Genomic DNA, 191,360 nt, shown 5'->3' with positions numbered 1-191,360 from the left:
CGGCTGGCGTTAATATCGCGTGGAAAAGTAAAATACCGACGCTGATGTCTTCGATCGAAACTTCCAAACATGTCTTTGTTGAAAGCAATAAAGTTGTATGGGAAGAAAACGGCATCGAACATACTACACCGTTTGCAAACAGCAACGTAGTTCAGTTGAAAGACCAAACGCTTGTCTCAAAGAACAAAGCCGTCGCAATGGTTTCTTGGGATCTGTAAACACTTCTAGATATTGAGATAAGAAGTCATTTTTGATGGCTTCTTTTAGTCTCGAGTTACATCCCTTTAAACAGCTCATCTCTGTGATAAGCCAGATAAGGTTTATGCTCTCGCATAACGTGGAACGACATATCCTCTCTCAAGCCAATCACCTCTGGCGCTTCAAGGTAATCCGAAATAAGCACTTGGCCATCGTCCTTAAACGAGATAAAGCCGAGGTCAAAAGCCTTATCAAGATTAGCCAAAAGCAATATTCCATTAAACTTATCTAAACGTTCTTGATTGTTAGAATCACGCCAAGGCTTAATGTGAGAGGCGAGCAACATCGACGTGTTTCGATAGCCCGTAACAGCGCAACCACCCCACATTTGGACCAATTGAGATCGAAAATGTCCCTGCCCCATTCGAGTCTTAACCATGATCGCTTTTTCTGTATCCGTTAACTTTCTGTCCGACATAACTTGCCGAATGTCTGCATTTACATCTATCTGCGCTAAATCTGCTAAAAACTTACGATAATGGGACAATGCGGCACTATACATACCCTTACCTTTCTCATCCCTGCGTTTGAAAATATCGAGCTGCTTCGCCTTTTGCTCACATCCAATGAATTCGCTAAAGGACTTAACCTCGGTAAGCGGTTCACGAATTTCACCCGACTCAATCAACCAATTGGAGATAGAACCTCGAACAGCCCCAAGATAATTTCTCGCCGTTTTCTCTGTTTTACCGATGTCCATTAGCCAATGCTGGTAACGTGAAGCTAAATCAGACAAATTACAAACCAAGGCTTCTTTGAGTTCATTGGTAACAATAAAACTCTTCATGTACTCAAAAAGCTCATCATCGAGATAAGCGAAAGCAACTGCTTTAGCGGAATAACGACTGGTATTCGATTGATCGAACCCATCGTGGTAACAAAGGTGCCAAAATCCTTCACTCCTCAAGTGGAAGAATGGATTCTCCGGCGTATTTTTATCATTACCTTGAGCAAAGTTGTCAAAGTATCGGGTAAAGGCGTCCTTTAGAGCCTGATTAAACTCAATGTTGTTAGAGACGATATTGCCCGCTTGAATTAAATCCATAACGGCCAGCAACATGCAGACTTTGTGAGGACTTTTCTTACCACCAGAGCTATTCATGTTCAGCTGTCGAAACTTGTCTAAATAATACTCATGCGACATAGCTTACCTCCCCCAAACCAACACTAGCATCAAGCACACTTGATCCAGAAGCTCGCTAATAGACACACAAAGGTTGATGGACTGACTCAAATTCGAGTAAGTCATATTGGTCATCAAGCTGCTTGGAAATTAGTTTGTAAAAATAAGTACTTGCAGACATAGCTAAGCCATTTATTAGTATGTCTAGATGATATACGCCCCGATGTTAGAACGCGATAAAGTATTAGAAATGAATGACTTATTGTGACGACAATCAAATCGGAATCTATGGATAACCTAAGTAGTCGATTTTTTGGATAACAGATACGAAAAAAGGCCTGATAAATCAGACCTTTTAGAATGTGGCGGTGAGTGAGACAGCAGACTTTAACTACTAAGCTAATGATATTTAATAGTTAAAACAAAAATAAAACTTAAAAGTATTACTATAGGTATTACTTAAAACTATCGCTTAGTTCATCCGGCTATTGGTATTAATAACTAGTGCAGATCTAATCTTGCTCGACCATTGTTTTGATATTATCCAACCAGTTTACTCCACCAATTAATCTCTCAACAGGAGATACAGGAACAACGTGAACCTTATTTCGGTTAACTGCACTAATTCTCAATTTCTGAACCAATATTCGCTTCTGTTCTTCTGCCGTGCCATCAGTATCTAAACAAACCCAATGTAGTGACTTACCGTTATCTTCTATAAGTTGACGGAACAACCCGTTGATATGACTATCATCAATATTGAAACCATACCCAATCACAACTATGGCGTCACACTCGGAGTAACTATCAAACAAGCTAACATAACGTCTTGACATATCGACAGATGTTAAGGGCTTTAGCCCGCTTTGAGTCAGTATAAACGGTACATGGATTTGATCTTGTGGAACATCATTATCATCTTGGCAAAATACAACCGAGTTTTTATATGGATTGTAGTAATCACAGACACCACCATTTAACTGGTGAACACTTGGTATTTGATAATCAAGTTGCCCGGCAATTGTCTCAATGAGGTTATTATAGTTAGCTGTTCCTATCGCGGAAATTTCGATACCAAGAGCTTCACAACGTTGAAGATCATGATAGTAACCGCTGTTGGGCAGACTGCCAATGTTCTCTAACTGCTCTTTAATGTACTTCCTTGTAGCCCACAAAAAAATAACCATTTTTGAGAACTTAGCCCATTCTGTTTTTGGGGAGTATAAATAGCGAAAGTGGCTATCAATGAGTGACTGATAGTCTAATACAGTGGTAAATATATTTTCTAAAGGTTGTTGCGCCAAAGCAGAGAGCAAGTCTGATATAGATCCATTCTCTAAATCGTATTCTCGCTTCGATTCCATTAATAGTTCCAAAGCACTTAGCCCCGCTTGATTGAACTCAACTTTGAACATTCCGGAAACATCATCAAATATAGGGATATCGTCAGGAGCGGCTTCAAATAGTTCTTGATTAAGTCTCTGAACCAGCTCTTGCCCATGGGCCCCAACCAAAAGTTGTAAAAAGGCCCCTGCATACCTCTGTAGATCAGCAGTGTTTTCTTTAACACGTAGTACACTCAACATTGCTGAGTACATTTCGCTGCCAAACAATCTCACTTCATCAGAAAGTAAACTATTCATCTGAACAGCAGTTGAAAACAGCTGATCACCGAACGCATGCTCCATTTCAGTATTAAATTTATCAACAACAACTTTCTTATCTATTCCAAGATCTATCAGTGCCTTGTCTGCTTCCACATCAAAATCATTGAGCCTACGAACAATTTCTGACTTCCTGTACTCAATTGACGACTCAATTAAACTAGTAAACTCATTTTTTCCAAAGGCATGAATCCTCTGTGTAGCGTATTTTTCCGGTAGCCAGCTTGTAACGTACGTATCGTATTGGTTGAGGCTTCTTAATTGATCACGCAACGCCTGTTTATGCTCACTCACATCTTGGCGAAACAAATCAATCGCAAATTTCCCACCAATAGGGAGTCCATAACCTACTTCAGCACCAGCCCCAAAAAAAAGCCTAATTTCATACGTTGACCACCATACATTTAAATGAGCATACAGTGTCATAAAACTACTTTCAGGACAGCGTTTCCCTTCACATTTTTGGTATAGCTAGACGGGATATTATTTTTTATCAGATATTTACCTTTACCGGATACCCAAGGGCTCTAAGAGCCTTGTTAGTACGGCCATTTCTTGGAGGCGTGTCTTCAGGCCTAGCCCAGCCTACAACTTCAGCAATAGAACTGATACCATAATGTGCGAATCGATAGTCTTCATGCTTACTTGCCTGATAAATACGCTCCCACATATTCTCTGGTTTACCTCCGTAAAGGACGAACTCTAATAACTCAATCACTGTTTGCCCTTTGCCATTTCGTTGGCTAAACAACCAATCGGTAAACAGTGGAAGCCTCTCTTCTCTCGTCAATGACTTCTGATTAGGCCTTCCCAAAGACTCTGTGCTCATTTTAATTAAGTGGTCCATCGTCGCATGAGTTGCCCTCAAAATACCTTGAAGATCATCTCTTGTAACTGAACCTATTTGGCTCCTAGACAAATTATTGCGAATCAGTGGCGCATTGACTTCGATGTTGTAGTCTTCATCTGATGGAGGTTCAGGTAAATCCTGCCACCACTGGAGCATAGTCATTAAAGTTGCTTGTGGGTTCTTACAATGCTGTTGATAGTCGTCTTCGTATGGATATGTATTGTTATCACGTCGAACTTTGTTGTAGTAATAGGCATGTAAAAATTGGTCAACTTGCCAATATACTGGAGTCTCAGCCGCTATCCACTTAGGTCTAAAATCATTGATCTGAGAAGCTATGTTCTTGATTGTCGAAAGAGTACTCTCCCACTCTTTCCTAAAGTTGTCCTTTCTCTTGTCCTTCGCTTTACGATCATCAATGAAGCTAACACCACCCCATACGGGGATTTTACGCTTATTCGCTCTTTCTCTATCTTCCTTCACTCTTTGCTTGTTTAGCTCGAGAAGCGCTTTTTGCTCTTTTATGATGGCCTCGTTCAAATCAAAACAAACGTCTAAAGATTCCAAACTTTCGAAAAACTCTGATAACTGCTCAGCCATTCCTGAATCAACAAGATCACTTTCGCTAAAGAAAACTCCGGCTTCTATATTTGAATTCCACGCTCGATCGGTCAGGTTTGCCGAACCAACATATGCACCATAACCCTTCCACCAAATCACTTTACTGTGGAGAGAATCTGGTACCAACTTACAGAAGATATTGTTTTTTGTGTTGGCTAAAAGTTTAGATAAAAAAGCTGGCGATACGGGAACCGTATGATCATACCTCATCCAAATATCAAGCCTATAACGGTTATCAATACAGTGCTGAAGTAGCTCTGTTCTATCATCACCATAAGCGATTGCAGCAACCACACCATCAACCTCCGTTCCTGCAGGAGGCAGCATTGTTCTAAAAAAATTCTTGTTTAAGCCATTCGCAATTAACTTCATAATTCCCAACCAAATATATAAAACACAAAAAAAGGGGCCTAGACCCCTTTGTATTTAATCTTCGTCTTCTTCTACAAGCGCTTCTTCTACGCTTTTGAACTCTTCTAGTGCTGCGGTAAGCAGCTCAACAATCTCACTTGCGATGACTGCTGGTGGCTGAAGGTTTTCCGTATCTTCCAGTGACTCGTCTTTCAACCACTTGATATCGAGGTTCGTCTTATCTCTAGCGATGATCTCATCATAGCTGTATTCACGCCAACGACCATCTGGACCTGGACCACCATCTGCTTCTTGCACTTCTGCCCAAGTAGCAACTCGTGCTTTTTGGTCATCAGCTTTATAGAGTTCAATAAACTCTTTGAAATCACTCCAAGCTAGCTTATTAGTTTTCAACGTCTTATGAACATTAGTTCGGTAGTCATAAACCCATACGCTTTTCGTCCACGCTTCTTTTGAAGCTGGCTTAGCATCGAAGAACAGTACGTTTGCTTTCACACCTTGAGCGTAAAAGATACCAGTTGGTAGACGTAAGATAGTGTGCAGGTTAAAACGTGTAAGCAGCTCTTTACGGATGGTTTCACCAGCACCGCCTTCAAACAAAACGTTGTCAGGTAGTACCACAGCGGCTTTGCCAGAGTCTTTTCCGTCAACTCTTAACATATTGCCGATGTGTTGGACGAAGTTAAGTTGTTTGTTCGAGGTTTCTGCCCAAAAATCTTCACGAGTATAAGTCAGCTTTTCTTTCTCTAACTTACCAGTCGAGTCATTGATAATAGTTACTGAGCTCTTTTTCCCAAAAGGAGGGTTAGCTAGAACCATATCAACTTTGTTAGATCCAACCTCTTTCGCCAATGCATCTGATGTAGAGATCGGGCACTCTTCAGCTCCAATACCATGGAGATACAGGTTCATGGCACATAAACGAGCCACCGAATCTGAAATGTCGTTACCACTTATCGCTTCATTTTTTAAGAAACGGTTCTCTTTTTTAGTCAGTGCTTTTGGTGTTCTTTCACCTGTTGCTCTATCAATATCAAAAGCAACATAGTCATGCGCGACTGTTAAAAATCCACCGGTACCACAGGCAGGATCGGCGATCTTCTGCATTGGCTTCGGTTGCATTACATCGACGATTGCTTCAATGATTGGGCGCGGAGTAAAGTATTGACCTGCACCTTTCTTCTCGCTTTCAGCACCTTTTTGTAACAAGCCTTCATAAATTTCGCCTTTGACATCAATACTCAACGATGACCATGACTCTTTGTTAATCATGGATATCAGACGTTCGAGTTTTGACGGATCCTGAATTTTGTTCTGTGCTTTGCGGAAAATCATGCCAAGTGTGCCTTTTTGGCTTCCTAGGCTTTCCAATGTATGGCGATATTCCATCTCTAGGTCTGAGCCGTCTAGCTCAATAAGTTTGGCCCAGCGCTCAGCAGCTAAGCTTTCCCCCTCTTTACCGCCTTCTGCTCGCTCAGAAGACATTTTTAAGAAGATCAGGTAAGTTAACTGTTCTACGTAATCACCATACCCTACGCCTTCGTCACGCAATACATGGGCATAGTTCCACACTCGATTTACGATATCACCAGTTGTTAAATTATTCATGTTAATCTCGGTCTAATATTTCTTTAACCCACGCGTTATCTTCAAACTCTCTTAAATATAGTTTTGCCGCAGTGTTAAATTTAGTTGTCGTACAAGAAGGCCTAATCATTTTTATAAGTTCCTTTTTATTCGACTTGATTTGAATCGATTTCATATCCACGCCATCTTCTAATAGCTTATTTGTGTTGGCGATAATTTGCTTAATTCTCTGCCTAATTGCTTTACGGGCTTTTTTCGTAGGCTCATGATTCAAGTGATATTTATCTATCGATTCTTTTGCTTTCTGGTAATCTTCCGAATCTTCATCGCTACAGTTAGGACAAGCTTCACCGTTTTTATTAAAAGTTAAGAGCTTGTAGTCATCTTCATCAGACGGGTCTAACAGCTTGGGCTTTTCAGCATTATTATCATCCTTAGATCTATTCCAATCTGGAGGAGTAAAAACTGGAAAATGGTCTTGCTTACCTCCGGCAGTTTCCACTTCAACTCGCCTAGAATTACAGTAAGTACAAGCATATCGATAATTTGACCATTCGAACGCAAGCCACCAGTAACCCGGATGATCAGGACATTCAGCAACCTTTCCTTTTGGCCTAAAATGATCAATAGGGTTGTCAGACCGCAACTCGTTACTTTCGCAGTACCAACACTTTCCATAAGAACGCTTTGCCAAAATATCACTTAGCAGTGACCACACGTTACTTTTTGCTGAGATGGCTTTTTTACGAGCTTTTACCTTTTCAATCGCTATTTGCTCAGCTCTTTTTTGTGCATCCCAGCCTTTTTCGTCAGCCTTAGCGTTAGTAGCAATTTCTGCAGCATCAATTTTACCGTTAACGTATTCCCAAGCACCTTCGACGACTTCATCCCAATCATCGGGAAGATCTAGGTCTACCTCATCTATATCGATATAGCGCATTACTCACCAGCCTCTTCTGCATCAAGCTCAGCAAGAATGTCATCGGTCATATCTGCCAGTTGCTGTCTATCTCTGTCTGACAAAAAGGTCTGCGTGAATAGCTTATCACCATGCTTTCTGCCCCATGCTTTAACAAAAGCAGAAAAATATGGGTCTGAGTAAGCGTCAATAAAACCCGATTTATCTAACTGCTCTTGCAGTTCCTTATAGCGGACTTCTTCTTCCTCTGTGCGTTCTTCATTTGCCAGCAGAATTGCATGTTCATCTAGCTTTTCTAATGTTTTCGGGTCCAAATCAGAACGCAGGCCAAACATGTCACTCATAAGGATGCCTGAGAATCCCATACCTTTAGGCTCATAGAGTGGTGACGCAGCAAAAACTTGCAAGCTATCTTCGTCACGCTTCATGATTTTGATTTGTTCTTGCTTCAGAGTGGAAATGACAATTGGGTCATGCGTCGCCAGTACAATATGGCTGTTATCCACAGCACCAGAGTCAGCCTTCTCTTTGTTTGCATCCAAGTTGAAGCCAGCAACTTCTTTTAAGAAATTAATGTACTCCATACTCCACGCAGGGTTTAAATGCGTGTCTGGTTCATCTAGCAAAAATAGGGATTCATCATCACGGGTAAAACGCAACAAGCCTAGTACGGTAATCAGCTGTTGTTCACCTTCACTTAATTCTCTGAAGGTCAAAGACTCATCGCTACCATTCTTGTTCTTCACTTTTACTCGAATACGTACTTCGTGAATCAGGTTGGAAAAATAGATACTTTCTAATAATTTAAAGAAATCTTTATCCGAAGTTTTGTCACCCACCTGCTTCAGAGCTTCCAAATCCTTTAAGTACAAAAAAAGAGCTTCAACATTATCGGCATTCTTCTTCATCGGATGAGGAACTTTCATCGTTCTACGCATTGGAGCTAAAGATGCAAAGAACAACCGATCTAAAAATGGCCTAACAACACCTGTCGCATTCCAAAACCTTGAATCGCCCTGCTTACTAGTCCAATCCGGCTTGTTAAGCACAAATAGCACCGATTCAATGCCCTCTATAAAAAGCTTCTCTTTTAAAAACTTTTTAACTTTTTCATCTGCACCTAGAAAAAACGAAAGTAGGACAAAGTTACTATGTACTTTTTGAGCATAAAACAACGGTCTTAACGGAAGCGTTGTCTCATTCAAACCATGCTTTTCAGGGTAGAGAAGTTGGTCTCTAAACTTACGCTGGTGGTCATAAAAATGCGTGGCTAATCGGTCACTAGGTCCCGAGTAATAGCCAAAAACGTTCGATGGTAAAAACTGACGAGTTTCATCTTTAAAGAAATCAGTATGTTTATCGGTTATAACCGTCTCAGGGCTGCCTTCAACATGCACTAGAATCTTATACTGGTCCTTCTTCACCGCGGTTTCCTTTGCTTCGACAATTACGCGGTTGCCACGACACAGATACTCTAGCTTGTAAGAAAACGAAGGTGCTTTGTGTAAATCAAGGTCACGAAAAATTATTACCAATGCTTCAATAACATTCGATTTACCCGCGCCATTCCAACCAATGACGACAGTCACGAGTTCATTTTGGTCAAAGTCAATCTCAATATCTTTAAGATTCTTAAACTCACCGATCCAGAGTTTATCAAGCTTCATTTGGCTTTATTTCCTTGTATTCAAACAGATCGCCTTGCTTAATATTCCCCACTTTAACTGGAGTAACATTGACTCCTTTCGTCGCGGTAACATCCTTGAGCTCTTGGTAAAACTCTTCGACCACCTCTGGTGTAACCTCACCTTGAAATCCAGATAGTTCAAACAGCTCATCAACGTTCAACGCTTTCTTCGATTCCATAAGCACATCAAGGATCGGACGTCTTTTCATTTTTTTTGCTCTCGCTGTAGGTTTCTTTTTTGCAAGCTTGGCTTTTTGCTCCACTTGGTCTTTTTCCAAACGGATCTTTTCTAACAGTTGCTCAGCAGTTTCTTCCGTAGCATGATTTTCAACTAGTTGGCCAGAAAATGCCTTTGATAAGATAGATGACTTTAGCTGTTCACTATGTTTAATTTTCTTCGTTAACTCATCTTCAGTTCGTTGCGCGGCCTCAAGCTTATCCGTGACAAGCTTGGATATTTCTATAGCCTCATTGATAGAAGGCAACGGAACTGGTAAACCCGATATTTTCGATATGCTAAGTGTATATAGACCTGAAGTAGAGCTCGCTACAGATTTAATTTGTTCTCGACCTGGTAAAGACATCAACCAATAAACGACAAAGTCACAAAGCGCTTTATCGATTAACCGAACTTTAATTAGATGGTTTTGATGTACACATGGACAGATCGAATCATCCCATACAGCTAATCGACCTATTTGATCAGGGCTACCGTTACCCTCTACGATGAGTAGATCTTTATCTTCTAGCAAGACTCGATCTAATTCTGTATCAGTAACCCCAATTTCTTGTATATCATCTAGTCGCAGTTCATTGGCATATACGTTTGCTACACGCAAATACGGGAGCTTCTTATCAAAGCTATTCCTTTTACTGTTCTTTGTTAACCCTCCGCTAACTACACCTAATGAATCGAAATAACACCATTCCCAAGCACTTGGAACAACAAGAGGTTGCTCTTTCTGATTGAATGACTTCGGAGCTTTATACTTATCCTTCCAATTATCATTCTTAGGTGTCTTACCCTTCTCTTCGAAGGCTTTAAGCTGTTCTGCTTCCCAGTTCGCTCGGCGCTCATCGAGAATACGTTCTAGCAAGTGATCCGCAGGCTCTAACTTATCTGCGTTTTGCGCACGCCATTGCTCTGTTAGTTTTCCTGTAACTGCATCCTTAAGAACCGACTGGCGGTATTGTTGTAGCTTAGCTTTTGCTTGCTTTAGCCCTTCAACACCTGCGTCAATGTGAGAGAAAAGCTCTTCGATTTTCTCGACAATCAATTTTTGAACCACTAAAGGTGGGAGCGGTAAAGGAATTTCTCCAATAGTTTTTGACGATAAATGTTTAACAGTCACCGACGATGTTTCAGCATGTATGGCATTTAAATATGGTTGAATAACATAGCTCAAAAACTTATGGTCATAGTGCTTTGAAAAAATTGATATTTTACAAACACGTTGATTTAGAAGTGCGTTCTCACCTTGCCAAACGGCGGCATTAAAGTCACCATCCATTCCTATAAGCAAGTCACCTTTCCTTACAACATATGTCTCATCATACTCACCTGAGTAGTAGGTATTCGTTTGATGCTTCACCACATCTCTAATCCGGATTAAAGGCATACCTTTTTGAGGATCGTTGGAAAACATCGAAGATTTAAATGCGAATCCATTTAGCAATGCTGCAACATCGATTAAATTTACTCTTTCCCAAGTAGCATGCTTACTTAAAACATCACTCTTTGACTCCTGCACAATTTCCGCAGGACTTTTTGCTAATGCCATTGGTTATACCTATGCTATTAAATAGCCATTTAATTCATTTACTACATTATCTAGTTTGTCACCAAATAACTGTTTCGCTTTGAACACGCCACCTTGTTGATTAAACGGGGCGTAATCAAAGTCTTCGATCATCATCTCTGCGTTTTGGGCAATCTGCTGCTTAATCATTTCCAACCATTCGAGCTGGCTTTCATCAAACTCAACACCAGCTTGCTGTTGCTGGCTTAACCACGCGTTAAAACGCCGTTCGACCACCTCAGGAAATGGTTCAAGTACATCTTTTAAGCCTGTTGCATAACTAACTAGGCTTACGATATTAGTTAGCAAGGTCGCAGGTGGAACACCCTTTACTTTTGCAGCTTCGAGCTGCTCATACGCCTTCCACACTTCAATAGGGGCGAGATTATAAGGCGGCGCTTGGATGTTTTCAGCAAGTTCTTCAATCTGATCGTAACTCAAGTGTCGTTGTTGGTACGGTTTGCTGTAAATTAGCTCAATTGCGGTGAGCTCATTTTTGTTGTCATCCATAAACTGCTTAAAGTTCTTGATAATGTGCTCGGCTTTTTCAGCATCAAAGCCTGCATCGATCAGTTCATCAGCACTCTCATCAATGATTTGGTTCGTATTGCGCCTAACCTTCTCAACCAGCTCTCTCACATCAGGGTTGTGAAACGGTTTAACGGCAGCATCGGCTAAAGGTTTATAGACTTGATCTCGTTGTTCAACCGTCGGTGCGTCGGTACCAAACTTTTCTATCGCTTGTTGCTCAAGGTAGTCTTCATTAGTTGTGTGTATCAGCTCCCCCGCCACAAGCGCGAGTGGTTTGCCCATAAACTTAGTCAGTTCTGCACGTTGCTTGTCGTCTAATTTTAGATCTAAGCGGATTAAGCGGTTACCCAAACTTCGCAGTGTATCGGCATCACGGTCACCTCTAGCAATTTGCTCCATTAGTTTTTCAGTAGACACTGATGGTTTCTTCTCCATCGCTTGGCTTTCCGTTTTGTCTGACTCTGTCACTCCGACTGCATCAACTAAGACAAATTTGGTTTTTGCTTTTGCATCAGGCGTAACTAGGTGTAGAGAACTGGTATCAATCACTCGAGTACCACGCCCTTTCATCTGCTCATAGTAGGCTTGGCTGCGAACATCACGCATGAAGATAACGCACTCAAGAGGCTTAATATCCGTACCTGTCGCAATCATATCGACAGTAACTGCAATACGCAGTCTTGGGCTTGTACGAAATTCTGCGATGGTGTCTTCGGCTTTCTTTTTACCTACCCGATAGGTCACCTTTTTACAAAAATGATTATCTTCATCAAATACTTCTCGGACTTTATCCACGATACGGTCTGCGTGATCATCGTCTTTAGCAAAGATCAGGGTTTTAGGGACCCAAGAACGTTCACTAAAGCAATCAGGTAAGCATCTATCCTTAAAAGCGGTTATAACGGTTGTTATCTGGTTAGGCGCAATAACGCTTCGATCTAGCTGAGTTTTGTTATAACTCTCGTCTTTATCTAAAACTTCTTGACGCTTTTTCTTAGTCAATCTGTCACGGATCTGTACAGCGGTCCCCGCTTCTATTAAGTCCCCTTCCTCTGACTTTTTGGTTTTGATTCGGTAGATGTCATAACCAACGTTAACTTTATCTATGACTGCATCTTCATGAGTGTATTCTGAGACCAAGTTTTGATTGAAGAAACCGATGGTTTTCTTAGTTGGTGTCGCCGTTAGCCCTATCAAAAATGCATCGAAATACTCGATCACTTGCCGCCATAGGTTATATATTGAGCGATGACATTCATCGATGATGATCAAATCAAAGGTTTCAATCGGTATTGCAGGGTTATAGTTTACAGTTCGAGGTTGTTTAGCGTCGCTATCTGCTTCTACTTCATATCCAGAACACTCATCCGCGTCATCATCGAGTTCTGAGCCAGAAAGCTGTGAGTAAAGCCGTTGGATTGTCGAGATAGTCACTTTCGTTGTATCCGCGACGCCTGTGGTACCCAAAATATTTACATTGTAGTGAGACGTAAATTTTCGACCATCAAGAGGAGTATTGTACTGCTCAAATTCTTTCTTGGCTTGGCGACCCAGGTTGCCCCTATCGACCAAAAACAAAACACACTTAGCCTTGGCGTATTTTGCTAAACGAAATATTTGTGTAACGGCAGTAAATGTTTTCCCCGAACCAGTAGCCATTTGCAACAGAGCCCGAGGTTTGTTCTTTTTCAGTGAGTCTTCTATCCCATTGATAGCATCGATTTGGCAATCACGAAGACCTTGCGTGTCGAGTTCAGGTAAATCTAGCATACGCGCACGAAGTGTTTTCTCTTCCTCTAGCCACTTTTTCAATGTCTCTGGCTTATGAAAATGGAAGACATTTCGGCTACGAGCTTTAGGATCTCGATAGTCACAAAAGCGAATTTCTTCACTGGTTGCTTCGTAAGTAAACGGTAACTCATCCATCCAACGCTGTGTGAATGCTGATTTCGATAAACTATAACGCTCGCTTTGCCCTGCGACTCCGCCTAGAGAGACTCCGTCTTTCTTAGCCTCAATAACGCCGCATGCTTTGCCATCAATGAAAAGCATGTAATCCACTGGACCTGTGGACGTATCCATCTCTCTAATGGCGATTCCGTGGATGCCTTGCTGGCCTTCGTAAAGATTGAGGCGTTTCTTATCCTGGATAGTCCAACCTGCGTCCACCAGCTTTTGATCTATGATTAATCGCGCCTGCTCTTCTGGCGTTAACTCTTTATCCATCGTGGGCTACCCTTCAAAAAACTCTTCATCGATACGCTTGATATACAACACCTGCTCATCTCGGCTACCAATGTTGTAACGCAGCATGAGTTTTGCCAACTCTTTACCATTGATAAGTACGATGCGCATGCCTAGGCCTTTCGCTGTCTGAGTTGCTGATGAGGTAAAATCAGATGTAGTGATATAAATGCCTTTCTGTGCTTTCTTCAGATTAAGCGCACCATAGAAGTCCCTGATTTCACCTGCACCAACATTGTTGCCATCAGCATAACGCTTGGCCTGGATGTAAACCTGATCAACACCCAGAGGGTCTTGATTAATCACTCCATCCACACCGTTATCACCACTCTTTCCTAGCGTATGGGCCATACCCTCATAGCTTCCGCCATAACCCATTGCTAGTAGTAGGTCGATCAGCAGTTGTTCAAAGAAGGCTGGAGACACTTTACGTGTTCGAGACAAGATGTCTGAGGCTAACGCGTCGTTAATCTGTTTGTAAGCAGCTCTTAGTACTTCATCTGGCGTCGCATCATTATCAGACACAGTTGTCTTTTCACCTTGGTCTGAATCACCGTTCTTCTGCTTAGTGAACGCATTGAAGTCATCAAAACGTTTAAGGTATTGGTTATTGATCTCTTCGCCACTGTTTAGAGCTTCTTTCCCCAAGTCTGTTATAACGAAATGACCACGCCTTGTTGAGTCCAAAAGCCCTGCTTTCGCTAGATAGGTTTTAGCCCACCCAACTCGGTTCGTGAATGCCGCTTGTCGGCCACTAGGAAGCAGCTCAGTTCTCTCGTCTTCTGACAGATTAAATTGCTCCGCTAGCAAATCTACAACGTTGCTAAGCTTAACTTCTTCATTCTTCGCAGCCTCTAACACTGGCTTCATTAAATCTTGATAACTTGGGAGCACTATAGACCCTAACCATTTTGACTTTTAACTTCGGCAATATACCAAGATATACAATCAGTTACATTGATATCCGTTACGTTTATTTGGACTTACCAGCCAATCCAACTATTAATGCTCCCAAGGCCGCTCCCGCTATGAAAGTACCTACATTGCTCCCCCCTTCAGACTTAGCTTTTGTTGCGTTACCTCTGAGTTGGGCTTGAACAGACACTTGTTCACTTTCCTTGAGATTATTAACTGTATTCACAACCGAATTAAAAAGTTCATCTGGAGCAATACCAAGAGCTTTAGCACATTCAAACATCTGATCAACAGAGAACGTTGACTTTCCTGATTCCAAACGACTATAGCTAGCTTGTGAGAGCCCCATTTTTTCAGCTAATACGCTCTGCTCTATGCCTAGTTCTTTGCGTTTATTCGCGACGACCACACCCAGAATCGATGAGTAAGAAACCATTTTGTCTTGCATTTTTACCACCAATAACTAAATAACACTTGATCAATTAAGTGCATAGGTATAAGTTAAATGCATCAATATACGTTTTACGCATTTTAATGCAAATTGAGAATACACATACTTTAAATCAGTAAGGAAAATTTATGAAGAATAATCTTAGTATTGGTGATCTACTTTATCGTTCAAAGCTGCTGGTAGAGCATGCCGGAATCTACCTGGGTAAGGGACGAGTACTCCACAACTCTCCAGATGGCAATGTAGAAATTTGTGCCTTAGAAGATTACGCAAATGGCAAAACAGTAAAAGTCGTTTTAAGTCATTTAAATGAAGACAAGAAAAACGAACTGTTTAGCCAAGCAGAACAATTGATCAAGAAAGCTAGAAAATATGGGGTGTTAGCCAATAACTGTGAGCATTTAGCCTCAACAGTGCTACACGGCAAGCCATCCAGTGAGCAGTTACAAGGGGCGGGCCTGGGTGCTGTTGCAGGTCTACTTTTGGCTCACTGTTACCAATCGAAGAACTCTTTGCTGTACATATTAGCTGGTGGCCTTATAGGGTGTATGACTGTCAATGCAGCTCGTAAATACGATTGTGTGGTATAAAAAGAAAGGGGTGGGACGCATAGAATAGAGCCCCATTCCTTTCCTAACCATTTAACAGCGCCCATCTATATAAGTGGGAGTTCAGGCCAATAGACCTGATTGAATCCGCCTTACTAATCAATCCAATGAAGCACCAGAAAGCTCTACATACTCATGTACCCCTTCAGGCAGTTTCTCGGTACTAAATAAGGCCAGTCGTTGCCCGGCTCGAGTCATTGATACATAAAGTTTTCTAAGGGATTCTTTTTGAGCAAGCTCTCTTTCAGCATCATCTAAATCAATATTTTTGGCTTGATTCATTAGCTCACCAGCCCCAAGAACGAATGTCACTCCTGATTCCATTCCTGTACAACTGTTGATACTCATAAGACGAATTTTCCCACCAATATTATCTTTAATGTCTTTCCAGTCATTGCAGTTAACCACAGTTCCTTTACCTAGAGTGTTCTCAATATCACGTTTAAGGCTCCAAGGACTATAGCTACCACTGCAAAGCACCATGACTTGCTGAAGAGGTATATCGTCGGTTCTACAACATTCACTTAACTCATTTAAAAAACGTATCTTTTCATCTTGAAGAGTATGACTATAGATTATCTGCGGTTTTACCCCTCTCTCCATTCTTTCTAAATCAGGTTTTACGAAATCATCAGCGTCATCTTCAATACCTTCGATCAATGCATTCGCAGCAACCATAATTTCATAAGTGGTACGATATGAATAATTGAGCCGTTTTGTTCGCCCTCGAACATTGAAACCAACACTTTTCCAGCTCAATCGGCTCTTTAGAAAGCCTTGGTTAGGATCTGCACACAGAAATATTGCACCGTTTGAAATTAACGACATCTTAACTAGCTGGAGCCAAGAAGGCGCAAAGAACTGAGCCTCATCGACCAAAATATGATCAAACTTTTCCAACCCATTGGAATCTTCGCGTAAAGCTAAGTCCTTAACATAAAGACTTGGTAGATATCCTTTAGGACTAGACATTGTCTGAACTACCATCTCGTAGAGTTTCCAAATATGCAAACGCTGCGACTTCTGAAGAGCAAAGCCCCGACCTTGACGTTCATACTCTAAATAATCATCTTCATCTTTTATTAGATATTCATTGATGTACTCTAATTCAGACCAGATCTGCCCATCAGTTAACTTCAACTGAGTGTAGCTCTCATTGGTATCACAAAAGATTTGGGCACGAAGGGGCTCTACAGCTTTGTCGCCAAATAATGGGGTGAGCCTCCAATTCTTAGAAACTTTCTTCTGTTGATTGAGGGCAAATTGATGAAATGTCTCGATCTTCAGGTTCGAAGGAGCTCCACCTAACCACTCTTCAAATCTATGCTTTATATCTGAAGTGACCGGTTTGTTATGAATAACAAGTAGTGCTTTTTTATCGGGGTGCTTTTTACAAAATGCTATAGCACGATTTATCAAGATAAGTGTTTTCCCACTACCAGCAACCCCATTAATGAGCCTTACAGAGAAATCATCTTGACTGTCTTCGCTTACATCAGCTTGTTCAAGCATGTCAAAACGAGTTGCCAATTCTTGATCATAATCTAAGAAAAACTGTTGCAGACTAGCTGTATTATCTACTCTTGAAACGCTCCTCCTGGTCGTACATTGAGAATGGATTGCTGACTCAGGAAAAAGTGTCTTTTTTACCCAGTAGTACTGTTCAAGCGGAGACTCTGTCAAAAGGTCAACAATATTCTTCTCACCGTCTATGTAAAAGCCCTTTTGGTCGAGGATATGAATGAATCTATCAGCCTGCTCTTCGCTTGTTGCTTTGTGCCCCAAGTCCTCTTCAACTACAGCAAGATACTTGATTGGTTGATATCCCTTAGAAAGTAAATCTGAATTGAAGCACCTCCATTTAGCAAGCTCAGTTTCATTTGGCTGCTTTTCGTGCCAACCAATCATCAACCAACTTTTACAAGGCCCTTCCAATACGATTGGGGCTATTTTTGATTCATCCAGTAATGGTTCTCGGACAATGAATTCGTCTGACAATCTACTGAGAACTTTTTTAAAATGCCTTCTAACTTTACGATCTAAGCCCGTAATTGATTCCATCTGTGCCATATCATTTCCTATTTATTATATTTATACCCCGAGTTAATCAAAGAACGATATTCCTCAACTCTTTTGAGTAAGCTCTCGTCATTTGACTCTTGGAGAAAAGAATTGGAGATCTCAGGACCAACTAATATCAGTTTTGTTTGCGGACGGGTGATCGCTACATTTAAACGTTCAGCTTGGAAAAAGAACTCAGCGATAGCACTTATATACTGAGGATCTGTAGAACAAAGAGAAATAATGATCATTTCTCTTTCTTGTCCCTGCATTCTTTCAACTGTATCAGTAACAATAGTCTCCGAAGAAAAAATACCTTTCCTATCTGCTAGACGAGATTTCAAAGCTTTAGCGTGGCTCCTAAAAGGGGTTACTACACCTATCTCACCAGCACTCAACCCTGATTCAATTGCAGTTTCAATAAGATCAACTACAAGTTCAGCTTCAAGCCTATTAACATTTCGTGCATTTGTTGCAGGAGACTTAATAAACACAAAGGGGGATTCAGTAGATAAGACTTCGGCATACTTGTGAGGCTGGTTAGGCAGGTTGAAAGTGCGTGTAGCATTGGGACCGGCTGAGACTAAACGACCAGAATAATAAATTTGACTAGGCCAGTTAGATAGAGCGTGACACATACGGTATGTTTGGCTGAGCATCACTGAAACATCAGGGTTACCAGATATCATCCGAGAAAAGATGGAGCAGTCATCAAGAACAGATGCCGAAAGTACTACTGGAGGTAATTGCTTGTGGTCACCAACAAATATAAATCGTTTCGCCTTTCTCATTGCCATAATTGCTAATGGAAGAGTGATTTGACTTGCTTCATCGAAAATGACTGTATCGAAGTCATATTGCTCTAACCTTGCACTACACGTTGCAAAAGGAGTGGCTCCAATTACGTACCCAGAATCCGGTTTGTTCTCCCAATCATCGCCATATTCAAAGTGCTTAACACTTTTATCAAGGCCCTTAGTACAACCTCTTGCTCCAACTTTGATCACTGGAACGTTTTCACCAGCGATCTTATTAAGCGCATTGTTTATTGCCATGTGAGTATGTGACGTCATAAATACTCGTTGACCTTGCTCTACCAATAACTTTGCAATCAGACTGATTACTTTCGTTTTTCCGGTTCCGGGAGGTCCTTGTATACAAGCTAGGTACTTAGCGGAAACAGCTTTACCTACAGCATCCGCTTGGTGCTCATTTAAACCATACTCTTCGGCAAAGTCCGCGGCTTCATCGTAATCATCTTCAAAAATAAAACCTGTATCCAACTTATCTGCCAGCAACGGTAGTACTATTTCTCTACCTTGCTTAGACTCGGCTATTTCATCCAATGCTTTATCATAAAATGGTTTTAGATCCATTGTGTCTGGATCAGCATAACAACCAGAAATAATCTCCTGAAGCTTCTCATCATCTATTTGATGAACTCGAACCAACCACTCATCTTCATTTTCTGCTTCGATAGTACCTTGCTGTACATGCCTCTTTTTGCTTGGCTCGCCCAAATGAAGACATATCATGTCCCCTTCACGAAATCTCGACTCGTTTTGGCCCAAAGTAACAAGCAGGTGATTCTGACCTTCTTTTCGGACATAACGAATTTGTTGAGACTCACCTTTTGTAAGTTTTTGGGTGAGCGGTTTCTCCCAGACCTCATACAGCTTTTCATAGTTTGCTCTATGTTCATCTTCAACGAACTTTCTCAAATCAGTTAGAACACTTCGTAATTCCATTTGTTTAACTCAAAAGTGATTTAAACCAAACCTTTCATCCGAAAGGCAAAATAAAATCAATAGCAACAACAGGTTAAGAACAACATTACATACGGAGCTTTTATAACGTCAAACAGAGTAGTACGAAAGTGTTATGTGAAACAGGTTTAAACAAGTCATCGAAGGTCTAACCTGATTTTAGAAATATACCTAAGGCAGCTACTATCTAACTCTAAGGACCTACCGTTCAACTTGACAGCGCCATAAGCATTGATCCTCCTGCATTTACTCCCACTCCTTAACTTGTTTGTAAGCCTAAACGAACACCCAAACAACGCGCGATAAAAATCACATAACTTGCATACCACATTGTTTCAAGTATTCGAACGTTTCTTGGTCATCACACTTTACGACCAAACCACTACGCCCACGACTGAGCAATACTCTATAACTACCCTCTGTGTAATGTTCGTACTGGCGCCGGTCTTCAACCACCAGCTTTCCGTTGCGATAGACCATATCCTGCCCCCAGTTAAACAGAGCAAGTGATAGTTCTAAACCTTGACAACTAAACTCAGTACAAGCCGCTTCAAATTGACAACATGAATTTTCAGAACTTGGTGGCTCAACGTACCAAGGGCCAATATGTTTACCTGGTTTGTATTTGTCTTTCTGGACTTCCTCAATAAACTTGCCACCTTGGCTGGACATCAACCAGCCTGTTCTAAAGGCGTCTTGAAGCTTGTTTCCTTCGTGCATAGTTTGTTGTACACCCAGAGCATAAGTTTCAGCAGTTTGCTGGTTTTGAGTCAGTCGCAATGGGTAGTAAGCCTGAATATCCAAAGCGACTTTTTGAGCTTGGTCAGAATTGTTAGATAGAACCGCTTCAATCCACTTGTCTAAACTCTCTGTATAGGCCTGCCTAATGGGCGTTTTAAGGTTATACACGTCTTTCTTAATTGGCGTAACGAGTTGCATTTTACCGGCGTGCAGCGATGGCATAATAGGGATGACTTTGCCGTTTTGCGCTCTTATTGCTGCATCTAGGTCTACTAGCATCTGATCTAACTGCATCTCATTGCGATGGATCGCTTGACCATCTCCCACCAAAAGCACCAACACTCCAAACGGTTGACAAGCAAGCCAGTTACAAAACAACATTAACTCAGACGGTGATTGTGATTCTCTAGGGCTTGCTTTGTCCCACGCTCGCTGTGCTTCATCAAATACGACAAAAGTCTCTCTGCGTGATTTTAGTGAGCGCTTCAGATCCTTCTTGAACGGGAGCAGATCTTGGATCATCACTCGACCATCAATGACCTTATCTCCTGTCCGGCCAACTGACTGCTTACCACTATAATCTAACGTATGTTGTAGCACCTGAACGAGAGGTCCATTGCCAGAAAGAAAAATAGGTTCGCTCTGCTTTGCGCTCTCACTACGTGCAATTTCAGCAACAGAACTAATGCCCAGTAGAGTCTTTCCTGCACCAGGGCGCCCATGAACGACAACAACATATCTTTGTTGCTTATCCCTAGCATGCTGATAAAGCTTTAACAGTGCCGTACGTGCCTGGTCAATATTTTCACCGGCCGAGGTTTTTAGCGTAGGTATTTTAGCGTCGAAAAAGACCTGAGCAGTGCCATGCAATATGCTTGGCTGGCGATAAAACTCCCCTTTTGCCCATTGGAGTACATCATAGTAACCAGGTTTACTTAATGACGTTATAAGCTGTGACGCTAACTGGGGAACCAGACCTTCGTCTGCGATGTCACACACAACGTTTGGGTGTTGGAACGGCTTAGCACCAGGTTTGGTGAGAACAACAAAGCCATGACCGACTAGGTCGATAGACTCACTGTGATAGCGTCGCATTGTTTGCAAATCAGAGTTTGCTCGAAGAATTTCGTATTCAGAGGCTTCTTGCTTATGTTTGAACTCGACTACAAACAATTCGCCAGCTGGAGTAACTAGGTTAACATCCGCCGCTCGTTTTCCGCCTTCACCAATCAATTCTTGTTCAAAGGCTATCCAGCACTTCTCTGGTTCCACCTTCGCGTCATTGACGACGTGATGAAGGGTAGCCGTCATTACATCGTATTCAGTTTCCCAAGCGTAGCGTTGCGCAGGATCGAGATCTTGCGTCCAACTCAAACTACGATGGAAAGATACTAACGACTCTAGAAAACTAGCTTTGTCTGTAGAAAGAAAGTCTTGCCAAGTCCCATCCCAGCCTGCTTTTAGGTCCATTTTCGTTATCCTTTAGAACGTAGACTGGAGCTTTTCAACGGCCGGTATATCAGCCGCAGCCCAATCAACATCCCAAAGTTGGTCTTTGGATAACCAACGAGAGTCAATATGCTCTGTAAGCTCAAGTTCGCGCGTTGGTACCTCAATAACAAAACAATGCATGGTGATATCAAAATCAGGGTAGCTATGCTCAACCATCAACAAAAACTTTGGTTCAGTAACGGCAATTCTTAACTCTTCATCTAGCTCCCTGGTAATAGCTGCAACAAGCGTTTCGCCTGCTTCTACTTTACCTCCTGGGAACTCCCATTTCTCGCTAACATAATCTAGCTTTGATGGCGCTCTCTGTACGGCTAGGAATTCGCCTTCATTTTTCAGTACAGCCGCAACGACTTCAATGCGTTTCTTACTCATTGATTTAGCTCTTCTAACAATTTATTGCTACGAGATTTTAAAACCTCAACATCCTTTGCGTCATCTACGATATGCATTTTCTTGTGGCAATTGGGGCATAATGCGACTGTATTTTCAGCCGTATCGTCTCCACCTTTGGCGAGCCAAACAATATGGTGAGTCTCGAGATATGGCTCGCCTTTCGCATTTTTAAATGGCGCCGGTTGTAGACAAAGTTGGCACTGACCTTTAGCAAGGCGTTTAGCCAGTTCTGCTACCCAAATATTTCGCTCATAGCTGGTGGATTGTTGTTGGTACCGTGTAGCGGTTTTTCCACCTTTAGCGGCTAAAGACTGAAGCTCTTCAAGAGTCAATTTTTTAGCCTTACGAACTCGGACGCTCTCTACGTTCTCACGATCTTCTTTTCTAACCTGGCGCTCACCCGTTACAAGCTTTAGAGGGAAGATATATGCCTTTCTTGGATTACCTTGTTCATCATCTTGCGTTTCCGAGTACGGTTCACCGTCGAGAGCGACTTCGCCAATATAGGTGTATTCTTGGTCCGTAAACACCTCAAATAAATGTACAGCGACGCCATTGGTTCTCGATTCAGCTAGCGTTTTATTCTGCTGAAACGTTAGGCTTTGATCGCCTTTAGAGCCCATGCCTGTATAGTGGAGAACGTCATCAACCCACCGATCATCATAAATAGACTTGATGTGGTTCGATACAATGATCAATGTATTGGTTTTATGTGAGCGGCGCATCCCACCTTGTGGACTGCAACCGAAGACTTCACATAACTCTGTGTTGTTTAATTTGGCGCCCGATGTAAGAAGCGATATTTTGGACATCATATACTGACTCTCTTTTGTCCGTAATTTATTCTCAATTGCGTAGAATTAATCCTGTTGACTGCTATATCTAAAACTTGTAGCACTAATATTATAAATACACGGTTAATTCAATCGTTCGTAATCGTCCAATTCTTCTTTGGCATTTCTTGGTAGCAAGAGAACATTTTTACTAACTCTCTTAACCAAAACATCTGGCAGCATCTCCATAAGCTCTTTTCTCTTTAGCAAATCAAAACTACTCTTAAAGGCTTGCGCAAAATCATTTGAAAGTTTGACCATAATATCCAACTGCTCAGATTTTTTTTCATATTCCGTTCTGAGCGACTGGCATTGGTCTTTAATAGACTTAAGGTCTTGCATTCGTTGATTAAGTGTTTCTCTATAATCAGAACGGGCGAGGCAGAACTCCTTAACTTCAGCAATGTTTCCTGCGTACGTATCAACAAGATCTAACTCAACAAGCTTTTCTTTAACGATAGAGGTCAATTGATCTACTTCTTTGTATAAAGTGTCTCTTTGTTCAGCTAAAGGCTTAAGTTCCTCTTCTATTTGCTTAGCTTGCTGATCTTGGAGCTGTTGCTTACGAGCTAATAAAGATTCTATTTCATCATTCAAGAAGTCTTTATCATGCTCGAAAACCTTTAACTCATCACAGAGTTTTTGATGTTCTACTTGCCTGCGATTCATTACATCTAATTGTTCCTGAAATCTTCGTTGAAATTCATCAGCTAAAGTATGCTCTAGTTTATCTCGCCTATTGACTAACTCACGCTGCCAGTCTGATTCCAACTCCCTCTGGAGATCTCTTAACTTGATTGTGTTTTGTTCATCCAACTGGACTAGCTTATTTTGAATGAGTTCATTGATCTCATTTTCCAGATTCAATTTTCTAGCTTCAATAGCTCCCACCGCTTGTTCTAATTCGGCTAATATTTCATCTTGAGCACTTTCTCGTACTCTCATCTTCTCTAATCGTTCTTCATACTTTTGCTGTTGAGCCTTAACACGTTCTTCTAATGCTTTTTCGTCTTTTTTCTGCTCGTCAGATTCCTTCTCTAGCTGTTTTTGAGAACGCATCAATGCTTCAAATTGTCTTCTCACCGTTTCATGCTTACTAGCTGTTCTGCTCGCAATCTCATCAAGATAATCATTACAAATGTTTATCGATTGAAACTTAATCACGCAGTTATCTAACGAATTGAACTGATCTAAATGACCACAATCTGAAACATCAATTTCAATTACATTTTTGTTGTTAGCTCGGCATTCCCAAATCTTGTCTCCGCCACATCTATGTTTGTTAGCTATTTCAATCCAATATTGTTCACTTCCAACTTCAACAACTAAGTCTGGTCGACGACCATCCATATAGACTTCGACTTGCACACCGGAAATTTTCAGCTCGGAGCAGCTGTCAGGCGTTACCCAACCGGCATCCATAGGAACCGGTATTACCCCTACTCTAGTAAAATACTCTTTTGCTGTAAGATGTAATTGAGTCTCATATGCCAGTGCGCAGGATTCATCAACATAGTGAGAGAAATGCCAAGCCTTCTTCTTTCCTTTATTCGCAATAAGCTTAGCTCCACAGCATGCACACACAACATTATCTTGAAGCCCACTTTCAACAACATCTATAGATACCAGTTCATTTGTATCTTTATACACTGCACGCGTGATATGAATTTCACTCATAGACATCTCCGGGATGATCCTTGACCTAAAACCGACCCTAAAATAATATGACGCTAATAACGACAGGTAAATACTGATTACATACACACGTCGCATAAATAGACAGGAGTTAGATGATGAGCAAATGGCCAATACGTTGGGATCTACTGTTCCGCTACAGAATGATAGAAGTCATCGCACTGTGGGAAGGACGGTTAACAACCAATCATCTGATTAAGAGCTTTGGTATTGGCAGACAGCAAGCATCGAAAGACATCAACACCTATCTAGCCGATATCGCTCCAGGAAACCTTGTTTATGATAAACAACTGAAAGGCTACAAGCCTAGTGTTAGCTTTATCCCACAAGTAACAAAAGGTCATGCTGATGAATATTTGCACATTCTTTCAAGAAGTGAAGATATGACTATCACATTTAAAGAACTCGATATGGGGTTTGAGAATGTTTCAATGATCCGCCCTGTGACTCGCAATATATCACCACAAGTCTTGCGTCCTTTAGTTCAAGCTATTAGAGAGAAAAAACGTGTCGACATAAGCTACACATCCCTCAAAGACGGTATTGAAGTTGAACGGATTATCTCTCCACATACTCTCGTTTGCACACCTCTACGCTGGCATGTTCGGGCTTATTGTGAACATTCAAAAGGATATCGAGATTTTGTGCTTAGTCGAATACGCGGTATTCCAATGCTTGAGGCCAAAAGAGTAAAAGGAAGAGAGCATGACGTGTTGTGGAATACTCCCCTAACAGTTGATTTAATGCCTGACCCACGACTTACGGAAGCTCAAGCCAATGTCTTAGCCCATGATTACGGTATGGAAGAAGGCTCCCTAACAATACCAACCAATGCTGCGTTGGTTCGCTATGTTCTCGATGCCTATAATATCGATATTAATGTATTAGATTCGAATCCTAAAGGTCAGCAGATTATCGTGGGGAACTTTGAGGAACTGAAGCAGTATTTGGTTTTCTGAAGGTTTTTTACTTTAGGCTTCAATCAACTGAAGTGTTGACTACAAAAAGCATACAGTGCTGCCGCAATGGCAGCACTGTGTCAAATAATCGCATATCTTGCATTAGTTCTAGAAAACATTTGGTACCCGAACTCAATAGCATTTTTCTGATCCGTATAATAGTCATCTCGAATCCATCGAACCTTTAGACCCAAGTAATATGCCCAAGCAACCACTTTGTTAAATTCTCTCCGTTTACCGTTTTTTGCACAACTCTCAATATATTGATTTACCAACGCATAATGAGACTGACCCACTGAATATCTCGCTCTTTCATAAGCAGATTTGTAGTATGGATAAGCTAAATCGTCTTGTTCGAGTCTGTAATGCCACGTTGCATAACACCAATCAACAAGCCAATCCAAGTAAGGGGCTAAACCCATATCACTTATCTTAGTCGCGTAAACGGCTATGTTTTTTTTCGAATTAATTCGCTTTTTAAGCTTGAACCCTGCTTCCATCATTTCAAAAAAACTATTCGGAGGTACATTTTTGTTTGTCTCTTTTGTAGCCTGTATTTCCGAGAAAGTTACAAAAGTAGTTATTTTATTGCATGATGCCCTTATCCATTCAGTCGTATTAAATTGTTGACCATATCGTCGATGCATTGACTTAAGTTCGGCAATACCACTCTCAACCCATGAAGCTCGACAACGCCAAAAAGAGTCCGTCTCAATTTTCCACACCCAGTCTTTACTATCTGGTTCAATGATATTTTCATCAATGATCTGCTTTTGCACGTTCTTGACGAAATAACTTAGCTCTTCTCTAAGGCGACGGTCTTGCCCATAAAAGTGTTTTGATAGAGTTTTTGAAAATTCGATACCGTACGCGTCATTAATCCGCCCGAAAGCCGCTGTTGATAACCGTGCGATCATCAAGACCAACAGATATGACTCTCGTTCCACCTTCGAAACATGTATACCAGACACTAATCTGTGCATCTCTATAGATTGCTCTAGGTTTGTGATCAGACTTGATAAACTGGGTAACGCTTTACTAGACGTCCAGCGTTGTACGTTTTCTAAATTTTGCTTCCGTCTATGTGAGTGAAGCTTGGGAGGTAACTTTGCCTCCTCAGCAAAAGATAAGCTAGGATCATGAAATTTCGTTTGAGAGCAGTCAAATCTACGATAAATCCAATTCCATGCTTTAGTGAGGGGGCTCTCATTTGAACTTGGTAACCACCATGCCCCACTTGGCAAGTTCAAACTTAAAGAAGATACGTTATAAAAATGACTATTTCGATGGAATGAATATACAAAAATATCTATAAATCTGGCTTTAATAAGCCATCTAATCGTGTCCTTTTTACTTAGATACGTTCCCTCTGTTGCTTGAACTCGCCGATACTCTCCAACCAGTTCCTCAAAACAGAGCATTATGGTATCGATGACTTTGGGCTCAGTAAGATATAGCTTTAAATACTCTCGCACTAACTCAAAAATAGCGTTGAGATTACCATTTAGATCACCTTCTTCTCTAGCCAACCTGGATAACATTTTCTGCTGGCTTTTCCTGTTACCACCGCTCTCATCCTCTAGGCCACCAACAATTATCCCGGAACAGTCAAGTATAGCTTTCACTACCTCACCTATAGAGGGGAAGCTTGGTTTCATTATTCATTCCTCATTCGTAAAGGGCCATGTTACTGACCCATAGAGCATTACTTTTTGCTTGGTGCAACACCGCGATTACCACCAGATTTATTTCCAGTTGTCGAAGGCCAATTCCCTCCCGGGCCAGGATGACTCGATGGAGCGCGACTACCTTTGCTTTTTGTCATAATGTATCTCCTTTGATTAGAACTGCACAATTGCAGTACATCTCAAAGACTATCCTCTAGGACATAATTCAAATACCTGCTTTTTAGCGACGTGTTCTTCAAGTAACAATATTATCTGGCGGTAAGTAGCCAATTAACGCCCCATCAAGCACTCCTCCATCCACTCATCTACCTCACCTTCCACCCAGGCCACGGCCCTATCACCTAAACTGATGGATTTTGGAAACTCACCATCATTCATTTTTCGGTAAATCGCTGAACGGCTTAATGCTGTTTTTTCCATTACTTCTTTTAGTTTTAGAAATCTCATGGGACGTCCTCCTATGGCTGTGGTCCTCATGGGATAAGCAGGTTCGGTAAAAAAAAATGGCATCGGCGTAGAGTACGTCTAATCAAAAATTCTTCAGGTATATGTCATCTCTGTGAATCCATTCCATGACTGATACAGGAAACCTGAATATGTCCCATTTTCCCCGTTACGGTAGTTTGTTACCTCAAAAAGAATATGAACACCGAGTGCTCGAAGAAGCCGCTGAAATACTCAAAGATCGTTATGTTCGTGGTGATGCGTTTTCAAGTCCCGCGGCAACCTCAGATTACTTACGCTTTAAATTGGCAGGGTATGAACATGAAGTTTTCGCGGTCATGTTCTTAGATAATCAGCACGGCTTGATTGAGTTTAAAGAGCTGTTTCGTGGCACGGTTGATTCCGCAAGCGTTTATCCTCGCGAAGTAGTAAAAGAAGCGCTGCACGTTAACGCCGCTGCGGTGATCTTCGCCCATAACCATCCTTCCGGCGATCCTGAACCATCACAATCGGACAAACGGATCACTGGACGTTTAAAAGAAGCGCTCTCGTTGGTGGACATTCGAGTGCTTGACCATTTCGTTGTGGGAGACAGTTGCGTCTCATTTGCTGAGAGGGGGTTGCTATGATAATTGATGATTACAGAGGTATCCGGCTGCCAATCAGTTTTTGTGAAACGATGGATAACCTTTTGACGCGTTTCAAGGTTCCTGATGATGCAAGGCGCCTAGTATTCAACTTTAGAGATCCGACATACTATCAATCTAGAGTGGGACTACATCCTGTCGAAATACAATTAAGCAGAGACAAAGATCGAGCACCTTGGTCCTTGGCGTTTATCGCCAGTTTTTCTTATCAAAGCGATAATGCCCAATCCCTTGATGTCGAGCTGTACTTTCACTTACGTAACCATTGGTGCTATCAGCCCGATGCTGGCACTGTTGATCTCTCACAGCCTGCTGTTTTAGATCTTTTCAACACCTGGTGCACAGCACTAGAGCGACACATAAATCGCCGAGCATTCAGCGATATCCAGTTAAGCCAAATCAGTTAAACCCTTTTCTGTTCACTTTAATCTTACCTTTGTAGGAGGCATCACCATGTCTGATATTTTGTTTAATGCTTCAAGCTTGCCTGTTTCAAAATCACTCCATTCCCTTCTGAGTAAAAGTCTTATCGAGAAGCTCGCTGAAGAGGAGCATATTGCCACCAGCACTTATCTTTTATTTAACCTTCGTGATAGTTCATACAGCGCTGAAGCGGGAGGTTTTCATCCTGTTGAAATTGCTATTGCTCAATCAAGTGATGGTCGATGGAATATTGAGTACACTACAGATTCTGCCAAGAATGTGAATTGCTTGTACGCACACAGAAGTAGAGATTGCCGCCATCAGATAAGCGATAGAGCTTATCTTTGGGCTTTGCCGTTTGGACTTGCCTTGCCGTTAACTTATTCGCCATTTTGATCCCTCAAGTAATACCTGCTCTGAGTATAAACACTGAAAGATTCAGGTATTAATTATGACTTATAACTCGCTAACTTTCATTAAGTTACAGGCTAAGCTGGTGGAGATTATGACAACAAAGTAATACCTGAATAAGTGTTCAAAAGTAATACTAGCATCAGATATAGAGACTGGGTATTACTTTAGGTATTACGAAAAACAAAGGCTTTTACGGAACATTATGGAACGCTACGGAATCATAACTTATTGATTTTAAGAAACTTCAAATAAGAAAAAAGACGTCCTGAGACGTCTTTAAACTTGAATGTGGCGGTGAGTGAGAGATTCGAACTCTCGATACGTTGCCGTATACACACTTTCCAGGCGTGCTCCTTCAGCCACTCGGACAACTCACCGAATCAGATTGTGGTTGGTATGTTTAACCAACGAGGCGCTAATTTAATGATTCTGCTGGGTTAGGTCAAGCCTAAATCCTTAAAAAAACGGCGAGTTAATTTCGTTTGGTTACTATCTAGCTAATTCGATCGTGTTTCGAGCGTATTAGATTTGGTGGTAGTAGCCCGGTACGCGAAACAGCTTGCGGCAAAGATCAAGAAAGTAACCGTAGAGAACCCCCATCCCACAAGAGATCACGGCATTGGTTGCAACAGCAGTGACGATTTGATCGGTTGATGCACCAACGGTAAACAAAATGGCCGCGTATACCGGTGATTGAAACAGCACGTAGGCAACCAAATCGGAGAAGTTTTTCATCACGCCACTCGGCGAGAGTTTTGCGCCTTGACGGAGCATGAAATCTCTAAACACGCCGTAAGGCCAAGCTATCGCTATGTTCACCGGAATAGATAGCGTTCGCGAAGCAAGTGATTGCTCAAACGTCATCCCAGAGACAAAGATTTCAATGATCATACCGGATACAAAGCAAAAGATTACCATTGCAAATGTATCGGCTGCGGCGTTGCGAATGCAAAATGGACCACGAGATTTCATTAACTCACCTAACAAAATACTACAAAAAAAAACACAACCAAAACAATACACCAAACAAAGAACCACATAGCAGTTCATATCGCTATTAGAGCATTAGTCTTGTAGTTTTTGATCTCGTATTTTTAATGAGTTATTGAATAAAAAACCAACGAAAAATACAAACTTAGTTGGATTCACTACCCAGACGGAATTAAAACAATAAGATAACAACTTTATCCAAAATTAATTACAGAATTCAGTAGCTTGCACTGCTAGTAAGTCCATGTCTTGAGACGTTGGAAGTTGATTTGAGCTCAAACTAATTGCAATTCTTCCTAAACAGCCATCCAACGTCAGATTGGCACTATTGCCGATGGAATTAGACAACTGCTCAAAAGTGACTTTGGCTTTGTCCAAGTCACTATCCTCGACAGCCATAAAAAAGTTCAATAGCTGTTGCTCAACATCCTTTTCTGTCTTGGGCGGCTTTTTGCGTAAGTTAGGTTTGTATTGGTAGAGTTTATCGGCGAACGCAAAGAGTGCGTCGTCGAGTTCGGTCTCATCGATCGGTTTTGGGATGATAAAGTCAACGCCGGCGCTCTTCATGTGGGCGCGGGTTTCTTTGAACACGTCCGCGGTGCAGCCAACAATCAGCACTCTCGATTTACTGCTGTCCAACTTGCGAATCGCGGTTGTGGCTTCTATGCCGTCCATCACTGGCATATGGTTGTCCATCAATACCAAGTCATAAACGTCATTAGAAATCGCTTCTATGGCTTGTTCACCGTTCTCAACGCAATCACACTCAAAACCTTTATTTGACATAAATGTGCTGATGATGATCGAGTTGGTTCGGTTATCTTCAACGACTAAAGCTTTTAAACCTTCATATCTCAGCTTTCTATCCACTTTGATATCAGATTTTATCGGTTCACACATATCCAGTTGGAGCAGAGCTTCAAAGGACGAACCAACTCCTATTTCGCTGGTCACCCGAATCGAACCGTCCATCTTTTCGCACAACTGCTTTGCAATCGCTAAGCCTAACCCCGTCCCACCAAATCGTCTTGTGGTGGTGGACTCCGCTTGCTCAAACGGCTTAAAGATCTTTTCTTGCGATTCGTTTGCAATCCCGATCCCGGTGTCTCGTACTTTAATTTGTAGGTGGTTTTTGCCTTCAATCATCTTTTCATTGAAATGCAATTCGACATAACCCTGCACGGTAAACTTAACCGCATTACTGAGCAGGTTGAACAGGATCTGGCGCAATCTCGCTTTATCGGCCAAGTACCAACGGTCACTTGGTACTTGAGAAACCACTTTGAACTTCAGCCCTTTCTCGGCGCAGAGCGAAAAGTAGATGCTGTTGACGCTCCCGATAATCGAATCCAGTGGGAACGGATAGAGGTCAAGTTCGATATGGCCCTGTTCGATTTTCGAGAAGTCCAAGATCTCGTTGAGCAAGGTCATCATGTGGTCACCAGACTCATACAGAGTACGTAGGTGCCTGCGTTGTTCGTCATAGAGGGGAGATTTCAAAAGGATTTGCGCCGTACCGAGCACACCATTCATTGGAGTTCGGATCTCGTGGGATAACGTCGCTAAGAAAGCACTCTTTGCCTTGGTAGACGCTTGCGCTTTAACTTTTTCCGCTTCGAGGAAAACGGTTTTCTGATTAAAGCTATTGATGAGGTGTTTGATCTCATCATTGCTGTTGTAGTTGATATCAATGATGCCGCCTTCTTTCGAGTCATCGACCTTTTGTGCGATCAACACGATTGGATCAATAAGAAAGCGACTGATAAGGAAATAGCCAAGCATCACGCAAAGCAACATGATCGGTACAATACCCGCTTCAACTTTCGAGACCACGTCATAAACTTGTTCGTCTACAATGCGTTTGGCGTTGACAACATCCACCTGCCATTGGAAATCACCAAAGGTCTTTTTACCAATATAACTGTGCTCTGCTCGCCTGAAGTTGTGCTCGAGAATAACGTCTCCGTAACCGTCAGTCAGGACGACACCAAGGTTGTACTCTTCTGCGTGACGTCTGACAAAACTCACAAGTCCTTCAAGAGAAATGTCCACCGTCGCGACTCCGGCAAATTCACCTTCGACGTAGTATGGGGACGACGCAGTAATCATCTGTACATGCGTAAAAGGGTCGATATACACACCAGACCAAGATACGGTTCCAGACGGGGCATCGGCGACGGAGAGATACCAGTCAGCAGTATCGTATCCTCCAGATTCAGGGTTATCCCAAGAGTAAATACGGTCGATTAGACCATCAGGAGCGCGGTTAAAAAACAGACTCGAATAGGCGATATCCGGCTCAACTGAGTGCGGCGTGGGCCAAAGCCCGCCGCTGACAGCGATGCCATCGGTAAGAGAAAACAAGCTGTATAGCAATTGGGCTTGATTCTGTTGTGGACTGGGATGGCTTCCGAGGCTAACGATGCTTTGCAGCACACTTAATGAGTTATTGACTGGGGCGAGTATCTGGGCAGAAATCAGTTCGGTACGTAAGTCGAGGTTCTTCTCTAATTGATCGCGCGTTGGCGGCTCAACCACAAAGTAGCTCACCGTCCCTATCAGCGCCACGGAGGCGGCAAGGTAAAACGCAAGCGCAAACATACTTTTCTGTTTTAGCGAAGATCGAATATCCATAACCGATTGAATTTTTATCGTTTACCAAAAATTATAGTGAATATTTAAACCCTTCAACCTTTTTATCATTTACGTCGCCTGTTACCATTACGCCATCACAACTCTCCAATATTTATGGTTATCACTTTGACGCTACAAGAACTTCTCGCTCAAACTGAGCTACAAGATAAGCTCATCAATGAAGCTAAAACTCGCGGTTTCGTGACTGCTATGGCCGCAGCACCAAACTTGTTACCTCCTCAAGAATGGTTACCGTTCTTATGGGGTGGCGAAGAAGTCGCACCGTTTACTGACGGTGAGCAACTGGAAACCTACATTGAGCATATCATCGCGATGTGGAATGAGTACCGCCCAGCCCTACTGGAAAACCGTTGGCAATGGCCAGAGGCGTGTCAATTGGATGAAGAAGAGATCGTCAACGAAGCAGCGCGTGATTTCTGTGAAGGATTACTGCAAGGTTGGCAACTAGCACGCGACGATTGGGAAACCATTATGCCGCAAGACAGTGAAGATAGCGCATTACTCGGCGGCGTATTACTGTCTGTAAGCATGTTGTACGATCCAGAAACATCGATTGCAACCCTTGCTGAACAAGGCATCGAAGGCTTAGACCAATTTGCAGAGATCTTTAACTCAATCCCAATGATGCTGTGTGGCTTAACCATGCGTGGCGTGACACTCGCTCAAGCTGAGTAATTCAATCTGCCGCTGCGTGTTCAGCGGCATTTCTTAACTAATCCCACACCTTTTCGTCAAACAGCCCCCAACTGGTTCACACTTATATCACCTACCGATAAAAACAGAGTTACATCTTTTTATCAGCCCTGTTAATATTCGCCTCCACTATCCCACTCATTCAAACCTGCGATGCGAATTATTCGAAATAATACGAGTATGCAAAAGGTTCTGGCGCTTTACGTCATTGCCACTCTTTTGTTTCAGCTGTATTTGCTCGCCACCATGGCGCTCAATCCTTCGCAAGTTCATAGCAAAAACTGGCTATCGAACGCTCAGGGAGAGAAAGTTCTGCTCTGTACCGCAGAAGGTTTTAAATGGGTAGACATCAGTGAGCTAATCGCTGCCAATGACGGCGGTGATGCCAGTCAACATAACTATCACGATCCACTTAAGTTCAGTTGTCCCCTATTAGATGTGTGCCAGCTTGCGCTGTTGATCTTCGCAGTAATTGCGAGTGTCATTGCACAATGGCTAGCTCGTATCCAACCACTATTCCTCGCTTATCGTTATCTCAGAGCGACACAGCGGATTTATTTGTCTCTCGCGCCCAAACAGTCGCCACCTAACTTTATCTACGCGTAACAACCCAAACTACAAATTAAGTAAGCCCGTTTTCTTGGCTAAGTCGCTGCGTGTCTTGCCATACTTTGAAACTCTGCGGGTTTTGCTTCACTAATTCGCCAGCCTTATTCCAATACCCTTGCTGGCAACACATAAAGTTAGGATTCAAAATGAACAAATATCTTCAAACACTTTTACTAAGCGCATTTACATTATTCAGTGCTCAAACTTTGGCTCACGAGTACAACGCAGGTGATATTGAGATTGACCATCCGTGGAGTCGTGAAGCGCCGCCAACCGCAACAGTAATTGCCGGATTTTTCCAACTGAAGAACAACGCTCAACAAGACGATTACTTGATCAACGCCTCAACGCCTGTCGCAAAAAGGGTTGAGATCCATACCCATGAAATGTCAGACGGCATGATGCATATGAAGCAAATAGACCGCGTTAAAATCGCAGCGCAAGAGACTGTGATGTTCAAACCGGGCGGCTACCACCTAATGATTTTCAACCCTGAAAAAGCTTATAAACAAGGGGAACGCTTCCCGATGACATTGACCTTCCAAAATGCGGGGGAAGTTCAAGTCGAGTTAGCGGTCGAGAAAAATGGCCATGTTCACGCTCACTAAGCAATAAAAAATGCCCCACTCAACAAAGTGGGGCATTGGGCTCTTGCACAAAGAGATTGATGACTTAACTAGATTTCAAACCTGTCGCGGCTAGCCAATCAAATGAGGTTACGCGCTCATCTGCGATGTAGAACAACTTACTGCCCGCTGGAATTTCCCGATCAAGGTCTGGGTTGAGTTCAATCCCCTGCCCGACATCAATCGCAATCAAGGTCGCGTGATAAGCTCGCTTGATATACGTAAAAATGGCTTCGACATCTGTCGCTGGAGCATCTTCCGGATAAAAGGTTGAATACTGTGTCATACCACGAGTCGACGCGAGTAGCTCTTGATGAAGCGCGCTAGAGCCAGGGTCAACCGCTGCTTTAGCCAGCATCTCCGCGCCAACAGCAGGAATGCACTCGGCTTTCGGACAATGTTGACTCAACAAATTACCTAACGCTTCATCTTTAAAATACGCCAGTAAGTGCGCATCAGGGTTAATGTTGGCGCAGTATAACGATGCCGACAATGTAATATCATCTTCGAGGTTATCGACCACAATACAACTAGCGCTAGGCACATTCGCTAGCTTCATTTGCTCGCTATCGGTATAGCTGGTCACTTTGACGAACTGAATTTCACCCGGAAGCGGGTTTTCGATGTCTGAGCGGCTACACAACACAATCGGTCTTTTACCCTCTTCTTCGTGTTGCAGCATTCGAATTAAATGAACGGTGCGCTGCCCATTCCAACCCAGCAATAGAATATGATTTTCCACGTTCACTCTCCGTTTTCCTAGTACACCCGCTCGCCAATAATCAATTGCACCGCTTGCCACACGACCTAGTATCGCCGCAAACAAACTCAATCCACCCGGAATAACAAACAAGATGACGATCCATTTACCCAAATCCGTGGTAGGTGAATAATCGCCGTAGCCCACTGTTGACGCGGTGACCATCAAGTAATAGACAAATGTTGAAAAGTCGTTGGTCAGATCGCTCTCGCCTGCGGCGTACAATAATACCCAAGCAATTAAGATGTATAACACGCTGAGAACCAGCAAATTGCGGTTACTCAGATTAAACACATTCGACTTGAACCATCTTTTAAAAACGAACCAAACGGCCATAGATACACCAGAGTTTTTGTTTAAGTCATTGAATATTGATTATATACATAAGCGACAATTGGTTACTTAGCAACGGCAATAAAAAAACCAGCTAAATAGCTGGTTTTTGATACATGTCTTGTAACGGAAAAACTTACGCGTTGCCTTTCACTTGCATGTTGAGCTGCTCTGCGAAATCAAGCATGCGATTAAGCGGGATCAGAGACTTCACTCGTAATGCTTCATCAACGAAGATCTCGTGGTCCTTTCCACCATCACGCAGCGCAGTTTCGATTGCTTTAAGACCGTTCATCGCCATCCAAGGACAGTGAGCACAGCTTCGGCACGTTGCGCCTGCACCTGCGGTCGGCGCTTCAATCAGCTCTTTCTCAGGTACAAGTTGCTGCATCTTGAAGAAGATACCTTTGTCGGTTGCAACAATCATCTGCTTATGTGGTAGCTCTTTTGCCGCTTTGATTAGCTGACTGGTTGAGCCCACAGCGTCTGCCAGTTCAACAACGCTTGCCGGTGACTCTGGGTGAACCAAGATTGCCGCGTCTGGGTAGACCGATTTCATCTTACGTAGCGCGTCTGCCGAGAATTCGTCGTGTACGACACACTCACCTTGCCAAAGCAACATATCAGCGCCTGTTTGGTTGGCGATGTATGAACCTAGGTGACGGTCAGGGCCCCAGATGATCGGTTTATCTTCCGCGTCTAGGTGCTCGACGATTTCAAGGGCAATACTCGATGTAACGACCCAATCTGCGCGCGCTTTTACCGCCGCAGAAGTGTTGGCGTACACAACAACCGTATAGTCTGGGTGTGCGTCACAGAACTCACTGAATTTGTCTGCGGGGCAGCCTAAGTCTAGTGAACACTCTGCTTCAAGGGTTGGCATCAAGATGCGTTTTTCTGGGGTTAGAATCTTCGCTGACTCACCCATAAAACGAACACCAGCGATGATTAGCGTACTTGCTGGGTGACGGTTACCAAACTTCGCCATCTCTAACGAATCGCCAACAAAGCCGCCTGTTTCTTCAGCCAGAGCTTGGATTTCAGGGTCGGTGTAATAGTGTGCGATCAGCACCGCGTCTTTTTCTTTCAGCAGCTTTTTAATATTCGCAATATGCGTTTGCTTTTCGCTGTCTGTAAGCGGTGTTGGTTTTGGAGGAAAAGGGTAAACAGTTTCGATTTTATCTAAAATGTGGCTCATTGCTCTTGCTCTACGCAACTTCCAGTAATCCGAGTATTGTAACCCTAACCCGATTCAAGATGCCAGTTTATCGCCCAATAAGTTGGTTGTTATTGTGCTACTAAAAGGAATAAGCCGAGATCAAAAAAGAGCGCCGAAGCACTCTTTTCTGTTAGTTGAGGCGCTCGTTTGCAAGCTTCGCCGATGCGCTGTTTGGATACTCATCCAAAACCTGCTGGTAGTATTTCTTCGCTTGAGTCGCGTTGTTGTTGCGAGTCGCGATGTCACCTAGTTTCACTAGAGCATCAGCACGCTTGTTTGAATCTTTGTAAGAGACAACAGCGGCAAAACTCTTCACCGCGTCTTTATCCTGCTTCTTAGCAAAATAAAGCTGGCCTAGCCAGTAATGCGAGTTTGCTGAAAACGTGGAATCAGGGTAGTCACTCTGAAACTTTTGGAACGCTGCAATAGCGCCAGTGTAATCACGTTTTTTAAGAATAAGGTCGACTGCGTTTTGGTATGCAGTTTGTTCGTCCGCGTTGGTAGTGTACTTTCCGGCAGCGGCACCTTTATCTTGCTTTGGTGCTGGCGTTTCGACTGCAGGCGCGGCGGCTTTTTGGCTGCGTAGTTTGTCTAGTTCAATAAACAACTCACGCTGACGCTGCAACATTTGTTGCATTTCATAGTTGTTTTGTTCCAGTTGACCACGCAAATCACTGATTTCCAGAGCCATGTTGTCGACTTGCTGTTGCAGTTGCAACTGGACGCGATTGCGGTTTTGTAGCAGACGTTCAAGACGCTGAACTTCGGATTCGTTTGTACGGGCAGAGGCAACATTACTACCGCTTAGATCAGATACTGGAGCTGGTGCAGCGAGAACAGTACTCGCTGCACTTGCCAGTAACGTAAGCGTAATGACGCGCTTTAGGTTACTGAACATAAGGATTATCCTTGATTAGTATACTAGAACAGCACGACGGTTCTTAGCGTACACATCATTAGATTGACCTAGAAGAAGAGGCTTCTCTTCGCCGTAGCTAACGATTGAGATTTGGTCCGCTTGAACACCTAGTGCTTGTAGGTATTTAGCAACTGCAGTAGCACGACGCTCGCCTAGTGCGATGTTGTACTCTGGAGTACCACGCTCGTCCGCGTGACCTTCAACAGTTACGTTAAGTGCTGGGTTTTTGCTTAGGTAAGCCGCGTGAGCTGCTAGCATTTCTTCGTAATCTGCAGCGATAGTTGAGTTATCGAATGCAAAGTAGATTGTTGAAGATTCACGTAGAGCTTGCTCTTTAAGTTCTTGCTCAGAAAGCTGGCCGTCTTGGTCCATTGGAGAAACAACCGTTGTATCAACGCTACCTGCTTCACCAGCAGTAGTTTGGTTAGTTTCAGAGCCAGTTGCGTTAGCTGCGTCGTCACTTGAACTACACGCGGTAACTGCTAGTACTGGTAGCGCAATTAGTAGCCCTTTAAGAACTTTGTTTAGTTGCATTTTTATTTTTCCTTAGTTGTTGATACTTACTTGCTACAAAAACGGTGACCATGCAGGAGCACGAACTCGTCCGTTTGTTGCTGGTAATCGAGCCTTAAAGCGTCCATCTATCGACACCATCGAAAGAACGTTAGTTTTCTGATAAACAGAGCTGTATATAACCATGCCGCCATTCGGAGCGATGCTTGGAGATTCATCCAACAGTGTCTTGGTCAACACTTGAACCGAACCTGTTTCCAAATCCTGTTTCGCAAGATTAAATCCAGAGTTGCTGCGGTTTACCATAATTAGGAACCGACCATCTGGTGTAATCTGACCACCTAGGTTCTGACTTCCTTGCCAGGTCAAACGCTTCGGAGAGCCGCCTGCCAAATCTACTTGATAAATCTGCGGTTTTCCACCTCTATCCGAAGTGAAGATCAAGGTTTTGCCATCTGGATGCCAGAAAGGTTCGGTATTGTTTGATCGACCCGTGGTAATTTGTGTCAGTTTACGCGTAGTCAAATCCATGGTGTAAACATGAAGACTACCTGATTTAGACAGTACTAGCGCTAACTGCTTGCCATCAGGGGAAAATCTTGGCGCACCATTGTGACGAGGGTATGACGTTACTTTCTCACGTTCACCGGTATAGATGTTCATGATGAAGATTTCAGCCTGACCATTTTGGAAGCTTACGTACGCAAGCTTTTTACCGTCTGGTGACCATGCTGGTGACATTAGTGGCTGCTTTGAACGCAAAACCATACGCTCGTTGTATCCGTCATAATCGGAGACACGAAGTTGGTAAGGGTATTTTTGGTCTTTGTCGTTCACAACAACATACGCGATACGAGTTAAAAACGCGCCGCGCTCACCCGTCAATTCTTGGTAAATCAGATCAGAGATACGGTGTGCGTATTCACGCATGCGTTTACCCGGGACCGTCGCACGCTTGTTGAAGAGTACGTGGTCTTGTGAAAGTACCAATTGACCGTCAGCGCTTAGTGCTTTGCTCTGACCTTGCGTTAATTGACCACGAACCACGTCAACCAGCTGGTAGTTGATCAGGTAGCTGCCATCTGGGTTTTGCGAGATGCTACCAGTCAGCAGTGCATCCACCCCCATGCCCGTCCAAGCGTCAAAATTGACTTCAGACGCGTTGTAAGGGGTTTGTGGCATTTTGCTGGTCGGAACCGGACTGAATTTACCACTGCGCTGCAAATCTGATGCGATAACCGCAGACATATCATGTGGCAATTTAGTCGCGCCCTCCCATTTGAATGGGACGATCGCAATCGGACGAGCCGAATCAATACCATCGGTAATGACCAGTTCCAATGCCGCATTTGCGACATTCGTTATACTGCTCAACAGTACAAACATTCCTAGTAAAAGGCGTTTAGTCACGTCTTATTCCTTTTAGTCCAATGCAACAGTTAAGTTGATATCTTTAAGTTTTTCGTTAACAGAAGCTTCCGCCGATTTCGGGAAAGAGCCTACCTGAGCAATCGCACTCTTGGCAGCGGCACATACTCGCGAATCTCCACCCAACACGGTGACGCCAGAAACCAGCATGTCTGAACCTGTAGGGATCAGTTTGATGTTAACCCTACACTCCTTTCCCAACAGGTAATCGTCCTTAATCAGCCTTTGCTGGATATTTTGAGTATAGATGGACGACATGCGTGCCAACTCATCGTTAATGAACTGATTACGTGCAGCGCTGTTTTGATCCGCTTCGGTTTCCAATCCCGCAAAGATATCGTTAAGCGCCGCTTCCTGCTCTTTACGCTCACGTTCTAAGCGTTGTAGACGCTCTTTCTCTTTCCGTGCTTTTTCTGCGGCTTCCTTAGCGGCTTTCTCTTTAGCAATGCGATCTTTTTCGGCCTTCTCGGCTGCTTCACGCTCACGACGTGCTTTTTCTTCGGCTTCTTTTGCCGCTTTTTCACGTGCGATACGTTCTTGCTCGGCTTTCGCGATCGCGGCTTCTTTGGCTAAACGTTCTTGTTCCGCTTTTTTAACCGCTTCTTCTTTCGCTTTGCGCTCTGCTTCTGCCTTCGCTGCTCGCTCTTTTTCTTTGCGAGCCCGGGCTTCTTCCGCTTGGCGTTCTTTTTCTTTTTGAACGCGCTGCTTTTCCGCTTCTCGCGCGGCTTTCGCTTCTTTCGCTTGCTGTTCTTTCAGTTTACGAATGCGCTCTTCTTCCGCTTTACGGTTTTTCTCTAGCTGCTCACTTTCGCGGCGCAACTTATCTAAACGGTCCTGCTCTTTCTTCGCTGCGGCTTCACGCTGGCTACGAATTTGCTGAGCCTGTTGCTTGACCACAGCAGGATCAATCACCACCGCTTGAACCATCTGACCTGTCTGTTCTGGTTTAGACATGGTGAAATCCGCCCCCCAGATCAGAGCAACGATCAACAGCGCATGTAGCGAAGTCGATATTGCTATCGACTTGCCGTAATCACTCTTTTTCTTTGGCTTATTGTCTTTCATAAACTAAGCGCGCTTATTCCTTAATGTCCGTCAGCAGACCTACTTTAGGGATACCTGCTTGGCTTAATTCATCCAACACTAATACCACATCCGCGTACGGTGTCGCCGCATCGCCCCCCACTGCAACCGGTGAGTTTGGTTTCAGAGAAAGCTCGGCTTTGACGCGAACAATAATGTCTTGAAGCGATAAACCACGTTTCACTTCTTCGTCGTTGACACTTAGGCCTAAGTTACCGTCACGGTCGATCTCGACAATGATAAAGCTTGCATCACTGTCTCCTGCCAAATCAGATGCAGGTTTCGCCGTTGCGGTTTTCGGTAGCTCGACATCCACACCTTGGGTGACAAAAGGTGAAGTCACCATAAAGATGATCAACAGTACCAACATGACGTCGATATAAGGTACGACGTTGATCTCTGCCGTCATCTTTCGCTTTTTACGTTGATACCCCGCCATTGCGCTTATTCCTTATGCGCGCTGTCACGGCCAGACATCGCCTGACGGTGAAGAATGCTGTGGAATTCTTCAGAAAACGTGGCGTAGTTGTGCTCTAGTTTGCCAACTTTATTGCTTAGACGGTTGTAAGCCATTACTGCTGGAATCGCAGCAAATAGACCCATCGCCGTTGCAACAAGTGCTTCCGCGATACCCGGAGCAACCATCGCAAGCGTCGCTTGTTTCACTTCGCCTAGAGCGATAAACGCGTGCATGATACCCCACACAGTACCAAACAAGCCGATGTAAGGACTGATAGAACCCACAGTGGCAAGGAAAGGTAGATTGGTTTCCAATTCGTCGACTTCACGAGCAACAGCTACGCGCATTGAACGGCCGGTGCCTTCCATAATGAAATCAGGTGAATCTGCGTTTGATTTACGCAAACGGGCGAATTCTGTAAAGCCTGAGTAGAAAATCTCTTCTGTACCAGACAGTTCATCTTTACGCTTTTTGGCATTTTGATACAGAATCGATAGATCGGTACCTGACCAGAATTTATCTTCGAATGTTTCGGTATCTTTAAACGCTTGAGAGAGTACTTTGCTGCGTTTGATGATCATTGCCCAAGAAGCAATTGACATACCCAGCAAGGTTAACATCACCATTTTTACAAGCAGACTGGCTTGTAAAAAGAGGTCAAGCATTGAAATATCAGCGGTCACTGTGCGTAAACTCCATAACTATTGATTGAGGAATCGCGATTGGCCTCATTTTCTCATTGTCGATACATGCTACCTTAACCATTGACTTACACAATGATTTGCCCGCAGGATTTACGATCTCCTGACAGAAGGTAAGCGATGCCTTTTTTATTTCTGCGATTGAGCTTTTCACTACCAAGTGGTCGTCTAAACGCGCACCCTGCAAGAAATCGATGTCCATGTGTCGGACTACAAAACCAATGTTTTGTTCCAATAGTGTTTGCTGCGAAACGCCAACACTGCGAAGTAGCTCGGTTCTTGCTCGTTCGAAAAACTTTAGATAGTTAGAATGGTACACAACACCACCGGCATCGGTATCTTCGTAATACACGGTGATTGGCCACTCGAAAATAGCTTGGGTTGATTGCACTACTGAACCCTTTTAACTCGTTGAAGAGCCTTACTATAACGCATCCCATGACCGTATGTGCAAGGGATAACAACGGATTTCCATAAATTGGACAAAAAAATAGCGCCAACTAACAATGTTGGCGCTATTTCAATGAACTATTGGATAAATATCTGTTAGCTCGCTTATACCAGTCGTACCAATGTCAGATAAATCAGGATCGATAACGAAAAGTATGGGCTGAAGAAAACTTGCCAGTACCAGTTACGAGGTTTGAAGCTCAAACCAAAAATCATGCTTGAACAAATTGCCCAAATCATTAGCGGTGAGATAACATCGTTAAAGCCACCAATGGAAGCTGAATACGCTTCTGGATCCCACATCACCATCGCAACGTGATAAAAACCCAGCAATAGTGATAAGACCCTAAACAGGGTCTTATCTAATGGTGCATGTAGCTTGGCTACCTGCGCAGCGAGGTTACTCACTGTCTTTATCCATCATTTCAGAGTGCTCTAACCAAAGAGCGTTGATTATACCGAATGCACAAGCAAGTAGTACACCTAGAATCCATGCGAAATACCACATAGTAAATGCTCCTTAGTAAAGTGAGTTTTTGTTGTCTTCGATGTATTTGTTATCCAAACGACCAAACATCTTGTAGTAAGTCCAAGAGGTGTAGCCAAGGATAACCGGAACCATAACCGCAGCAACCGCTGTCATTAGGTTCAGAGTCAGCTCAGACGACGTAGAATCCCACATTGTTAGACTATGGCTTGGCATTAGGTCTGACGGCATGATGAATGGGAACATCGCGAAACCAGCCGTTAGGATCACACCTGCGTTACCAAGGCTTGAAGCTAGGAACGCGATACCACCTTTTTCAAGACGAGATGCCAACACAGCGAGTAGCGGCATTACCACACCAAGAATTGGCGCAGTCCACAATAGTGGGTAGGTTTCGAAGTTGTTCATCCAAGCACCCACTTCACGAATCACTTCTTTGTTGAGTGGATTCGACGCTGCGTTAGTATCGATCACGCTAGTAATCACGTAGCCTTCGATGCTTTGTACCCAGAAACCAGCCGCAACAAACGCAGCGACAGTCAGTAGACCCATGATTTGAGCGACGTTGCGTGCACGCACGTGTACTTGGTCGGTTGTCTTCATCTGTAGCCAAGTTGAACCTTGCATCAGAATCATGAACAAGCTAACCAAACCACAAAGTAGCGCGAACGGGTTTAGCAGACCAAAGAACGAACCGTGGTACGTTGGCATCATGAAATCACTCAGTTGGAAAGGTACACCTTGTAGCAGGTTACCAAACGCCACACCAAAGATGATTGGTGGAACAAAACCACTGATAGAAATACAGATATCCCAAGTGTTACGCCATTTTGGTTCTTCGATCTTAGAACGGTAATCCAAACCTAGTGGACGTAGCCAAAGCGCGGCCAGCGTTACGATCATCGCAAGGTAGAAACCTGAGAACGATGTTGCGTAAACCAAAGGCCATGCAGCAAACAGAGCACCACCAGCGGTGATAAGCCATACTTGGTTACCATCCCAGTGCGGTGCGATGGTGTTGATCATCACACGACGCTCGTTGTCATTTTTGCCGATAACAGGTACAAGCGCGCCCACACCCATATCGAAACCGTCAGTAATTGCGAAACCTACCAGTAGAACACCGATCAGTACCCACCAGATAAGTCGCAAGATTTCGTAATCAAACATTTCGTCTCTCCTTGCCTTACGCTTCTACTTGGCGGCTAACTTTGTCTTCTACAGAGTCAGCGTTTTGCTCAAAGTGGTAGCGACCAGTTTTCAGGCTGCTTGGACCTTTACGAGCAAATTTCACCATTAGGTATACTTCGGCAATCAAGAACACTGTGTACAGTGCGATGATTGCGAATAGCGATGTCCAGATCTCAGCTGCTGTCAGCGCAGACGCTGCGACGTGTACCGGAAGGATTTCACCTACCGCCCAAGGCTGACGACCAAACTCAGCAACAAACCAACCGGCTTCGATCGCAATCCAAGGCAGTGGAATACTGACTAGTGCCGCTTTCAGAATCCAAGTTTTTTGCTCGATCTTCTGACGACAAGTTTGAATGAACGCCGCACCGAATACGAATAGCATAATGAAGCCACACGCAACCATGATACGGAACGACCAGAATAGCGGCCATACCGTTGGGATAGAATCATCCGCAGCAGCTTGGATTTGCTCTTCTGTCGCGTCAACAACGTTGTCGGTGTAACGCTTAAGTAGAAGGCCATAACCTAGGTCGCCTTTCACTTCATCAAACGCCGTCATGTTCGCTTCTGATTTATCACCAGCGCGAAGTTTTTCTAGCAACTCGTATGCGTACATACCCGTGCGGATACGCTCAACGTGCTCGTCACGTAGGTCACGAAGACCAGTTACTTGCTCGTCAAAAGAACGCGTTGCAATGATACCCATTACGTAAGGGATCTTGATTGCGTAGTCGGTGTGCATGGTCTCTTGGTTTGGGATACCAAACAGAGTAAAAGCTGCTGGTGCAGGCTCTGTGTGCCACTCTGCTTCTACCGCTGCAAGTTTCACTTTTTGCACTTCACCTAGCTCGTAACCTGATTCGTCACCCAGTACGATTACCGACAGGATAGCGGCCATACCAAACGACGCTGCGATAGCGAATGAACGACGTGCGAATGCGATGTCACGACCTTTAAGTAGGTAGTAAGAGCTGATGCCAAGAATAAACATTGCGCCAGTCGTGTAACCTGAAGCCACGGTGTGTACGAACTTAACCTGAGCAACTGGGTTTAGAACCACTTCCGCGAAGCTCACCATTTCCATACGCATGGTTTCAAAGTTGAACTCAGCACCAACTGGGTTTTGCATCCAACCGTTTGCCACTAGGATCCAAAGAGCAGAGAAGTTAGAACCAAGCGCTACCAACCAAGTCACAACAAGGTGCTGACGTTTAGTCAGGCGATCCCAGCCAAAGAAGAATAGACCAACAAACGTCGATTCTAAGAAGAAGGCTACAAGGGCTTCGATCGCAAGAGGAGCACCGAAAATATCACCTACATAATGCGAATAGTACGACCAGTTAGTACCGAACTGGAATTCCATGGTTAAGCCAGTCGCTACACCAAGCGCAAAGTTAATACCAAAAAGCTTACCCCAGAACTTTGTCATGTCCTTGTAGATTTGCTTATCCGTCATTACGTACAGAGATTCCATGATGGCTAGTAAGAACGCCATACCTAGAGTCAATGGTACGAAGAGGAAGTGATACATCGCTGTCAGTGCAAATTGCAACCGCGATAGATCAACTACGTCAATCATGTTTTCTCCTATGTGTCGGCTGAAGACACTATCTACATTTTACTTGCATAAGTAAGCGTTTCACACACTTTATCTTTGTTGCAAAGAAGCAACACCTTGTTGCAAAAATGTACCGTAACGGTTAGTTAATTGTTAAGCATCAGCTAATATAGCTGGAGCTAATATTACTTGTAAAAACAGATTGTTTCAAAAGGTTTATGGGAGAGATTCGCTTTGATTTGCGTCAATCTTTAGACGCTGTTTTTGATTAAAAATTCAACACTTTGATCTATATCAATTGATTACAGGCGAAAATGTTAAGCAACGGTGATTCGCAGACGAGATTAGGTATTTATGCACTACAAGCGCGCAACATCTAATACCAATTCATTACTTCTTTAGGGGTAGGAGAGATTTTAAAAATGTGACATTGATCATGTAGAACAAAATAGCCAGTCATGAAGACTGGCTATGAAAACTTATTTTTCAATTCCGAAATGAAGATACGCTCGATCAGTGGCAATTCGACCTCGTGGAGTACGTTGCAAGTAGCCTTGTTGAATAAGATACGGCTCTAGCACATCTTCGATGGTGTCTTTCTCTTCACCGATCGCCGCCGCCATGTTGTCTAGCCCAACTGGCCCACCAGAGAACTTCTCCATGATCGCCAGTAAAAGCTTTCTGTCCATGTAGTCAAAGCCTTGAGCATCAACATCCAACATGTTTAGCGCTTTATCGGCAATATCCACGCAGATATGACCATTGCCCTTCACTTCTGCGTAGTCTCGCACGCGGCGCAATAAGCGGTTGGCGATACGCGGTGTTCCTCGTGCACGTCTAGCCACTTCCAGCGCGCCATCGGCGTCCATTGATAAGCCAAGGCAATCTGCGCTGCGCTGCACGATGTTTTGCAAGTCAGCAATTTTGTAGTACTCAAGACGTTGAGTAATACCGAAACGGTCACGTAGCGGCGAAGTCAACGAGCCCGCGCGGGTGGTCGCACCGATCAAGGTAAACGGAGGAAGGTCAATCTTGATTGAGCGAGCCGCTGGCCCTTCACCAATCATGATGTCTAACTGGTAATCTTCCATCGCAGGGTACAGCACCTCTTCCACCATTGGGCTTAAGCGGTGTATCTCATCGATGAAGAGCACGTCGTTTTCTTCTAAGTTGGTCAACAGCGCGGCAAGGTCCCCGGCTTTTTCCAACACAGGTCCTGATGTGGTACGAATGTTTACGCCCATTTCATTGGCAACGATGTTCGCCAGTGTGGTTTTACCCAAACCTGGAGGGCCAAAGATCAATAGATGGTCGAGCGCTTCTTCACGAAGCTGCGCCGCTTTAATAAAGATCTCCATCTGGTTACGAACGTGGTCTTGCCCTTTGTAGTCTTCAAGCTTCTTAGGGCGAATAGCACGGTCGATGACGTCTTCATCACGGTAGGTTGGATTCTCTGGTGCGATTAAGCGATCCGCTTCAATCATAGTCGGTAACCTTGTGTTTAAACCATCGATTTAAGAGCTTCGCGGATCAGGTCTTCGCTGCTCATATCCGCAGTCATTACTTGAGAAACCACTTTCGACGCTTGTGTTGGTTTGTACCCCAACGCCAACAGTGCACTGATCGCTTCTTCTTCCGCGCTGTTTGTCGCAGGCGTGTTATCAACAGGTGCAGCGTCAGTGTACGGCGTAAACAGGTCGCCTGCTCCCCACCCTTTCAGGCGGTCTTTCATTTCAACAACCAAACGCTCGGCAGTTTTCTTACCTACACCCGGTAGTTTCACCAACGTCGATACGTCTTCTCGCTCTACGCAAGAAACAAATTGGCTGGCTGTCATACCCGACAGAATACCCAGACCGAGTTTCGGACCAACACCGTTCGCTTTGATCACTTCGCGGAAAAGCGCACGCTCTTTTACTGTATTGAAACCGTAAAGCAGTTGGGCATCTTCTCGAACAACAAAGTGAGTATAAATGATCGCTTCTTCACCGATGTTTGGCAGTTCGTAGAAGCAGCTCATTGGCATTTGCACTTCATAACCGATGCCATTCACTTCGATGAGCAATTCAGGGGGTTGTTTTTCAATTAGAATGCCGCGTAGACGTCCAATCACAGTAAATTCTCTTTAGAAATGGATTTGCGACAGGATAATAAAGAACTGGATAGACATCCAGTTCTTTATCGATTGTGTTGTCATTTTTGAGTAAACCGTCCCGCAGACTCAAGTGCGGTTTAGCGGTAACGGCCTCGGCGTGCGCTGGTCGCTTTGCCAGCCATCGCAACAAGCGTTTTGTTGGTGTTGGCGTGACAGATCGCCACCCCGAGAGCATCGGCTGCATCGGCCTGAGGTTTGGAAGGCAATTTCAGCATATGTTGCACCATATGCTGTACTTGCGCCTTGTCAGCTGCGCCCGTACCAACAACCGCTTGTTTAATCAAACGCGCCGCGTATTCATAGACCGGCAGTTCGTTATTTACCGCGGCAACGATCGCACTCCCACGCGCTTGACCTAGCTTCAATGCAGAATCCGCGTTGCGCGCCATAAACACTTGCTCAATAGCAAATACATCCGGCTGGAACTGGGTGATGATTTCAGACACACCTGCGTAGATCTGTCTTAATCTACCCGGGAGTTCTTTTTCTGAAGTGCGGATACAGCCACTGCCAAGGTATTGCAAGTGGCGACCGGTTTGGCGGATGACCCCGTAGCCCGTAATTCGCGAGCCTGGATCGATACCTAATATTACTGACATTGAAACCTAATCGTCATTATTTCTTCTAACGGTATGGTAAATCAGACAGCAGACTATATCGAGGTAATTATCGCGCGGCTCGACAAACCTGGCTCTAATGGGACTTCAATCACTTGCGTTGGCTCATTCATCAAGCGCTCGCCTGTCCAGTAATCGTACCAATAGACAGGATGGTCTGAGGTTAACGTCACTTCACGCCCCGGTTGTTGGTAGTTAAACAAACAATGCAACTCGTTGTGTTCCGTGACTGGTAAGAAAGCATGATGCAAGTTAAGCGCCGTAAATCGCGCTGCCTGTTGGGTATGCTTATGACGAAGAATCAACTTAGACAAACTTTGCTTAGCAAAAGGCGTTAAGTCTGGAAGTGGGTCACCAGATAACAACAAGCCACCACACGCCAGCAGCGCGTCGCGATGGAACTCGTAATTTTGCCGGTCGGTCGCTTGATTGGACAACGAGACAAACGTCGCGCAGTCGGGATCAATTTGCCATAACTTACGATGCTGCCAACTTCGATAAAAGGTTTCCTTGGCGATCTGCTCAAAACGGCTAGCGCTGCGCTCAACGTCATCCGATACTCGCATCGCATCGACCATACCTAATGACGGCCACATGGGTGCGTTGCAGCCGAGAATCATCGCATCTCCTGCCCCTTCGGCTATTGCTTCCATCCCCATCCGGTAAGCTTCGACGCCGGTGACCCCGCTTTGATAACGAGCTCCTTTGAGCGTCCCCCAGTAATTTGCATCAAGTTTGAACATCTCAACGCCCCACTCCTCACGCATGGTTTTAACCACCAGCGTTAAGTGTTCCTGCACCACAGGGTTGGAGGTATCGAGAATATACCAAGGCGTGCAACGCCAGCCAGCATAAGTAATATCTTCCGCTTTAAGTGGCTGCCCATTTTCATGGGTCACAAACCAATCAGGGTGGTGTTGGAAAAGTTGCGACTCTGGCTGCGCAATAAATGGCGCTAACCAAATCGCCGGCTTTTTACCTTTCGATTTGATGGCCTGAATCACCGAATGGATGCCAGAGGGAAACTTATCAGACGGCGTTAACCAATCGCCCATGAACGCTTGATAACCATCATCAATCAACACATATTCCAGAGCCATCAAATCTGAATGCATTGCTTCTAGATTATCAACGATGTCTTGTTGTTTAACGTCAGCGTAATAAGCGTACCAAGAGCACCAGCCGATCGGCGCATTCGCGGTGACACCGTCGCGTTTCGGATGATGCGTTTCTATCAAGCGACTGAACTCGGTATAAAGCTCGCTGAGCGATTCCCCCTGCAAAAACACCATCGATTCCAGTTGATTGCTTGACCAGTCCTGTGGATGAGAATTTTCGCCGTCCAAATAGGCGTTAACTAAAGTGTGGTTGTCACGGTGTTCAAACTCAAAGTAACCGGCAAAGCGGTGACAAGAAGTAAAACCAAACAGTGCATAACCGGATGAACTTTCGATCACCATGTAGTTGTAGTAGCGCTGAGGGTCGCGAGGCGGATAAATCCGGTAGGTAGAGCTGTTATCTGGGCAACGACCGACTGGTGTAGGAGTAAACGCCGTACCTGTCGTCTGGCACAACATCTGGAAACCGTCGCCTAACACGACTGCGCTGCGCTCATAATCGAATACCGTTTGGCACAGGAGGAAACGCTCACTTAAGCCATCGTTATTAATGCCTTGATAGGAAAAATTCAGCTCGTTTTGGGTCTGCTCTATGCGTACGTCAAAGTTAGGAACATTAACGATACGCCCATTTGATAGTTCTATTTTTTGAGCCATACCAAGATCCCAGTTACCGCTAGATAATTTAATTAGAGCATTGGATACGGCTACTGTCTATTTCATCAACAGCGCATTTCATTGCCTGTCTCACGGTTTTGACAAATCAACAAAATGCTTATCAAATGCGTTGATTGTGCCTTAACCAATCAGCTTAAAAATGCAGCAACACGAATAAGGTTACTTACGCAGAGACAAAAAAATACCAGCCTTATAAGACTGGTATTTTTGCTTGGAATGTTGCAATTACGCGACTTCGATTGGACCACCAAATGAAGTCACTGGTGGAACCTTACCTTTGAATTTCTCGAACTGAACGATACAAGTGTTTGCAGAGGTTGCCTGAGCAAGTTCTGAAGAACCGATATCCATCGTTAGCGTATTCGGGTCACCGTAAGTACAGATCGCACCTTCTTTCTCGTTTAGCGGACCGTACCACGCACCTTCTTCGATACGGATAACGCCACGTGGGTAGCTGTCAGTCAGTACAGCACCAGCCAGAAGCTGACCACGGTCGTTGAATACGCGTACCAAATCGCCATCTTTGATGCCTTTTTCTTTTGCATCTAGCGGGTTGATGTAAACCGGCTCACGGCCTTGTACCGCGTATGTCGCGCGGAACTCTTCAGATTCACACATTTGTGAGTGCAGACGTTTGTCTGGGTGACAAGACTGCAGCCAGAATGGGTATTTATCTGAACCCGGACCACCGTGAGAACGTTCTGTCTTTTCAAACCACATTGGGTGTTCTTGACAGTGTTCGTAGCCGTAACGACCAATCTTACGTGAAGTGATCTCGATAAAGCCTGATGGCGTACCTAGCGCGTTGATCTCTGGGTCTTTACGGAAGTCCGCGTGACGAACCCAAGGTTGGCCTTCACCAAAGTCGAGTACGCTCTTCTCCCAGAACTCATCAAATTCTGGCATATCGAACTTGTCTTTGTTCGCCGCACGACAATCATCGTACAGAGAACGAACCCATTGCATTTCGTCCATACCACGAGTGTACTCGTTGTGACGACCAAAACGACGAGTCAGCTCAGTGAAGATCTCGAAGTCCGTCTTAGACTGGAACAATGGATCCACTAAACGGTGCATCGCGATCAAACCTTTACCTGAGTATGAACCGTATACGTCGATGTCGTTACGTTCCCATTGTGTACACGCTGGTAGAACGATATCAGAGAAACGACAAGTCGCTGTCCACGCGAACTCGATAGTTACAACAGTTTGCAGCTTCTTGAACGCTTTCTTCATGCGGTTGCGGTCTTGGTGGTGGTGCCACGGGTTGTTACCCGAAATAACCATCATCTTGTAACCCGGCAACTTCACTTTCGAGCCGTTGTAACGGATCTCTTTACCTGGTTCTAGCAGGCAGTCGATCCAACGGGCAACAGGGATTGTTTTGCTGTAACCGTTAAAGTCGTCGTTGTCCCATTTCGGTTTCATACCTTGGTCAAGGTTACGTGGGAAACCGCCTGGCGCCGCAAAACCTGTTGAAGGAACACCGATACCTGAGTAGTGGTGGCCGTAAGAGATACCACCGCCAGGTAGACCTATTTGACCAACCATTGCTGCGACAACGGCTGCTGCCCAGTATGGTTGCTCACCGTGTTCCTGACGTTGAATACACCAGCCCATCAGAATCTGAGTACGACCGTTGACTAACATACGAGCGAATTCGCGGATTTTGTCTGCGCTCACGCCACAGATTTCAGCAGCCCACTCTGGTGTTTTCTCGATTTTGTCTTTCGATTCACCTTGAACGTACTTGATGAAGTCTTCAAAGCCCAGACAGTAAGTCTCGATGAACTTCTTGTCGTATAGGTCTTCGTTGTACAGCACGTGAGCGATCGCTAGCATAAATGCCACGTCTGTCATCGGGTTGATGTACAGGTGGTCATTTTGCAGGAAGCGCTGCGTCTTGTTCTTCACTGGGTCAACTGAGATCACGTTGATCTCACCTTTAGCCACTTTCTCTTTAAGTTGCTCTAGGTATGGGAAAGACTGGTGAGTTTCACAGTTCCAACCTACCTGTAGGTTTTTCACTGGGTCATTCGCCCAAAGGATGATGTTGTCAGAGTTCTTCAAAATCTCAGACCACGACGTACCTTGCGCGTACACTTCAGTCGAACCTAGTACGTAAGGCAGGATGGTTTGACCCGCCCCCGTTGAGTAGTCACCGACTTTCGTGATGAAGTTGCCATGCATACCCACTGCACGTTGCATGTGGCTGGTACAGCTGTGGAACTGACCCGTTTGACGCCAACCTGTTTGACCTGCGTGCAACGCCCAAGGACCGTAGTCTTTCTGGATGCGCTCAAGCTCGCGGTAGAATAGATCTAGCGCTTCATCCCAAGTCACACGGATAAAGCGGTTGTCACCACGTGTTTCTGCGCTGTATTTGTGCTTTTTCAGCCAATCTAGGCGAACCATTGGGTAACGCACACGTGATGGACTGTAAATAATGCCTTTAATACCGTTCAACATTTCTGTTGGGTTAGAGTCAGATTCCAGCGGTTTGATCTCTTGAACTTTACCCGCGTAGACGTGGGCGCGGAATGCGCCCCAGTGTGAACCTGACACTTTCCAAGTTCCGGTTGTTTCTGCTGCACTCGCAGACGCTGAAGCCAATAAGCTTGGACCAATGACCGATGCCGCGCTGGTAGTCGCAACACCTTTCAAAAAACTTCTTCGTGTAATAGCCATTTCAATTACTCCGTATGACGCTTATTAGTGGTGACCTTCAGCAAAATCTGAAGAGTGCTTCTGTAGATACTTCAATACTAACGCTTCGCTGTCAGTGTCGAAGTTAACGAATGCAAGCATACCGTTGAACATGCCTGGCCATGTGTTCGCATCGAAGTGCGCTTCATCAGGCTGCGTGTGACATACAGAACAGTTGGTTTTGTACGCTTCGCTCGCTTTCTCCCAGATAGGCGTTACGTCGTTAAGCATCGCTTCTTTCTTCATCCACACTTTCGCCGCCACTTTTTCCCATGGCAGACCTGTTAGCTCATCGATTTTTTGCTCGCCAGCCGTCACGATCTCATCGCTTTGCGCCGCTTCTTTAAGTAGAGAGCCCACCGCGATGTTCATACCGAAGTCTTCTTGGATTACGCGACCAAAACCTTTCGCTTTACGCCAGCCGTCGATCTCAACGTGAATCATCTCACCGTGTTGTTCAAGAACAGTCACAGTAGACGCTGGGTTAAGTAGACCAGCTTCTTGGCTTGCTTGTGCGTCGAAGTAAACTGGTAGGTGACGAACACTTACCAATGCTTGACCAACTGAGTAATCAGTATTTGATGTCAATTGCTCTAGCTCGCCGACGATACCACCGATGCTATCCATACCTGCTGGAAGTTGGTGCGCGATACCTTTGTGACAATCAACACAGCTTTGATCTTTCTCTGCCGCTTGCTTCATCTGAATGCGAGCAGTCGGAGACATTTGCTCGAAGTCCATCGATTCATAGTTGTGACAGTTTTTGCACTCAAGGGATTTGTTTGCCGAGAAGCGGTCCCACTCGTGTTTGGCGAGTTCGATACGGCGCTCTTCAAATACGCCTGGTTCATCGTAGTTACCAAATACTTGAGCAAAAACTTCTTTTGATGCCTGCATCTTACGTGCAATTTTGTCTGTCCAGTTATGAGGAACGTGACAGTCTGGGCAAGTCGCGCGTACGCCTGAGTGGTTTTTCCAGTGCACCGTTTCTTGAAGTTCTACGTATACGTTGTCACGCATGGTATGACAGCTGATACAGAATTTTTCAGTGTTAGTTGCTTCTAAAGCTGTGTTAAAGCCACCCCAGAAGATAACACCTGCAATAAAGCCGCCCATAGTCAGCACGCCAAGGCTGATATGAACTGCAGGGCGCGTCATAGTACGCCACAGTTTGATAATTAATGATTTCATGGTTTGCTCTCTTAAAATCTTTCAAAAATGCGGAAATAAGCTCGTTGGCTTACATGCCATGTGCACCTGGAGGCCCAAAGAAGAATACTTGCAGCATCCAAACAATGAACCCGTAGCCTCCAACGAAAGCCACACTCAGAATTGGAAAGAGAACAACTGCAATGAAGAGGAACGACTTCCACTCCAGAGAGCGTTTTTCACCACTCTCAATTTTATTAACATCACTCATACATTTGCCTATCTTGTATTTAGTGTTTTGGGATAGCTTCAGTGATCAAGCTAAAGTTTTTTTACAATTTCTAGTTCAAAATGTTAGACCATACTATTAGTAAGGTTCAACGAATTCCGCCCCTTCAAACCTTGTTATTCCACACTTTTTTGAGCTTAACCAGAGATGTGTTTGAATAAGAAATCATGTATAGATTTGCATAGAAATATGAAGAATTGTGAACAGTTAAAATTACGTTAAATCAATAACATTAATGAAACAAGCGCTGTTAAAAAAGGAAAACATCGCCCTCAAAATCGCTGAAAAATTTACCGCTCAGACACCAAAATGTGAACATTATGTATGCGACTTTGTAGCGATTTATGTCGCTAGATAACACGATACACTTGGCAAAAAGCTCACCGCTTTGACCTACTAAGTGGCTGGAATATCGGTTCCTCGTTACAATGGAAAGGCGTCAAATGGAGTGATTAGATGAATAGCGTTGTTGATATTTCTTGGCCGTTACTTGGGTTGTTCTTTTGTACTTTGGCGATCCCGTTATTTATCAGTCGCTACTACCAGCTAGGCATCAGCAAAGATGTGTTGGTCAGCGTAGGTCGAATGACCGTGCAGTTGATCTTTATCGGCCTGTATTTGGAGTACTTATTTGCGCTAAATAATGTCTGGGTAAACTTAGCTTGGTTATTGGTAATGACAGTGATTGGCACCAGCTCGATCATCGATAAAGCCAAACTGCCTAAAAGGCCTCTATTTGTTCCTGTGATCACGGGGTTATTGATTGGTCTTTCACCCATGTTGGCGGTGATTTGTGTATTGGTGGTCAAGCCCGATCCATTCTACAGCGCCCAGTATATGATCCCACTTGCGGGCATGTTGCTTGGTAACTCACTCGGCGGCAACATCGTCACATTGCAGAACTTCTTTACCGCCTTATCACAGCGCAAAGACGAGTATGAAGCGGCAATTTCCTTAGGCGCCTCCGTCCAGTTTGCGACGCTCCCCTTTTTGCGTGAAGCGATTCAAAAGTCGCTCGCGCCTACCCTCGCTTCAATGGCGACGACAGGGTTGGTAACCTTACCGGGAATGATGACAGGTCAAATACTCGGTGGTGCAAATCCGGTCATCGCAATCAAATATCAGCTAATGATCATGATCGCGATCTTCGTCATGATGTCGGTTTCAACCTGTATTTGCTTGAATTTGACGATCCGTAGTGCGATTCACCCCCATGGCCGAGTACTGATCAAACGCTTAGATAATCAATAGATCTGCTGCGAAACGTGCCAATAAGATCTTATCCACAGAATCTGTGGATAACAGTGGTGATACATATTTAGTGGATCTTCTGCAGTGCAGAAATACTCTGGCATTGGCGTATTTTACAGTTCTCTGACATAGCGAAAAGCGTACGTAAGACGTAATAAATGCGTCATTTGGCTCGGCTACAGTGGAAGAACACACACTCACAAGGATAGCGTTATGTGTCTACAGCACGGTATTGAACAAGTTTTGTACAAAGCAGCAGAAGAGGATGAATTGCGTGACTGGTTGGTTGATGAACCACAAGGGTTAGTTGTAGCAGAAGAGTTGTACAGACTAGAAAGATGAAATTAGCAAAGGGAGTAGATGTAGCACCTACTCCCTTTAGATCAGTTAGTCGCGGAGGTAGATTAGCCAGTACCATATGCCGACAAATACACCACCGCCGATAATGTTACCCAACGTCACTGGAAGTAGATTATTCAGCAAGAAATCGACCATGTTGAGGTCGGCGTAGTCGGCAATGTTAGCGCCAGTCATCTGCCAAAACTCTGCGGGCGCCAAATTCTTGATACCAATCGCCATCGGCACTTGGAACATGTTTGCAATGCAGTGTTCAAAACCAGCTGAAACGAACATCGCCACTGGCAAGATCATCACCGCGATTTTATCTGTTAGTGTGCGACCGCTGAATGTCATCCATACTGCGACACACACCAAGACATTACACATTACGCCTAAGGCAACGGCTGATAAGAATGTATGGTGCATCTTGTGCTGAGAAATCGCCATCGCATTGAGGCCAACTTGGCCATGGTCAAACATATACTGCTTGGTCATCAACATACAGAACACTAACAACAGCGCCCCGATCAAGTTTCCGCTGTATACCACTAGCCAGTTTTTGAACAGCATTTTCCACGTGATCTTGCCGCTTGCTCGCGCCACCAGCGTCAGTACCGAACTGGTGAACAGTTCACCACCAGTCACCACTACAAGGATTAGACCGAGACTAAACGCTAAGCCACCGATCAAGCGTGTAATCCCCCAAGGTAAATCAGCCGCTCCAGTAGTCACTATGGTATAAAAAACAAAGGCAATGCCTATGTGTAGACCAGCAGAAATCGCCAGTAGAAAGGATTTAATAGGGTCTTTGGTCGCTTTACCAACCCCTACTTCTGCGGCGCGCTCAGCCATTTGCGGCGGAAGCAAAGAATCAAATTGGTTAAGGTTAATCATCGAGGAAACATTTTGAAACAAATGGACGTTGGGCGCGGATAATTACTCGAAAAGTGATCAATTTCAAGCACTAAATATGAGTTTGCACTCAATTGATTATCTTTTTAATTAACCCTAGTGCATTCGATAAAACTATCAGTATAAAAACAGATAAATAAAGCTCAACACATCAAATTAAAGCCATGAAAATCAATCAATTAATAAAACCACCTACTGAAAACTTACTTCTGAGACACTCTTAGTCCTAATATTCATAATAATTGAATTTTTTATTATTTTTCTCTATTAAGTTGGCGCGACTCTGAGGGAACCGTTATTTGGGCATAAATATCCAGTAAGGTGTTATTGACTCAGATCAGGTGTGATTTTAATTGTGTTTTATTTAACGCAAATACATGCCTCAGATAACATTTCTTTGTAAATGCAATTGCCGTGCTTCAGCGCTGGAACTATGGTGAGTGTATTGGTTTTATTAAGGATTTAACTATGAAGTACACTCCAGACCACATTGCAGAACTCAACTTACTTCTTCAATTCGATCTCAGTAGTGCGGCAACCGGAATCAAAGTTCACCAAGACGCTTCAGAAGATATGCAAGCTGCAGTAAAAAGACTGTATGACAAAAGCTTGTGCACACTGCCAGACGGTGGCTACCTAACCGATGAAGGCATTGAGGTAGCAGAGCACGCTGACAAGATATTACGTGTTTTAAGCAGCTAATTACGCTCAATATTCAGCGACAACGCCAGCCATTACAAACGGCTGGCGTTTTTCGTTTTCATTTCCTTCCTCAGCGCGAATTTTTCTCGACCAACTGACTCACTCGCGGGGCAATCTTTGATATGCTGAATGCAAGCCATGCGTTTCTCAGTCAGCGCCATACATAGACTCACACGTTTAATAAGGGATAGCCGTGAAAACAATCACTATTGTTGGTGGAGGATGGTTAGGTAGACCTCTCGCCCATTATCTAGAATCTATTGGTCACCACGTTTTTGTCAGTAAAACCACATCCGAAGGTGTCGAACAACTCAAACAAGAGCACCTAAACGCATTTCAGCTCGATCTCAGTACAGGGGTTAGCCAAGTCACACAACAGATATCTACAACTCAAGCCGACATAGTCATTGGCTGCTTTCCACCGGGATTTCGTAAAGGCAACGGCGAAGAGTATGCCGACTATTGGAAAACACTGGCCGACGCCTGTGTCAACGCCAATGTTGGCCGAGTTGTCATGGTCAGCTCGACGACCGTCTACCCAAATATCGCCGAGGATATGGTCGAAGAGAAAGCCTCACTGGCGTTGGCTCAGATCCATGAAGACTTCTCGGACAATGCGAAAATAATGCTCAAAGCCGAGCAGCACCTAATGGATTCAGGTCTGAAGTTTGCAATTGTTCGTTGCAGCGGACTGGTTGGCCCACACCGTCACCCTGCCCGCTTTGCACCGAGGCTAAAACAAGTGAGCGACCTTGCTCCCGCCAACATGTTACATCTGACCGATGCGATTGGCGCCGTCAGTTTCGTTGCGTTGCATGATAAAAACGTGGTGGTCAATGCGACGACACCGAACACAGTCAGCAAAGCCGAGTTTTATCAAGCAGCACTGACCAACTCAGGTTCCAGTGAAGTGCTCCCTCCAGTCGTTCACATTGCAGATAAACGCATCGTCGCCGATGCCCTGCTCGACCTCGGTTACAAGTTCCATCATCAACATACGCTCGAGCTGACAGAAGGAACGTTGGAATGAAGCTATACCAGCACATAGACAACCTTTGGGCTTACATGCAGCTCGACCATCAGCTTGAAAAATCGGATTGTATCTTTGTTCTGGGCAGCAACGATGTCAGAGTCGCCGAGCACGCAGCCAATCTGTACTTACAAGGATTCGCGGATAAAGTGATATTCTCTGGCGGTTTCGGACGCTTAACAGAAGGCGTGTTTGAGAAAAGTGAAGCCGAGACGTTTGCCAACATCGCCAAAGACATGGGCGTAGCCAGCGACGATATTATTCTCGAAGATCAAGCGACCAACAGCGGTGAAAACGTTCTTTTAACTGCAGAACTCGTCCAACATCAAGGGCTGGACTTTCGCTCCTTTATCTTGGTGCAAAAACCATACATGGAAAGGCGCAGCTACGCGACGTTCGTCAAACAGTGGCCGCATCCGTACCAGCGCGTCGCCGTCACCTCGACCAAAGCCGAGTTCAGTCACTACTTTAACGACGATATCGACATCGATATGGTCGTCAGAGCCATGCTGGGCGATTTTGAACGCATCAAATCCTACCCTGCACTTGGCTTCCAAATTGAGCAAGATGTCCCAGCGAATGTGGAAGCGTCTTATCAAGCGATAAAAGCCGTCTTTGATTAAGGCATGTTGACCTAGTGATGTAGACAATGGATACAAAAAAGCCAGAGCATATGCCCTGGCTTTTGTTTATCTGATCAGATTAGTGGATCGCGGCTTCTTTTTCGCTTAGGTATTTAAACTCAAGCTCGTCGCCTTTCAGCTCAACTTTCACCGTGCCACCATCAACTAACGAACCAAACAACAGTTCGTTTGCCAGCGGTTTTTTCAGTTGATCCTGAATCACACGGCTCATCGGACGCGCACCCATCGCTTTGTCGTAGCCTTTTAGTGCTAACCAATGACGAGCATCGTCAGACACTTCCAGAGATACGCCACGAGCGTCAAGTTGCGCTTGAAGCTCAACGATGAACTTATCGACCACTTGATGGATGACGTGCTCATCTAGGCTGTTGAACCAAATGATGTTGTCGAGACGGTTGCGGAATTCAGGCGTGAATACCTTCTTGATTTCCGCCATTGCATCATGACTGTGATCTTGTTGGATCAGGCCGATCGACTTCTTAACCGTTTCCTGAACACCAGCGTTGGTGGTCATCACTAGGATCACGTTTCTGAAGTCCGCTTTACGACCGTTGTTATCCGTAAGCGTACCGTTATCCATCACCTGTAGTAGCAGATTAAAGATATCTGGGTGCGCTTTTTCGATCTCATCTAACAGTACAACTGCGTGCGGATTTTTAATTACCGCATCGGTTAGTAGGCCACCTTGGTCATAGCCAACGTAACCCGGAGGCGCACCAATTAAGCGGCTTACCGAATGACGCTCACCGTACTCAGACATATCAAAACGCAGAAGCTCGATGCCGAGCAGTTTTGACAGCTGAACCGTGACTTCCGTTTTACCTACCCCAGTTGGGCCAGCAAACAGGAATGAACCAACAGGTTTATTGTCCGCACCAAGACCAGCACGAGACAGCTTGATGGTTTCGCTCAATACGTCTATCGCATCGTCCTGACCAAACACCAGCATCTTCATCTTCTGATCCAGTTTCTGCAGGATCTCTTTATCTGAAGACGAGACTGATTTCTCAGGAATACGCGCCATTTTCGCTACCATCGCCTCGATGTCAGCGACACCCACCGTCTTCTTGCGTCGGCTAGCTGGCGCTAATCGGCTACGCGCCCCTGCTTCGTCAATCACATCGATTGCTTTGTCCGGCAAGTGACGTTCATTAATGTACTTGGCAGACAGCTCAACCGCGGCACGCAACGCTTTGTTGGTGTAACGCACTTGGTGGTGAGCTTCGTATTTTGGTTTAAGCCCCATCAGAATCTTAGTGGTGTCGTCCACTGAAGGTTCAACAACGTCGATTTTCTGGAAGCGGCGTGATAAGGCTCGTTCTTTCTCGAAAATGTTGCTGTATTCCTGATAGGTGGTTGAACCGATACAACGCAGCTTACCACTGCTAAGCAATGGCTTAATCAAGTTTGCCGCATCCACCTGTCCACCAGACGCTGCACCCGCACCAATGATGGTGTGGATTTCGTCGATAAACAGAATCGCATCGTCTTCTTTTTCAAGCTGCTTCAAGATCGCTTTGAAACGTTTCTCGAAATCACCACGGTATTTCGTACCCGCAAGTAGTGAACCGATATCAAGTGAGTAGATCACGCTATTTTCAATGATTTCAGGCACTTGACCTTCAACGATTCTCCAAGCCAAACCTTCAGCAATGGCGGTTTTACCTACGCCCGCTTCACCGACAAGTAACGGGTTGTTCTTACGACGACGGCAAAGCACTTGAATAGTACGTTCTAGCTCTTTTTCACGACCGATAAGCGGGTCAATATGACCTTTTTTTGCTAGTTGGTTTAAGTTAGTCGCGAAACTTTCTAGACGCTCATCAGAATTGGACTCTTCAACCGTATCGCCACCGAAAGAGTCTGATGAACCCGGCTCGTCACCTTGGCTAGACGCCTTAGTGATGCCGTGTGAAATAAAGTTAACGATATCAAGACGACTGATGTCGTTCTTTTTCAGCAAGTACGCTGCGTGCGACTCCTGCTCACTGAAAATCGCAACCAGTACGTTGGCGCCAGTAACTTCACTTCTGCCAGACGACTGTACGTGGAAAACCGCACGTTGTAGGACACGCTGGAAGCTTAGCGTTGGCTGAGTTTCACGTGTCTCATCGTTCTCTGGGATAAGAGGTGTTGTTTGGTCGATAAAAATATCAAGCTCGCTGCGCAGTGCATCGATATCAGCCTGACATGCTTGTAATGCCTCTCTCGCTGCATCATTTTCCAACAATGCTAGCAGGAGGTGCTCGACGGTCATAAATTCATGTCGTTTATCACGAGCGCGAGAAAATGCGCTGTTCAAACTCGACTCTAATTCTTTGTTCAGCATAGGGACCTCCTCAACAACAACTCAAGTTGTACCGACAGATATTAAGCTTGCTCCATCGTACAAAGCAAAGGATGCTCATTCTCCCTGGAATACATAGTGACCTGAGCCACTTTGGTTTCCGCAACCTCCGCAGTAAACGTGCCACAGATTGCCTTACCTTCATAATGCACTTTAAGCATCACTTGCGCTGCTTTGTCTGCATCCATCGAGAAAAAACGTTCCAAGATTTCTATTACAAAGTCCATCGGGGTGTAGTCATCGTTGTTCAAGACAACGTTATACATAGATGGTGGTTTTACTTTTGTTTTCTCTAACTCCAGCAGATCTGAATCTGGAGTGACCCATTCAAAATGCTTGCTCATGATCTAATAGTGTTGGTTTATGACTAGTTTTAATTTTACCACTTCAACGAGCAGAAGTTTTGAATTTAGCTCTGACATTAAGGGCAAATCGATAAGAAATTTTCTTTCCCCTTCATTAGAGACTAATCCAGCAATTGGAACGCTGCAAATAAAACATTCGTTCATCCGACTTATTAGGTATCTGATTGATTAAAAAGAAACCGAAAACATCAGGCAACGACTGGAGTGGCGAATAAAAACACACACTTATAGTTAGAAAAATGTAAATCTCAAAAGTGATTTGTTTGCAAATATGTCGGGTCTTATACGTTTTTACTATTGACTGTGCTCAATCATTGGCTAAATTGGTCAAATAGTGACTGAAAATTTGGCAGCGGCTGAATGGAAATTCACTTTTTGTTTACAAGGCACATAGTAAACGTTCAACAACATCAGTAACAAAATGCATGAGGGATGTATAGCATGGCTACAGGTACAGTAAAATGGTTTAACAATGCCAAAGGATTTGGTTTTATCTGTCCGGAAGGTGAAGATGGTGATGTGTTTGCTCACTATTCAACAATACAGATGGACGGCTATCGTACTCTGAAAGCAGGCCAACAAGTCAACTTTGAGGTGGAAGAAGGTCCAAAAGGTTATCACGCGAGTGTCGTGACTCCTGTGGAAGCTCAACCAGCTAAATGAACCGCTGCCAATTAATCAAGTAGAATGAGAATGTAAAAAAACCCGCCTTTCGGCGGGTTTCTTTTTTATCCGAGATTATCGGTTGATAATCGCGTTCAATGTCGCGCTTGGACGCATTAGGTTTGATGCTTTCTCTGCATCTGGTGCGTAATAACCACCTAGGTCACCCGCAACGCCTTGTGCGCCATTCAGCTCAGCAAGAATCTTCTCTTCGTTTGCCGCTAGTTGCTCAGCAATTGAAGCGAACTCTTCTGCCAACGCTTTGTCTTCAGTTTGAGAAGCAAGTGCCTGTGCCCAATAAGTCGCCAAGTAGTAGTGTGAGCCACGGTTATCCAGCTCACCCACTTTACGTGAAGGCGACTTGTTGTTGTCTAGGAACTCACCTGTCGCTTTGTCTAACGCATCAGCCAGAATCTTCGCTCTCGCGTTGCCAGTAACTGTGCTTAGGTGCTCAAGAGACGCTGCCAATGCTAGGAACTCACCTAGAGAATCCCAACGTAGGTGGTTTTCTTTCTCAACTTGTTGAACGTGCTTAGGAGCAGAACCACCTGCGCCAGTTTCAAACAGACCACCGCCGTTCATTAGCGGAACGATTGATAGCATTTTCGCTGATGTGCCTAGTTCAAGGATTGGGAACAAGTCAGTTAGGTAGTCACGAAGAACGTTACCCGTTACTGAGATGGTATCCAGACCTTCTTTGATGCGCTCAAGAGAGAACTTACAAGCTTCAAGTGGAGCAAGGATCTTAATGTCCAGACCTGATGTATCGTGATCCGGTAGGTAAGCCTTCACCTTCTTGATTAGCTCTGCATCGTGTGCACGGTTTTCATCTAGCCAGAATACTGCTGGTACGCCAGTTGCGCGTGCACGTGTTACCGCCAGTTTCACCCAGTCTTGGATTGGCGCGTCTTTCACCTGACACATACGGAAGATGTCACCAGCTTCCACTGCTTGCTCAAGTAGCACCTCACCTGAAGAGTCAACAACACGTACTGTACCTGCTGCATCTAGAATGAATGTCTTGTCGTGTGAACCGTACTCTTCTGCTTTCTGAGCCATTAGACCCACGTTTGGTACGCTACCCATAGTCGTTGGGTCAAATGCACCGTGTTCTTTACAGAAGTCGATGACCGCTTGGTAGATACCCGCGTAACAACGATCTGGGATCATCGCTTTCGTATCTTTCTGCTTACCGTCTGGACCCCACATTTGACCAGAAGAACGCAGCATTGCTGGCATAGATGCGTCAACGATGATGTCACTAGGTACGTGCAGGTTGGTGATGCCACGGTCAGAATCAACCATTGCGAGTGGTGGCTGAGTTTCGTAAACCGCTTGAAGTGCCGCTTCGATTTCTGCTTTTTGAGCTTCTGGTAGCGCTTCAATCTTGCTGTAAACATCGCCGATACCGTTGTTTACGTCAACGCCTAGCTTATCGAATAGCTCGCCGTATTTCGCAAACACGTCTTTGTAGTAAACCTTAACCGCGTGACCAAAGATCACTGGGTCAGACACTTTCATCATTGTCGCTTTCATGTGCAGTGATAGCAGAACATCTTGTTCTTTCGCAGCCGCGATTTCTTTCTCGAAGAATTCAACCAGTGCTTTTTTGTTCATCACTGACGAATCAATGATTTCTTTGTCTTGGATTGCGAATGGTGCTTTTAGCTCTTTCACGCTACCGTCTTGACCAACGAACTCGATTTTAACCGTTGTTGCGCCATCAACGGTGTGCGATTTTTCGCTACCGAAGAAGTCGTTGTTCGACATGCTTGAAACGTGAGACTTCGAGTCTTTTGACCACGCACCCATTGAGTGTGGGTTTTTCTTCGCGTAGTTCTTGACTGAAAGCGGTGCACGACGGTCTGAGTTACCTTCACGTAGTACTGGGTTTACGGCACTACCTTTGATCTTGTCGTAAGTCGCTTTGATCGCTTCTTCTTCGTACGTGCTTGGCTCTTCAGGGTAGTTTGGTAGGTTGAAGCCTTTCGCTTGCAGCTCTTTGATTGCTGCTTTTAGCTGAGGAATAGAAGCCGAGATGTTTGGCAGTTTGATGATGTTTGCTTCAGGAGTTTTTGCTAAATCGCCTAGCTCAGCTAGTGCGTCACCCATGCGTTGCTCTTCTGTTAGATGCTCTGGGAAGTTAGCAAGAATACGTCCAGCAAGAGAGATATCACGCGTATCAACGTCAATACCTGATGAAGCAGTGAAAGACTGAATGATTGGAAGCAGCGAGTATGTCGCTAGTGCAGGAGCTTCATCAGTAATGGTGTAAATGATTGTAGGTTTTTCTGTAGGCATGAAATTTCCCTATTGTTCTGACAAGGCCAGTCGGATGAACGGCTTTGTTATAGTGTGTCCGCCAACAAGTTGATAATACCTCCACCGCCTATGACGCGTTCGTCACTGCTGTATGTGGTATGTGCCATCCCCTCACTTGTTTGCGATTGTTGTCTCTTCTGTTTTTTTACTTACCTTCTATCGAAAGTAAGATCCATGAGAACTAGTCTTTATAGTTAAACAAAATCGGCAGAATAGTCTATTATCTTGTTCACCAATCCTGTTTTTGGGCGCGCACATAATAGCCTAAATTCGGACAAACCGAAACTTTCAAACACACTTCGTTTACATTTTTGCAAGGTAGTTAACATGTCGCCAAGCTCACGCCGTGAGTCTCCAAAGTCTTCGCCGCATAAAGGGAAAAAGGGTTTTAAACGCCCCTCCTCGGCACAAAATGACAAGAAATACACGTCCAGAAATCGTAAGAAGACGCCGTCAAACAAACCGAAAATCTCACCTGAACAACGTAAAGTGATCGCGTTTAACAAACCATACGATACGTTGAGCCAGTTTACCGATGGTGACGGACGAAAAACACTGGCCGACTTTATTCCCGTCAAAGATGTGTACGCCGCTGGGCGCTTGGACCGCGACAGCGAAGGTCTGATGATTCTAACCAACGACGGTATTTTGCAGGCCAAACTGACTCAACCGAGTTCCAAATCACCCAAAACGTACTGGGTGCAGGTAGACGGTGCCCCGAGCGAAGCGGATTTAGACAAGCTACGCAAAGGGGTTGAGTTAAAAGATGGTATGACGCTACCTGCGCAAGTTGAAGTTATCCAACAACCGCAAGTGTGGGAGCGAACGCCTCCGGTTCGTTTTCGCGCCAATATCCCGACCACTTGGCTAGCCATTACCATTATCGAAGGTCGCAACCGCCAAGTGCGCCGCATGACGGCAAACATCGGTTTCCCTACCCTACGTTTGATTCGCTACTCAATGGGAGACGTCACCTTAAGCAATTTACAACCCGGTGAATGGCAAGAGATCGAGTTAAACCGTTAACAGCTACCGTTTAAGTGCGATAAAAAACGCCACTTCGATTGAAGTGGCGTTTTAGTATAGATTAGCAAGAGATGCGCTGATTACTCTGCGTCTTTCTCTTTCGCTGCAGTCACTGCGATCGCTAGTTCTTCAAGCGCTGCTGGGTTTGCAAGGCTTGGTGCGTCTGTCAGTAGACAAGAAGCCGCCGTTGTTTTCGGGAACGCGATAACGTCACGGATGTTTTCTGTGCCACATAGCAGCATAACCAGACGGTCTAGACCGAATGCAAGACCTGCGTGCGGTGGCGTACCAAACTTCAGTGCGTCCAGTAGGAAGCCAAACTTCAGTTGTTGCTCTGCTGCATCGATACCTAGGATATCGAATACTGCCGCTTGCATTTCTGCGTTGTGAATACGTACAGAACCGCCGCCCACTTCGTAGCCGTTAAGAACCATATCGTAAGCATTTGAGTTTGCTGCCGCTGGGTTCGCTTTTAGCTCTTCCGCGGTCACACCTAGAGGTGATGTGAATGGGTGGTGCATTGCGTGTAGGTTGCCTTCGTCATCTTCTTCGAACATTGGGAAGTCAACAACCCATAGTGGTGCCCATGCAGACTCGTCGGTCAACTCTAGGTCTTTACCTAATTTCAGGCGTAGCGCACCCATTGCTTCTGCAACGATGCCCGCTTTATCAGCGCCAAATAGGATGATGTCACCAGATTCCGCTTGAGTACGGTCTAGGATACCGTTGATCACGTCTTCGTTTAGGAACTTAGCAACTGGAGATTGGATACCTTCCATACCCGCAGCACGGTCGTTAACCTTCATCCACGCTAGACCTTTCGCGCCGTAGATGCCAACAAACTCACCGTAGCCGTCGATTTGCTTACGAGTCAAAGAAGCGCCACCAGGAACGCGGATAACCGCAACACGACCTTTCTCGTCGTTCGCTGGGCCAGAGAATACTTTGAACTCAACGTCTTTCACTAGGTCAGCAACATCGACTAGTTCTAGTGGGTTACGTAGGTCTGGTTTGTCAGAGCCGAAACGACGAATTGCTTCGCTAAATGGCATCACTGGGAACTGACCTAGGTCTACGTTCAGTAGCTCTTGCCACATTTCGCGAACCATTTTTTCCGTCACCTCACGCACTTGCTCAGCAGACATGAATGACGTTTCGATATCGATCTGAGTGAATTCTGGTTGACGGTCAGCACGCAAGTCTTCATCACGGAAACACTTAACGATTTGGTAGTAACGGTCAAAACCAGACATCATTAGCAGCTGTTTGAATAGCTGTGGAGACTGAGGAAGCGCGTAGAAGCTACCTTTGTGAACACGACTTGGTACTAGGTAGTCACGAGCACCTTCTGGCGTCGCTTTGGTTAGTACCGGCGTTTCGATGTCTAGGAAGCCGTTGTCATCTAGGAAACGACGTACAAAGCTTGACGCTTTAGCACGTAGCTTGATGCGGTCGCTCATTTCTGGGCGACGCAGGTCTAGGTAACGGTACTTCAGACGCTGCTCTTCAGAGTTCTTTTGGTTGAAGTCTAGTGGCAGAACGTCAGAGCGGTTGATAATTTCAAGACCTTTCGCAAGGATCTCGACTTCACCTGTTGCCATGTCTTTGTTTGCTTGGCTTTCAGGACGAACGCGCACTTCACCCGTTAGTTTGATACAGAATTCATTACGAAGTGTGTTAGCCACTTCATACGCATCCGCCATATCTGGATCTACAACTACCTGAACGATGCCTTCACGATCTCGCATATCGATAAAAATAAGACCGCCTAAATCACGGCGACGGTTAACCCAGCCGCAAAGTTCTACAGTTTGTCCTGCAAGGGACTTGTTCAGGTGACCACAGTAATGGGTACGCATAATGAAATTCCCAATCTCTATAAATTTGTTGATTACTATCTATCAATGATAACTTCACAGATAGAGCAAAGTTCCATTTATACGCTGAAAGTACTTTTAGATCGACTATTCAACGTACAATTAATTGCGATTTATCTTCTATTGATGCTTTTTACACCAACAAAGGCGTAAAACTGCATCAATATTAAAAAATTGGCGCTGATTATAGCCCCATAAAGGGTGATTCGGCAAAACTCTCATACAAGAATATAAATAGAAGGTTATGGACGGTTTACCCTTACGACTTGGCCTGACCATGTGGTCGCATAACAACTGGCAACAGAGCTTTTACGGCAGTGGAACCAAACCTGCGGAAAGGCTAGAAAAGTACGCACAGGTGTTTCATACCGTAGAAGGCAACACCACCTTCTACGCGACGCCAAGCATAACCACCGTTCAGAACTGGAAATCAGCGACGAATGATGATTTTCGCTTCACGTTTAAACTACCCAAAGCCATCACCCACCAGCAGATGCTCAAAGGTAGCCAAGCGCAGTTGAAAGAGTTTATGCAGGTAATGGCGCCGCTGCATGACCGCATTGGGCAATGGACCATTCAGTTGCCAGCCGCTTTTGGCCCCGAGCACCTTGACGCGCTCAAACAGTTTTGTGCTCTTTTCCCACCAAGCTTTCCAATTGGCGTAGAGGTTCGTCATCCGGCGTTCTTTGCGAAAGGCGACGCGGAACGAGCGCTCAATCAATGGTTAATGGAGCGTGGTTACGATCGAATCATTATGGATAGTCGCCCAGTCTTTGCCGCAAAACCCGACAACGAAGCGATCATCGACGCACAGATGAAAAAGCCCAAAGTTCCTGTTCATGCGATTGCGACCGCCTCTCACCCGATGATTCGTTTTATTGGTCACCCCCTCGAGCAGCAAAACTACGACTTTTTCACCCCGTGGCTAAGTAAGTTGCCACAGTGGATAGCCGAAGGTAAGCAACCGTACGTAATGATTCATACCGCCGACAATATTGTCGCCCCAGAGCTGGCTGCGAATCTGTACAAAATGCTACAAAAAAGCGTGGCGTTACCCGATTTGGCGCCATTCCCTGCCAACGATGGCAACTCCCAGTTACAGATGTTCTGAGGCAATCTAAAGCAATACATGACAGAGGCGCGAATTTCTCATAAAATACGCGCCTTTTTAAAGCCTGCCGAGCGCAGTTGCCCTTTGGTATGAGAACGAGTTATGAACCCTAAAAGCAATCCAGACACCATTTTTTCGGCGCCAATCGATAAAATTGGCGACTTCACGTTTGATGAGCGTGTCGCGGAAGTGTTTCCGGACATGATTCAACGCTCAGTACCGGGCTACAGCAACATTATCTCTGCAATTGGCATGCTGGCAGAACGCTTTGTAAAGCCTCACAGCAATGTGTATGACTTGGGCTGTTCACTTGGGGCAGCGACACTTTCTATGCGTCGTCATATTCAGCAAGAAGGCTGCAAAATTATCGCGGTAGATAACTCATCGGCGATGGTCGAGCGCTGCAAGCTTCACGTGAACGCATATCGCAGCGACACACCGGTAGAAGTTGTTGAAGCAGACATCCGCAATATCGAGATCGAAAACGCATCCGTTGTGGTACTTAACTTCACGTTGCAGTTCTTATCTCCTGAAGACCGTTACAGCTTGCTGGAAAAAATCTACGCAGGCTTACGTCCGGGCGGCATTTTGATTCTGTCTGAGAAGTACGTGTTTGAAGATCCCGTTTCAAACGAACTGCTGATTGATCTGCACCACGACTTTAAACGTGCAAATGGCTACAGCGAGTTAGAGATCAGCCAAAAGCGCAGTGCTATTGAAAACGTAATGCGCCCAAACTCAAAGAGAGAGCACAAAGAACGTTTCGCTAAAATTGGCTTTAGCAGCTTCGACGTTTGGTTCCAGTGCTTTAACTTTGGCTCAATGTTTGCGATTAAGTAATCGCGCAAACCACTAATTTAAGCGGTGATTGCTCGCTCCCTAGAAGCACTGACCGTCGACGATTTTTCTAGGGAATACAACCATAGGCACCAGGTTCGGATTTCATGTTTAATTTCGCTAACTTTTACCAACTGATCGCTCAAGATACACGTCTACAACCGTGGCTCAATACCCTGCCTCAGCAATTGACTGACTGGCAAAATGCCGAGCACGGTGATTTTGGCCGTTGGTTAAAAGCGCTAAACAAAATCCCAGAGGGTCAACCTGACCACGTCGATATCACTGAGTCGGTGACGGTTTCAAACCAAGATCCAATGCCAACTGGCGAGTTGAAAAAGCTTGAAAGCCTACTGCGCACTTTCCATCCTTGGCGCAAAGGTCCATATAACGTTCACGGTATCCATATCGATACCGAATGGCGCAGTGACTGGAAATGGGACCGCGTGTTACCACACATTTCTCCGCTCAAGAACCGCAGCGTTCTCGATGTAGGTTGCGGTAACGGCTACCACATGTGGCGTATGCTGGGTGCTGGCGCGCGTTTGTGTGTCGGTATCGACCCTTCACACCTATTCTTAATCCAGTTTGAAGCGATCCGTAAGTTGATGGGCGGCGACCAACGCGCGCATCTTCTTCCACTGGGAATCGAGCAACTGCCTAAACTAGAAGCGTTTGATACCGTATTCAGCATGGGCGTGCTGTATCACCGTCGTTCACCACTCGACCATCTGATCCAGTTAAAAGACCAGCTTGTTTCTGGTGGCGAGCTAGTGCTTGAGACTCTTGTCATTGAGGGCGATGAAACGTCGGTGCTTGTCCCTGTTGACCGCTACGCGCAAATGCGCAACGTTTACTTCTTCCCTTCAGCAAAAGCACTTAAGGTTTGGCTGGAGCAAGTTGGCTTTATTGACGTGCGTATCGTTGATGAGAATGTGACCTCAACAGATGAACAGCGTACCACCAACTGGATGACACACAACTCATTGCCTGACTACTTAGATCCAAACGATCCGAGTAAAACCGTTGAAGGCCACCCAGCCCCACGCCGCGCGGTGTTGGTGGCAACTAAGCCATAGACAAATTCTCACTTCTACTTGACGAATTGACAGGGCGTTAACTCATAACGATTTGTTTACGTTTAATCTCGTAGCACATGCTTTGCTCAACAAATGAGGGTACAATATAACCCTCATTTTATTGTGTATTATCTACAATCCTCACTATTTGAGACCTTCGCACTCTTTGGAAGTTGTGAGTGATTACCTATATACGCTAAACTCCTTATTTATAACAACTTAAACATTCTTAGGTTTATCAATGCTGACCAGATTGACTCCAATAGTTGCCTTAGCAGTTCTGTCCGGCTGCTCTTTGACCAAAGGCGAGCAGTATCATAATGAAACACTCGCATCTATTCAGGCTTCTGAAACGAACGTATCGACTAAGCTTGAAAACTTGTCGCTTCAGCTTAGTAACCAAACGGACTACATCGAGTCACTAGAAAAGAAAATCGGGGTTCTGGACAGAGAGATGATTCGTCTTAAGAAAGACGTTGTCGCAGAAGTTCGCAAAAAAAACGCACCAGTTGTTATCCCTGCTCCAACTCCAGAGCCACCGACGCCGACCCACAACATTGTTCTTGGCGAAGTCGAAAAAGTGACCATTGATACCATTAAACAAGCTTTTGATGCACGCGTAGATACGGGCGCAGCGACGTCGTCTCTCAATGCTATCGACATCGAAGAGTTTGAACGCAACGGTAACAACTGGGTGAGATTCCACTTGTCTGACGGAGACACGCCACCAACAGAAGACAACTGGATTGAAGCGCCGGTGATACGTTACGTAAAAATCCGCCAGTCGACCAACGAAGACGTAGAACGCAGAGCAGTTGTCGAGCTTTGGGTTGAGCTAGGTAAGATCCACGAGAAAGCGCAATTTACATTAGCGGACCGTTCTCAAATGAGCCACCCAGTACTGCTAGGCCGTGAGTTTATCCGAGACATCGCAGTGGTTGATGTAAGCAAGAAGTACATTCAAACACCACCGTCAAAAAGCAAAAAATAAAAGCCAGTAAGGTAAAATAATGACGTCTAAAGTTCCTTTTTATATTTCAGTTGTGCTGCTTATTCTCGCGGGTATCGCGCTGAGTCTATTCCGCCACCAAAGCTATGGTGTGCCTTGGACTCCGGGCGAAACTCGTCAGGTATGGGACATCGAAGCTCGCATCGAATTTAACGCGCAGGGCACGCCAGTTAAAGCGTCGCTTGCTGCACCACACACACAAAACGGTTTTACCTTAGTTGGCGAGTCATCATCGTCTCCTGGCTACGGAGTTTCTTACGTCAACACTGAATCGGGTCGCCGTGCAGAGTGGTCCATTCGTCATGCTCTTGGCGCACAAACCATCTACTACAAGGCGCAATTCCTTGTCGACCCTCAGGCCAAAGTGGAAGCCATTCCACCAAGCGGCGATATCGTCAAACCAACCTTTGATGGTCCAACTGAAGCGGCCGTTGCTGCACTGATCGCGGTTGCCAACCAACGCTCAGCAGATGACGTTACTTTTGCTCGCGAACTGGTTAAAGCCATCAACGACAACGAAAGCCAAAACGCATCCCTTATCCTCAATAACATGAGTAAGGTCGAGGCGATCGACAAGCTGCTCGCTTACGCTCAAGTTCCGGGTAAAATCGTCGGTGTGATTGAATTGGAAGATGGCCGTCGTCGTCAAACAATTCAACACATGAACCAAGTTTGGAACGGCAGCAAATGGGTACTGTTTAACCCAGAAAGCGCACAGCAAGTTATCGCTGAAAACATCCTAGTTTGGGATGAGTCAAACATTTCACTGCTTGACCTGATGGGCGGTCAAAACAGCCAAGTGCACTTCTCAATGATCGCGTTAGAGGTCACGCCTCAACAAGCGACCGATGACAAAGTGGAAGCTGATGGCCTGATTAACTTTTCTATTCACAGCTTACCTCTTGAAGAGCAAGCGATGTTTAAGACCATCATGCTGATCCCAATCGGTGCGCTGATTGTGGTATTCCTACGCGTAATCATTGGTCTTAAAACGTCGGGCACGTTCATGCCTGTACTTATCGCGGTGGCGTTTGTTCAGACGCAACTCGTCACTGGTATCGTCGGCTTCTTACTGATAGTCGGTACTGGCTTGGTGATTCGAAGTTACTTATCGCGGCTAAACCTACTGCTCGTAGCGCGGATTTCGGCGGTAATCATCACGGTTATTATGATCATCTCGGTGTTTACTGTTGTCGCATTCAAGATCGGCCTGACTGAAGGTCTGTCGATTACTTTCTTCCCGATGATCATCCTGTCATGGACAATCGAACGTATGTCGATTCTATGGGAAGAAGAAGGCGCGAAGGAAGTGGTTCTACAAGGTGGCGGTTCACTTTTAACCGCGGTACTGGTTTATCTTGCAATGACTAACCCATACATTCAGCACCTGACGTTTAACTTCATTGGCCTACAACTGATTGTATTGGCAGGCATTCTGCTACTAGGTACTTACACAGGTTACCGTTTGACCGAGCTACGTCGCTTCAAACCACTAGCGGAGGACTAAACGATGCTATCACGTTTAACTTCGCGCTTTACGACTCCGGGAAAACTTCGCCATAAAGGGATCATGGGGATGAACCAACGTAACCACAGTTACATTGGTCGCTACAATGATCGCTCGAAGTACCCGTTGGTGGACGATAAGCTTAAAACCAAGATCATCGCAGAAGCAGCAGGCGCAACCGTGCCAAAGCTTATTGGCGTGATCCGTAACCAAGCCGACGTGCGCTCTATTCACGATATCGTCAAAGACTGGCCAGGGTTTGTTATCAAACCTGCGCAAGGCAGTGGCGGTAAAGGCATTCTGGTCATTACTTCACATAAAGATGGCGTGTATACCAAACCATCAGGCGCAACGATTGGCAAAGAAGACGTCGAGCGTCACATCAGTAACGCGCTAGCAGGCTTGTTTTCGCTTGGCGGCAAGAATGACGTTGCGGTCGTTGAGAACCTAATTAAGTTTGACGACTGTTTCGAAGGCTTCAGTTACGAAGGTGTGCCTGATGTGCGTATTATCGTCTTCAAAGGCTACCCGGTAATGGCGATGATGCGTTGCTCAACAGCCGCGTCTGACGGTAAAGCGAACCTGCACCAAGGCGCGGTTGGCGTTGGACTCGATATTGCAACGGGTAAAGCGATTCGCGCGGTACAGTTTGACCAACCGATCACCCATCATCCAGACACAGGCAAAGACCTAGCAACGTTGCAAGTTCCACATTGGGAGCGTTTGTTGGTGCTTGCGTCTAGCGCATGGGAAATGACTGGCCTTGGTTACATGGGCACAGACATGGTATTGGATAAAGAAGAAGGTCCAATGGTACTTGAGCTTAACGCTCGCCCAGGACTGGCTATTCAAATCGCCAATGGTGCGGGTCTGCTACCAAGACTCCAGCACATTGAAACGCTTGGTATGCCTGCCAATTATCCGACGCCAGAGCAACGTGTGGCCTACTCTGCTAAGCAGTTTGGCGCAAAAGCCTTGTTCTAAGGTTCTGACTGACGATAAAGCCCCGCTTGCCTAAGCGGGGCTTTTTTATACCTAATACAACCTGCTCATAGCACAGATACAAAAAAGCCCAGCGTCGAGCTGGGCTTTACGTATTAGCGTAATGTTAGAGCTCTTCAACCAACTCTTGGATCTCGCTCTTCGGCTTGTCTGGTTGACCAAAGCCACGCAGACCCACAACGTGTACGTGTTCGTGGTCTTTAAACACTTTACGTACCAGTTTATAGGTGGTGCCTTTCTCAGGACTGATGTTTTCTGGTGCCGCGATGAGCAATTGCATATCCAAACGGTCACACAGCTCAAACAGTGTCGAGATCGATTTCGCATCCAGACGCGCTGCCTCATCAAGGAACAACAGACGGCAAGGGACAATATCTTTACTGCGCAGACGTCGAGACTCTTCTTCCCAGCTCTGCACTACCATCAATAGGATTGACTGACCCGTACCGATCGCCTCACCCGTTGACAGCGCACCAGATTCCGCTTGCAACCAACCATCCGAACCACGGTTTACTTCAACGCTCAGCTCTAGGTAGTTACGGTAATCCAGCAGTTCCTCACCCAATACCTGTGGAGAACGTTGTCCCATATCGATATGTGGGTTCACACGTTGGAACAGTTTTGCCATCGCTTCAGAGAAGGTGTAGCGCGAGGTTTCAAACAGGTCTTTATGCTGCTCTTGCTGCGACGCCAGACCGTTGAGCAAAATCTCGTGGCTTTCACGGATCTTGACGTTCAGACGCACGCCTTTTACCTGACCAAAGGAAATGTTAGACAGACCTTGGTTAAGCATACGAATGCGGTTTTGTTCTCGCTGGATGGTCTTCTGAATGATACTCGCAACCGACTCTGAACTGATCGCCAAGCGATTTTCACGCTGGGTCAATTCTTCGGTCAGACGTGCAAGTTCCACTTCCATCTCTTCAATCGCTTCAACCGGATCATCGGTGCGGATGATGTCTTGGCGAATGCGCTCACGCAGATGCTGGTATACCGCAATGTAGAACAAGACTTTACGTTCTGGACGTGCATTGTCTTCAGACAAACGCAGCGCATCACGCAGGTCTTCGTTGTCGGCAACCGCAAGGCGCAGCGCACCCAATGATTTATCCGACATCGAACGCAGCTCATCCGCTGACATGTACGCCAGTTCACGTTTGTGCAAACGACGTTCTACGTCATTTTCACGTGCCAAACGCAGTACTGAGCACCAACCCGCTTTGGCTGCGACAACGAAAGTACGCAGCTCAGTGTACTCTTTCTGCACTTTCTTCAGGCGTTTCGCCAGACCTTTCATCTCAAGTTCTGTCGAAGTGATGGTACGCTCGTACTCACTCTTACGGCTACGCGAGCTGTGTAAACGCTCTTGCAGTTCGTCACGGCGACGCATCGCTCGTTCTTCTGCGCCTTCGTCAGCGTTAACACCAAACTCTTGCAGCTCTTGTTTGAACTCTTGAACCGTCTCTAGCTTCGCTTGGTGCGAACTCTTCAGGGATGCCAATACTTGGTTGTATTGGTTCATCTGACCTTGAGATTGCTTGAGTTCTTCACGCGTACGAGTACGGGCTTGCTCGGCTTGAACCAGTTTCGCTTTAAGCTGCTCGCTCAGTTCACTGCTTTGGTTTAGCAGATCAACCGAATCTGAGTACGCGAAGTAATGACGGCGTTCAACCAGATCCGACAAGGCGAAGATCTGTTTCTTCAACACTTGTAGTTGCTGGTCAGCCGCTTGGTATTCCGCTTCCAGTGCATCAAACTGCTCTGGATCCGCTTCTAACGCTGAAGCGATTTTCTCCAGTTCAAGCAACGCCTTACCGTGGTTGTTAAGGAATGCTTTCGCTTCTGAAAGCTGCGCGATCTTCTCTTCAAGCTCGTCAAAACGGCCTTGCAGAGTATCGTCTTCAACCAACGCTATATGCGGCGCTAATTTATCTAGTGACGCGAGCGCTTGCTTACTGGTTTGCAATTGTGAACGTTGTTGCTGCTCTTTCGCATCAAGATCCGCCAGCAAACGCGCAACTTGGTTACGTTTTTCGCGTAAGCCCATCAACGCCCGTTCTGGATCAGATTCAAACGCGACCTGAATGTGGTTAGCAACAAAGTTGTTGAATGCTTGGTACAAACGCTGCTGCTTTTGTGAGTCAAAGGCCGCTTTAGCGTGCTTCTCAACCACTTCATCGCGCTCGGCACGCAGCAATTCTAAACGCTGTTCACGCGCCGCGCGGCCAAACAATGGAATTTCAGGCAAACGTGAGTAGCGCATCTGGCGGTCGTTCATGCGAACACAAACCGCGCCTTCCAGCTCTTCGGCATCAAACGAGCTATCGTCGAATGCGTCAACGTCGCCTTCAATGATATAGAGGTCTTCTGGGCAATCGTCGAGTTCAACCAACTTCTCTTCGATACCCGACAGATCAGACACGACAATCGCGTGGCGAGCCGGACCATACATCGCACTGAAGTACGGTGCATCGTCAATCGTAATATCGTCGTAGATCTCAGACAGCAGGACACCACCAAGCGTATCAGCCAGACCTTTTAAACGAGGATCGTTAGAGCCGCCCGGAGAGGCTAAGCGCTCGATTTCGCTGTCCAGCTGCGCTCGGCGCTCAGCCAATTTGTCTTTCGCTAGAGATTGTTGCTTCTCTTGCTCAAGCACCACTTGCATGTGGCTCATTACCGATTGGCTATCTTCTAGTTCGGCACCACTTTGCTCACGCAGTTTTTCTAACGCGTCATGCGCAGCAATCCAAGTCGGCGCAATCGCTTCTTGCTTGCGGATTTCGGCACTGGCGTCTTGCTCGATACGGCGCTGCTCGCTACGCTGTTCACGCAGTTCTTCTTGCGCCATTTCTAGCGATTCAATTTGCATCGCATGGCGTTCACGCTCTTGCTCAAACGCTATTTCATCCGTCAGCTCAACGTTATGCTGTTTACGGTAGCTTTCTACTAACTCGCGCGCCTGACGCTGCTGATTCAAACTGCGCTCTAAATCACGATGCTGAGCACGCCATTGCTGCTCATTCTGTGTGGTATGTTTTGCGTCACGCGCTTGTTGCAACGCTTCTTTCGCCACGCTTGCCGCTTGGTTGCGTTCAACCTGTCCTTTGATGCTTTGGACAAGTTTCAGCGCGGTATCAAACTGCTGCGCTGCTGCTGACGACATATCCAGTTTGTGCTTCACCGACAGCAAGGTGTTAGTGCTTTCGGTTTCTTTATGCTTAAGCTCTGACACTAACGCTTGCGCGGTTTCTTCAGTCAGGCTTTCGTCTTCAAGCAGCTGTTTTGCTTTCTCTAACGCTTGCACGGCTTGCTGATATTGCAGCGCACGAGTTTGCTGCACGTCCAGCGCTTGTTGGTAGTCGGCCAACTGAGTCTTTAAGCTATCTACTTCTTCTTCAGAAATGGTCGCCTGTTCTTCAGCCATCAGAACGCGCTCTTGCGCCTCTTCAACCACCATCATTTGTTCTTCAAGACGTTCGCTCAGCTCTTCAAGATCTTCTTCGTAGCGAGCGATCTTCTCTTGCTGACGCAAAGCGTTTTGCACCAGTTGTAAATGGTCTGAAGCGGCTTGATAGTCTTGCTCGAGAGCAGACTCAGAGTCCACCAGCAGTTCAAGTTCTTCTTGTACGCGGTTCAGCAGGTTGTTTTGTTCAACCAATGTCTCACGTGAACTGAACAACTCTGAACGCAAAGCCAATGTTTGTTCTAGCTTATTACGACGATCATTTGCATGGCGCATATAGTCTGCTGCCACATAGTTGGTCGATTCGGTGATCAGGTGCTTGAACAGGTCGCGGTCAGCCTGAGTGGTTTTGATCGCTTCCAGCGTCATGCGGTTTTCACGCAGCGCCGATTCCATATCTTGGAACGCTTTCTTAACGCCGCCGTTTTGTGGCAACAGGTAATCGCGCAGTGAGCGCGTGATCGCACTAGAAATACCACCGTAAAGCGACGCTTCAATCAGACGGTAGAACTTCGAGCGGTCGCTAGAGTTACGCAGTTTCTTAGGCACAACGCCAAACTCAAACATTTGTGCGTGGTAGTCTACGATCGAAGAGAAAGCTTTGAACTGCACACCTTCGTATTGCGAGATTGCGTCTTTCACTTCGTTGATTTGACGCACGCGAGCCTGAGTGGCAGAAACGCTTTCGATCAATATATCCGTTGGTTTGACGTGACTAGGCAGACCTTGGATCACAAACGGTTTGATATCAACTTTCTTATCGCGGCCCGCGACTTGCTGCAGCTTCACCGCAAACAGTAGACGCTGGTTACGAGAGTTCACCACATCCAGCGCAGCGTAACACGCGCCTGGTTGCAACTTACCGTACAGGCCTTTATCACGAGACGATTGGCTGCTACCCGCTTCAGTGGTGTTACGGAAGTGCAGTAGCGTTTGGTCTGGAATCAACGCGGTAATGAAAGCCGCCATTGTGGTCGACTTGCCCGCGCCGTTACCGCCAGAAAGAGTTGTAACTAAACCATCAATATCAAAGGTACGAGCAAAGAAGCCGTTCCAGTTCACCATGGTCAGCGATTGATATTTACCACGTTCAATCATACTTCACCTTCTTCAAATGTTTCTTCTTGCTCGTTGTCGTCGCTTGCCTCTTCTTCAGTAAGCAAGCTGCCTTGGCTTGGCTCTTTGGTATGAACTACCGCTTCACCGTCGCGGATCAGACGTAGCTGCGCTTCGCGCATATCATCGCCCATACGTACAACCGCACCGAAGCGGAACACCGATTCGCTGATGCTGAATTTTCCGGTTTCACCGATATTGATGATCATACCCAGACGACGAAGGCGACGTAATGAAGTGCGTACCTTTTCAAACAACTTTTCTTTGTCTAAGTCAGAGCCATTCGCACGGTTGGTCACCAGCTTCATCAGCTTTTTCTCATCCGCTAATTGCAATAGCTCTTCGTACAGCTCTTGGTTGGTGAAGATACCTTCGTGAGCCAGACGCTCAGGGCTAAGGTAAAGGAAACACAGTACTTTACCCACTAGCATGTCCAGTTCAGAAAGAACGCTGCGGCCAATCAATGAAGTTGAACGCGGGCGAAGATAGAAGAAACCTTCTGGCGCTTTCACTAGCTCAGTGTTGTAGCGCTGGTAGAACGAAGACAGTTCGACTTCAAAGTCAGACAACAGCGCGTGGTTGTCCAAGTCTTCGCTAGAAATATGACGCCCTGCACGCAGCATGCTATCCAGCGCTGGAAACAGAGGGTTTGAAATTGCTTTCACCAGATTCTCTGGCATGTATTCATTAGTATCGGTCGATGACATTTGCTTGTACCTTTGCCCCAAAATCGTTGATCGCTTGCCAGTCTGGCTGAATTGCTTGGTAGTCGGATTCCGAATAGCCCAAGCGAACCGCTTGATCAACAACAATACGGGCTAAATCAAAGTGATGAGTGCGAGGATGCTGAGCTAGATAATCACGCAGTACCACACCGAGGTCGATGGCACTGCCCTGCTCTTTATGGACTTTAAGCATCTCGCCAATGCGCTCTGACAGCTCATCATTGACTTGTTGAAACTCTTCGTATTCCACTTCCATTGGCACTTGACCCGTGACTTCGTCGTCACGCAGTACCAGAGCTTCATCACGAAGGTCTGTGAGCCTTTCTGCATCTGCATAAGTCAGATACCAAGGCATATCGAAGTAATCTTTGAAGGATTGACGCAAGCGCGTACTGAAGGCACGGTTTTTATCCATATCGATCGCGGTACGGATAAATTTGTGCACGTGACGGTCGTAACCGATCCACAGGTCAATCGCTTGCTGGCCCCAACTGGTGATGCGGTCAAGCTTCATTTGCAGACCGAACAGCGCTTCCTCAATAAACTCCAGCTCATCGTCTCCGTAGACAATCTCCTGGATATCAAGGATTTGAGTTTGCAACTCATCACTCGCCGCTTGCAAGGTATCTTGCAGCTCGCGTAGCGTGGTAGAGGTTTCAGACAGCAGTGCTTCACAGTTATTGATCGCTTCACGCCAGTCTTTATTGAGCAACTCAGCAATTTGCAGCTTCACAGACTGTTGCTGCTCATCCATCACGCGTTGGTTAAGGTCAATTTGATCGAAGATTTCACCTACCGAGTACTTCAGTACCCCGTAGACGTTTTTCTTCCAGTGACCCGGAGTGCCACCTTTCTGTGCGGCTTCAATCGCTTTTGCCATTTCATCGGCAACCATTGAAAGCTGGATAGAAAGACGGAGTTTAGAAAATTCACGGTGGCGAACGTAGTAATCGGTAATGCCAATTGCCAGCGGTGACAAACGGTAAATACTCGCGCCATCATTCACTTCACTGGTGAAACGACTGATCAGTCGCTGCTTCACCATTTCATTGATGGCATTGTTCGCACGGAAAGCCGAAGCTTCGCCGGTGTCTTCAAATAGCCGAGTGACGATGGTAAATGCATCATGCAGTTCACCTTCACCCAATTCCTCATCAAACCTTTCGTTGCTTAATACCGCAATTGCGATTAGAAAAGCCAATCGTTCAGTCGTCAGGTTCAATGAGAAATCGTGCTGCTTCACCCAGCTAACCAATTCGTCAATTGGTTGCTCTGCAGCATTGAGAGTCATCTCACTCATTGTTATTCCTGTTTCTCTTTCTTTTTTGCCCATACATGTATGTATCGGCCTAATGAGAGGTATGGCTCTTGTCGACAAAGTTGTTTTTCGAGTGCCAACACATCTTCATATTGGTAGTCGCCGGTGTATTGCATATTCCCAATGTAATCACTAAAACAGCGGATACCTGATTTACCACAGATTTCAAATCCCGCGTCTTCTATCCATTGGTAGACGTCTTCAGGTTTTAAGCCTTTCTGTGGCTGTAATTTAAATCTCTTGCGGTGAGGCATGCCATCCAAAATATGAGGAATATTGCCACACACCACGTTTTTGTAGACCAACCCATGATGGTTGTAGAACATAATTGAAGCGGCGCCGCCCGGTTTCACTTGTTCTAATACTGTCGCTAAAGCGGACTTGGGATCAGCCAACCACTCCATCACCGCGTGAAACATCACCACATCAACCTGTCGCTCTAGGTGTCGTTCGATGTCTTGGACGGGTGAATGAATCAAGCGATACTGCTCAAGCAAGCCGTTTTTTTCAATATCCTGCCTTGCTAGTTGCAGCATTTCCGAAGATAGATCACATAAAGATATGTGGTGTCCGAGCTTGGCAAGCTTTTGCGACATTTGTGCTAAACCGCCTCCGGCATCTAATATTTCAAGCGCTCGGCTATCGCCGTCAACCGCGGTCAATAGTTGTTCTAAATCTTCCCAAACAATGACTTGGCGAATCTCGCCTTTATCCGAGCCATATATATTTTTTACAAATTTGTGGGCAATATCGTCGAAATTGCGGTCTTCAGTCACAGCAGCTTAGGGTATTATGTCTAATCGTGCTGCTATTCTGTCACAAGAAAGGCAGGAATAAAGAGGGTTTCTCTTAAAAAATAATCAACTGATGTTTTTTCGGACTATTTAGTATGTTTGAGCTGAAAAAAATGATCTCATCACTCCTAATGCCACTGCCAGCTATGCTGATCATTGGCATGATTGGGTTGATGCTTATCATGTTCACAAGAAATCAGAAGACCGGCTGTTTTATTGTTCTTTTCTCGTTTGTAGGTATTTTCCTTATCTCGTTCCAGCCAGTTTCATCGCGTCTTCTGATGCCTCTAGAACGTCAACATTCGGCGTTTCTCCCAGTCGATCAGCCTATCGATTATGTGATGGTGTTAGGTGGTGGACACGTTGTCGACGATGACATCCCACCCACTTCAGAATTAAGCCGAACCGGATTGATGCGTCTAGCGGAAGGGATTCGTATTATGCGTATTTACCCTGGGTCTAAATTGATTCTGTCTGGTTATGCTGGCGGTGCAGAAGTCAGCAATGCGAGAATGATGGCCAATGTGGCGTTAGCCTTAGGCGTTTCTAAGTCTGATATCGTGTTATTGGAAACGGCCAAAGACACTTGGGAAGAAGCACGCCAAGCCGCTGCGTTTGTAATGCGTAAGAATCTGGTGCTGGTGACTTCTGCAAGCCACATGAAGCGCGCGCTGCATGAGTTTCAGTCTGCAGGTCTCAATCCCTACCCTGCACCGACGAACTTCCTTGCGCAGCAGAATGTTACTCAGCCTTGGGTTAAATACACACCTAAAGCCGTGTACCTAGAGCAAACCGAACGTTATTGGCATGAGACTCTTGGCTCTATTTGGCAACGCCTACGCAACTGGGCGTCCAATACCGATACCGCTGCGACCCAATCGTAATCAAAAAAATACCGAGGCCTAAACCTCGGTATTTTTTATCTTGTTGTCAGTGCAGTTATCTCAACTAGCGTTAATCGCCTGCAAACATGTAACCTTCACCGTGCACCGTGACAAAGATTTGCGGGTTCTTAGGGTCGAACTCCATCTTCGCACGCATACGACGAATCAGAACATCGATGGTGCGGTCATTTGGCGCGTCTACGCGGTGACTGATCATGTTGAGAATACGTTCTCTGCTAAGAACCTGATTAGGATAAGACGACAGTGCCACCAGCAACTCGTATTCTGCTTTTGTTAGCTTAACAGGTTCCCCTGCTTGACTTAGCGCGCGGCGCTGCACGTCAAAGGTCCAATCACCAAAACGCACAATATTGCCGCCTTGCTTCTCCTCGTCAACCGAGCTAGAACCGCTGCGCGCCGTCGAGATTCGCCAAAGCAGATTTTTAACACGCACGAGTAACTCGCGAAGCTCAAATGGCTTAGTTACGTAATCGTCTGCACCCATTTCAAGGCCGACGATCTTATCAATGCTATCCGTGCGTCCTGTTACCAGGATAATCCCAATGTCTGATTTACTGCGAAGTTCGCGAGTCAGCATCAAACCATCTTCACCAGGAAGATTGATGTCTAACATCACCAAATCAATCGCATTTTTCTGTAGTGACTCACGCATTTCCTCGCCGCTTTCAGCCTCACTGACTTGGTAACCTTCATTTTGAAAGTAGCCAACCAGCTTGCTGCGAGTTACTGCGTCATCTTCTACAACTAATACGTGATAGCTCATTTACACCACTTATTTACATTGGTCATCGTTTAAGCCTGTATTCTATTCATAACTAGTAACATTTCTAGTATTTGTCACTTTAAAATTAAGAAAGATGATTTTTTATTGATTCAAGACAAAACCGCGCCACCTGTTCATTTTTCAGCATATTTTCACTTATTTACTCACAACTGGCGTTATCGCTATTCATTTTTATTGGTTAGACTAGTCAGTAGTTATTTTAGGAGTAATACCTAATGCAAGAAATTAAAGCATTTAATGAAAAACGCGCAGAAATTTACTGGTGGTTATCTAGCCTGTTTGCCAAAGAGTTAACGCAAGAAAGTATAGACCAATACCATTCGGCCGAGATTCGTTCTTTTTTAACTGGTCTTGGCGAAAACGAGACATTGAAACCCGCAGTTACAAAATTTATCGACGCGCTCAATCGCCTGATGGATCGCGAAGACGCGCAACTTGAGCTTGCTGCGGACTTCTGTGACTTGTTCCTTAAATCGGATAGAGACTCGGCGCTGCCTTACGCTTCGATTTACTTGGGTAAATCTGGTTTGTTGAATGACTTTCCTGCGAAAGAAATGGAAGAGTTGATGCAAAAACACGGCGTGATGGTGAATAAGCAACTGAACGAGCCTGCTGACCACATCGCTATCGAGCTCGATTTCTTTGGCAATCTTATCATTCGCTCGAATGAGTTAGAGAGTGAAACCGAGTTGGAAGACGCTCTGCTTCAACAAGACAACTTTATCCAGACTCAGCTACTGAGCTGGACACCGAAGTTTGCCGAGAAGTGCCAAACGCTGGATAAATTTGGCTTCTATTCAGCGCTGACATTGCTGCTGGTAGCCTTCCTGCAACTCGATAGCAGCTACTTAAAAGGCGAATAAAAAACCACACGTTTTGTGACCCTTCACAGGTAACGAACACCTTTTTGTTTGCTCTTATCAGGTTTGCGGTCTAGAATCGTGACCGCAAACGATAAAAACGAATTTAATAAATACAAACCGCTAATTAAAAGCGGTTTTTGTGTTTCTGATACTTCTGCCAGATTATTCTAAACTTTGGATAAGCACTCTCGGCAGTCATCGACAGGACAAAACCTTATGGCCACTATAAAAGACGTTGCCCGCTTAGCCGGTGTGTCAACAACAACGGTTTCACACGTAATCAATAAAACACGCTTTGTTGCTGAAGCTACTCAAGAAAAGGTAATGGAAGCAGTACAAGAGCTTAATTACGCCCCAAGCGCAGTCGCTCGTAGCCTGAAGTGTAACAGTACACGTACGATCGGTATGCTGGTGACTCAGTCAACCAACTTGTTCTTCTCTGAAGTTATCGACGGTGTAGAAAGCTACTGTTACCGCCAAGGTTACACACTGATCTTGTGTAACACTGGTGGTATTTACGAAAAGCAACGTGACTACATCCGTATGTTGGCAGAAAAACGTGTAGACGGCATTTTGGTGATGTGTTCTGACCTGACAGAAGAACTGAGCGAAATGCTGGACCGCCATAAGGATATCCCGAAAGTAATCATGGACTGGGGCCCAGAAAGCTCTCAGGCAGATAAGATCATCGATAACTCGGAAGAAGGTGGTTACCTAGCAACTAAATACCTTATCGACCACGGTCACAAAGACATTGCTTGCTTAAGCGGTCATTTTGAGAAACTGGCGTGTCAGGAGCGTATTGCTGGTTACCGACGTGCAATGGCAGAAGCAAACCTAGCCGTTGACGAAGACTGGATTCTAGAAGGTAACTTCGAGTGCGATACCGCGGTACTGGCTGCGGATAAAATTGTCGCTATGGACAAAAAACCTACTGCAATTTTCTGTTTTAACGACACCATGGCACTGGGATTAATGAGCCGTCTGCAACAGAAAGGCATCCGTATCCCAGAAGACATGTCTGTGATCGGCTATGACAATATCGAGTTAGCGGAGTATTTTTCTCCACCGCTAACGACGGTACACCAACCTAAACGTCGTGTCGGTAAAAACGCGTTTGAAATCCTGCTTGAGCGTATCAAAGATAAAGAGCATGAAAAGCGCGTTTTCGAAATGCATCCAGAGATTGTAGAACGTTTTACCGTCCGCGATCTCAATAAATAATTGATTATGCGCGTTTAATGAATAATCCGATCGGTGATTAAACGCGCAAACTCCTTTGCAAATACGGAATTAAGATCACGTTTACCCCATCCTGTTGTGATACTAAGCTCAAATATTATTTATTCTCTCTTAGTTCGACTAGAGCCACGCACAGGGCAAACTATTTCGAAAGGATAGGACGCAAAGCCTCCGGCCTAAGTATGCATATACATGGTAGCGGGGTTGCCGATGGCAAAATGCAAATGTAATAGACAAGGTTCTTCGTCAACAAGGCGTTCCGCTCTCTTCCGGAACCGTATTCTAGAGTGGTTTCATAAAACACATGGAATATGCACTTGTATGACACCTTATTGACATTGTGTCTGCATTATTTTGCTACTCTCTCGGACCTGAATTGGTGGCGTATACATATACACCGAGAAAACACAGCATGGATAAACCAATACTAAAAGACTCGATGAGACTATTTGAACAATTAGGTCAAATACACTCTCGTTCGATGTTCGGCGGCTTCGGCATCTTCGCGGACGATACAATGTTTGCACTAGTGGTCAATGACAAGCTGCACATGAGAGCAAACAACAAACTCTCAAAACAGTTTAAGGCGTTGGGGCTAGAACCATACATTTATAAAAAACGCGGTTTTCCCGTTGTTACCAAATATTTTGCACTTACAGATGAATGGGTTGCTGATATACAGCGAACTTTGGATATTGCTCAAGAAGCGCTTAGCGCTGCGAAAGAAGAGAAACAACGTCAATCTAAAGCTAAACCTAACCGTTTAAAAGATTTGCCAAACCTTCGTTTAGCGACGGAAAGAATGCTTAAGAAAGCAGGCATTGATGATGTTGAGTCTCTTGAAGACGCAGGTGCAGTTGAAGCATTCAAAGCGATTCAGTCGACACACACATCGAGTGTAAATATTGAACTTCTATGGGCGTTAGAAGGGGCAATCAACGGCACTCACTGGTCAGTGATACCTCACTCGCGTCGAGAAGAGCTGCTTGAACAGCTAAAAAATTGAGTATAACTAAATGAAAAAAGTCAGCTTGCGCTGACTTTTTTTATATCTAGAGGAAATTTTAAACTGAGTTTGACGTTCTTATCCGGTATATCAATAATTTCGTGTATCGAAGGTTATTTACCTTCCCATGCTGTACTCTTAGGCAGCGTTTAATAGGGTGTTGTTATGAATAAAAAATTGATCCTTGGTTTGCTACTTGTTGGCTTAATTGTGTTCCTAGCCGTCAATTTTGGCCAATACCTCACCCTTGAAAACGCCAAAGCGCAACAAGTCGCCCTCGCTGACTACATCGATAGTAATTTCGCTCTTGCGGCATCGGTTTACTTTCTTGCCTACGTCGCAATTACCGCCTTTTCCATCCCCGGCGCGGCGGTTGTCACACTGTTAGGTGCCGCCCTATTCGGTTTCTGGACTAGTTTGGTCCTAGTTTCGTTTGCTAGCACCATCGGCGCGACACTGGCCTTTTTAAGCAGCCGATTCTTGTTAAGGGAATGGGTTCAAAGCAAATTCGGTGACAAACTCAATGCCATCAACCAAGGTATAGAGCGTGATGGCGCATTTTACCTATTCTCGTTGCGCTTAATCCCTGTATTTCCATTTTTCCTCATCAACTTGCTGATGGGTTTAACGCCGCTATCGACAGCGCGTTTCTATTTGGTCAGTCAACTAGGCATGCTGCCGGGTACCGCGGTGTACCTCAACGCTGGTACACAGTTGGCACAAATTGAAAGCTTATCGGGCATTGTCTCCCCTTCCGTTTTGCTCTCTTTCGCCTTGCTTGGTCTGTTTCCCGTGTGTGCAAAATGGGTTATGACAAAACTGAAAGGCACGCCGCAAACGGGTAACGGCCATTCCTAATGAAGATTTTTACTGCCCACAATCCAACCGAAGCGCATATCGTGTGCGAACTGCTTAAATCGCAGCAAATATCCTGTGAAGTGCGTGGAGAAGGTATCTTTGGTTTGCAGGGAGAGATCCCTTTTGGAGAGCAGAGTGAACCTTATGTGTGGCTATTGGATGTCTCTCAAGTAGACATTGCACGAGCAATTGTTGGCGATTATCAGCAACCTGATACTGGACGAGTCTGGCGTTGTCACAAGTGCGGAGAAAGTAACGAACCACAGTTTGCATTGTGCTGGAACTGTGGCTCTGAATCACCTTAAGCGGGTTTGATCTGCTGTTTGATAAACGCAATCGAGTGCTGGTTGAACTCATCTGGTCGCTCGACGTTACACACGTGACCACAGTCGGGGATCTCTAATAGTTGACTGTGGCTATGAACCTCGACCATCTCTTTCACCGGCTTAATGAACATGTAGTCACGCTCTCCCATCAGATACAAAGTTGGAATCGGTAATTCACGTTCTTTAAAGTAACGCATCAGCGGATTCACTTCGGACGTAAGAATAAACCAACGCTTAAACTCCTTCTGACACAGCTTTTTGGCTTCGCGGACAAACAAGTGGCGCGACTCTTTTTGCGTTCGCTGCGGCATCACGATGTAGGCAAATAAGCTGTATAGCCACATGTAAGGCACGATATGCTTGCAAAGGCCACCTACACGGACAAGGAACTGTGAACGGGTGTTAAGGCGGGTTACAGCGCCTCCTAGCACCATTGACTTCACACGTTCTGCAGAAATCTCCGCAATGTTGCGCACAATGATGGTTCCTAACGACATTCCGACAAAATGCGCTGAGGAGATCTTTAAATGGTCAAGCACCTTAACGATATCTTGAGTGACTTCTTTGAAGGTATAGCGATTGGCGATCAGTTCTTTGAGCAATTGATTGGATTTACCGTGGCCACGCAGGTCGACGAAAAGCAGATTGAAATGCTGTTTGTACGCTTTGATCTGTTTAAACCAAATCGATGAACTGCCACCCGCGCCATGCACAAACACCACCCATTCATCGCTGGTTGGATGTTCGAACGTTTTATGAAAAAGCAGGGATGAAGTCATATCGCTAATACTACCAAATTGACCGACTCACTTTCCGGTCGTTATCAAAGAACTTTGTAAGTGATTATATACCGCCACTTGCTCAGCACCATCTTGTGCCCATCAGACTAGTTTAGCTGACAGAGAGCACACACAATGTAGGTCGTGGCTGAATGTTCTGGTTTTGCGGGCATGCAGACTACCACAAAGTCGCGTGCTTTTAATTCCTCAAAATCAAATTCGTGTCCTTAGGCATGGGATTAAAATGAATAAAGGCGCCAATTGACGCCTTTGCTCTAACTTTATCAGTATTGAAATGCTTGTTGGTAAAGCTTGATATACTCCTGCGCGGCTTTATTCCAACAGAAATTCTGTTGCATTGCATAAAGCTGCACGCGTCGAATCTCGCTGAGTTGCTGAGCATACAGCAGTAACGAACGCTGCATTGTCAACAACAAAGCAGTGGGTTCTGGCTCTAGAAATACAAAACCAGTCGCCACTTGTGGATCTGTATCGAAATCATGCACGCTATCTTTCAAGCCACCAACACCGCGAACTATCGGCAGTGTGCCATAAGCCATACTGTAGATCTGGTTCAAACCACAAGGTTCAAATTCAGATGGCATCAGGAAGAAGTCAGAACCCGCCTCAACCAAATGCGCCAAACCGTTATCATAGGCTTCGATAAACTTGAATTTATCGCTATGTAACGCTTCAACTTCTTTGAGTTGCGACGCGAGAACAGGATCGCCAGTTCCGACCACAACAACCTGTACATCGTTGTTGAGGAACTGAGACAAGATTGGCAATAGGTAGTGAACGCCTTTTTGGTTGGTCAAACGACACACCATGCCATACATGGCAACGTCTCTGACCTGCAAACCCACGCGTTTTTGTAACTCGCGCTTACAGGCACTTTTACCCTCAACCATACTTGCTTCATCAGCTTGATAGTTCGCAGGCAACAGAGGATCGGTTTCAGGGTTCCACGCCGAATAGTCGCATCCATTAAGGATACCGACTAAATCGTCAGCACGTGACTGAAACTCAGCCGCCATACCGTGGCTACCTAGCTGCGTCTTCAACTCTTCTGCATAGGTTGGGCTTACTGCATTAATTTTATCTGCATTCATCACACCGGCTTTGAGCATAGTGACGTGAGTGGTGCTTACCGCTGCATCAGGTGCGTATCGCCCATGAAACTCAGGTAAACATTGCAGCTCGTCGTAACTGAACACCCCTTTGAATACCGCGTTGTGGATAGAGATGACACTTTTCGTTTGAGCAAAAAACGCATCGTTTCCATAGCGATGTTTCAGTAGGAATGGCACAAAGCCCGTATGCCAATCGTTGGCATGAATGATGTCAGGTTGAAAACCAAGTTTTGGTAACATATCGAGACAAGCCGCGCTAAAGAACGCAAAACGCTCGCCATTGTCTTGATACGCTTGGTTGTTTTCAGCGTACATTTCTGGACGGTCAAAATACTGCGGACAATCAATCGCGTAAGCTTTCACGCCTGCAGCCGTCAATTCACGAACTTTGTACTCTGTATGTGGCCAATGCTCTAGTTTGGTTTCCAGCAAAACTGGTGCAGATTCAATACCATTAACCTTTCGGTATGCAGGAAGGGTTAATCGAACATCTTGATCAAGTTCTAGGAGTGCTTCAGGCAGTGCCTTGGCAACATCTGCCAAGCCACCGCTTTTAATCAATCCTTCAACTTCCGATGCTACAAAGAGAATAGAAAAATTCTTAGTAGCCAACGCGTGCTCCTTTTGGAATTACAACAATGCCGTTTTCAGACACATGGTACAGCTTTTTATCTTCCGTTAGGTTAACACCAATTTGCGTACCTGGGGCGATATCTGCATCTTTATCAATAATCACGCGACGAAGCACACAGCCTTCACCCACTTTGACATCACCCAAAAGAATACATTCGCTGATGTCACACGCTGATGCGATATTGCTGCGGAAACCAAGTACCGATTTTTCGATTCTTGAGCCACGCACATAACTGCCGTTACACACTAAGCTATCAATGATTTGTACACGGCCGTTCACCGAGTCTGTAAACGTTGCAGGTGGCAGCGGTGGATAGTAAGTATGTAGTGGCCATTTACGGTTGTACAAAGAGAATGCGCTGTCTTTACCCAGCAGATCCATGTGCGCTTCCCAGTACGCCTCAATCGTACCCACGTCGCGCCAGTAAACTTCTTCTTTCTCACCCGGAATGGTGTTCAAGCTAAAGTCGTACACGTAAACATCGCCATTTGGGTACATTTTTGGAATGATATCGTGGCCAAAGTCGTGCGTTGACTCAGGGTTATCTGCGTCTTCAATCAGTTCAGCAAATAGCTTTTGTGCTTCGAAAATGTAGTTACCCATCGATACCAATGCATGCTCAGGGTCACCAGGAATAGATTTTGGGTTGGCAGGTTTTTCTTCGAAGCCAATCATGCGTCCTTCTTCGTCTACTTCGATGACGCCGAATTGAGAGGCTTCAGAAAGCGGCATACGAAGTGCCGAAACAGTCAGAGATGCTTGCTTTTCTTGATGGAAAGTCAGCATCTGTTTGATATCCATCTTATAGATGTGGTCAGAACCAAAAATACAAACATGATCAGGTTCTGCAAGCTCCATAAAACGTAAGTTTTGATAGATTGCGTCTGCGGTACCTTCGTACCAGCGTTTACCTGTACGCATTTGCGCAGGGATTGGGTCAATGAAACGATCTGTAATACCACTGATGTTCCACCCTTTTTTCAGGTGATGGAACAGGGATTGCGACTTAAATTGGGTTAGAACATAGATGCGCATCAGATCGGCGTTAATAAAGTTATTTAGCGCGAAATCGATTAGTCGGTAGCTGCCTCCAAACGGTACCGAAGGTTTACTGCGAGATTCAGTCAATGGACGTAAGCGTGAGCCTTCTCCACCAGCAAGGATCATACCTAAAACACCAGCCATATAGTTCTCTCCATTTTATAGTTTTTAGGATAAGCATAATTTGGGGGCTTATCTCATATCTCTGAAACTACCCGCAGAGACTCGTTGGATAGTCCAGACAACAAGCGTTACAAGCAGTCATTTGGTGCACTCAGCGAACCAAACAACCCATCTACACGTTATCGTATTTCAGGAAGATTACAATTTGATTTGTACGTTACTAATAACCATACAATGAATAGTTTTTATCACCCGGAAGTGGCTCACATTATCTTGGAATTGAAATACAAAACTGTCCCAATATAGCGACATAAAAGTGACACTCATCGCATATCAGTTTCATATGAAATAACGCTTATAGTAAGCAAGCTCAAGGGTTGATTGAACACTACCCTTTGCGAGTAGAGGAAGGAGAGCGAGTGTTAATTCGATAACAAGTGTCGCTGCAGTTTGAAATTATGCGATCCACGAAAAAGCAGCCTATCGGCTGCTTTATTCGCATTATCTTAACCTATTTTTTCGCCGGTTTCTTGCGTTTATCTGTGATTTCCCACTTACCGTCGACATACAGAGCAGTGTAACCAGATGGCTTGCCATCAATCTCTGAACGCACGTAGTTTTCTTTAGACTTACGACTAAAGCGAACAACCATAGGTAGACCATCAGGGTCTTTTTGTGGCGCTTCCGTTAGGTAGTGGAATTTTGGTGATAAACGATCTTTGAATCTCACCAACTCTTCTACCAACGGTGCACGTGTTTCACGCGATTTAGGGAACGTGCTCGCGGCCAAAAATAGACCTGACGCACCATCACGAAGTACAAAGTACGCGTCTGAGTTTTCACACGGTAGCTCAGGAAGGTGCACTGGGTCTTCTTTTGGTGGCGCAACTTCGCCATTCTTTAGAATCTTACGAGTGTTCTTACAGGTTTCGCTAGTACAGTCCATGTACTTACCAAAGCGACCGTTCTTCAGCACCATGTCGCTGCCACACTTGTCACACTCGACAACTGGACCGTCATAACCTTTCACTTTGTATTCGCCGTGCTCGACCACATAACCTTCACAGTTCGGGTTATTACCACAAACGTGCAGTTTGCGCTTATCGTCGATTAGGTAAGCGTCCATCGCGGTTTCACAGATTGGACAACGCTTCTTAGCGCGAAGTGCAGCGGTTTCAACGTCTTCTTCAAGCACATTGATAATGCCTTCTTCGTCACCCAAGTTGATGGTTGTTTTACAACGCTCCTTCGGTGGTAACGCGTAACCTGAACAACCTAGGAACACACCGGTTGATGCAGTACGGATACCCATCGGACGAGAACACGTTGGACATTCGATGTCCGTATAGACGATGTGGTTTGGCTTCATACCACCGTGGTCTTCGTCTTGCTCCGCTTTTTCTAGGTCACCAGTAAAGTCTTTGAAGAAATTATCCAGAACGCCTTTCCAGTTCACTTGGCCTTCTGCGATTTGGTCAAGTTTTTCTTCCATGCGTGACGTGAACTCATAGTTCATCAACTCATGGAAACTGTCATCCAGACGGTCTGTAACGATTTCACCCATTTTCTCGGCGTAGAAACGGCGCTGATCGACTTTTACGTAGCCACGGTCTTGAATAGTTGAAATGATCGATGCGTACGTAGACGGACGGCCAATACCACGCTTCTCAAGCTCTTTAACCAACGCAGCTTCAGTAAAGCGTGCTGGCGGCTTGGTGAAGTGTTGCTTAGGATCGAGTTTAATCAGCTCGATCTTATCACCGACTTGAACCGCCGGCAGGATTTGGTCTTCATTCTTACCTAATGGGCGTTGAACGCGAGTCCAACCGTCAAACTTAAGGATGCGACCTTTTGCTTTCAGCGTGTACTCTGCTGCTTTAACACTGACAGTCGTGGAGTCGTATTTTGCTGGCGTCATTTGACAAGCAACAAATTGATTCCAGATCAGCGAATAAAGCTTGTGAGCGTCTGCTTCCATACCGTTTAGGTCTTCCGCTTTCACTGTCACATCTGAAGGGCGAATCGCTTCGTGCGCTTCTTGTGCACCTTGCTTGCTACCGTACACATTCGCTTTCGCTGGCAGGTAAGCTTCACCAAATTCGCTGTTGATGTAGTCACGAACAGTATCAACCGCTTCCGCACTTAGGTTCGTCGAGTCGGTACGCATATAGGTGATGTAACCCGCTTCGTACAAACGCTGCGCAAGCATCATTGTTTTCTTAACGCCGTAACCGAGTCGCGTACTTGCCGCCTGTTGTAGCGTAGACGTAATAAATGGTGCAGAAGGCTTGCTTGATGTCGGACGGTCTTCACGCTTACACACTTCGTAAGCGGCCTTTTCCAACACTGACATTGCCGCTTTAGTTTCCGCTTCATTGACAGGCTTAAATGCAGAACCGTCTTTTTGCGCCACTTGTAAACGGAAGTCCGTTTTATCTGACGTTTTGGTGTCCGCGTGAATATCCCAGAATTCTTCTGGAACAAACGCTTTGATTTCGCGTTCACGCTCAACAAGTAATTTTACCGCAACAGACTGTACACGACCCGCAGACAGGCCACGCGCGACTTTCTTCCATAGGAGTGGTGAGACCATAAAGCCTACTACTCGGTCCATGAAACGACGCGCTTGCTGTGCGTTAACCCCATCCATGCTCAACTCACCAGGGCTCTGGAAAGCTTGTTGGATAGCGTTTTTGGTAATCTCGTTAAATACAACGCGTTTGTATCGCTCTTCATCGCCACCGATGATCTCACGAAGGTGCCAAGCGATAGCCTCTCCCTCGCGGTCTAAATCGGTTGCGAGATAGACGCAATCTGCATCTTTAGCCAGCTTCTGAAGTTCAGCAACCACTTTCTCTTTGCCAGGAAGCACTTGGTAGTTTGCTTCCCAACCATGATATGGGTCGATACCCATTTTCTTGATCAGTGATTTACGATCTTTTTCTTTTTTGATTCGGGCTTTTTCTTCAGGGCTTAAGCCTTTGGTTGATACCGCTGCTGCTTTCTGACCAGTACTTTGGCCAGCAGTTGGTAGATCACGTACGTGACCCACGCTGGACTTTACGATGAAGTCCTTACCTAAATACTTATTGATGGTTTTCGCTTTGGCTGGCGACTCCACAATAACCAGTGACTTACCCATATTTGACTCAAGTGTCCTATAATGAATGCGATGCTTTAACGCACGGCATACTTAATAATTAAGTTCTTTTTTTACTATTGTGCGAGAATACTAGAAGATCAATACCTTTTTTCAAAATTCATTTTGACTGCTCGACAATTCGACGAATGGCGACAGGTTTGAAAGTGTCACATACTAAACGTCACTATTCAGATTCTGCTAGTCGGTAACAGGTTTTTATGTCTTTTGTCACAAAACCAAACCTGATTGCTCTCTAGACGCTTCGCTCTTCCTTGATCTAGGGCATTTGAAATCGCCCGCGAAATTCCTACAATCACTTCACCTCTTTTATATAAAGCTAATAACCCAAGAGTAAGATCATGAGTGAGAAGAAAGTCATTTCAAAATTTGAGCTGTTGTTGATCGCTAACCACGTTATCCAAGAACACGCCGACTATATCGAAGGCATGCGCGCTGACAGCGTCGAAGAAAAAGATGACGTGCTGGTATTTAAAGGCGAATACTTCTTGGATGAAAATGGGTTGCCAACGCCAAAAACAACCGCGGTATTTAACATGTTTAAGTACTTAGCCCATCATTTATCTAAAGAATTTACCCTAGAGAAATAGTCGACCAGAAAAAAGCCAGAGCGTAAACTCTGGCTTTTTCATGCTATGGACTAACAGCTTAACGACTCAAGCTTATCAAAGTAGTCTGGGAACGTCTTTGAGGTACATTTCGGGTCATTGATGGTCACTGGCGTGTCACTCAGTGCAACTAACGAAAAACACATTGCCATTCGATGGTCGTCATAGGTGTCGATCGCTGCGTGCTTCAGTTGCGCAGGTGGCGTGACGATAATGTAATCTTCACCCTCTTCCACTTCCGCACCGACTTTGCGCAGCTCAGTCGCCATTGCCGCAAGACGGTCTGTTTCTTTCACGCGCCAGTTATACACGTTGCGAACTGCCGTTGTACCTTGTGCAAACAAGGCTGTCGTCGCGATCGTCATTGCCGCGTCTGGAATATGGTTAAAGTCCATATCAACCGCTTTCAGTTGACCGACACGAGAGATCACGTAGTCATCGCCCCATTCAATTTCAGCACCCATTTTTTCTAACGCGTCAGCAAATTGAATGTCACCTTGAATACTCTTCTTACCAATACCGGTAACTTTGATTTCGCCGCCTTTGATCGCCGCCGCCGCTAAAAAGTAAGACGCTGATGATGCGTCACCTTCGACCAAGAAATCGCCAGGAGCAACATATGATTGGCCGCTACGGATGACAAATTCTTGGTAGTCACGGTTTTCAACTTCAACGCCAAACTGCGCCATAATGTGCAGCGTAATATCGATGTACGGTTTAGAAACAAGTTCACCGATGATCTTGATCGTCACATCATCTTGCGCAAGTGGCGCAGACATTAAAAATGCGGTCAGGAACTGGCTTGAGATAGAACCGTCAATTTCGACGGTACCGCCTGCGAGGCCTGTACCTGTAATCTTAAGCGGTGGGTAATTTTCGTTTTCCAAGTACTCGACTTGCGCGCCAGCTTGTTTTAGAGCATCCACCAAATGGCCGATTGGGCGCTCTTTCATACGTGGCTCACCGGTTAACACAAACTCGCCGCGGCCTAGACACAGTGCTGCCGCCAATGGGCGCATCGCAGTACCCGCGTTGCCAAGAAACAGCTCTTGAGCTTCTGTCGCTTCAAACGGTTTGCCCAGACCTTCCACTTCACACACGGTTTTGTCGTCGGAAAGCTGATATTTAACGCCAAGCTTGGTCAACGCATTCAGCATATGACGGATATCGTCACTGTCGAGCAGGTTAGTTAGACGCGTCGTTCCTTTTGCCAACGCAGCCAAAAGTAGCGCGCGGTTAGAAACACTTTTTGAACCAGGTAAGTTAACCTCACCATTGACTTTATTGATAGGTTGTAACGTAAGGCTTTCCATTAAAATTGATATTCCTTGCTCGCCCAGCCTTACTCACCGGACGATGAAAAATTCTTCGTACTTGCAGACTATCTAAAAACTTTGCGTAAAACTAGCCTCTAAGCGGCATTAAACAAGGATATTTATGCAGTTTAGGATGAAGTACTACCAGTTCGCCATCAGTACTCTTTATCTACTCTGACTCCGTCGTCAAAATAGAGGATACGAACTCTATCACCACGCTCAAACAGCATGTTGTTGTCCACATCTTGAATAACGTCAATCAACTTACCTTTTTCGGTTTTGATCAAAATCTCTACCAAACGATATTCGACTCTATATTCTTGCTGAGCTTGGTTTCTTACTATCGTCGCCCCCGCCACCGCACCAATCGCTGTGGCGACCTCTTTACCTCGACCACCACCAAATTGATTGCCTATCACACCGCCAACCACTGCCCCCAGCAGCGTCTCCCAACCGCTGTGTTCTGCGCGAACCACATCCTGTTGGGTCATGTAACGGACTGTCTCAACTTGGCCAAACACGACATTATTTACTGGTCGAGCTTTATTTCTTTCATACGCCGCATTGGCAAGCAAAGGAAAAATCAATAAGATCCATAACCACTTTCTCATACCTTGTTTCCTCGTATTTATGGCAATTTATCTGACTGAGCTAGACCCAGACGAATTATGGTTTCCATCACCTGAAAACGCACTTGCCGACCCAAACGGTCTACTTGCCTTTGGTGGTGATTTATCGCCAGAACGATTACTGCTTGCGTACCAGCATGGCATTTTCCCTTGGTATGGGCCAGGTGAACCCATCTTATGGTGGAGCCCTACTCCGCGCGCAGTATTTAACCCTATGACTTTTAAACCCGCCAAAAGTCTCAAAAAATTTCAAAAAAAACACGCTTATAAGGTAAGTATAAATAAAGCCACTGACTCAGTGATCGATTTCTGTGCCGCTGTACGAAGCGAAGAAGAAACGTGGTTAAACGAAGATATGCGTGCAGCCTATAAACGACTCGCTCAACGAGGAAACTGCCATTCTGTTGAAGTGTGGCAAGATGAGAAACTCATCGGCGGTTTATACGGTATTTCCGTAGGACAGATTTTTTGTGGCGAGTCGATGTTTAGCTTGAGCACCAACGCGTCAAAAATCGCACTGTGGTACTTTTGTCACCACTTTCAGCAGTTTGGCGGTAAGTTAATCGACTGCCAAGTGATGAATCCTCACCTTCAATCTTTGGGAGCGTATGAATTGCAGCGAGAGGAATTTGCACAAACACTGCTATCCTATAAAAAAGAGCCTATCGATAAACGTTGTTTTAGTGAACAGTGGTTAACATTACCGCTAGAGGGTATAAATGAGCTCTGATCTTCAGCAAATCCGTATTGGCCTAACCGATAGCCATCCATGTAGCTACTTGACCGAACGACAAGAACGAGTGGCAGTGGCGCTTGACCCTGCCATGCATACAACCTCAAATTACGAAGTGTTACTCGCTAACGGATTTCGACGCAGCGGAAATACCATCTACAAGCCCCATTGCGATAACTGCCAAGCTTGTGAAGCGTTACGTGTTGCTGTGCCAGATTTCCAACCGTCAAAAAGCCAGAAAAGGCTACGTAGCAAGACTCGAGATTTCCGCTGGGAGTTCAAATCACACATGGACGATGGTTGGTTTGACCTTTACTCACGTTACATCGAAGCGCGTCACCATACCGGTTCAATGTATCCACCTAAGCAGGATGAGTTCGCCCAATTCTCACAGTGTAATTGGCTTAACACCCAATATTTGCATCTTTATGACGACGATAAACTGGTCGCGATTGCCGTTACCGACATCCTGACTAACAGTGCCAGCGCCTTCTATACCTTCTATGATCCGGACTACGAAATATCTCTAGGAACACTGGGGGTACTGATTCAATTGGAATACTGTCAGCGAGAAGGAAAACAGTGGCTGTACCTTGGTTATCAAATTGATGAATGCCCAGCAATGAGCTATAAAGTCCGCTTTCAACGCCATCAAAGGCTAGTAAATCAGCGTTGGCAAGGGTAGAATACGCTCCAACTTTACTAAATTCATTTTGTTCGGCATTATACGGCGAGCAAAATTGCCCATTTTTTAAAAGAGGATTAAATGGCTAAAGAAGACGTAATTGAGATGCAAGGCACAGTCCTTGATACTCTTCCAAACACAATGTTCCGTGTTGAGCTAGAAAACGGCCACGTAGTTACTGCTCACATCTCTGGTAAAATGCGTAAGAACTACATCCGTATTCTTACTGGTGACAAAGTAACTGTAGAGATGACTCCATACGATCTATCAAAAGGTCGCATCGTCTTCCGTGCTCGTTAATCTCTGATTATCGAATACAACAAAAAACGGAGCTGAATGCTCCGTTTTTTGTGTCTGCGGTTGGGGTTATTTCCCCATCGCTTCTTTATAGTGCTGGCGACACACCGATACGTAACGGTCGTTACCACCAATATCCACTTGCGCCCCTTCAGCAATCGCATTGCCGTGTTCATCAGTACGGATGACCATGTTGGCTTTACGGCCGCAGTGGCAAATAGTTTTCAGCTCAACCAGTTTATCTGCCCAAGAAAGTAAATACTTACTGCCTTCAAACAGCTCACCTAAGAAGTCCGTTCTCAGACCATAGCACAATACTGGGATACGCAACTTATCCACGACTTCTGTCAGTTGATAAACTTGCTCGCGAGTTAAAAACTGACACTCATCAACCAAAATACAGTGGCGTTGCTCTACCTCATGCAGAGCGGCAATTTCAAAGTACAGATCGGTATCACTACGGTACAAATGTGCGTCGGATTGCAGACCAATTCGAGAGCTAACTTTGCCGACACCATAGCGGTCATCCAATGCGGCAGTAAAAATGACAGGTGTCATACCGCGTTCTTGATAGTTAAATGAAGATTGAAGAAGAGTGGTGGATTTACCCGCATTCATCGCGGAGTAATAGAAATACATCTGAGCCACAGATTGGTACCTACACAAACCAAATTATAAACAAAGAAAAGGGCTGTATTTACAGCCCTTTAGAAAGGTTGATTATTTACGACGCCACGTTGTACCTTCTGGACCATCTTCCAGAACGATACCCATTTCCGTCAGCTTGTCGCGCGCCATATCTGCGTTCGCCCAATCTTTTGCTGCGCGGCTGTCGTTACGAAGCTTAATTAGCGCTTCAATTTCAGCGACTTCGTCATCGTTACCTGCGTCACCTTTTAGGAAGGCTTCTGGCTCTTGGTGTAAAATACCAATCACATCCGCAAGTTCACGCATTAGCGCACCTAGAGAACTCGCTGACGATAAGTCTTCTGTTTTCAGACGGTTGATTTCACGCGCCATATCAAACAGAACTGAGTAAGCTTCTGGTGTATTGAAGTCATCGTTCATCGCTGCCGCAAAACGCGACACGTACTCTTCACCACCCGCTGCAGAAGCTGTTTGATCTAGACCACGTAGCGCAGTGTATAAACGTTCTAAAGAAGCACGTGCTTGATTGAGGTTTTCTTCGCTGTAGTTCAGTTGGCTACGGTAGTGACCAGACATCAGGAAGTAACGCACGGTTTCCGCATCGTAGTGCTGCAATACATCACGAATAGTGAAGAAGTTGCCAAGCGACTTAGACATCTTCTCTTTATCCACCATCACCATGCCGCTGTGCATCCAAGTATTAACGTACTGAGTGCCGTGTGCACAGCAAGATTGTGCGATTTCGTTTTCATGGTGCGGGAACTGCAGGTCAGAACCGCCACCGTGGATATCAAAGTGGTTACCAAGAATTGACGAGTTCATTGCTGAACATTCAATGTGCCAACCTGGGCGACCTGGGCCCCATGGAGATTCCCATGTTGGTTCGCCCGGCTTAGACATTTTCCACAGAACAAAGTCTAGCGGGCTGCGTTTTGCACTTTCTACGTCAACGCGGGCACCGGCTTGAAGCTGGTCCAAATCTTGTTTTGACAGCTTGCCGTACTCGTCGAACTTACCTACTTCAAACATAACGTCACCGTTAGAAGCAACGTACGCAAAACCACGCTCAATCAGTTTCTCAACCAATTCGATGATCTCATCGATGTATTGCGTCGCGCGCGGTTCGATATCAGGGCGCTTCATGTTCAACGCATCAAAATCTGCGTACATTTCACCAATCAGACGTTCAGTCAATGAATCACAGCTCTCGCCATTTTCATTCGCACGTTTGATGATTTTGTCGTCGATGTCTGTGATGTTACGTACAAAGGTAAGATCATAACCCAGGTAACGCAGGTAGCGAGCCACGACATCAAACGAAACAAACGTACGGCCGTGACCGATGTGACAGAGATCGTAGATGGTTACCCCACAGACATACATGCCGACTTTGCCAGCATTGATTGGTTTGAATTCCTCTTTCTGTCTTGTGAGTGTGTTATATATCTTTAACATGATCTCTATCTAATTATTAGGTTAAACAAAATAGTGGGTCAGTATATCAATTCGAGCCATGTTAAGTAATCCCTACAAAGCGTAAAAACCGCCCAATAATGCCTATACTCATCACTTAGCCTCGACTTTTCGCATGTTAATGTCCGAAAAGTTGAGATAGAATCTCTGGTTCAAATCAAAAACATATGTAAAGGACATAATCATGATCACCCTTCACACTAATTTTGGTGACATCAAAATTCAGCTTAATGAAGAAAAAGCACCGGAAACAAGCGCGAACTTTCTACAGTACTGCCGTGATGGTTTCTACGACAACACGCTATTCCACCGTGTTATCGACGGTTTCATGATTCAAGGTGGCGGTATGGAGTCTGGTTTACGTGAAAAACCAACTCGCGCTCCAATTAAAAATGAAGCGAACAACGGCCTAAGCAACAAAGTCGGTACACTCGCGATGGCTCGTACTATGGAGCCGCATTCAGCAAGCTCTCAGTTCTTTATCAACGTGAACAACAACACTTTCCTAGATTTCCGTAGCGAAAGCCTAGACGGTTGGGGTTACTGCGTATTCGGCGAAGTTGTTGAAGGCATGGACGTAGTCAACAAAATCAAAGGCGTAAGCACTGGCTCTTACGGCATGCACCAAGATGTACCACTGGAAGACGTGGTAATCACTGGCGCAACCATCGAAGAATAATGATGGTTGGGAGGAGCCCTTATCGGTTCCTCCCTCTTGCCCATTCCAGTAGGTAACCGAGTTTTATGTCCACGCTATTTATCTCCGATCTCCATCTTTCCCCTGCGACTCCCACTATCAATCACTGTTTTGCTCAGTTTATGAGAGAAGAAGCCGTCAAAGCTGATGCGCTCTATGTCCTGGGAGACTTATTTGATTTTTGGATTGGTGACGACGACACATCCGATTTTGCAAACTTTGTCCGGGGTGAGTTCAAGCAATTGACCGATGCTGGCGTGCCGTGCTTCTTTACCAAAGGTAATCGTGACTTTTTGGTCGGCAAACGATTTGCTAAGCAAACAGGGATCACACTGCTTGGTGATGAAACTGTGATTGATCTGTATGGCCGAAAAGCAGTGGTACTACATGGGGACACACTTTGCACACAAGATGTCAGTTATTTGAAGTTTCGTGAAAAAGTGAATAAAAAATGGCTGCAATGGCTGTTTAATCGCATCCCGATGTTTATTAAAAAGAAAATTGTCAGTAAAATTCAATCTGATATCAGAGACGATAAAAAAACTAAGTCTCTTGAAATCATGGACGTGACTCAAAGTGAAGTCGAACGCGTGATGGAAATGCACCAAGTTGATTTGATGATTCATGGTCATACTCACCGTCCTGATGTCCACATATTTGAGACGAATCAATCGACTAATACTAGAATTGTCTTAGGGGATTGGTACACTCAAGGGTCCGTACTGGTATGCGATAAAAAAAATATAGAGCTACAAACCAGACCATTTTTGTAAAAACTTTGTCTAACGTTGACCACTTTCATACGGTTGATTGACGACCCAGAATGCTTGTTCCGTTTTTTTGTACAGCAGTGATACTGCTGTGAGTTGTTGATTTATTCTCCGAGCAAGGTAAACATCTTGAAATATTCGTACGTTGCCAGGCAACCAATACTGGATAAAGATAAAAAAACGTTTGGATACGAACTTCTTTTTAGGGATGGACCTAAAAATACTTTCCCGGTCATTGATGCCGAGGAAGCGACAAGCCGTTTGCTTTCCGATCATGTACTCTCTACTCAATACGCGACCTTGGGTGACAAGCTTGGCTTTGTTAACTTCCCTTATAAAAGCCTGATCAACCGCGTACCGACCCTCTTTCCTGCTGACAGTCTGGTTATCGAAATTCTCGAAGACTGCGAACCAACAGATGAACTGTTAGAAGCGGTTAAAGAAATGTCCCAACTGGGGTATAAAATCGCACTTGACGATTTCGTCCCTTCCAAAGCTTGGCGCGAGTTTCTTCCTTATATCTACATCATCAAGTTTGATATTCGTATTGTACCGCTGCCAAAAGCGCAGCTGTTCATCGACCGCTTTGCAAAAACAGGCATTAAGTTCCTAGCCGAGAAGGTGGAAACTTACGAAGAGTTTGAGCACGCGAAGCAAATCGGCTTTGACTATTTTCAAGGTTACTTCTTTAGCAAACCTGAGATGATTCAACGTAAAGCGCTGAAGCCTTCATTTATGAGCATCATCCAGTTGCTCACTGAAATTTCACATGAGCGCATTGACTACGAGAAAGTAGAAGCCTTGATCAGTAAAGACGTTACGTTGTCGTACAAGCTGCTGACTTACGTTAACTCGTCCTCTCTGGTGAAAAAGAAAATCCAATCGTTTAAGCAAGCACTGGTTTATCTTGGTGAAGACAAGATTCGTAAGTTCATCTCTTTGGTGGCGCTTGCGTCGACGGATAGCCAAAAACCAGACTACCTATACGGCCTGTCGATCCAACGTGCACGTTTCTGTGAACTGCTTGTCCATAAACAGCTATCGAACATAGACCCAAGCAAAGCCTTTTTGATGGGTATGTTCTCGCTACTTGATAGTTTGCTCGACTTACCTATTGAACAGATCATTGCCGAAGTGCCGATTGATAAAGCAATCAAACTCGCCCTGACTGAAGAAAGCGGTGCGCTGGGTCAATTGCTCTCTCTGATTAAAGCCTATGAGCGTGCCGAATGGGATGACGTTTCTCAACTCTGTCAGGCACTGCACTTATCACAAGATACGTTGAGCGAATGTTACGATAACGCCGTAGCGTGGGCGGCTGAACTGCTCTCTGTTCAACGTTAGTTAGTATTTGGAGTTTCATTATGTCGTTATGCCCGTGCGGCAGTCAGCAGTCTTATTCAGACTGCTGCGAACCTATCCACCAAGATTCAACCCTGGCAAACGTACCAGAGCAATTGATGCGCGCGCGTTATTCTGCCCATGTCAAAAAGCTGGTCGACTTTGTGGTGGAAACTTATCACCCAAGCTGCGAGGCAGAGTCTCAACGTGGCGAGATTGCAGAATCGATAGACAGTGCTTGGTGTAAGTTAGAAGTGTTGTCGAGTGAGAACGGCACTGACGAGAATGAAGGCTTTGTGACGTTTAAAGCCTACTTCAAGCAAGACGGTGAAGAGTTTTGCCTGCAAGAACGCTCACGCTTCGTTAAAGAAGGACCACAGTGGTACTACATTGACGGCACTTTCCCTGAAGAACCGCAAGATGCACGCCTATCGCAGCCAATCAAGAATCTCAAAGTTGGCAGAAATGACCCATGTATTTGTGGCAGCGGCAAAAAATTTAAAAAATGTTGTGGTTAACCCACAGAAATTGAAAAAGGCAGAGTTTACTCTGCCTTTCTTTATTAGAACCATCTATAGTTCTTAATGATTTGGGTTAACTCGAACGATGTCTTCTTCAGCAGAGTTAAACTGCTTTTTGAGTTCCGCTTTAGATTTGAAGCTGATCTCACCGCCTTGAGCGACCGTCATATGCTGTGCATCTTTATTATGCTTAGATTGGTATAGCATCACAGCTTGCATACAAGAATCGCGTTGCTCTAGAGTTAATGGGGTACCCTCAGGCCACTTTCCTGTTTCAACAGCAAAAAGTAGACGCTCATAAGCTTCAGGTGTGATGGCATCAATTAACTGCTTTGCGTCCATGGTGTATCCTTTGATTAAATTGAACGACAAAGAACATAACCGCCCCTATTAAGTAGTCAAGGATCGATAAAGAAATAAGTCTAACGGATCACAAGCCACCTTATGAAGATGAATAAAACACATGCGCTGATGGTCAGCGTACTCTGCCTTGCATTGACTGGTTGTTTTGAAAGTCGCAAGAACACCGAACAGTTGTGCAACGATACCCCTGCCCTGCAGTGTGAACGTTTAAATATGGACGATGGCCAATGTCGCGTTCCTAGAACTGATTTGATTTGGCATCGCTTTGACGCCCTAAAGAACCCATCACCTAAGAACCAAATCAAAGAATATGACCTATTAGGCAAGTACAAGAAGTGTCTTGAGCTTGCGGCACAGATCCAAGCTATCGACCAAACTGAGTTAAAAGAGCGACGAGTTCACTCGATGCTGTTTGCTACTGAAGATATGGAAAAGATCATCAGCAACTTGATTAAATCCAAGTCACCAGAAGCGCTGTATTTCCTTTGGAGCCGTACAGGTAATGAAGAAGCCAAACGCAGCTTTTTGCAACTGGAAGGAAAACCCGTTCTTGAGACGGCAGAAATGCAGTACGCGCTTGCGACTTTTTATACCAGTCGCGACAAAGAAAAAACCCATGATCTGCTGATTCGTTCCCTTGAACTCACGAAGAACAATAAAGTGAACAACGAAGTGCTCAAATCTTTAGCTAGTACAACCTATCAACTCAAAAGAAAAGAAGAGGCATACATCTGGGCGATGGTGGCGAAAGAATATGGAGTACCAATCGCATCGGAAAGCGAACTACAACTCCTATACGGCTTTGATGAGAAGAAATATCAACAGTTGGAAGACAACGCCGCCAAGATTATCGGTGCCATCAAAAATGGCACCTTTAGTAAAGAACTAGTTCCCAAATATTGATATTTCAATTGAAAGGATGAAACAAACAGCGGTGAGATCTTCACCGCTTTTTTATGAATTGTTGAAAATTAACGACACTGAGTTTACACAAAAACGTTCCCCAGTCGTCTTAGGACCATCGGGGAAAACGTGACCTAGATGGCTATCACATACTGAACAGCGTATTTCAGTTCTCACCATTCCGTGACTTAGATCTTCTAAATAGCGAATAGCCTGATCATTAATAGGGGCATCAAAACTAGGCCATCCGCACCCCGAGTCATATTTGTTGTCTGAATAAAATAGTGGACTATTGCAACAGGTACATGAATAGACCCCTGTCTCCTTATTATGTAACAACTTACCGCTGAACGGAGCCTCAGTTCCTTGTTGTCTGCATACTCTATACTCTTCTTCGGAGAGCGACTCACGCCAGTATTCATCAGGCTTCACCAGCTTTTCTCTCTTCTGATTCACGACTAATTTCCTCCATTTTATTATTTTTAATTTTGACTTTTTTTGTGAAAAACTTGCTAACAATAACCTTTGTGGCACATACTTTGACACCATAAAGAGATGGTTAAACTTTCAGCACAGCTTTAAACATCCGAAACAATATTACGTCAACTGGTTAGGGAAAAAACCAGTAATCCGTTCAAAATACGACCATATATGGCGAATTGTGAAAAAAAGCGTCGCTTTTTTTTGACTTTAAACAAGTTAAGTCCGATTATCGGTTGCAGATTTTGACTGGATTCTGTAATTTTACTACCAGTTATCTTTAATCAGAAATTAAGTTGTGGAGCAACTATAATGACTATCAAAGTAGGTATTAACGGTTTTGGCCGTATCGGTCGTTTCGTATTCCGTGCAGCGCAAGAGCGCAACGACATCGAAGTAGTAGGTATCAACGACCTTATCGATGTAGACTACATGGCATACATGCTTAAGTATGACTCAACTCACGGCCGTTTCAACGGTACTGTTGAAGTTGAAGGCGGTAACCTAATCGTTAACGGTAAAACTGTACGTGTTACTGCAGAGCGCAACCCTGAAGACCTAAAATGGGACGAAATCGGTGTTGACGTTGTAGCTGAAGCAACTGGTCTTTTCCTAACTGACGAAACTGCACGTAAGCACATTACTGCAGGCGCGAAAAAAGTTGTACTAACTGGTCCTTCTAAAGACGCGACTCCAATGTTCGTTAACGGCGTAAACTTCGACACTTACGCTGGTCAAGACATCGTTTCTAACGCTTCTTGTACTACTAACTGTCTAGCGCCTATCGCTAAAGTTCTTAACGACAAGTTCGGTATCGAATCTGGTCTTATGACTACAGTTCACGCAACTACAGCAACTCAAAAAACTGTAGATGGCCCTTCTGCTAAAGACTGGCGCGGTGGTCGTGGTGCTTCTCAAAACATCATCCCATCTTCAACTGGTGCTGCTAAAGCTGTAGGCGTTGTACTTCCAGAAGTAAACGGCAAACTAACTGGTATGGCTTTCCGCGTACCAACTGCTAACGTTTCTGTAGTTGACCTAACTGTTAACCTAGTTAACGGTGCTTCTTACGAAGACATCTGTAAAGCGATGAAAGAAGCTTCTGAAGGCGAACTAAAAGGCGTTCTAGGCTACACTGAAGATGCAGTTGTATCTCAAGACTTCATCGGCGAAGTTTGCACTTCAGTATTCGATGCTAAAGCAGGTATCGCTCTAACTGACAAATTCGTTAAAGTTGTATCTTGGTACGACAACGAAATCGGTTACTCAAACAAAGTTCTAGACCTAATCGCACACATCTCTAAGTAATTAGAAACAGTGATTAGCTCTTAACTGAGTTGAAAAGAAGGCGGCTTATATAGTCGCCTTTTTTGTATCTTGAATACTGTAATAATGCTACTAAAGCATCTACACATCAGGAACGATAAATATGGATTTACGATCACTTCCAGTAGTCTCTGCCCTCTCAGACTGTGTGACTATTGTAGAAAAAGACGCCGTTAAAATTGTACGTGTCATGCACGACAAAGCCAGCGCAGGCATCGCGCTGCACGGTGGTCATGTAGTTTCATTTCAACCAGCAGGTCAAGAAGACCTTATTTGGATGAGCGATACCGCCATTTTTGATGGCAAAGCAGCGCTTCGTGGTGGCATCCCTATTTGCTGGCCTTGGTTTGGTCGCATTGCTGCACCTGCTCATGGTTTTGCTCGCAATTCAACTTGGCAACTGATCGAGCATAGAGAGAATGATAACGGTGTTATTGTTGAGCTCGGTCTGGACTCAAGTGAAGAGAGCCTAAGGATTTGGCCACACCTATTCAGTATACGTTTGATTGTCGAAGTGACCGAACAGCTGAAAGTCTCGCTAAAAGTTGACAACATCGATCAGCAACCGTGGACATTCTCTGGCGCACTACACACATACTTAAATGTGGGTGATATCAAACAAGCGAAAGTCACTGGAATGGGCTCAGAGTACATCGATAGTCTGCAAAACGATGACGTGATTCAAGGCGGCCAAGAGTTGGTACTAAGCGATACTATCGACCGTGTCTACACTCAGCCAGAATCCGATATCCTCATCCAAGACCCAGTACTGCAACGCACGCTCACCATAACCAACCACGGTCATAACTGCGCAGTATTATGGAACCCTTGGCTTGAAGGCGCACAATCGATGGGCGATATGCCAGACAACGGCTATGAAACCTTCCTATGTGTTGAATCAACACTCCACGCGCCATCCATTGAACAAGGTAAGACGCTGCATCCTGGAGAGACTTACCAACTTGAGACCATTATCTCAGCCTAAGTTCAAGTAACACATTGGGCAGGCGGCCTGCTTGCCCTATCATTGTCTTGTTGTGCTTACTGCCCTCACAACAACCATTCTTATGCCGTAACAATATACGTCTATCTTTTATTTATATTCATCTGTTATATTTTCACCTCGCCATTCCTGACAAACCAATCAATATAGGTCCCAGAATGGTGAATTAAGGAAGGTGTTGTCATTGAGTCAGATGGATTTGAAAGCATGTCTAAGTCGAAAAAGCTGTATAGCTTTCTTACCCTTTTTATCGCCGGCTTGCTGTTCGTCATTATCCTGACTGCCCTGATTACTCAGCGTTACTGGTTCCAACGTTTAGACCAGCAAGTGTCAACCGAAGCGGTCAACGTTAGCCAATATTTCAACAAACAGCTCGAACGCTACCAACACATTCCGGACCTACTCACCAGTCATTACCAAATACGTCAGGTACTCAAACAAGAAACGCAGACTTACGCGTTAAGCAAAATCCTGTTGGATATTCAAAAGACCAGTGGTGCGAGCGATGTTTACGTCCTCGATGCTCACGGTGATGTGATTGCATCCAGCAACTATCAATCCGACAAAAGTTACATCGGTTCAAACTACGCGTTCCGCCCCTATTTTTACCAAGCAATGCAAGGTAATCGTTGGACAGATTACGCGTTAGGGCTGCGCTCGGGTGAGCGAGGTATCTTCTTCTCAGCCCCTATTTATACTGGCGACGAGAGCATCGGCGTCATCGCGGTTAAAGTCGATATCGACAAATTTGAACAAGACACGGAATGGCTTGCTGGCTCGAACAGCGCCAAATTTATGGTGTATGGCAAAGACGAAGTCGTGTTCATTTCTAATCATCCATACTGGCGACTGAAACAACTCCGTGAAAGTGACGACTACACCTGGTCAGAAATTCAGGCTACTCACCGTTACTTAGATCTTCAGCAACAACGACTCAGTAACGCTATCACTTCAACACCCTATCTGGAAAAATCGATTTGGCAAATCGAGTCTAGCCCTCAGCATCACGAACAATATGTTTATGGCGAAGCCAAACTGCCACTGCTCGACCTAGATTTCGTTATGTTGCTTCCGGTGAGCGAAGCGCGGGATAACGTACAGGTTTCACTTATTTTAGCCAGCCTAGCATACGCCTTACTAGTGGCCGCCATGGTATTTGTTTTTCGCCGAATCGCAGGCTACCGACAGCTGCTCTTTACCCGAAACGCGCTAGAAAGCGAAGTCGCCCAGCGAACTCAGCAACTTGAGAATGCGCACCAAGCACTGGTTCAATCGGCCAAACTGGCGACGATTGGCCAACTGTCAGCAAGCGTCAACCATGAGATCAATCAGCCGCTGAGCGCTATGAGTACCTACTTAGTCGCAAGCAAAAGAATGCTGGCGAAAGGCATGCTGGATGAAGCGAAGCAAAATATGGTTAACATCGAGTTGTTGATTGCCCGAGTACACAAAACCGTCGCTCAGCTTAAGCAATTTAGCCGCCCTAGCGAGCATCGTCTGGATTGGTGTCAATGGCAAAGCTGCTTGAACAATGCACTGATTGTTGTTGGGCCAAAGATCAATAGCAGTGGTGTGACCTTAGAAGCGGAACCACACAGTATGTTAATTTGGGGCGATCCACTTAAGCTCGAACAAGTGCTGGTCAATCTGCTGTCTAACGCTGTTGAGGCAATGCAAGGCTGCGCAAAAAAACAAATCTCGATTCGCTTTGAACAAGACGGCGAGTGGGAACTTATCACCATCTCAGATACTGGTACCGGACTGGATCTACACACTATTGAGTCGATTTTTGAACCTTTCTATTCGACCAAATCAGATAACGGCTTAGGCCTAGGCTTAGCGATATCGCGTAGCATTATCCAGTCGTTTGGCGGAGAACTGTTGGCGGCCAATAACGAAGCTGACCAAGGCGCGAAATTCACATTGAGGTTAAAAAGAAAACCACATGCAGAGCACAACTAAAGCCAAAGTCATCATCATCGATGACGAGCAAATTATTCGAGACTCCCTCTCACAACTCTTAGGTATTGAAGGATACCAAACCGAGGCATTTGAAAATGGCGATGACGCTTTGGCTGTTCTCAACGATGAGTTTCATGGCATTGTGATTTCAGACCTTAATATGGCACGTATGCACGGCCTAGACGTTCTGCGCGCGATTCAAACCCTTGATGCCGATATCCCAGTGATCATGTTAACCGGATACGCCGACGTTCAACTCGCCGTTACCGCGCTTAGAGACGGCGCATATGATTTCTTCGAGAAACCGGTAAACGAACAGCTTTTGGACTGCGTGAGTCGAGCGGTAGAAAAGCGCACGCTCATTCTTGAAAACCGCCGTCTGAAGGCCTATTTAAAAGCGGCGAAGTCTGGACCACAGATTCTCGGTGACACCCCAGAAATGAAGAAAATGATGGGCTTACTCAATGCGGTTGTCGATACGCCAGCAGATGTGTTGATTCATGGCGAAACCGGCGCCGGCAAAGAAATGGTCGCGCGTTATTTGCATGAGCGCAGTAACCGAGCGCAAGCCAACTTTGTCGCAATTAACTGTGGCGCACTGCCTGAAAACTTAATCGAAAGTGAATTATTTGGCAGCCGAAAAGGCGCATTTACCGGCGCGAATGAAAACCGCATAGGTAAACTAGAGTTTGCTCAAGGCGGCACCGTGCTCTTGGATGAGATAGAAAGCATGCCGCTCGCGATGCAGGTAAAACTGCTGCGTGTGATTGAAGAGCGCAAAGTTACCCCTGTCGGTAGCAACAAAGCCATTCCGCTCGATATCCGTTTCGTCGCCGCGACCAAAGTCGACCTATTGGCAGTCGCCGAGCAAGGCCTGTTCCGATCGGATTTATACTACCGCTTAAACCTTGTCACGGTGCACATTCCGCCACTTCGCGCACGAAAAGCCGATATACCATTGCTGTTTCGCCATTTCAGTTCCATTGCCGCAGGGCGTTTTCACAAACCACTGCGCGCCATTAGCAGTGAAGAGCTAGACCAACTGATGCGCTATGATTGGCCGGGAAACGTCCGAGAGCTACGCAATGTCGCTGAGCGACAAGTATTACTTGGCTTGCCCGTTGAACTTCAACAAAACACCAACCTCACGATGCCAAGTGATGACCTTTCGTTGCATGAAAAGGTCGCTTTCTACGAGTGTGCGTTGATTGAAGAAGCATTAAGCCAAACGTCTGGCTCAGTGAAAGAAGCCATCGCCCTATTAAAGCTGCCAAGAAAAACCTTTTACGACAAGGTGGCCAAATACAGCATTGAACGTAGCAAATTCATTAACTCATGAGTGCGGATATGGTGACACTCACCAAGTAAATACTGTGTGGGAATCCGCACAAACTTATTAGTTACGACAAACTATATCAATATAACCAACTGTTTTAATTGAATTTAAATTTATTTTCACATTCTGGCAACACTTTTGCACTGATAGGACTCTGCTGGGAAGCAGCAGCCTATCAAGAACTTCCCACCAAACTCGATTTTGGTGGTTACAAAGGATGAAAGAATGAGTGAAAATAATAAAAAAACACCATGGATAATGTTGTGCTTAGGCCCTTTGGTCATGCTCACAACCTTACTGGTTGACCCTCCGGTAGCAGGACTAAGCGTAGAAGCTTGGCGCACCGCCGGATTGGCTTTTTGGATGGCAAGTTGGTGGATTTCTGAAGCCGTACCGATTCCAGCGGCATCACTGCTACCGCTTTTTGTGGTCCCTGTGGCGGGTATCGCCAACATCAAACAAGTCGCAGCACCGTATGCGCACCCTTTAATTTTCCTATTCCTCGGTGGTTTCCTGATTTCAATCGCGATGGAACGTTGGAATCTACACCGCCGAATCGCACTCAAAACGATGTTGCTTGCCGGCAGTAAACCAAGCATACAAGTGCTTGGGATCATGCTGGTCACCGCATTTCTTTCGATGTGGATGTCGAACACCGCGACTGCCGTCATGATGCTACCTATCGCATTATCAGTGATCAAAATCGTCACTGACCGCGATCCAAACAACGATAAGTTCGGCAAAGCGATGCTACTTTCTATCGCTTACGGTGCGAGTATCGGTGGTATCGCAACCTTGATCGGTACACCACCAAACGCGCTGATGGCGGCTTACTTATCTGATAGCTACGGCATTGAAATTGGCTTCGGTCAATGGATGAAAATGGGCTTACCACTTTCGATTATCATGCTGTTATTTACTTGGGTATGGCTGACCAAAATCAGCTACAAAGTCGACCAAGCGGGCGAAGTGAGCTCTAAATCAGTATTCCGCGAGCAACTCGACAAACTGGGCGCAATGTCTGCCGGTGAAAAGAAAGTACTCTTCATCTTTACCTTTGCCGCACTGGGATGGATCTTCCGTCCTTACATTGCGAAAGCTACGGGCATCGGCCTGTCTGATACTGGCATTGCGATGGCTGCTGCGATCTTACTGTTTGCCCTACCGGTGAAGTCTGGCAGCAATCAACGGGTTCTAGACTGGGAAAGCGCGAAAAACGTACCTTGGGGAATCCTGATCCTATTTGGTGGTGGCCTCGCATTAGCCGCGAAAATCAAATCATCTGGTTTGGCGGAATACATCGCACTACAGATCCAAGGCGCAGATACCATCTCACTGGTTATGGGTATCTTAGTGGTCACCGCGCTGATTACTTTCTTGACCGAAATCACCAGTAACACCGCCACAGCAGCCGGTTTCTTACCTCTGCTTGGCCCTGTCGCCGAATCAATCACAGGTACGCCAATGGTATGGGTAATCCCTGCAGCCATCGCGGCAAGTTGTGCCTTTATGATGCCTGTCGCGACGCCGCCGAATGCGATCGTATTTGGTTCTGGCCAGTTGAAGATGAGTGACATGATCCGTGCAGGCTTCCTGCTCAATATCGTTGCGATTGCGCTTATCACCATCGTCAGCATCACGCTACTTCCACTAGTGTTTGGTCTATAAACGTCCGACTCTAATCGTTCACGGTGCTTAGTTTTGCGCTAGGCACCGTTCAAAAACCAATGACAGACGAACTATGACATACAAACGCCCTTTATATATTCCTTTTGCCGGACCCGCGTTACTCGAAACGCCGCTGCTCAACAAAGGCAGCGCGTTCTCTCAACAAGAGCGCCAAGAGTTCAATCTTACAGGCTTGTTGCCACACACGATTGAAACCATTGAGTCCCAATCTGCTCGCGCGTATCAACAACTGTGCGCGTTTCAATCGGATTTGGACAAACATATCTACCTGCGCAATATTCAAGACACCAACGAAACCTTGTTCCACCATTTGATCAACCACCACCTTGAAGAAGTCATGCCGTTGATCTACACCCCGACCGTTGGTGAAGCGTGCGAACAGTTCTCTAAAATTTATCGCCGTAAGCGTGGATTATTGATTTCTTATCCTGAACGCGAACTTATCGACGATATGCTGCAAAACGCGACCAAGCGCAATGTTAAAGTAATTGTCGTCACTGACGGCGAACGCATCCTCGGCCTTGGTGATCAGGGCATCGGCGGTATGGGTATTCCGATTGGTAAGCTCGCGCTCTATACCTCTTGTGGAGGTATCAGCCCAGCCCACTGCCTGCCGATCGTTTTGGATGTTGGTACTAACAACAGCGACCTGCTGTCCGACCCAATGTACATGGGTTGGCGTCATCCTCGCATTTCAGGGCAAGAGTACGACGAATTTCTCGAAGCATTCATCGACGCAGTGAAACGTCGCTGGCCAAACGTTTTATTGCAGTTTGAAGACTTTGCCCAAGCGAATGCCACGCCACTATTAGAGCGTTATCGCGACCAGTTGTGCTGTTTTAACGATGATATTCAAGGTACGGCAGCTGTTTCAGTCGGCACGTTGCTCGCCGCCTGTCGTCAAAAAGGAGAACACCTCTCTCAGCAACGCATCGTTTTTGTCGGGGCGGGTTCGGCTGGGTGTGGCATTGCCAAACAAATCATCAGTCAAATGTGTCATGAAGGCTTGAGCGAGCAACAAGCAAAGCAGCAGGTTTTCATGATTGACCGTGACGGGCTTTTGACCGATGACATGACGGATTTAACAGACTTCCAAAAGCCACTGGCACACAACAAAACCGACTTAGGCACCTGGCAAAATTCCGATGATTTAGGTTTAGAAAACGTCGTCAAACAGAGCAAAGCGACCGTCTTAATCGGAGTGAGTGGTCAACCGGGATTATTCAGCCAAAACGCTATCCAATCACTCAGTGCGAACACTAGTCAGCCGATCGTGCTGCCACTTTCCAACCCAACGTCACGAGCGGAAGCGACACCGAAAGACATCTTGCAGTGGAGCCAAGGTCAGGCAATTGTGGCGACAGGCAGTCCTTTTGAGCCAGTGCAATTTACTGACGCCCAAGGCAAGCTGCAAACGCGTGAGATTTCACAGTGTAACAACAGCTATATCTTCCCAGGCGTCGGATTGGGGGTGGTCGCCGTACAGGCAGAACGAATTAGCGAACCAATGTTGATGGCAGCGAGCAAAGCCTTAGCTGAGAGTGCAGAACAAGCGACACGTTCAAACGGCGCGATTCTTCCCGCACTTAAAGATATCCAACAAATCAGCAAACAGATTGCGTTTGCCGTCGCGAAGCAAGCGATCGAGGAAAAGTTAGCACTGCCGGTTCCTGACGACGCACTCAAAGCGAAAATTGAGGCAACATTTTGGCAACCGGAATACCGTCAGTACCGACGCACTTCTTTTTAATCCTCTCCACCAGCAGAGCCACTTAGGTGGCTTTTGTTGGTGCTCAAACTGCCCTCTACCGTTCTAAACCAGTGATATCTGAGTTAACTCGACACTCAACGCTAGAAACTCGACCGAATCCTCTGTACTCTTAGCGCCGTCCACACAATCACTAACTGAGCTTGTTATGTCCTATACCTGCCCTCTTTGTCATCAACCTCTTGCTTTTGCCGACCGTACTTATCGCTGTGAAAACAACCACAGTTTTGACCTAGCAAAAGAAGGTTACGTAAACCTGATGCCAGCGCACCACAAGCGCTCAAAAGATCCAGGTGACAACACAGAGATGATGCAGGCGCGACGTCGATTCCTAGAAAAAGACTACTATCAGCCAATGAAGTTGCGTGTTGCTGAACTGTGCGCTCAGTACCTACAAAGGACACAACACCAATTACTCGACATCGGTTGTGGCGAAGGTTATTACACCACCAAAGTGGCGGAACAGTTAGCCGAGCAACACTCAGAAGCGCAGACTTTTGGTCTCGATATCTCCAAAGTGGCGATTCGCTACGCGGCTAAGCGTTACCCAAACTGCCAGTTCAGTGTCGCGTCTAGCCATCGCTTACCTTTTGCTGATAGCAGCTTAGACGGCATCCTACGCATTTACGCACCGTGTAAAGCTGAGGAACTCGCACGCGTCGTCAATGAAAACGGTGTTGTCATTACGGTCACGCCCGCGGGTCGCCATTTGTATCAGTTGCGTGAACGTATCTATCAAGAAGTACGCCTGCACAATGAAGATCCAGAGCAAATAAATGGTTTTGCTCTTGAGCACCAAGAAAAACTATCCTACATAATGGAATTAGCGGATGGTGATGCATTTGACCTATTACAGATGACACCATTTGCGTGGAAAGCGTCTGACAGCCTGCGTGAAGAATTGACCGATTCAGCACTGTTCAAATGTGAAGCCGACTTCATGTTGAGAGTTTACCGCAAGATATAAGAGAATAGTTCTCATTTATATTGAGTAAGCTGTAAGCCTCTATTAATATACTCTGATTATTTTATGGAGGCTTTCAATGCGTCATATTCTCGCTACATCAATCTTTTCGATGATCCTTGCCGGTTGTTCCGCGACGCCCAAACAGTCCGTTAGTACCTTTTACGATTACCAACTCTATTCGCCACAAGCGAGTGCTATCAGCGTTCAAAAGCTTCCAGCCAGTATCCGTTCTGCCGATGTCATCCTGATCGGTGAATGGCATACCCACTCTGGTATTCACCGTTTCCAAACCGATTTATTGAAGTCACTCAGCCAATCTAACGATGCGATTGCATTGTCGATGGAGCAGTTCTCACGCGACAAACAGTCCGTCGTTGACCAGTACCTCGCGGGTAAAATTGGCGAGCAAATGTTGATTAAAAACGGCAACGCGTGGCCAAACTACGCCAGCGATTACCGTCCATTGGTTGAATTCGCAAAAGCCAAAGATATGGACATTATCGCGGCCAACGCACCAAAACCGATTGTGCGCTGCATCGGTCAACAGGGATTGGATTACCTCAATAAGCTCACCCGCAAAGAGCGTTCTCAGCTTGCCGAAGATATCGATACCTCGCCGTCCGCATATAAAGATAAATTTATGGCCTCGATGCATCATGGCAAACCAGAGCAGACCGAGAAGCAGTTTGCCGCTCAGGTGACTTGGGATGAAACTATGGCAGAAAGCATCGTCAATTATCTCGAAGACAATCCGGGACACAAAGTGGTTCATGTCGCAGGGAAATTTCACGTAGAGCAAGGACTTGGAACCAAAGCGTCTATCCTTAAACGCAACCCAGATCTTAAGGTCGTGGTGATCACCCCATCGGCTAGCATAAGCGAAGACCTCGGCCAAGATTACCGCTTACTCGTTCTTGACCCACCGGTGCGATACGTGCAGCTAGAAAACAAAATGGAAGCGTACCGCAATTTAGGTAAACGAAACGAAGAGTTAACCTGTCGCTAATCTATTCCTCTCCTCAACAAAAGAGTCAGTACGCCAATAGTCTCTGACTCTTTTGTTAATAACTGATATCACCTTCTAAAAACGGCACGGATTGTGCTTGGATAAAAATCGCTCATATAACGCATTTTTTACCCAAGTTTTGTAAGTTTTGGCCGATAAACTGTCTAGGACAGTAGAAGGAGTTCAGAATGATACCAGTAGGCAAGGAGCCAGCCACGCTGTCACCAACCCGACAGGTTAAGGCTCAATCTCAGGATGTACAAAGCAGTCCGTCATCCGCACCACTGAAAATAGAACACAATAAAGTTACCTTGTCTGATGAAGGCAAAGCACTATTGGCTGCGTTGCAGGAAATTGAGAAAGACTCAAAGGTTGTCGATAAGCACGATAAAACGGTCGGTGATCAAGTTGAATCATTCGCCCACGGCGCATTGGGTATGGACCATCCAGACAAAATTAAAGAAGAAGACGATACGTCCTACTCAGCGGGGCAATACTTGTCCGCTGCGGCAACCATTGGCGGCATTCTGCTCGCCATCGTCTGATACTAAGTCAGAGAAACTTTTTATCCTGACGATAAATAACTGAGTTTGGTGAGCAAACTAACCCCATTTAATAATGAAGACCTTTCTTTAGTCATGCTCCACTCTCCTAAACTAATCCAAAGCTCACCAACCGGTGAGCTTTTTTAATTCCCTTCTGCAACAGAAATGTCATACAAGCGACACAAAACTTAAGCTTTTCAATGATTAAATCCACTCGCTCGCAAAACAAGGATTAATCGATGAAGCATTTATCAAAAACCGCTATGGCTGTGCTGGCGACCTCTACTCTTTCTTTTAACGTCGTGGCAGCTGAAATCAAAAACGTTATTTTAATGATTGGCGACGGGATGGGACCACAACAAGTTGGCCTACTGGAAACTTACGCAAATCAAGCACCAGACTCTATCTACAAAGGCAAACACACCGCGCTGTACACCCTAGCAAAAGAAGGCGTGCTCGGCTCCTCTCTAACCCACCCAGAAGAAGCCATCGTGGTTGATTCCGCTTGTTCAGCAACGATGCTGGCTACGGGTATCTACACCGCATCAGAAGTGATTGGTATCGACTCACAAGGAAATCACGTTGAGACTGTTTTAGAGCAAGCAAAACGCTTGGGTAAAGCAACCGGACTGGTATCAGATACCCGCTTAACACACGCAACGCCAGCCGCATTCGCCGCGCACCAGCCGCACCGCTCGCTAGAAAACGACATCGCCTCTGATATGTTGCAAACAGGCGTGGATGTGATGCTGTCTGGTGGTCTTCGCCACTGGATTCCTAAGTCGACGAACGATAAAGGCGACACTTACGCGCAGCTTGAGAAACTGACTCAAGGCGACGTGTACTTAAAGTCAAAACGTAAAGACGACCGCAACCTACTGACCGAAGCTCAAGAAGACGGCTACCAACTGGCGTTCAACCGCTCAATGCTGGATAAAGCCAACGGTGACAAGATTCTCGGCCTATTCTCTTACTCTGGTATGGACGACGGCATTGCTTACACCAACAGCAAGCAAGACCCTAAACGCAGCCAGCCATCACTAAAAGAGATGACTGAAAAAGCGATTAACACGTTAGCTAAAGACAAAGATGGCTTTTTCCTGATGGTTGAAGGCGGTCAGATTGACTGGGCGGGACACAGCAACGATGCTGGTACTATGCTGCATGAAATGATCAAGTTCGACGAAGCAGTTAACAGTGTTTACGAATGGGCAAAAGACCGCGACGATACACTGATCATTGTTACCGCCGACCACGAAACTGGCTCATTTGGCTTTAGCTATTCCTCTAGCAATCTGCCAAAAGCAGAAAAACGTTCAGGTGAAGCATTTAAGGATCGAGACTACGCGCCGAACTTCAACTTTGGTTCATTCGATATCCTATCAGGACTGTACAATCAAAAAGTCAGCTACTACGGCATGCTTAAGCAGTTCGACGAGTTGGAAGAGTCAAACAAAACACCGGAGAAACTTGCTGAAATCATTAACAAAAACAGCGAGTTCCCAATCACGTCAGCTCAAGCGGCGAACATCCTGAAAAACAAACCAAACCCATACCGTTTGGCAGGACACAGCTACTTAGCGGAAGAGAACATTCCAGCGATTAATGACTTTGACGCTTTCTACCCGTACAACGACCGTACAAACCTGATTGCTCGTGAACAAGCCACCGGACAGAACATCGTTTGGGGTACAGGCACACACACGCATACGCCAGTGAACGTGTTTGCCTGGGGGCCAGCAGAGAAGATTCTGCCAGTCTCTAAGATCATGCATCACTCAGAGCTGGGTGAGTTCATCAAAGCACAAGTGAAGTAACTCTTTACTCTAAAGCGCTCCAGTCGGGGCGCTTTTTATTTCGTATAAGTTCTTGACGCATTGGCAGATAATGCACAAAATTTGTTCTTTGAGTAAAAGCCCTATCTCAGCCATGTGCGAAATATTTGCGAAACAACCCCAACAAAACTACCAGTTCATTACCCGTTCAATCCGCATTGATGGCCACGCCACCAGCGTAAAACTGGAATCGAGCTTTTGGCTCATTCTAGAAGAAATCGCCGCGGCACAAGACATGACGGTTCCTAAGTTCATCAGCACTGTGTACCAAGAAGCGTTGAAGCATAATGGAGAGGTCAACAACTTTGCTTCGCTACTGCGCTGCGCGTGTTTAACTTACGCCAGACAGCCAGATGAGACGATTGAAGCGGCAAAACAACAGCTAGCCGGATAGCTGTCGTACTAGAGTACTACCCACCACATTCTTTGCCTGTGTACCCTTATAGCGAAATAAGGAGTACCCATGACTAAGATTATTCATTCCATGATCCGAGTAAGCGATCTGGAGCGTTCCGTTAAATTTTATCAAGACGCATTAGAGCTAGACGTCAAAGACCAATACGTTTTTGACGGCTTCTCATTGACCTACCTCGCCAATAAAGAAACCGAGTTCGAATTAGAGCTGACGCATAACCAAGGCCAAACTGCGCCTTACGAATTGGGTAACGGCTACGGTCATTTAGCGGTGAGTGTCGAAGATATTGAAGCTGCGCACAAACGCCTTACATCACTGGGTATTGAAGCCAGCGACATAAAAGCCTTCGACCACCAACAAAAACATCTGGCGACACTCTTCTTCATTACCGACCCTGATGGCTACAAAATTGAGTTTCTGCAGCGTCAGGGAAGATACCTCTAAAACACAACATAAAGAACGATAACTATGATTAATGTAACTGCTACTTTTCTTGCAAAACAAGGACAAGAAAAAGCCCTTGAAACGCTGCTGACCGGAATTATTGAACCAACCCGAAACGAGGACGGTTGTATACGCTACTGCTTATTCCAAGATGAAAAACAACCGCAAAAGTTCATGTTCCAAGAGCAGTTTAAAGACCAAGCGGCTTTTGACTTCCATGGCCAACAACCTCATTTTCAGGCGCTGATTGCGAACTTGGATGGGTTGTTAGAAGCTGAGCCAGAGATTCGCTTCTACCAAGAGTTGTAAAAGCAAAGAGCGCCTCTCGGCGCTCTTTTTTAGTTCTCAGGGATATCCTCATTCTTAATGATGTTGAGGTGAACATCCTGTTGTGGGAATGGAATCGAGATGCCCTCTCGGTCAAATCTCAGCTTCACTTCTTTGGTCACATCCCAATACACATCCCAATAGTCATCGGTTTTTACCCAAGGCCGCACGATAAAATCCACGGATGAAGTATTCAGCGTATGGACTTTGACGGTCGGCTCTGGCGCTTTCAGCACACTCGGATGTGAAGTGATGATATCCAACAGCACGCTTTCTGCTTTTAGTAAATCATCCGCGTAACCAATGCCAAACACCATATCCACCCGGCGCACGCGTTCATGGGTGACATTTTTAATGATATCGCCCCAGATCTTGCTGTTAGGGACAATAATGATCTGGTTATCAAACGTTCGGATCGTAGTATTCACCAAACTCATGTGACTGACTTTGCCGTCGACGCCACCCGCAAACACTACGTCACCAACGTCAAATGGACGCCCTATCAGTAGCGCCATCCCGGCAAGAAAGTTCGACAAGGTATCTTGCAACGCAAAACCGATAACGACACCCGCGATACCAAAACCGGTTAATACTGGCGTTAAATCGAGACCAATCTGCGACAGCCCAACCATGATACCGATGATCCACACCAAGTAGCCGGACACCGCGATAAAAAAGTCTTGCATCAAGTGTGATATTTTAAGGTTTTTGGCGACAACGGCTTTACCTACCAAAAAGCGGGCTGGCATGACTAACAACTTCGTCATGATCAAGATGACAATAAACACTAAGAGCTGTATCAGGTGTTGCGGTGCGTTGTTGGCCAACCAATCCCAAACATTATCGAGCCATTTGGACAAGATTGCGATCATCACTTTTCCGTCGAACAGTTCTTGGGTGATGCTTCCTGTCACTTCAAACATCAAACGCTTGTAATCGGCAGTTTCGATACCAAGCGGTTCTGCGATAGAAATTAGCGAACGTAAACTGTCGGTCACAATGTCCAAACGCTGTTTCAATACCAGTTCGCTGAGCTGCAACGCCGATTTTTCAGAATCGGGCCGTTCCGAGATCTGTTTACCGACGATATCGACTTGCTGGTTATAGTAATCAACGGACGCAGACGTCACTCGCAACTGTTTCTCGACCGATGCTTTCAGTGCGCGCTCGGCATTCTCCTGATTCACCCCCAACGATGTTAACCATTGAATGTTCTGCCACTTAGCCTCATTGACCGCATCAAGATAACGCTGTAACTCTTGATAATCAGTTAACAAAGCTAAGCGCTCTTCACTGCTGGCGTGTTTGATGGTGTCGTCGAGCGCTTTTAATCTATCTTCCAAGTAATCCGTTGCATCTTTGGCGTACTCTTGCTGCAAAGTAATGAACTCGATCAGCTTATTTTGATGCACACTCTCTTTACCAATAGCTGACTTTAATAGCACTCTTAACGCTTCATTCTTATGGAAAAGCTGCAGTTGTAGCGCCTCTTTTTGGTCACCTTCAATTTCAAGTAAGCTCTCAGAGAGATCGATCAACTCATTGTTGACACGTTCTATTTCAAGCTCAGCTTGAGAGACAGTAGACGCATCAAGCTCTTGCTGCGCATGGGCAAGTAAGCTGAATAGGCAAATGACAATAACAACTAGAAGGCGTTGGGCAAATCCCAACATATTTGGATACATGTGCACGTTTACACCTCGAAGAAGGGCTTCACTTCTCTCAATACACTTCTTCAAGTTTATGCCATCGTCCGCTTGGGTAGCGTCTCATTAATAATAGAACGATAACTTTAGGTAGGTTTTGGCGTAAGGAGAGTGAATTGCCTTTCACTTCGCGCGCACAAAAAAAGCGCCTTGCGGCGCTTTCTGTTAATTCTCTGGCGTATCTTCATCCTTAATCATATGAAGATGCACATCCTGTTGTGGGAATGGAATCGAGATACCTTCGCGGTCAAATCTCAGCTTCACTTCCTTGGTAACATCCCAGTACACATCCCAGTAATCATCGGTTTTTACCCAAGGTCGAACGATAAAGTCGACCGATGACGTATTCAGTGTGTGAACTTTGATCATTGGCTCTGGCGCACGCAATACGCTTGGGTGCTCGGTAACGATCTCTGTCAGGACACGCTCGGCTTTGAGCAAGTCATCACCATAACCAATCCCAAACACCATATCGACACGGCGAACACGTTCGTGGGTGACGTTCTTGATCACATCACCCCAAATCTTGCTGTTCGGTACAATAATGATTTGGTTATCAAACGTCTTGATCGTGGTGTTCACCAAACTCATGTGGCTAACTTTACCATCCACCCCACCAGCGAACACGAAATCACCAACATCAAACGGACGGTAGATAAGTAACATCATACCCGCAGCGAAGTTAGACAAAGTATCTTGCAAAGCGAAACCGATAATCACACCGGCGATACCGAAACCGGTCAAGACAGGCGTCAGGTTGAGACCAATTTGCGACAGACCAACCAAGATACCGATAATCCACACCAAGTTACCCGACATCGCAATAAAGAAATCTTGCATCAGTTGCGACATATTGAGGTTTTTGGATACGACCGCTTTGCCGATGACTTTACGTGTCACTTTCGCCAACACTTTTGTCGCCAGCAAGATAACCGCAAATACGAGCAGTTGAATCAGGTGTTGTGGCGCGTTGTTCGCTAGCCAGTCCCAGAAGTTATCCAGCCAACTCGATAGGATAGAGCCAATCACTTTCCCGTCGAACAGGTCTTGGGTGATGCTACCGGTCACTTCAAACATCAAGCGGCGGTAGTCTGAGGTATCCACATTCAGTTGGCGACCAATCGAAATCAGCGCTCGCATGCTGTCAACTGCGGTATCCATACGCTGTTTCAGCACCAACTGGCTAAGTTGCAGCGCCGATTTTTCAGATTCTGGACGTGCGGCAATCTGTTTGTTGACCACTTCAATTTGCTGGTTGTAGTACTCCACAGACGCAGAAATTACGCGCAGTCTTTTTTCTACCGTGTCAGTCAGCTCCTGCTGAGCTTTGCTTACGTCTACATCAAGCGCTTTTAACCATTGGATGTTCTGCCATTTCGACTCAATCAATACATCCAGATAGTGCTGCAACTCTTGGTAATCGCTGAGCAAAGCTAAGCGCTCTTCTTCCTTGGCTTTATTGATGGTCTCATCAAGCTGTTTGATCTTCTGTTCCAGATACTGTGTTGCACCACGCGAGTAGTTTTGCTGCATCTTGACCAAAGAGATCAGTTTATCTTTTGGTACGCGCTCTTTGTCGATCGCCGTCTGAAGAACCGCACGCAACTCTTCATTTTTTTGGAACAACTGTAACTGCAAGGCTTCTTTTTGATCGCCTGTTGTATCTTTCAGCGCATCTGACAAGTCTTTTAAGTCACTATTAATCCGCTCTATTTCCAGTTCAACTTTTGAAATAGACGCAGACTCCACCTCTTCTACCGCTTGGGCAAACGGTGACAACGCGCAACTGACCGCAATCAGCACGCCCCAAAGAAAAAGCGCCGATTTTCGGCAGGATAAGCTCAACATGACGATCCCTAAATAACTAAACTCAAGTCATTGTTTAACAAGTAATTGGATGTAAGTGTACATCAACTGGCAGAAAAAGTGCCTGTTCAAAGTTATAGGTTAGTCAATATATAAACATACGACTCTCTGGTAGGAATTGACTGACTTCCACTAAAACTAAAAAACAGGTTCAGGATCAAGGGATAACACTCTGAGGTGAAAAGCAGAGTGGCAGAAAGTAATTAGATTTTCAGTGAGAGAGGTGATCAAGGGAGATTGTGGCTTAAGCAGGATAGACAGCCACAATCATCAATAACAAACGATTAAGCACGCGTCGGATGGTTTAGGATGTGATCCTCCCAATCCACTACGTCGATTTCGTATACCACTTTGTTGCGGACACTTTCACCTGCGGCGTGCATCGCTGACTTAGAGCCAGTAATCAGTGGATGCCATTCTGGTAACTGCTCGCCTTCCGCCAATAAGCGGTACGCACAAGTGTGTGGTAGCCAAGTAAAGTCGTCGATATCTTCACGGGTTAACTTGGTGCATTCCTCACCAGAGGTAAAACGGTTTGGGTAGTCTTTACACGAACACGTTTTGCTGTTTAACCAGCTACACGCTACGTTGGTGTAATAGATTTCGTCGGTGTCTTCATCCATGAGCTTGTGCAAACAGCACTTTCCGCAGCCATCGCAAAGAGATTCCCATTCATCTTCTGTCATCTGCTCTAACGATTTACTTTGCCAAAATGGAGTGCTCATACTTCAGGTCTCACCAAGTGAATTTCGGGCACGATTTATACCCCTCTCACCGCAAAAGTTCAAGTTTTGAGACGATATCCAATAAATAGCAACTAACCGTAGAGCAATCCAACGGATCTTTTTTTGCTGTTCTATCCTTAAGCAAGTTGGAGTTACTCATTTGATCAAAAAGGAATTAAGGAGTTTTCATGGGCATTCTTTCTTGGATTATTTTAGGTCTGATCGCTGGTGCGTTGGCGAAATGGTTAATGCCTGGCAGAGACGGCGGCGGTTGGATTGCCACTATGTTGTTGGGTATTGCAGGCGCGTTTGTCGGTGGCTTTCTTGGTGGCATGCTTGGCTTTGGTGGAGCAACGGGCGTGAACATCGGCAGTATTCTTACTGCGACGCTGGGCGCTTTTATCCTGCTGTTTGTTTACAACCGTTTTCTTAAGTGATTGATCTTCGTATAAGCCCCGACAACACTAGGAGCATTGTTTAAATGCTCCTAATGTATTTTTGCCCACCAGCTCTTCCAATCCACGTCAAAATGACCATAATTGCACCTCATTTTTTTAAGAGGTCTAGATTATGGATTGTCGATTAGGTTGTGGCGCTTGTTGTATCGCCCCGAGTATCTCCTCACCTATTCCGGGTATGCCGAACGGCAAACCTGCTGGCGTTCGCTGTATTCAGTTGAACGACGATAATCTGTGCAAGCTTTTCGGCAAACCGGAACGACCAAAAGTGTGCCACGATTTCAAACCTTGTCCGGTGGTATGCGGCAGCACTAACCAAGACGCATTGAATAACATCACTGAATTGGAACAACTCACTTAACCTTTGCAAATTATCGGTTGCGTCGAAATTTTCACCAATTAGTCACAAACGGTCACAGAGACGTCAGGCTAATTTCGCTATAGTGCATCCATTACGCATTACGCAATGGAGAGCTATGCAAACCGCACATCCTCATATCGTGTTGGTCGAAGACGACCACCAGCTCGCCGAACTCATTCGCGACTTTCTTGAAACGTACGATTTTCAAGTCACTACAGTCGCTGACGGGTTAGCGGCCGTCGATATCATTTTGCAGCTTCAGCCGGATCTGTTAATCCTTGACGTCATGCTCCCTGGTCAAAGCGGCATGGATGTCTGCCGTCAAGTTCGAACCGATTACCGCGGCATGATTCTGATGCAAACCGCGCTCGATGACGATATCGACCAAGTGATGGGACTAGAGCTCGGCGCCGATGACTATGTGGTAAAGCAAGTTCAACCGAGACTGCTGTTGTCTCGTATTCGCGCACTACTCAGACGCCATGAACGCCATAGCGCAGAGGCAACTGCTAATCCGCATCAAATTAAACTGGGCTCTTTGCTTATCGACACCCAACTGCGCCAAGTTCGAATAAACAACCAACCAGTAAAGTTAACAACGTCTGAATTTGAACTCCTATTGCTGCTTGCCGCCCATGTCGGGCACGTGGTCTCACGCGATGAAATCGCACAGAGTATTCGCGGCTTTGAGTACGACGGCTTGGATCGCTCCATAGACCGACGCATTTCTCGCCTGCGCCGCAGACTGGACGACGACCCAAACGAGCCCACCCTAATCAAAACCGTACGAGGACAAGGTTACCAGCTTTGTCGCGTAGCCGATTGAAGGCCCCCTTATGCTACGCTCGTTCGCTATTCTATGGTTCGCCGTTTTTACGCCACTTGTACTGTTGATTATTCCCACCGACCTTAACCCAGTCCAAGCGATTTCTAAGTCGATGAGTGGCAGCTTTTTCAAGTCGGTCTATTCTGGCTCAGTTAATTTGATTGAAGCAGAACTGCTCACCCTTTCGCCTCAAGAGTGGCAAGACACCATCGAACAACATCAGCAGTTTTTTCATAACCCGCTTAATCTAACTCACTTAGAAGAGTTACAAGATAAGCCCGAGATACTGAGTGAGATTATGGCTGGAGAGATTGCCTTTGAGTTTGCTTCTCCGATGGCGCTTTTCAAACGGGTTGGTGATTCGCAGCAAGTGATTTACTACGCATTGGAAGAGTCGGAAGAGAGTATCGTCGCCAATCAGGCTCGCGGTGCGCTTTATCTCGCTAAGCAAGATTTACTCAAGCACCCTCAAGACACCTGGCGCGAGCGTTTACAATTAAACCGCGATGAGTTGCCGATCTCGGTTGAACTAGTACAAAAAGAACAAGTGCCGACAATGTTACTTGAGCGGCTGCAATCATCAACCGATTGGCTTGCTTCTTATACAGTTCCTGAGACGTCAACGATTCAGTTGCTGACGCAAGTCGATAATCGACACTGGATACTGGTTACGGATGAAGGGTCTCGTTCAGTGAAGATGAAGCTCACCACCTACGCCGTCGCTGCGTTGTTTGGTTTGGTTTCGGCAACGCTGATTTTATGGGTATACCCGCTATCTAGGGACTTGAAACGCTTGTCACGAACAGCGAACGAATTTGGCCAAGGTGTCCTAACCCGTAGAGCGAAAACGTCGATCTTGTCTGTGGTGTCTCAGTTGAGCGGCTCATTTAACCAAATGGCCGACAATATTGAGCGCCTTATCGCCAGTCAACGTGACCTGACTCGCGCTGTCGCCCATGACTTGCGTACACCCTTGTACCGATTGCGCTTTGCGATGGAGATGCTCGAAGACGACAACGTCACGCTAGCGCAAAAAGATAAGTACCGCCAGATCGCCACAAGAAGTTTGGATAACCTTGACCATTTGATCAATCAAACGCTGCTGCTATCACGATATAACCGCATCGCGGATATCAGCCAGTTCTCACCCGTCAATTTGTACCAACGCCTAGAAAGTGAAATTGAAGATTTCCAACATCAACACAGCCAGTTGGCTGTCCGTTTTTCCTCTCAATCTAGCTTAAAAGCGCAAACAATATTGATCGATGAGCGAGGACTGGTGCGCGCGCTCAATAACTTGCTAGCCAACGCCGCTCGTTTTGCTCAGCAGACAATAACCGTTTCCTACCTCCGCTCTGGAAGTGATCTTTTACTGATTGTTGAGGACGACGGCATCGGTGTTGAACAATCGATGCGAGATAAAATCTTCGAACCGTTTACTCAATTGGACAACCAAGAGCGCGCCAGCGAGAAAGGCCACGGGTTGGGATTGGCCATCGTAAAGCAAATTGCGGTCTGGCACGGCGGCGATGCGAACGTAGAAGAGTCCAAACTCGGTGGCGCGAGATTTACCGTTCGCTGGCCAATCAGGCAAGAATGTATCGAGCGTAGAAATGTGACCAAGACTGACACAAACTGTCTTAAAACAGACAACGACTTATAATGTTTATCCAGTTAACTTACATGGAAGCAACGGCTTAACAGAACTCAAGGACAGAATAATGACGACAACTCAGAGGCTAACAACACTGCTGGCGTGTACTTTTCCGCTTTTAGCCAGTGCTCCCAGCGTAGCAAACGGCAACTTTGATCCCCTTCAGCCCGGATTTAGTGGCGCTATCGCCGTCAACGTGGGTGTGGCTGGCGGCTCTTCTCAGTTCAACACCGACGACGACAATGCCACCACCAAAGACCTCAACAATAACGGCGACAGCTATGTCAGCGCTGCGCCTATGATACTAGGTCGCTTACAATACTCGTTTGGCGATACCGCTATATTTATCGGTAACAGCCCAGACCAAATCGCAGAAGCGCAGTTTCAGGCTGAGCTTGGTGTGGTACACCGACTCTATGCTGACAACACCCTCACAGTGGCATTGTTTGGCAACGTGCCGTCTGTTGATGAGACCTGGGAAGACCCATACCTAACTGGTGTAGACCGCGACACTAGCGAGCAAACGGTGATGGGTGGACGCGTCGCACTGGATTTAAATGTGCCGATTCCTGTGTCTGTTTCCTACGCGATTGCCGACAGCGAAATTGACGATGACGACATCGGCAACAGCTTAGCACTCAGCGCAAGTGAACGTTCGTTGTTAAAGCGTGACAGTGTATTCCAAAGAGCAACGCTGGACGTTTCGATTCCGGTATTCGCGAATCTAAGTCTGACGCCGGGTGTGCAATACACGGTTCGAGACGCAGATGGCAGTGCGCAGAGCCACCGAGACAAAGCAGTTCAATTGGCGATTTCGTCCAGTCTAAGACGCCACTCTTTCACGGCAACATTTAGAGCGTCACAAACCGAATACGATGAAGCGAATCCGGTATTTGACCGCAAACGAGATAGCGACAATGTCGGCATCTTCGCCGTCTACAACCACATGGGGCTGTTTTCTTGGCAGAACGCGATGTTCAACCTCATGGCGGGGTATTCGGAGTCAGACTCAGACATCACTTTCTACGACACAGAAACCTTTTTCGTCGCGACCGGTGTCGGGTTTAGATTTTAAGCCTGGCAGCAGACGAACCGTAGTGCGCCACATCGCCTGTATTCGGTGTGTGGCGCCTCCCATTTATTGGAAGCAAATTCAACAAAGTCGGAAAATCTGACAAATTAGCTGTTTCGTTTTTGAGATTTTATCTCGCTACCTCTCTAACTCTTACAATTTCTAACTATCACTCACACGTTGCTGACATTTCTCAACTATCTTTCCGGGGTCTTCCAAACAATTATTATAGGAAACCCATGAATAAATATATTGCAGAGTCATTTGGTACGTTTTGGCTAGTACTGGGCGGTTGTGGTAGTGCAGTGCTTGCGGCTGGCTTCCCAGACGTCGGTATCGGCCTACTGGGCGTGGCACTGGCATTTGGTCTGACGGTAATGACAATGGCGTTCGCTATTGGTCATATTTCTGGTTGTCACCTCAACCCAGCAGTTACGATTGGTTTATGGGCGGGTGGCCGTTTCGAGGCTAAACACGTGGGTCCTTACATCGTGTCACAAGTGATTGGCGGTCTTATTGCCGCGACGGTGCTTTACTTTATCGCAAAGGGTCAGGCTGGCTTTGATGTAGCAGCGTCTGGTTTTGCAGCCAACGGCTTTGGTGAACACTCTCCTGGTCAGTACTCAATGACTGCAGCACTGATTTCAGAAGTCGTGATGACGATGATGTTCCTAATTATTATCATGGGTGCAACTGATGAACGTGCTCCACAAGGATTTGCACCAATCGCGATCGGTCTTGGCCTTACTTTGATCCACTTAATCAGCATTCCGGTGACCAACACTTCAGTAAACCCTGCGCGCAGCACTGCGGTTGCGGTTTATGTCGGTGACTGGGCAACTTCGCAGCTCTGGTTATTCTGGGTCGCTCCAATCGTCGGCGCGATCATTGGTGCGGTGGCTTACCGCTCGCTTTTCTCCGCTAAACAAGCCTAGTTTCTATATTCAATAGAGAAATACAAAAGAAAAGCCGCAGCGATTGCTGCGGCTTTTTACATTTGTTCGCTTAAAGCTTTTGTCGACCGAGTAACGAGTGCGATAGCGTTGTACCATCCACCAACTCAAGTTCACCGCCAACGGGCACACCATGGGCGATTCGACTCGCCGCAACTTGGTGCTCTCGGCACAGCTCGGCAATATAGTGCGCCGTCGCCTCGCCTTCAACCGTCGGGTTGGTCGCCAAGATCACTTCTGTAACGTCACCACGACGTAAACGGTAATCCAACACGTCTAAGCCAATATCACTTGGACCGATACCATCTAACGGCGACAAGTGCCCCATCAATACAAAGTAACGACCGGAGAACTGCCCTGTAGCTTCAACGGCAGCAATATCCGCTGGGCTTTCTACCACACAGATCTGACCGTTTTCTTGACGTTTCGGGTTAGTACAAATGTGACAGATATCTTCTTCAGTAAAAGTGCGGCACTCTGAACAGTGACCAATTTCTGTCATCGCCTGACTCAGAGCATCAGCAAGCTGTAAGCCGCCTTTTCTATCTCGCTGTAACAAATGAAAGGCCATACGCTGAGCCGACTTGGGACCAACCCCAGGCAGACAACGTAAGGCCTCCATCAATTGCTCCAGCATATGACTGGTGCGCATTAACTACCCTTGCTGGTTAGAATGGCATCTTCATGCCTGGTGGTAATTGCATACCGCCAGTTACATCAGCCATTTTCTCTTTCTGAGTTTCTTCAACACGACGTGCCGCATCGTTAAACGCAGCAGCAATCAAGTCTTCTAGCATCTCTTTGTCATCTTCCATCAGACTTTCATCGATATGCACGCGACGTACGCTATGGCTACCAGTAATAGTAACTTTAACAAGACCAGCACCAGACTCGCCGGTTACTTCCATATTCGCAATTTCTTCTTGAAGCTTTTGCATACGTTCTTGCATTTGCTGGGCTTGCTTCATTAGGTTGCCCATACCGCCTTTACCAAACATGTTTATCTCTCTGGTTGTTGATACCAAATCTACTTATTGATTTTAGTATCTAGCTTGTCGTTTCGTTATTAGATGGGGTCGAAAAGCGTGGCTTTCAACCCCGCAAAATTAAATCGGTCTTACGCTGTCTTTATCAAGCTGAGCGGCAAAGCGCGTCTCGATAAACTTCACATTTGCATCGTTTTCTAAGCTGGTAAATGCTTGTTGCAGCTTGCCTTGATACAGTTTGTCTCTGAGTTCTAGTGGCGTTTCACCCGCGTCTCCCACTTCTACGCTTAAGTGGCACTCTTCACCCAACGCTTCGTTGAGTGCTTGTAGCAACTCACTTTGCGCTTTATCGGTATTCAGATGCGCTTGCTCAGGGCGCAAAGTCAGCGAAATCGATGAACCGTTTTTCTCAAAATGAGAGTTCAGCGCCAACTGTTCAGTCAGCTTCGCGGTTTGCAAGCGGCTGATCAAGCTCGCCCATTCATTTTGCTCTCGGCTTTCATCCACCAGCTTTTGAGACATTTCTGGTGTTTTTTCGTGTTCCAGCGCTTTTTTCAGTTGCGTCGGTGTTAGCTCTTTGTTGACCTGCTCTTTTTGCGGCAACGTTGGCTTCCACTGATACGGTTCGTCTTTCGCTGGCTCAGGTGTCGCTACTTGATTTGGGTTTGACAATGACGACACCTGCCCAGTTCCCCCGCGTTTTTGTGCAACACGGTCGAGGACTGATTCTGGTTTTGCAGATGCCGTTTTAGCCTTTTTTGGCGCGTTACCGTCGCCGCTAGAACTTAAGCCTTTACGCTGCGAGCGCAATTGATGACGCAAGCCGCTAATCGGCGATGAACTCTGGTTTTGTGCTTGGGGCTCAGGTCGAGACTGTTGCACAGGTCTAGGCTCAGGTGGCACGTCATACTGTGGCGGAGCCATCTCATGTTGAGGTTCATCATACATTGGCGGCGCATCGTACTGCGGTGGTTCGTTGCTGTAGCTTGGCGGCGCCATGTCACTGTAATCAGGCTCTGGTGGCGCACTTGGTGCACTAGATGCTGGTGCTGCTGGCGCTTCAGCTTTCACTGGTTTTGGCTGCGGTTGTGCAGTCGGTGCTGCGTTCTGGGCACTCGGAGTTGGATGTGATGGCTGCTCTGGCGCAGTTTGTGGCTGCGTAGAAATCACATTCGCTTGCGGCTGAGAAGCCGGTCTGAACGCCATCATACGCAGCACGACCATCTCTAGACCGATACGCTCAGACGGCGCAAGCGGTAAATCTTGACGGCCTTTCAACGCAATTTGGTAATAAAGCTGCACATCTTGCGGAGACAAAGCGCGGCTAAGCAACTCGATCTTTTCAGCGTCAGGTTGGGTTTTGTCCAACGTTGATGGCAACGCTTGGTACATCGCAAGGCGGTGTAACTGACTCGCCAATTGCTGCAGCAATCCATCCCACTCAACACCATTCTGAGCCAGTTGCGCGATACTGTCCAAAGCGCTCTGAGGTTGCTTAGAGCTGATCGCTTCAAGCAGGTGCAGAGCTTGGTCGGTATCCAGCGTACCTAGCATGTGCGCGACGCTGTCTTTCAGTACACTGCCGTTGCCCAATGCAATCGCTTGGTCTGTCAGGCTTAACGCATCACGCATACTACCGTCGGCCGCGTGAGCAATCATGCCCAACGCTCTTGGCTCTGAAGTAACTTGTTCTTGCGCCAAAATATGGTCAAGCTGCTGGTGAATGGTGTCGACACTAATTGGCTTGAGGTGGAACTGCAAGCAGCGTGACAAAATCGTCACTGGCAGTTTTTGCGGATCCGTCGTTGCCAATAAGAACTTCACATACTCAGGTGGCTCTTCCAACGTTTTAAGCAGCGCGTTAAAACTGTGGCGCGAGAGCATGTGAACTTCATCGATTAGATAAACTTTGAAACGGCCACGCGCAGGTTTGTACTGAACGTTGTCGAGCAGTTCACGAGTATCTTCGACCTTAGTGCGCGAGGCTGCGTCGATTTCGAGTAGGTCAACAAAACGACCTTGGTCGATTTCTTTACAGGTATCGCACTCACCACACGGCGTCGCGGTAATCCCTGTCTCACAGTTCAAACCTTTGGCAAACAGACGACCAATAGTGGTTTTACCAACGCCGCGAGTACCGCTGAATAGGTAAGCGTGGTGGAGCCTGTTTTGTGCTAAAGCGTTTTCTAGTGCGGTTAAAACATGGCCTTGTCCTACAACTTCATTAAATTTTGTAGGACGCCATTTTCGCGCTAAGGCAAGATAACTCATGAATAATCCCGATTAGTGACCTTCAAACTCACAAATGCTGTAAACGTTAAGACCCAGACCTTCCAAACGCTTTTCACCACCGATTTCAGGTAGGTTAATAACGAACGCTGCATGCTCGACTTCACCACCAAGCTGACGGATGAGTTTAGTGGTTGCTTCAATCGTGCCGCCGGTTGCCAGTAGGTCATCCACAACCAATACTTTGTCACCCTGAGAAATCGCATCAGTATGAATCTCTAGCGTGTCCACACCGTATTCAAGTTCGTAAGTTTGAGCAACCGTCTCACGTGGTAGTTTGCCTGGTTTACGAACAGGCACAAAACCAACACCTAGCTCTAGTGCAAGTGGTGCACCGAACAAGAAGCCACGAGCTTCTGTACCCACAACTTTGGTGAAACCCATATCTTTGTACTTAGCAACCAGCAGATCAATTGTCGCTTTGTACGCCGCCGCGTCTTCCATCAAGCTGGTCACGTCACGGAATAGAATGCCTGGTTTTGGGTAATCTGGAATGCTTTTGATACTGGATTTGATCAGAGAGATTGTGTCTGTTGTCATAATTCACTACTTAGATTGGCTAAGCTTGGAGATTGGTATAATCGTAATTTTCAAGCAATAGCGTTGGTTCTCTGCACAACATACCTATTCGATGTGAATCGAATCGCTGACTAAAGATAACTGTGCCTAAAAATACAAACGCCCACTCGAAGGTGGGCACGCTTCTTTGCAATCTTAGTGATTTTCTTGCTCATCAGCAAGGTGCTCCATCACAGGCAGCCGAATAAACCAGCTCAGCAAGATTATCAGCATGACAACTAGTGCAACCTTTAACCAATAATGAGGAACAATCCAGATCGAGAACGTAAAACTGGCCACCATACACACTGCGCCGCGCCATTTTACTTTGTTGGTTACCGCACGATGCTGATGCCAATTATCGAGAATGGGACCAAAGGTTTTGTGTTGATGAAGCCAACGATGAAATGTAGGGCTACTACGCATGAAACACGCGCTTGCCAGAAGGACAAAAGGAGTAGTAGGAAGGATTGGTAGAAATATGCCCAGAAAACCCAGGCACAAACTTAAGCTACCAACAATATTTAAACCAAGTCTACGAATACTGATGGTACGCTCCGGTCTAATTAGTAGCCCGCGTATCCGTTAACAACGCGAATCCAAGTCAGAGTCGCTGGAAGTGTTGGGATTAATAGGGCTGCAATAAATCCAAAAAAGTAAAAGATATTATACGGTTCTTTAAAATCTTGATCTGCCATGGGATTACTTCTCTAATGTAGGTGACTATTTATCGACCCGAAGTTAATCGCAGGTTAACTTTTTGGGTCTTTTTTGTTTGGGGCAGACTATACCCTATTACTTTTGTCACAAACACCGAGTAATAATAAGGTTATTAAGATTTTAAAACGACAAAAGGCTGCGTCTAAGCACTACCTCCGCGGTAAATATCTAAGCTAAAACTGCATGAGCCTAAGCAACTTAGCGTCACCTGGCAAGCAGAATGAATCGCTAGGTCATCGGTAATGAAATTTCTGGTGCAATTTTCACCAAGCAGAACACCTGAAGAGACATGCTGCGACACATGACCGTTCGACCATTGGCATTCTAAACCAGCAGGCAACAGCGATAACGTTCCTTCAGACAGGTTAGCCACACCAAATAGCGCTTTGACTGGAGCCGAACATTGAGAGCAGTGGATCCCCTTCTCTATCAGATACGCCAGATCTTTAAGATCGGCATTAAAGCTCTTCAGGTTTCGCAAGTAGTCGTGGAACATCGCCCGCACTAACAAGGTTGTCGCTGCGCCATCGCCATTTGGTGTATCTGAATCCACTAAATAGAACGCGAATTGCCCGTTCATCAACCAGGCATAATCAAACACCACAGGCATGGATTCAGCAGATTGCAGTAAGCGGTAGCCGCACTTCCAATCACCCTGCGAGGTATCTTTCTCAGGCAACAGCGCGTGCAGCAGATCTCTCGCCGCATTGCGGTTCTGTTGTAAAAACTCTAAATGCCAGTGCAACTCTTGTTCTTCAGGAACATCTCCGCTATCAACGCGAAACCACTGACTAGAGAAATCGCGCAAATCACCAACGTGGCGGTCGGAGTCTTCTAGCGTATTCTCAATCGCACACATCAGATGCTTGTGGTTGTTGATCGGCTTAGGCAGAAAATCTTTGATACCGTATTTGAGCGCACTTGCGACGTCAGACATATCTTCTGTCGCAGACACAACGATTAGAGGTAATGACGGATACTCTAAACTCACTTCTTCGACAAATTCGATACCATCAAGTACGGGCATCGAGAGATCACACATGATGAGATCGGGTTCGACGTCACGCAACTTACGCAGCCCATCTAGGCCATCTTTCGCTTCAACGACTTTGTAGCCGCCACTATGCAGATATGCCGAAGTAATCCGGCGGAATATAGGGTCATCGTCAACCAACATGATTAACTTGTCCCCCGGAGTGATGCTGGCAACATCACTGGGTGACACTTCCGTTGTTTTGTACATAAACCTTTGCCTCACACAACCCAAGGTACGACTAATTGTTATTGTTATTTGATAATTTAAGCACTTATTAAAAAGTAGTCCTTTACGGCTGTTTATACAAATCTTCCACTATTCGACTGTGTTGCATACTATATGTATGGAATATCGAATATCGGTGAAACAGTTGATGTGACTCAAGCTTTGACACGTGATATAGATATAAATTACCCGAATTAGTAAAAAAATGTGTCTGATACAATGAAATTAGATGATCTCAACCTATTTAGACTTGTGGTCGAAAATGGAAGCTACACTGCAACTTCACGAAAAAACATGATTCCAGTTGCAACGATTACTCGACGTATACAAGCTCTAGAGGACTCTCTAAACTTACGTCTGTTAAATAGACACGCGCGCAAGCTTTCCCTTACCGAAGCTGGCGAGCGCTTCTACAATGAGTGTTCTCCTCTACTAGATCGTCTGACCTCGACAGCTGAAGGAATCTCTGATGAATGCCGTGGCGCAGCAGGGAAAATCCGTATTACTGCACCTTCTAACTTGACCAAGCGTATGATGATGCCGATGTTCAATGCTTTTATGCAGCAGTACCCGGACATCAATATCGTACTTACCACCAGCAACCATTCCGAACAACTTGATCCAACCGAATGGGACGTGATTTTTCGTGTTGGCCCACAACGCGATTCTAGCCTTATCGCGCGTAAAATCAGCTCCGTAGAAGACATCCTGGTGGCTTGTCCGAGCTACCTGAAAAACAACCCCGCACCAAAACACGCTGAAGAGCTACACCAACACAGCCTGCTTAAAGGCTCACCGCTGTTAAAATGGCAGTTGACCAACCAAAACGGCGAAACGGTTGTGAACAATGACAAAGGACGTTTCCAAGCCAACACGTTGGATGTGGTGCGTAGCGCATGCTCGAACGGTTTGGGGATCACCCTGATGCCTAACGTGATGTTGCGTGAATACATGGCAGACGGAAGCTTAGTGCGGGTATTAGAAGATTGGAGCGCAAACCCGCGTGACATTTACATGCTTTACAACCACAAGGACCACTTGCCAGAAAAAGTGCGCCTGTTTATCGACTTTGTGATTGCCTACAACATTCACTAGAACGCAAAAGAGCTTGGAATGACCAAGCTCTTTTTCTATCTGGGATACACAGAACAACACCTTGTTATTCTGGGTTAACCGGACTTACAAGTATTCAACGAACTTGCTTAGATTTCTTTCTGGCACTTTCATTGGTGTGCAGCCCGGTGTCCCTATGTATAAGAAGCCCACGATCTCATCGCCGCCCTCTAAGCCAAATGCTTTATGTACCTCTTCATGGAACATCCATTTACCTGAGCGCCAAAAACCTTGGAAGCCCTGAGCAACCGCAGCCATTTGCATCGCTTGCACCGCACAACCGGCGGAGAGGTATTGCTCAAGTGCAGGCACTTTTTCGTGTTCGGTCACTTTCGCGATCACTGTAATTACCATAGGAGCACGAAACGGCGCATTCTTGACTTTTTCTACCACTGCATCGTCGCTTTGTTCTGCAACAGCCGCTTTGACCAGAATGTCAGACAGTTTGTTCAACCCTTCACCTTGAGAGATGACAAAGCGCCACGGTGTTAAACCCGCATGGTCTGGCGCACGCAAACCTGCACGGATGATGTTTTCTAGCACTTTACCTTCTGGTGCTGGCGCAGAGAGCTTGGCGATTGAGCGGCGGTTGAGCAATAGATCTAAAGCATCCATTTGAAATCCTTCTATTTAAGATTTTCTCTGTATTTTCTTGATAATAACTCTCAATAATAAAAAAGGCGAACCCAAAGGTTCGCCTTTTCATACAACATACGACTATTCGTAGAAGGGTTGATCCAATCCCGCTCGCGTCAGTAACCCGTCACAAGGAGCAAACCGGTCACCGTACTTTCTCGCGTGCTCGTTCATGATCTCGACTAGCTTCTTCGCACCGATTTGATCCATATAGCGGAATGGGCCGCCCAGGAACGGAGGGAAACCGATACCAAAGATCGCACCGATATCACCATCACGAGGGCTGCGAATAATACCTTCATCCAGACAACGTACCGCTTCGTTCAGCATAGGCAGTACGCAGCGCATCGCGATGTCTTTTTCTGACATTTTCGCTTCTGGATTCAGACCAAGCAGTTTGTAGACAGATTTATCGACTTCTTTCTTCTTACCTTTGTAGGTGTAGAAACCTTTGCCGCTCTTACGCCCTTTACGGTCGTCGTTAAGCAAGGTGTCGAATACGTCCGGACCTTTGAATCGCTCACCCAATTCTGCGACCAAGATTGGCATTATTTTCGCGCCGATATCCACGCCGACTTCATCTAATAAAGTGATAGGCCCAACGGGGAAACCAAAGTTAAGCAACGCTTTGTCCAAGGCTTCAATCGGCTCTTCTGCCATCAAAACTTGCGCGGCTTCGTTCATATATGGCGCTAGGATGCGGTTCACGTAGAAACCCGCACAATCTTTTACCACGATAGGCGTTTTACCTTGCTTGCGGGCAAACTCAACCACAGTTGAGACGGTCTCATCAGACGTACCTTCATGCGGGATCACTTCCACTAACGGCATTTTTTCTACCGGGCTGAAGTAGTGCAAGCCGACCACGTTCTCTGGTCGCTGCGCTTTTTCCGCGATCTGGTGAATCGGCAACGAAGAGGTGTTGGTCGCGAAGATGGTGGTTGGTTTCGCGTTCTCTTCCACATCCGCAACCATCTTCTGTTTGAGGTTCAAGTCTTCAAACACCGCCTCAACAACGATATCGGTATGATTAAAACGGGTAAAGTCTGTACCGCCTGATAACTGGAGCATGTTCGCTTGCAACTGCGGTTTAGAAACAATGCGACGCTTGCGCTGCGTTTCAAACAACTTGTAGTTGTACTGAAGCGCATTCAAAACACCATCGTTCGACACATCTTTGATGCGCACAGGAACTTTCGCTTTAGCCACACTCACGTGACTGATACCCGCGCCCATTAAACCACCACCAAGTACCGCTGCGCGCTCTACCTTGTTTGGTTTTGCGTCGCTACCGTGCTCTTTTTTCATTTCGGTTGTGGCAAAGAAAATTGAGCGAAGAGCTTTCGATTCAGACGTCATAACTAACTCACCGAATCGCTCCGCTTCTTTCTTCTGGCCTTTTTCGAAACCGTGCTCAAGACCAAAGCGAATCACTTCCAAAATTGCCTCTGCGGCTGGGTAGTTGCCACGAGTCTTCTGGTTGGTTTTCTTCGCCGCTTGTTCGAAGATAACTTTGCGGCCAAAGCCAGTGTTCGCCATTAACTTCTCTTTAGTTGAAACCTTACGTTTGGCTTTTTTCTTGCCGATGTTGTCGTTGACGAAACGCTTCGCGACATCCAACAGAATCGTATCTGGTACAACCGCATCAACCACGCCGAGCTTTTTAGCTTTTTTCGCGCGCAACTGTTTACCGGTTAAGATCATATCCAATGACGGAAGCAGACCAATCAAAAGCGGTAAGCGCTGCGTACCACCAGATCCTGGCAATAGGCCTAACTGAACTTCTGGCAAACCCAAGCGGGTTTTATCTGACTCTGTACAGACACGGTAGTCGCACGCCAGCGCCAGCTCTAGACCACCACCAAGACACGGGCCGTGAATTGCGGCAACCACGGGATAAGGCAGATCTGACAGCTGCTGGAACATCTGTTGTCCCTTTTCTGCCAGCGCTTGTGCCTCTTCTGCGGTTTTACAGGCGTCTAACATACGTACATCCGCGCCCGCTACAAAGTTGTCTGGCTTCAAAGAGTGAACAATCAAGCCTTTGACTGCGCCCTTTTTCTCGTTCAACTGCTCAAATACCTGCTCCATTTCTTCTGCAAAAGCTGCTTGGAGGGTATTCATTTTCTCGCCGGGTACGTCGATTGCCAACCAAGCGATCTCTTGTTCATCAATGCGTAAGTTAAATGCTTTTTGCTCGCTCATTACTCAACCTCCAAAACCATCGCAGCACCAAGGCCACCAGCCGCGCACGCAGTATTCAGCGCAAGACCACCACCACGTCGCTTAAGCTCGCGAAGAGTCTGCGTGATCATACGTGCGCCCGTCGCTGCAAATGGGTGCCCGTAAGCGATAGAGCCGCCCAGAACATTGAACTTGTCCATATCAATGTCGCCAATTGCTTTTGCTCTGCCGAGGTGTTCTTGAGCGAACTTATCGCTGGCAAACATTTTGACGTTGGAGAGAGTTTGCGCTGCAAATGCTTCGTGCATATCGATTAGCGTTAAATCTGACAGCTCAACCCCTGCTCGCTCTAGTGCGAGTGGCGTCGAGTAAGAAGGCCCCATGAGCATGTCCTTCTCTACCCCGATAGCAGAAAACGCGTAAGAGCGAATGTAGCCCATTACTTCAAGCCCAAGCTCTTTTGCACGACCTTCACGCATCAAAAGGATCGCCGCGGCGCCGTCTGTTAATGGCGTACTGTTTGCGGCAGTCACACTACCGTATTGGCGGTCGAACGCAGGACGCAGTTTTGCGTAGCCTTCTAGTGTGGAGTCATGGCGCACGTTGTTGTCTTGCGAAATCCACTTTTTGTATGGTTCAGGGAATGCAGTCATCACCTCCCCTTCGATCTTGCCCTCTTTCCACGCTTGGGAGGCTAAGGTGTGAGAACGATGCGCTAACGCGTCTTGGTCTTCACGACTGATGCCATGAGACTTCGCCATTTGCTCTGCGGTTTGTCCCATCGATAGACCAGTCGAATATTCAGCCACTGCAGGTGGGACTGGCATTAAATCTTTTAGTGAAAGGGTTTTAAGTAGCTTCAGTTTCTGACCAACCGTTTTGGTCTTACTCAAAGCCAGTAGATTTGCCGCCAGCTTTTTCGAGACGCCAATAGGCAACACTGAGGATGAATCAGCACCGCCGGCGATACCGATATCGATCGTTCCCGACATAATGCTCTCGGCAACGTTCACCGCCGATTGAAAACTCGTCGCACACGCGCGCGTCACGCTGTAAGCATCGGTATGAATATTCATACCTGTACCCAATACAATCTCACGAGCGATGTTTGGCGCTTCTGGCATTTGAACCACTTGACCAAAGACAACTTGATCAATCAATTTAGGATCAATTTCAGTGCGAGCCATCAATTCACTCACCACCATTTTGCCTAAGTCCACCGCTGGAACTTGGCTAAACTCCGTGCTTTGGCGCGCAAAAGGGGTACGCAAACCAGCAACGATCGCGATACGCTCTCCGGAGCGAGTTCTCACTTCCTGTTTGCCCATTGTTTCTCCTTGGATTTTAAGAGGTCTGACCACAACACTGTAACGAAAATGTTAATTCAATCAAACGATCGTTTAAATAAACGTGATTTAGAGTGGAAAAGTGTTTGTCGCATTCGCCATAAGAATACTGCAAATTTAGCAGTTAAGGCGCTGATTTGTATATTGGCAAACCGAATGGAATCTGAAGTCAGGAAAGTGTCACTTTGGGCGGTGTTTAGGCAAAAAAAAAACCACACAAAACTGTGTGGTTGGAATGTATAAAGCAATTAACTTACGCCAATTGAAAATAATCAGTTTCCTGATTAGGAGAAAGTAAAGTCAGCCTTCAAAAGGAAGTGTCATCTTGCTCAACATGCCGGCAGAGCCGACTAGATGACAGGAGTTACTATAACCGTTGTGTTACATTGGATTTTGAATTAGATCAATTTTAAGTGAGTTTATCGTGTTGAATCGCCTATATATCTCAATTACAACGGCAAAATATCAAGCGCTGACTAGCTTTTAAACAAGTTATGTCGGTCACGATCCCCTATTTACATTGAACAAATCGTTCTTTTAACGGCCTATGATTAACAGAATACGCCGCTTTAGGTAGCGAACCACAGAGCGTTAGGGAGGCTATTGTGTCAATAATAAACTTCTTTGGGAAGAAAAAGTCTGAACGCCCGGTCAACTCGGATATGGACAGACAAAGAAAATACGAAGCGCTCGTCAGAGCCTATCACCGGGATTTGTATCGCTATGCCTATTGGTTGTCAAAAGACCCAAGCATTGCGGAAGACTTGGTGCAAGAAACTTGCTTAAGAGCGTGGAAGTCACTCGATAGCTTACAGGATGAAAAAGCGGCAAAGTCTTGGTTAATTACTATTCTTCGCCGCGAAAACGCGCGCCGCTTTGAGCGTAAACAGTTCGACCTAGTAGATATCGATGACTTCGGTAATGAGGCGAAAGTCAGCGATGACCCGCATCATCAAACTGAATGGGTTCAAGCGCAAATCATGAAGCTCGATGTGGAATACCGAGAGCCTCTATTCCTACAAGTAGTTGGAGGGTTTAGCGGTGAAGAGATCGGTGAGATTTTGGGATTAAACAAGAATACCGTCATGACACGCTTATTCCGTGCACGTAATCAACTCAAAGAAGCGACAGATCCAGAAAACAGTCAAAGGGGGCAGAAAAATGGATGATTTAGAATTTCGTCGTCGCATTATGTCCGATCCGAAATGTCGAGACAGTGAACTCACTGCGGCAATCAAAGGAAGTGAATCCAACAGCAAGTTTGCTGATGAGATTTTAGATCTGGATAGCCAAATTGCTAAAGCGATGTCGGTTGACGTACCGGAAGATCTGGCAGATAGAATTCTGTTCAACCAAACGTCGAGCCACCAAGATGACAAGGTAGTTCGTCCAAACTTTGCTAAACGCGCAATGGCGATGGCTGCTTCGGTTGCTTTTGTTGTCGGCATTTTGGTGGGCCAAGTGAATTGGGGCAACCTAATTGTTTCTCCAGCTCAAGCGAGCTTGGCAGATACCGCGGTCAAACACGTAATTAATGAAAAGTCATTTGTTGAGCAACTGGATGAGAAAGTACAGCTATCGCAGATCAACGCCAAGATGGAACCCTACCAGCATCAGTTGAGTGACTCTTTCCCGTACCACGTCTATTACTTGAATCATTGCGGATTTGGTAAATCCAACGCCCTGCACATGGTTTTTCAGGGTGAAGCGGGCAAAGTGACGTTGTTCTTTACAGGTCTATCATCAGCTCAGGCAGAGAGCTTTGTTAAAGATGGTATGTCTGGTTTCGTCGAACCAATCGGAAATACCAGTATGATACTGGTTGGCGAACAAGGCGAAAACGTCGCTAAGATCGCCGAAAAGATCGCAACTATGATTAAACCATCAATTTAACAAAAAAATAACATTTTGTGATCTAACTCAAGGCTTGAGGCGCTGTCTCAAGCCTATTTTTTCTCATTTTTTTAGAGCTTAGACTCTAAAAAAATATATTTTGCGCCTATTTCCTGCCAAATAACCACCATTTCGGTAATTTTATCGCCCAAATAGGCAATGGTCGGATTTCTATATTTTATACTTGAGTCTAGTATCAGCCACCAACTGAGCTTTTGCTCAAATATATCGCCCACCTAGAGGCGAATATTAGAAAAAGGAAAAAGCAACAATGAACAAGACGCGTCTGTTTAAAAAGTCACTATTAGCAGTGACCATCACAACCGCAACACTCGCTTCGCAGCAAGCTCTCGCTGCAGGCTTCCAACTTAATGCACAATCAGCGACTGGTATCGGCCGTGCGTTTGCTGGTGATGCTGTAATCGCAGATAACGCATCTGTAATGGCTCGTAACCCAGCGGCAATGGCTCTATTTGACGAAACTTCTCTGTCACTAGGTTTTGAAAGCATCACTTCTATGATTGAAGTTAAAGATGCAAAATATACTTCTGTACCAGTTACTGCTACCGGCACACCAGTTGGCGCAGTAAAACAAGTAAATGCTGACTACGATGATGCTGGTGATACGTCGATTGCACCAAATATTCACTTGATTGTGCCAGTAAATGATAAGTTTGCTTGGGGTATTAACGCTTACACTAACTTTGGTACTAAAACAGAGTTCTCTGATAGCTATGCTGCTGGCGAATACGCCGGCCTAACAGACGTAAAAAGCGTAAACTTTGGTTTAGCTGGTTCATACCGTTTAAATGAACAATGGAGCTTTGGTGCAGGTCTAGATTTGATTTATGGTCAAGGTAAATTAGAGCGTGCACTAACAGGCGGACCGGAGCTTTTAGACGTGGACGCTGATGGTTGGGCTGTAGGCTTTAACCTTGGTACGGTTTATGAGCTAAACGAAAACAACCGTTTTGGCCTAGCTTACCATTACAGCCCTGAACTAGAAGCAAAAGGTGATACTACATACGGTGGCGCAAAACTTAACAGCGATACTATCTACATGCCGCTGCCAGACATCCTAGAGTTTTCTGGTTACCACCGCATTCAAGATACCAAATTCGCGGTGCACTACAGCGTACAATGGATCGGTTGGGAATCATTCGACGTACTGGAAAGTAAAAAAGCTGGTGATCTGAACGATTACAACTGGCAAGACGGTATGCACTACGCGATTGGTGGTACATATTACCTAAACCAAGACTGGACATTACGCGCAGGCTACATGTACGACACCAGTGCGCAGGATGATACTCGCTCGATTTCAGTGCCAGACTCTGACCGTCAGTGGTTCTCTACTGGTTTCACTTACCATTTAACTGAAAAATCAAACATTGACTTTGGTTTTACTTACTTAATGGGCAAAGAAGTGGATGTTAAAGAGACCAAAGCTCTTCCAACACCAACACCAGGTGTTTACTTAGCCACTCAAGTGGAAGGTACAACAACTGCCGATGCTATCCTAGTTGGTCTTCAGTACAGCCGTACTTTCTAAGACAAGTTAGCGTTATATCTGTTAAAAGGTCAGCGAGAGCTGGCCTTTTTTGTTTCTGATTTTTTTATCTACTTCGAATATTCGCTGAATTTTAGCTTACACCTGTAAGTGAAACTCCCGTATACATGCTACATGTGTACGCTCAACTTCTTATTACACCTTTGTTAATTTAGCATTTTTAACTACCTATATCGTTTTTAAGGTATTAAATCCTAAAATTTATATCTCAAAGTCATTTTAACTTTAAAGTTTTTACTCTAACCGTATGATCGCATGACTAAAACTCACAAAATTCAGCGAACATTAGAATGAAAACAAATAAGACTCTCCTGTCTTTTGCAGTGGCATGTGGTTTAGCAACTGTGTCTTCAACGGTTAGCGCAGCAGGCTTTCAGTTAGCAGAATACTCGGCAACAGGCCTTGGTCGTGCGTACGCTGGCGAAGCGGCAATGGCAGACAACGCCAGTGCGCAGTGGCGCAACCCGGCGATGCTTACTTATTTAGAGGGTACACAAGTTTCTGTTGGCGCTATCTATGTAAACCCAAACCTTGACGTCGATGGAAGCACCCGCTTCGTGACCGGCGATGTACGCAGCGAGTCCGACGACTTCGCTAATGATGCGGTCATCCCTAACTTATATGTATCTCATCGCTACAACGAAAAACTAGCAGTTGGCCTAGCTTTCGGCACTAACTACGGTATGGAAACGGATCTGGGCACTGACTTTACTGCGGCTCATTTCGGAAACGAAGCAAGCATCACTACCGTCGAAGCGAACTTAAACATAGGCTACCAACTTACTGAAACAGTAAGCGTTGGTGGTGGTATTCGATACGTAATGGGTGAAGGCAGTTTTGGTGCAACCGTTCCTTCCCAAACCGCAGCTGTTGCTCCTCTAAATGAAGGCGATACACTTAAGTACATGGAAGGTGACGATACAGCTTGGGGATGGCAAATCGGTGCAGCATGGCAACTTAACCCAAATCACCGCGTTGGTATCTCGTACAAGTCCGCCGTAGACCTAAAACTTGAAGGCTACGCCACCGGTCTTGGCTTTGGTCTAGCGAATGGTACGCGCGAAGATGGCCATATGGATCTTTCACTACCTGCAACAGCCGAGCTTGCAAGCTTCCACCAAGTTTCTGAAAAACTTGCCCTTCACGCGAGTTTTAACTGGACCGATTGGAGTAGTTTTGAAAAATTGGAAGCGGAACTAGATACCTTAGGCACTCAAATGGTTAAGGTTGAAAACTGGAAAGATAACTATCGCTTCGCTGTGGGCGCAACATACCAAGTTGACCCTAAACTAACCCTACGCACTGGTGTTGCTTACGATACGTCTGCAGTAAGTGATAAAAACCGCACCATCACAATTCCAGAAACGGATCGTACTTGGCTGAGCCTAGGTGCAAGCTACGACTTCACTAAACAGTTTACACTTGATGGCGGCTTTACCTACATTATTGCTAAAGACGCACCGATCACTGAATCGCGCGGCTACGACTCTGACGATGCAGCCCAAGCCGTTGGTGGCCAATTTGTTGGTGAAACAAGTGGCCACGTATGGCTAATCGGTGTTCAAGCGAATTACCGCTTCTAAACTCCATGTGATAGAGACGAAAAAGGCTTGGTATCAACCAAGCCTTTTCTTTTTTGGTACTTATCAGTATTCGTCTAAGTATTCATCCAAGTATGCTTCTTCTTCAGCATCATATTGATCTTCAACTTCAATTTCGGCTTTGAAGTCTTGATGCTGAATGTACGCTTCTCTGACAAGTGCGTATGGATCAGGTGAGTTGTGCAGCATTGCTTCTTGCGAAACGACCGCTGCGCGGCTTTCTAGGCCTTCTAATGCCCATTTACCTAGTCCAGCCCAAATGTTCAGGTAAGACAGTGGCACATACATCCCATCAACAACATCGCCAGTTTCTCGTACTGTCCACGGTCCGTAACCAGGTACCATCACATAAGGTCCATTTCCAACACCATAATGCCCCACTGCATCGCCAAATGTTTTCTCATTATGGTCGGTAATACCTGCAGCCGAAGCAATATCGATTAAACCTAGTAGACCAAACGTACTGTTGATCCAAAAACGGTTAAAGTGATCGACCGCTTTTTCGCCGTTACCCATCAGTAAATTGTTAATCATGCTCGAGGGTTCATCTAAGTTACCAAGAAAGTTCGCAATACCTTTTCGCAGTGGCGACGGTACGTAACCAACATAGGCCATAGACACTGGGCGCAAAATATAAGGATCGAGATAATCGTAGTTGATTGTCCACATGGTTCGGTTAAACCCTTCGAAGGGGTCGTTCACATGGGCGTTTTCAGCTTCAACGTTATATTCGGCTTCGTCACTTTCTTGAGGTGTTCCAGCGCATCCTGACAATACGAGTACGGCACACAATAAGGGCCATATCCGCGACTTTATCCTAATCATAATTATTATTTTCCATAAAAAAGGCCGGTCACATGAACCGGCCTTATTTCATTCAACTGGCGGTTTTAGTACTGCTTATCAATAACTACAGTAACTGATTCGCCCATTTTAACTGCTTCACTCTCACCAAACCAGTCCCCTTGTTTGGTTGCAACATTTCCGTCGCTGTCGATTCGCACACGCACCATTAACGTATCTAGTGAGGATAGTTTACGCTCAGCAATCATGCTATTGCCATCATCCAGTACAACCGTACGAGGTAGTGAGCCTACCGGGTATCGAGCCGCTGCTACAGGCATTGGAGAGCCATCAGCGGTGTGAACAGAAACAATCAACGCAGCATTCGGGTCTACTGAGACGTTATCTGCCACTGAGATTGCTACTGATACCGACTTACCTGTACCCACTTGCTGTCCCATTTGCTTTTGCGCATTCTCAATACTGCGACTTAGCATTTCATAACGACTGTCTTGCGGACCGATCATTTGCTGCATCACGCTCCAGTAGCGAATTGCCGCGGGAAAATCTTTACGCTCAAAAGCATCAAACGCGAGCAGTGAGAAAACGCGCAAATCAACGTAATCGTCTTTGACTAGTTCACCAAGAATACGTCGTGCTTGATCTTGTTCCACATCATCTTGAGACAACATCAGCGCTTGAGCAAAACCAAGCATGACGTCTGGGTCTTTCGGCTCAAGATCGTAAGCTTTCTTCATCGAACCAATTGCGGTATCAACGTCACGATTGGCCAACGCGATACGGCCAAGTAACAGCCAGCCAGTCGAGTCATCAGGCTGATAGTGCAGACGTGTACGTAGCGCAAGAGTCAGGTCACGCATTTCATCGTCACTCAACGCCGCACCTTCTGGTGCCATCAGTTTTTTAGACAACGCAGGTAGGTTAGCCGTAACTTGTTGCCACTCTTGCACTTCTTGGTGAGCACCAAACTTCATGTACATACCGTAAGACAACACAATCACCACGATAACTGATGGGATTAGCACCGCCATTGGAGAAATTGAGCTGCCATTTGCATTGTCTTTTTGAGCCGGAATATCATCAAGCAACGATTGCTTTAGGTCTTCAATCAGGTCTTGCTGGTCTTCGACCAAACCTTCTTCGGCTTCTTCTTGCAGCTCAGATAAACGATCCTTGTAGAACGCTTTGTTGAGCTCATCACGCAACGCTTCGTCATTGTTTACCTTCTGTCTGTAGATAGGTAACGCAATCAAAATACAGCTAAAAACAACAAGGACGACAGAGGCTATCCAAAATAATGTCATTACTGCTTATCTCCATCATTCTTTTCATTTAGCAGTTCTTTCAGGCGGGCTTCTTTGTCACCATCCCAAGTTTCTGGCTGCTTAGACGCTGCTTTTTTGCTGCGGCTTCTTAACACAATAAAGCCAAAACCAAACACCACGACAAACAGTGGGCCTAGCCACAGAATAGAAGTCGCTGCAGTAAACGGAGGATTATAGGTTACGAAGTTACCATATCGGGCCGTCATATAATCGATGATCTCTTGCTTAGACTTACCCTCTTTGGTCATTTCATATACTTTCTGACGTAAGTCGACTGCCAGCTCTGCGTTAGAATCCGCGATGGTATTGTTTTGACACTTAGGGCAACGCAGCGTACTGCCAAGCTCTTTAAACTGCTGCTCTTGCTCCAAGGTTTCAAATTCATAAATCTGAATCGCTGCATGCGCTGCCATAGACAGAGTTAAGGCTGCAAAAAGAGTTAACACTAACTTCTTCATGACTTCGCCTCCGCCAATAGTTGCTCATACATCGGCTTAAGAGTTTCATTCCAGTTACGGTCATTTACGTCACCAACATGTCGGTAACGAATCACACCGTTAGCGTCAATCAAGAAAGTTTCCGGTGCGCCGTAGACACCAAGATCCAAACCAAGCATGCCATTACCATCAAATAAACTGATCAGATACGGATTGCCAAGGTCGTTTAACCAACCAATCGCTTTCGTACGGTCGTCTTTGTAGTTCATACCGATGATCTTCACGCCCTCGCCCGCAAGTTGATTGAGGTATTGGTGTTCGGCATAACAGGTTGGACACCAAGTCGCCCACACATTAAGCAACAGTGGCTCACCTTTAAAGATCGCCTGATCGTACAACTTGCCTGGCTCAGCCAGATCTTCCAGACGGAATTCTGGTACCGATTTGCCCACCAGTACCGACTCAAGTTTCGTTGGATCGTCACCGTGAGAGTTTTTAATCAGCTGGGTGGCAAACACTGCCACCAAGCCTAAAAATGCAACCAGCGGAATAAATAGATGCTTCTTATTCATTATGCCTCCTGCTTCTTCGCGCTTTTTCTAAAACGGTAACGTTTATCGCTGATCGCGATAGCACCGCCAAGCGACATAAGTAATGCACCCGCCCAGATCCAGCGAACGAACGGTTTGTAGTAGATACGAACTGCCCACGACTTATTGTCTTCTAAACGTTCACCCATCGCGATGTATAGATCACGGGTTACGCCACGATCGATTGCCGCTTCGGTCATCATTGAACGCGCTGTGCGGTAGAAACGTTTCTCGGCATGAAGCGTATTCACATACTGACCATCGCGCTTAATTTCAAAGTCAGCGATATAGCCATCGTAGTTCGGGCCATCTTTATCACGCAGACCTTTAAAGTAGAAATCATAGCCTTGGATTTGGTAGTGCTCACCTGGTGCCAAACGCACATCACGCTCGATGCTGTAGTTCTGCACCATCGCAATACCGATCACCGATACTGCTAGGCCGATATGACCCAACATCATCGCCCAGTGACTGCGTTGAAGTTTCTTAACACCTTCAAAAAAGCTGTGACGATGCGTCGCACGTTCGTGAAGTTCAAAGCCGTGCATGAAGATGATCCACAGCGCCATTACCCAACCGAGGTACGCCATAAACTGGAAGAACTCAGAGAATAAGGTTACGAACACACCAGCAAGTGCAAACGAAGCCACACCTGAAATTAGCATCGGCTTTAACAAGCCCGATAGATTGTCGCGCTTCCAGCGAATCAGAGGACCAATACCCAGTAAGAATGAGAATGGAATCATCAACCAGGCAAACAACATATCGAAGAACGGAGCACCGATAGATACCGAGCCCAAACCGATTTGTTTGTGTACCAATGGCAGCAGAGTACCCACTAGCACGACAACTAATGCAGCAATCAGTAGAACGTTGTTCGCCAGCAATGCGTTTTCACGTGATACGAGGTCGAAATTACCACGTACGCGTACCGAAGCGCCTTTCAGTGCGAACAGCAATAGGGAACCGCCGATCACAAACACTAAGAAACCAAGGATAAACATGCCGCGAGATGGGTCAGAGGCAAACGCGTGTACCGATACCAAAATGCCTGAACGAACAAGGAAGGTACCTAGTAAGCTGAGCGAGAAGGCAGAGATCGCCAGTAGCACCGTCCACGCTTTAAACGTACCGCGTTTTTCCGTAACCGCGAGTGAGTGCATCAGCGCTGTACCCGCTAACCAAGGCATAAATGACGCATTTTCTACTGGGTCCCAGAACCACCAGCCGCCCCAGCCTAGTTCGTAATACGCCCACCAAGAGCCTAGTGCGATACCCAGCGTCAAGAATAGCCACGCGGCGGTTGTCCAAGGACGAGACCAACGCGCCCATGCCGTATCCAAACGGCCTGTCATCAGCGAAGCAATCGCAAACGAGAACGCAACTGAGAAACCAACATAGCCCATGTACAGCATTGGAGGGTGAATGATAAGACCCGGATCTTGCAGCAGTGGGTTAAGGTCACGACCATCCACAGGGAAGAACGGTAACGTTCGCAGGAATGGGTTTGACGTGACAATGATAAATAGCAAGAAGCCAACGCTGATCATACCCATAACTGCAAGTACACGAGCGACCGATTCTTGTGGCATACCACGACTGAACGTCGCAACCGCGATGGTCCACGCCGCTTGGATCAGGACCCACAGCAACAACGAACCTTCGTGCGCACCCCATACCGCTGTTAAACGGTAATACCATGGCAACTGGCTGTTTGAGTTGGTTGCCACATAGTTAAGGGTAAAGTCGTTGGTGTAAAACGCCCAAAGCAGAGCGCCAAAAGAGAATAAAAGTAGTAGGAACATGCCCCAAGACAGCGGTCTTGCGGTGTTCATCAACATCGTGTTATTTCGAGATGCGCCTACTAATGGCAGCACACTCAGTAGTACTGCCATCGCCAAAGAGACGATCAGAGCGAAATGACCAATTTCAGCAATCATTGACCGCTTCCTTGTTTTTGTTGTTCAGTGTATTGAAGCGGTTCGTGCGTTTTCTTCATCGCTTCTGCGATTTCTGGCGGCATGTACTCTTCGTCGTGCTTAGCCAGTACTTCAAACGCTTCAACCGTTGTTGAATCTAAAAGAACACCTTGAGCCACAATACCCTGCCCTTCGCGGAATAGATCCGGAAGAATACCGTCGTAAACGATAGTCACTTTCGGGCCGACATCATGTAGGTCAAATGAAACGCGTAGCGACTCAGGATCACGCTTTACAGAACCTTCAACAACCATACCGCCGATACGAAGACGCTGGCCAACTTCTGGTTTGGTACCGTCAGGTTTACCATTTACTAGTTCTGTCGGTGTGTAAAACAGGTCCATGTTTTGGTTCAGAGCGTAAAGCATTAGGCCGATAGTGGCGCCAATACCAATAAAGATCGCAAGAACAATGCCGAGCCTCTTTTTACGTCTTGGGTTCATAGTGTGTTCTCCAAATTCTTAGCTGCTTCAATGCGGGCTTGTCGGTCAATTTTTGACTGAACTTCTTTTAACAGCGCGTCGCCGCGACGTACGCTAACAAACAAAAGGATCAGCATTGACAAAAACGTAATACCAAAGGCGCTCCACACATAACCTGCGTATCCGCCCATAGCAAAAAAATCACTCAAAGATTCGAAATGCATAATTTAATTACCTCTCTGAGATTTAGCTTCGGCAAGTTTAATCACCCACGGACGGTGACTCTCTTTGTTTAGGATTTCGTTACGTAAACGAATCATGGTTACTGAGCCGAAGAAAAATGCGAAACCGAAGATATTAAGGAGCAGCGGCCATAACATGTCGCTTGAAATAGATGGTTTTTCGAACTTAGTAATCGTCGCACCCTGGTGTAGCGTGTTCCACCACTCGACGGAGAAATGGATAATCGGTAAGTTCACCACACCGACAATCGCCAAAATACCCGCTGCTTTCGCGGCTGTTTTTTGGTCGTCAAATGCGTGGTAAAGCGCAATAACACCTAGGTAGAGGAATAGCAGAATCAGTTCTGAGGTTAGACGAGCATCCCAAACCCACCAGGTTCCCCACATAGGTTTGCCCCAGATAGCGCCAGTTAAAAGAGCAATAAAGGTGTAAACCGCGCCTATAGGAGCCATTGCCGATGCTGCCATATCTGACAAGCGAACTTGCCAAACAATACCAATAAATGCGGCAATCGCCATCGACATGTAGACACCCATCGACCAGATTGCAGCTGGAACATGAATGTAGATAATTCGGAAACTATCACCTTGTTGGTAATCCGCCGGAGCAAACGCTAAGCCGAGTACCGTACCGATCGACAGGCACAATAGGGCTAAAATGGAAAACCAAGGCAGCAACTTACCACACAGTTGATAAGTGGTTTCAGGCTTGGCATAAGGATGGAGCCACTTCCACATGTTTATTCTCACTCTTACTTCAGTTTTGCGTCACTCAAATCGTAGTGACAATTTTTATTTGTAATTTATATAACGGGAAAATTTCGTGCTTGATCGAAAACAACTAATTCACGCTTACACGCAGCGCGGCACTAATTGCAAACGGCGTTAAGGTGAATGCTCCCATAAACATCGCACCTAAAATGGCTAACTGACCGTTATACGCAACACTGAGTGATGCAGCGTCAATTGCCGAGGTTGCAAAAATCAGAATCGGAATATACAGCGGCAGTACCAGCAAGCTCAGCAGTACGCCCCCTTTTTGCAACCCAACGGTTAGGGCGACACCAATGGCTCCGATAAAACTTAACGTCGGCGTACCAACCAACAAAGTCAGCACAACCGCCAACCAAGTGTTGAAATCCAAAGAGAGTAGAATCGCGAGCAATGGGCTAATTAAAATCAGTGGCAAACCTGTCAGTACCCAGTGGGCGATCACTTTGGAGATCACTACAATCGGTAATGGGACAGGCATAAGCATCATTTGTTCCAACGAACCGTCTTGAAAATCATCACGAAACAGTCGTTCGAGAGAGAGCAATGCCGAAAGCAACGCAGCCACCCAGACGATACCAGCGGCAATTCGCGCTAATAAGTTCGGCTCAGGCCCGATGCTAAGAGGAAATAAGGTAATAACGATGATAAAAAACCACAGTGGGTTAAAAACATCAGCTTGACGGCGGAAAGCGATTAAAAGTTCGCGGCGCACAATACTATTCATAGTCGCTAACATGATTAATCACCCAGTTTGATTTTTCTAAGTTTAGGGTTATCGGTAAACATATCTTGGTGAGTGGTTAACACCACAATGCCGCCCTGTTCCGCATGGTTCAAAAATAGTGACTCCAGCACCTTTACGCCCTGTTTATCGATCGCGGTCAAAGGTTCGTCCAAAATCCACAGTTTATGCTGACTCAGCCACAAGCGCGCTAATGCCACGCGGCGTTGTTGACCTGCAGAAAGCTGTGCGACAGGAACATCTTCCCTACCCGCGAGGCCAACTTTAGTTAGTGCGTTGTATATCTGTTCTTTGCTTACCGGTGTTTTTGAATGGATGTTGAGGTAGAAGCGTAAGTTCTCGTATGCTGTTAGCTCTCGTTTCACCCCAGTGCTATGGCCAAGAAACAGTAAGTCTTCATGGTACGCATCACGGTTAGATTCGATATTTTCACCATTCCAAAATATCTCGCCATTATCACGGTCACCCAGCCCTGTCACGATACGTAGTAAGGTCGTTTTACCTGTACCGTTGCGACCTTCAATCTGTACTAACTCTCCGGTATCTATAGTAAAAGAAAGGGATTCAAATAAAATTCTTTCATCTCTAATGGCGGTAAGCTGGGATACTTCTAACATGTGCTGTCACTACTAAAATTTTGAGTCGCTATATTACCACAGCCTGTAAAGCACAACACAGCATTAGACCTATACGAATCACGAAACTGAGTAAGAATCTGTTAACAATTATGCATATAGAAACTTATCTACCCCTAAATGGTTACATTCAGAAATAAAAAAGGTGCCCTAGAGCACCTTTCTTTCAATCATTGTGTTGTTATCTTGCACGTCTCTGACGGGCGAGAGCTCTTTGCCGCTCTGGGTTACTCTCCATCGGCGGTACTTTCTCTTTACCAGCGATCTTCTTCTGCAGTGACATCATGAGTTCGGCTTCTGCTTTAGGCAATTCACACTCTTCAATCAACTCATTGATATCCGCGCCCAACTGAACCATTTTACTCGCTCGAGAATACAAGCGACCGTCGCTGTCTTCTTGTTCAAGCTCGGTGATTCGTTCATTAAGATGCTGGATGATGTCCTGTTGTTCACTGACTCTTTGACCCAGACCAACCACAACCGAACGGACTTCAAGCAATTGCTTGTTCGCTTTTTGCAGTTCTTTATCTAACTTACGGTTTTGTTGACGCGCATGTTCAAACGCTCGCGCTTGACTGCGCTTCATTCGCATAAAAACGAACAGCACAAGTACAACAACAGCAGCCAAAGACCCAGCTAATACCGGGTCATTAACAATCCAAGCGAAATCCATTATAGGTGAGCCATCTCATCCCATTCTTCGTCTGTCAGTAGCTTGTTCAAATCAACAAGGATAAGCAGTTTGCCGTCGCGGTTGCTTACACCTTGAATGAACTTAGCACTTTCATCCGTACCCACACTTGGTGTTGTATCGATTTCAGAAGAACGTAAGTAAACCACTTCAGCCACACTATCGACCAGAATACCGATCACTTGGTGCTCAGATTCAATCACGATAATACGCGTGTTGTCGGTGATCTCACCTTCAACCAAACCAAAGCGCGAACGTGTATCAATAACGGTCACAACGTTACCACGCAGATTGATGATACCTAGTACATAGTCAGGAGCACCTGGAACTGGAGCGATCTCTGTGTAACGCAATACTTCACGTACCTGCATTACATTGATACCGTAGGTTTCCTCTTCTAGCTGGAACGTCACCCACTGAAGCACTTCGTCGTTAGACTGGTCTTTTCTTACTTCTACTTCGTTAGTTTGAGACATACCTAATCCTCTCTAAGCCTAAAGCGGCATAAATGTTCTAATTATCTAGTGCTTTAACATCAAGCCCTGCATTAAGCATAGCGATTAATGCGTCAACATGGATCAAAGCACACATTTTTTCTTTTACCATGCCTGCGAGCCAAGGGCGTTTACCTGCCTTTTCTCGCCAACGCACGGTTTCTGGTTCCAGCGCTTCTGTTCCTTTAAGTTGGGTAGAAGCCAAGCCCCACATACTTTCGCCTAACATTACCACGTATTCATACGCGTCTTTGTAAGCGTCATCCTTAATTTTTTCAGACATCACCCACTTGGCTGTATCAACAACATCCAATTGCGCGTCACGACTGGTTTGTAAACCTAAGTACCAAGCTGGTCGACCGATTAAATGGTTTAGTTCGCCAAGTCGGTGTATTCCACCCAACTCGTCAAGCGGAACCGCAAATAGCACACCGTTAACATCGAAGTACAAAACTTGAAAGCGTTCGTTTCTCGCTCTGCTCTGCCACAGCTCTTCACTCGCTTCTTGTGGTTGCGTTTCAACCTCAGGCACGGTGTTGATAGCAATATCAATTTCTGGCTCAATGACTTCCGGGGTAACATCCAACTCAACCGTCGCTGTTTCCACAACTGTCTCTTCAACCAGCGTCTCTGTGTCCCATTCTTGGATCTCTTCAACAACAGGCTGAGACTGAGCGATACTCATGGTGTTTTGTTCGAGAATATGCTCGACATCAACCTCATCAACTGGGTTAGACGCTTCTAGTTGTTTGAGTAAGCGTTCCACATCTTCAAGGTTAGGAACGTCAACCTCTTCCAACTCAGGTTCAACAAAGTGAGGCTCTTCTACCGGCTGCAGTTTAGGTTCTGGTACCAGTTCCACCACAGGTTCTATTGGTGTTAATTCGGCCACTTCATCCGCGCTGTCTTCAAGCAGCGCAGAGAAGTAATCATCCAACGCTTGTTCACTCGAGAGCGACTGATTAGCCATTGATCGATAACCTCTCTAGATGAAGCAATAACTGCTTGTAAGCAAACACACCTCGGCTTCCCGATGCAAAGTGAGACACCGGCAGGTGCTTCAAACTAGCGTCACGGAACTTAGTATCAATCGGTACCGCCGACGACCAAACTTGCTCTGGGTAGTCTCTTTTCAGTTGCTGTAAGGTCTGTAGCGACGCTCTCGTTCGCTTATCGTACATCGTTGGCACAATGGTCACGTTGAACGATTTACCACGCGATTTCTGCATAATCGCCAACGTACGCACCATGCGCTCTAGGCCTTTCATCGCCAGAAATTCGGTCTGTACAGGGATAAGAATACGGTCACTCGCAGCCAATGCGTTAACCATCATTACCCCAAGGATTGGAGGACAGTCGATCAGTACGTAGTCATAACGTTTTCTTAGCGCTAGCAAAGCACGTTTTAAGATCAACCCCATGCCACTGCGGTTTCCCATCACGCGGTCTAGCGTCGCCAAAGACATGTGCGCTGGGATAATATCTATCCCCTCGATGTTGGACTGCATAATCAGCGGAGCGACCGTTTGCTCGGTAAACTCTTTCAACTGAAACAGGTCAAACAGACTGACGGGCACATTATCTGAGTCATAACCTAAATAGGTAGTTAGTGAAGCGTGTGGATCGGTATCGACAAGCAACACGCGCTTCCCCTGCTGACTTAACAAGCCAGCTAAAGTAATCGTCGTGGTGGTCTTACCTACGCCGCCTTTTTGGTTTGCAATGCTCCATACAATCATGACAAACCTCTAGGCCAAGCCGACTTCGACCAACATGCGTTCTGCGATACGTTCCAGCGGCAAATCTTCAGTAGAAATACCCGCTTTTGCCACCGCTTGAGGCATGCCGTAAACCACACAGCTTTCTTCATCTTGCGCCCAGACCGTTGAGCCAGCGCTCTTCAACATTCTCGCGCCTTCTCGTCCGTCCGCTCCCATTCCCGTCAATACCATTGACAACACTTGGTCATGGTAAATTTTCGCGGCGCTACCAAAGGTCACATCAACACATGGCTTGTAATTCATGCGTTCACCACCGTCTAGGATACGTAACTTAGCCGAACCCGGACGACCTTCGATCATCATCTGCTTGCCACCTGGCGCCAAATACGCGACACCCGGTTTTAACACATCGCCATTTTCCGCTTCTTTCACCTGAATCTTACACAGAGAGTTCAAACGGGTGGCAAATGCTGCGGTAAAGGTTGCAGGCATATGCTGGATTAAAACAATCGGATGTGGATAGTTGGCAGGCAAATTGGTTAGAATTTTTTGTAGCGCAACTGGGCCCCCTGTTGAAGTGCCAATCGCGGTTAACTGATATTTCTTGCCAGATGAGCGAAAACGCGCGTTTATAGCTGGTTTTGCAGCCGCAGTTGAGCGCGGTAGTGTGCCGCTCGATGTCGTTTGTCGATTCAGCAAGCTTGAAGTTGGCGCAGATGAACTTGGTGATTTCACCGGACTCACTGGTCTCGTACGGCGCATAAAGGCACGACGAGAGGCAATATGAATCACACGCTGCTGCAAAAGAGTCACAGCTTCGTCGCGATTACGCGCAATATCTTCGAACTTTTTCGGCAGAAAATCCAATGCACCCGCCTCGAGTGCATCAAGTGTCGCTTTCGCCCCGTCGTGAGTTAAGGACGAAAACATTAAGATAGGAACAGGACACTGCGCCATGATTTCACGTACCGCTGTGATACCATCCATCACTGGCATTTCAATATCCATGGTAATCACGTCTGGCTTAATGCGCAGTGCTTTTTCTACTGCTTCTTTGCCATTGGTTGCAACGTCTACCACTTCTAGTCGTGCTTCCGAGTTAATGATTTCACTCACTCGGCGGCGGAAAAAACTTGAATCATCGACGACTAATACTTTAATTGCCATATCTTTCCTTTAGTTCCTATGACCTAGATTCGTGAAGCTGCCGCGTACTGCTTTAGCAGATCTGGCACGTCTAGAATCAATGCGATATGACCATCACTCGTAATTGTTGCACCCGCCATACCTGGAGTGCCTTGTAGCAGTTTATCTAGCGGCTTAATAACCACTTCTTCTTGGCCGATAAGCGTATCAACCACAAAGCCAACTCGCTGGCTACCCAGTTGAACAATCACAACATGTCCGTGACCTTTACGCTGCTCTACTAGCCCCATGTTTGGTGTTAGCCAGTTTTGCAAGTAGAACAAAGGAATCGACTTATCACGCACAATAATCGTCAACTGACCATCAACAACGTTCGTGCGGCTTAGATCTAAGTGGAAAATCTCATTCACGCTCGCTAATGGCAGCGCAAACGGATGCCCCCCTACACCAACCATCAGTGTTGGCAGAATCGCCAGCGTTAATGGCACTTTGATGGTGATCTTAGTACCTTGGCCCATTTCAGAATCGATATCTATTGAGCCATTCAAGGTATTGATCGCTGTTTTCACAACGTCCATCCCTACACCACGGCCTGAAATATCAGAAATTTTCTCTTTGCTCGAGAAACCAGGCATAAAGATCAGGTTGAAACACTCTTTATTGGTAAGACGCGAAGCCGCATCTTCGTCCATAATGCCACGTTTAACCGCAATTGCTCGAAGTTTATCTGGGTCCATACCGCCACCGTCATCCACGATAGCCAGTTCAATATGGTCGCCTTCTTGAGCAGCAGATAGAATCACTTTACCTGTACTTGGTTTACCTGCAGCAACGCGGTCTTCCGGCATTTCGATACCATGGTCGACTGAGTTACGCACCAAGTGAATCAACGGATCGGCAAGCGCTTCAACTAGGTTCTTATCTAGGTCAGTATCTTCACCGCGCATCTCAAGCGAGATATCTTTTTTCAGACTACGCGCCAAATCTCGAACAACACGAGGGAAACGGCCAAATACTTTCTTGATCGGTTGCATACGCGTTTTCATCACCGCGCCTTGCAAGTCAGCAGTAACAACATCTAGGTTTGCTACCGCTTTCGACATTTCTTCGTCAGCACTGTTCAAACCAAGGCTAAGCAGACGGTTACGTACCAATACCAACTCACCAACCATGTTCATAATGGTATCTAGTGTCGAGGTATCAACACGGACTGTTGCTTCTGCTTGTGTTTTCTTCGCTGGCGTCGCCGCTTCTGATTTAGCAGGGACAGATTTCTCAGGCGCTTTCACTGGCGCAGGTGCAGCAACTGGTTTTGCTTCAACTTGTAGGTTCGCGGAAGCTGGCTTAGTTGCCGCTTCCAGTTCTTCGACTGAAGGGCCTTTGCCACTACCGTGCAACTCGTCGAGCAGTTTTTCAAACTCCTCGTCGGTCATTAAATCACTATCGCCAGATGCACTCGGTTGTGGAGCAGGAGTCGGCGGTGGCGTCGCGGACTCTGCAACCGCATCGCCAGGTGCTTTTCCGACGCCGTGTAGCTCATCGAGTAATTTCTCGAACTCGTCATCGGTAATATCACCACTCGCTTCGTCTTCTGACTTTGATGGCGCAGAAGCAGCAGGTGCTGCACTACTCGGCGCAGTGCCTTTACCGTGCAGTTCATCAAGCAGTTTTTCAAATTCGTCTTGGGTGATTTCGTCGATTGAATTTGCCGACGTTTCTGCGGACACTGGCGTTTCAGCCGGCACTTCCACTGGCGCCTCTACCACAGGTTCTATGTCAGGGACTTGAGCTACGCTTGCTTCTTCCGCAGAGGCAGGCTTACTTAGACGGTGCAGTTCATCAAGTAAGGATTGATCTGCTGCGACGAGAGGTTCACGATCTTGAACCGCCTGGAATTGTTCGTTAACGGTATCCAATGCTTGTAGCATGGTGTCCATGAGACTCGCGTCTACTTGACGCTGACCGTTACGCAAAATATCAAACACGTTCTCTGCACCGTGGCAGGTATCAACAAGTTCTGTCAAAGACAAGAAACCTGCGCCACCTTTAACGGTGTGGAAGCCTCGGAAAATGGCGTTTAATAGATCTTTGTCATCTGGATTGTTTTCCAACTCAACCAGCTGCTCAGAGAGAAGTTCTAGTATCTCGCCAGCTTCAACCAAAAAGTCCTGAAGAATATCTTCGTCTAAATCGTAGCTCATATAATACCTCTAAAACCCAAGACTCGAGAGAAGGTCATCGACTTCATCTTGCGATGAAACGGCATCCTCTCGCTCGTGAGGGTTGAGAATCGGACCTTCTGGGTCCGTAGATGCTTTTTTGTTGTTATCTGTATTCTTATCCAACGACGAGTTTTTATGTGCCGCTAGAATATTGACTAACCGATTTTCAAGCTCATTCACCAGTGTAATCACTCTGGAAATAATTTGTCCGGTTAAGTCCTGAAAATCCTGAGCCATCAAGATCTCGGTCAATTGACCGCGTAATTCAGAGCTATCCCCTTCAACTTGACCAAGTAGGTCATCAATGTTGTGGCATAGCGCTTTAAACTCAGTGATATCAATGCGCCCGTACATTAGTTCATTCCACTGAGGACGAACTTTGAGCAGACCTTCGTGCAAGTTTTCAGCTATTGGCATGCAGCGATCAACAGCGTCCATGGTTTTGTTTGCAGCATCTTCGGTCTTATCAATGACATACTGAAGGCGATCCCTGGCATCTGGGATTTCGTCATTGGCAATTTGACTCATTCGTTCATCGCTACTGAACTGCTTGATTGCTTCATGAAGATCGCGAGTTAATTCACCAAGCTCTTCAATCACCGCATTCGAAGCATTTTCGTACAGATCTTTCACAAGAAGATTGGCTTCTTGTTGTTGCTCATTTTCTAGTAGCGTTACGAGTTGTTTCGCTTGCTCTAATGAAATCATTCTGAATTGGCCTTAACGCCTTGAGTTATAGACTATAAACGTTCAAAAATCTTATCTAGCTTCTCTTTTAGTGTCGCAGCTGTGAAAGGCTTAACAATGTAGCCATTTACACCCGCTTGTGCCGCTTCGATGATCTGTTCGCGTTTTGCTTCCGCGGTAATCATAAGAACAGGTAGATGCTTTAGCTCAGCATCTGCGCGGATATGTTTCAGGAGGTCAATACCTTGCATCCCTGGCATATTCCAGTCTGTCACGACGAAGTCGAACTCACCTTTTTTAAGCATAGGTAACGCCGTCAAGCCGTCATCAGCTTCTGATGTATTATTGAAACCCAGATCGCGAAGTAGGTTCTTAACAATACGGCGCATTGTTGAAAAATCATCAACAATAAGGATCTTCATGTTTTTATTCAAAATTGCCTCCACTGAATTCAATATCAGTGTTTTACTCATTGTTAGTCCACGCACTGAGTTTAGTGCGTAAACGCTGCATTGATTGACTTAGTATCTGGCTAACGCGTGACTCGCTAACACCAATTACTTCGCCAATTTCTTTTAAATTCAATTCTTCGTCATAGTAAAGCGAAAGCACAAGCGCCTCGCGTTCCGGCAAAGATTTAATCGACTCCACCAGCGCATTTCGAAAGAACTCATCCGCGACACCTTGAAAAGGGCTGTTCGCCTCTTCGTTATCTTCAGTGTTGATCACGTCTTCGGAAACGCCAAGATCTTCAATACCAACCAATCGAGAACAGTTAATGTCAGTTAGGACTGAGTGATATTGTTCTAAACTCATGCCTACGAGCTTAGCGACTTCCATATCCGTCGGGTCACGATTGAGCTCACCCTCTAGTGTTGCGATCGCCTGGCTTATCTCGCGGCTATGTCGGTGTACCGAGCGAGGAACCCAATCTCCGCGTCTGATATCATCGAGCATAGCACCACGGATTCGAATACCCGCGTAAGTTTCAAAACTCGCGCCTTTACTACCGTCATAATTCTTCTGGGCTTCAAGTAAACCAATCATGCCCGATTGAATAAGGTCTTCTACTTGCACACTAGGAGGGAGCCGACCCAACAAATGATGAGCAATACGCTTCACAAGCACCGAGTATTTCTCTAGAAACACCCGCTGGCTGTTCTGGTTTCCGTACTGGTCATAGGTCAGGGCCTTATTCACCAAATGGTTCCTCTAGTATTTCTGTTCTTTTCAACAAACGTTCAACAAAAAACTCGAGATGCCCGCTTGGCGTCTTAGGAATTGGCCAAGTTAGCGCTTTATTTGCCAAAGACCCTATGGCTAGAGCGGCAGGTGAGCGCGGAAATGCATCGACAACAATTTTCTGTTTTTTAACGGCTTGTCGAACTTTATCATCTAATGGAATACATGCTACGAGCTCAAGGCTCACATTCAAGAATCGCTCTGTGACCAAGGTCAATTTTGCGAACAATTCTCTCCCTTCGCGGTAGCTTCGGACCATGTTTGCTACGATTTTGAATCGCTGAACTTGGTGCTCTTTACTCAGCAATTTAATCAACGCATATGCATCAGTGATCGAGGTTGGTTCATCACAAACAACCACCACCACATCTTGGGCTGCGCGCGAAAAGCTGACTACCATATCAGAGATACCAGCAGCCGTGTCAATTAATAACACGTCCATCTCGTCTTCTAGGCTACCAAATGCGCGAATCAAGCCGATATGCTGTGCATGTGATAGCTCTGCCATAGATTGAGTACCAGATGTCGCCGGAATAATTTTTATACCGAATGGTCCTTCAACAATAGCATCTTTGAGCTCACACTCACCTGCAAGAACGTGACCGAGGTTGCGCTTTGGTCGAATACCTAGCATTACATCGACATTTGCGAGACCTAAGTCAGCGTCTAGGACCATGACTTTCTTACCTTGGCGAGCCATACAGATAGCCATGCCGAGAGTTACGTTTGATTTACCGACACCACCTTTACCACCCGTAACAGAGATGACCTTAGTTAGAGAAGGTTGTGTTAAGCGGCGTAGTCCGCTTGCTTGGTCTTGTATCATGTTATTTGTCATAATCGTCTGCCGCCTAGAACCTTTCCGCGTCACTATTCCAGTAGTGAGGCTCGTCTTCTGTCGACTTCTCAAGTAATTCGTTTGCCTTAGCTACCATATATTTGGGCTGGGCAATCACAATATCTTCGGGCACTCGCTGACCGTTTGCTATGTACGCAACCGGTAATGAATTCTGCACAACCACACTTACAAACTCACCAAGGCTTAACGACTCATCAAGTTTGGTTAAGATACATCCAGATAGTGGGATGCGTTTAAAATGGTCGATTGTCTCTTGCAACACCTTGCGCTGAGCAGTGGCTGGAAGCACAAGATAACTATGAATCACTTCACCGCTATCGTGCATCAAAGTATCCAGCTGTTCTGACAGTCGTACATCTCGCTGCCCCATACCCGCAGTATCAACAAGAATTAGGCGACGGTTTCGTAACTGATAAATTACATCGGCTAACTCTTTAGAATCTTTAGCAACTTTTACCGGACACCCCATAATCCGACCATAAATCGCCAATTGTTCGTGGGCGCCAATTCGATAAGTATCGGTTGTCACTAACGCAACGTTGTCTGCGCCCCATTCCATCGCCGCGCGAGCCGCAAGCTTAGCCACAGTCGTTGTCTTACCAACTCCTGTTGGGCCGAGCAGAGCCACCACACCACCGCGTTTAAGAATGTCCTGCTTTGAAATTGGCACTTGGTCAGACACCAAGCCTAATAACGCCTTCCACGCTTTGGTTGGTGGCGTATCTTCAGGAATGTAACAAGCCAGTTGGTCCGCTAAGTCCGATGAAACACCCATACGCTCTAAGCGTTTGATCAACATTGCTCTTAGTGGCTCACGACGCTCCACTTCTTGCCACATAAGGCCAGACACTTGATGCTCTAGAAGTCGACGAATAGACATCATCTCTTCTTTCATGTCTTCTAGGCTTTCATTGGACACTTCCGCTTGGCTTGGACGACCACGCTCAAAACGCGTTGGGTCCAGACGGGTTTGTGGACGTTCAATTCGAGAGTCTTCAGCAATCAATTTAGCTAGCGGTGAATCTTCTTTCAGTTGAATGCGGTCGGCATTAGGTTGTGCTGAAGACTGGAGTTTAAGTAACGCTGACAGTGAGTCTGCGCTCTCTTCCTCGCGCTCTTCAAAATCGGGTTTACCATTGCTGTAATGTTTCAGCATATTGGCGAAACGCTTAGTCATCGAACGACCGGAGTCGGCCTGAGTTTGCAATGAAACTCGGTCATCCTCTAGCTGCCGTTTTGGCGAAGTAGGCAAAGAAGCAGGCGCTTGGCGTAAGTTATGACGAGGGCTAGAACCGTAGTTGTTCGTCGACGAGCGATTTGCACCCTCGCTATCGATCGCCGCAACGATCTCGACACCACCTGCGACTTTTTTGTTTGACATGATCACCGCGTCGTCTCCCAACTCCCCTTTCACTTGGAGTAGAGCAGAGCGCATGTCCTTGGCAAAAAATCGTTTAATCTTCAATTTGGGTACCGTTTATTCCCGCATATGTCCTAGTTACCGACCGCTTGAACAATGCGAATTTGTTTTTCGTCTGGGATTTCTTGGTAAGAGAGAACTCGCAATGACGGAATCGTGTTCTTAACAAACTTCGCTAATGTCGAACGCAATACGCCCGAGGTTAACAACACCGCTGGTTCACCTTTCAGTTCTTGCTCTTGAGTCGCATTGCTCAAAGAAGCTTGTAAACGTTCGGCTAACCCTGGCTCGATTCCAGCAGATTCCCCTCCTGAAGCCTGCATTGTCTGATGCAATATTTGTTCCAGCTCAGGAATTAAAGTAATTACTGGAAGTTCTGGCTCTATACCATTGATTTCTTGAACAATTAATCGCTTGAGTGAAATTCGCACCGCCGCAGTTAAGATGTCAGGTTCTTGACTCTTACTGGAGTATTCAGACAAGGTTTGAACAATGGTACGAATATCACGAATTGGTACAGCTTCATTGAGTAGGTTTTGTAGCACTTTAACCACAACACCCAGTTGCAGTTGATCGGGTACAAACGCTTCCACCAGTTTCGGCGCGCTGCGGCCAAGCATCTCGAGTAGGTTTTGTACTTCCTCATGACCGATAAGTTGAGACGCGTTGTTGGTCAGCAATTGGCTCAGGTGCGTCGCCAGTACAGTGGAAGAGTCCACAACGGTATAACCTAGCGCTTGTGCGTGCTCTCGCTGCTCTTCTCGAATCCACACCGCTTCTAGGCCAAAGGCTGGGTCAACCGTCGGTTCACCTTCAATCATGCCGTAGACTTGACCAGGGTTGATTGCCAGCTCCATATCTGGGCGGATTTCTGCTTCACCCACCGCAACCCCCATCAAGGTAATGCGGTAACTGTTCGGTGTCAGCTCAAGGTTATCTCGGATATGAACCGCTGGGATCAAGAAGCCAAAATCTTGTGATAGCTTTTTGCGCACCCCTTTGACGCGCTCAAGCAACTCACCACCTTGGTCTTTATCCACCAATGGGATTAAACGATAACCGACTTCAAGACCAACGATATCGACGGGCTGAACGTCATCCCAAGACAGCTCTTTCGGCGTTGGGTGATCGGTTTCAGTCGTGGCGGGTAGGTTTTTGGTTTCTTCTTGGATTTTCTGTTTGCGTTGAATCCAGTACGCCGAACCACCAGCGATGATCGCCAATAGCAAGAACGCAAAGTGCGGCATTCCAGGAACGATACCCATTACACCTAGAATACCCGCGGTAATCATCAGTGCTTTCGGGTTATCGAACATTTGGAACACAACCTGCTGTCCCATGTCTTCGTCAGCATTCTGACGAGTCACCATGATCGCCGCACCGATTGAGAGTAGTAGCGATGGGATTTGTGCAACTAGGCCATCACCAATGGTGAGCAAGGTATAGATTTGAATCGCTTCGCCAAAGCCCAAATCGTACTGAGCCATACCGATAGACAAGCCGCCGATAATGTTGATAAACAGGATCAGGATACCGGCGATCGCGTCACCTTTTACGAATTTAGACGCACCGTCCATCGAACCGTAGAAGTCTGCCTCTTTAGTCACTTCTTGGCGTCGGGTACGAGCTTGGTCTTGGTCAATCAAGCCAGCATTCAAGTCTGCATCGATCGCCATTTGTTTACCGGGTAAGGCATCAAGTGTAAAGCGGGCACTTACTTCCGAGATACGTCCTGCACCTTTGGTCACAACCATGAAGTTAATGATCATCAAGATCAGGAACACCACCAGACCCACTGCGTAGTTACCGCCTATCACAACGTTACCAAACGCTTCAATCACGTTACCCGCTGCACCTGGCCCTTCATGGCCATACAGCAATACCACACGAGTTGAGGCGACGTTCAACGCCAATCTCAGCAAAGTCGCAATCAGCAATACCGTCGGAAACGCCGCAAAGTCCAATGGTCTGCGGGTGTAAACCGTTACCAGCAGCACCACCATAGCCAGCGCAATGTTGAAGGTAAAAAACAAATCGAGCAAAAATGCTGGTATCGGTAGAACCACCATCGCCAGCGTAGCCAAAACCATGACTGGCGCACCAATCGCTGGCATAGCTCGCTGCGGTATAGGAGGTAACTTATCCGCAAAAGGCAAAGAAAACTTCATAGATAGGCAGCTACAATTGTCTATAGAAAGAGAAACTTAGCCTCACATGCAATTTTTGATCCACAGGAGATGTCAAATAAATGACTGGAAGTTCAGCCTATTAATCGGCAATCGAAGAGTTGGTGAGGAATTAAAAACACGAAAGCCCGTCAGACAAGTTTTTGTCTGACGGGCTTTGCGTAATACTGATTATGGCTGAATATTAAACGCAACTTCGCCGTCATGTTTTTCTGGCGAGTAATCGATACACAATAAACCCGAGGTTGGGAACATTGGCGGGACCATATCGACAACAAATTCCGCCGCCAAATATCCGACTAATGGCAAGTGAGAGACCAGTAAGACAGATTCCAGTTTTTCCACCTCAATCAAGGCGTTAACATACTCGGCCACCTGCTCCGAATCACCATAAGGGGTAATATCTTCACTGATTTCAATTTGGCGCGCATCGAACTGAGACGAGATTTCTTGCCAAGTCTGCTGAGCACGTAAGTAAGGACTAACAATCACTTTATCAAAATGCTTGATGCCCTGTGCCACACAAGCTGCCGCGACAGCCGAAGAGGCACTGCGCCCTCTGTCTGTTAGCGCTCGCTCGGCATCACTCTGAGCGAAGTGCTCTGCTTCCCCGTGACGCATAATAAATATTTTCATGGCTTCTTCCTAAACATATCCGAGACTGGCTGCGGAGAGTTCATCTTTGTATTGTTCTTTTCTTTATTATGACGTTGTTTGTATCAAATATGGGCGGCTTGTTGCACGCTGAATATTGCAACTAATTATATCAACTGGTTCAAGAAAGACTTGGACATCACTAACACAATTGACTAATACGCTTTTTGTCCAAGTAACAGCATTTTGCTCAGATTTCTCAGATAGATAGTTTGCAGTCGTCATTATCCGAGTCATAATTATAAAACACTCACCCCAAATTTTACCTTCACCGGAGAGCGTCGCGTGCATATTAGCCCTAACGACACCAACCTGTACCGTTACCTCACTCTAAGCAACGGGATTCGGGTTTTGCTCATTCATGATGCCAATGCGCAAAAGTCCGCGGCGGCACTGGCCGTTAACGTCGGACATTTCGACGATCCCAGCGACCGCGAAGGTTTGGCGCACTATCTAGAGCACATGCTTTTCCTAGGCACGGAAAAGTACCCTAAAGTGGGCGAGTTTCAAAGCTATATTAGTCAGCACGGGGGCAGTAATAACGCGTGGACAGGCACAGAGCACACCTGTTTCTTCTTCGATGTCACCCCGAGCGCATTCGACAATGCCCTAGATCGCTTCAGCCAATTTTTTACCGCGCCACTATTTAATTCCGAAGCGCTGGATAAAGAGCGCCAAGCGGTTGAGTCAGAATACAAGCTAAAGCTCAATGATGATTCTCGACGCTTGTACCAAGTACACAAAGAAGTGGTCAACCAACAGCACCCTTTCAGTAAATTCTCTGTCGGTAATCTAGAGACATTGGGAGATCGAAATGGTGAATCCATTCGCGACGAAATCATCGATTTCCACTACCAACAATATTCGGCGGATTTGATGACGCTTGCGGTCGTGGGCCCACAAGAGCTCGACCAACTTGAGCAGTGGTGCTGCGAGAAGTTTTCCAGCATCCCTAATCACCATCTCGCCGGCAAGTCGGTCGAGGTTCCTTTCTGCGATGAGAGCTCTACGGGTGTGCGCGTGCATGTTGAGCCAATCAAAGAAATTCGCAAATTGATTCTTACCTTTCCACTGCCTGGTATGGATGAGCATTACCAAAGTAAGCCACTTTCTTATTTTGCCCACCTACTCGGCTATGAGGGGGAAGGCAGTTTAATGCTGGCACTAAAAGAACAAGGTTGGATTACCTCGCTGTCTGCGGGTGGTGGTACAAGTGGCAGCAACTACCGAGAGTTCACAGTAAGCTGCGCGCTGACCCCCGATGGCTTGGAACACCTTGATGACATTACTCAAGCAGTGTTCAGTTACATCGACCTTATCCGCAATTCTGGTTTAGACGAGTGGCGCTACTTAGAGAAAAAAGCGGTGCTCGAATCGGCATTTCGCTTCCAAGAACCGACTCGCCCAATGGATTTGGTCAGTCATCTGGTCATCAACCTGCAACACTATCAGCCGCAAGACGCGATTTACGGCGATTACATGATGACAGGCTACGACGAACAGTTGTTAAAAACACTGCTTGGCTACTTTAGTGTCGAAAACTTACGCACCACAGTGATTGCCAAAGGACTGGAGTACGACAAAACGGCCAAATGGTACTTTACCCCCTACTCGGTTAAAGCGTTTGACGAGCAACAACTCAGCAAGTTTACTGCTCCGTCCGATCTAAGTTTCAGCCTTCCGAGCAAGAACCCATTTATTTGTTACGAGCTAGATCCGCAAGGGGTAGAAACAACGTCCAACGTTCCTCACGTCATTGAAGAACTGCCAGGGTTCAAGCTGTGGCACTTACAAGACAGCGAGTTCCGCGTACCTAAAGGCATGGTGTATGTCGCAATAGATAGCCCACAAGCCGTTGCCAATCCACGTAAGATCGTAAAAACGCGGTTGTGTGTCGAAATGTTCCTCGACAGCCTAGCCACGGAAACATACCAAGCGGAGATCGCGGGTATGGGTTACAACATGTACGCTCATCAAGGTGGCGTCACGTTAACCGTTTCTGGATTTAGCAAAAAACAACCCGAGCTGATGCGTTTGATCCTTGAACGCTTTGCCCGCCGAGAATTCAGTCAGCAACGCTTCGATACTATTAAGCAACAGTTGTTAAGAAACTGGCGCAACGCCGCACAAGACCGTCCCATTTCACAATTGTTCAACGCGTTAACGGGCATTTTGCAACCGAACAACCCGCCTTACGCAGTGTTGGCCGATGCTTTAGAAACGATTGATGTAGAAGAGCTGCCTAACTTTGTCGACTCGATTCTCTCTGAGTTGCACGTCGAAATGTTTGTCTACGGCGACTGGAATAAAACGGATGCCTTAACCCTGGGCGACACCTTAAAAGACGCTCTACGGGTAAAAAATCAGCAATATGAAGAGTCGTTGCGCCCGCTGGTCATGTTGGGTAAAAGCGGCACATTCCAGCGTGAGGTGTTCTGCGATCAAGAGGATTCGGCGGTGGTGCTTTACTATCAGTGTGATGACACCAGCCCCAAAAGTATTGCCCTGTATTCACTGGCAAACCATTTAATGTCGGCGACCTTCTTCCATGAGATCCGTACCAAGCAACAGCTTGGTTATATGGTTGGTACAGGCAACTTACCGCTGAACAAACATCCGGGGATTGTGTTGTATGTACAATCTCCTAATGCTGCGCCAGCAGAACTGGTGAGCTCGATAGACGAGTTTCTCAATGCGTTTTACATGGTATTGCTCGAATTAGACGAGTACCAATGGCATAGCAGTAAGCGTGGCTTATGGAACCAGATTTCAACGCCGGATACGACACTGCGTTCTCGAGCGCAGCGTATGTGGGTTGCCATCGGTAATAAAGATATCGAGTTTAATCAGCGCGAAAAAGTGCTGGAAGAACTCAAAGGTCTAGAACGTGCAGACATGATTCGCTTTGTCGTTAACGAATTAAAACCACGCACCGCAAATCGCTTAATCATGCATACTCAAGGCAACGCACACCACGATGAACAGAAGCTAGAGCTTGGGCTAGAGATTGGCTCAATTGAAGAGTTTCAGTTACGACCAAAAGATGTCGAACTGGGTTAAACTTTTAAAAGGGCTTCTATTACGAAGCCCTTTTTATGGCGAACTAGCCTAGTTATTGGCGCTCAGATTCTACTATCGCTTTCAACGAATGGGGGTGTAGCTTGATACACACACCCGCGCGTTTGAATGCAAACGTTGGGTTATTTAAACGCTCACCTTCACCTTTTGGGCTAGAGAGTTTGGTTTTCACACCACGCTCCGCCAACGAGTCATACTGCTGGGCGAACTCAGGAAACTGCTGTTTCAAATCAGCCAGATATTCTTGCGCGGTTTGAGCCGCTGATGGCACAACAAACTCCACATGTTCCCAGCTCTGCTCTGGATAGAGTTTACCCTCCGCTGGGTAAGGCAGTTCCAAACACTCAATAGACCAACCCAAAGCTTTGAGTGGCTGAGTAAACTCAATCACAATGATTGGACGACCATTGATCTGCGCATTCGATATTTCTTTGCCCTGATTAAGCCACTCTTGATGAGCTAATTGTGCTAGTTCTGCATCATTGATACGTAATGCAATATGATCCGCCTGAAAACTAGACAAATCGATATGCATAATTTCGCTTAATCCTTGGATTTTATGCATAAAATCATCAAGTTTTTCACACATCTGAATCGGCATTAATTCAGCATCAATTAGTCGTTGTGACATTTTCAACCATCCAAAACATTAATTTTTCTACAATAGTAACAAGATCGTCAGGAAAAGTAGAAAATTTCCCAGTTCACTCCCTATAAGCCAACCAATAAAGTTGGTATTATGTGCGTCAAATTATGAACTAGATCAAGATATGCATTCACCTCCACCCAGGTGGATATTATCCAAAAATAGCCTGTTGCTAACTTGGAGAATGGGAATGCATACCTAACCAATTCCCCAGAATTGAAGGAAGCGCGTGTGAATATCCAAGCACTTATTAACGACAAAGTATCTCAGGCTCTTGAAGCCGCTGGCGCACCTGCAGGCAGTCCTGCGGCTGTTCGCCAATCTGCAAAACCTCAGTTTGGTGATTACCAAGCGAACGGCGTGATGGGCGTGGCTAAAAAACTAGGCACTAACCCTCGCGAATTTGCGCAAAAGGTATTGGATGTTTTGGATCTTGACGGTATCGCAAGCAAGACAGAAATTGCAGGCCCTGGCTTCATCAACATTTTCCTAAGCGAAGAGTTCCTTGCCAAACAAGCCGAAGCTGCACTCGCTGATGCGCGTTTAGGCGTAGCCGCTGAAGAACAGCAAACTATCGTTGCGGACTACTCTGCACCAAACGTTGCGAAAGAAATGCACGTAGGTCACCTACGTTCAACCATCATTGGTGATGCCGTAGTTCGTACTCTTGAGTTCCTGGGCCACAAAGTTATCCGTGCTAACCATATCGGCGACTGGGGTACTCAGTTCGGTATGCTTATCGCAAACCTAGAGCGCGTTCAACAAGAGTCTGGTGAAGTTTCAATGGAACTTGCTGATTTAGAAGCGTTCTACCGTGAGTCGAAAAAGCTTTACGATGAAGACGAAGAATTTGCAGCTAAAGCGCGTAACTACGTAGTGAAACTACAAGGCGGCGATGAATACTGCGCTGAAATGTGGAAGAAGCTGGTTGACGTAACCATGATTCAAAACCAGCGTAACTACGACCGTCTAAACGTGTCACTAACTCGTGACGACGTAATGGGCGAAAGCATGTACAACGACATGCTACCGGGCATCGTGGCGGACCTGAAAGAAAAAGGGATCGCTCAAGAAGATGACGGCGCGCAAGTCGTATTCCTCGACGAATACAAAAACAAAGATGGCGACCCTATGGGCGTTATCATCCAAAAACGCGATGGCGGTTTCCTCTACACCACAACCGATATCGCATGTGCGAAATACCGTTACGAAACGCTAGGTGCAAACCGCGTGCTTTACTTCATTGACTCACGTCAGCACCAACACTTAATGCAAGCTTGGACTATCGTGCGTAAAGCAGGTTACGTACCTGAAGAAGTGACACTTGAGCACCACGCATTCGGTATGATGCTAGGTAAAGATGGTCGTCCATTTAAGACGCGTGCGGGTGGTACTGTTCGTCTTGCAGATCTTCTTGATGAAGCGCAAGAACGTGCTGTTGCACTGATCGAATCGAAAAACCCTTCACTGGATAACGAAGAGAAGCAGAAGATCGCAACAACAGTCGCCATGGCAGCGGTTAAATACGCTGACCTGTCTAAACACCGTACCACCGACTACGTGTTTGACTGGGACAACATGTTGGCATTTGAAGGTAACACCGCACCGTACATGCAGTACGCTTACACGCGTGTCGCTTCGATCTTCGCTAAAGCGGGCATCTCTATGGATGAGCTATCTGGCGATATCAAGATTACTGAAGAGAAAGAAAAAGCGCTGATCGCTAAACTACTTCAGTTTGAAGAAGCGGTTCAATCTGTTGCTCGTGAAGGTCAACCACACATCATGTGTAGCTACCTATTCGAACTAGCGGGTCAGTTCTCTAGCTTCTACGAAGCTTGTCCAATCCTAAACAGCGAAGACGAGTCAGTAAAACTGAGCCGTATGAAACTGGCAGCTCTGACAGCGAAAACCATCAAGCAAGGTCTATCTCTGCTAGGTATCGAAACACTCGATCGCATGTAATCTAAACTTGCGGTTTTGCATAGAAAAAGGTTGGCGTTTTGGCGTCAACCTTTTCTTTTGTTTGGCGTATACTCACAACAAAATAACGACAAGAGACGAAAGAAATGAGCTTTGAACTCCATCCTCAGTTAGCCCAAGATACCACCGTGATCGGTCACTTCCCGCTCTGCGTCGCGTTACTGCACAAAGATAACGCCGTGCCTTGGGTGATCCTGGTACCGAAAAGACATGATTTAAAGGAACTGCACCATTTGCCTATGCAAGAACAACAACAGTTCTTGCTTGAGTCTCAAGCAGTAAGCCAAGCGCTAGAAGCGACTTTTCGCCCAGACAAATTAAATCTTGGTGCGCTAGGTAACATGGTGCCACAACTGCACATTCACCATATCGCCCGCTTTAAAGATGACATCGCGTGGCCAGGTCCTGTTTGGGGCAATACTAAAGGTGAATTCCGCAGCGATGAGGAACAACAAGAGGTCATGACACGTATCGGTAACGTGTTATCGTTAAGTAGCCTGTTCCGCCGCGCCTAATCTTCAATCGATACAAAAAAGCCACTCAACTGAGTGGCTTTTACTATTGGTATCACATCGTCACTGTCAGCGATAAGGCATCCTGTTTCACCCTTGCATAGCGAATTCGGGTCACCTTGTCAGCTTTATTGGTGTCGACCAAACGCGATACTAATCCTTTTTTAATCCATACCGTCAGCATTGCATCGACACCATCCCCGCTGAGTGCAAACTTCTTCGCTAACTCAGTTTGGCTCACACTGCCGTGCTCTTCGATGTACGATTTCAGCTCAGATAAGATCATGCGACTTGAACCTCTAAGGTTTGCTGCTTCTTACCAGCAGCTTTTAGCATTCGATATGTCACAACGCTGAACAGTAAGATACCAGCAATCCATGCGGCACTGCCTACAGGATGCAGCGTAAAGTGCGTCACTTGGTAGTAAAGTGCTGCAGCGCCATACGCAAGAGCCATGGTCCAAACTGCGATAAATCGTGCGTACTTCGCACCAAATTCACGGACGTATGCACCCATAGCTGCGACACAAGGTGTGTAAAGCAGGATAAAGATCAAGTAAGCGAACGCGGCATTACCTGAAATGAAGTGCTGCTTAAGGTTACCAAAGATTGACGAATCCACTTCCTGCTCTTCCGCTACCGCGCTGCTATCTGTTAGGTCACCAACTTCAATACCTAACGGGTCAGAGTAACTTAACCCCATTAAATTCTCAGGAATCGACATCACCGCTTCTTCTAGGCTCGCAACAAGATCAAACTCTTCGTCACCAGAGTCACTCGGCGCATACAGGTTGTTAAGTGTCCCCACCACCGCTTCTTTAGCGAAAATACCTGTGATGATACCAACCGTCGCTGGCCAGTTATCTTCTTCAATACCGATTGGCGCGAATACTGGCGTGATCACTTGCGATGCTTTCGACAACACAGAATTTTCACTGTCTTCGTTACCAAACGAGCCATCCGTACCCATTGAGTTTAAGAAGCTCAATAACGTCACCACGATCACAATGGTTTTACCCGCACCGAGAACAAAGCGTTTGAGTTTTTGCCAGGTTTTGATTAATACGTTTTGCAGCGTTGGTAGCTCATAGTCTGGCATTTCCATCACTAAGCTATCGCTTGAACCAGGATATAGGGTTTTCTTCAAGACCAAACCGGTAAATACCGCAGCTACAATGCCCAAAATGTATAGCGAGAATACGACGTTCTGGCCGCTTTCTGGGAAGAACGCTGCCGCAAACAAAGCGTAAACTGGCAAACGTGCGCCACAAGACATGAACGGAGCCATCGAAGCTGCAAGTTTACGTTCTCGCTCTTGGTCTAAGGTTCGCGTCGCCATAATTGCGGGTACGTTACAACCAAAACCTAACACTAGTGGTACGAATGCTTTGCCTGGCAAGCCAATCTTTTGCATCACTTTATCGAGTACAAAAGCGGCGCGAGACATATAGCCTGAGCTTTCTAAAATGGCTAAGAAAAGATAGAGGCACGCGATCACTGGAATGAAGGTCGCAACGGTTTGGATACCACCGCCAATACCATCGGCGATCAGGGTCACTAACCATACTGGTAAGTGGTCGTCGAGTAGATAATGCCCACCGTCGACCAACAATGCGCCAACGCCAATATCGAAGAAATCAATAAATGCGCTACCGATGTTAATTGAGAACATAAACATCAGATACATCACGACAAAGAAGAAAGGCACGCCAACCCATTTATTCAGGATGAAACCATCTAGCTTCTCAGTAAAACTGTGACTCAGTTTACCTTCACTGCGACGGACACGTTTTGATAGCTCATGCAGATAGGTATATTTTACGTCTGCGACAATTAGGTCTACGTCGAGTTCTAGGCGAGCTTGAGTGCTCGTCACTCGTTCTCTCTCATGCTGAGGCAAAGAGTTGAGAACCAGCAGATCGTTTTCCAATGCACGAATCGCTAATGCTCGTGCTGCTACTTCAGCTTGGTTGGCGAACAGCGTTTGCACATCATGGATCGCTTGTTCAAATTGCTCACCATAGTCTAGGGTCAACTCGCCGAGGGCAATACCTTGGACTAAGGCTTTATGTAAGCGCTCTTTAAACGCGACCACTTGTGATTTGTTGTTGGCCGAAATAGCAAAAACAGGACAACCAAGTTCGTTCTCGAGTGCTTTGATGTTGATGGTTTGACGCTCACGTTTAAGTGCGTCCATTTTGTTGAGCACCACTACCATCGGACGTCCCAACTCACGAAGTTGAAGCGTCATATATAGGCTGCGCTCAAGGCAAGTCGCATCCACAACATTGATAATCAGGTCCGCTGGATGCGTCAATACTGCTCGTGACGCAATTGACTCATCAATGCTGTTTCCGTCGTTACCGCTGTCTAGAGCGTAGATACCAGGTAAATCGGTGAGTAAGAAGTTGTCACCCGAATGCGCGTATTTACCCGACTTTTTCTCAACCGTCACACCAGCCCAGTTACCGACTTGCTGTTTCGCCCCAGTTAGGCCGTTAAATAATGTCGTCTTGCCGCTGTTAGGATTACCTACCGTTAAAATTTGATAGTCCATTTAGCGTACCTCCACGGAAACTGATTTCGCGATACTATTACGCACAGCAAGAGAAACACCACGGACTTCTATTTGAAGTGGGTCGCCCATCGGCGCTCTTCTGATCACTTTAACTGGCGTATTAGGTAGTAAACCCATCACCATCAATTTTTTTCTTACATCATTAGATAGCTCTGTAAAGCCAACAATGGTCGCTTCTTGCCCTTGTACCAACTCTGAAAGTTTCATCGACAAACCTATACCACCCGAAAATGAGAACTGTTTTTATTTGCACTTACAATATTATCCCTAATGGCAGTGCGTTTTTTTGCCTGAAATCAATATTTTCAGAAATGACACGTCACTTCCGTTAAAAACAAAAACGTCAATTCCGTCAAAACAATGATCAAAAAGTCACACTAACTGTCATAAAACTGAAATAAAAAATGCCACAAAGAAAAATAAACATTTAAAAACAGCAACTTAACCAACATGTCGTTTTTATCATGTAACAATGGCGTTAATTTTATAAGTAAAATAAGGTCGTCACGATATAGTTAATCCCGTCGAGAGGGCATTAGTCCAAACGACAACATTGAATTCCAGAGGTGGCGCACCCAGCGCCACTCCGGCAGCAAGCGAAGGTGTCATTGGCACCCGTGGTATGGTCCCCCCGGCTATACCACGAATTTTTTTTCTTATCTTTTCCAAAGCTCACTTCAAACACACTATCCCAACTTTGCTTTAGCAAGGACATTGGTTATTGAATCTAATCCACTTTGAGACTGATTAACGGCTTACATCGCTTGATATCATCGATAGGAACGAATGACCCTGTAAGGTCAATAAGCGTCCCAAGGCAGGAAAGAGCACAAAACAACTCACACAACTTAACGGCTGCGTTGTTTACTTACTCGCACTCTTGATTTGACTAGCTTTCTTTTTCTTCAACAAATTGAGTTGGAGACATCCCAAAGCGGTGCTTAAACCTCTGGCTGAAATAAGAAGGGTCGTTGAAGCCACATTCAAATGCAACATCCGAGACTTTTTCTCCTGCCAATAGGCGACGGCAGGCGTTGTCTAAGCGCACCTCGGTTAAGTACTCTGTGAAGGTTTTATCTATTGCGGTTTTCAAACGGCGCTGAAGGCTACGTTCTGAAACATACAGCATTTTCGCTGCAGTAGAGGTGCTCAGTTCAGGATCCGAGTAGTGGCTAAACACCAGTTGCTTCACTTTCTCAAGCCACGGGGCTTCGCTTGGTTTGAGTTCATGATAATCAAAAGGCTCAATATCGATGATAGAGGCTTCATCGAAGTTGTCGCTGGCAATCCAACTCACTTCCATCAAGTTGCGCTCTGCAGAAGAGTGGATATTACAACATCCACCACTTTGCTCGATCAGTGAACTGATGTTTTGTAGCAAAGTAGAGTGATTGTAACTTTCAAGCGACTCACCCTGATCCAGTAACGTCAAAACCACCCGCTTATCGTCTAAACGAGTGGACAGTACTACCGTCTGATTTCGGTAGCAACGCCTTACTACACTGTCGACCAGTAAGTTAAGTAGCTCGTCGAGGTTAAAGCTGGTCAAACTGACAAAGTAGTCCCGCTTCGAGTCAGACTCCAACTCGATGTTAATATTGGCTTTCTCTAATTCATCCGCCCAACCACTTAAGACCGACTTTAGGATTAAAGTCAGGTTGTAAACCGGTTTTGCTTCTCCGTCGGTTGTACGAACATGGAGTAGTAAATCCAACTCCTGCAATAGATAGCTGACAACTTTTTGGCTTGCCTCACTTTGCTGAACCACACTGCTGACAGAAGAACTCTCTAACCTTTGTTTCATCGCCTTAATAGATTTGTTGGCGATCAAACGCCGAATTTGCAGTTGCTTCCGGAGCTGTTGGTTGTTGGTTAGCAGAATACGGCTTTGGTGGCGCAACTGGTTAGTTTTCAACGCGACTTGTGCTTTCAAGTCTCGGTTAGCTTGGTTCATGATTCTTGAACGCCAGTAGACGATCGCGGCGATAAAAATAACCGCTCCGGCAAAGTAAGCAATAATCGCGTATGGCGTCATAAACCAAGGCTGAGAAACCGAAAACTCAAACGCATTACTTCGCCCACGCTGCATATTGTTTAGCACAGCGCGAACCTCAAGCTGATAATCACCAGGCATCAAATGCTCGATATTAAGGGTCGAACCATCAAGCAACTGCCAATCATCATCATTGAGTCGGTATTCGACACTCACTTTATTGACCCGTGGCAATACGCCAAACTTAAAAGCGATAGACTCGCCGTAGTTGATTTCCGGTTGGGAGCTAATTGTGGCACCAAGAGACTTCAGCGTTTGATTCACTTTTACTTGGCTGATAATCACCCTAACATCCGGTAGCTTGCTCACTACCAGCTCTTGGGTGCTGACTTTAATCAGGTTGAAGTGCGTGCCAAACAACAATGTCCGCTCGTCTCCTGCTCCATATGAGCATTGCCCGGCGGTAAACTCGTTGCTGATTAAGCCGAAAGGTTCACCGTAGTGACGAAGCAGATAACCGTTTTCTGAATAACGAGTAAGTCCTGCAGAGGAAGTCAACCACATGCCGTCTTGGTTTCCAATGAGGCATTTCGGTGTGATATGGCCATCAAGTAAGGGGAGAGATTTGACATGTCCAGTATAGAGGTCAAATCGATATAATCCGTAGCGGCTTGCTACCCATATATCGTGGTCATCAACTTGTACGGTATTAATAACGGAGCCAAACGGAACACTCTCGCCGATAAAGTGAATTTGTCCGTTGCGCAGTACGTAAACGCCATGTTCGGTACCGAGAATCACAAAGCCCTGCTCGGTCACTTTCATATCGGTCAACTGAGCTGGAAGGTACTTTTTAATCATCCAGTCCGAACCATACTGAGTTAGCTGGTCATTGTTTAGATCATAGCGCCACAGGTGATCATCTCCTGCCCCCCAGAGCACCTCATTCTTACCCAACTCCAGAAAGCGAACATCAGCTGTTTTAAGAAATTCAGGCATCGGCTTATCATTGATGGCGTGACCAGTCACATTGTCAATTCTGCGCACACCTTGATTGGTCGCTAACCACAGTACACCATCAGATTCAGCAAAATCACTCACCGTACCTCGATACATCAACCGACGATTTTGATATGGTGCAAGGCTAACGCTGTAGATACCTGAGTCACTGACCATCCAATACCCTTCACTGCTCTCTTTTCTGAGCATCAATTTAGGTTTATCGATATCGATGTTTGGCGTCAGTACACGGCCAGATACTCGCTCAAACTTGTGCGAAAACAGCGAAAAATAGCGCACACCACTGTCCGTAGCGATCCATATCCCGCCCGCTTGGTCATTCAGGAGCGCGTATATTTTACCTTGAATCACCGAATTGTCGTGCACTCCAGAAGAGATCAGACGTTTGGTTTCACCAGTTAAGAACGAGTAGACCAGCAAGCCATTTTCAGTGCCAATCCAGTACTCTTCGCTGGTTTCGGTAATACTGAGAACGTGAGAGCCCGGAATATATTTGCTCGGACGTTGAGGGTTTTGAATATCAAAGATCAACGCACCTTTGAGTGAACCGATGACCAGCTCCCGACGTGAATCTGAAAAGTAGATTTTCTCAACATAGTTCTGACCAGAGCTAGCGACATGGTCAAAGTTGTTTTGATTAGATAGGTACACGCCTGCGTTAGTTGCGACTACCCACTTGGATAGCACGAACTTAGCGTCGTTAATTTGAATCGTGGAAGATTGGTTGTATTTATACAGTTCGAGTAATGAGTAAGTTAAGAACTCGCCAGTATCGACGTTGTAGGTATAAAAACGAGCGTCGTCTGAAAGCCAAATAAAGCGTTTCGAAGCGCCGATACGTTTAATTTCAGTGCCGGGCTTGAGGCTAAACACCAACTCTCGTTCTTGGTTAGGGACGGTTCGATAGATTTCGTTGCGAAAGAACGACCAGAATGCACTATCAAGATAAGCCACCTGTTCAACCTCATGTTCCAAAGCGGAACCGGATCTCGGCATGATATCTTGACCATCGAAGAACATGATCTGGTTGCGGACGTCTTGAAACCATACCCCACCACCATTAGCTAAAAACAGCTCTTTGGCCGCAAATACTTTGCCTTGCGCTTGTGTGGGCAATGGATAGAACACGGTCGGTGTCTGCTCTACCGCATTTGCTATCGTAGCTAAACACAACGTGATAGCTAACAATATGGCTCTCATAACCAGTAAGTCCCTAACAGCAATAAATTTTTAATGCATAACCACGTCATACCACTTACCAAAGGTTAGCAGTCAACATGTATCTTTATTTTGTTCGATAATTATCTAAGAATATGGCTAATAAACAAGCCAGCGTTCCAAATTTCCCTGACTTTTTAAGCTGAGCTCACATCCGAGCTTACAAATTGCTCAGTTATCACGCGCACTTTACAAAAAAGGAGCTTATCGCTCCCTTTTTACACTACCTATAACTCTGCTGGTTTAAGGTTTTAAACAAGTCTCAAAACTATCCGCCAATTGGCCAAGTAAGGTGAAATATCCACCATCTGTCGCCTCTACATCTGTTCCCAGTGGGTCAAGAACACCGACTTTTGCGTGACTACCTCGAGTAACCGATTCCACTACTGCCGGCGTAAACTGAGGCTCTGAGAAAACACACTGTGCTTGCTTAGACGCCAGAGACTTGCGAATTTTAATCAGCGTCTTGGCTCCCGGTTTACGGTCTGGACTAACTGTAAAATGGCCTAAATGGTTAAGTGCGAAGTCCTGTTCAAAATAGCCATAAGCATCGTGGAAAACGTAGTAACCTTGGCTCTTAACCGAATCCAGCTGTTGCTTGATAGCTTGATGCTGCTTGTCTCGCTGTGAAAGGAAAGCAGTTAAGTTGTCGCGGTACGCTTGTGCGTTGTTAGCATCTATCTCAATCAGCTTTTCCGTAATCGCTTGAGCGACTTGCTGCGTCGGCGCATAACCCAACCAGAAATGAGGATCGTAATTTCCGTGGTCATGCCCGTGGTGGTCATCGTGGTCGCCGTTGTATTCACGCAGTGCCAGTTGAGGCATTTCACTAATGGTCAGTACGTTTGCTTGGTCTTGAAGGATCTTCTCTAAAAACGGCTCTAAGTCGTGACCAAACCAAATCACCAAGTCAGCGTTGCGTATACGTTTCACATCCGAAGGACGTAAAGCGTAATCATGTGGAGAAGTATTGGAAGCCAAAAGGACGTCTGGTTGAGAGATACCCTTGGTCAGTTCCAGAGTAATCAACTGGATCGGCTTAATACTGGTCAGCACTGTGTTTGCTTGCACAGAAAATGCAGCCACTACGGTGAATAAAAGGGCAAAAATACGCTTCATAAATGAATACTGCTATCTAGTCTAATGAGGGATTAAATGTTACATTATAACATTAGATAATTGCAAATGAGTGCTATTCATGTCGACATTGGTCGAACTCACTAATATCTCTGTTCAATTTGATGGACGAAAGGTCCTCGACAACGTTTCACTCACGTTGAATCGTGGCGAAATCACCACATTGATCGGGCCAAATGGCGCGGGTAAATCTACACTGGTTAAAGTCCTTCTTGGACTACAACGTCAATTCCAAGGCGCGATTACTAAAGATCGTTCACTGCGGATAGGCTACGTCCCTCAAAAACTGAAACTCAATGAATCACTGCCGCTCAATGTCGAGCGCTTTCTGCGTTTGTCAGGCAAATATAGCCAGCAAGAGATCATCGAAGCGCTCAAACTCGTTGGTGCCGAGCACTTGTTCAGCTCTAATATGCACTCCCTCTCTGGTGGTGAGAATCAACGCGTCCTATTAGCAAGAGCCTTATTGCAGCGCCCTGACTTATTAGTTTTGGATGAACCCGCACAAGGCGTAGACGTTCAAGGCCAGATTGACCTTTACGATCTGATCGATACGATTCGTCATCGATTCAACTGCGCGGTATTTATGGTTTCACACGATTTACACTTAGTAATGGCAAAGACGGACGATGTCATTTGTCTTCACCACCACGTGTGTTGTTCGGGCTCCCCAGCTGCGATTAGCCAACACCCAAGTTATATTGCACTGTTTGGCAACAACCGCAATGAAGCACTCGCGCTTTACCACCACCAACATAATCACCACCACCACGATTTAGCGGGTCAACCAGTGTCAGGTGACGCTGAAACCTGTGCGCACCACTCTCACGGTCACCATCATGATTGAGTTTTTGTTACCTTCTATTTTTGCCGGATTAGGAATTGCACTTATCGCCGGTCCACTCGGTTCTTTCGTTGTATGGCGAAAAATGGCCTACTTCGGCGATACCTTGGCACACGCTTCTTTGATGGGCATTGCGCTCGGTTTTTTGCTGGACGTTAACTTATATCTCGCCTTGGTAGTTTGCTGCCTTGCGCTCGCATTTTTATTGGTAACACTGCAAAAACAACAGCAAGTCGCAACAGACACTTTGCTGGGCATTCTTGCGCACAGTTCACTCTCTTTAGGTTTGGTTGCGGTAAGCTTTTTGGACGATGTACGTATCGACCTTATGAGCTACTTGTTTGGCGATTTGCTCGCCGTCACTCCAGTTGACCTAATCTACATCTATTCAGGTGTCGTGGCGGTATCAATGGTTTTGGCTATATTTTGGCGTTCATTGCTCGCAACAACGGTCAGCGAAGATCTCGCGGCAGTCGACGGCCACAATGTTGATTTGATGCGCCTATTACTCATGCTGATGGTTGGTTTGGTGATCGCGATTGGGATGAAGTTTGTCGGCGCTTTGATCATGACGTCCCTGCTCATTATCCCCGCAGCAACCGCAAGACGTTTTGCACGATCTCCCGAACAAATGGCATTAGTAGCCTCGGTTATCGGCTCTGTAGCCGTATTACTCGGCCTAAGCTTATCTTGGCACTTCGATACACCCGCTGGCCCGTCAGTAGTGATTAGCGCAACGGCAATGTTTATGCTTTCGCAGCTGACAAAAGCGCGCCGCTAATTCCCAAAACTAAAAAGGCTTCCCTGAGGAAGCCTTTTTCAAACATTCGCGCATCTATGCGCCTTCGTTATGCAGCTCTAAGTTCGCTAATTCTTGTTGAATTTCACGTTGCGTCTTAGCATCGTCGCTGCGCAGTGACTCTAGGAACTCCAGATATTTCTGGTCAATATCACCTGTCACGTACTCACCGTTAAATACTGACGTTTCGAACTTAGCAATATCGGTGTTGCCGAGACCGACTGCATCCACCAAATCTTCAAGAGTTTGGAAGATTAGCTCATCCGCACCTATTTGCTTACAGATCGCATCGTTATCACGACCATGAGCGATTAGCTCGTTTGCGCTTGGCATATCGATACCGTAAACGTTCGGGAAGCGAATTTCAGGCGCTGCAGAGACCATAAATACTTTGTTGGCACCTGAATCACGAGCCATTTCGATAATCTGTTCAGACGTAGTACCACGAACGATGGAATCATCAACCAGTAGTACGTTCTTGTCTTTGAACTCAGAGCGAATAGCATTGAGTTTACGACGAACCGATTTCTTACGCTGCTGCTGACCCGGCATGATAAAGGTACGGCCAACATAACGGTTCTTAACGAAACCTTGGCGGTAAGGCTTATCAATTGCCTGAGCGATTTGCAGTGCGATATCGCATGATGTTTCTGGAATCGGGATAACCACGTCAATATCAAGGTGCGCGTATTCATCACGAATACGGTCGCCTAGCTTCTTACCCATTTCCACGCGCGCGCTGTACACCGAAATCTTGTCGATGAACGAGTCTGGGCGAGCGAAGTAAACAAACTCAAAGATACATGGGTTCAGTACAGGATTGTCAGCACATTGCTTAGTGTGTAGCTCACCGTCAAATGTCGCGTAGATGGCTTCACCCGGTGCAACATCACGAATGAAGTCAAAACCAACCGCATCCAATGCAACAGACTCAGACGCCACCATGTATTCTGTTCTACCTTCCAATTCACGTTTACCAAGGCATAGAGGGCGAATGCCGTTTGGATCGCGGAAAGCAATCATACCGTGGCCAATGATCATCGCGGTGACCGCGTATGCACCACGGATAGTACGGTGAACATTTGTCACTGCACGGAACACGTCTTCTGCCGTTACGTTACCTTTAACCGTGTCAATTTCATGAGCCAGCACGTTAAGTAGAACTTCTGAATCAGACGTTGTGTTGATGTGGCGACGGTCTTTTTCGAACAGTTTTTGACGAACTTCTTTCGCGTTGGTCAAGTTACCGTTGTGAGCAAGAGTGATACCGAATGGAGAGTTTACGTAGAATGGTTGAGCTTCTGAGGCGCTTGAGCTGCCCGCTGTTGGGTAACGAACATGGCCGATACCAACTTCTCCCTGAAGCCTTTGCATGTGTTTTGCTTCAAACACATCCTTCACTAAACCGTTTGCCTTCCGTAGACGAAAACGATTGCTTTCTATGGTACAAATACCCGCTGCATCCTGGCCACGATGCTGCAATACCGTCAATGCATCATAGATAGACTGGTTTACAGGCGTTGTGCCCACGATTCCAACAATACCACACATGTCCTAACCCTCGATTTGCGACAATGGCTGGCGCGCTATAACGCGCCAGATAAGAAACTAGATGTTGCTTGCAAGTGCTCGAAGAACGGCGCGATGATACGGCTAAATTCCGGTACCAATTGCGAGTTCCTCCACCACTCTGAGTCTGGAAACGAAGTAAACGCATCCATAAAAAATAGTGCAGCAGAAACAATCAACACACCGCGCAGACCACCAAAGACGATCCCCAACACTCTGTCTGTTCCTGACAAGCCTGTTTTCTGCACCAGTTGCGCAATGACGTAATTGACCACTGCACCTACTACTAATGTAGCAACAAACAAGGCTGCAATCGCGGCTCCGTTTCTAAACATGTCATCTTGAATATTAGTAAAGTACACCGCTAATTTTGCGTAGTACTGACTGGCGATGAAAAACGCACCAAACCAAATAACTAATGACAATGCTTCTTTTGCGAAGCCACGAACTAAACTGATCAAAGCCGACAGGCCGATCACACTTAAAATGACAATATCTAACGGATTCATCTGTTCTTACATCTTAAGTTGGCGCGCATTTTAACAGAAAAAACGCTGACGCAAACGTTTTCTTAAGGATTTAGCGGTTTAAATTTAAGCAATTGACCTTTCGAACCGGTAATTTTTTCCAGTTCAATAACTTGGCGCTCTAGTTTGCTCTTGGATACATCTGGACCAATAATGACCCTTGTAAAACCATTTTCAGGCTTCACATGAGCTTGATATCCACGCTTTTGCAGATCCAAAACGAGGTTCTTCGCGTTTTCAGCATTCTTTAATGCCATCAACTGAATAAACCAAGCGCTGTCTTCGTAGTCATTTCGTTCAGGAACATCTTTGACAACGACTTGCATTTCATCACTCTGTTGCTGTGCCTCTACATCATTCGTTGAATCATCAACCACGACTTCAACAGGTGACTCAGGTAAGCTGGCGCTATCGTCGACTGGATCTAACACTTCAAAAGTTTCTACATCGTTACCGGTATCGGGTTTGATCGGAATACTGGCGACGTCTTCTTTGTAGTGCGTTTTTTTACCGTCTAGGACATCCGGTAAAATGATGACCCCAAGCGCCACCAAAAGAATAGTGCCGACTAATCGGTTTTGAAACTTGCTTGCCATTTATGCTCCTTTGCTCTGCCAGTATTCGAGAACTTCCCCTACGGTGTGGAAAGACCCAACCACTAGAATGACATCTTCTGTTTGGGCATTTGTCATTGCAGCATTAAAAGCCTCAACAGGAGAGCGGTATTTCTGATTACTTTCAGGTAGATACTGACACAATTCGTCCGCACTTGCGGCGCGAGGTCCCGTCAATGAGGCTGGGTACCAATTTGAGGCAATTTCAGATAATTCTTGCAGTGTCGCTTTGATGTCTTTGTCGTGCAGCATCGCAACTACGGTATGAACCGTCTTACCATCAAATTTTTGTTTTACACGCTCTACTAGATATTGCGCTGAATGAGGGTTGTGCGCCACATCCAATAGAATAGTCGGTTGCTGGTTGATAACCTGCATCCTGCCCGGCAACTGAGCGTTGTTTAAGCCGTTAACAATGTTTACGTCACTAAGGTCTAGGTTTGCCGTCGCTAACGCCATCAGCGCCGTAGCCGCGTTTTGTAGCGGTAATCCTGGGATAGGTAGGTCTGTTAACTCGTAAGAGCCATGTGTCCACTGCCAAGTCGTGTCAGTGAGTTGCTTATAGCTGTACTGAATCTCAACCTGAAATAGCTCTGCACCGATATCATCGGCGTGCGCCGCGACAGTCGCAGGTGCTTTGGGTTGGCCACAGATTGCTGGTTTTCCTGAGCGGTAGATGCCCGCCTTTTCAAAACCGATCACATTAATATCATCACCAAGCCAATCAACATGGTCGATTGCCAGACTAGTAATGACTGAGACATCGTGCTCAACCACATTCGTCGCATCGAGTCGTCCACCCAAGCCGACTTCTAGCAGCATCACATCAACTTGTTCTGTTTGGAACAAGCGTAACGCGGCCAATGTGCCAAATTCAAAAAAGCTTAGACTGATATCACCACGTTGTTTCTCCACGAAGTCAAACGCCGCGGTGTGTTTTTCATCAGCCAAGTCTTGGCCATTCACACGTACGCGCTCGTTGTAGCGGATCAAATGTGGAGAGCTGTAAACACCGACTGAGTAGCCAGCATCAAGTAGAATTGCTTCCATCATCGCACAAGTCGAGCCTTTGCCATTTGTGCCGGCGACGGTAATAACGGTAGGAGCAGGTTTGGTGAGGTTGGCAGATTTCGCCACTGCTTGAACACGATCTAAGCCAAGGTCGATGGCTGACGTGTGGATATTAGCTAAATAATCAAGCCACATCTCTAGTGGTGATGTGGCTTGAGGAGTTTGGGTTCGATTCATCTAACTTAAACCAAAAAATTGCGGTTGTTTGTTAGTGTGCTACTTTACCCTTTTTCGTCAGCTTCTGGTACTTCATAAGCTTCTTCATTTGGTGAATCATTCACAGAAACAACCAATGGAGACGCTTGATTCGTCATTTTAGCAACTAGACTACCAATGCGCTGGCGCATTTCACGGCGGTCAACGATCATATCGATAGCACCGTGGTCCAATAGGAATTCACTACGTTGGAAACCTTCTGGTAGGTCTTCACGTACTGTTTGCTCAATAACACGACGACCAGCAAAGCCGATTAGAGCTTTTGGTTCACCGATGTTGATATCACCCAGCATCGCCAAACTCGCAGATACACCACCCATGGTTGGGTCAGTCATTACCGAGATAAACGGTAGACCTTTACCTGACAGGCGCTCTAGCGCTGCACTGGTTTTCGCCATTTGCATCAGTGACATTAGTGCTTCTTGCATACGAGCACCACCACTCGCAGAGAAACACACTAGGCCACAGTTATTCTCGATAGCCGCTTCAACTGCGCGAACAAAACGAGCACCAACCACAGAACCCATCGAACCGCCCATGAATGAGAATTCGAAAGCACACGCTACGATAGGTAGACCTAGCAACTCACCTTGCATCACAACGAGTGCGTCTTTTTCGCCGCTGCTCTTCTGCGCTGCTGAAATACGATCTTTGTATTTCTTCGAGTCTTTGAATTTTAGTTTATCTTTTGGTTCCAACTCATCCGCAAGCTCAACTCGGTTAGCTTCATCTAGGAAAGTTTCCAGACGACGACGAGCTTTCATACGCATGTGATGGTCACATTTCGGACATACTTCTAGGTTACGCTCTAGTTCAGCGTGGTAAAGCACCTGTTCACAAGATGTACATTTAGTCCATACACCTTCAGGGATGGACGCTTTACGTGAACTTACGATGTTGCTTTTTTCTAAAATCTTTTCAAGCCAACTCATGGAAGACCTTTTCTCTATTATTCCCACGCAAAATGCGAGGGATCAAATTCTTAATTTACGCGTGAGGATTAAAGCATATTAAATGCCAGCTGTAGATAAAAAACTGGTTGTACCTATTTTTCAGCCGTCCTCGCACACTCTAAAGAGATGATAATTTGGACAATTTAACACGGTTTAGTTCAAATTATCTGGTAAAAATAGTGGTCCAATCGGCACTATTGGCAATTCGTAACTATCAGGGTAATCCACATCGACCAAATACAGGCCTTCCGCTTTAGCTGTCGCCCCTGCTAACTTACGATCTTTCTGCTCTAGCAGCCATTGAATCCACTCTGGCTTCTGCTCGCCGCGTCCAACACAAATCAGACTACCGGTAATGTTTCGCACCATGTGGTGAACAAACGCATTTGCCTTGATATCAATCACAACATATTGATTATGACGAGTCACGTTGAGGTGCATAATATTGCGCCACGGACTGCGTGATTGGCAATGTACCGCACGGAAAGAAGTGAAGTCATTTTCACCAAGTAAATACTGCCCCGCTTGATGCATTTTCTCTACATCCAACTCACCGTGATAGTGACTGACTCCTGAAGATAAAATCCCCGGTCTTAATGCGCTATTAAAAATAATGTAGCGGTAACGTCGCGCAGTGGCAGAAAATCGAGCATGAAATTCCTCAGGAACTTCCTTTGCCCAGCGAACCGCGATATCCGAAGGCAGATTTGCGTTCACTCCCATAGTCCAGGCGACCATTTTACGGTTTGCCGTCGTTTCAAAGTGTACGACCTGACCAGTGCCGTGAACGCCAGCATCGGTTCGACCTGCGCACTGAACTTCAACAGGATGGTTCGCAACGACGCTTAACGCGCGCTCTAGCTCTTCCTGTACACTTTTTACATCTCTTTGACGCTGCCAGCCAAAGTAATGAGTGCCATTGTACTCAATACCTAAAGCGATTTTCATCTTGGATTTCTCTTAGAAAATGGGGCGGGAAGTATAAACACTTTTCGATAAAAAATTAAGGGGGCCACCTGCCCCCTTTTACCTAACTTTGACCGATTCCATCGATGAGAGATTTGGCTTCTCGACGAATATCTTCGTTGCCATCCACGATCGCTTCTTCCAGCAGTTTTCTTGCTCCCGCCGTATCATTCATTTCCATGTAGATTTTAGCGAGGTCAAGTTTACCCGCAGCTTCAGCGTTTGCATCAATATCTTCTTCACCGATATCGCCAATAACGTCAGGGAAATCATTCAAACCAACATCAAGCTTAAGCGCTTCATCGATAAAGTAGTCTTCATCACCTTCCACTTCCGCCATCAATTCATCGATGGTGCGGAACTGGTTTTCTTTCGGATTAAAGTCATCCAGTGAGTGTTGTTCTTCCCAGTTTTCATCCTGCACCGTGGCTTTAGCTGGCTGATTTTCTTGCGACCAAATAGCTTGGTCTTCTTCAGGAATATCATCACTGATTTGCGCTTGTTGCTCTGGAGAAAGGGTAAAACCGTTCCAGTCTTCGCCACCCATTTCCAACATAGCGTCAATGTCCATGCCCGCGCTATCAGAAGTCTTGGCATCTATTGGTTGGTCGAACGAGAAACTCTTGGCTTGGCTATCGTCGTCTGCCAATAATTCGTCAAAGGTCTGCTCATCGTAATCTTGATGTGCTGCGGCTGATTCTTGAGGCGGTTGCGCGCTTTCCGCTTGAGGTTGGCTCGACAACTCGTCCAGCGCATCTTGCTCGTCAAACTCAGGTAGCTCAGCTTCATCAAACTCTAGAGGTTCATCAGCTGACTGTTCCAACTCCTCAACTTGCGTTGGAGTCGGCTCACCCGGCTCTGAAGCCATATCAGCCAGTGCGTCTTCTTCGCTGTATTCTGGCAGCTCTAGATCGTCGAACTCTACTAACTCTTCTGCTCCCAGCTCAGATTCCGCTGCTTCAGCTTGTGGCTGAGCCGGCTCACTAGGCTCTGACGCAACATCAGCTAGCGCGTCTTCTTCGCTGTATTCCGGCAGTTCTTGATCGTCAAGCTCAACTGGTTCTTCTGCTGCTGGCTCAGGTTCCGCTGCTTCAGCTTGTGGCTGAGTCGGCTCACTAGGCTCTGTTGCCATATCGGCCAGCGCGTCTTCTTCGCTGTATTCCGGCAGTTCTTGATCGTCAAGCTCAACTGACTCTTCTGCTGCTGGCTCTGGCTGCACTTCTTCAGATTGTGGCTGAGTCGGCTCGCCAAGCTCTGTTGCCATATCCGCAAGCGCGTCTTCTTCACTGTATTCCGGCAGTTCTTGATCGTCGAATGCAACTGGCTCTTCTGCTGCTGGCTCCGGCTGCACTTCTTCAGCTTGTGGCTGAGTCGGCTCGCCAGGCTCTGATGCCATATCGGCCAGCGCGTCTTCTTCACTGTATTCCGGCAGTTCTTGATCGTCGAATGCAACTGACTCTTCGGCTGCTGGCTCCGGCTGCACGTCTTCAGCTTGTGGCTGATCCGGCTCGCCAGGCTCTGATACCATATCCGCAAGCGCGTCTTCTTCACTGTATTCCGGCAGTTCTTGATCGTCGAATGCAACTGGCTCTTCTGCTGCTGGCTCCGG

Annotated in this window: 173 protein-coding genes, 1 tRNA gene, 3 pseudogenes and 1 riboswitch; of the genes and pseudogenes, 66 read left to right on the top strand and 111 right to left on the bottom strand. The window is 45.9% G+C overall.

Annotated elements, in window-relative coordinates:
* Nucleotides 1-218, top strand: a 218-nt coding sequence (locus AKJ31_RS23295; RefSeq protein ID WP_169780647.1) for a hypothetical protein, incomplete at its 5' end; no start/stop codon positions are given.
* A gap of 56 nt (nt 219-274) precedes the next feature.
* Here the strand turns inward: AKJ31_RS23295 and AKJ31_RS20335 are convergent.
* The 10 genes from AKJ31_RS20335 to AKJ31_RS20290 form a co-directional block, all read right to left on the bottom strand.
* Nucleotides 275-1,402, bottom strand: coding sequence for an HNH endonuclease (locus AKJ31_RS20335; RefSeq protein WP_053410857.1), 1,128 nt, complete (start codon nt 1,400-1,402; stop codon nt 275-277).
* 491 nt (nt 1,403-1,893) lie between these two features.
* Nucleotides 1,894-3,471, bottom strand: a complete 1,578-nt coding sequence (locus AKJ31_RS20330; RefSeq protein WP_053410856.1) for a hypothetical protein — start codon at nt 3,469-3,471, stop codon at nt 1,894-1,896.
* A 67-nt stretch (nt 3,472-3,538) separates the two neighbouring features.
* On the bottom strand, nt 3,539-4,888 hold the full coding sequence (locus AKJ31_RS20325; protein ID WP_053410855.1) for a phospholipase D family protein: 1,350 nt from the start codon (nt 4,886-4,888) through the stop codon (nt 3,539-3,541).
* 54 nt (nt 4,889-4,942) lie between these two features.
* Entirely contained in the window at nt 4,943-6,496 is a 1,554-nt protein-coding gene (locus AKJ31_RS20320) for a class I SAM-dependent DNA methyltransferase (protein ID WP_053410854.1), read from the bottom strand.
* Nucleotide 6,497: 1 nt separating this feature from the next.
* A complete protein-coding gene (locus AKJ31_RS20315) occupies nt 6,498-7,415 on the bottom strand; it encodes an HNH endonuclease family protein (protein WP_053410853.1) in 918 nt (305 codons plus the stop codon).
* Nucleotides 7,415-9,061, bottom strand: a complete 1,647-nt coding sequence (locus tag AKJ31_RS20310; RefSeq protein WP_053410852.1) for an AAA family ATPase — start codon at nt 9,059-9,061, stop codon at nt 7,415-7,417. The genes AKJ31_RS20315 and AKJ31_RS20310 overlap by 1 nt, the downstream gene beginning before the upstream one ends.
* Nucleotides 9,051-10,862, bottom strand: coding sequence for a restriction endonuclease subunit S (locus tag AKJ31_RS20305; protein WP_053410851.1), 1,812 nt, complete (start codon nt 10,860-10,862; stop codon nt 9,051-9,053). The genes AKJ31_RS20310 and AKJ31_RS20305 overlap by 11 nt, the downstream gene beginning before the upstream one ends.
* Before the next feature lie 9 nt (nt 10,863-10,871).
* Nucleotides 10,872-13,637, bottom strand: a complete 2,766-nt coding sequence (locus tag AKJ31_RS20300) for a type I restriction endonuclease subunit R (protein WP_053410850.1) — start codon at nt 13,635-13,637, stop codon at nt 10,872-10,874.
* 6 nt (nt 13,638-13,643) lie between these two features.
* On the bottom strand, nt 13,644-14,549 hold the full coding sequence (locus AKJ31_RS20295; protein ID WP_072161410.1) for a restriction endonuclease: 906 nt from the start codon (nt 14,547-14,549) through the stop codon (nt 13,644-13,646).
* Nucleotides 14,550-14,628: 79 nt separating this feature from the next.
* Complete coding sequence (locus AKJ31_RS20290) at nt 14,629-15,018, bottom strand: helix-turn-helix domain-containing protein (protein ID WP_053410848.1); 390 nt, start codon at nt 15,016-15,018, stop codon at nt 14,629-14,631.
* 131 nt (nt 15,019-15,149) lie between these two features.
* Here AKJ31_RS20290 and AKJ31_RS20285 point away from each other — a divergent pair, with 131 nt between their 5' ends.
* Nucleotides 15,150-15,611 carry a lecithin retinol acyltransferase family protein gene (locus AKJ31_RS20285; protein WP_053410847.1) on the top strand — a complete coding sequence of 154 codons (462 nt, stop codon included), beginning with the start codon at nt 15,150-15,152 and terminating at the stop codon, nt 15,609-15,611.
* Nucleotides 15,612-15,728: 117 nt separating this feature from the next.
* On the opposite strand, the gene AKJ31_RS20280 is transcribed toward AKJ31_RS20285, so the two are convergent.
* From AKJ31_RS20280 to AKJ31_RS20255, 6 genes are all read right to left on the bottom strand, one after another.
* Nucleotides 15,729-17,699 carry a UvrD-helicase domain-containing protein gene (locus AKJ31_RS20280; RefSeq protein ID WP_053410846.1) on the bottom strand — a complete coding sequence of 657 codons (1,971 nt, stop codon included), beginning with the start codon at nt 17,697-17,699 and terminating at the stop codon, nt 15,729-15,731.
* An 8-nt stretch (nt 17,700-17,707) separates the two neighbouring features.
* Complete coding sequence (locus AKJ31_RS20275; RefSeq protein ID WP_053410845.1) at nt 17,708-19,438, bottom strand: AAA domain-containing protein; 1,731 nt, start codon at nt 19,436-19,438, stop codon at nt 17,708-17,710.
* 327 nt (nt 19,439-19,765) lie between these two features.
* Nucleotides 19,766-21,667, bottom strand: coding sequence for a DNA/RNA helicase domain-containing protein (locus AKJ31_RS20270; RefSeq protein ID WP_053410844.1), 1,902 nt, complete (start codon nt 21,665-21,667; stop codon nt 19,766-19,768).
* A gap of 12 nt (nt 21,668-21,679) precedes the next feature.
* A complete protein-coding gene (locus tag AKJ31_RS20265) occupies nt 21,680-22,081 on the bottom strand; it encodes a (deoxy)nucleoside triphosphate pyrophosphohydrolase (protein WP_053410843.1) in 402 nt (133 codons plus the stop codon).
* The gene (locus AKJ31_RS20260) at nt 22,078-22,917 is read right to left on the bottom strand and encodes an HNH endonuclease (protein WP_053410842.1); all 840 of its coding nucleotides are present in this window, start codon (nt 22,915-22,917) and stop codon (nt 22,078-22,080) included. Before AKJ31_RS20260 ends, AKJ31_RS20265 begins: the two co-directional genes overlap by 4 nt.
* 102 nt (nt 22,918-23,019) lie before the next feature.
* Nucleotides 23,020-24,612 carry a competence protein CoiA family protein gene (locus AKJ31_RS20255; protein WP_053410865.1) on the bottom strand — a complete coding sequence of 531 codons (1,593 nt, stop codon included), beginning with the start codon at nt 24,610-24,612 and terminating at the stop codon, nt 23,020-23,022.
* 116 nt (nt 24,613-24,728) lie between these two features.
* On the opposite strand from AKJ31_RS20255, the gene AKJ31_RS20250 reads away from it, so the two are divergent.
* Nucleotides 24,729-25,589, top strand: coding sequence for a helix-turn-helix transcriptional regulator (locus AKJ31_RS20250; RefSeq protein ID WP_053410841.1), 861 nt, complete (start codon nt 24,729-24,731; stop codon nt 25,587-25,589).
* An 80-nt stretch (nt 25,590-25,669) separates the two neighbouring features.
* Here the strand turns inward: AKJ31_RS20250 and AKJ31_RS20245 are convergent, their stop codons facing one another.
* Complete coding sequence (locus tag AKJ31_RS20245; RefSeq protein WP_053410840.1) at nt 25,670-27,247, bottom strand: hypothetical protein; 1,578 nt, start codon at nt 27,245-27,247, stop codon at nt 25,670-25,672.
* Between the two features lie 300 nt (nt 27,248-27,547).
* On the bottom strand, nt 27,548-27,724 hold the full coding sequence (locus AKJ31_RS20240; protein ID WP_029834119.1) for an AlpA family transcriptional regulator: 177 nt from the start codon (nt 27,722-27,724) through the stop codon (nt 27,548-27,550).
* 149 nt (nt 27,725-27,873) lie between these two features.
* Between AKJ31_RS20240 and radC the strand changes: the two genes are divergently transcribed.
* From radC to AKJ31_RS23470, 3 genes and pseudogenes are all read left to right on the top strand, one after another.
* Nucleotides 27,874-28,350 carry a RadC family protein gene (radC, locus tag AKJ31_RS20235; protein ID WP_053410839.1) on the top strand — a complete coding sequence of 159 codons (477 nt, stop codon included), beginning with the start codon at nt 27,874-27,876 and terminating at the stop codon, nt 28,348-28,350.
* Nucleotides 28,347-28,775: a DUF2787 family protein gene (locus AKJ31_RS20230; protein WP_053410838.1), complete on the top strand. Its 429-nt coding sequence runs from the start codon at nt 28,347-28,349 to the stop codon at nt 28,773-28,775. Before radC ends, AKJ31_RS20230 begins: the two co-directional genes overlap by 4 nt.
* 46 nt (nt 28,776-28,821) lie before the next feature.
* Nucleotides 28,822-29,064 (top strand): annotated as a pseudogene (locus AKJ31_RS23470) (DUF2787 family protein); the annotation flags it as partial.
* Here AKJ31_RS23470 and AKJ31_RS23640 read toward each other — a convergent pair.
* The 4 genes and pseudogenes from AKJ31_RS23640 to AKJ31_RS20210 form a co-directional block, all read right to left on the bottom strand.
* Nucleotides 29,060-29,182, bottom strand: a pseudogene (locus AKJ31_RS23640) (Arm DNA-binding domain-containing protein); the annotation flags it as partial. The pseudogenes AKJ31_RS23470 and AKJ31_RS23640 overlap by 5 nt on opposite strands.
* 312 nt (nt 29,183-29,494) lie before the next feature.
* Nucleotides 29,495-29,582 (bottom strand) — tRNA-Ser (locus tag AKJ31_RS20220).
* 145 nt (nt 29,583-29,727) lie between these two features.
* Nucleotides 29,728-30,177, bottom strand: coding sequence for an L-alanine exporter AlaE (locus AKJ31_RS20215; protein ID WP_053410837.1), 450 nt, complete (start codon nt 30,175-30,177; stop codon nt 29,728-29,730).
* 222 nt (nt 30,178-30,399) lie between these two features.
* Nucleotides 30,400-32,829, bottom strand: a complete 2,430-nt coding sequence (locus AKJ31_RS20210; protein WP_053410836.1) for a hybrid sensor histidine kinase/response regulator — start codon at nt 32,827-32,829, stop codon at nt 30,400-30,402.
* Between the two features lie 126 nt (nt 32,830-32,955).
* On the opposite strand from AKJ31_RS20210, the gene AKJ31_RS20205 reads away from it, so the two are divergent.
* The 3 genes from AKJ31_RS20205 to AKJ31_RS20195 all read left to right on the top strand — a co-directional run bounded on the left by AKJ31_RS20205 (nt 32,956) and on the right by AKJ31_RS20195 (nt 34,760).
* Nucleotides 32,956-33,525 (top strand): UPF0149 family protein, encoded by a 570-nt coding sequence (locus AKJ31_RS20205; RefSeq protein WP_053410835.1) that lies wholly within the window; start codon nt 32,956-32,958, stop codon nt 33,523-33,525.
* A gap of 198 nt (nt 33,526-33,723) precedes the next feature.
* Nucleotides 33,724-34,149, top strand: a complete 426-nt coding sequence (locus AKJ31_RS20200) for a hypothetical protein (RefSeq protein WP_245639079.1) — start codon at nt 33,724-33,726, stop codon at nt 34,147-34,149.
* Nucleotides 34,150-34,298: 149 nt separating this feature from the next.
* On the top strand, nt 34,299-34,760 hold the full coding sequence (locus AKJ31_RS20195; RefSeq protein WP_053410834.1) for a copper chaperone PCu(A)C: 462 nt from the start codon (nt 34,299-34,301) through the stop codon (nt 34,758-34,760).
* A 64-nt stretch (nt 34,761-34,824) separates the two neighbouring features.
* Here AKJ31_RS20195 and AKJ31_RS20190 read toward each other — a convergent pair whose 3' ends face one another.
* The 20 genes from AKJ31_RS20190 to torE form a co-directional block, all read right to left on the bottom strand.
* Entirely contained in the window at nt 34,825-35,874 is a 1,050-nt protein-coding gene (locus tag AKJ31_RS20190) for a potassium channel family protein (protein WP_053410833.1), read from the bottom strand.
* Nucleotides 35,875-36,007: 133 nt separating this feature from the next.
* On the bottom strand, nt 36,008-37,069 hold the full coding sequence (gene nadA, locus AKJ31_RS20185) for a quinolinate synthase NadA (RefSeq protein WP_053410832.1): 1,062 nt from the start codon (nt 37,067-37,069) through the stop codon (nt 36,008-36,010).
* Nucleotides 37,070-37,220: 151 nt separating this feature from the next.
* Nucleotides 37,221-37,988, bottom strand: a complete 768-nt coding sequence (gene ybgF / locus AKJ31_RS20180) for a tol-pal system protein YbgF (RefSeq protein ID WP_053410831.1) — start codon at nt 37,986-37,988, stop codon at nt 37,221-37,223.
* Nucleotides 37,989-38,003: 15 nt separating this feature from the next.
* A complete protein-coding gene (gene pal / locus AKJ31_RS20175; protein ID WP_053410830.1) occupies nt 38,004-38,543 on the bottom strand; it encodes a peptidoglycan-associated lipoprotein Pal in 540 nt (179 codons plus the stop codon).
* 33 nt (nt 38,544-38,576) lie between these two features.
* On the bottom strand, nt 38,577-39,932 hold the full coding sequence (tolB, locus tag AKJ31_RS20170) for a Tol-Pal system beta propeller repeat protein TolB (RefSeq protein ID WP_072161408.1): 1,356 nt from the start codon (nt 39,930-39,932) through the stop codon (nt 38,577-38,579).
* 12 nt (nt 39,933-39,944) lie between these two features.
* Entirely contained in the window at nt 39,945-41,015 is a 1,071-nt protein-coding gene (tolA, locus tag AKJ31_RS20165) for a cell envelope integrity protein TolA (RefSeq protein WP_053410828.1), read from the bottom strand.
* Between the two features lie 13 nt (nt 41,016-41,028).
* Nucleotides 41,029-41,472 (bottom strand): protein TolR, encoded by a 444-nt coding sequence (tolR, locus tag AKJ31_RS20160; protein WP_053410827.1) that lies wholly within the window; start codon nt 41,470-41,472, stop codon nt 41,029-41,031.
* Between the two features lie 5 nt (nt 41,473-41,477).
* Nucleotides 41,478-42,176, bottom strand: coding sequence for a protein TolQ (tolQ, locus tag AKJ31_RS20155; RefSeq protein ID WP_053410826.1), 699 nt, complete (start codon nt 42,174-42,176; stop codon nt 41,478-41,480).
* Entirely contained in the window at nt 42,166-42,585 is a 420-nt protein-coding gene (gene ybgC, locus AKJ31_RS20150) for a tol-pal system-associated acyl-CoA thioesterase (RefSeq protein WP_053410825.1), read from the bottom strand. Before ybgC ends, tolQ begins: the two co-directional genes overlap by 11 nt.
* 164 nt (nt 42,586-42,749) lie before the next feature.
* Nucleotides 42,750-43,052, bottom strand: coding sequence for a cyd operon protein YbgE (ybgE, locus tag AKJ31_RS20145; RefSeq protein ID WP_053410824.1), 303 nt, complete (start codon nt 43,050-43,052; stop codon nt 42,750-42,752).
* The gene (gene cydX, locus AKJ31_RS22735; RefSeq protein ID WP_000270284.1) at nt 43,045-43,152 is read right to left on the bottom strand and encodes a cytochrome bd-I oxidase subunit CydX; all 108 of its coding nucleotides are present in this window, start codon (nt 43,150-43,152) and stop codon (nt 43,045-43,047) included. Before cydX ends, ybgE begins: the two co-directional genes overlap by 8 nt.
* 12 nt (nt 43,153-43,164) lie before the next feature.
* Nucleotides 43,165-44,301: a cytochrome d ubiquinol oxidase subunit II gene (cydB, locus tag AKJ31_RS20140; RefSeq protein ID WP_053410823.1), complete on the bottom strand. Its 1,137-nt coding sequence runs from the start codon at nt 44,299-44,301 to the stop codon at nt 43,165-43,167.
* 16 nt (nt 44,302-44,317) lie between these two features.
* Nucleotides 44,318-45,904: a cytochrome ubiquinol oxidase subunit I gene (gene cydA / locus AKJ31_RS20135; RefSeq protein WP_053410822.1), complete on the bottom strand. Its 1,587-nt coding sequence runs from the start codon at nt 45,902-45,904 to the stop codon at nt 44,318-44,320.
* A gap of 458 nt (nt 45,905-46,362) precedes the next feature.
* Nucleotides 46,363-47,367, bottom strand: coding sequence for a Holliday junction branch migration DNA helicase RuvB (gene ruvB, locus AKJ31_RS20130; RefSeq protein WP_053410821.1), 1,005 nt, complete (start codon nt 47,365-47,367; stop codon nt 46,363-46,365).
* 17 nt (nt 47,368-47,384) lie between these two features.
* Nucleotides 47,385-47,996, bottom strand: a complete 612-nt coding sequence (gene ruvA, locus AKJ31_RS20125) for a Holliday junction branch migration protein RuvA (protein ID WP_053410820.1) — start codon at nt 47,994-47,996, stop codon at nt 47,385-47,387.
* Nucleotides 47,997-48,115: 119 nt separating this feature from the next.
* Nucleotides 48,116-48,637: a crossover junction endodeoxyribonuclease RuvC gene (ruvC, locus tag AKJ31_RS20120; protein WP_053410819.1), complete on the bottom strand. Its 522-nt coding sequence runs from the start codon at nt 48,635-48,637 to the stop codon at nt 48,116-48,118.
* Between the two features lie 53 nt (nt 48,638-48,690).
* Nucleotides 48,691-50,430: a glycoside hydrolase family 36 protein gene (locus AKJ31_RS20115; protein ID WP_053410818.1), complete on the bottom strand. Its 1,740-nt coding sequence runs from the start codon at nt 50,428-50,430 to the stop codon at nt 48,691-48,693.
* 246 nt (nt 50,431-50,676) lie between these two features.
* The gene (gene torA / locus AKJ31_RS20110) at nt 50,677-53,139 is read right to left on the bottom strand and encodes a trimethylamine-N-oxide reductase TorA (protein WP_053410817.1); all 2,463 of its coding nucleotides are present in this window, start codon (nt 53,137-53,139) and stop codon (nt 50,677-50,679) included.
* 24 nt (nt 53,140-53,163) lie between these two features.
* Nucleotides 53,164-54,348, bottom strand: a complete 1,185-nt coding sequence (torC, locus tag AKJ31_RS20105) for a pentaheme c-type cytochrome TorC (protein WP_053410816.1) — start codon at nt 54,346-54,348, stop codon at nt 53,164-53,166.
* 49 nt (nt 54,349-54,397) lie between these two features.
* Nucleotides 54,398-54,577, bottom strand: a complete 180-nt coding sequence (torE, locus tag AKJ31_RS20100; protein WP_005378141.1) for a trimethylamine N-oxide reductase system protein TorE — start codon at nt 54,575-54,577, stop codon at nt 54,398-54,400.
* Nucleotides 54,578-55,051: 474 nt separating this feature from the next.
* On the opposite strand from torE, the gene AKJ31_RS20095 reads away from it, so the two are divergent.
* On the top strand, nt 55,052-55,846 hold the full coding sequence (locus tag AKJ31_RS20095) for an ABC transporter permease (RefSeq protein ID WP_053410815.1): 795 nt from the start codon (nt 55,052-55,054) through the stop codon (nt 55,844-55,846).
* Nucleotides 55,847-56,059: 213 nt separating this feature from the next.
* Nucleotides 56,060-56,188 (top strand): hypothetical protein, encoded by a 129-nt coding sequence (locus tag AKJ31_RS23555; protein ID WP_281173368.1) that lies wholly within the window; start codon nt 56,060-56,062, stop codon nt 56,186-56,188.
* A gap of 45 nt (nt 56,189-56,233) precedes the next feature.
* On the opposite strand, the gene focA is transcribed toward AKJ31_RS23555, so the two are convergent.
* Nucleotides 56,234-57,076 (bottom strand): formate transporter FocA, encoded by an 843-nt coding sequence (focA, locus tag AKJ31_RS20090; protein WP_053410863.1) that lies wholly within the window; start codon nt 57,074-57,076, stop codon nt 56,234-56,236.
* 489 nt (nt 57,077-57,565) lie between these two features.
* Between focA and AKJ31_RS20085 the strand changes: the two genes are divergently transcribed.
* From AKJ31_RS20085 to AKJ31_RS20075, 3 genes are all read left to right on the top strand, one after another.
* Nucleotides 57,566-57,799: a TIGR02647 family protein gene (locus AKJ31_RS20085; protein WP_053410814.1), complete on the top strand. Its 234-nt coding sequence runs from the start codon at nt 57,566-57,568 to the stop codon at nt 57,797-57,799.
* Between the two features lie 193 nt (nt 57,800-57,992).
* Complete coding sequence (locus AKJ31_RS20080; protein WP_053410813.1) at nt 57,993-58,829, top strand: NAD-dependent epimerase/dehydratase family protein; 837 nt, start codon at nt 57,993-57,995, stop codon at nt 58,827-58,829.
* Nucleotides 58,826-59,452 carry a YdcF family protein gene (locus AKJ31_RS20075; RefSeq protein ID WP_053410812.1) on the top strand — a complete coding sequence of 209 codons (627 nt, stop codon included), beginning with the start codon at nt 58,826-58,828 and terminating at the stop codon, nt 59,450-59,452. The genes AKJ31_RS20080 and AKJ31_RS20075 overlap by 4 nt, the downstream gene beginning before the upstream one ends.
* Nucleotides 59,453-59,531: 79 nt before the next feature.
* Here AKJ31_RS20075 and clpA read toward each other — a convergent pair whose 3' ends face one another.
* A complete protein-coding gene (gene clpA, locus AKJ31_RS20070; RefSeq protein ID WP_053410811.1) occupies nt 59,532-61,802 on the bottom strand; it encodes an ATP-dependent Clp protease ATP-binding subunit ClpA in 2,271 nt (756 codons plus the stop codon).
* A 41-nt stretch (nt 61,803-61,843) separates the two neighbouring features.
* A complete protein-coding gene (gene clpS / locus AKJ31_RS20065; RefSeq protein ID WP_053410810.1) occupies nt 61,844-62,164 on the bottom strand; it encodes an ATP-dependent Clp protease adapter ClpS in 321 nt (106 codons plus the stop codon).
* Between the two features lie 462 nt (nt 62,165-62,626).
* Here clpS and cspD point away from each other — a divergent pair, with 462 nt between their 5' ends.
* Nucleotides 62,627-62,848, top strand: a complete 222-nt coding sequence (cspD, locus tag AKJ31_RS20060) for a cold shock domain-containing protein CspD (RefSeq protein WP_053410809.1) — start codon at nt 62,627-62,629, stop codon at nt 62,846-62,848.
* 75 nt (nt 62,849-62,923) lie between these two features.
* Here the strand turns inward: cspD and AKJ31_RS20055 are convergent, their stop codons facing one another.
* A complete protein-coding gene (locus AKJ31_RS20055) occupies nt 62,924-65,149 on the bottom strand; it encodes an NADP-dependent isocitrate dehydrogenase (RefSeq protein ID WP_053410808.1) in 2,226 nt (741 codons plus the stop codon).
* A gap of 462 nt (nt 65,150-65,611) precedes the next feature.
* Between AKJ31_RS20055 and AKJ31_RS20050 the strand changes: the two are divergent.
* Nucleotides 65,612-66,196: pseudogene (locus tag AKJ31_RS20050) on the top strand (pseudouridine synthase); the annotation flags it as partial.
* Nucleotides 66,197-66,276: 80 nt separating this feature from the next.
* Here AKJ31_RS20050 and aspS read toward each other — a convergent pair.
* Entirely contained in the window at nt 66,277-68,055 is a 1,779-nt protein-coding gene (aspS, locus tag AKJ31_RS20045) for an aspartate--tRNA ligase (protein ID WP_053410806.1), read from the bottom strand.
* 262 nt (nt 68,056-68,317) lie between these two features.
* On the opposite strand from aspS, the gene AKJ31_RS20040 reads away from it, so the two are divergent.
* The 6 genes from AKJ31_RS20040 to AKJ31_RS20015 all read left to right on the top strand — a co-directional run bounded on the left by AKJ31_RS20040 (nt 68,318) and on the right by AKJ31_RS20015 (nt 74,600).
* On the top strand, nt 68,318-69,184 hold the full coding sequence (locus tag AKJ31_RS20040; protein ID WP_053410805.1) for a DUF72 domain-containing protein: 867 nt from the start codon (nt 68,318-68,320) through the stop codon (nt 69,182-69,184).
* Between the two features lie 102 nt (nt 69,185-69,286).
* Entirely contained in the window at nt 69,287-70,024 is a 738-nt protein-coding gene (cmoA, locus tag AKJ31_RS20035) for a carboxy-S-adenosyl-L-methionine synthase CmoA (protein ID WP_053410804.1), read from the top strand.
* 104 nt (nt 70,025-70,128) lie between these two features.
* Complete coding sequence (cmoB, locus tag AKJ31_RS20030; RefSeq protein WP_053410803.1) at nt 70,129-71,100, top strand: tRNA 5-methoxyuridine(34)/uridine 5-oxyacetic acid(34) synthase CmoB; 972 nt, start codon at nt 70,129-70,131, stop codon at nt 71,098-71,100.
* A gap of 241 nt (nt 71,101-71,341) precedes the next feature.
* Nucleotides 71,342-72,091 (top strand): ATP-dependent zinc protease family protein, encoded by a 750-nt coding sequence (locus AKJ31_RS20025; RefSeq protein ID WP_053410802.1) that lies wholly within the window; start codon nt 71,342-71,344, stop codon nt 72,089-72,091.
* Between the two features lie 19 nt (nt 72,092-72,110).
* The gene (locus tag AKJ31_RS20020) at nt 72,111-73,616 is read left to right on the top strand and encodes an inactive transglutaminase family protein (protein ID WP_053410801.1); all 1,506 of its coding nucleotides are present in this window, start codon (nt 72,111-72,113) and stop codon (nt 73,614-73,616) included.
* Between the two features lie 3 nt (nt 73,617-73,619).
* Nucleotides 73,620-74,600: an alpha-L-glutamate ligase-like protein gene (locus AKJ31_RS20015; protein ID WP_053410800.1), complete on the top strand. Its 981-nt coding sequence runs from the start codon at nt 73,620-73,622 to the stop codon at nt 74,598-74,600.
* 124 nt (nt 74,601-74,724) lie between these two features.
* Here the strand turns inward: AKJ31_RS20015 and mukB are convergent, their stop codons facing one another.
* Genes mukB through cmoM form a run of 4 tightly spaced genes read right to left on the bottom strand, consistent with a single transcriptional unit; the run spans nt 74,725 to nt 82,019 of the window.
* Nucleotides 74,725-79,182 (bottom strand): chromosome partition protein MukB, encoded by a 4,458-nt coding sequence (mukB, locus tag AKJ31_RS20010; RefSeq protein ID WP_053410799.1) that lies wholly within the window; start codon nt 79,180-79,182, stop codon nt 74,725-74,727.
* Nucleotides 79,179-79,907 (bottom strand): chromosome partition protein MukE, encoded by a 729-nt coding sequence (mukE, locus tag AKJ31_RS20005; protein WP_053410798.1) that lies wholly within the window; start codon nt 79,905-79,907, stop codon nt 79,179-79,181. The genes mukB and mukE overlap by 4 nt, the downstream gene beginning before the upstream one ends.
* Nucleotides 79,888-81,225: a chromosome partition protein MukF gene (gene mukF / locus AKJ31_RS20000; RefSeq protein WP_053410797.1), complete on the bottom strand. Its 1,338-nt coding sequence runs from the start codon at nt 81,223-81,225 to the stop codon at nt 79,888-79,890. Before mukF ends, mukE begins: the two co-directional genes overlap by 20 nt.
* Before the next feature lie 2 nt (nt 81,226-81,227).
* Nucleotides 81,228-82,019 (bottom strand): tRNA uridine 5-oxyacetic acid(34) methyltransferase CmoM, encoded by a 792-nt coding sequence (cmoM, locus tag AKJ31_RS19995; protein WP_053410796.1) that lies wholly within the window; start codon nt 82,017-82,019, stop codon nt 81,228-81,230.
* 113 nt (nt 82,020-82,132) lie between these two features.
* Between cmoM and elyC the strand changes: the two genes are divergently transcribed.
* Nucleotides 82,133-82,921: an envelope biogenesis factor ElyC gene (elyC, locus tag AKJ31_RS19990; RefSeq protein ID WP_053410795.1), complete on the top strand. Its 789-nt coding sequence runs from the start codon at nt 82,133-82,135 to the stop codon at nt 82,919-82,921.
* Between the two features lie 70 nt (nt 82,922-82,991).
* Here the strand turns inward: elyC and torR are convergent, their stop codons facing one another.
* On the bottom strand, nt 82,992-83,705 hold the full coding sequence (gene torR, locus AKJ31_RS19985; protein WP_053410794.1) for a two-component system response regulator TorR: 714 nt from the start codon (nt 83,703-83,705) through the stop codon (nt 82,992-82,994).
* 236 nt (nt 83,706-83,941) lie between these two features.
* Between torR and torD the strand changes: the two genes are divergently transcribed.
* The 5 genes from torD to AKJ31_RS19960 all read left to right on the top strand — a co-directional run bounded on the left by torD (nt 83,942) and on the right by AKJ31_RS19960 (nt 88,000).
* The gene (torD, locus tag AKJ31_RS19980) at nt 83,942-84,589 is read left to right on the top strand and encodes a molecular chaperone TorD (RefSeq protein WP_053410793.1); all 648 of its coding nucleotides are present in this window, start codon (nt 83,942-83,944) and stop codon (nt 84,587-84,589) included.
* Nucleotides 84,590-84,805: 216 nt separating this feature from the next.
* On the top strand, nt 84,806-85,813 hold the full coding sequence (purR, locus tag AKJ31_RS19975; protein WP_053410792.1) for an HTH-type transcriptional repressor PurR: 1,008 nt from the start codon (nt 84,806-84,808) through the stop codon (nt 85,811-85,813).
* Between the two features lie 144 nt (nt 85,814-85,957).
* Nucleotides 85,958-86,043: riboswitch (cyclic di-GMP riboswitch) on the top strand.
* Nucleotides 86,044-86,243: 200 nt separating this feature from the next.
* Nucleotides 86,244-86,837 carry a TfoX/Sxy family DNA transformation protein gene (locus AKJ31_RS19970; RefSeq protein WP_053410791.1) on the top strand — a complete coding sequence of 198 codons (594 nt, stop codon included), beginning with the start codon at nt 86,244-86,246 and terminating at the stop codon, nt 86,835-86,837.
* 165 nt (nt 86,838-87,002) lie between these two features.
* Nucleotides 87,003-87,695 carry a TVP38/TMEM64 family protein gene (locus AKJ31_RS19965; RefSeq protein WP_053410790.1) on the top strand — a complete coding sequence of 231 codons (693 nt, stop codon included), beginning with the start codon at nt 87,003-87,005 and terminating at the stop codon, nt 87,693-87,695.
* Entirely contained in the window at nt 87,695-88,000 is a 306-nt protein-coding gene (locus AKJ31_RS19960) for a DUF7577 domain-containing protein (protein ID WP_053410789.1), read from the top strand. Before AKJ31_RS19965 ends, AKJ31_RS19960 begins: the two co-directional genes overlap by 1 nt.
* Here the strand turns inward: AKJ31_RS19960 and AKJ31_RS19955 are convergent.
* From AKJ31_RS19955 to topA, 4 genes are all read right to left on the bottom strand, one after another.
* Nucleotides 87,997-88,800 (bottom strand): alpha/beta fold hydrolase, encoded by an 804-nt coding sequence (locus tag AKJ31_RS19955; protein ID WP_053410788.1) that lies wholly within the window; start codon nt 88,798-88,800, stop codon nt 87,997-87,999. The two genes, AKJ31_RS19960 and AKJ31_RS19955, sit on opposite strands and share 4 nt — an antisense overlap.
* Nucleotides 88,801-89,084: 284 nt before the next feature.
* Entirely contained in the window at nt 89,085-90,545 is a 1,461-nt protein-coding gene (glgA, locus tag AKJ31_RS19950) for a glycogen synthase GlgA (RefSeq protein WP_053410787.1), read from the bottom strand.
* Nucleotides 90,535-91,752: a glucose-1-phosphate adenylyltransferase gene (glgC, locus tag AKJ31_RS19945; protein WP_053410786.1), complete on the bottom strand. Its 1,218-nt coding sequence runs from the start codon at nt 91,750-91,752 to the stop codon at nt 90,535-90,537. The genes glgA and glgC overlap by 11 nt, the downstream gene beginning before the upstream one ends.
* Nucleotides 91,753-92,242: 490 nt before the next feature.
* Nucleotides 92,243-94,873 carry a type I DNA topoisomerase gene (gene topA, locus AKJ31_RS19940; RefSeq protein WP_053410785.1) on the bottom strand — a complete coding sequence of 877 codons (2,631 nt, stop codon included), beginning with the start codon at nt 94,871-94,873 and terminating at the stop codon, nt 92,243-92,245.
* Nucleotides 94,874-95,232: 359 nt separating this feature from the next.
* On the opposite strand from topA, the gene AKJ31_RS19935 reads away from it, so the two are divergent.
* Nucleotides 95,233-95,481 (top strand): YciN family protein, encoded by a 249-nt coding sequence (locus AKJ31_RS19935; protein ID WP_053410784.1) that lies wholly within the window; start codon nt 95,233-95,235, stop codon nt 95,479-95,481.
* A 50-nt stretch (nt 95,482-95,531) separates the two neighbouring features.
* Here the strand turns inward: AKJ31_RS19935 and aroA are convergent, their stop codons facing one another.
* Together aroA and AKJ31_RS19925 are read right to left on the bottom strand one after the other, a co-directional pair.
* Nucleotides 95,532-96,812 (bottom strand): 3-phosphoshikimate 1-carboxyvinyltransferase, encoded by a 1,281-nt coding sequence (gene aroA / locus AKJ31_RS19930; protein ID WP_053410783.1) that lies wholly within the window; start codon nt 96,810-96,812, stop codon nt 95,532-95,534.
* Between the two features lie 158 nt (nt 96,813-96,970).
* A complete protein-coding gene (locus AKJ31_RS19925) occupies nt 96,971-97,426 on the bottom strand; it encodes an outer membrane lipoprotein (RefSeq protein ID WP_053410782.1) in 456 nt (151 codons plus the stop codon).
* A gap of 19 nt (nt 97,427-97,445) precedes the next feature.
* Between AKJ31_RS19925 and aat the strand changes: the two genes are divergently transcribed.
* The 3 genes from aat to infA all read left to right on the top strand — a co-directional run bounded on the left by aat (nt 97,446) and on the right by infA (nt 99,162).
* A complete protein-coding gene (gene aat, locus AKJ31_RS19920) occupies nt 97,446-98,174 on the top strand; it encodes a leucyl/phenylalanyl-tRNA--protein transferase (protein ID WP_053410781.1) in 729 nt (242 codons plus the stop codon).
* Nucleotides 98,164-98,862 (top strand): arginyltransferase, encoded by a 699-nt coding sequence (locus AKJ31_RS19915; protein WP_053410780.1) that lies wholly within the window; start codon nt 98,164-98,166, stop codon nt 98,860-98,862. Before aat ends, AKJ31_RS19915 begins: the two co-directional genes overlap by 11 nt.
* An 81-nt stretch (nt 98,863-98,943) precedes the next feature.
* Nucleotides 98,944-99,162 carry a translation initiation factor IF-1 gene (gene infA, locus AKJ31_RS19910; RefSeq protein ID WP_001040192.1) on the top strand — a complete coding sequence of 73 codons (219 nt, stop codon included), beginning with the start codon at nt 98,944-98,946 and terminating at the stop codon, nt 99,160-99,162.
* A 66-nt stretch (nt 99,163-99,228) separates the two neighbouring features.
* Here the strand turns inward: infA and AKJ31_RS19905 are convergent, their stop codons facing one another.
* Together AKJ31_RS19905 and cysS are read right to left on the bottom strand one after the other, a co-directional pair.
* A complete protein-coding gene (locus tag AKJ31_RS19905) occupies nt 99,229-99,807 on the bottom strand; it encodes a thymidine kinase (protein WP_053410779.1) in 579 nt (192 codons plus the stop codon).
* Nucleotides 99,808-99,879: 72 nt separating this feature from the next.
* A complete protein-coding gene (cysS, locus tag AKJ31_RS19900; RefSeq protein WP_053410778.1) occupies nt 99,880-101,262 on the bottom strand; it encodes a cysteine--tRNA ligase in 1,383 nt (460 codons plus the stop codon).
* Between the two features lie 202 nt (nt 101,263-101,464).
* Here cysS and AKJ31_RS19895 point away from each other — a divergent pair, with 202 nt between their 5' ends.
* The 4 genes from AKJ31_RS19895 (at nt 101,465) to AKJ31_RS19880 (ending at nt 104,606) form a co-directional block, all read left to right on the top strand.
* The gene (locus AKJ31_RS19895) at nt 101,465-101,959 is read left to right on the top strand and encodes a peptidylprolyl isomerase (RefSeq protein WP_053410777.1); all 495 of its coding nucleotides are present in this window, start codon (nt 101,465-101,467) and stop codon (nt 101,957-101,959) included.
* Nucleotides 101,960-102,024: 65 nt separating this feature from the next.
* Nucleotides 102,025-102,750, top strand: a complete 726-nt coding sequence (lpxH, locus tag AKJ31_RS19890; RefSeq protein ID WP_053410776.1) for a UDP-2,3-diacylglucosamine diphosphatase — start codon at nt 102,025-102,027, stop codon at nt 102,748-102,750.
* Between the two features lie 126 nt (nt 102,751-102,876).
* Nucleotides 102,877-104,091, top strand: coding sequence for an EAL and HDOD domain-containing protein (locus AKJ31_RS19885; RefSeq protein ID WP_053410775.1), 1,215 nt, complete (start codon nt 102,877-102,879; stop codon nt 104,089-104,091).
* 20 nt (nt 104,092-104,111) lie between these two features.
* On the top strand, nt 104,112-104,606 hold the full coding sequence (locus AKJ31_RS19880) for a YchJ family protein (protein WP_072161406.1): 495 nt from the start codon (nt 104,112-104,114) through the stop codon (nt 104,604-104,606).
* Nucleotides 104,607-104,669: 63 nt separating this feature from the next.
* On the opposite strand, the gene AKJ31_RS19875 is transcribed toward AKJ31_RS19880, so the two are convergent.
* Complete coding sequence (locus tag AKJ31_RS19875) at nt 104,670-104,951, bottom strand: YeaC family protein (protein WP_053410773.1); 282 nt, start codon at nt 104,949-104,951, stop codon at nt 104,670-104,672.
* 108 nt (nt 104,952-105,059) lie between these two features.
* Between AKJ31_RS19875 and AKJ31_RS19870 the strand changes: the two genes are divergently transcribed.
* The gene (locus AKJ31_RS19870) at nt 105,060-105,875 is read left to right on the top strand and encodes a DUF2989 domain-containing protein (RefSeq protein WP_053410862.1); all 816 of its coding nucleotides are present in this window, start codon (nt 105,060-105,062) and stop codon (nt 105,873-105,875) included.
* Between the two features lie 51 nt (nt 105,876-105,926).
* Here the strand turns inward: AKJ31_RS19870 and msrB are convergent, their stop codons facing one another.
* On the bottom strand, nt 105,927-106,331 hold the full coding sequence (gene msrB, locus AKJ31_RS22730) for a peptide-methionine (R)-S-oxide reductase MsrB (RefSeq protein ID WP_072161411.1): 405 nt from the start codon (nt 106,329-106,331) through the stop codon (nt 105,927-105,929).
* Nucleotides 106,332-106,667: 336 nt separating this feature from the next.
* Between msrB and gap the strand changes: the two genes are divergently transcribed.
* From gap to AKJ31_RS19805, 13 genes are all read left to right on the top strand, one after another.
* On the top strand, nt 106,668-107,663 hold the full coding sequence (gene gap / locus AKJ31_RS19865; protein WP_005380697.1) for a type I glyceraldehyde-3-phosphate dehydrogenase: 996 nt from the start codon (nt 106,668-106,670) through the stop codon (nt 107,661-107,663).
* Between the two features lie 121 nt (nt 107,664-107,784).
* Nucleotides 107,785-108,666 carry a D-hexose-6-phosphate mutarotase gene (locus AKJ31_RS19860; protein ID WP_053410772.1) on the top strand — a complete coding sequence of 294 codons (882 nt, stop codon included), beginning with the start codon at nt 107,785-107,787 and terminating at the stop codon, nt 108,664-108,666.
* A gap of 225 nt (nt 108,667-108,891) precedes the next feature.
* Entirely contained in the window at nt 108,892-110,646 is a 1,755-nt protein-coding gene (locus AKJ31_RS19855; protein ID WP_053410771.1) for a sensor histidine kinase, read from the top strand.
* The gene (locus AKJ31_RS19850; RefSeq protein ID WP_053410770.1) at nt 110,630-111,985 is read left to right on the top strand and encodes a sigma-54-dependent transcriptional regulator; all 1,356 of its coding nucleotides are present in this window, start codon (nt 110,630-110,632) and stop codon (nt 111,983-111,985) included. The genes AKJ31_RS19855 and AKJ31_RS19850 overlap by 17 nt, the downstream gene beginning before the upstream one ends.
* Nucleotides 111,986-112,207: 222 nt before the next feature.
* The gene (locus tag AKJ31_RS19845) at nt 112,208-113,650 is read left to right on the top strand and encodes an SLC13 family permease (protein WP_053410769.1); all 1,443 of its coding nucleotides are present in this window, start codon (nt 112,208-112,210) and stop codon (nt 113,648-113,650) included.
* 73 nt (nt 113,651-113,723) lie between these two features.
* Nucleotides 113,724-115,421, top strand: a complete 1,698-nt coding sequence (locus AKJ31_RS19840) for an NAD-dependent malic enzyme (RefSeq protein WP_053410768.1) — start codon at nt 113,724-113,726, stop codon at nt 115,419-115,421.
* Between the two features lie 166 nt (nt 115,422-115,587).
* Nucleotides 115,588-116,406, top strand: a complete 819-nt coding sequence (gene rlmA / locus AKJ31_RS19835; protein WP_053410767.1) for a 23S rRNA (guanine(745)-N(1))-methyltransferase — start codon at nt 115,588-115,590, stop codon at nt 116,404-116,406.
* A gap of 76 nt (nt 116,407-116,482) precedes the next feature.
* Nucleotides 116,483-117,412 carry a ChaN family lipoprotein gene (locus AKJ31_RS19830; protein ID WP_053410766.1) on the top strand — a complete coding sequence of 310 codons (930 nt, stop codon included), beginning with the start codon at nt 116,483-116,485 and terminating at the stop codon, nt 117,410-117,412.
* Between the two features lie 188 nt (nt 117,413-117,600).
* Nucleotides 117,601-117,957: a hypothetical protein gene (locus AKJ31_RS19825; protein WP_053410765.1), complete on the top strand. Its 357-nt coding sequence runs from the start codon at nt 117,601-117,603 to the stop codon at nt 117,955-117,957.
* A 239-nt stretch (nt 117,958-118,196) separates the two neighbouring features.
* Nucleotides 118,197-119,774 (top strand): alkaline phosphatase, encoded by a 1,578-nt coding sequence (locus AKJ31_RS19820; RefSeq protein ID WP_053410764.1) that lies wholly within the window; start codon nt 118,197-118,199, stop codon nt 119,772-119,774.
* A gap of 112 nt (nt 119,775-119,886) precedes the next feature.
* The gene (locus AKJ31_RS19815) at nt 119,887-120,186 is read left to right on the top strand and encodes a ribbon-helix-helix domain-containing protein (protein WP_053410861.1); all 300 of its coding nucleotides are present in this window, start codon (nt 119,887-119,889) and stop codon (nt 120,184-120,186) included.
* A 69-nt stretch (nt 120,187-120,255) separates the two neighbouring features.
* Entirely contained in the window at nt 120,256-120,651 is a 396-nt protein-coding gene (locus tag AKJ31_RS19810) for a VOC family protein (protein WP_053410763.1), read from the top strand.
* A gap of 24 nt (nt 120,652-120,675) precedes the next feature.
* On the top strand, nt 120,676-120,960 hold the full coding sequence (locus AKJ31_RS19805; protein ID WP_053410762.1) for a putative quinol monooxygenase: 285 nt from the start codon (nt 120,676-120,678) through the stop codon (nt 120,958-120,960).
* A 29-nt stretch (nt 120,961-120,989) separates the two neighbouring features.
* Here the strand turns inward: AKJ31_RS19805 and AKJ31_RS19800 are convergent, their stop codons facing one another.
* From AKJ31_RS19800 to AKJ31_RS19790, 3 genes are all read right to left on the bottom strand, one after another.
* Complete coding sequence (locus tag AKJ31_RS19800) at nt 120,990-122,663, bottom strand: mechanosensitive ion channel family protein (protein WP_053410761.1); 1,674 nt, start codon at nt 122,661-122,663, stop codon at nt 120,990-120,992.
* A 186-nt stretch (nt 122,664-122,849) separates the two neighbouring features.
* Nucleotides 122,850-124,532 carry a mechanosensitive ion channel domain-containing protein gene (locus AKJ31_RS19795; RefSeq protein ID WP_083439996.1) on the bottom strand — a complete coding sequence of 561 codons (1,683 nt, stop codon included), beginning with the start codon at nt 124,530-124,532 and terminating at the stop codon, nt 122,850-122,852.
* Between the two features lie 302 nt (nt 124,533-124,834).
* Nucleotides 124,835-125,275, bottom strand: coding sequence for a YcgN family cysteine cluster protein (locus AKJ31_RS19790; RefSeq protein ID WP_053410760.1), 441 nt, complete (start codon nt 125,273-125,275; stop codon nt 124,835-124,837).
* A gap of 188 nt (nt 125,276-125,463) precedes the next feature.
* Here AKJ31_RS19790 and AKJ31_RS19785 point away from each other — a divergent pair, with 188 nt between their 5' ends.
* From AKJ31_RS19785 to aqpZ, 6 genes are all read left to right on the top strand, one after another.
* A complete protein-coding gene (locus tag AKJ31_RS19785; RefSeq protein WP_053410759.1) occupies nt 125,464-125,712 on the top strand; it encodes a GlsB/YeaQ/YmgE family stress response membrane protein in 249 nt (82 codons plus the stop codon).
* A 133-nt stretch (nt 125,713-125,845) separates the two neighbouring features.
* Entirely contained in the window at nt 125,846-126,094 is a 249-nt protein-coding gene (locus tag AKJ31_RS19780; RefSeq protein ID WP_053410758.1) for a YkgJ family cysteine cluster protein, read from the top strand.
* A 115-nt stretch (nt 126,095-126,209) separates the two neighbouring features.
* Nucleotides 126,210-126,920 carry a winged helix-turn-helix domain-containing protein gene (locus tag AKJ31_RS19775; protein WP_053410757.1) on the top strand — a complete coding sequence of 237 codons (711 nt, stop codon included), beginning with the start codon at nt 126,210-126,212 and terminating at the stop codon, nt 126,918-126,920.
* Nucleotides 126,921-126,930: 10 nt separating this feature from the next.
* On the top strand, nt 126,931-128,583 hold the full coding sequence (locus AKJ31_RS19770) for an ATP-binding protein (RefSeq protein WP_072161405.1): 1,653 nt from the start codon (nt 126,931-126,933) through the stop codon (nt 128,581-128,583).
* A 58-nt stretch (nt 128,584-128,641) separates the two neighbouring features.
* Nucleotides 128,642-129,649 (top strand): DUF2860 family protein, encoded by a 1,008-nt coding sequence (locus AKJ31_RS19765; RefSeq protein ID WP_053410756.1) that lies wholly within the window; start codon nt 128,642-128,644, stop codon nt 129,647-129,649.
* Between the two features lie 236 nt (nt 129,650-129,885).
* Nucleotides 129,886-130,581, top strand: coding sequence for an aquaporin Z (gene aqpZ, locus AKJ31_RS19760; RefSeq protein WP_053410755.1), 696 nt, complete (start codon nt 129,886-129,888; stop codon nt 130,579-130,581).
* A 70-nt stretch (nt 130,582-130,651) separates the two neighbouring features.
* Here the strand turns inward: aqpZ and recR are convergent, their stop codons facing one another.
* The 7 genes from recR to AKJ31_RS19730 form a co-directional block, all read right to left on the bottom strand.
* Nucleotides 130,652-131,251, bottom strand: coding sequence for a recombination mediator RecR (gene recR / locus AKJ31_RS19755; protein ID WP_053410754.1), 600 nt, complete (start codon nt 131,249-131,251; stop codon nt 130,652-130,654).
* Nucleotides 131,252-131,267: 16 nt separating this feature from the next.
* Complete coding sequence (locus AKJ31_RS19750) at nt 131,268-131,597, bottom strand: YbaB/EbfC family nucleoid-associated protein (protein ID WP_053410753.1); 330 nt, start codon at nt 131,595-131,597, stop codon at nt 131,268-131,270.
* A gap of 108 nt (nt 131,598-131,705) precedes the next feature.
* Nucleotides 131,706-133,856: a DNA polymerase III subunit gamma/tau gene (dnaX, locus tag AKJ31_RS19745; protein WP_053410752.1), complete on the bottom strand. Its 2,151-nt coding sequence runs from the start codon at nt 133,854-133,856 to the stop codon at nt 131,706-131,708.
* A gap of 12 nt (nt 133,857-133,868) precedes the next feature.
* Nucleotides 133,869-134,414, bottom strand: a complete 546-nt coding sequence (apt, locus tag AKJ31_RS19740) for an adenine phosphoribosyltransferase (protein ID WP_053410751.1) — start codon at nt 134,412-134,414, stop codon at nt 133,869-133,871.
* 174 nt (nt 134,415-134,588) lie between these two features.
* Complete coding sequence (locus AKJ31_RS19735) at nt 134,589-134,954, bottom strand: YbaN family protein (protein ID WP_053410750.1); 366 nt, start codon at nt 134,952-134,954, stop codon at nt 134,589-134,591.
* Between the two features lie 44 nt (nt 134,955-134,998).
* Nucleotides 134,999-135,130 (bottom strand): hypothetical protein, encoded by a 132-nt coding sequence (locus tag AKJ31_RS23550; protein WP_156309737.1) that lies wholly within the window; start codon nt 135,128-135,130, stop codon nt 134,999-135,001.
* Between the two features lie 164 nt (nt 135,131-135,294).
* On the bottom strand, nt 135,295-136,395 hold the full coding sequence (locus tag AKJ31_RS19730) for a response regulator (protein WP_053410749.1): 1,101 nt from the start codon (nt 136,393-136,395) through the stop codon (nt 135,295-135,297).
* Between the two features lie 237 nt (nt 136,396-136,632).
* Between AKJ31_RS19730 and AKJ31_RS19725 the strand changes: the two genes are divergently transcribed.
* Complete coding sequence (locus AKJ31_RS19725; protein WP_053410748.1) at nt 136,633-137,508, top strand: LysR family transcriptional regulator; 876 nt, start codon at nt 136,633-136,635, stop codon at nt 137,506-137,508.
* 84 nt (nt 137,509-137,592) lie between these two features.
* Here AKJ31_RS19725 and AKJ31_RS19720 read toward each other — a convergent pair whose 3' ends face one another.
* The 3 genes from AKJ31_RS19720 to fadI form a co-directional block, all read right to left on the bottom strand.
* On the bottom strand, nt 137,593-138,141 hold the full coding sequence (locus AKJ31_RS19720; protein ID WP_053410747.1) for an NAD(P)H nitroreductase: 549 nt from the start codon (nt 138,139-138,141) through the stop codon (nt 137,593-137,595).
* Nucleotides 138,142-138,243: 102 nt separating this feature from the next.
* Nucleotides 138,244-140,367 (bottom strand): fatty acid oxidation complex subunit alpha FadJ, encoded by a 2,124-nt coding sequence (fadJ, locus tag AKJ31_RS19715; protein WP_053410746.1) that lies wholly within the window; start codon nt 140,365-140,367, stop codon nt 138,244-138,246.
* Complete coding sequence (fadI, locus tag AKJ31_RS19710) at nt 140,367-141,674, bottom strand: acetyl-CoA C-acyltransferase FadI (protein WP_053410745.1); 1,308 nt, start codon at nt 141,672-141,674, stop codon at nt 140,367-140,369. The genes fadJ and fadI overlap by 1 nt, the downstream gene beginning before the upstream one ends.
* Nucleotides 141,675-142,354: 680 nt before the next feature.
* Here fadI and AKJ31_RS19705 point away from each other — a divergent pair.
* The 4 genes from AKJ31_RS19705 (at nt 142,355) to AKJ31_RS19690 (ending at nt 146,738) form a co-directional block, all read left to right on the top strand.
* Entirely contained in the window at nt 142,355-142,861 is a 507-nt protein-coding gene (locus AKJ31_RS19705) for a sigma-70 family RNA polymerase sigma factor (protein ID WP_245639080.1), read from the top strand.
* Complete coding sequence (locus AKJ31_RS19700; RefSeq protein WP_053410743.1) at nt 142,854-143,585, top strand: DUF3379 domain-containing protein; 732 nt, start codon at nt 142,854-142,856, stop codon at nt 143,583-143,585. The genes AKJ31_RS19705 and AKJ31_RS19700 overlap by 8 nt, the downstream gene beginning before the upstream one ends.
* Before the next feature lie 271 nt (nt 143,586-143,856).
* Entirely contained in the window at nt 143,857-145,137 is a 1,281-nt protein-coding gene (locus tag AKJ31_RS19695) for an outer membrane protein transport protein (protein WP_053410742.1), read from the top strand.
* A 308-nt stretch (nt 145,138-145,445) separates the two neighbouring features.
* Nucleotides 145,446-146,738: an outer membrane protein transport protein gene (locus AKJ31_RS19690; protein WP_053410741.1), complete on the top strand. Its 1,293-nt coding sequence runs from the start codon at nt 145,446-145,448 to the stop codon at nt 146,736-146,738.
* Between the two features lie 63 nt (nt 146,739-146,801).
* Here the strand turns inward: AKJ31_RS19690 and AKJ31_RS19685 are convergent, their stop codons facing one another.
* The 23 genes from AKJ31_RS19685 to sixA all read right to left on the bottom strand — a co-directional run bounded on the left by AKJ31_RS19685 (nt 146,802) and on the right by sixA (nt 168,010).
* Entirely contained in the window at nt 146,802-147,581 is a 780-nt protein-coding gene (locus AKJ31_RS19685) for an MlaA family lipoprotein (protein WP_053410740.1), read from the bottom strand.
* Nucleotides 147,582-147,646: 65 nt separating this feature from the next.
* Nucleotides 147,647-148,864, bottom strand: a complete 1,218-nt coding sequence (gene ccmI / locus AKJ31_RS19680; RefSeq protein ID WP_053410739.1) for a c-type cytochrome biogenesis protein CcmI — start codon at nt 148,862-148,864, stop codon at nt 147,647-147,649.
* The gene (locus AKJ31_RS19675) at nt 148,864-149,343 is read right to left on the bottom strand and encodes a cytochrome c-type biogenesis protein (protein WP_053410738.1); all 480 of its coding nucleotides are present in this window, start codon (nt 149,341-149,343) and stop codon (nt 148,864-148,866) included. Before AKJ31_RS19675 ends, ccmI begins: the two co-directional genes overlap by 1 nt.
* A complete protein-coding gene (locus tag AKJ31_RS19670; protein WP_053410737.1) occupies nt 149,340-149,894 on the bottom strand; it encodes a DsbE family thiol:disulfide interchange protein in 555 nt (184 codons plus the stop codon). Before AKJ31_RS19670 ends, AKJ31_RS19675 begins: the two co-directional genes overlap by 4 nt.
* Nucleotides 149,894-151,852, bottom strand: a complete 1,959-nt coding sequence (locus AKJ31_RS19665; RefSeq protein WP_053410736.1) for a heme lyase CcmF/NrfE family subunit — start codon at nt 151,850-151,852, stop codon at nt 149,894-149,896. Before AKJ31_RS19665 ends, AKJ31_RS19670 begins: the two co-directional genes overlap by 1 nt.
* On the bottom strand, nt 151,849-152,334 hold the full coding sequence (gene ccmE / locus AKJ31_RS19660; RefSeq protein ID WP_053410735.1) for a cytochrome c maturation protein CcmE: 486 nt from the start codon (nt 152,332-152,334) through the stop codon (nt 151,849-151,851). Before ccmE ends, AKJ31_RS19665 begins: the two co-directional genes overlap by 4 nt.
* Nucleotides 152,331-152,537: a heme exporter protein CcmD gene (gene ccmD, locus AKJ31_RS19655; RefSeq protein ID WP_053410734.1), complete on the bottom strand. Its 207-nt coding sequence runs from the start codon at nt 152,535-152,537 to the stop codon at nt 152,331-152,333. Before ccmD ends, ccmE begins: the two co-directional genes overlap by 4 nt.
* A 3-nt stretch (nt 152,538-152,540) precedes the next feature.
* Complete coding sequence (locus tag AKJ31_RS19650) at nt 152,541-153,293, bottom strand: heme ABC transporter permease (RefSeq protein WP_053410733.1); 753 nt, start codon at nt 153,291-153,293, stop codon at nt 152,541-152,543.
* A 103-nt stretch (nt 153,294-153,396) separates the two neighbouring features.
* Nucleotides 153,397-154,065, bottom strand: a complete 669-nt coding sequence (ccmB, locus tag AKJ31_RS19645) for a heme exporter protein CcmB (protein WP_053410732.1) — start codon at nt 154,063-154,065, stop codon at nt 153,397-153,399.
* Between the two features lie 2 nt (nt 154,066-154,067).
* Nucleotides 154,068-154,688: a cytochrome c biogenesis heme-transporting ATPase CcmA gene (gene ccmA, locus AKJ31_RS19640; RefSeq protein WP_053410731.1), complete on the bottom strand. Its 621-nt coding sequence runs from the start codon at nt 154,686-154,688 to the stop codon at nt 154,068-154,070.
* 199 nt (nt 154,689-154,887) lie between these two features.
* A complete protein-coding gene (locus AKJ31_RS19635; protein WP_053410730.1) occupies nt 154,888-155,379 on the bottom strand; it encodes a DUF2802 domain-containing protein in 492 nt (163 codons plus the stop codon).
* Nucleotides 155,379-155,873 carry a chemotaxis protein CheW gene (locus tag AKJ31_RS19630; RefSeq protein WP_053410729.1) on the bottom strand — a complete coding sequence of 165 codons (495 nt, stop codon included), beginning with the start codon at nt 155,871-155,873 and terminating at the stop codon, nt 155,379-155,381. Before AKJ31_RS19630 ends, AKJ31_RS19635 begins: the two co-directional genes overlap by 1 nt.
* Before the next feature lie 37 nt (nt 155,874-155,910).
* Nucleotides 155,911-156,861 carry a chemotaxis protein CheW gene (locus AKJ31_RS19625; RefSeq protein ID WP_053410728.1) on the bottom strand — a complete coding sequence of 317 codons (951 nt, stop codon included), beginning with the start codon at nt 156,859-156,861 and terminating at the stop codon, nt 155,911-155,913.
* On the bottom strand, nt 156,854-157,630 hold the full coding sequence (locus AKJ31_RS19620) for a ParA family protein (RefSeq protein WP_053410727.1): 777 nt from the start codon (nt 157,628-157,630) through the stop codon (nt 156,854-156,856). Before AKJ31_RS19620 ends, AKJ31_RS19625 begins: the two co-directional genes overlap by 8 nt.
* Before the next feature lie 9 nt (nt 157,631-157,639).
* Complete coding sequence (locus tag AKJ31_RS19615; protein ID WP_053410726.1) at nt 157,640-158,779, bottom strand: protein-glutamate methylesterase/protein-glutamine glutaminase; 1,140 nt, start codon at nt 158,777-158,779, stop codon at nt 157,640-157,642.
* A 23-nt stretch (nt 158,780-158,802) separates the two neighbouring features.
* Entirely contained in the window at nt 158,803-160,959 is a 2,157-nt protein-coding gene (locus AKJ31_RS19610) for a chemotaxis protein CheA (RefSeq protein WP_053410725.1), read from the bottom strand.
* A 9-nt stretch (nt 160,960-160,968) separates the two neighbouring features.
* Nucleotides 160,969-161,688 (bottom strand): protein phosphatase CheZ, encoded by a 720-nt coding sequence (locus tag AKJ31_RS19605; RefSeq protein ID WP_053410724.1) that lies wholly within the window; start codon nt 161,686-161,688, stop codon nt 160,969-160,971.
* Nucleotides 161,689-161,720: 32 nt separating this feature from the next.
* Nucleotides 161,721-162,089 carry a chemotaxis response regulator CheY gene (gene cheY, locus AKJ31_RS19600; protein ID WP_053410859.1) on the bottom strand — a complete coding sequence of 123 codons (369 nt, stop codon included), beginning with the start codon at nt 162,087-162,089 and terminating at the stop codon, nt 161,721-161,723.
* A gap of 43 nt (nt 162,090-162,132) precedes the next feature.
* Nucleotides 162,133-162,867 carry an RNA polymerase sigma factor FliA gene (locus tag AKJ31_RS19595; RefSeq protein WP_053410723.1) on the bottom strand — a complete coding sequence of 245 codons (735 nt, stop codon included), beginning with the start codon at nt 162,865-162,867 and terminating at the stop codon, nt 162,133-162,135.
* Complete coding sequence (locus tag AKJ31_RS19590; RefSeq protein ID WP_053410722.1) at nt 162,860-163,747, bottom strand: MinD/ParA family protein; 888 nt, start codon at nt 163,745-163,747, stop codon at nt 162,860-162,862. The genes AKJ31_RS19595 and AKJ31_RS19590 overlap by 8 nt, the downstream gene beginning before the upstream one ends.
* A 13-nt stretch (nt 163,748-163,760) precedes the next feature.
* On the bottom strand, nt 163,761-165,233 hold the full coding sequence (gene flhF / locus AKJ31_RS19585; RefSeq protein ID WP_053410721.1) for a flagellar biosynthesis GTPase FlhF: 1,473 nt from the start codon (nt 165,231-165,233) through the stop codon (nt 163,761-163,763).
* 29 nt (nt 165,234-165,262) lie between these two features.
* Nucleotides 165,263-167,356 (bottom strand): flagellar biosynthesis protein FlhA, encoded by a 2,094-nt coding sequence (gene flhA / locus AKJ31_RS19580; RefSeq protein WP_053410720.1) that lies wholly within the window; start codon nt 167,354-167,356, stop codon nt 165,263-165,265.
* Nucleotides 167,357-167,545: 189 nt separating this feature from the next.
* Nucleotides 167,546-168,010, bottom strand: a complete 465-nt coding sequence (gene sixA, locus AKJ31_RS19575) for a phosphohistidine phosphatase SixA (protein WP_053410719.1) — start codon at nt 168,008-168,010, stop codon at nt 167,546-167,548.
* Nucleotides 168,011-168,313: 303 nt separating this feature from the next.
* Between sixA and AKJ31_RS19570 the strand changes: the two genes are divergently transcribed.
* A complete protein-coding gene (locus tag AKJ31_RS19570; RefSeq protein ID WP_053410718.1) occupies nt 168,314-171,088 on the top strand; it encodes an insulinase family protein in 2,775 nt (924 codons plus the stop codon).
* Nucleotides 171,089-171,140: 52 nt separating this feature from the next.
* Here the strand turns inward: AKJ31_RS19570 and AKJ31_RS19565 are convergent, their stop codons facing one another.
* Nucleotides 171,141-171,737 (bottom strand): VOC family protein, encoded by a 597-nt coding sequence (locus AKJ31_RS19565; protein WP_053410717.1) that lies wholly within the window; start codon nt 171,735-171,737, stop codon nt 171,141-171,143.
* Between the two features lie 246 nt (nt 171,738-171,983).
* On the opposite strand from AKJ31_RS19565, the gene argS reads away from it, so the two are divergent.
* Together argS and AKJ31_RS19555 are read left to right on the top strand one after the other, a co-directional pair.
* Entirely contained in the window at nt 171,984-173,717 is a 1,734-nt protein-coding gene (gene argS, locus AKJ31_RS19560) for an arginine--tRNA ligase (protein WP_053410716.1), read from the top strand.
* Nucleotides 173,718-173,821: 104 nt separating this feature from the next.
* The gene (locus AKJ31_RS19555; RefSeq protein WP_053410715.1) at nt 173,822-174,250 is read left to right on the top strand and encodes an HIT family protein; all 429 of its coding nucleotides are present in this window, start codon (nt 173,822-173,824) and stop codon (nt 174,248-174,250) included.
* Between the two features lie 52 nt (nt 174,251-174,302).
* Here AKJ31_RS19555 and AKJ31_RS19550 read toward each other — a convergent pair whose 3' ends face one another.
* The 5 genes from AKJ31_RS19550 to znuA form a co-directional block, all read right to left on the bottom strand.
* Nucleotides 174,303-174,533 carry a FeoC-like transcriptional regulator gene (locus AKJ31_RS19550; RefSeq protein ID WP_053410714.1) on the bottom strand — a complete coding sequence of 77 codons (231 nt, stop codon included), beginning with the start codon at nt 174,531-174,533 and terminating at the stop codon, nt 174,303-174,305.
* A complete protein-coding gene (gene feoB, locus AKJ31_RS19545; RefSeq protein WP_053410713.1) occupies nt 174,530-176,803 on the bottom strand; it encodes a Fe(2+) transporter permease subunit FeoB in 2,274 nt (757 codons plus the stop codon). Before feoB ends, AKJ31_RS19550 begins: the two co-directional genes overlap by 4 nt.
* Nucleotides 176,804-177,031: a FeoA family protein gene (locus tag AKJ31_RS19540; RefSeq protein ID WP_053410712.1), complete on the bottom strand. Its 228-nt coding sequence runs from the start codon at nt 177,029-177,031 to the stop codon at nt 176,804-176,806. It lies immediately after the preceding gene.
* A gap of 682 nt (nt 177,032-177,713) precedes the next feature.
* Nucleotides 177,714-181,037, bottom strand: a complete 3,324-nt coding sequence (locus AKJ31_RS19535; protein ID WP_072161404.1) for an AraC family transcriptional regulator — start codon at nt 181,035-181,037, stop codon at nt 177,714-177,716.
* Nucleotides 181,038-181,298: 261 nt separating this feature from the next.
* Nucleotides 181,299-182,174: a zinc ABC transporter substrate-binding protein ZnuA gene (gene znuA, locus AKJ31_RS19530; protein ID WP_053410711.1), complete on the bottom strand. Its 876-nt coding sequence runs from the start codon at nt 182,172-182,174 to the stop codon at nt 181,299-181,301.
* Between the two features lie 79 nt (nt 182,175-182,253).
* Between znuA and znuC the strand changes: the two genes are divergently transcribed.
* Both znuC and znuB read left to right on the top strand, forming a co-directional pair.
* A complete protein-coding gene (gene znuC, locus AKJ31_RS19525; RefSeq protein WP_053410710.1) occupies nt 182,254-183,039 on the top strand; it encodes a zinc ABC transporter ATP-binding protein ZnuC in 786 nt (261 codons plus the stop codon).
* On the top strand, nt 183,032-183,817 hold the full coding sequence (gene znuB / locus AKJ31_RS19520) for a zinc ABC transporter permease subunit ZnuB (protein ID WP_053410709.1): 786 nt from the start codon (nt 183,032-183,034) through the stop codon (nt 183,815-183,817). The genes znuC and znuB overlap by 8 nt, the downstream gene beginning before the upstream one ends.
* 54 nt (nt 183,818-183,871) lie before the next feature.
* On the opposite strand, the gene purF is transcribed toward znuB, so the two are convergent.
* From purF to AKJ31_RS19485, 7 genes are all read right to left on the bottom strand, one after another.
* A complete protein-coding gene (gene purF, locus AKJ31_RS19515) occupies nt 183,872-185,386 on the bottom strand; it encodes an amidophosphoribosyltransferase (protein WP_053410708.1) in 1,515 nt (504 codons plus the stop codon).
* Between the two features lie 35 nt (nt 185,387-185,421).
* Nucleotides 185,422-185,913, bottom strand: a complete 492-nt coding sequence (locus AKJ31_RS19510) for a CvpA family protein (protein ID WP_053410707.1) — start codon at nt 185,911-185,913, stop codon at nt 185,422-185,424.
* Nucleotides 185,914-185,975: 62 nt separating this feature from the next.
* On the bottom strand, nt 185,976-186,527 hold the full coding sequence (locus tag AKJ31_RS19505; protein ID WP_053410706.1) for an SPOR domain-containing protein: 552 nt from the start codon (nt 186,525-186,527) through the stop codon (nt 185,976-185,978).
* On the bottom strand, nt 186,528-187,793 hold the full coding sequence (folC, locus tag AKJ31_RS19500; protein WP_053410705.1) for a bifunctional tetrahydrofolate synthase/dihydrofolate synthase: 1,266 nt from the start codon (nt 187,791-187,793) through the stop codon (nt 186,528-186,530).
* 44 nt (nt 187,794-187,837) lie between these two features.
* Complete coding sequence (accD, locus tag AKJ31_RS19495) at nt 187,838-188,764, bottom strand: acetyl-CoA carboxylase, carboxyltransferase subunit beta (RefSeq protein ID WP_053410704.1); 927 nt, start codon at nt 188,762-188,764, stop codon at nt 187,838-187,840.
* 174 nt (nt 188,765-188,938) lie between these two features.
* Nucleotides 188,939-189,733 (bottom strand): tRNA pseudouridine(38-40) synthase TruA, encoded by a 795-nt coding sequence (truA, locus tag AKJ31_RS19490; protein WP_053410703.1) that lies wholly within the window; start codon nt 189,731-189,733, stop codon nt 188,939-188,941.
* 82 nt (nt 189,734-189,815) lie between these two features.
* A partial coding sequence (locus tag AKJ31_RS19485; protein ID WP_281173367.1) for a FimV/HubP family polar landmark protein occupies nt 189,816-191,360 on the bottom strand: 1,545 nt, incomplete at its 5' end.

It is taken from the genome of Vibrio hepatarius, assembly GCF_001274785.1.
In the GTDB taxonomy this organism is placed as follows: domain Bacteria; phylum Pseudomonadota; class Gammaproteobacteria; order Enterobacterales; family Vibrionaceae; genus Vibrio; species Vibrio hepatarius.
This window is presented reverse-complemented; position numbering and strand designations above follow the sequence as displayed.

Excerpts from the sequence above, each read along its gene's own strand:
- clpS (WP_053410810.1), bottom strand. The coding sequence starts at position 62,164 with ATGAGCAAGCATTTTGAATGGGTCACTCCAGATTCAGATCTGCTGGAG.
- AKJ31_RS19540 (WP_053410712.1), bottom strand. The coding sequence starts at position 177,031 with ATGAAACTTTCAGAGTTGGTACAAGGGCAAGAAGCGACCATTGTTGGC.
- AKJ31_RS19685 (WP_053410740.1), bottom strand. The coding sequence starts at position 147,581 with ATGATTAGGATAAAGTCGCGGATATGGCCCTTATTGTGTGCCGTACTC.
- AKJ31_RS19815 (WP_053410861.1), top strand. The coding sequence starts at position 119,887 with ATGTGCGAAATATTTGCGAAACAACCCCAACAAAACTACCAGTTCATT.
- znuC (WP_053410710.1), top strand. The coding sequence starts at position 182,254 with ATGTCGACATTGGTCGAACTCACTAATATCTCTGTTCAATTTGATGGA.
- AKJ31_RS20265 (WP_053410843.1), bottom strand. The coding sequence starts at position 22,081 with ATGAGTAAGAAACGCATTGAAGTCGTTGCGGCTGTACTGAAAAATGAA.
- AKJ31_RS19770 (WP_072161405.1), top strand. The coding sequence starts at position 126,931 with ATGCTACGCTCGTTCGCTATTCTATGGTTCGCCGTTTTTACGCCACTT.
- infA (WP_001040192.1), top strand. The coding sequence starts at position 98,944 with ATGGCTAAAGAAGACGTAATTGAGATGCAAGGCACAGTCCTTGATACT.
- AKJ31_RS19840 (WP_053410768.1), top strand. The coding sequence starts at position 113,724 with ATGACATACAAACGCCCTTTATATATTCCTTTTGCCGGACCCGCGTTA.
- AKJ31_RS20250 (WP_053410841.1), top strand. The coding sequence starts at position 24,729 with ATGAGCAAATGGCCAATACGTTGGGATCTACTGTTCCGCTACAGAATG.
- AKJ31_RS23555 (WP_281173368.1), top strand. The coding sequence starts at position 56,060 with ATGTGTCTACAGCACGGTATTGAACAAGTTTTGTACAAAGCAGCAGAA.
- AKJ31_RS20290 (WP_053410848.1), bottom strand. The coding sequence starts at position 15,018 with ATGCAAGACAAAATGGTTTCTTACTCATCGATTCTGGGTGTGGTCGTC.
- cmoB (WP_053410803.1), top strand. The coding sequence starts at position 70,129 with ATGTTTAATTTCGCTAACTTTTACCAACTGATCGCTCAAGATACACGT.
- torR (WP_053410794.1), bottom strand. The coding sequence starts at position 83,705 with ATGAGCTATCACGTATTAGTTGTAGAAGATGACGCAGTAACTCGCAGC.
- elyC (WP_053410795.1), top strand. The coding sequence starts at position 82,133 with ATGTTTGAGCTGAAAAAAATGATCTCATCACTCCTAATGCCACTGCCA.
- torE (WP_005378141.1), bottom strand. The coding sequence starts at position 54,577 with ATGAGTGATGTTAATAAAATTGAGAGTGGTGAAAAACGCTCTCTGGAG.
- tolA (WP_053410828.1), bottom strand. The coding sequence starts at position 41,015 with ATGAAAGACAATAAGCCAAAGAAAAAGAGTGATTACGGCAAGTCGATA.
- AKJ31_RS19615 (WP_053410726.1), bottom strand. The coding sequence starts at position 158,779 with ATGGCAATTAAAGTATTAGTCGTCGATGATTCAAGTTTTTTCCGCCGC.
- AKJ31_RS19915 (WP_053410780.1), top strand. The coding sequence starts at position 98,164 with ATGAGCTCTGATCTTCAGCAAATCCGTATTGGCCTAACCGATAGCCAT.
- torC (WP_053410816.1), bottom strand. The coding sequence starts at position 54,348 with ATGAAATCATTAATTATCAAACTGTGGCGTACTATGACGCGCCCTGCA.
- AKJ31_RS19955 (WP_053410788.1), bottom strand. The coding sequence starts at position 88,800 with ATGACTTCATCCCTGCTTTTTCATAAAACGTTCGAACATCCAACCAGC.
- AKJ31_RS19695 (WP_053410742.1), top strand. The coding sequence starts at position 143,857 with ATGAACAAGACGCGTCTGTTTAAAAAGTCACTATTAGCAGTGACCATC.
- AKJ31_RS23550 (WP_156309737.1), bottom strand. The coding sequence starts at position 135,130 with ATGGCAGATCAAGATTTTAAAGAACCGTATAATATCTTTTACTTTTTT.
- AKJ31_RS19820 (WP_053410764.1), top strand. The coding sequence starts at position 118,197 with ATGAAGCATTTATCAAAAACCGCTATGGCTGTGCTGGCGACCTCTACT.
- cydX (WP_000270284.1), bottom strand. The coding sequence starts at position 43,152 with ATGTGGTATTTCGCATGGATTCTAGGTGTACTACTTGCTTGTGCATTC.
- ccmA (WP_053410731.1), bottom strand. The coding sequence starts at position 154,688 with ATGTTAGAAGTATCCCAGCTTACCGCCATTAGAGATGAAAGAATTTTA.
- aspS (WP_053410806.1), bottom strand. The coding sequence starts at position 68,055 with ATGCGTACCCATTACTGTGGTCACCTGAACAAGTCCCTTGCAGGACAA.
- ccmE (WP_053410735.1), bottom strand. The coding sequence starts at position 152,334 with ATGAACCCAAGACGTAAAAAGAGGCTCGGCATTGTTCTTGCGATCTTT.
- AKJ31_RS19805 (WP_053410762.1), top strand. The coding sequence starts at position 120,676 with ATGATTAATGTAACTGCTACTTTTCTTGCAAAACAAGGACAAGAAAAA.
- AKJ31_RS19675 (WP_053410738.1), bottom strand. The coding sequence starts at position 149,343 with ATGAAGAAGTTAGTGTTAACTCTTTTTGCAGCCTTAACTCTGTCTATG.
- AKJ31_RS19790 (WP_053410760.1), bottom strand. The coding sequence starts at position 125,275 with ATGAGCACTCCATTTTGGCAAAGTAAATCGTTAGAGCAGATGACAGAA.
- AKJ31_RS19775 (WP_053410757.1), top strand. The coding sequence starts at position 126,210 with ATGCAAACCGCACATCCTCATATCGTGTTGGTCGAAGACGACCACCAG.
- AKJ31_RS19830 (WP_053410766.1), top strand. The coding sequence starts at position 116,483 with ATGCGTCATATTCTCGCTACATCAATCTTTTCGATGATCCTTGCCGGT.
- ccmI (WP_053410739.1), bottom strand. The coding sequence starts at position 148,864 with ATGACATTATTTTGGATAGCCTCTGTCGTCCTTGTTGTTTTTAGCTGT.
- fadI (WP_053410745.1), bottom strand. The coding sequence starts at position 141,674 with ATGGGCAAACAGGAAGTGAGAACTCGCTCCGGAGAGCGTATCGCGATC.
- ruvC (WP_053410819.1), bottom strand. The coding sequence starts at position 48,637 with ATGTCAGTAATATTAGGTATCGATCCAGGCTCGCGAATTACGGGCTAC.
- ccmB (WP_053410732.1), bottom strand. The coding sequence starts at position 154,065 with ATGTTAGCGACTATGAATAGTATTGTGCGCCGCGAACTTTTAATCGCT.
- AKJ31_RS19665 (WP_053410736.1), bottom strand. The coding sequence starts at position 151,852 with ATGATTGCTGAAATTGGTCATTTCGCTCTGATCGTCTCTTTGGCGATG.
- AKJ31_RS20040 (WP_053410805.1), top strand. The coding sequence starts at position 68,318 with ATGGACGGTTTACCCTTACGACTTGGCCTGACCATGTGGTCGCATAAC.
- truA (WP_053410703.1), bottom strand. The coding sequence starts at position 189,733 with ATGAAAATCGCTTTAGGTATTGAGTACAATGGCACTCATTACTTTGGC.
- mukB (WP_053410799.1), bottom strand. The coding sequence starts at position 79,182 with ATGATTGAACGTGGTAAATATCAATCGCTGACCATGGTGAACTGGAAC.
- sixA (WP_053410719.1), bottom strand. The coding sequence starts at position 168,010 with ATGAAAATATTTATTATGCGTCACGGGGAAGCAGAGCACTTCGCTCAG.
- AKJ31_RS19810 (WP_053410763.1), top strand. The coding sequence starts at position 120,256 with ATGACTAAGATTATTCATTCCATGATCCGAGTAAGCGATCTGGAGCGT.
- ccmD (WP_053410734.1), bottom strand. The coding sequence starts at position 152,537 with ATGCATTTCGAATCTTTGAGTGATTTTTTTGCTATGGGCGGATACGCA.
- AKJ31_RS20275 (WP_053410845.1), bottom strand. The coding sequence starts at position 19,438 with ATGGAATTACGAAGTGTTCTAACTGATTTGAGAAAGTTCGTTGAAGAT.
- AKJ31_RS19720 (WP_053410747.1), bottom strand. The coding sequence starts at position 138,141 with ATGGATGCTTTAGATCTATTGCTCAACCGCCGCTCAATCGCCAAGCTC.
- AKJ31_RS19895 (WP_053410777.1), top strand. The coding sequence starts at position 101,465 with ATGATCACCCTTCACACTAATTTTGGTGACATCAAAATTCAGCTTAAT.
- AKJ31_RS20195 (WP_053410834.1), top strand. The coding sequence starts at position 34,299 with ATGAACAAATATCTTCAAACACTTTTACTAAGCGCATTTACATTATTC.
- torA (WP_053410817.1), bottom strand. The coding sequence starts at position 53,139 with ATGGCTATTACACGAAGAAGTTTTTTGAAAGGTGTTGCGACTACCAGC.
- AKJ31_RS19795 (WP_083439996.1), bottom strand. The coding sequence starts at position 124,532 with ATGTTGAGCTTATCCTGCCGAAAATCGGCGCTTTTTCTTTGGGGCGTG.
- AKJ31_RS19870 (WP_053410862.1), top strand. The coding sequence starts at position 105,060 with ATGAATAAAACACATGCGCTGATGGTCAGCGTACTCTGCCTTGCATTG.
- gap (WP_005380697.1), top strand. The coding sequence starts at position 106,668 with ATGACTATCAAAGTAGGTATTAACGGTTTTGGCCGTATCGGTCGTTTC.
- AKJ31_RS19670 (WP_053410737.1), bottom strand. The coding sequence starts at position 149,894 with ATGAATAAGAAGCATCTATTTATTCCGCTGGTTGCATTTTTAGGCTTG.
- AKJ31_RS19620 (WP_053410727.1), bottom strand. The coding sequence starts at position 157,630 with ATGATTGTATGGAGCATTGCAAACCAAAAAGGCGGCGTAGGTAAGACC.
- rlmA (WP_053410767.1), top strand. The coding sequence starts at position 115,588 with ATGTCCTATACCTGCCCTCTTTGTCATCAACCTCTTGCTTTTGCCGAC.
- feoB (WP_053410713.1), bottom strand. The coding sequence starts at position 176,803 with ATGGACTATCAAATTTTAACGGTAGGTAATCCTAACAGCGGCAAGACG.
- flhA (WP_053410720.1), bottom strand. The coding sequence starts at position 167,356 with ATGAAGTTTTCTTTGCCTTTTGCGGATAAGTTACCTCCTATACCGCAG.
- cheY (WP_053410859.1), bottom strand. The coding sequence starts at position 162,089 with ATGAAGATCCTTATTGTTGATGATTTTTCAACAATGCGCCGTATTGTT.
- AKJ31_RS20270 (WP_053410844.1), bottom strand. The coding sequence starts at position 21,667 with ATGGACCTAAAAGCAGGCTGGGATGGGACTTGGCAAGACTTTCTTTCT.
- AKJ31_RS20255 (WP_053410865.1), bottom strand. The coding sequence starts at position 24,612 with ATGAGTGAAATTCATATCACGCGTGCAGTGTATAAAGATACAAATGAA.
- AKJ31_RS19650 (WP_053410733.1), bottom strand. The coding sequence starts at position 153,293 with ATGTGGAAGTGGCTCCATCCTTATGCCAAGCCTGAAACCACTTATCAA.
- AKJ31_RS20020 (WP_053410801.1), top strand. The coding sequence starts at position 72,111 with ATGACGTCTAAAGTTCCTTTTTATATTTCAGTTGTGCTGCTTATTCTC.
- radC (WP_053410839.1), top strand. The coding sequence starts at position 27,874 with ATGTCCCATTTTCCCCGTTACGGTAGTTTGTTACCTCAAAAAGAATAT.
- AKJ31_RS20280 (WP_053410846.1), bottom strand. The coding sequence starts at position 17,699 with ATGGCACAGATGGAATCAATTACGGGCTTAGATCGTAAAGTTAGAAGG.
- glgC (WP_053410786.1), bottom strand. The coding sequence starts at position 91,752 with ATGGCTGGTGTTTTAGGTATGATCCTTGCTGGTGGAGAAGGCTCACGC.
- aat (WP_053410781.1), top strand. The coding sequence starts at position 97,446 with ATGGCAATTTATCTGACTGAGCTAGACCCAGACGAATTATGGTTTCCA.
- AKJ31_RS20200 (WP_245639079.1), top strand. The coding sequence starts at position 33,724 with ATGCAAAAGGTTCTGGCGCTTTACGTCATTGCCACTCTTTTGTTTCAG.
- AKJ31_RS19875 (WP_053410773.1), bottom strand. The coding sequence starts at position 104,951 with ATGGACGCAAAGCAGTTAATTGATGCCATCACACCTGAAGCTTATGAG.
- nadA (WP_053410832.1), bottom strand. The coding sequence starts at position 37,069 with ATGAGCCACATTTTAGATAAAATCGAAACTGTTTACCCTTTTCCTCCA.
- AKJ31_RS20230 (WP_053410838.1), top strand. The coding sequence starts at position 28,347 with ATGATAATTGATGATTACAGAGGTATCCGGCTGCCAATCAGTTTTTGT.
- AKJ31_RS20335 (WP_053410857.1), bottom strand. The coding sequence starts at position 1,402 with ATGTCGCATGAGTATTATTTAGACAAGTTTCGACAGCTGAACATGAAT.
- AKJ31_RS20245 (WP_053410840.1), bottom strand. The coding sequence starts at position 27,247 with ATGAAACCAAGCTTCCCCTCTATAGGTGAGGTAGTGAAAGCTATACTT.
- AKJ31_RS19925 (WP_053410782.1), bottom strand. The coding sequence starts at position 97,426 with ATGAGAAAGTGGTTATGGATCTTATTGATTTTTCCTTTGCTTGCCAAT.
- AKJ31_RS19965 (WP_053410790.1), top strand. The coding sequence starts at position 87,003 with ATGAATAAAAAATTGATCCTTGGTTTGCTACTTGTTGGCTTAATTGTG.
- clpA (WP_053410811.1), bottom strand. The coding sequence starts at position 61,802 with ATGCTGAACAAAGAATTAGAGTCGAGTTTGAACAGCGCATTTTCTCGC.
- AKJ31_RS20325 (WP_053410855.1), bottom strand. The coding sequence starts at position 4,888 with ATGAAGTTAATTGCGAATGGCTTAAACAAGAATTTTTTTAGAACAATG.
- ruvB (WP_053410821.1), bottom strand. The coding sequence starts at position 47,367 with ATGATTGAAGCGGATCGCTTAATCGCACCAGAGAATCCAACCTACCGT.
- AKJ31_RS20300 (WP_053410850.1), bottom strand. The coding sequence starts at position 13,637 with ATGGATAAAGAGTTAACGCCAGAAGAGCAGGCGCGATTAATCATAGAT.
- AKJ31_RS19605 (WP_053410724.1), bottom strand. The coding sequence starts at position 161,688 with ATGATTTCATTAGAGCAAGCGAAACAACTCGTAACGCTACTAGAAAAT.
- AKJ31_RS20285 (WP_053410847.1), top strand. The coding sequence starts at position 15,150 with ATGAAGAATAATCTTAGTATTGGTGATCTACTTTATCGTTCAAAGCTG.
- aqpZ (WP_053410755.1), top strand. The coding sequence starts at position 129,886 with ATGAATAAATATATTGCAGAGTCATTTGGTACGTTTTGGCTAGTACTG.
- AKJ31_RS19750 (WP_053410753.1), bottom strand. The coding sequence starts at position 131,597 with ATGTTTGGTAAAGGCGGTATGGGCAACCTAATGAAGCAAGCCCAGCAA.
- topA (WP_053410785.1), bottom strand. The coding sequence starts at position 94,873 with ATGGGTAAGTCACTGGTTATTGTGGAGTCGCCAGCCAAAGCGAAAACC.
- folC (WP_053410705.1), bottom strand. The coding sequence starts at position 187,793 with ATGAATCGAACCCAAACTCCTCAAGCCACATCACCACTAGAGATGTGG.
- purF (WP_053410708.1), bottom strand. The coding sequence starts at position 185,386 with ATGTGTGGTATTGTTGGAATCGTGGGCACAACGCCTGTAAACCAGTCT.
- AKJ31_RS19505 (WP_053410706.1), bottom strand. The coding sequence starts at position 186,527 with ATGGCAAGCAAGTTTCAAAACCGATTAGTCGGCACTATTCTTTTGGTG.
- AKJ31_RS19960 (WP_053410789.1), top strand. The coding sequence starts at position 87,695 with ATGAAGATTTTTACTGCCCACAATCCAACCGAAGCGCATATCGTGTGC.
- AKJ31_RS19855 (WP_053410771.1), top strand. The coding sequence starts at position 108,892 with ATGTCTAAGTCGAAAAAGCTGTATAGCTTTCTTACCCTTTTTATCGCC.
- AKJ31_RS19850 (WP_053410770.1), top strand. The coding sequence starts at position 110,630 with ATGCAGAGCACAACTAAAGCCAAAGTCATCATCATCGATGACGAGCAA.
- znuA (WP_053410711.1), bottom strand. The coding sequence starts at position 182,174 with ATGAAGCGTATTTTTGCCCTTTTATTCACCGTAGTGGCTGCATTTTCT.
- AKJ31_RS20210 (WP_053410836.1), bottom strand. The coding sequence starts at position 32,829 with ATGGATATTCGATCTTCGCTAAAACAGAAAAGTATGTTTGCGCTTGCG.
- AKJ31_RS20075 (WP_053410812.1), top strand. The coding sequence starts at position 58,826 with ATGAAGCTATACCAGCACATAGACAACCTTTGGGCTTACATGCAGCTC.
- AKJ31_RS19700 (WP_053410743.1), top strand. The coding sequence starts at position 142,854 with ATGGATGATTTAGAATTTCGTCGTCGCATTATGTCCGATCCGAAATGT.
- AKJ31_RS19535 (WP_072161404.1), bottom strand. The coding sequence starts at position 181,037 with ATGAGAGCCATATTGTTAGCTATCACGTTGTGTTTAGCTACGATAGCA.
- apt (WP_053410751.1), bottom strand. The coding sequence starts at position 134,414 with ATGACAACAGACACAATCTCTCTGATCAAATCCAGTATCAAAAGCATT.
- torD (WP_053410793.1), top strand. The coding sequence starts at position 83,942 with ATGCAAGAAATTAAAGCATTTAATGAAAAACGCGCAGAAATTTACTGG.
- AKJ31_RS20215 (WP_053410837.1), bottom strand. The coding sequence starts at position 30,177 with ATGAAATCTCGTGGTCCATTTTGCATTCGCAACGCCGCAGCCGATACA.
- AKJ31_RS20310 (WP_053410852.1), bottom strand. The coding sequence starts at position 9,061 with ATGAAGCTTGATAAACTCTGGATCGGTGAGTTTAAGAATCTTAAAGAT.
- AKJ31_RS19725 (WP_053410748.1), top strand. The coding sequence starts at position 136,633 with ATGAAATTAGATGATCTCAACCTATTTAGACTTGTGGTCGAAAATGGA.
- tolR (WP_053410827.1), bottom strand. The coding sequence starts at position 41,472 with ATGGCGGGGTATCAACGTAAAAAGCGAAAGATGACGGCAGAGATCAAC.
- AKJ31_RS19970 (WP_053410791.1), top strand. The coding sequence starts at position 86,244 with ATGGATAAACCAATACTAAAAGACTCGATGAGACTATTTGAACAATTA.
- AKJ31_RS19690 (WP_053410741.1), top strand. The coding sequence starts at position 145,446 with ATGAAAACAAATAAGACTCTCCTGTCTTTTGCAGTGGCATGTGGTTTA.
- AKJ31_RS19565 (WP_053410717.1), bottom strand. The coding sequence starts at position 171,737 with ATGTCACAACGACTAATTGATGCTGAATTAATGCCGATTCAGATGTGT.
- aroA (WP_053410783.1), bottom strand. The coding sequence starts at position 96,812 with ATGGAAAGCCTTACGTTACAACCTATCAATAAAGTCAATGGTGAGGTT.
- cspD (WP_053410809.1), top strand. The coding sequence starts at position 62,627 with ATGGCTACAGGTACAGTAAAATGGTTTAACAATGCCAAAGGATTTGGT.
- AKJ31_RS19590 (WP_053410722.1), bottom strand. The coding sequence starts at position 163,747 with ATGACAAATAACATGATACAAGACCAAGCAAGCGGACTACGCCGCTTA.
- AKJ31_RS19860 (WP_053410772.1), top strand. The coding sequence starts at position 107,785 with ATGGATTTACGATCACTTCCAGTAGTCTCTGCCCTCTCAGACTGTGTG.
- AKJ31_RS19825 (WP_053410765.1), top strand. The coding sequence starts at position 117,601 with ATGATACCAGTAGGCAAGGAGCCAGCCACGCTGTCACCAACCCGACAG.
- AKJ31_RS19785 (WP_053410759.1), top strand. The coding sequence starts at position 125,464 with ATGGGCATTCTTTCTTGGATTATTTTAGGTCTGATCGCTGGTGCGTTG.
- AKJ31_RS20055 (WP_053410808.1), bottom strand. The coding sequence starts at position 65,149 with ATGCCTACAGAAAAACCTACAATCATTTACACCATTACTGATGAAGCT.
- AKJ31_RS19705 (WP_245639080.1), top strand. The coding sequence starts at position 142,355 with ATGGACAGACAAAGAAAATACGAAGCGCTCGTCAGAGCCTATCACCGG.
- AKJ31_RS20305 (WP_053410851.1), bottom strand. The coding sequence starts at position 10,862 with ATGGCATTAGCAAAAAGTCCTGCGGAAATTGTGCAGGAGTCAAAGAGT.
- AKJ31_RS19555 (WP_053410715.1), top strand. The coding sequence starts at position 173,822 with ATGAGCTTTGAACTCCATCCTCAGTTAGCCCAAGATACCACCGTGATC.
- AKJ31_RS20190 (WP_053410833.1), bottom strand. The coding sequence starts at position 35,874 with ATGGCCGTTTGGTTCGTTTTTAAAAGATGGTTCAAGTCGAATGTGTTT.
- AKJ31_RS20315 (WP_053410853.1), bottom strand. The coding sequence starts at position 7,415 with ATGCGCTATATCGATATAGATGAGGTAGACCTAGATCTTCCCGATGAT.
- ybgF (WP_053410831.1), bottom strand. The coding sequence starts at position 37,988 with ATGTTCAGTAACCTAAAGCGCGTCATTACGCTTACGTTACTGGCAAGT.
- AKJ31_RS20260 (WP_053410842.1), bottom strand. The coding sequence starts at position 22,917 with ATGATGTCCAAAATATCGCTTCTTACATCGGGCGCCAAATTAAACAAC.
- AKJ31_RS20330 (WP_053410856.1), bottom strand. The coding sequence starts at position 3,471 with ATGACACTGTATGCTCATTTAAATGTATGGTGGTCAACGTATGAAATT.
- lpxH (WP_053410776.1), top strand. The coding sequence starts at position 102,025 with ATGTCCACGCTATTTATCTCCGATCTCCATCTTTCCCCTGCGACTCCC.
- AKJ31_RS19625 (WP_053410728.1), bottom strand. The coding sequence starts at position 156,861 with ATGGCTAATCAGTCGCTCTCGAGTGAACAAGCGTTGGATGATTACTTC.
- cydA (WP_053410822.1), bottom strand. The coding sequence starts at position 45,904 with ATGATTGACGTAGTTGATCTATCGCGGTTGCAATTTGCACTGACAGCG.
- AKJ31_RS20115 (WP_053410818.1), bottom strand. The coding sequence starts at position 50,430 with ATGGCTCAAAAAATAGAACTATCAAATGGGCGTATCGTTAATGTTCCT.
- pal (WP_053410830.1), bottom strand. The coding sequence starts at position 38,543 with ATGCAACTAAACAAAGTTCTTAAAGGGCTACTAATTGCGCTACCAGTA.
- mukE (WP_053410798.1), bottom strand. The coding sequence starts at position 79,907 with ATGTCATCGACCGATACTAATGAATACATGCCAGAGAATCTGGTGAAA.
- AKJ31_RS19730 (WP_053410749.1), bottom strand. The coding sequence starts at position 136,395 with ATGTACAAAACAACGGAAGTGTCACCCAGTGATGTTGCCAGCATCACT.
- AKJ31_RS19780 (WP_053410758.1), top strand. The coding sequence starts at position 125,846 with ATGGATTGTCGATTAGGTTGTGGCGCTTGTTGTATCGCCCCGAGTATC.
- AKJ31_RS19630 (WP_053410729.1), bottom strand. The coding sequence starts at position 155,873 with ATGTCTCAAACTAACGAAGTAGAAGTAAGAAAAGACCAGTCTAACGAC.
- cydB (WP_053410823.1), bottom strand. The coding sequence starts at position 44,301 with ATGTTTGATTACGAAATCTTGCGACTTATCTGGTGGGTACTGATCGGT.
- recR (WP_053410754.1), bottom strand. The coding sequence starts at position 131,251 with ATGCGCACCAGTCATATGCTGGAGCAATTGATGGAGGCCTTACGTTGT.
- dnaX (WP_053410752.1), bottom strand. The coding sequence starts at position 133,856 with ATGAGTTATCTTGCCTTAGCGCGAAAATGGCGTCCTACAAAATTTAAT.
- AKJ31_RS20015 (WP_053410800.1), top strand. The coding sequence starts at position 73,620 with ATGCTATCACGTTTAACTTCGCGCTTTACGACTCCGGGAAAACTTCGC.
- AKJ31_RS20320 (WP_053410854.1), bottom strand. The coding sequence starts at position 6,496 with ATGAATAATTTAACAACTGGTGATATCGTAAATCGAGTGTGGAACTAT.
- mukF (WP_053410797.1), bottom strand. The coding sequence starts at position 81,225 with ATGAGTGAGATGACTCTCAATGCTGCAGAGCAACCAATTGACGAATTG.
- AKJ31_RS19635 (WP_053410730.1), bottom strand. The coding sequence starts at position 155,379 with ATGGATTTCGCTTGGATTGTTAATGACCCGGTATTAGCTGGGTCTTTG.
- AKJ31_RS19510 (WP_053410707.1), bottom strand. The coding sequence starts at position 185,913 with ATGAATCCGTTAGATATTGTCATTTTAAGTGTGATCGGCCTGTCGGCT.
- AKJ31_RS20025 (WP_053410802.1), top strand. The coding sequence starts at position 71,342 with ATGCTGACCAGATTGACTCCAATAGTTGCCTTAGCAGTTCTGTCCGGC.
- AKJ31_RS20240 (WP_029834119.1), bottom strand. The coding sequence starts at position 27,724 with ATGAGATTTCTAAAACTAAAAGAAGTAATGGAAAAAACAGCATTAAGC.
- AKJ31_RS19550 (WP_053410714.1), bottom strand. The coding sequence starts at position 174,533 with ATGATCTTATCTGAGCTGAAATCGTACATCGAAGAGCACGGCAGTGTG.
- AKJ31_RS19935 (WP_053410784.1), top strand. The coding sequence starts at position 95,233 with ATGAGTGAGAAGAAAGTCATTTCAAAATTTGAGCTGTTGTTGATCGCT.
- AKJ31_RS19800 (WP_053410761.1), bottom strand. The coding sequence starts at position 122,663 with ATGTATCCAAATATGTTGGGATTTGCCCAACGCCTTCTAGTTGTTATT.
- AKJ31_RS20095 (WP_053410815.1), top strand. The coding sequence starts at position 55,052 with ATGAATAGCGTTGTTGATATTTCTTGGCCGTTACTTGGGTTGTTCTTT.
- znuB (WP_053410709.1), top strand. The coding sequence starts at position 183,032 with ATGATTGAGTTTTTGTTACCTTCTATTTTTGCCGGATTAGGAATTGCA.
- accD (WP_053410704.1), bottom strand. The coding sequence starts at position 188,764 with ATGAGTTGGCTTGAAAAGATTTTAGAAAAAAGCAACATCGTAAGTTCA.
- AKJ31_RS19880 (WP_072161406.1), top strand. The coding sequence starts at position 104,112 with ATGTCGTTATGCCCGTGCGGCAGTCAGCAGTCTTATTCAGACTGCTGC.
- cmoA (WP_053410804.1), top strand. The coding sequence starts at position 69,287 with ATGAACCCTAAAAGCAATCCAGACACCATTTTTTCGGCGCCAATCGAT.
- AKJ31_RS19845 (WP_053410769.1), top strand. The coding sequence starts at position 112,208 with ATGAGTGAAAATAATAAAAAAACACCATGGATAATGTTGTGCTTAGGC.
- purR (WP_053410792.1), top strand. The coding sequence starts at position 84,806 with ATGGCCACTATAAAAGACGTTGCCCGCTTAGCCGGTGTGTCAACAACA.
- AKJ31_RS20085 (WP_053410814.1), top strand. The coding sequence starts at position 57,566 with ATGAAGTACACTCCAGACCACATTGCAGAACTCAACTTACTTCTTCAA.
- AKJ31_RS19610 (WP_053410725.1), bottom strand. The coding sequence starts at position 160,959 with ATGAGCTACGATTTAGACGAAGATATTCTTCAGGACTTTTTGGTTGAA.
- cysS (WP_053410778.1), bottom strand. The coding sequence starts at position 101,262 with ATGTTAAAGATATATAACACACTCACAAGACAGAAAGAGGAATTCAAA.
- AKJ31_RS19765 (WP_053410756.1), top strand. The coding sequence starts at position 128,642 with ATGACGACAACTCAGAGGCTAACAACACTGCTGGCGTGTACTTTTCCG.
- fadJ (WP_053410746.1), bottom strand. The coding sequence starts at position 140,367 with ATGAGCGAGCAAAAAGCATTTAACTTACGCATTGATGAACAAGAGATC.